Raw genomic sequence first — 226,997 nt, 5'->3', positions numbered from 1 at the left:
CTGGAGCGAGATGCGTCTGCGCAGGTAGACCGTTGTCCGCAACGCGATGACGTCACGGAACGAGTACAGCGGCGGTCGCTCGGACACTTCCGGGACCAGGATCGCCCCGCCGGACCTGGTGGGGTTTCTCCAGTACGCCAGCTGACGGATGGAAGCGCCGGACAGCGCTGCTGCCAGGTGCGGCCGGTACGCCACGAGTCCCCCTCTCTTTCCGTCGACGCATCGATCGTAGCCCCGCCGGTGAGGTCTCCGTGGACGGTTGTGGACAAAACGTGGGATCTGCCCGGGGAAGCCCCGGGCAGATCCCACGTCCCTACCGGTCGTACCCCGTTCTGCCGTCGAGCAGTTCGCGGATGATGTCGAGGTGGCCGACGTGGCGGGCGGTTTCCTCGATCAGGTGGCAGAGCACGTACCGCAGCGAGGCGGCGCCGCCCTCGCGGACGGTCGGGCCCTGTTCGAGCGCGTCCAGGGAGAGCTGGGCGACGATCGCGTTCGAGCGGGCGCACTCCTCGTCGTACTCGTCGAGCAGTTGGGCGAGCGGGACGTCGTCGACGAACATCTCGGCGTCCACGTGCCCGTCGTCGGTCCACGGGGTCTGGCCGGTGTCGGGCACGCCGAGCACGTTGAGGTGGAACCAGGAGTACTCGTTCCAGCGCAGGTGCGCGACGATGCCGGCCATCGTCATCAGCGGTGACGTCGGCAGCACCTTGCGGTGCGCGTCGGCCTCACTCAGGCCGGCGCACTTCATCCGGACGAAGGACCGCTGCAGGTCGAGCCAGCCGGTCAGTTGGGTTCGCTCGTCCGCGGTCAGCGGCGGGCGGGTCACTACAGTCATTCACGACTCCATGGGTGGAACTGGAGCCACCCGTCAGCCGCGGGTACGACGACGAGGTGGCACGACGGAAGAACTCGACATCGCGTTCACCTCCTCTCGTCTCGTGCCGGACTCTAGCGGTCCCCGGCGCCCGAGCTCAACAGAATTTCCTTCACCTCGGTCTTCAGCACCTTGCCCACCTTCGAGCGCGGCAGCCCGGTCCACACCTCGATCTGCTTGGGCGTCTTCACGCTGCCCAGCCGGCTCTTCACGTAGTTGCGCACCTCGGAGTCGGACACCGTCAGCCCGGGATGCAGCTGCAGCACCGCGGTGACCCGCTCGCCCCACTTGTGGTCCGGCAACCCGACCACGGCGCAGTCCTGGATCGCGGGATACGTCATCAGCACCTGCTCGACCTCGGCCGAGTACACGGCGAACCCACCGGTGACGATGGCATTCTTCGCGGCCGACGGACCGTGCACGGCAGCTCCCTCGACGGCGGTGGCTTTGACGCTCGGCCACCGGTGAGGCGGTGACCGGGCGATGGGCTCAGCGTCACGAACTTCTGGACATCCGTCAAGAGTTTGTTGGACAACCGTCAAGAACTCTGCCGACGGTAAACTCACCGCAGGGAGGCTTGCCGATGACCGAGCTGACGGACCGGATCTCGCGCCGGCAGGTGGACAAGTTCGCGGAACGTCGTGCACAACTGGCCACCTCGGCGCTGCGCACGTTGTCCGAGCTCGGCTACGCCCGGACCAGCCTGCGCGAGATCGCCCAGAACTCCGACTTCTCGCACGGAGTCCTGCACTACTACTTCCGCGACAAGGTCGAGCTGATCACGCACTGCGTCAAGCAGTACAAGGCCGAGTGCGTCACCCGCTACGACCAGATCGTCGCCACCGCGACATCGGCCGAGACCCTGCGCACCGACTTCGCCGAGGCGCTGGCCGCCACCTGCCGCGAGGACGCCGCCATGCACAGGCTCTGGTACGACCTGCGCAACCAGGCCCTGTTCGAGGAGTCGTTCCGGGCCGACGTGCTGGAGATCGACCAGTCGCTCGAGCTGATGATCTGGCGCATCGTCACCACGTACGCCGACCTGTCCGGCCGCCCGCCGGCGGTCACCTCCGGTACGGCGTACGGGTTGCTCGACGGTCTCTTCACCCAGGCCCTGCTCCGCCACCTCGCCGGCGTCCCCGACGCCACCACCAACCTGGCCGCCGCCACCCACCAGACCCTGCCGAAGCTACTCGCCGCCTGACCCGCTCCCGCACCCCACCCAACGCGCGCGATCCGCCCTCGCCCCCTCGCGTCATCCCACTTTGAGCACCGTCCAGCCACGAACCAGCGGCGGAAACGGCCGAGCGGTGCACAAGGCCGGCCCCCTCCGTGGCCAAACTCGGAGCTGCCGCGATGCCGCCGTACTGACGCGTCGTACTGACGCGCCGAACGAGGGCTCCATCGCGGCGTCGCCTCGCTCGTGAGGTGCGGGGACGCGAGCGAGTCGCCGGCCTTGTGCACGGGGCAGCCGTTTCCGCCGCTGGTTCGTAGCTGGACCGTGCTCAAAGTGGGGGTGAGGAAGGGGATCGGCTGGACAGTGCTCAAGGTGTGGGAGGGGCCGGGGGCTCAGGTCAGCCGGCGGCGGTCGTTGATGCGTTTGGCCTTGCCCAGTGAGCGTTCCAGGGCGTGCGGCGGCAGGACCTCGACGGTCGCGGTGACGCCGATGTGCGTCTTGATCCGGTGCGTCAGGGCTTCGGCGGCGGGGGTGTGGTCGATCAGGCCGGGCGCTGCCTCGACCTGGACGGTGAGCTCGTCGAGGCGGTTCGGCCGGGTCAGCACGCACAGGTAGTGCGGGGTGAGGCCCTCGACCAGCAGGATCTGGTGCTCGATCTGGGTCGGGAAGACGTTCACGCCGCGGACGATCATCATGTCGTCGGTGCGGCCGGTGATCTTCTCCATCCGGCGCATCCCGGGCCGCGCGGTGCCGGGCAGCAGGCGGGTCAGGTCGCGGGTGCGGTAGCGCAGGACCGGCAGCGCCTCCTTGGTCAGCGTGGTGAGGACCAGCTCGCCCTGCTCACCGTCCGGCAGCACCTCGCCGGTGACCGGGTCGATGACCTCGGGGTAGAAGTGGTCTTCCCAGATGTGCAGGCCGTCCTTGGTCTCCACGCACTCCTGGGCGACGCCGGGACCCATCACCTCCGACAGCCCGTAGATGTCCACCGCGTGCATGCCGGTGCGCTGCTCCACCTCGGTCCGCATCTGCTCGGTCCACGGCTCGGCGCCGAAGATGCCGACCCGCAGTGCGGTGTCCCGCGGGTCGAGGCCACGGGCATCCATCTCGTCCAGGATCGCCAGGAAGTACGACGGCGTCACCATCACGATCTGCGCGCCGAAGTCGCGGATCAGGTCGACCTGCCGCTCGGTCATGCCGCCGGACACCGGCACGACGGTGCAGCCGAGCCGTTCGGCGCCGTAGTGCGCGCCCAGCCCGCCGGTGAACAACCCATACCCGTAGGCGACGTGACAGACGTCGCCCGCGCGTCCACCGGCCGCCCGGATCGAGCGGGCGATCAGGTCGGCCCACCGGTCGATGTCACCCCGGGTGTAGCCGACCACCGTCGGGCGTCCCGTCGTACCGGAGGAGGCGTGCACCCGGACCACCTCGGAGCGCGGCGCGGCGAACAGGCCGAACGGGTAGTTGTCGCGCAGGTCCTGCTTGGTGGTGAACGGCAGCCGGCTCAGGTCCGACAGCTCCCGCAGGTCGTCCGGCGCGAAGCCCGCGCCGTCCAGCGCCGCCCGGTAGTGCGGCACGTTCTCGTACGCCGTCCGCACGGTGGCCTGCAGCCGGGCGAGTTGCCGCGCGCGCAGCTCGTCGACGGACAACCGTTCGCCGGCGTCCTGAAGCTCGGCCGGACAAGGCTCGCCGAGCAGTTCGTCCGCCATCATCGATCCCTTAGGGCGTGTTGATCGATTCCCTGCGTGCTGCGCGGCACCCGGCACGGCACCTCGCCGCACTGGAGCAAAGGCCACGATGGAAAAACATCGAGGCCTTCACTCCAGCACGCCGAGCTACCGCACCGGGCACCTGCTCGCGACTGCAGGGAATTGATCAACACGCCCTAGGGCCCGGCGAGCAGAGTCGCGATGCCCTGGCCGACACCGATGCACATGGTGCTCAGCGCGTAGCCGGCGTCGCGGTGGCGAAGTTCCAGGGCGGCGGTGAGGGCGAGGCGGGCGCCGGACATGCCGAGCGGATGGCCGAGGGCGATGGCGCCGCCGTTCGGGTTGACGTGCTCGGCGTCGTCCGGCAGGCCGAGCTCGCGTAGTACCGCGAGGGACTGGGAGGCGAAGGCCTCGTTCAGCTCGACCACGCCGACGTCGGTCAGCGCGACCCCGGTCCGGGCGAGCAGCTTGCGCGTCGCGGGCGCCGGTGCGATCCCCATGATCCGCGGCGGTACGCCGGCCGCCGCGGTGCCGACGATCCGGGCCAGCGGCGTGACCCCGAGCCGCTCGACCGCCTCGCCGCTCATCACCAGCAACCCGGCCGCGCCGTCGTTCACGCCGGACGCGTTGCCCGCGGTCACCGTGCCCGGGTCGCGGAACGGTGTCTTCAGGCCGGCCAGTGCCTCCAGCGAGGTCTCCCGCGGGTGCTCGTCGGTGTCGACGATCGTGACCGCACCCCGCTGGCCCGGCACCTCGACCGGCACGATCTCCTCGGCCAGCCGGCCGTTCGCGATCGCCTTGGCCGCGCGCTGCTGGCTGCGCAGCGCGAACCGGTCCTGGTCCTCGCGGCCGACGCCGAAGTCGGCCGCGACGTTCTCCGCGGTCTCCGGCATCGAGTCGATCCCGTACTGCGCCCGCAGCACCGGGTTGACGAAGCGCCAGCCGATCGTGGTGTCGAAGATCTCCGCCGACCGGGAGAACGCGCTGGTCGCCTTCGGCAGCACGAACGGCGCCCGGGACATCGACTCGACGCCACCGGCGATCACCACCTCGTTGTCACCGGCAACGATCGAGCGGGCGGCCGAGGCGACCGCGTCCAGGCCGGACCCGCACAGCCGGTTGATCGTCGACCCCGGCACGCTGTCCGGCAGACCGGCCAGCAGCACCGCCATCCGGGCCACGTTGCGGTTGTCCTCGCCGGCCTGGTTGGCGCAGCCGAGCACGACGTCGTCGATGCCTGCCGGGTCCAGCGCCGGGTGCCTGGCCAGCAGAGCCTTGATCGTGTGGGCGGCGAGGTCGTCCGGGCGCACCGGGGCGAGCGCCCCGCCGTACCGGCCGACGGGGGTCCGAACACCGTCCACGAGATAAGCGACACGGCTCATAGGTTCTCCTTGATCACGGTGCCGGGCAGGCGCCGGCTGTGGCCGCGGAACTCCGCGATCACCGCGTCGTCCCGGCGGACGGTCACGTCGTAGATGGCGTTGCGGCCGTACGCCGTGCGCTCGTGCGCCTCGGCGACCAGTCGGTCGCCGCGTCGCGCCGGGGCGACGAAAACAATGTCGCAGGCCTGCGCGACGCTGACCTGGTTGCGCGCGTTGCAGGCGAAGGCGAACGCGGAGTCGGCGAGCGTGAAGACGAAACCGCCGTGCGCGATGCCGTGGCCGTTGACCATGTCGTCGCGCACGGTCATCTCCATCCGCGCGAACCCCTCGCCGACGGCGTCCAGCCGCATGCCGAGCGTGGCGCTGGCGGTGTCGTCCGCCCACAGCGCGGCGGCCACCCTGGCCGCGAGGTCGTCACCCATCAGTCCACCCAACCATCAGCAACGGTTGTGACACTCTATCGCCGGTCTGCTCCATGACTGTAACATCGGGGCGGAGTCCACCCCAGCTTGGAGCGCACCCATGACATCGACCGACTGGCTCGCCACCCACCGCGACCGCCTTGACGGGGCACTGGCGGCGATCCGCAGCCGTGGCTACTTCTCCGCCTTTCCCGAGTCGCCGAGCCCGCGGGTGTACGGCGAGACGGCGGCCGCCGACGGCTTGGCCGCGTTCGAGCGGCACCTCGGCACGGCGTACGAGCTGGGCACGCCGGGGGCGAACGGCACGGTCGTCACCGAGCAGTCGCCGTTCGGGCTGGAGCTCAACGTCGAGTACCCGCGCACCACCGAGAGCGGCCTGGACGAGCTGCTCGGCGCGGCCCGCGCGGGTCTCGCCGACTGGCGCAGGGCCGGCGTCGACGGCCGGACCGGCGTCACGCTGGAGATCCTCGACCGGCTGCACCGGCGGGTCTTCGAGCTCGCGAACGCCGTCCAGCACACCAGCGGCCAGGCCTTCGTGATGGCGTTCCAGGCCGGCGGCGCGCACGCGCTGGACCGGGCGCTGGAGGCGGTCGCCTACGCCTACGAGGAGATGAACCGGTACCCGGCCGAGGCGGTCTGGGAGAAGCCGGCCAAGGGCGAAGCGATCCGGATGACCAAGAACTTCACCGTCACCGGCCGCGGGGTCGCGCTGGTGATCGGCTGCAACACCTTCCCGACCTGGAACTCCTGGCCCGGCCTGTTCGCCTCGCTGGTCACCGGCAACGCCGTCGTGGTCAAGCCGCACCCGCTGGCCGTGCTGCCGCTGGCGATCACCGTCGAGGTCTGCCGCGAGGTGCTCGCCGAGGCCGGCCTCGACCCGAACCTGGTCACGCTGGCCGCCGAGCGCGCCGACGACGGACTGGCCAAGCCGCTCGCGCTGCGGCCCGAGGTCAAGCTGATCGACTTCACCGGCGGCAGCGAGTTCGGCGAGTGGCTGGAGCAGAACGCGACCCAGGCGACCGTGTTCACCGAGAAGGCCGGCGTGAACGCGGTGATCATCGACTCGACCGACGCGTTCAAGGCGCTCTGCGGCAACCTGGCCTTCACGCTGTCGCTGTACTCCGGCCAGATGTGCACCACCACCCAGAACATCTTCGTCCCGGCCGGCGGCATCGAGACCGACGAGGGGCCCAAGTCGTTCGACGAGGTCGGTGCCGGTATCGCCGCGGCGATCGGCAAGCTGCTCGGCGACGACGCCCGCGCGGTCGAGATCCTCGGCGGCATCGTGAACCAGGCCGTGGTCAGCCGGCTGGAACTGGCCCGCGAGTACGGCGACGTGGTGCTGGAGTCCCGTGCGATCAAGCACCCGCAGTACGACGACGCCGTGATCCGGACCCCGCTGCTGGTCGCGCTCGACGCCAAGGAGGAAGGCACCTACGGCAGCGAGTGCTTCGGCCCGGTCTCGTTCCTGGTCCGGACCGCGGACACCAAGGAGTCGATCGAGCTGTTCGCGCGGACCGCCGCCGCGGGCGGGGCGATGACGGCCGGCGTCTACTCCACCGACGAGCAGGTCCTGGAGCAGGCCCGCGACGCCGCCCTCGAGACCGGGGTCGCGCTGTCGGAGAACCTCACCGGCCAGGTGTTCGTGAACCAGTCGGCAGCCTTCAGCGACTTCCACGGCACCGGGGCCAACCCGGCCGCCAACGCGACGTACACCGACGGCGCCTACGTTGCGAGTCGCTTCCGCGTCATTCAGTCTAGGCGTCATGCCTGACGCCCTGGACTCCCGCACCCTGACCGAAGTTCTCGCGTACTACGACACCTGGCTGGCCTTCAACCAGCGCTACCAGCGGATCCCGGGCGTGCAGGCGGCCGTGTTCGCCGGGGACCGGGTCGCGCTGTCCACGGCGTACGGGCTGGCCGACGTGGACGGCGGCGTCGCGCTCACCCCGCAGCACCTGTTCCGGATCGCGTCGCACTCCAAGACGTTCACCGCGACGGCCGTGCTGCAGCTGGTCGAGCAGGGCCGGCTCCGGCTCGACGACAAGGCGTCGGCGCACGTCACCGAGCTGGTCGGCACGCCGGTCGGGGAGCGGACCCTGCGCGACCTGCTCAGCCACGCCGGAGGCGTCACCCGGGACAGCCTGGAGGCCGACTTCTGGCAGCTCGGCACGCCGTTCCCGGACCGCGAGCACCTGCTCGGTGTTCTGACCGACGAGAGCTCGGCGGTGCTCGGCGAGAACGACCGGTTCAAGTACTCCAACATCGGCTACGGCCTGCTCGGACTGGTGATCGAGGCGGTCACCGGGACGTCGTACAACGAGCACGTGCAGGCGGCGGTCGTGGCCAAGCTCGGGCTGGACGACCTCGGCCCCGAGCTGGACGCCGCTCGGGTTGCCGAGTACGCCGTGGGCTACAGCGCGCTCGCGTACGCGGACAGCCGGGTGCCGATCGAGCACGTGGACACCCGGGCGCTCGCCGCCGCGACCGGCTTCTACGGCACGGCGCAGGATGTGGTCACCTACTTCTCGGCGCACCTGCCGGGCGACGAGCGGCTGCTCACGGACGCCTCGAAGCGGCAGATGCAGCACCCGTTGTGGAAGACCACGGACGAGGAGGACGGGCCGCGGTACGGGCTGGGGCTGCAGATCACCGAGGTGGCGAAGCGGGACGTCTTCGGCCACAGCGGCGGCTACCCCGGGCACATCACCCGCTCGCTGGTCGATCCCGGGCGCCGGATCGCGGTGTCGGTGCTGACCAACGCGATCGACGGTCCGGCGGCGCAGCTGGCCGAAGGGCTGCTGAAGCTGGTGGACCTGGCCGGCTCGAAGGATCGGGGCGAGGGTGACCTGGCCCGTTTCACCGGGCGCTTCGCGAACCTGTGGGGCGTCAACGACGTCGTGCTGCTCGGCGGCCGGCTGCACGTGATCGACCCGACCGCCGCGGACCCGGCCGCCGGGCCGACGACGCTCGAGCTGGACGGCGACTCGGCCCTGCGCGTCACCGGTGACTCGGGCTTCGGCGGGTACGGCGAGCGGTACCGCTTCACCTTCGGCGCCGACGGCCGCGTCGAGTCCTACCGCGGCGCGGGCGGGCTGACCAGCCGGCCGATCGAGCACTTCACCCTGCCCGACCGGGTGACCGTCGCCGGGTGAGCCGCCCGTCGTACGGTGACGGCATGAGCATTCACGGGGAGCACCCGTTCCTGCCGGCCGAGGCGGACCGGAGCCCGGTCCGGCGGTTCCGTGGCAGGCTGGCGTCGCCGGTCAGCCTCTGGACCGCCCAGTACGCCGGGAAGCGGGCCGGGTTGACCGTGTCGTCGGTGCTGGTGGCCGACGGGGAGCCGGGGTACCTGCTCGGGCTGCTCGACCCGGACTCCGACCTGTGCGAAATGTTGCTGAAGGCAAAGACCGCGGCGGTGACCCTGCTCGGCGAGCCGCACCGGCAGCTGGCCGACGCCTTCGGGTACGTCGCGCCCGCCCCCGGGGGCCCGTTCCGGCTGAGCGAGTGGACGGACACCGAGTGGGGCCCGGTGCCGGCCGGGGTGACGGCCTGGGCGGGTGGTCGGCTGACGTCCGGCGAGCCGCGCGAGATCGGCTGGGCGGTGCAGGTGCAGCTGGAGATCGAGCACGTGGAGCTGCTGGCCGACGACGTGGCCCCGGTCGTCCACCGCCGTGGCCGGTACGCCGTCGTCGCGCCGGACTGACCGGCCTACAGTGTGGCGATGCGAGCGACCACGATCCACGCCCCGTTCGACGTCCGGCTCAGCGAGGTTCCGGACCCGGTGATCGAGCAGCCCACCGACGCGGTGGTGCGGATCGTGGCCGGCTGCATCTGCGGCTCCGACCTGTGGTCCTACCGCGGCGAGAACGCGATCACCCCCGGCAGCCGGATCGGGCACGAGCTGGTCGGGATCGTCGAGCAGACCGGCTCCGACGTCCGGACCGTGCGGCCCGGCGACTTCGTCGTGGTGCCGTTCGTCGCCAGTGACGGCACCTGCCCGAACTGCCGCGCCGGGTACCAGTCGGTCTGCCAGAACCTGGTGGGCATCGGCGGGCGCACCAACGACGGCGGCCAGGGCGAGTACGCCCGGATCCCGTACGCCGACGGCACGCTGGTGGCGACTCCGGAGGTTCCCGACGACGCGCTCGTGCCGTCGTTGCTGACCTTGTCGGACGTGATGGGCACCGGTTGGCACGCGGCGCGCGCGGCCGGCGTACGGGCCGGGCACACCGTCGTGGTCGTCGGCGACGGGGCGGTCGGGCTGTGCGGCGTCCTGGCGGCCGCGCGGATGGGCGCGGAGCGGGTCGTGGCGCTGTCCCGCCATCAGCCGCGGCAGAAGATCGCGCGGGAGTTCGGCGCCACCCACGTCATCGCCGAGCGCGGGGAAGCGGCCGAGGCGGCGGTGCTCGAGCTGACCGACGGCGTGGGCGCGGACGCGGTGCTGGAGTGCGTCGGCACCGACCAGTCGTTCGCGACCGCGTTCGCCGTCGCCAGGGCCGGCGCCACCGTCGGCTTCGTCGGCATCCCGCACGGCGTCGAGGTGCCGATCCGCACGATGTTCCAGCGCAACGTCGGCCTGGCCGGCGGTGTCGCGCCGGTCCGGGCGTACCTGCCGGAGCTGATGACCGACGTGCTGGCCGGTGCGATCAACCCCGGCCTGGTGTTCGACGAGGTCAGGCCGCTGTCCGAGGTTGCCGAGGGCTACCGGTCCATGCACGAGCGGCGCGCGATCAAGACCCTGCTCCGGCCCGGTGGCTGAGCCGGCCGGCCCGGCCATGTGGGCAGTGGCCTGCAGGAGCAGAATGTGCGCGCTCTCATACCAGCTGTTCGCGCGGCATCACGTCTGCGCAACGCGCCTGCGCGGAACGTTGACACCCGACCGGCCGCGCGACCACAGTGGGGCGGTCAAGGGGGCATTCGTTGTCAGACAGCTCCATGAGCTGATCGGAGAGTGAGCGAAATGCGTGGTGGTTGGAGCAAGACCGTCGCGGCACTGGGTGCCGTGGGTCTTCTCGCGGTGAGTGCCTGCGGGAACAGCGACGACGGCGGAAGCGGGGACGCGGCAGCGAGCAAGGACGTCACCGTCTTCACCTGGTGGGCCGACGGTGGCGAGAAGGCCGGTCTGGACGGGCTGGTCTCGGTGTTCAACACCGAGTGCAAGGACTTCAAGTTCGTCAACTCCGCGGTGGCCGGTGGCGCCGGCTCGAACGCCAAGCAGGTCCTGGCGAACGACCTGGCCGCCAACAAGCCGCCGTCGACGTTCCAGGCGCACGCCGGCGCCGAGCTCGGTGACTACATCCGCAACGGGCAGGTCGACGACGTCAGCGACCTGTACAAGGAGTTCGGCCTGGACGCCGCCTTCCCGAAGAGCCTGATCGACAACCTCACCGTGGACGGCAAGATCTACTCGGTGCCGGCCAACGTGCACCGCGCCAACGTGGTCTGGGCCAACCCGGCGGTGCTGAAGAAGGCGAACCTCGACGCCACCAAGGCCCCGGCCAGCGTCGACGCCTGGATCGCCGACATGGAGAAGCTGAAGGCCGCCGGGGTGAAGGCGCCGCTGGCCACGTCCAAGGGCTTCGCCCAGGAGATGGTGATGGAGGCGGTGCTGCTGGCCGAGCTCGGCCCGGACAAGTTCACCGGTCTGTGGAAGGGCGAGACCGACGCGGCCGGCGCCGATGTCACCGCCGCGCTGGAGAAGTACAAGAAGGTCCTGTCGTTCAGCAACGCCGACCGCGAGGCGGTCGACTGGCCGGACGCGCTGTCGTACGTGAACAAGGGACAGTCCGCCTACACGCTGATGGGTGACTGGGTCGCCGCGCAGCAGCTGTCCGACAAGGTGCCGGACTCGGCGTACACCTACTGGCCGGCGCCGGGCACGGGCGACACCTTCCAGTACCTGGCGGACTCGTTCACCCTGCCGACCAACGGGCAGACCCCGGACGGCGCGAAGTGCTGGCTGAAGGTGGTCGGCAGCGCCGAGGGGCAGAAGGCCTTCAACACCAAGAAGGGCTCGATCCCGGCCCGGTCCGACGCGGTCGCCACCGACTACCCGAAGTACCAGCAGGCCGCGATGGCCGACTGGAAGGCGAAGACGATCGTGCCGTCCTGCGCCCACGGCGCCGCCTGCACGCTGGGCCAGAACGACAGCATCCTGTCCGCGATCGGCCAGTTCAGCAGCGGCATGGACGTGCCGACGCTGCAGAAGGCGCTGGCCGCCGCGGTCAAGCCGGCCTGACCCGGAATGCCGCTCCTGAACCACACCGCACCGGCTGACAACGATTCGGAGTCCTGAGTCATGCACGGAAGGATCCGTACCTGGGGGCCGGGGGCACTGGTACTGCTGCCCACGGTCCTGCTGCTCGGGTACTTCGTCTACGGGCTGATCGCCTGGTCGTTCAACACCTCGCTGACCGACCGGCACACCGCCCGGAAGGGCCCGGCGGAGTACGTCGGGTTCGACAACTACGTCAACCTGTTCGGTGAGGAGCGGTTCCTCAACTCGCTGAAGAACCTCGGCGTGCTCACGGTGGCGTTCATCGTGGGCACGCTGATCTTCGGCCTGCTGTGGGCCCTGCTGCTGGAGAAGGGCCTGCGCGGGGAGGGCATCTTCCGGTCGATCTTCCTGTTCCCGATGGCGATCTCGATGATCGCCTCGGGCGTCGTCTGGGGCTGGTTGCTGAACCCGTCCCAGGGCGACGACGCCCGCGGCCTGAACCGGCTGTTCTCGATCCTGCACCTGAACGTGCTGGAGAACCCGTGGTGGACGGGCGGCAGCCGGTGGACGACGATGGCGTCGATCGCGCTGCCGGCCGTCTGGCAGCTGTCCGGCTACATCATGGCGCTGTTCCTGGCCGGCTTCCGGGGCATCCCCGGTGAGCTGCGCGAGGCGGCCCGGGTGGACGGCGCCTCGGAGTTCAAGCTGTACCGGCACGTGCTGTTCCCGCAACTGTCCCCGATCGCGCTGTCTGCGCTGATCATCCTGGGCCACATGTCGCTGAAGCTGTTCGACCTGATCTACGCGATCACCGGGCCGAACCAGTTCCGCACCGAGGTGCCCTCGGTCTACATGTGGAACACCTTGCTGCGCAGCGACATGGCGAAGGCAGCCGCGATCTCGATCGTGCTGCTCGCCGTCGTCGCCGTGCTCGTCATTCCCTACGTGGCCTACACCGTCCGGCAGGAGAGCGAAGAATGACCGCCGCTGACGTCCCGGCGAACGCGACCGGCAAGGCCGCGGCGGCGATCAGCCGCAAGCCGACCCGCAGCACCATCGCCGACGGCTCCACCCGCACCAGCCGGACCGTGCGCTACGTCCTGCTGCTGCTGTTCCTGCTGTTCGTGCTCACGCCCGTGTACGTCGTGGTGATCACCAGCTTCAAGACCTCCAGCGACACCACCGCCGCCGCACAGTGGTCGCTGCCGCAGACCTGGACGCTGGAGCCGTGGCGCAAGGCGTGGGACGTGCTGCAGCCCTACATCGTGCGCTCGCTCTCGCTGGCGGTGCCGGCCGCGATCATCGCGTCGCTGATCGGCTCCGCGAACGGGTTCGTGCTGGCCCGCTGGCGGTTCCCGGGCGCCAACCTGGTGTTCGCGTTCATCCTGTTCGGCATGTTCATCCCGTACCAGGCGGTGATGCTGCCGCTGCGGACGACGTTCCAGGAGCTGGACGTCACCCGCGGGATCCCGACCCTGCTGATCGCGCATGTCATCTACGGCATCCCGATCTGCACGCTGATCTTCCGCAACTACTACGCCACCGTGGTGCCGCACGAGATCATCGAGTCGGCCCGGGTGGACGGCGCCGGGCTGGTCCAGACCTACGCCCGGATCATCCTGCCGATCTCGATCTCCGGTTTCGTGGTGACGCTGATCTGGCAGTTCACCTCGGTCTGGAACGACTTCCTGTTCGCGCTGTTCCTGACCCAGCAGAACAACGGGCCGGTCACCCTCGGCCTGGCGGCGCTGGCCGGCGGGCAGAAGGTCGACTACGCGGCCAGCATGGCGGGCGCGCTGATCACGTCGCTGCCGACGCTGCTGGTCTACATCGTGCTCGGCCGCTGGTTCATCGGCGGTCTGATGGCCGGGGCGCTCAAGGGCTGACCACGCTGTCACCCGACGGCCCGCGCCTCCGGTACGCCGTACCGGGGTGGCGGGCCGTTGCCGTGCGGTGACGGCGTGTCGGCCGTGTTGTCCACAGGACGCGCGCACCGCCCTGCGGCGAAGCGGTCTTCGGCGGTAATCTCGCCAGGGTGACCAAGTCACGAGGCCGGGACGGCCGCGGCAGCCATCTCCGGCTGGTCGGCGGTTCCACTCCCGGTTCAACCCCCCAGCCACCGGCGGGTGTCACCGAGGTCGACACCACGCCGAGCGTCGCTGTGCTGGACACCCTGCTGGAGACGCTGCTGCTCGATCTGGCTGCGGCGCCACCCGCGCTGCACCCGGTGATCGCCGAGGCGTCGGTGGCCCGGTCCGCCGCGCTGCTCGCCGACCAGCTGTGGCCCGCCGGGCAGCCCGACGAGATCGGTGAGGTCGAGCGGTTCTTCTGGGCCGACGCCGCCCGGGTGCTCGGTGAGCGCCGGGACGCGGATTCCTTTGTCCTGTTGACGAGTCTGGCCCGTACGGTCGGTCCGGCCGGCCGGTTGCCGCTGCAGCGTGCGCACCTGTCCCGGGTCCGCACCCAGGGCGGCGTGCCGGAGTGGGTGTCGCGGATCGCGGGGTTCCGGCTGACCAGCGCGATCGTGTCGGAGGACGTCACCGGCGACGGGCTCAGCGTCGTGCTCGACTACGACGACGACCAGCACCCGCACACGGTGGTGGTGTTCGTCGACAACAACCTGGGCGCGATCGCGAAGGACGTTTTTGTCGGGCCGCCGATCGACCGGGTGGTCGAGGCGTACCAGCGCGGCGGCCGGGTGACCGTGCGCACGGTCCGTCCGGCGACCGCGGCCGGCATCATCCTGCAGGCGCTCGGCGAGACGCACGACCACGACGAACCCCCGGTGACCGAGGACTTCGAGTTCTTCTCCGGCCTGCTGGTGAACCGGCTGACCCAGCTGCCGGAGCGCCCGGTCCGACCGCCGATCCGGCCGCTGGTGTCACCCCGGCAGCGCGAGCAGCTGGTCGAGCAGTTCCTCGACTCGCAGTACGCCGCCGGTCTGCCGGACGACGCGGCCGACATCGCCCGGCTCTGGATCGACCACGCGGTGGACCGGACGGTCGGCGGCCCGCTGCGAGTCAGCGCGGTGCTGGTCGAGCTGTTCCTGGCGTCCTGGCTGCCGCGCAAGGTTCTTGCCGACAGCACCTATTTCGGCGCGGTGCCGGTGGTGGTGAAGGCCTGGCTGGAGTTCGCCGGCGAGCGCACCCAGCTCGACCTGGACGCCATCGAGGAGGCGGTGGACGCGGTCGAGGTGTGGACCCCCGCGCTGGAGGCGGCGGCCCTGGACGAGCCGATCGGCTCCCGGTCCGGCGAGCGCGTCTTTCTCGACGAGACCAGCACCGACCTCGACGAGGCGTACCGCACGCTGTCCGGCCTCGGCTCACCCCCGCGCCCCGACCTCGACGGTTTGGACAAGTCCCACGCCGCCACGCTGTCCGTGCTCGCCCCGCACGCCTGGCTGCTGGCCGGCGAAACCCTCGGCATCGGCTACGCCGCCGACGCCTTCGACATCGCCGAACGCCTGGTCCGCGAGGCCCCCGACCTGCTCACCAAGGCCCGCCTCTCCACCTGGCCCCGCGCCATCGTCTGGCTGCTCGCCCACCGGCACCGCCTGGTCGGCCCCGGCGAACCCCTCACTCCGCACACCCTGGCCGCCGACCTCGCCACCTCCGCCCCCACCCTCCGCAAAACCGCCAAACTGCTCACCGACCACCTGGTCCTGCCCCGCTGAACCAGCCCAGGGCAACGGCACCCCGACCGCCCAGGCCGCCGACCCGCCACCTCGTCCCCACCCCAACGGATCCCCTGCCGCAACCTCGGCCCTCTGATGGGTAACCCACCAAGTGCAGGGTTGGCCCACCAGATCCCGATGGGCCAACCCTGCACCTGGTGGGTTAACCCATCAGACGTCGCGCGGCGGCGGTTCGGGCGGGGCGGGGGAGGGGGATCTGAGCGGGGCTCGGGGGGCGACCTGGTGTGCCGGTTGCTCGGGCCGATGGGGCGGGGTGGTTGAGCGGACCGGTTGGGCAGGGGCGGACAATGGCTGCATGCATGTGCGTGCGCCGGAGCTCAAGGGGCGGGGATGGTTGAACACCGGAGGGGCGGAGCTGCGGCTTGCCGACTTCCGGGGGCGGTTATTGCTGCTGGACTTCTGGACGTTCTGCTGCATCAACTGCCTGCACGTGCTGGACGAGTTGCGGCCGTTGGAGGAGAAGTACGGCGACGCGCTGGTGATCGTGGGCGTGCACTCGCCGAAGTTCGCGCACGAGGGGGAAGAGGTGGCGGTGAAGGCGGCCGTCGCGCGGTACGAGGTGGGGCATCCGGTGCTGGACGACCCGGAGCTGGTCACCTGGCAGAACTACACCGCCCGGGCCTGGCCGACGCTGGTGCTGGTGGATCCCAACGGGTACATCGTCGCCCAGTACTCCGGCGAGGGCCACGCGCACGCCCTCGACGCGCAGCTGGCCGAGTTGATCGCGCAGCACGAGCAGGCGGGCACACTGACGCGCGGCAGATCGCCGTACGTCGCCCCTGAGCCGGAGCCGACCGAGCTACGGTTCCCCGCAAAGGTCATTGCCTATGACAACGGATTTCTGGTCGCCGACGCAGGCAATCACAGCGTCGTGCAGCTGGCCGAGGACGCGACCACCGTCGTCCGCCGGTTCGGTACCAGGCGGCGCGGGTTCCAGGACGGGCCCGCGGACCAGTCCGCCTTCTCGGAGCCGAACGGGCTGACCCTGCTGCCGGCCGAGGTCGCCACGGAGGTCGGGTACGACGTGGTCGTCGCCGACACCGTCAACCACGCGCTGCGCGGCATCACCCTCGCCACCGGCGAGACCCGCACCCTGGCCGGCACCGGCAAGCAGTGGATGGACGGCGACGGCACGGACGTGCTGAGCTCGCCCTGGGACGTCGCCTGGTGGCAGGACAAGGTGTGGATCGCGATGGCCGGCGTCCACCAGCTGTGGACCTTCGACCCGTTCACCGGCGCGACCGAGATCGCGGCCGGCACCACGAACGAAGGCCTGCGCGACGGTACGCCGGAGCAGGCGTGGTTCGCGCAGACCAGCGGCCTCGCGGCGGACGGCGACCGGCTCTGGCTGGCCGACTCCGAGATCTCCGCGCTGCGCTGGATCGACACCGAGGTGCACACCGCGGTCGGTACCGGCCTGTTCGACTTCGGCCTGCGCGACGGCAAGGCCGACGAGGCGTTGCTGCAGCACCCGCTCGGCGTGACCGTGCTGCCGGACGGCTCGATCGCGATCGCCGACACCTACAACGGCGCCGTCCGCCGGTACGACGGCCGGCAGGGCACGGTGGAGACGATGGCCACCGGTCTGGCCGAGCCGAGCGGAGCCGTTGTCGTCGGCAACGAGCTGCTGGTGGTCGAGTCCGCGGCGCACCGGCTGACCCGCATTCGGCTGGGTGCGTCGGCGCAGGCCGACGAGTTCAGCACCCGGACGCAGCGACCGCCGATGGAGATCGCCGGGGGCGAGGTGACGCTGGAGGTGGTCTTCACGCCGCCGCCCGGCCAGAAGCTGGACGGCCGCTACGGTCCGTCCACCCGGCTGCTGGTCTCGGCGACGCCGGAGAGTCTGCTCCGGGAGGGGGCGGGCGACTCCACCGACCTGAAGCGCCGACTGGTGATCGACGAGCGCGTCGGCGACGGCGTTCTGCACGTCGCGGTGCAGGCGGCCTCCTGCGACGACTCGGCGGAGGTCGAGTTCCCCGCTTGCCACATGCACCGGCAGGACTGGGGCGTGCCGGTCCGGGTCACGCCGGACGGCGCTGCCCGGCTCGAGCTGGTGCTGTCAGGGGCGAGCGCAAGCTGAGCGGCCGGTTGGGCAGGCACCCACCTGAGTGCCTGCCCAACCGGCCGAAAGCTGCGATCCTCGCGAGGGGTTACTCCTTGACGTCGCGGTGGTGCTCCTCGACGACGCGGTACTCCTCCTCGACGGCCGGGTCCATGGTGTTGGTCGCCACCCGCCGGCGCCGGTTGGTGATGTAGAAGGACAGCACGATGCCCGCCAGGCCGGCGAGCATCAGGATGTACCCGACCGCGGTCAGGTCGACCGCGTCCCAGGAGTCACGGACGGCGAACGCCAGGACGGCGCCCACCACCATCAGGAAGATTCCCACACCGATGCTCATCCGAGCCTCCTCGTGATGTCGTTCGACACTGTCGAAGCTACTCCGCGTCGAGCACGGAATCCATCGATCGAAGCGTGTCGGTCACGCCACGTGGCGCCCCCGGCAGGTACCCGGCGGTAAACCCGGCCGGTCAGGAGCGGTGGGCGGTGAGCTCGACGTCACCGGAGACCGTCGTCGCGCGGACGGTGTGCTCGGCCGCCGCGGCGTCGCCGAGGCCGTTGTCCACCTCGCCGCTGCGGGTGTCGGTGTCCACCGCGTACGAGCCTTCCGGCGCGATCACCTCGACGTCCCCGCTGGTGCCTTCCGCAGTCACGTCGGTCGCCTCGGCCAGGTCGATCCGCAGGTCGCCCGACGTACTGCGGACCTTCACCGGCCCGCCCTTCACCGCGGTCGCCTCGACGTCGCCGGAGGTCGCCTGCACCTCGAGCTTGCCGGTCAGCCGGTCGACCGTCACGTCGCCGGAGGTGAGATCGACCTTCACGTCACCGCTGACGTCCTGCAGCTCGACCTCGCCCGACCGGGCCCGCAGGTCGACGCCCGCCACCCCGGCGACGGAGATGTCGCCGCTGCCGCTGTCGCCGACGACCTTGGTGCCGCGCGGCACGGTGACCACGTAGTCCGCCTTGCAGTGCCAGCCGCAGTCCCCGTCGATGCGCAGCGTGTCCCCGTCCACCTGGTAGCCGTCGTCGCGCTGGAACAGCCAGTACTTGCGCTTCTCCTCGACGGTGGTCCGCTGCACGTCGCCGACCTTGACCGTGATGTCGGAGTTGGGTGAGTCCAGCCGCACGGTGGAGATCGACTCGGCCACCTCGTGCTGGTCGTCCGACTGGCGGTCGCCCCAGGACCACACCGCCAGACCGATCCCGGTCACCAGCAGCAGTGCGCCGACCTGCTTGACCTCAGCCATCGTCCGTCCACCTCTCGTCCTGCCCCGAACCGTCGCTTCGACAGTAGGTGCGGACGGCGTCCGGCTGGATCAGGCAGCGACCCTCAGTGCCCCCTGAACCCCGGCTCAGGGGTGGCTCAGGACCGGTGCTGCCCGCGCATCACCGCGGCCGGCAGATCGTCGGTCAGGTTGCCGAAGAAGGTCCGCGCCCACAGGTCGTCGCCGTGCCAGTAAGGGCCGTCGTCACCGGGCAGCGACTTGGGCGCCCGCCCCGCCTTCAGCGCCTGCCGGCATTCCGCGCACAGCGGCAGCGTCACCGTCGTACCGTCGCTCTCGACCTGCGTCGGCCGCGCGAGCGCCCTGCCGTGCAACGGGTTGAAAGCGCACAGCCCCGGTACGTCGGACGCTTTCCGCCCCGCCGCCACCGCGACCGCCTGGTCGTACTCCCGCCGGGCCTGGTCCAGCAGCACCATCGCACCGACGAGGTCCACCAGGTCGCGAGACGCGTCCAGGACCTTCCCGGCCGCGTGGTGCGCGTCGAGCGCGGCCTGCTGGTGCCTGAGGCCTTCGCCCTCGGCCGGGGGCAGCGCGGCCAGTTCCGAGCCGAGGGTGGTCAGCTCACTCGTCGTGTCCCGGGTCAGCCGGCGACGGCGTTCGGCGGCAACGGTCTGCGCGACGTGTGGCGGAATCGTGAACGCCTTCTCGCGACGCGGCCGGCTGCTGCTGCCGCCGCGACGGCGCAGACCGATGATCAGGCCGAGCACGACCAGCACAGCGAGTGCCGCGATCAGGATGCCGACGACCGGAGAGCCGTCCTCGTCGGAGAAGGGTGACGAGGGAGAACCGGAGGAGCCGGACTTCTTGCGGTCGACCGGACCCAGCGCCGGTCCGGCCAGCAGCTCGTAGAAGCGGGCCATCACCTCGGTCGGACCGGCGTCGTACCCGGTCTGGTCGAGAGCGTGCGAGCGGGCGTTGTCCAGCCGTTCGTCGTACCGCTCGAACTGGGAGAGCTGGTGCACCTTGAAGTACGGGAAGCGCTCACCGCCGTCGACGACGACGTACAGGCCGGGCTTGCGCAGGGCGTCGACGACGAGCGTCAGGACGTTGGTTTCCTTGCCCTGGAACACGTCGCTCGGCGTCAGCGGCAGGATGATCGAGTAGACCGGGTAGTCGAGCGCCTTGGCCTTGGTGCGGACGTCGGCGCGCAGGTTCTCCGGCACCCCGGTGGCGTACGCCGGGTCGATGTACAGCGGGTCCTTGGCCAGCGCCGACGCGATCTCGCGGGCCCGCTCGGCCGGAGTCTGGGCCGTCCCGGCTCCGGCGGGCACGGCGGCCATCGAGAGCACCAGCGCCAGCAGAACCGTCAGCGCGTACCTGGACTTCACAGCCGTCCTCCACCTCGTCGGGCGACCAGCGCCGCCACTCCCAGTACGATTCCGGCCAGTACCGCGCCGCCCAGCAGGCCGAGCACCGCACCACCGATTCCGCTCGCGATCGCTTGCCCGGCGGTGAAGCGCTCCGGCTCGCGCGGTGTCGCGTCCCGCGGCGGCAGGGGTTGGGTCCGGGCCGGCTTGGCGTCGTACCGGTCGCTCACCTTGACCGCGTCCAGGAACTCGGCGAGCCGGTCGGCCACGGACTTGCGGGACGCCGCGTACACCCGGCCCGGACTGTACGCCTGGACGAGGTGTTCCACGCCGACCGTCTCGGTGCCGAACATCACCACGTAGAGGCCGGGCTTGCCGTTCGCCGCCGCCATCCAGCCGGCCAGCAGTTCGGTGTCGCCCTTCTCGGGGAACCAGGCGCCGGTCGGGACCGCGGCCAGGTAGACCGGGACCGGCGACTGGGCGATCCGGTCGCGCAATGCGGTGACGTGCTCGGCGACGGACGCGGCGTACTGCGGGTCGAAGTACACCGGATCGTGCTTCCAGGCCGCGACGGCCGCGGTCACCCGGGAATCGGTGGGCACGCTGCCCGCGGTCGACGGGGCCGAGGCCCACGAAGACGCCGGCATGACGGCAGCGATCGCCGCGAGGACGAGCGCCAAGAGCGTGAGGCGGCCCGGGGGCCGGCGGCGCGGCGAAGGCGCGGAGCGGAGCCGGCGCGGCATCGATGTCGTCACCGGACACCGCCGTAGATTCGCTCGACCCGTTCGGCCAGGTCGTCGGAGAGGGCGCCGAAGCCGGTCGCGACCATGGGGTTCTCCGGGTCGAGGGTCCAGTACGGGACCGGCGTGCGGTCGATGCCGAACAGTCCGCCCGCCGGCGCCACCCGCAGCCCGAGCGGGGTCTCGCCACGGCTCACGGTCTGCGCGCAGGTCTTGCACGCCGGTACTTCGGTGTCGTCCGCCCAGGCCGCCGTCATCGTGCCGGACGGGTGAGTCGGGTCGAAGAAGCAGGGCGGCAGCAGGTCGTTGCCCTCGGCGACCTGGAATGCCTGCCGTGCCAGCACGAAGGCACCGGTCACGGCGAGCACGTCGTCCGGCTCGGCCTTGCGCAGGGTGCGAGCCGCCTCCAGCCGGGCGCCGGCGTCGTCGCGCCGGTCCAGCCTCGCCCGCGTCCGCTCCCGGCGAGCGGCGTCCGCGTCGTCGCCTGCCCGGGAGGCGGCCAGGACCTGCTTCTCGAGCGCGCGCAGGGCGCGGCCGGCCTTGGGGATCCAGCGATCGGCCTGGGACGTGACGGTCGACAGCTTGACCTCGGCCGCCGACGAAGCCGCCTGGGCGGGAAGCTCGCGGGAACGGCCGGACGTGCGGCGCCTGGAGGGGGCCGGCCGGTGCTTCCAGCTGCGCAGGACCAGGATCAGGACGAGCAGGAAGCCGGCCAGGCCGCCGATGCCCATCCCGGTGAAGGCGGCCCGGTCCTCCTTGTCCGTCGCGGACGGGCCGGAGCGCTCGCGCTGCGCCGACTCCTTGAGATCGCTCGCCGGGACGTCCGGCAGCGGACGGCCGTCGTACGCCGTACCGGCCTGCTGGATGGTGCGGACGATCCTCGGCGCCGGGCGGTCGGTGACGATCTTGTTGTCCTGCTCGTCGTCCACCTGCACGCGGGTCAGCGACCGACCCTTCAGACCGCCGGCCCGGACCAGCAGTTCGTCGCCGGACCAGTACTCGTCCGAGACGGTCCAGACCAGGTACAGGCCGGGCTGCCCGACCCGGCCCTGCAGCAGCGTGGGGAACTCCGCGTACCGCTCCCGGTCGAAGCCGTCCCGCGGCAGGATCGCGACGTACACCCCGAACCCGGCGGCCGCCGAGGCGGCGCGGATCCGGTCCAGCTCGGACCGCGGGAACGCCGGACGCATCGCGGGCTCGACGTAGATCGGGTCCTGGCGCCAGGCGGCGGCGATCTGGTCCGGAAGCTCCGGGGTGACGGCGTGCGCCGGGCCGGCGGGAACGACGGCGAGCAGCGCGAGCAGCAGCGCGGCGAGGCAGCGGGAACGGGCGGACATCGCGGACAGCGTACGACGGCCGATGGCATGCACGCCTCACTGACGCGGCAGAGTCACCGGCGGTTCCGGGGCGGACAGCGCACGCCCCTGGCTCGGACAGGGGAGACCGGGTCAGGGACGTGCACTGCGCCGGGCGAAACGTTGCCGCAGGCAGCAGCTCGCCACCAGGCCAGATCCCGGGGCATCCCGGGGCAGATCAGCCGGCTGCCGGCGGCGGCGTGCACCGCGAGGTGGAACGGCGCCCTCCGCAGAGAGGGGTACACCTGCGGAGGGCGCCGGCTTCGGGGGGTCAGAACGCGGACTCGGGCAGGTCCATCACGTCGAGGTCGGTCATCTCGGCCTTGATCCGCTCCGCGCGCACGGTCGGCATCGTCGAGCGGACGAACCACTGGGCCGCGGCCACCTTGCCGGTGTAGAAGTCCTGGTCGGCCGGCGACAGCTCGCCGCCGAGCTTGTCCAGCGCGACCTCGGCCTGCCGCAGCAGCAGCCAGGAGCAGACCACGTCGCCGAGCACGTAGAGCAGCCGGGAGGTGTTCAGCCCGACCTTGTAGACGTTGCGCGGGTCGCCGTTCTCGGCCTGCGGGTTGCTGGCCATCAGCGCCTGGCCCATCACGCCGAGCAGCTTCTGGGTGTCCTCCAGGCCCTGGGCGAGCAGCCCGCGCTCCTGCTTCAGCCGGCCGTTGCCGGCCTCGGAGGCGGCGAAGCCCTGGATCTGCTCGGCCAGGTGGCCGAGCGCCTTGCCCTGGTCCTTGATGATCTTGCGGAAGAACAGGTCCTGGCCCTGGATCGCCGTGGTGCCCTCGTACAGGGTGTCGATCTTGGCGTCCCGGACGTACTGCTCGATCGGGTAGTCCTGCAGGAACCCGGACCCGCCGAAGGTCTGCAGCGACTCGGTGCCGAGCAGCGTCCACGACTTCTCCGAGCCGTAGCCCTTGACCAGCGGCAGCAGCAGGTCGTTGACCCGCTCGGCCTCGTCGTCGTGCTCGCCCGCGTACCGCGCCTGCTCGGCCCGGTCCTGGTACGTCGCGGTGAACAGGACCAGCGCGCGCAGCGCCTCGGAGTACGACTTCTGCGTCATCAGCGACCGGCGCACGTCCGGGTGGTGGGTGATGGTCACCCGCGGCGCGGTCTTCGCGGCATTGGTCAGGTCGGCGCCCTGGACCCGCTGCTTGGCGTACTCGAGCGCGTTCAGGTAGCCGGTGGACAGGGTGGCGATCGCCTTGGTGCCGACCATCATCCGGGCGTACTCGATCACCTGGAACATCTGCGCGATGCCGTCGTGCACCTCGCCGAGCAGGTAGCCTTTGGCCGGGGCGTTCTCGCCGAAGGTGATCTCGCAGGTGGTGGACACCTTGATGCCCATCTTCTTCTCGACGTTCGTCACGTAGGCGCCGTTGCGCTCACCGGTCAGCTCGCCGGTCTCCAGGTCGAAGTCGTACTTCGGCACGATGAACAGGCTGAGCCCCTTCGTGCCCGGTCCGCCGACGCCCTCGATGCCCTGCGGGCGGGCCAGCACCAGGTGCACGATGTTCTCGGTCATGTCGTGCTCGCCCGAGGTGATGAAGCGCTTGACGCCCTCGATGTGCCAGCTGCCGTCGTCCTGCAGCGTCGCCTTGGTCCGGCCCGCGCCCACGTCGGACCCGGCGTCCGGCTCGGTCAGCACCATCGTGGCGCCCCAGCCCCGCTCGATCATGTGCCGGGCGATCACCTTGTCCCGCTCGGTGCCGTTGCGCCACAGCACGTGCGCGAAGTTCGGTCCGGCGGCGTAGATGTGCACGGCCGGGTTCGCGCCCAGCACCATCTCGGCCGCGGCCCAGCGCAGCGAGGGCGGCGTCGGCTGGCCGCCCAGCTCCGGCGGCAGCTCGAGCTTGAACCACTCGGCGTCCATGTAGGCCTGGTAGCTCTTCTTGAACGACTCCGGCATCCGCACTTCCTGCGTCTGCGGGTCGTACACCGGCGGAAAGCGGTCGGCGTCGACGAACGACGCGGCGAGCTCGTTCTTGGCCAGCCGGTCGATCTCGGACAGCACTTCCCGGGCGGTGTCGACGTCCATGTCGGCGTACGGACCCTGTCCGAGCACCTGGTCACGCCCGAGCACCTCGAGCAGGTTGAACTCGATGTCCCGCAGATTCGACTTGTAGTGGCTCACGTGGCTGCCCCTGCCTGTTCGCTGACTTTACTCACGAGTAACTTGAGTATATACCCGCCGGTAACGACCGCAAAGCGACATTGCTGTGAACTGCGCGGCGGCCGGCTGGATCGGGCCGGCGTCACCGGCCGCTGCAGGCTCTGACTCGCGGTGACGGAAGTTGTAGACCAAGATGGTCCCCATCAAGGGAGGAAAGTTACCGGGGGCCGAGGCGAGCGGGAGAGGACCCGATGAGCAGCTCAGCAGCGACGCCGACGATCGACGCCCGGCGGCACCGCCGGTCGCTGGTGGCCGGCACGGTCGGCAACTTCGTCGAGTGGTACGAGTTCGGCGCCTACGGCTTCTTCGCCACGGTGATCGCGGCGAACTTCTTCAGCAGCACCTCGACCAGCGACGCCGAGAGCCTGATCAAGACCTACGCCTCGTTCGCGCTGGCGTTCTTCTTCCGGCCGATCGGCGCCGCGGTCTTCGGCCGGATCGGTGACCGGATCGGGCGGCGGCCGACGCTGATCCTGGTCCTGCTGCTGATGACGTTCTCGACCACGCTGATCGGACTGCTGCCGACGTACGCGACCGTCGGTGCGGCGGCGCCGTGGCTGCTGACCCTGGTCCGCGCGCTGCAGGGGCTGTCCGCGGGCGGCGAGTTCGGCGGCGCGGTGGCGATCATGACCGAGTTCGCGCCGCGGACGAAGCGCGGCCTGTACGGCGCCTGGCAGTCGCTGACCGTCGCGCTCGGGCTGCTGGCCGGCGCCGGGCTGGCCGCGATCCTGGCGACCGTGCTGAGCACCGAGGCGCTGCACGACTGGGGCTGGCGGGTGCCGTTCCTGCTCGCGCTGCCGCTCGGCCTGGTCGCGCTGTTCCTGCGGCTCCGGCTGGACGAGACGCCGAACTTCGCCCGGGTCCAGCAGGGCGGTGAGCGGGTTCCGGCCGACCGGGGCGAGGTGGCCAAGGCGATCGCGCTCGGCATCGGCCGGCTGATGGGCTGGTCCGCCGCCGGGTACACCTTCCTGGTGGTGATGCCGTCGTACCTGCAGGCCACGCTGAACGCGACGTTCCAGCAGGCGCTGGTCGCGACCGTGCTGGCGAACCTCGGCTTCGCCGTCTCGATCATGCCGGCGGGCTGGATCAGCGACCGGGTCGGCCGCCGGCCGGTGATGGTCACCGGGGCCGCGCTGGTCGTCGTGCTGGCCTTCCCGCTGATGAACCTGCTGCAGGACAAGGAGAGCTCGACCGCGCTGAAGGGGGTCGCGGTGTTCGTCGCCGGCCTGGTGGTCGGCCTGATGGCCGGGCCGGGGCCCGCGATGCTGGCCGAGATGTTCCCGACCCGGGCGCGCTACACCGGGCTCGGGCTGGCGTACTCGCTGTCCAACGCGGTCTTCTCCGGCTGCGCGGGGCTGATCATCACCGAGCTGATCAAGCGGACCAAGAACGTCGACATCCCGGCCTGGTACGTCGTGATCACCTGCGCGGTCAGCGTGGTCGCGCTGCTGACCTTGCGCGGCGACGACCACCGGCGAGAGCTGAGGGACTGAGATGCGGGTCATCGGCCTGATGTCCGGCACGTCGTACGACGCGATCGACGCGGCCGCGGCGGACCTGCGGCTGGACGGCGACGAGCTGGTCCTGCAACCGCTCGGCCTGCTGAGCCGCCCGTACTCCGACGAGTTGCGCGCCGAGCTGGTCGCGGCGTTGCCCCCGGCAAGTACTTCGCTGGCGGCGGTGACCCGGCTGGACACCGGCATCGGCCAGGCCTTCGCGGCGGTCGCGGAGCAGGCGGTCGAGCAGTTGTGCGGCGGCCACGCGGACCTGATCGTGTCGCACGGCCAGACCGTCTTCCACTGGGTCGACGAGAGCGCGGTCCGCGGCACGCTGCAGCTCGGGCAGCCGGCCTGGATCGCGGAGGCGACCGGGACGGCCGTCGTGTCGGACCTGCGGTCGCGGGACGTCGCCTCGGGTGGCCAGGGTGCTCCGCTGGTGAGCCTGTTCGACGTGCTGTGGTTGCGCGGGCGGGCCGGTTCGCCGGTCGCGCTGAACCTCGGCGGCATCGCGAACATCACCGTCGTGCCGCCGGACGGCGATCCGGTCGCCTTCGACACCGGACCGGCGAACGCGCTGATCGACGCGGTGGTCGGCGAGCTGACCGCGGGACAGCTGACGTTCGACGCCGACGGCATGATGGCCGGACGCGGGTCCGTGCACCCCGGACTGTTCGAGCGGCTGCTGGCCGAGCCGTACTACGCGCGGCCGGCGCCGAAGAGCACGGGCAAGGAACTGTTCCACCTCGGCTACCTGGCGGAGCGGATGACCGGCCTGCCCGAGATCGCGCCGGACGACGTGGTCGCCACCGTGACGGCGCTGACCGCGCGAACCGTCGCCGACGCGGTCAAGGCGTACGGCGGCACCGAGGTGCTCGCGGCCGGCGGCGGGATCCGCAACCCGGCCCTGATGCACCGCCTGGCCGACGAGCTGGACGGCGTACCGGTGCGCAGTACCGACGATCTCGGTCTGCCGTCGGTCGCGAAGGAGGCGTACGCGTTCGTCGTCCTGGGCTTCCTCACGCTGAACGGCCTGCCCGCGACCGTGCCGACCTGCACCGGCGCCCGGCACGCGTCGGTCCTCGGCTCGATCACCCCGGGCAACGGACCGTTGCCGATCGGCTCGGCACCGAAAGCGCCTGCCTCGCTCCGGATCGAGTGACTCGCCGCAGCCCGGTCATGGCCGGCCGCTACTCCTGGACCCAGGCGAGGATCTGCTCGGCGGCTTCCTCGGGGGTGCCGTCGCCGGGGACCGAGCGGGGCACGAGTTTGCGGGTCTCGGCCGCGTCGTGGATCGCGGCGTCGATGGCGGCGGCGTCCCAGCCGCGGGCGGCGAGTCGCTCCCGGCGTACGGCGTCCGGGCAGTCGAGGTGCAGCCAGCGGCCCTCGGGCAGCTGGCTCGGGCTCAGCGGGGAGAGCAAGAGCACGGGGATGCCGGAGCGGCGGACGAGCTCGGTGATGCGCCGCCAGACCAGGTTGTACGCCGGCCAGTGCGGAGCGCCGCTCTGATCGGCGATCGTGATGCCGAGCAGGCTGCCCTCGTCGTCGAGCAGCTCGTCCATGTCCATCACCACGAGCCCGCCGGCGCTCAGCCGGAGCAGCTCGGGCACCACGGTGGACTTGCCCGCGCCGGGCGCTCCGGTGACCACGAACAACCTCGACACGCCCCTATTCTCACCATCGGCGCCGGTACGCGCGCGTTGACCTTCGAGTCGCTCGAAGGCCGAGGATCGGGGCTGTGGTGGACGACCTGGTGAACATCAGCGCCTTCGCGCGGCGGGTGGGGCTGACGCCCAGCGCGCTGCGGTTCTACGACGACTGCGACGTGCTGCGCCCGGCGGTGGTCGACGAGAGCAACGGCTACCGGTACTACGCGCCCGAGCAGGAGCCGCGGGCCCGGTTGCTGCGGGACCTGCGGGCGATCGACCTGCCCCTGCCGGAGGTGCGCCGGGTGCTCGACGGGGAGCCGGCGCTGGCGGCGTCGGTGGTGGAGACGCATCTGCGGACGGTCGAGCAGAAGGCGGCGGCGACCCGGCAGGCGGCAGCGCGGATCCTCGGCACGCTCGGCGTTCCGGCTGCTGCGGTTCGAGAGCGTGGGGTGACGCTGGGTGGGCCTGAGCTGGCGAGTGCGATCCGTCAGGTGACGCCGTCGGCGGCGGAGGGGGACGAGTTGCCGGTGCTCGCGTGTGTGCGGATCGAGCTGGCGGAGGACGAGGTGACGCTGGTTGCGACTGACCGGTACCGGCTGGCCGTCCGCAAGCTGCATCCGCAGGCGTTCAGCGGTACGCCGGGGGCGGTGCTGGTGCGGGCTTCGGAGCTGACTGAGCTGACGCGGTGGGTAGCGTCCGCGGGGAGTGTGCAGCTGGACGTCACGCCGACCCAGGTTGTGCTGAGCCGCTCGGAGCCCCACGGTGCACTTGCGGGAGATGTCCGGGAGCTGCAGGTCGTGGAGGAGGAGTATCCGGCGTACCAGGCGATCCTGGAAGGGCTGGGGCCGCCGGTGTGCCGGGTCCTGGTCGACCGCCTGGCGCTGGCCGAGCTACTCGGAGCCGCCGACGTCGTTGCGCTGAGCATCGAGCCCTCGCAGGTCACGGTCGAGGGCAGTTCCCCGGCCAGTCAGCCGTCGGTGCCAGGTGGGCACTTGGCGGCGCTCGTGTCGGGTGAGCCGCTGCGGATCGGGTTCACCGCCCGGCTTCTGACGGCCGCCCTGCACACCGGCGTCGGCCCGGACGTGCTGCTGGAGATCCACGCTCCAAACCGCCCGGTCGTCATCCGCTCCGCCGACCAGGGCACCTTCACCACCCTCGTCATGCCCACCCGCCTGCCCGAGTACACCTAGGCGCCGAAGTCGATCTCGAACGTCGGGTACTCGGGCTGCGGACACCGCACACCGCGATAACCCAGCCGCTCGTAGAACGGCGCCGCCCGATCCTCGTGCGCCTGCCACTCCAGCCACCGAACCTGCCCCTCCGCCCACTCCACCACCGCCGCGACCAGCGCGCGGCCGACTCCAGTACTCCGTTTGGTCGGGTGGACGTAGAGGTCGTGCAAGCGACCCTGGTTGCGGCGGCCCGCGCGGAGGTGCGGTCCGTAGTTCTGCGCGGCGGCGTAGCCGATCAGTCGGCCGCCTGGTTCGGCGTACCCGAGGATGAGCCAGCGCTGGTCGGCCAGGAGCTCGGCGTAGATGTCGCCGGCATCCGACTCGGTCTGATCGGTGCCGAAGCCCTGGACGAGCGGCCACAGGTCGGACCAGTCGGCGGGCGTCAGGCGGCGTACGGGCATGGTTCAGCGTGTCAGCCGGCAGGGCGGGGCGCAGGTGGTTTTGCGGGCGGGCCGGGGTCGAGGGGCGTGGGCGCGTAACGGATTCGTTGCCTGGGCAGTTATCCGTGGACGACGGGCAGTCCTGCGCGGGTGACATGTCACCCGGCAACGGCTGTGCCGGCCGGTCCTCCGCCTCGGATCCGGTGTGTCGTTCAACGGGAGCCCTTTGCCATGCGTTTCGCCCGCGTCGTTCTCGGTCTGCTGCTTGCCCTGGTGGGGCTGCTCGTCACGGTTGCCGCGGCGGCCGCCGCGTTCTGGCTGGTCGGGCCCGACAGCACCGTCGACACGGGTGAGCAACGGCTGACCGGGCGCGGGCTGGCCGTGGCGACGGCGCCCGACTTGCTGGACCGGCACGGGTTCACCCTGCGGGTGACGGCGCAGAGCGACCGGCCGGTTTTTGTCGGCATCGCGCACGACCTGGACGTGGCGAGCTACCTCGGCGCGTCGGCGTACACGCGGGTGGTGCGGTTCGACCCGCCGGCGACGTTCGGCACGCAGGAGATGAAGGGCGGGCAGAGCAAGCTGAACCCGCCGGCCGAGCTGGACTGGTGGGTCGCGGAGGCGAGCGGCGCCGGCGAGCAGACGGTGCGCTGGTCGACGCACGACGGCGCGTACGACGTGGTCGTGATGAACGCGGACGGGACGCCGGGGACGGATGCGCGGGTCACTGTCGGGATGGAGCTCAAGGGGCTTTTCGGTACCTGCCTGATCGTTCTCGGAGTCGGTCTGATGCTGCTGTTCGCCGGGCTCTGGCTGGCGTTCGCCAAGCGCCGTCCCGGGGCGCCGGAGAACACCACGACCCCCTTCCCGGTCGCCCAGTACGCCGCTCCGGGAACGCAGTACCCGGCACCCTCGGTCACTTCGGCTCCGAGTCCGGCCGACGGCGGGGAGCGGCCGCAGCCCGCCCCCGTCGGCAGCCGGCCGGCCGACGCCTCCGAGTCGAGCCCGGACACCGGACCCAGCCAGAACTCCGGCTCGGACGACGACTCCGAGCCGGGCAACGGGACGCAGTCGGGTGGGGGTTCGGGGGAGCGGCCGCGGCCGGTGCCGGGGATTCCGCCGCAGTACCAGGTGCCGGCGTACACGCCGCCCCGGGTGCCGGGCACGGTCCGCCGGGTGGCGGGGGTGCTGACCGGCGGTTTGGTGTTGCTGACGGCAACCGGCTGCGTGGCGATGCCGGTGCGCAACAGTGCGGCGGCGCCGTTCACCCGGGCGGCGGTGACGGTGGCCGACGGGCAGGCGGTGGTCAAGCGGTACAACGAGGTCAACAACAAGGCGAACCAGGCCCGCGATGCCCAGCTCGCCGCGACGATCGAAGCCGATCCGACGCTGGCGATGACCCGGGCCGGGTACCAGATCGGGCGGAAGACCGACCCGGCCGGCAAGGACAGGATCAAGCCGTTCAGCTACACCGACCCGCGCATCGGCGCCCCGCAGTACGGCAGCTACCCGATGCGGTTCGTGGTCAGCTCGGGCGTCTCCACCAGCCCGGACAGTCGCCAGCTCGGGGTCTGGGAGCGCACGACGGCCGGCGACCCCTGGACGCTGAAGTACTCCGTCTACCCGAGCGCCACGATGAAGCTGCCGCCGATGGAAGGCCTGCGCCCGCCCACGAAGGCTGACATGGCCGAGCTCGCCGAGCTGCCCCAGACGGCCGCCGCGAACCTGGCCGCGTACCTGTCCGGCGGCGCCGGGTCCCCGACGGCCGGCCGGTTCGTCCCGTCGCCCGGCACCGTCGACCTGCTGACCGACCGGGCCAAGGACAAGATCGCGGACATCAAGGAGAGCTACATCTCCACCGTCACCGACACCTTCCGCCCGTACGGCGAACCGCTGACCTTCATCACCGCGACCGGCGAGGCGCTCGTCTTCCTGGCTCTCACCGAGCAGTACCTGCAGCGCATCGAGCCCGGCTCCAACGCGTACTGGACCAGCGGCAGCGCCACGGCCTTCAGTAGCCACGTCAAGTACACCCAGACCCTGCACCAGGACTACTTGCACCAGGTCGCTCTCGTCATCCCCGCCAAGGGCCAGGGCAAGGTCCGCATCCTCTCCCTGGACGGCCAACTCGTCGGCGCCGGCGGCAGCTGACCGGAAGTAGAAGTGGGATAAGGGCAATTCAGCTGGCTCAGGAACTTCCATCACAAGCGATCATGTAGTACGGCTCATCAGTTCATTCAAGCCCTAGATGTTCTGAGTCAGGTAAGTAAAATACGGTCGACCAGCCGCTGCCGAGCAGGGGCTGGGCGACAGCATCATGGTCGGCGGTTGGGGGATTCTAGATGGCCATGTATCAACCGCCGATCCCGAGACCCAAGCGCCGCAATGCAGTCCTGCGTCTGTACGACGGTCCGCTGTACCGCGACTGGGCGTTCTGGCTGACGGTTGCCAACGTCGCTCTCCCGATAGTCTCGCTACCAGCCAGCGAGGTGCCGAGTTCATCACCCCTCTGGGTCGACATCCCCTTGGGAATTGTGCTTTTCGGCGGAACCTTCGGCGTACTACCGGCGTGGCTGCGCTTGCTTTTCCGGAGGTGGCGTTGGCGCCGGGCGCAGCGTTCGCAGCAAGAGGTTCGCCCGGACGCGCCGGGACGGCCGACACACGGAACTGCGCCGTTGGTCCAGCCCGCACCCCGGTCGACCGCTCCGCATCGGCTACAGGACGCCCTTGAACTGCCGGCCGATCGAGCCCACCACGGTCCTCAGGTGCCGGAATTCCCATGGCACGTTGCGCCGACTGTACCTCAGGTGATGCCAGTCGCTCAGGTAACGGTGCCACCAGGGGCTGCTCACTCGAGCGGTTCATCTGATGCGTTCAGTGCAGCACGAAGGTCTCTTCCGCACCCCATAGCGCGGGCGGTTCGCATTGTGCAGCAGGCACACACGCCAAGGGATGAATATGAGGCGGTGATCGATGCAGGGGAAACCCTCGCGATCGTGATCAGCGTGACGGCTGCCGCCCTGCTGAAGGACCATGCTCGGACGGGCTCGGGAAGTGACACGGCGTTGCTTGCCGAACCTGCTTTGGCAAGGCTGAAGCAAGCCTATGTCGGCAGCGGTGCGATGTTCGGAACGTGGACCAACTGGCTAGCCAGTTTGAACGCACTGGTCACCGCGCACCCGGCGCTGATTCCAGGTTTCCGTGAAGCACTGGAAAGTCGCCCGGACGAACCGAGTGTTGTGGACCACTTGAACGTCTTGCGGAATGAGCGCAACCGTGCCGCCCATGGAGACAAGCCACACACACGGCAGGAGGCCACGCTTCGGCTAGCAACCTTGAGGCCACATCTGGAAGGAGCTCTGCACCGAGCTCGCTTCCTGGAGGACGTGCCTTGGCTCCTGACGGTCTCCTCGTCGTACCAACCACGCACGGACAATTTTGCGGTCGTCACCAGACGAGTGATGGGCGACCATCCGGACTTCGAGAAGCAGACCTTCACCTGGTCGCGGCCGGTCGCCGACGAGATGTTTTACGTCCTCGGCCCCAGTGGTCCGCTGAGTCTGTCCCCGTTCGTAGCCAGCCGGTTCTGTGGACACTGCCGGCAGTTGGAGGTTTGCTACGCGTACAAGACAGGCAAGCGCCAAGGACCGGCAACGTTCAAGAGCTTCGATTCGGGTCATGACATCCCCGCCGATGAGCTCGGTGACGACCTACGTGGACTCCCAGGGCGTGACTAGCCTCTCTGCGTCTGGATGGGTTGTCCGCACCGCGCACCTCAGCGGCGTGGGCGTCGAGGCGCCGCGATGGACGCCGGTGCGTTAGGCAGGTCTGACAAGCACCGGGTGAGTCGTACGTACCGCGGATCCGGGGTTGGTGGCGGTGCGCGGGAATCGCAGGCCGGATCGGCGTCGACCGAAGCTGGTCCGCTGATCGAGCTGCGTGAGCCCTTGCCGAGGGCGGTGCGGAGGACGATGGTGTCGGCATGCGTGGGGGATGGGTCGTTGTCGTGGTGGGGTTGGCCGGGCTGGTCGGGGGTTGTGCCGCGGAGAGTGGCGGTGATCCGTCCGCGGCCGGATCGGCGGTGCCGGCCGCCGCTCCGGTGAGCCGGGCGCCGACCAGTACGCCGTCGAACCCGCCGCCGAGTACGCCGTCGAGCCCGGTGCCGGAGTCGCCGCCGAGCAAGGCGGCGCAGCCGGTGCGGCCCAGTGCGCCGGTTCTTGTCCGGCGGCTGGTGGTGGAGACGCGGGCGGTGGCGTTCCGGCGGGTGACGGAGAAGGACGCGTCGCTCGAGAGCGGGGAACGGGTGGTCACCACCAAAGGCAGGGCCGGCGTCCAGCGGCTCACGTACGAGGTGACGTCGAAGAACGGCGTCCAGGTACGCAAGCGGCTGGTACGCCGGGTGGTCTCCCGGCAGCCGGTGGCCGAAGTGACCACCATCGGCACCAAGAAGGCCGCCGAGGAGACCAGCACCGGTGGCTGCGATCCCAACTACAGCGGGTGCGTGCCGATCGCGAGCGACGTCGACTGCTCAGGGGGCAGCGGCAACGGACCGGAGTATGTCGCCGGGCCGGTGCAGGTGACCGGCTCCGACGTCTACCGCCTCGACGCCGACAACGACGGGATCGGTTGCGAGGACTGACCTCGGCTCAGCGGAGCACTGCGCTCAGGGTGGCTCCGTGGAGGTTGTGGGTGCGGTAGCTCAGGCGGGTGCCGAGCAGGCCGTGAGTGAGTTGCACGCCGGCGGCGGGCTCGGCGAGACGCAACCAGCGGCCGGGGATCGTGAGGGAGATCGTCGTGCGGTCGAACGTGGGATCGGAGACCGCGACGGTCACCTGCCGCCCCTTCGCCTGCAGCAGCGTTGAGGCCGGGCCGTCGATCAGCAGGCCGGGCAGTACGTGCGGTCCGCCGGCGAAGGTGTTGGCAGCGGTGAGGTTGAGCCCCGCGTGGTGGATCGCCTGGGCGCGACGCGTGTTGGTGAGGACGCGGACCGGGCGGTGGGTGTGCAGCGCGGTGCGGGACGCGTTCGGCAGCAGCGAGTAGGCGTGGGACGTACGGGTGCCGGCAGGTTGGTCGAGGCTGAGTGAGAAGACGTTGCGGGTGACGGCGGTGTCCGGGTTCGCCGTGCGGACCAGGCGACGGCTGCGCGTGACCGGCGTCAGATCGACGCGGGTGGTGGCCTGCTGGTGGAAGTAGTAGCCGACGGACTGAGTGCCGTTCGTGTAGTGCAGCCAGCGCAGGTCAGCGGTGCCGGGACCTGACCACCTCCGTCCGGTGCGGAGTACGCCCTCGAGGGTGATCGGCGCGGTCGTCACCGACGGGCGGGCGTCGATCGTGGTCGTGACCGCGCGGGCGGAGTCGCCGACGCCCGCGGCCAGCACCACGATCTCGTCGTCGAGCAGGAACCACGACTTGGTTGCCGAAGCGTTGCGGTAGACGACGAAGTCCTCGGGCAGTTGGTCGCGCTGGGCGTACGCGTAGTCGTCCGACTGCACCCACCCGGCCGCGCCGTACGGGCCGAGGGTGGCGCCGCCGGAGTGCTGGTTGGTGCCGCGCGGGAAGTAGACGTAGGTGTTCTGCGACTCCGACGACGGCGTGAAGTGCAACGGGTGCGTGGGGTTGTTGTAGTACGCCGTGCCGTACAGCTGCGGGATCGTCCGGCGCTGCTCGACCGGCGCGGTGACCCCGGCCAGCCCGTACGGCGAGACCGTGGTGAAGTAGTCGACGCCGTAGGCCTGGGTCTGGTCCTGGCCGGACAGGTACAGGTAGTAGGCGCCGTCGCCCTGGAACCAGGGCATCAGGTTCTCGCCGCTCATGTACTCGTACTTGCTGATCCGCTCCGAGTTCCGGGCCAGCGCGAACGCGTAGCCGGACCGCCGGTGCACGGTCTTGTCCATCGCGTTGAAGGCGACGCTGCTCGCGACCGGGTTGAGGTCGGCGGGCTGGATCGTGGCGTCGGCGACGATGTCGGCGAACCGGGCCACGCTGACCGGGGAGACGAAGCTGTTCGGGTTCAGCGTCGGCCGGGCGGTGAACTTCACGTACGACCGGAGCCGGGCCGCGTCCGCCGGCGCCGCGTAGTCGGCGAGGTCGACGACCGCCTCGACCACGACCGCCACGTCGTCGTACCCGGTGCCGGGCCGGGACACCGCGCGGCCCTTGACGATCTCCATCATCCAGCCCTCGAAGATCAGCGGCGCGAAGCCGGTCTCCACCCAGCCCTGCACCACCTTCACCAGGTCGTCGGCCGCGGCGTACTCGGTGCCGTCGAGCATCTTCACCGTCTGCACGACCCGGCTGAGCAGTGCCTTGCCGTACGAGCCGGTGTAGGCGACGGAGCTGTGCTGGATGAACGAGCCGTCGGCGTAGTACCCGTCGGTGACGCCGTGCTTCAGGTCGTACGGGTCGATCGTCGCGAACACGGTGAACTGGTCCTGCAGCGCCTTGCGGATCCGCAGGTCGTCGCCGAGCAGCGCGCCCTGCACGACCCGGTTGGTGGTGATGTCGGCGAGGTTCGCGCCGGTGTGGAAGCGCGAGTCGAGGTTCACGTCGCCGTTGACGCCGTTGCGCAGGTAGGCGTCCATCGAGGCGAGGTACGTGGTGACCAGGTCGCGCGGGGCGTCGAGCAGGGCCAGGGTCTTGCCGACGAAGCCCGAGATGCCGATCTCCCAGGTGAACCAGTTGCCGTAGTACCCCTTGGCCTGGTCGCCGTAGTGGTTCGCGTGCAACCACTGGAGCTTGTCGAGCACCTTGGTCCGCACCGCGCTGTTGCCCTGCAGGTCGGACGCCGGACCGGGCCGGCGGACCGCGAGCGCGATCTCGTACAGGTGCTGGAACGACGCACTCAGGTTCGGATCACTGGTGCCGAGCGGCAGACCGGCGAACACCTCGTTCGCGCCGGCCCGGTCCATCGCGGTCAGCCAGGTCCGCGCGGTCTGGTCGAGCGCCACGAGCTTGGCGGCGACCTCCGGACGCGCGTTGGCCTCGGCGGTCCCGGCGAAGATGCCGGCCAGGTTTGTCAGTAGTTGGGCAGGACCCACCACTTCAGCTCCTGCTGCCGCGGTAGAACCGGCAGCAGCCGGTGCAGGCCGTACGGCGGTCAGCAGGGTGGCGGCAGGGACGAACGACAGCAGGCGGCGACGACTGAGCTCCACAGCAACTCCCGGGCGGAAGGGAACAACCTCACCGCTGGAGTCAACCAGCCGAAACTATCTCACGGCAACCGTTTACCGCCTTCTGTGTCAGATGCTGTGCAGCGGCCGCTTCGATGCCAATGGCCCGCAGTCGCGTCGGCTACCCGGTCTCGCACCGGTCAAACCCGGGGATCAGTTGACATTCGAATAGCCCGGCGTGGCGGCCGTTCGGCCGAAAAGAACAAAGTGAAAAGGCGCCTTCCGGATCGGAAGGCGCCTGACCGGGACCGGGAACGGCGTCCGGCGGTGGAGCGGGTGACGGGAATCGAACCCGCACTGTCAGCTTGGGAAGCTGATGTTCTGCCATTGAACTACACCCGCGCGCTGGCAACGCGTTGGATCATACCTGGTCGGCGGGGCGGTTTGCACGGGGGGTGAATGGGCAGTTTTCCACAAACCCGCGCCCAAGGGCTGGGCACGGGGCCCGAACTCTGGCAGATTAGAACGCGTTGCCGGGGGCAACAATGGACGCAACGTGAGGATGCGGTCCTGACCAGGACCGGACAAGATGGTTGCGGGGCAACAACAAAGAAGGGGTGAACAGGTGGCAACTGACACGAACGACGCGCTGGACAATCTGGAACGGGAGCTCGTCACGATGGCGCGCCGGCTGCGCGGGCTGCAGCGGACGCTGTCCGACGAGGCGCACCCGGACCTGGAACCGGCGCAGTACGCGCTGCTCAACCACGTCGAGGAACTCGCACCCGTGCGGATGGCGGACCTGGTGGCGGCGCTCGAGGTCGACAAGGGTCCGGTCAGCCGGGCCTGCGCGCGACTGGAGGAAGAGGGTCTACTGAAGCGGGCCGCCGACAAGTCCGACGCCCGGGCCACGCTGCTGACGCTGACCGCCAGTGGCAAGCGCAAGCTGGCCGCGGCGCGGAAGAAGCGTCACCGGGTGATCGAGGACCTGCTGAAGGACTGGTCGCCGACCCAGGTGAAGACCTTCGCCAACCAGGTCTCGAAGTTCAACAAACTGGCCGGCTGACGCCGGTGCCGCCCAGCGTGGGCCGGTCCGGGCCGAGGTGGCCCGGCAGGACTCACGACGGACGGTGAAGCTGTTGCCGACGGCCCGTAGGATGTGCCGCTTTCCGGAGAGCTGAGGGGTCCGGACCGCGGCGGATCGAGTCGCCACCGAGCGACTGGGTCGGGCCGTCGCCACGAGGGCGCGTCCCGTCACGTCCCGCCCCCGGCGCGGAATCGCGAGACCCGCCCTGGCAGCACCGGTGGCGGCGCACGCCTGGTGCGCCCTGCCGCCGGACGGCCGGGCTGCGCTACTGTGCCTGCGTGCTGCTCTCCGACCGCGACATCCTGGCCGAGCTCGAGGCGAAACGGGTCCAGCTAGACCCGTTCGACGCAACGATGGTGCAGCCGTCGAGCGTCGACGTGCGCCTGGACCGGTTCTTCCGGGTGTTCGAGAACCACCGCTACCCGCACATCGACCCGGCCGAGGAACAGCCCGACCTGACCCGGATGGTCGAGCCGGAGGGCGACGAGCCGTTCATCCTGCACCCCGGTGAGTTCGTGCTGGGGTCGACGTACGAGCTGGTGACGCTGCCCGACGACGTGGCGGCGCGGCTGGAGGGCAAGTCCTCGCTGGGCCGGCTCGGCCTGCTCACCCACTCCACCGCCGGTTTCATCGACCCGGGCTTCTCCGGGCACGTGACGCTGGAGCTGTCGAACGTCGCGACGCTGCCGATCAAGCTCTGGCCGGGCATGAAGATCGGCCAGCTGTGCTTCTTCCGGCTGTCCTCGCCCGCCGAGCACCCGTACGGCTCGACGAAGTACGGCTCGCGCTATCAGGGGCAGCGTGGCCCGACACCGTCGCGCTCGCACCAGAACTTCCACCGCACCGACATCTGACCCGGCACAGCAGGTGGAAGGGCCCCGGCGCGGACGTCCGCGCCGGGGCCCTTCGTTGTCGGTGAGGTCAGCCGATCGCCTTCTGGACCACCAGGATTTTCTCGGTGCCCAGCGGCGCCTTGCTGCCGGCGTCCTGCAGGTACACGCTGCCGTACTTCGACACCATCTCCGGCGACTTCGGCTTGCCGTGCAGCAGCGAGAGGTCGCCCCAGCCGCCGAGGTTGCCGCTGCCGGACGTCGGGGTGCCGGCCGGCGAGCTACCGTCGGACGGGGTGCCGCTGTCCGGCGGGGTGCTGCCGCCGTCGGTCGGGGAGCCGTCGGTCGGTGACGCGCCGGTCGTCGGGGTCGGCACCGAAACGTCCTGGCCGGTCTTGGCGTCCAGCACGACCGCGGTGTCGTCCGCCGACCCGTACACGAGCCCGTTGTACACCGCGGTCACCAACGGGACCACCCGGTTGGCCGACGTCGAGTCGTAGCCCCAGGTCTTCTTCCCGGTGGTGTCGTCGAACCCGGCGACGACCTGTGCCTCCCGCATCGCCGTGGCACGGTGGCAGACCACCGAGCTGACGTGGTCGGAGAAACAGGACGTCGGCTCCGGCCGGCTCTCCGCGATCGGGAACTTGTTGTCCACCACGGTGCCGGTCGCGATGTCGGCCGCGAAGACCGAACTCAGGTAGCGACCGGACGTGGAGTCCTGCTGGTACCCGCTGCCGGCGAAGTAGCCGTGCTTGCCGCCGGTGCCGACCGGGGTCAGGTAGTTCATCGCCGGGACTGCAGTGGTCTTGCGGACCGTGCCGGCGACGGCGTCGACCTGGACGATCGCCGAGTTCTTCGCGCTCTCGTGCTGGTCCCCGCGCGCACCGACGACCTCCCCGTTCAGCACGCCGCCAACCCGCAGCGACGGGATTCCGGTGGCCTTCTTCGTGGCCGGGTCGGCGAAGACGGTGAGGTCACGCAACTTGGCGTTGCCGTCCTGGGTCGCGACGCCGAGGGAGACAGCCACCTGCCCGGTCGCGGCGTCGTACGCCTGGCTGATCAGTCGTCCACCTCCGTTGCCCGGCCCGACCAGCGGGGTGAGGTCGAACGCGGCCGTGGCGAGGATGTCGCCCTCGGCCGGGTCGATCCACTGGAACGCGACCTGACCGTGCGGCTTTTGCGTGCCGCTGCCCTGGACCCGCTGGACGTACGCCGTCGCGATCGCTTCCTTGCCGTCCAGCTGGACCGCCATCGGCGCGGTGAAGTCCGACGTCGTCGTGGTCGGCACGTCGGACGACGGGACCTGCCAGCTGTTCGCGGTCAGCGTGCGGCCGGTCAGTCCGCTGCGCAGCGCGTACAGCGAGGCCGGCCCGACCATGCCGGCCTCGATCGCGAACAGGTTGCTGGTCCCGGTGGAACTCTCGGCGATCGCGGACACCGGCGCAAACGCCTTGGGCTGCTCGAACGACGCGAGCCCGGGACCGGACGGCGTCGAGGACGCCGAGGCCTCGGGCGTGCCCGGGCTCTGCTCTGCCTGCGGCTTGTCGTCGCCGCTCTTGCCGCACCCGGCCAGCAGGACGAGGGCGGCGGTTGTCGCGATCAACGGACGCAGGGCGCGGTTGGCGCCTCCGGGCGTCATCCGACCGCCTTCAGGACCTGGAGGGTGCCGGCCGTCGGGTCGGACGCGAGATCGTCCTCGCGCAGGTAGGCACCGCCGTACTCCGAGACGCTCTCCGGGGACAGCAGTTCGTCGTCGGGTTGCGCCGGGACCGGCCCGGAGGTCGGCGTGACCCCGTCGGACGGTGTGACGCCGTCGGTGGGAGTGACGCCGTCGGTGGGAGTACCGCCCTCGGTGGGAGTGCTGCCGTCGGTGGGCGCGGGCGAGACCGGGTCGGTCGGCGGCGTGCTGGGGGTCGGCGCCGGGACGGGAACGTCCTGCCCGGTCAGGGCGTTCAGCAGCACCGGCTTCTTCTCGACAGTGCCGTAGACCATGCCGTGCCAGACCGCGGTCACTTCCGGCACCACCCGGCCGGCGCTCTTGTCCGTGTAGCCCCAGATCTTCTGGCCGGTGGTGTCGTCGAAGGCGACGATCTCCTGCTCGTCGGCCGCGGCCCGGTCCGCCGCGCAGACGACCGTCTTCTGGCCGTCGGTCCGGCAGGCGTAGCGCAGCAGGTACTGGGTCTCCTTCACCGCGGACTTGGTCTGCACGACCGCGCCGGTGGCCGGGTCGACCGCGAACAGGTACCCGACCTGGTCGCCGGCCAGCCCGAGGTTCTTGTCGTACTTCTGCCCGTACAGGTAGACGTACTTCCCACTGCCGCCCGTCGGGTTCAGCCCTTCCAGCCCGGGCAGCAGGCCGGACTTGGTCACCTTGCCGGTGGCGGCGTCCACCAGTGCCACCGAGCGCTGCGTGTTGCTCTTGCCCTGCGCTCCGACCAGGACGCCCTTGCTGATCCCGGCCGGCTTCATGAACGGCACGGCCACGCCCTTGCCGGTGGCCGGGTCGGCGATCACGGTGATCACGCCGGACTTCGCGCCGATCAAGCTGGTCGGTGCGAGCCCGACCGCGAGCCGGCCGGTGGCCGGATCGACGGCCAGGTCGGTGAAGCCGCCGGGCAGGCTGCTGTCGACCTCGTTGTCACCCAGCAGCGCGGTGGCGTCGACGGTTGCCTCCGACATCGGTTTGCCGTCGAGCGGGTCGAGCCACCGGAACAGCACCCGGACGCCCGGCTTCGCTGTTCCGCCGCCCTGGACCCGCTGGTAGTAGGCGATCGCGACGGCCGGTTTGCCGTCCACCTGAACGGCGGCCGGACGGCTTGCGTCGTTGGTGCGGACACTGTCGTCGGTGGTCTCGCTGGACGGCGTCCACCAGGCGTTCGCGGTTCCGGTCACGCTCTGGCCGGTGGCGCCGCTCAAGGTGTTCGCCACCGCCGTGGTGCCGACCATGCCGACCAGCGGGTCGAACGTGCTGTCGTTGTTCTCCTTCGGCAGTGCCGACGCAGCGACGGCCTGGAAGGCCTTCGGCGGATCGTACGGCGTCGGCGCGGGGACGCTCGGCGTACCGGGGGACTGGCTCGAGCCGTCCTGCGCGGTGTTGTCCGCGGAGGGTTTGTCGTCTCCGCCGTTGCAGCCGGCCAGCAGCGCGACCGCGGCCGTAGTGGCGAATACCTGACGCAACATCTACATTTCTCCCGAGTCCGGCACCACTGACCAGCGGAACGCTAGCAGCGCGAACGGGCCGCCGATCGGGGTGTGCCGGGCCGGGAAGAGTGCAACTTCCTGCAACTGTGTGACACCTCAGCGGACGAGTGACAGCCCGGCCCGCCGGGGCCGCGGCTGCGGCTCCAGCCGGTCGGCCAGCCGGCGCAGGACGCCGGCCAGCTCGCGCCGCGGCGCGTTGACGCCACGCGCGGTCCGCTGCGCGTCGCGCTCCTGCTTGCGCAGGCCCCGCCGCTCGGCGGCCCGAAGCTGCTCGGTGACTTGGTGCCGTGCGATTTCCTGGTGCTCGGTGATCATCGTGATCTCTCCTCAGGTCGTCCCGGTGTGCTGTGCGGTCGGTGAATTAGTTGCTTCAGGCCCGTAGGACGGTGATGTCCCCGGAGACCGTGCGCGCCCGCAGGACCAGCGAACGCTCGCCTTCGGCCGGCTGCTCGCCCGGTTCCAGGTCGCACTGGATCTGACCGGTGACCGTCTTCAGGTCCAGGTAGGTCGGCACTCCGTCCGGTACGCCGATCTGGACGTCGCCGCGGGCGGTCTCGGCCCGCACGCTCGGCCCGTCGGCCAGGTCGACCCGGACGTCACCGGAGCCGGAGGTGGCGACCGAGTGGTCCCGGATCCGCTCGATGGTGATGTCGCCCGAGCCGACCTTGACGGTGGCAGGGCCGGCCGCGTCGCCGATCCGGACGTCGCCGGACCCGGTGGACAGTCCCACCCCGGCAGCGGCTTCGCTGATGTGGATGTCGCCGGAGCCGGTGTTCGCCCGCACCGGTCCCACCGCGTCGCTGACGCGCAGGTCGCCGCTGCCGGTGCTGGCTGCGAGCACCCCCTCGACCCGGTCGAGTCCGATGTCGCCGGAGCCGGTCGACAGCCGCGCTGTGCCCAGCGGCGCGCGGGCGACGACGTCGCCGGACCCGGTCTTGATCCGCACGTCCAGAGTGGCCGGCGTCTGGATCCGGACGGTGATGTCCGGGCCGCGCCGGGCGTTCCTCGGCCCCTCGACGACGAGTTCGCCGTCGATGACCTCGAAGACGACGTCGTCCGCGTCGCCGCCGCTCACCTCCAGGTCGGCGAACGTCTGGTCGCCGTCGGTGGGGGTGATCTCCACCAGGCCGGCGCCGATCTCGACCCGGACCCGAGTGATCTCGCCGGCCTCGGCGACCAACTGACCGGAGGCGCTCACTGCGCCCACCCGGTCATCCGCTGGCCGGGGCCGCGTCCGCCGCGGCCGTGCTTGTGCCCACGGTCGCGGTCACGGTCGCCGCGGCGCTCACCCCGCCGGTCGCCCCGGCGTCCGTCGCCGAAGACGCCGTCGGGACCGAAGGGTCCGTCCGGGCCGAACACGCCGTCGGGACCGAACACGCCGTCCGGGCCGAGCGGGCCGTCGGGGCCGAGCGGGCCGTCCGGGCCGAAGATGCCGCCGCGCGGCGGGCGCGGGGGACGGGGCGGCCGCGGACCGCGGCGGCCGCGGTCGCCGGTCAGCGCGGTCATCACGGTGCGCATCAGCCACGCGTTCGAGGAGATGCCCTCGGCGGTGGCCGCTTCGTCGACCTTGTTCTTCACCGACAGCGGCAGCCGCAGCGTGATCCGCGCGGTCGGCTCGTCGGCGTCCGGGGCGAGGTCGGTCGCGCCGGTGTCGTGGTCGTCGGTGTCGTCGTCCAGGTCGTCGTCCGCGCCGGCCAGCTGGCTCGGGGCGGGGGTGACGACGAACTCGGGGCGGCCGCCGGCCATCCGGAGCTCGACCGATCCGGGGGACAGCTCTCGGCTGATCTCGCCGGCGGCGTCGGACAGGGCTGAGATGAGGGCCAGGCGGCCCGCGTCATCCAGCGTGGCTCCGAGGCGCTGGGCCACGGAGCGGGTCTGGTCGTCGGCCAACGCGGTGGCGTTCTCCACGCTACGGCGGACCGACTCGAGGTAGTGGTCAAGTTCCATGGCAGCAAGCATGACGTCAAAGTGACGTCATCGTCAACCCCTTGTGATGTCATTTTGTCGCCAGCTGGCGGCACGGATGCTGTCACGGGCAGACTGAGGCTCCGCCGACGAGAGGGGTCCAGGGTGTCCAGAGGTGTGCTTGTCACCGGTGCTTCGCGGGGTGTCGGGGCGGAGGTGGCGAAGGTGTTCGCCGCCGCGGGCGACCGGGTCGTGCTGCACTGCCGCGGTGCGGTCGACAAGGCCGAGGCGATCCGGCGGGAGCTGCCCGGCGACGGCCATGCCGTGCTCGCGGCCGACATCGCCGACCCGGCCGCAATCCCTGTCCTGGTTGACGAATCGGCCGCGGCGCTCGGCAGGATCGACGTGCTGGTGAACAACGCCGCCCTGTACGTCGACGAACCCGTCGCCGGGTCCCGCCGGGTCGGTCACCCGATCGCCGAGACGCCGTACGACGAGTGGGTGGCGGCGTGGCGGCGCACGCTCGCGGTCAATCTCGAAGGGGCGGCACACCTGACCTGGTGCGTGGCCCGGCAGATGATCGACCGGGACCCGGCCGAGGGGGTCGCCAGGGGTGCGATCGTCAACGTGGGGTCACGCGGGGCCTACCGCGGCGAGCCCGACGTACCGGCGTACGGGGCGGCGAAGGCGGGGCTGCACGCGTTCGGGCAGTCGATTGCGGTCGCGCTGGCGCCGCACGACATCACGGTGACGTCGATCGCGCCCGGCTTCATCGCCACCGACATGACCTCGGCGCTGCTCGACGGCCCGGCCGGCGAGGCGATCCGTGCGCAGAGCCCGTTCGGCCGGGTCGCCACCGCCGAAGAGGTCGCCGCGGCGGTCCACTGGCTCGCGTCCCCGGCCGCCGGCTGGTCGTCCGGCGCCGTGCTCGACTTCAACGGCGCCTCCCACCTGCGCTGAGTCAGCCGCCGTAGACCTCGAGCTCGACGATCCGGGAGTAGGCGTTGTCGTTGGCGGCCAGAGCGAGGATGCGCACGGCGGTGGCCTCGACCGGGGCGAACGTCGAGGTGGCATGGCCGCGGGTGTTGCCGCGAACCTGGGCGACGGTCCGCCAGTCGCCGGTGCCGGTGCGGACCTGGACGTCCCAGTCGCGCAGACCGTTCGCCCGGGCCGGGTAGCGGGCCGAGTCGAGCGTGTAGAGCTCGACCCGGTCGATCGTCGCCGGCGCGGCGAGAGCGACGTCGTAGCTGTCCGGGAAGACCGCGCGGGTGCCGTCGTTCCAGCCGGTCAGGGTGTCCCAGTGCTTGGAGTCCTTGTCGCCGTCCAGCGCGCCGCAGACCGCGAAGTTGCCGTGCGTCGACGAGGCGCTCGGCTGCTCACCGAGCGCGAGGTTGCTGCCCGGGCCCTTCGGTGGCAGCGGGTTCACCTGGACGGGCACGGTGAGCTTGGTCCGGTCGACCTGCAGATCGAGGCGGTACGCGCCCGGCTGCGCCTCGCGGGGTACGCGCACCTCGACCGGGGCACTCACCGGCTGGTCCGGCTCGGTGGCGGGCAGGTAGGAGGAGAACAGCTGCCGGGACAGCTGCAGGGGACCGGTCGGGGTCACGGTCAGGTCGGCGTACACGCCTTCGGACCCGGTGTTGGTCATGGTCAGGGCGAGCGTTCCGGGGAAGCACGGCAGGCCGACGACGCTCAGTTGCTGCGGCGCGGCCGAGACCAGGATGCCGCCGGGGCGGCCGGCGCCGGCGGAGACCGTGTCCGCGTCGGCCGAGGCCGCGTCCGCCGCCGGGGCGACGACGGCCGGCCGCCCGGCCGGCGCAGTTGTTGCCGTCAGCATCGAAACGGTGGTGGAGGCGGTGACCGTGGCGGTGACCGCTGCGGTCACCGTGAACGCCGTACGGCGGGCGGAGCGCTTCATCGCTGGTCTCCTCACAGCTTCTGGATTCCCGGGCGCCCGTCCTCGACGAGGAGCTGGGCGCGGGTGCTGACGGTGCCGTTCGGAACGGTGACCCGGTCGACCACGCGGTAGTCGGAGATCCACCGCCGCGGGGTGATCGTGCAGCTGACGTAGCCGCGCTGGAAGTTGCCGAACTTGATGTGCGGGTTCTCCCGCAGCAGCGTGGCGCCGCCCGGGTCGAGGTCCATGCCGTCCAGCCCCGAGGTGATCGACGTGCCGACGAACTCGCTGCCGACGGTCGGCGAGTCCGGATCGGCGAAGTTCAGCTTCAGGTCCGACGCGACGCTGCGGTGCAGGTCGCCGCCGATCGAGACCAGGTTGCGGATCCGGCGCTGGTGGGCGCCGCCGAGGACCCGGTCGCGGGACGCGGCGTACCCGTCCCAGGTGTCCATCGGCACCAGGATCTCCGGACCGTCCTTCACGTCCAGCTGGGCCAGGGCGTTCTGCTGGGCGAGCACGTTCCAGCGGGCTTGGGACGCGGTCCAGCCGTCCAGCAGCCAACGCTCCTGCTCGGCGCCGGTGAGCGTGCGCGCCGGGTCGAGCGTCTCCGGGCCGGGCGCCTTCGAGCCGTCGCCGTACGCCTGGTCCGAGCGGTACTGCCGGGTGTCGAGCACGCTGAACTCGGCCAGCCGGCCGAACCGGATCCGCCGGTAGAGCTGCATGTCAGGGCCCTTCGGCAGTTGCGCCAGCCGCAGCGGCATGTGCTCCCAGTACGCCCGGAAGGCGTTCGCGCGCCGGACCAGGAACTGGGCCGGCGGGGCGCTCGGGTGGGCTTCGTCCGCCCAGTTGTTGATCACCTCGTGGTCGTCCATCGTGACCACCCAGGGCGCGGACGCGTGCGCCGCCTGCAGGTCGGGGTCCATCTTGTACGACGCGTACCGGTTGCGGTACTCGTCCAGCGTCACCGTCTCGCGGGTGACGTAGTCCTCATTCGAGTGCGGGCGGATCCCCCGGTCGATGCCGAACTCGTACATGTAGTCGCCGAGGAAGAACACCACGTCGTGCTCGCGCCGGGCCAGGTCGGCGTGCGCCGTGTACCAGCCCTCCCACCAGGCCTGGCAGGAGGCGAACGCCATCGTCAGCACCGGCACGGTCTGGTCGTCGGCCGGCGCGGTCCGGGTCCGGCCGACCGGGCTGAGCTGGTTGCCGACACGGAAGCGGTACCAGTAGTGCCGCCAGGGCCGCAGCCCGCGGACGTCGACGTGCACCGAGTGGCTCGCCTCGGGCCGGGCCTGAGTGGTGCCGTGCCGGACGACGCGGCGGAAGTGCTCGTCCTCGGCCACCTGCCACTGCACGGACACCGGGCGGCGGTCCATCCCGCCGAACGGCGCAAGTGGCTCCGGCGCCAGCCGGGTCCAGATCACCACCGCGCCCGGCAGCGGATCACCGGAGGCGACCCCGAGCGTGAACGGGTCGCGCCGGTCCGGCCGGCCGGTGGAGCCGGCGTCGGCCCGTTCGATCTCCGGCAGGTTGCCGGTGACCGCCAGCGCGGCGGCGGCCCCGGTCACGGTCAGGAAACCTCGTCGAGTACTTCGTTGCGGCACCGGACCACCCGATCATCCGTAGGTGAGAACTTCCCTGACAGGTAGATGACTCCCTGTCTAACAGCACATTACGAGAAGTTCTCACCACGGGAAGTGATCTGTCCGGTTCCGGTCTCAACGACTCCCTTGGTGCGTCAGCTTTCGCCACGTTTGACCGAGGCGAGCAGCAGCTGGGCGACGTCGGCGACCTCGACCTGCTCGCCGGCCGAGCCGTCGGCCTGCTTGGCGGTCAGTCCGTCGGACAGCATCACCCGGCAGAACGGGCAGCCGGTGGCGATCTTGTCCGCGCCGGTCGCGACCGCCTCGTCGGTCCGGTTCACGTTGATCCGGCTGCCGATCTTCTCCTCCATCCACATCCGCGCACCACCCGCGCCGCAGCAGAACGACTTGGTCCGGTTGCGCGGCATCTCGGCGTACTCGGCGCCGGGAATGAGCTCCAGCAGTTCCCGCGGCGCGTCGTACACCTGGTTGTGCCGGCCCAGGTAGCACGGGTCGTGGTAGGTGATCTTCTGCCCGTTCAGGCTGCTGTCGGCCGGAGCGACCGGGGTCAGCTTGCCCTCGCGGACCAGCCGGTTCAGCAGCTGGGTGTGGTGGATGACGTCGAGCTCGACGCCGAGCTGGGAGTACTCGTTCTTCAGCGTGTTGAAGCAGTGCGCGCAGGTGGAGACGACCTTCTTGGCGCCGGTCTCCTTGAACACCTCGGCGTTCTGCATCGCCAGCTGCTGGAAGACGAACTCGTTGCCGGCCCGGCGCGCCGGGTCGCCGGAGCAGGTCTCGCCGTCACCCAGGACGGCGAAGCTGACGCCGGCGATGTTCAGCAGCTCGGCGACGGCCTGGGTGGTCTTCTTCGCCCGGTCCTCGAAGGCGCCCGCGCAGCCGACCCAGAACAGGTACTCGACCTCGGCCAGCGTCTCCACGTCGGTGCCGACCTGCTTGACCTCGAACGGCAGGCCCTTGGCCCAGTCCATCCGGCCGGACGGGTTCATGTTCCACGGGTTGCCCTTGTTCTCCAGGCCCTTGAACAACCCGTTGAGCTCGGACGGGAACGACGACTCGATCAGCACCTGGTAGCGGCGCATGTCCATGATCGCGTCCACGTGCTCGATGTCGACCGGGCACTGCTGCACGCACGCGCCGCACGACGTACAGGCCCACAGCGCGTCCTCGTCGATCACCGCGACGTCGGGCGAGCCGACCAGCGGGCGCTCCATCTCGGCCTTGACCAGGTCCGGCAGCGAGGAGCGCTCCTCGTCCGAGGAGGCCAGCAGGTACGGCGCCTTGGTGTACGCGTTCTCCCGCAGGTTCATCACGATCAGCTTCGGCGAGAGCGGCTTCTCGGTGTTCCAGGCCGGGCACTGCGACTGGCAGCGGCCGCACTCGGTGCAGGTGGTGAAGTCGAGCAGACCCTTCCAGGTGAAGTCCTCGACCTTGCCGACACCCAGCGGCGAGTCCTCGTCCAGCTCCTCGATGTTCTCGAAGTCGATCGGCTTGCCGCTGACGCTGATCGGCTGCAGCGCGCCGAGCGCGGTGCCGCCGTCGGCCTTGCGCTTGAACCAGATGTTCGGCCAGGCGGTGAACCGGTGCCAGGCGACGCCCATCGTGGCGTTCAGCGAGATCGTGATCATCCAGGCGAACGAGATCAGGATCTTGATCATCGCGACCAGGTAGACGGCGTTCTCCAGCCGGGACTCCGGCCAGCCGGTGACCGCCTCACCCAGGAACCAGGTCAGCGGGAAGTGCCAGCGGGACGCCTCGCCGAGCTGGGACGCCAGGCCGTACTCCAGCGCGCGCAGGGCGAGGATGCAGATCACCACGCCGAGGATCGTGTACTCGACGTAGTAGCCCTGCCAGGTCCGCGAGCCGTAGAACCGGCTGTACCGGCCCTCGGACCCGGTCGGCCGGTGCCGCAGCCGGATCACGATCAGCCCGAGGATCGTCAGCAGGCCGGCCCAGCTGAGGATCTCGGTGATCCACTCGAACACCACCCAGTGGCCGACGATCGGCAGCGCGAAGTGCGCGTCGAACAGCTGCCCGAACGCCGTCACCAGGCTGAGGATCAGGCCGACGAAGCTGGCCGCGACGAACCAGTGCAGCACGCCGATGTGGCTCCACTGCAGCATCCGGGTGTGCCCGAGGGTCTCCCGGAGCATGGTCATGGTCCGCTGCCCCGGGTGGTCGCTGCGCTGGGCCGGCTGACCGAGCCTGATCACGGACACCAGGTGCCCGATCGTCCGGCCGAACAAGGCGATCCCGACCGCGGCGATCGCGAGCGAGACGACGATGGCGAGGATCTGCATACCAGCGATGTTATTGGTTGGTTACCGGTGAGTCATGGGGGTGAGGGGCGCATCACGCCCGCGTGTTCCGTCTCACTTCCGGCGCCGGTTGATCTTGACGTCCTCGAGGCAGGTCGCCGTGGCGCGCAGGCGGTGGTGCCGCAGGCCGGCGTCGTCGAGCAGCTGCAGCGCGGTGAGCAGGCCGGTGTCGATCGCGTCCTGGTCCGACCGGTCGGCCGGCTGCACCACCTGGCACCGGATGCTGAACGGCCGCAGATCGGCGTCGTAACTCAGAAAGCCTTCGGGACGGTACGTCGCGAGCAGCAGGTCGTGGGCGTCCAACTCCGCGAGCAGCTTGGCTCGCAGCTGCTCGTCCAGCCCCTGGAACTCGCCCCGCACGATCACGCGGTACGTCCGCACGTCACTCATATACAGAACTGTATCTGGATGGAGCGCGTCAGGCGCGGGCATTTCTCGCCAGGGCCAGCCAGGAGCGGGCGAGCAACTCGACGGCGGCCAGCGTGGCCTCGGGGGAAGCGGTGTCGGGGTCGATCGTGCGCTGGATCAGCAGACCGTCCTCCAGGGCGTGCACGATCAGCGCCAGCTCGGTGATCTCCGCCGGGGGTTCGAGGCCTTCGTCGGCGAAGAGCCGGGTCAGCCAGCCGGCGTGGGCCTGCCGCGCGTAGGACTCCCGGGCGCGCAGGTGGTCCAGGATCTCGGGCTGCTCGCGGACGGCGTACCGGAGCAGCTCGAGGCGGAGCGCGAGCCAGTCGGCGGCGCCCGTACTCCGGTCCCGGTGCCAGGCGCGCAGGCTGTCGGCGTCACCGGTCAGCGCGGAGACCTCGGCGTACTCGTGCTCGGTGCGGTGCTCCAGCAGGGCGGCGACCAGGGCGGGCTTGCCGGTGAAGTTCCCGTAGAAGGCGCCGCGGGTGTAGCCGGCCCGCTCGGCGATCTGCTCGACCGAGGCGCCGTTCACCCCGCGCTCGGCGAACAGCTCGGCGGCGGCCGTCAGCAGCCGTGCACGCGTCCGGGCCTGACTCTCGGCCCGTGGAATCCTCCGGCTCACCGCGCGAGCTTACGGCGAAGGGCCGGCCGAGGTGATCGGCCGGCCCTTCGCACTGCTGGGTGGTGCGGGGTGTTACTTGGTACCGAAGACCTGCAGCTCCGTCATGTCGGTGAACTGGCAGCCGCCGTACGCGCCGAGCGGGCAGTTGTTCGCGAAGTCGGGAACCTGCGGGCTGAGCATCCAGAACCGGACGTACCGCACGTTGGTCGTCGCGGCGGACGGGGTGAGCTCGTTGTACTTGCCCCGGTTGGCCGCGGTGAACTCACCCTCCTGGGCGGTCGTCCAGGTGGTGCCGTCGGCCGACGTCTCGATCCGGTACTTGCCGGTCGAGGCGCTGCCCGGGTCGCCGCAGGTGTTCGACGGGTCGACCGAGAACCTGCTCACGGTGACCGCCGCCGGCAGCTTGATGTCGACGTGCTTGGGGATCATCACGTTGGTCGGCGTCGCGTTGTTGTCGCCGGTCGTGCTGCCCCAGCCGGTGCCCTGGCTGGAGTCGATGGCGAACGCCGGGCCACAGGCCGGGGAGTAGTCCGGGCCGTTGAAGCCGACCACCGTGCCGCCACCGGACGAGGCCGCCCAGTTGCGTCGCGGCGCGAAGTTCGCGGTGGTGCCGCCGGCCTTGACCGCCAGCGGAGCGCCCAGCACCTCGTAGCCGGCGCCGGAGACGACGAACTTGCCGTAGGTGCCCGGCAGGACGTTGTCGATCGTGTACTTGCCGTCCGCGCCGGTCACGGCGGAGTAGTCGCCCGCGTAGCCGGAGGCGTGACCGCCGATGAAGACCAGCGCGCCCGGCACCGGAGCGCCGGTGTCCTTGTCGGTCACGGTGCCGCTGATCGTGGTGGTGGCGCCGGTCGGCGGACGGTGGAAGTCCTCGACCGGGAACGCGTCGCCGCCGTCCAGGACGCCGGCGAACCAGCCCATGCCGCGGTTGGCGAAGACCTGCCAGATGATGCCGGCGTTCTTGCCGCCGCTGGCGACCAGGTCGGCCTGCACGATCGCGTTGCGCATGTCGAGCATGGTCGGGTCGTTCGGGGACAGCTCCATCGCCCGGGTGATCAGGCTCAGCGCGTAGGTCCGGCCGAACCGCTCCCGCAGGTCCCACAGGGTCTGCGCCCAGATCTCACCGGAGGCGTGCACCTGCGGGGCGCCGCCGACGGTCGGGAAGTCGCCGTAGGTGTAACCGCCCTGCGAGCCGTCGGCCGCGACACAGAACGGCGCCTTGGCCTTGACCCGGCAGTCGGTCGCCTGGGTCCGGAACGGGCCGTCGGCGGTGACGTACTTGGCGACCCGGATCTCGCCCGGGGCGGTGGTGTCCTTCTCCAGCGCGTGCGCGACCAGGTAGTCCATCGCGTAGAAGTCGCTCCACGCCTCGCCCATCGCGCCGGCCTGGATGCTGTTCAGCGTCGAGTTGCCGGTGGCGTCGACGACCAGCCGGTTCGACAGGCCGTGACCGTACTCGTGGTACAGGATGCTGGCGTCGTTGCTCGAGCTGCTCGGCACCGTGGTGTTGTCGCCGACCGAGCCGAACAGGTACATCTGCATGGTCGGCGGCGTGCCGTCGGGCGGGGTCGCCATGTTCGCGTTGTTCAGGTGGTTGGCGTCCGGGCCGCCGTCGGCGCCGGTCGCCGCGCCGTCCAGCGCGTTCAGCAGCACGGGGTCGCCACCGGCGGCCTCGAAGTTGCCGGCCGCCGCGGTGAAGCTGATCGGCGGCTTGGCGAGGAAGTCGTGGAAGTTGCTGGCCAGGTAGAACGCGTTGGTGACGTCCTGGTTCAGGTTCGTCTTCCAGGAGTCCGGCTTGGCCGGGTCCCAGGTGCAGACGAACGCCGCCGAGCAAAGCGGGTTCGACTGGAACGGCACCAGCTTGTACTCCGAGGTGGTCGGCGTACCGGGAACCTTGACCGTCTCACCGGGGTTCGGCTGGTTGTCGTCGTTCACGTCGGCGAACGCGGCGACCGAGGTGCCCTGCAGCAGCGTGGTGGCGTTCTTCGGCAGCCACTTGTTGTAGATCAGGTTCTCGGTGCGCTGGGTGCCGCCCCGCGGCGCGCCCGGGTAGTTGTCCTGCACGAGCGCGTCGCCCTTGCCCTGGCTGACCAGGTCGCGGCGGTAGAGCAGGCTGCCGGTCTGGGCGTCGATGACGTGCGAGTAGATCAGCGACCCGCCGGCGTTGACGTAGGTCATCCAGCCCTTGCGCAGGCCGTCGGCGGTGTGGAACCAGACCTGCTTGGCGTGGTCGCCGTTGGCCCACTTGGTGGTCACGCCGGAGGTCTGCGCGGTCGCGGACTTGGCCTTGCCGCCGATGTCCTCGGCGGCCGAGGAGCGGGCCGCCGCGGCGGACACCGACGGCGCCGCCTTGCGGGCCTGCGCCTGGGAGGCCAGGCCGGCCACCGGGGCGCCCTGCACCGAGATCAGCTTGCCGTCCTTGGTGACGTTGGCCTTCAGGCCGTTGCCGAACACCTCGATGCCGTCGATCTCCTGGACCCAGGAGATGTGGTGGGTGCCGAGGTCGTCGACGTAGTCCTTGCGCAGCTTGAGGGTGCCGAGGTCGGCGGCCGACAGCTTGAAGACCTCGGGGTGCGCCTTGACGTAGTCGAGCGCGACCTGGCCGGCCTTCTTGCTGCTCGCGGCGGTGAGGAAGCCGTTGAGCTTGGTCACCTGAGCCGGCGTGCCGGTGTTCGGGTCGAGGTCGACGACGCCCTGGGTGCCGAGCGAGTCGCGGAACTTCTCCGCGCCGGCGGACTGCTTGCCGACCACCTTGGCGGCCCGGGCGTAGGTGGCCCGCGCGTTCGGCGTCCGGGCGTCGAAGTTGCCCTTCCGCTCCTTCGAAGCGGCCGACGGAATGCTTTCGCCGCCCTGGTCGGGGGTGGCGGTGGTGGCCGCGGTGGCGCCACCTCCGGCGGCTACCGCCAGCAGGGCGGTGGCGGACACGGCAGAGACTGCCAGGAGCCCCCGCCCTTTGCCTGAAACTTTCACAGCAACGCTCCATGAAGTTGTCTGCGCGGATCGCCCTCCACGACCCGTCCGGCCCGACCCTAAGCCTGTGTGACGGCGCGCGGAAGGGAAACCGGCGGAATCGTGACGAGTCGAGGGTTGTCCTTCGTGCCCAGCGGGGAACAGCCAGTCACCACAGTCGTCGCAGTACGCAACCGATCGGCTTCGGAGTGTGCCGTTCGCCCTGTCCGGGCGCGGGTCTCACCGCGCCCTGCGCCTACCCTGGGTGCGCTCTGATTTCGATTTCCCTGCCGAGGCCCCCTGGAGGACCCTGGTGCTGCGCTACCCGCTGATCCACCCGCCGCTGCTCGGCGCCCTGGCCCGGGCCGGCCACGGGTCCGTCGTACTGATTGCTGATGGCAACTACCCGTACGCGACCGCGGTGGCGCCGGGGGTGGAGACGATCTGGCTCAACCTGCGGCCCGGCCAGGTCCCGGTCGACGACGTGCTGGCGACCCTGCTCGACGTCGTACCGGTCGAGGCGGCACGGGTGATGGCGACCGCCACCGGCGAGGAGCCGGACATCTACAGCCGCTTCCGCGAGCTGCTGCCGGGCACCACCTTGTTGCCGCTGCCGCGCGAAGACTTCTACGCCGTCGCCCGCAGCCCCGAGCTCGCCGTGGCCGTCGCCACCGGGGAGCAGCGCCTGTACGCCAACATCCTGCTGACCCTGGGCGTCGTCACCTGAGGTCTACCCGCCCCGACCTGGTCGAGAAACAAGAGTGCCGACCGTCCGGCAACGCCACCGGACGGTCGGCACTCGTCTGGCACGCAGGCGCGGTCCGCTCGTTGGGGGCCGGGCGAACCGCACCTGCGTGAGCTCTACAGCAGCCCCAGCTCCATCGACTCCTGGTCGCTGAACAGCCGGGACCGGATCAGGAAGCGAACGCCCTCGGGGGCCTCCACGGAGAAGCCGCTGCCGCGGCCCTTCACCACGTCGACGGTCAGGTGGGTGTGCTTCCAGTACTCGAACTGGTTCGCCGACATCCAGAAGCCGATCGGCTTGTCCAGCCCGTCCACCGTCAGGTCACCCAGATGCACGTCCGCCGCCCCCGTTCTGAACTCACCGTCCGGGTAGCACATCGGCGAGCTGCCGTCGCAGCAGCCGCCGGACTGGTGGAACATCAGCGGTCCGTGCAGCTCGGTGAGGCGGCGCAGCAGGACCTCCGCCGCCTCGGTGAGGGACACCCTGTCGACCATCGCGCGGCCTAGAAGAAGCCGAGCTTGTCGGGCGAGTAGCTGACCAGCAGGTTCTTGGTCTGCTGGTAGTGGTCGAGCATCATCTTGTGGTTCTCCCGGCCGATGCCCGAGTTCTTGTAGCCGCCGAACGCCGCGTGCGCGGGATAGGCGTGGTAGCAGTTCGTCCAGACCCGGCCGGCCTGGATCTCCCGGCCCGCCCGGTACGCCGTGTTGATGTCCCGCGACCAGACCCCGGCGCCGAGACCGTACAGGGTGTCGTTGGCGATCTTCAGCGCGTCGGCGTAGTCGTCGAACCGGGTCACCGAGACCACCGGCCCGAAGATCTCCTCCTGGAAGATCCGCATCTTGTTCTCGCCCTCGAAGATCGTCGGCTGGATGTAGTAGCCGCCGCTCAGCTCACCGCCCAGGTCGGCCTTCTCGCCGCCGGTGATCACCTTGGCGCCCTCGGCCTTGCCGATGTCGATGTAGGACAGGATCTTCTCGTACTGGTCGTTGCTGGCCTGCGCGCCCATCATCGTGTCGGTGTCCAGCGGGTTGCCCTGCTTGACCGCCTCGGTGCGCGCCTTCGCGTCGGCCAGGAACGAGTCGTAGATGCCGGCCTGGATCAGCGCCCGGGACGGACAGGTGCAGACCTCGCCCTGGTTCAGCGCGAACATCGTGAAGCCCTCGAGCGCCTTGTCGTAGAAGGCGTCCTTGCTGGCCGCGACGTCTTCGAAGAAGATGTTCGGGCTCTTGCCGCCCAGCTCCAGGGTGACCGGGATGATGTTCTCCGACGCGTACTGCATGATCAGCCGGCCGGTCGTGGTCTCACCGGTGAACGCGACCTTCGCCACTCTGTTGCTGGAGGCAAGCGGTTTGCCGGCCTCGACGCCGAAGCCGTTGACGATGTTCAGCACGCCCGGCGGCAGCAGGTCGGCGATCAGCTCCATCAGCACGTGGATCGAGGCCGGGGTCTGCTCGGCCGGCTTCAGCACCACCGCGTTGCCGGCCGCCAGCGCCGGGGCCAGCTTCCAGGTCGCCATCAGGATCGGGAAGTTCCACGGGATGATCTGCGCGACCACGCCGAGCGGCTCGTGGAAGTGGTACGCCACGGTGTCGTCGTCGACCTGCGAGATCGAGCCCTCCTGGGCGCGCAGCGCGCCGGCGAAGTACCGGAAGTGGTCGATCGCCAGCGGCATGTCGGCGGCCAGCGTCTCGCGCACGGCCTTGCCGTTGTCCCAGGTCTCGGCGACCGCGAGCAGCTCGAGGTTGTCCTCGATCCGGTCGGCGATCCGGTTCAGGATGGTGGCCCGCTCCGACGACGAGGTGCGGCCCCAGCCGGGTGCCGCGCCGTGCGCCGCGTCCAGGGCGGCTTCGACGTCGTCGGCGGTGCCGCGGGCGATCTCGGTGAAGTTCTCACCGGTGACCGGCGTCGGGTTCTCGAAGTAGCCGCCCTTGGCCGGCGGCACCCACTCGCCACCGATGAAGTGGTCGTAGCGGGACTTGAAGGCGGCCGGGCTGCCTGCTTGCCCGGGAGCGGCGTAGATCGTCATCGGTCCTCCAGCTCTGTCCGGTGTCCGCACCGTAGGCCGGGCGACGTTGCACGAACGTTGCACGCACAGGTTTGCGACGCGCCTCCCACTTGTACGGGGTCCGGATCCGGGTGAGGCTGAGGCGTGGACGCACCGGAGCAGGCTCGGCGCCTGAGCGAGCTGTACGACGGGGTGCTCGGCGGTGGCCGGTCGCCCGGCGTACCGCGTCCGCTGGTCGCCGAGTCGTGGCAGCGGTCGCTGGCCGCGCTGGTCGATCCCGAGCTGGACGCCCCGCCGGTGGTGGTGTCCGGCGACGAGCTCGACGCGCTGCGGGCCGACCACCCGCTGCACGCCGTGCTCCCGGTGCTGCGCCAGACGCTGACCACGATCGCCGACGAGGCTTCGCACATCATGATCGTCACCGACGCGCGCGGCCTGATTTTGTGGCGCGAGGGTGCCGCGGACGTTCGCCGGCAGGCCGACCGGATCGCCTTGTCGGAAGGCGCGATCTGGTCCGAGGACGCGATCGGCACCAACGGCATGGGCACAGCGCTCGCCGCGGATCAGCCGGTCCAGATCCACTCCGCCGAGCATCTCGTCCGCCGGATCCACGCCTGGACGTGCGCCGCCGCGCCGGTGCACGACCCGGACACCGGCAAGCTGATCGGCGCCGTCGACGTCTCCGGCCCGCTGCGGACCGTGCACCCGGCGATGATGGCGCTGGTCACCGCCGCCGCGAAGCTGGCCGAAGGACAGCTGCGGGTCCGGATGGCCGCGGCCGACGAAGTGCTGCGGGCCCGCAACATGCGGCACCTGATCGCGCTGGGCGATGCCCCCGGTGCCTTGCTCACGCCGACCGGCAGGGTGCTCGCCGTTCAGCCGCTGGCCTGGCTGCCGGACCGGCTCGACGTACCGGCCGGTGCGGACCGGATCGACCTGGGCGACGGCCGGGAGGCAGTCGTCGAGCCGCTGGACGAGGGCTACCTGCTGCGGATCCCCGGCACGGCCCGCCGGCGGCGTACGTCGCTCCGGCTGCAGCTGCTCGGCTCCCGGCCGCCCGTCGCTGTCGTGGGTGGTCGGGAGATCAGCCTGACCCTGCGCCGGGCGGAGGTGCTCGCGCTGCTGCTGCTGCATCCCGCGGGACTGACCGGCGAGCAGTTGATGCTGCAGCTGTACGGCGACGAAGGCAACCCGGCGACCGTTCGCGCCGAGATGCACCGGCTGCGCAACCTGCTCGGTGGGGGAGTGCTCGACACCAAGCCGTACCGGATCCTGGCCGAGGTCAGCGGCGACGTGACCGACGTCCAGGCCGCCGTACGCCGCGGTGACCTGCCGCGCGCCCTCGACCTGTACGCCGGTCCGCTGCTGGTCCGGTCGGACGCGCCGGCGCTGCGGGCCGTGCGCGACGAGCTGGATGCGACGCTGCGCCGAGCGGTGCTGGACTCCGGCGATCCCGAGCTGCTGTGGCGGTACGCGGACACTTCGGTCGGCGCCGAGGACCTGGAGATCTTCGAGATGCTCGCCCGCGCCCTGCCCGCCGACGACCACCGCCGGGCGGCCGTCGCCGCCCGCATCCACCGGCTGGCCGAACAGTTCACATAGTGGGACGTGAAACTTAAGTAGAGTGAACTAGTTTAGTTTCTCGGGTGTGGATGCTGTGGCTCGAAGGTCGCCGTCACGCCGGTGCGGGCGGGGCGGCGACCGAGCCGCGCTCGATCAGCGTCGGCCCGACGGTGGTCCGGCGGACCCGGCGGTTGGTGTCGACGGCCGAGGTCACCCGGGCGACCACGTCGGCGACCAGCTCGTCGAGCGGCCAGCGGAACGTCGACAACGGCGGACTGAGCAGCTGGGACATCGGCTGGTCGTCGTAGCCGAGCAGGGACAGCTCGTCGGGCAGCTTGATGCCGAGCTCGGCGCAGGCGGCGTACACCCCGAAGGCCATCGAGTCGGCCAGGGCGAGGATGCCGGTCGGGCGTGGGGTGCCGGTGAGCACGTCGCGGGCGACCGCGGTCGCGCCGGCCAGGTTGTGCGGGCACGACACGATCCGCACCGTCAGCTCGAGCGCGGAGGCCACCCGGTGGGCGATCTCCTCCGACGGCCGGTCCACCTCGATCCGGCGGGACGGGCTGAGCACCGCGATCGACCGGTGACCGGCGTCGGCCAGCCGGCGCAGCGCCGTACTGATGCCGGCCTCGTTGTCGAACAGCACCTCGGACTTGGCCTTGGCGGCCGGCAGCGCGTCGCCGATCGCGATCACCGGGGCCTGCTGGGCGATCGGCGCCCAGCCCTGGGCGGCCGGATCGATCGGAATCACCACGATCGCGTCCGCGCGGTGGTCGACCAGGTGCTGAGCCAGCTCGAGCTGACGATCCGCGTCGCCGGCGGAGTCGATGATCCACGCGTTGCGGTCCGGGGCGAGCAGCTCGCGGCCGAGCGCGGCGGCGAGGCGCTGCTGCCACAGATCCTCCAGCGAGGCGCACAGGACGCCGACCGACCCGCTGCGGCCGGACGCGAGCGCGCGGGCCACCGGGTCGACCTGGTAGCCGAGCCGCTCGGCCGCCTCCTGCACCCGCTGCCGGGTCTCGGGCGTGCCGTGCAACCCGCGCAGCGCGTAGGAGACCGCCGCCATCGAGAGGCCGGTGTCAGCCGCGATGTCCTTCAGGGTCGGCCGTCGGCTGGATCCGGACATGACGACGAGCCTAGACCTCGGCGCGGACAGAAACTTGACAAGCAACGCTTTGAAGCGCTTCACTGCTGCTGTCTTGAAGCGCTTCAAACAGCGTTCACCGCGAGTCCGGGAGGAGGGCAGAGCCGATGATCGACGTCCACCAGCACCTGTGGCCGGCCGAGTTCGTCGACCGCCTGCGCGCCCGGACCGAGCCGCCGTACCTGGACGGCTGGACCTTGCGCACCGCCGGCGAGTCGCCGTACGCCGTGGACCCGGCGGCGCATGCCGTCGACAAACGGGTCGCCGCTGAGCAGGACGCGGGGACGACGCTGGCCGCGGTCTCGCTGTCCAGCCCGTTGGGGATCGAGCAGCTCGGCGACGCCGCGTTGCTGGACGCCTGGCACACCGGCGCCGCGGCGCTGCCCGCGCCCTTTCGGGCCTGGGCGTCGGTCGATCTGCTGGAGCCCGACCTGTCCGCGCTCGCCGGGCTGCTGGCCGGCGGCTTCCTCGGCGTACAACTGCCGGCGCACGTCCTCGGTACGCCGGGCGCGTGGGCCGGGGTCGCGCCGGTGCTGGCCGTCGCGGAGCAGGCGGACAAGCCCGTGCTCGTCCACCCGGGCACTGCGACGAACGCTTCCACCGTGCGCCCGGGAATCCCCGGCCAGGCCGGGGCAGATCAGGTCCCTGGCTGGTGGGCGCCGGTCGTCGACTACGTGAGCCAGTTGCAGGCCGCCTGGTGGAGTTGGCACGCCTTCGGCGGGCGGTCCGCGTTCCCGCGCCTGCGGCTCTGCTTCGTCGCCGCGGCCGGGCTGGCCCCGGTCCACCACGAGCGGCTCGCGGCCCGCGGTGGCCGGCTCGGCACGATCGATCCGAACGTGTTCGTCGACACGTCGAGCTACGGGCCGCAGGGAATCGACGCGGTCGCCCGGGTGCTCGGCATCGATCAGGTCGTGCACGGCACCGACCGTCCGTACGCCGGTGTCACCGACCTCCGGCAAGGCGAGGCCGCCACCGCGGTGATCCAGTACGACAATCCGCACCGGCTGCTGTTCGGCACGTCGCCGCCGCAGGACAAGACGTCTCGCCTCGGGTTCGGACGCGGATCTCCCGCGAGCTGAACCACCCCGACTTCCCGGCGACCACCGGGCCCGGCTCGACGCATCCGCGTGAGCTGACCGACCAGTACCGGCTCCTGACAGGTGCCGGTGTCCTCCGAGAGGGGAGTGCAGTGACTGCTCAGCCCGTTTCCGACGCACCCGTCGTTCCCGCGCGCCAGGCCAGCCGGCTCGTGGAGCTGAACGACTGTCTGTCGCTGGACAATCTTCCGGGACGTGATCTCGACCCGACCGAGCTGGCCGAGCTGGCCGCGTCGCTGGCCGCCCAGCCGCACCTGTGGGAGGACAAGGTCGCCTTCAGCGACGAGGAGCGGGTGTTCGCCTCGCTGCACCGTGACGCCAACGTGGACGTCTGGCTGATCTGCTGGACCCCGGTCAACGACACCGGCTGGCACGACCACGACGTCTCCTCGGGCGCGGTCGCCGTGGCCCGCGGCAAGCTGGTCGAGCACAACCTCGCGATCGGCACCGAGTCGATCGAGACCGAGGTCACCGCCGGCGACGTCTACGGCTTCGGCCCCGACCACATCCACCGCCTCACCGGCCTGGACAAGGGCTCGGTCACCGTGCACGCCTACAGCCCGCCGCTGTGGCGGATGGGCCAGTACTCGGTCAAGGACGGCGTACTGCGCCGGGTCTCGGTCTCGTACGCCGACGAGCTCCGCCCGCTCGACTGACCGGACCTGACGTCGGTCAGCGTCGGCGCGGGCGGGGAACGACCGAGACCAGGCATCCGCCCGGAAGCGGGCGGATTTCGACGTCTTCCAAGGAGCCGAAAAGGTCCCCCGGCTCCAGCGGCCGCAGTTCGTCCGGAGCGGGGAGGTCGCGCAGCTCCCGGCGTCGCGGCGTCGCGGGCACCGGCGGGTGCGCGCTGGGGACCCGCCGACGTACGGCGGTCCGCAGCACCTCGCCGGGCGGCACCTCCGCACCGCAGATGGTGCAGGTCCGGCCACCCTGGTTGACTCCCTCGCACACCCGGCAGCGCCACACGCTCACGACGAGCTCCGGTCGTTGAGCTTCTTCAGCAGCTTGCCGACGAGCCGGCCGGTCGGCGCGGTTCCGGTGGCACGGGCACGCAGGCCGGTGCGCACTCCCTTTCCGCGCAAGGCGGTGGGCGCGGCCGGGACCGTCCCTGCGTCCCGATCGGCCGGCCGGATGGCCATCAGCGCGGAGTGCACCTGGGCGATGGTGGGGCGACGGGCGGGATCCGCCAGCAGCATCGCGTCGATCAGGTCCGCCAGCTCCGGCGCGATGCCGGCGCGCGGAATGCTGAGCGTCTCGCCGTTGCGGACCGCGACCGCCGGCTCGTGGTAGGTCGCCGCGTCGAACGGCGGCACCGCGCCGGTGAGGAACTCGGTGAAGATCAGCCCCAGAGCGAACAGGTCCGACGCCACCCCGAGCTCGGCAGGGCTCACCCCGGCCTCCTGGATGTACCCGAGCAGCTCCGGCGAGTAGTAGTTGATGGTCCCGACGATCTCCGTGGCCGGCGGCGGGCTGCCGGCGATGTAGGAGCTGTCGAAGTCGATCAGCTTGCTGGTGTATCCCAGCTCGGTGCGCTTGATCATGATGTTGCTCGGTTTCAGATCGCTGTGCACGATCCGCAGATCGTGCAGGATCTTGAGACTGTGCGCCACCGACTTCATCAGCACCAGCTGGGTGCGGAAGTCGAACGTCGCGACGTCGCCGCCGCTCGGACCTGCGGCGTCGACCTTCTCGGTCACCTTGTAGTACTTGGCTCCCCAGCGGAAGAAGTCCAGGGTGACGATCAGGTTCCCGCCGTACGCCGACAGCGGGGCCAGCGCCTTCTGCAGGCCCCGGTGGTGCGCTTCGAAGGCGGCGCACCGGGCCCGCTTCTTCGCTTTGGTCTTCGCGCTGCCCGGGGCGTCGTCGTCGGGATAGGTCGGGCTGAGGAACTCCTTGATGAAGAACTCGCGACCACCCCGGGCGGCGAACGTCCACTTGCTCAGGCCGGCGCCGACGACCTTGAAGTCCTCGAGAATCGTGTACCCGTTGATCGTGTCGCCGGCTTTCACGGCGTCTCCTCGCTGTCCTCTGCGGCCGGATCGGTTGTCGCCGGGTCTGACTCGCCGTCCGGGACCGCGACCGAGGACGCGCGGGGAGCCGCAGTGGCCTCCGCCGAGCCGGTCGCGCCGTCGTCGGGGTCCCCGGCCGGCTGGAGATACCGCTCGTAGCCCACCTTGTACCGGCTCCAGATGGCCGTGGTCGTCGCGAGCCGGCGTTCCCGCAGATCTTCGAGTTCGCGTTCGGCGCGGCTCACCTCGTCCTCGAGCTGGTCGAGCGGCCCGATGAACTGTTGCTCGAGCTCGGCGACCCGCGGGGCGAACAGCTCCTGGAACTCCTGCAGGCTCGCGCCCACCCCCATCAGCGACATCGCCGCGTCGTCGCCGGTGACCGACGAGATCTCCGTCTGCAGCGCTGCCGACCAGGCTTTGCTGGTGCGAGCCTGCTGAAGGTGACCAAGCACCAGGTGCTCGAAGTGCATCGGGGTGTTCACGTAGCCGAAGCAGCCGTCGGTCGCGCACGCCACCAGGAACGGCGCCCGCAGCTCGATCCTGCGGTAGTTCACGTGGAAGTCCGTGTCGGCCGACATCGCGTTGCTCACCACGGAGTCGTGCCGCAGGTTCGCCAGCGCGTCACCTGGATCGCGCAGGTCGTCGGTGGTCAGCTGGCGAGCCCCCTCGGGTTCGAAGACGTAGGCCCGCGAGTCCCCGGCCCAGAGCAGATGGCACGCCCAGGTCGCGCCGCCGGGCTGGGTTCGCTGCAGGGCGGCGACCGCCATCGTGGTCGGCAGCGCTCGGAGCAACCGCGACCGCAGACCGCTGGGGGGCGCGTTGAGCTCGGTCAGCCGTTCCCGCAGAGCCTCCTGCACCGATCCGCGCAGGTCCTCCGCGGCTGCTTCGCCGTTCAGGTTCCAGTCGGGCTCGAGCAGCTCCAGCATCCGGCGCTCGACCACGTCCCGGGCGATCCGGGAGGCCAGGTACGCGCCGGTACGCCGGCCCTCGGGGGTTTCGTAGACGGTGCCGCCGGCACCACCCATCCCGTCGAACACCGCCACCAGGCCCAGGTCCGGGCCGTCGCGGAGAATCGGATCGGAGTCCTCGCCCTGGTCGGGGACCTTGCCCAGGTTGAAACCGAAGGAGAAGGTGGGGCCGGGAAGGGACGCCGCCGCGCCCTCGGCTCGGCTCACACCGAGTTGCCGATCGAGTCGATGATCGTCCCGTAGTCCACCTCGGACAATCCTCCGCCGGCCTGCGACGGATGGTGCACGACGTTCTCCCAGACCGAGGAGATGTCGCTCCATCCCGGGCCGTCCGGCGCGAACAGGATGAGCCGCTTGGCGCTGGAACCCATCGGGCCCTGCTCGTCCTCCCACAGGTCGGTGAGAGCGCTGAAGTCGGCGGGCACCCGGGCGGACAGGTCGGCCGGAAGTGCCGAGGGGTCCAGCGGCTGGGCCGGCTGGTCGGTCCACACCACGATGACCTGCCGGCGGCGGTCCCCGGTTGTCGTCCAGGGCGACTTGATGGCCAGTGCCACCGCCTCCAGACCCGACTCGGGAGCGTCGCCGCCGCCTTGGGCGATCAGGCCGTTCACGAACTCGGAGAACTCACCGCGTTCTTCCGGCAGGGTGAAGAAGGCGGACTCCTCCAGCGCCGCGGCGCCGTCGGCCACGAAGTCGCGGAACGCGATGACCCGCACCCGCAGCTGGGCGACGTTCTTGCCCTTGTCGGTCAGGTTGGTCTGTACGTCGTCGTAGAACCCCAGCGCGTTGGCCTTCACCTGGTCGATGATCGGCGTCATGCTGCCGGTCACGTCGACGCAGAACACGATGTCCACCGCGTAGCTCAGCCCGCGCGGCGCGGCCAGGCTCGACTGTGCCGACGCCGGTGACGCCGGCGGGGCCGAGGGGGACGTCTCGGGACCGGACGGGGCGGCGACTGCTGCCGTCTCCGCGGGCGGTCCAGCAGAGCCTTCGACACTTTCCTCCACCGGCGGCGCGTCGGATGCTGACGTCGCGGACGGAGTTCCGGGCACGGTGTTGTCGCTCACGCAATTCTCCTCGGGCGGGTCGGTGGAGCGGTCCGGCGGAAGATCCGTCGGAGCACACGGTCACGCCCCGGCGGACCGGTCGGCCGCGACCTGCTGGTACCCGCGCACATCTGCCGGAAACCGTCCGGCGCCGCTCCGGGAGCGGCGACGTCCCCGCGCCCGGACGCTCCCGCCGTACCGGCGGTTCGGCATATCGGTGCTGAAAGCAACTTCTTGTTCGTCGGGCTTCCGGTGGTCAGGCCGGAGGCGGGACGATGGCTGCCGGCGGGCCGGACCGGCCGCCTGCGTACTCCGAGAAGATCTCGGCGAGGACCCGCTGCGCGCCGGTGAACTCGACCGCGTCCGCCGGATCCTGGTACGTGTACAGACAGGTGGCGAGCGCCTTCCACAAGGCCCAGCCACGGCCGCGCGCCCAGGACCCCGCATCCACGGACAGCCGGTCCCGGAACGCCTGCCGGCCGTCGGCGGTCAGCAAGGTCCAGCCGATGGCCAGGTCGCAGGCCGGGTCACCGACGCCGCACGTCCCGAAATCGATGACGGCCGCCAACCGCCCGTCGCCGAGCAGCAGATTGCCTTCGGCGACGTCGCCGTGGAACCAGCGGTCCACACCGTCCCAGCGTGCGCCGAGTGCGCGCGCCCAGATCTCGCGCGCCAGCTCCACGTCGACGTGGCCGTCCAGCTCGTCGAGGGCCCGCTGGGTGAGCTTGTCGTAGGTCCGCAGCGTGCCGCCCCGGAACCAGTTGTGGATTCCGGGCTGCGGACCGTCGACGGCGTCGATGTTCTGCAAGGCGACCAGGAAACCGGCCAGGTCGACGGCGAACTCGACCGGGTCGGCGATGCGGCCCGCGGTGGCCGTCATGCCGTCGAGCCACCGGTAGATGGACCACGGATGCGGGTAGTCGGCGCTCGGCTTCCCTTGCGCCAGCGGGACCGGGATCGGCAGGGGGAGCCGGGGAGCCAGAACCGGCAGCCACCGGTGCTCCTTCTCGACCGCCTGGGCGTACTCCGCGGCGCTGGGAAGGCGCACCACCAGGTCGGTCCCGAGGTGAAAGGTCCAGTTGTCCCAGCCGCCCTTGGCCACGGGTTCGACGGGCAGATCGGCCCACTGCGGGAACTGCGCTTCGACGAGCCGGCGGACCTGCTCCGCCTCGACGCCGATGCGCTCCGGCACAGGACCGAGGTCCGGCGTGTCACTCAACGCAACAACCTTTCTGTCAGCACTCAGTGCTTGTCCGTCGGCAGGATCGCCCTGCCGGCGCGAGCACGCCCACCACACAAGCCAACGTCACGCCCGCTTGACGCACTCGGTCCTCCCCGGTCCGGCCCATGGCACTGTAAACGGAAGGCACCCAGCACCGAAACACTGCTGCGGCGACGCCGGGCGAGGTTTCGGCGGGGCAGATCTGATCTGCCCCTGGTTGCCCCGGTTGGTGGTCTGCTCTGAGGCGGGGATCGCCAGCAGGGTGGGAGGTATGGCGATTGATGCGGCGCTCGAGGCGCACTACACGACTCGGCATGACGAGGCGCACCGGTTGAGCTCGACGTTGAAGGGGCGGTTGGAGCTGGCGCGGGTGCAGGAGCTGTTGGGGCGGTACCTGCCCGATCCACCGGCGGTGGTGGCGGACGTCGGGGGTGGGCCCGGCGTGCACGCGCGGTGGTTGCAGGAGTTGGGATACGCGGTCGAGCTGCTGGATCCCGTCCAGCGGCACGTGGAGCAGGCCCGCGCGGCGGGGATCGACGCGCGGCTGGGGGATGCCCGGTGGCTGCCGTGGGAGGACGCGTCGTTCGACGCCGTCCTGCTGGCCGGGCCGATGTACCACCTGACCGCGGCGGCGGATCGGCGGCTGGCGCTGCACGAGGCGAGCCGGGTGACCCGGCCGGGCGGGTTCGTCGCGGTGGTCGCGATCAACCGCGCGGCGAACCTGATCGGCTCCCTGCTCGCCAACAGGCTGCAGCAGCGGGAGCGGATCGTGCGGGAGATCCTGGAGACCGGCTACAGCGCGGACAACGAGCGGATGGCGGAGACGACGTACCACTCCGTCACCCAGCTGCGGACGGAGCTGACCAGCGTCGGCTTCCGGGCGGTCACGGTGCACGGGTTGACCGGACCGGGCGGTTGGCTGACGGTGACGCTCGACGCGCACTTCGGCCGGCAGCCGGCGCCGGAGTCGATGACCGACCCCGATCCGCTGGAGACCGCGCTGATCTGCTCCCGGCTTGCCGACCGCTGTCCCGAGCTGGTCCCGTCCAGCTCGCTGTTCTTCGCGGTGGGCCAGCGTGTTTGAGGACTGGCTCCGACGCCGTCACCTGGACACCCTGCGCGAACGAGCCCTCCGGTACGCCGCCAACGGGTGGCCGGTGGCTCCGCTGGCGGTTCCCCGGGACGGGAGCTGTCCCTGCCGGTTACGTGACTGCGTCGAACCGCACCTCGTCGGCGAGGCTGTCACCGATCCGGTCCAGGTGGCGATCGTCTGGGACCGGCAGCCGTGGGACCTGGCGTTGCCGACGAGCAGCTTCGACGTGGTCGACGTACCGGCCCGGTTCGGGGCCCTGCTCAACCAGTTGCTGAAGACAACCTGTCCCACCGCGATGGCGCCGGCCCATCGCCGCTGGTGGTTCTTCCTGGTCCCCGGCTCGATCCCGGCCGCTCAGGTGCGGGCGGCGGACGGCGTCCTGCACTCCGGGCCGGACGACTGGGTCGCGGCCCCCGGCACGAACCTGGAGTACGACGGCCGGGTGCGCTGGCTGGTCCATCCGGGCCTGACCGGCTGGCGGCCGTACCAGCGCCGGGACGCGGTGGACGAGGTGTTCTTCTGACCCTTCGCACGGTAGACATACGGTTCACCGAACCGAAGGGAACACTGTGCGCACCGAACCCACGATCACGCCGCTGAACCCGGCGATCCTGCCGGCCGCGACCGGCAACTACACGCACGGCGTCGAGGTGACCGGGGCCGGCCGGATGGTGTTCGTCAGCGGTCAGGTGCCCTGGGGTGACGACCAGGGCCGGATCCCGGACGACTTCGAGGACCAGTGCCGGATGGTCTGGCGCAACGTGCTCGCCGTGCTGGCCGAGGCGGGCCTGGGTGTGCGCAACCTGGTCAAGGTCACCACGTACCTGTCCGGTCGGCAGTACCGGGCGGCGAACTCGAAGATCCGCGAGGAGGTGCTCGGCGACCACGCCCCGGCGCTGACCATCATCATCTGCGACATCTACGCCGAGGAGTGGCTGCTCGAGATCGAGGCGATCGCCGTCGGCTAGCAAACAGGCCGGGTGACCGCGCGCCGGCCGCGCGGTCACCGGGCCCGTCGAGGGGCGGTCAGCCCCAGGTCTCCGCGTGCGTCACGATGCCGTTCGGCGCGCTGATCTCGGTGATCACGTCGTCGGCGTCGGCCTCCAGCGGCTCGAACGGCTGCTCCGGTACGACGTACGCGCGGGCGCCGGCCACCAGGTCCACGCCGGGCAGCTCGAACCACGCGTCGCCGATCTCCCGGCTGATCTCGTAGATGGCCTGCTCGGCGGAGTCCACCGGGTCCCGGTCGCCGGACTCGTCCAGCTCGACGGGGTGCCGCTCCTGCGCGGCCCGGCCGGCGTCCAGCAGTGCCTCCAGGTCGACGACCCGCAGGTCGAACCGCGACACCACGCTGATCAGCTGCTCGGGCTCCTCGGCCTCTTCCTCGTCGTCGAGCTCCTCGACCTCGTCGTCGAGCAGCAGCGGCGCGGTCCCGGTGTGCTCGAAGACGGCCTCGTTCCAGCCCTCGACGAGCTGCTCGAGCTGGGCGTTCTGCTCGTACAGCACGCTGTCTTCCTCGGTCCCGGTCATCGCGAGCAGGGCCTCGGTGTGAGCCTGCAGCCGCTCGGCCAGCGCCCGGCTGGCCTCGGCCAGCGCCTTGCGGGTCTCGTCGGAGAAGAACTGCTCAGAACCCTGGGCCGGGAGCTGCTGGTCGTCCACTTCAGTCACTGCGTACTTCCCTCACTCTGCGAAGACTTCTCATTGCCAGGCGTAAGTATGGGTGGTCCCGCCCCCAGCGCGAATTCGTGTCCGCACCCCGGTGCGTGAGAAGTCCGTGAGAGCCGGCCCGCGCAGTGTGAGAAGCCTGCGAGAGACCTCCGGACGCGGCCGCCGCCGATGTGCAGTGGGGACATGAGCACTTTGTCGCAGGGGGTGGAGCAGCTGTGAGCTCCGAGAACGTCGCCGGTCTGGTGATTGCCGTGGCGCTGGTCCTCTACCTGGTCGCGGCCCTGATCTTCCCCGAGAGGTTTTGATGTCCGACACCGCCGCCGGCCTGCTCCAGGCCGCTCTGCTCCTCCTGCTCCTGGCGGCCGCCTACCGGCCGCTCGGCGGGTACCTGGCCCGGGTCTACACGGCCGGCCGGGACACCCGGGTGGAGCGCGGCGCCTACAAGATGCTGGGTGTCGACGCGAAGGCGGACCAGACCTGGGCGGTCTACGCCCGCTCGGTACTGGCCTTCTCCGTGGTCGGCCTGGTCCTGCTGTACCTGCTCCAGCGGCTGCAGGCGTACCTGCCGTTGTCGCTCGGGCTGCCGGGTGTGGGATCCGGATCGGCGTTCAACACCGCGGCGTCGTTCGTCTCGAACACGAACTGGCAGTCCTACTCGCCCGAGGCGACGATGGGGCACCTGATCCAGTTCGCCGGGCTCGCGGTGCAGAACTTCCTGTCCGCGGCCGTCGGCATCGCGGTCGCGATCGCGCTGATCCGGGGGTTCTCCCGGTCGAGGACCGAGCGGCTGGGCAACTTCTGGGTCGACCTCACCCGGACAGTGCTCCGGGTGCTGCTGCCGCTCGCGGTCGTCGGTGGGCTGGTCCTGGTCGCGACTGGCGTGGTGCAGAACTTCTCGGGCGCCCACGAGGTGACCACGCTCACCGGTCAGCCGCAGTCCGTCCCGGGCGGTCCGGTGGCCGGCCAGGAGGTGATCAAGCAGCTCGGGACCAACGGCGGCGGCTTCTACAACGCCAACTCGGGACACCCGTTCGAGAACCCGAACCCGGTGTCCAACCTGTTCGAGATCTTCCTGCTGCTGCTGATCCCGGTCTGCCTGACCCGGACCTTCGGCCTGCTGGTCAAGGACACGCGGCAGGGCTCCGCGGTCCTCGGCGTGATGGCCACGCTCTGGGCGGTGTTCACCATCGCCGCGACCGCGTTCGAGACCCGCGGCGGGGGCTCCGCAACCCAGGCGGCCGGCGCCGCGATGGAGGGCAAGGAGACCCGTTTCGGCGAGTGGGCGTCGGCGCTGTTCGCCGCCTCCACCACCGGTACGTCGACGGGCGCGGTCAACGCGGCGCACGACTCGTTCACCCCGCTCGGTGGTGGCACCGCGCTGTTCCACATGATGCTGGGCGAGGTCTCACCCGGCGGGGCCGGCTCCGGCCTGTACGGCATGCTCGTGCTGGCCGTGCTCGCGGTCTTCGTGGCCGGGCTGATGGTCGGCCGGACCCCGGAGTACCTGGGCAAGAAGGTCACCGCCCGCGAGATGAAGCTGGTCTCGCTGTACATCCTGACCACGCCGGCGCTGGTCCTGACCGGCAGCGCGATCGCGATGGGACTGGCCACGGCGCGGGCGTCGATCTTCAACACCGGCAGCCCGCACGGTTTCACCGAGGTGCTGTACGCCTTCACGTCCGCGGGCAACAACAACGGCAGTGCCTTCGGCGGGCTCAGCGCGAACGTCCCGTTCTACAACACCGCGCTGGGCGTGGTGATGCTGCTCGGCCGGTTCCTGCCGATCCTGCTGGTTCTCGCCCTGGCCGGGTCGTTCGCCCGGCAGCAGCCGGTGCCGGTGACCGACGGCACGTTGCCCACCCACCGGGCCTTGTTCGTCACGCTGCTCGTCGGCGTGGTGCTGATCGTCACCGGCCTGACCTACTTCCCCGCTCTCACTCTCGGACCCCTCGCGGAGGGACTGTGACCACCCCGCTGTTGACCCCTGCCCCGCCCCAGCAGCCGGCGGTGCAGAAGACGCCCTCGGGCCTGTTCGACCCGAAGCTGCTGCTCACCGCACTGCCGGACGCGCTGCGCAAGCTCGACCCGCGGGTGATGGTGAAGAACCCGGTGATGTTCGTTGTCGAGGTGGGAGCGGTCGCCTCGACGGTGCTGGCCGTCGCCGACCCGACCGGGTTCGTCTGGTCGGTCGTCGCCTGGCTGTGGCTGACCGTGCTGTTCGCCAACCTCGCCGAGGCGGTCGCCGAGGGCCGCGGCAAGGCGCAGGCCGCCACGCTGCGCCGGGCGAAAACCGAGACCACGGCTCGCCGGCTGCGGCCCGACGGGACCGAGCAGCAGGTTCCGGCGACCGCGCTCGACCTGGGCGACCGGGTGGTCGTCGAGGCTGGTCAGGTCATCCCGGGCGATGGCGACGTGGTCGAGGGCGTGGCCAGCGTCGACGAGTCTGCGATCACGGGAGAGTCGGCGCCGGTGATCCGGGAGTCCGGCGGGGACCGTAGCGCGGTGACCGGCGGGACCCGGGTGCTGTCGGACCGGATCGTGGTCCGGATCACCGCCCGGCCGGGGGAGAGCTTCATCGACCGGATGATCGCGCTGGTCGAGGGCGCCGCGCGGCAGAAGACGCCGAACGAGATCGCGCTGAACATCCTGCTCGCCAGTCTCACCCTCGTGTTCCTGCTGGCCACCGTGACGCTGCCGTCGTACGCGCGGTACGCCGGGATCGACCTGAGCATTGTGGTCCTGGTGGCGCTGCTGGTCTGCCTGATCCCGACCACGATCGGCGCGCTGCTGTCGGCGATCGGCATCGCCGGGATGGACCGGCTGGTGCAGCGCAACGTGCTGGCGATGTCCGGCCGGGCCGTCGAGGCCGCGGGCGACGTGAACACGTTGCTGCTGGACAAGACCGGCACGATCACCTTCGGCAACCGGCAGGCGGCCGAGTTCGTCCCGCTGCCCGGGGTGAGCGAGCAGGAACTGGCGGACGCGGCCCAGCTGTCCAGCCTGGCTGACGAGACGCCCGAGGGCCGGTCGATCGTCGTGCTGGCGAAGACGCGGTACGGGCTGCGCGAGCGGCACACCGGGGAGCTGCCGCACGCGACGTTCGTGGAGTTCACCGCGCAGACCCGGATGAGCGGTGTCGACGTCGACGGCCGGCGGATCCGCAAGGGCGCGGCCGGCGCGGTCACCGCCTGGATCCACGACCAGGGCAGCGCGGTGGACGCCGGACTGGGCGACCTGGTCGACGGCATCTCCGCCTCGGGCGGTACGCCGCTGGTGGTGGCGGTGAGCACGCACGACGCGGCCCGGCCGCTCGGCGTGATCCACCTCAAGGACGTCGTCAAGGACGGCATGCGGCAGCGGTTCGACCAGCTGCGCGCGATGGGCATCCGGACCGTGATGATCACCGGCGACAACCCGCTGACCGCTCAGGCGATCGCCGCCGAGGCCGGCGTCGACGACTTCCTGGCCGAGGCGACGCCCGAGGACAAGCTGGCGCTGATCAAGGCCGAGCAGGCCGGTGGCCGGCTGGTCGCGATGACCGGTGACGGCACCAACGACGCCCCGGCGCTCGCGCAGGCCGACGTCGGCGTCGCGATGAACAGCGGGACGTCGGCCGCGAAGGAGGCCGGCAACATGGTCGACCTCGACTCCGACCCGACCAAGCTGATCGAGATCGTGGAGATCGGCAAGCAGTTGCTGATCACCCGGGGCTCGTTGACCACCTTCTCGATCGCCAACGACGTGGCCAAGTACTTCGCGATCCTGCCGGCCCTGTTCGCCGGTGCCTACCCGGGCCTGGAGACGCTGAACGTGATGCGGCTGGACTCGGTGGAGTCCGCGATCCTGTCCGCCCTGGTCTTCAACGCGCTGGTGATCGTCGCGCTGGTTCCGCTGGCGCTGCGCGGCGTCCGGTACCGGCCGTCCTCGGCGTCCGCGATGCTGCGGCGCAATCTGCTGGTCTACGGCCTCGGCGGCCTGGTCACACCGTTCGTCGGCATCAAACTCATCGATCTGCTGGTCTCGGTCGTCCCGGGCATCGGCTAGAAGAAGGTAAAGGACAGATGGCTACCAGAAGACGCCCGTTCGGCCAGGTCACGGTCGCGGTTCGCGCGATGCTCGCGGCCACGGTGCTGCTCGGCGTGCTGTACCCGCTGGTGATGACCGGCGCCGCCCAGGTGCTGTTCCCCGGCAACGCCAACGGCTCGATGGTCCAGCTCGACGGCCGGGACGTCGGCTCGGGCCTGATCGGCCAGGCCTACACCCGCGACACCGGGCAGAAGGATGCCGACGGCAACGCCGTGATGGCCCCGGACCCGCGGTGGTTCCAGAGCCGGCCGTCGGCGGTCGGCTACGACGGCGCCGGCAGCGGAGCTTCGCAGTACGGGCCGAACAGTCCGGAGCTGCTGAAGCTGGTTGAGCAGCGGCGCGCGGACGTGGCGAAGCTGGAGGGCGTGGATCCGGCGCAGGTCCCGCCGGACGCCGTGACGGCGTCGGGCAGCGGGCTCGACCCGCACATCAGCCCGGAGTACGCCGTGATCCAGGTGCGGCGGGTCGCCCAGCAGCGGGGGCTGAGCGTGGACGAGGTGCAGCGCCTGGTCCGGCAGAACACCACGGGCCGGAAGCTGGGATTTCTCGGCGAGCCGACGGTCAACGTGGTCACGCTCAACCGGGATCTGGCGGAGTTGAACTGACACTATGGGAGGTATGGCAGGACGCGGGCGGCTGAGGATCTACCTCGGCGCCGCGCCCGGCGTCGGCAAGACCTACAAGATGCTGGGCGAGGCGCAACGGCGGCGGGAGCGCGGCACCGACGTGGTGGTCGGCTTCGTCGAGACGCACGGCCGCGAGCACACCGCCGCGATGCTCGACGGGCTCGAGGTGGTGCCGCGGCGCCTCGTCGACCACCGCGGCGCCTCGTTCACCGAGCTGGACCTGGACGCGCTGCTGGCCCGGCGTCCGCAGGTGGCGCTGGTCGACGAGCTGGCCCACACCAACGTGCCGGGCAGCCGGAACGCCAAGCGCTGGCAGGACGTCGACGAACTGCTCGGGGCCGGCATCGACGTGATCTCGACGGTGAACATCCAGCACCTGGAGTCGATCAACGACGTGGTCGAGAAGATCACCGGGGTGCCGCAGCGTGAGACCGTGCCGGACCGGGTGGTCCGGGCGGCGCACCAGATCGAGCTGGTCGACATGGCCCCGGAGGCGCTGCGCCGGCGGATGGCGCACGGCAACGTGTACGCCGCGGACAAGGTGGATGCTGCCCTCGGCAACTACTTCCGGATCGGCAACCTGTCGGCCCTGCGCGAGCTGGCGCTGCTCTGGCTGGCCGACCGGGTCGACGCCGGGCTGCAGCAGTACCGCGAGCAGCACCAGATCGACACCACCTGGGAGGCCCGCGAGCGGGTCGTGGTGGCGCTGACCGGCGGGCCCGAAGGCGAGACTCTGATCCGGCGGGCGGCCCGGATCGCCGCCCGCTCGGCCGGGGGTGACCTGCTCGCCGTGCACGTCACCCGGTCGGACGGGCTGACCGGTGCCGACCCCGGCAGGCTTGCCCAGCAGCGGCAGCTGGTCGAGAGCCTCGGCGGCAGCTACCACCAGGTGGTCGGCGACGACGTTCCGGCTGCTCTGCTCACGTTCGCCCGGGCGGAGAACGCGACCCAGCTGGTGCTCGGCGGCAGCCGGCGGACCTTTCTGTCCACGCTGCTCACCGGACCTGGCATCGGCGCGACCACCATCCGTGAGTCCGGCGACATCGACGTGCACATCGTCACCCACGCCGAGATGGGCCGCGGCCGGCTGCCCCAGGCGCAGGGCAGTCTGTCCCGGCGACGGCTGGCGTACGGCTTCGCGCTGGCCGTCCTGCTGCCGCCGGTGCTGGCGCTCGCGCTCGGCCTCGGCGGTGACACGCTCAACCTGACCAGCAACGTGCTGGCCTTCCTGTTCGCGGTCGTGGTGGTCGCGCTGGTCGGTGGCCTGTGGCCCGCGCTGCTGACGGCGGTCGCCGGGACCGTGGTGCTGAACTTCTTCTTCACCCCGCCGACCCGGGCCTTCACCATCGCCGAGCCCAACAACGCGCTGGCCCTGGGCATTTTCGTCGCGGTCGCCGCGCTGGTGTCCTCGGTGGTCGACCGGGCCGCCCGCCGGACCCGGCAGGCCGCTCGGGCCGCCGCGGAGGCGGAGACGCTCGCGACGCTGGCCGGCACGGTCCTCCGCGGCGAGACGGCGTTGCAGGCGCTGCTGGAGCGGGTCCGCGAGGCGTTCGGCATGACCTCGGCCTGCCTGATGGAACGCGTCGACAGCGACGAGCTGACCGAGACCTGGCGCCCCCTCGCCTCCGCCGGTACGCCGACCTGCCGGCGTCCCGAGGAAGGGGACGCCGAGATCCCGGGCCGCGACGGCCTGGTGCTGGTCCTGCAGGGCCGGTCCCTGGCCGCCGACGAGCGCCGCCTGGTCGGCGCCTTCGCCGCGCACGCCGCCGCGCTGGTCGACCGGGTCCGGCTCAGCGAGGCGGCAGCGGAGGCCAAACCCCTGGCCGAGGCGGACAAGCTCCGGACGGCGTTGCTGCGCGCAGTAGGCCACGATCTGCGGTCCCCGCTGGCCTCGGCCAAGGCTTCGGTGACGAGTCTGCGCAGCTCCGACGTCGACTGGAGTCCGGCCGAGCGCGACGAACTGCTGGCGACCGCCGACGAGTCGCTCGACCGGCTGAGCCGACTGGTCGACAACCTGCTCGACCTCAGTCGCCTGCAGGCCGGCGTACTGCCCGTGTTCACCCGGCCGACCGCGCTGGACGAGATCCTGCCCGGCGTACTGGCGGAGCTGGGACCGGCAGAGGTGACGATCGACCTGCCGGGCACGCTGCCGCTGGTCGACGCCGATCCCGCGTTGCTGGAGCGCGTGGTCGCGAACCTGCTGACCAACGCGATCCGGTACTCGCCGCCCGGGCGCGAACCGCTGCTCACCGGCAGCGTGCTCGGCGACGTGGTGGAGATCCGGGTGGTCGACCGCGGGCCGGGTCTTCCCGCCGAGGACCGGGACCGGGTGTTCGCCCCGTTCCAGCGGCTGGGCGACACCGACAACACCACCGGGGTGGGGCTCGGTCTCGCCCTGGCTCGCGGACTGGCGGAGGCGATGGGTGGCTCGCTGCGGCCGGAGGACACGCCCGGCGGTGGCCTGACCATGGTGGTCTCGATGCCCTCGGCAACAATGGCCGAGGACGCGCCGGTGCCGGGCCGGCTGGAGCGGGGAGGGACTCGATGAGGGCATCGCTGCCGTGCCTCGGGCGCGTCGGGTCCTGGGGCTCGGCCCCGTGACCCGGGTGCTGGTGGTGGACGACGAGCCGCAGATCGTCCGGGCTCTGCAGATCAACCTGAAGGCGCGACGGTACGAGGTGCACGTCGCCGGGACGGGCACGGCGGCGCTCCAGGTGGCTGCCCAGCATCCGCCCGACCTGGTGATTCTCGACCTCGGGCTGCCGGACCTCGACGGGATCGAGGTGATCCGCGGCCTGCGCGGCTGGACCGAGGCGCCGATCCTGGTGCTGTCCGGGCGGACCGACAGCACCGACAAGGTGGAGGCGCTGGACGCCGGCGCCGACGACTACGTCACCAAGCCCTTCGGGATCGACGAGCTGCTCGCCCGGATGCGCGCCGCGCTCCGGCGCAGTTCCGGCGGCACCGAGCAGCCCGTGGTCACCGTCGGCGAGGCGAAGGTCGACCTGGCCGCCAAGCGGGTGACGCTGGGCAACGGCGAGGACGTCCGGCTGACGCCGACGGAGTGGCACCTGCTCGAGGTCCTGGTCCGGCACCCCGGCAAGCTGATGTCGCAACGCCAGCTGCTGCTCGAGGTCTGGGGCCCCGGCTACGAGACCGCCGGCGGCAATCTGCGCTTCTACATGGCCCAGCTCCGCCGCAAGCTCGAGCCCGACCCGGCCCGCCCCCAGCACCTCCGCACCGAGCCCGGCATGGGCTACCGCTTCGAACCCTGACCCCACCCGATCCACCCCAGCCCCCGGCGCCCAGCCCCTGCCCCGACCCCCTGCCCTCGACCCCGACCCCCAGGCCCCAGGCGCCCCCTGGCGCCCAACCCCCTGCCCCCAACCCCCAGCCCCCTGCCCCCGACCCAGCCCCTCCGCCCCCATCTCGGGGGATAACCGTGCAAGTTGTGGGTTCTGCCCTCGTAGAACCGCGGGACAACCCAGCAATTGCTGGGTTATCCCTCGAAATGGGGGAGGCGGGAGACGGCGGGTGGGGAGGCGGGGGTGGGGTGGGGTGGGGTGTCTGATTCGTTCAAGACGGGTGGGGTGGGGGCTGGCAGAGTGGGGGGATGGGCATCTTCGAGGGTGGTCGGGAGTTCGTACGGCGGGACGCCAGGGTGGTGGAGCGGCGGGTGTTCGCCGCGGTGTTCGAGGGCGCTGATCCCGCCGGGGTGGTGGACGCGCTGCGCGGGTACCGGAACGCCGACGGCGGGTTCGGGCACGGGCTGGAGCCGGACAAGCGGTGCCCGGACAGTACGGCGCTCGACGTGGAGACCGCGTTCGACATCCTGCTCGCGGCCGGCGCACGCGACGAGCAGCTGATCGGCGGGGCCTGCGACTGGTTGCAGTCGATCGCGACGCCGGAAGGCGCGGTTTCGCTGGCGAGTCCGGCCATCGAAGGATACCCGCGGGCCGAGCACATGTCCGAATGGACCTACGTGCCCGGACTCAACCCCACGGCGGGACTGGTCGGGCGGTTGCACGAGCTCGGGTTCGAGCACCCGTGGCGTGACCAGGCGGCCGAGTGGTGCAAGGCCGAGCTGACCAAGGGGCTTCCCACCGAAGGGCACGCGCTGCTGGAGACGCTGCACTTCCTGGAGCATCAGCCGGACGTCGACCTGGACCAGATCCGCGACTGGCTGCCGAAGGTTTCCTTTTACCGCGCCGACGCCGCCGACCCGTCGTACGGGGTGACGCCGCTGCACTTCGCGCCGGCTCCGGACAGCGTGTGGCGGCAGCTCTTCAGCGACGCGCAGATCGAAGCCCACCTCGACCGTCTGGTCGCCGACCAGCAGTCCGACGGCGGTTGGGCGATCACCTGGGAGCCGCCGAGCGCAGCGGCCACCCTGGAGTACCGCGGCATCGTCACTGTCGACGCGCTGCGCACGTTGCAGGCCTACGGGCGTCTGCCACTCGACTGACCGAGTCGCCCCGCCGGCTGTGGAACAATGTGGCTGGTGAGGTTGCGGATCCGGGTGCTCGGCGAGAGCTGGTTGCAGTCGCTGATCGCGGCCATTGCCGTTGTCGCCTCGTCGCTGCCGGGCAGTACGGCGCCCGAAGCGCCCGCGCGCATCGCGCCCTCTGACGGATGGGTCAGCAGCTGGGGTGTCGCGGTGACCCAGGCAGGGTCCGCCGGAGTCTCCGCGACCGGGGTGCGCAACACGACGATCCGGCAGGTCGCGCACCTGTCGCTCGGCGGCAGCGCGGTGCGCCTCCGGCTGTCGAACAGGTTCGGCCACCGGCCGTTGGTGGTCGGGGCCAGTTCGGTCGCGCCGCGCAAGGATGGTGCCGGTACGCCGAACCTCGAACTGCTCCGGATCGTGCCGGTGACGTACGCCGGCCGCGCGTCGGTGACGATCCCGGTCGGCGCCGAGGTGGTGTCCGATCCGGTCGACCTGCCGATCGGCGACGACAGCGACGTGGTGATCAGCACGTACTTCCCGGGCCCGACGGGTCCGTTGACGCAGCACCCGGCCGGTTACGCGACCGCCTTCGCCGCGCCCGGCAACCAGACCGGCGCGGGCGGGGCGCCGTACCGCAGGATTCCCGGGATGGCGCGATTCGTGGTCGGCGGTGTCGACGTGCGGACGCGGGCCGAGGGCACGCTGGTCGTGTTCGGCGACTCGATCACCGACGGCGCGTCCTCGCCGGTCGACCGGAACCTGCGCTATCCCGATCAGCTCGCCGACCGGCTCACCGAGCACCGGTACGCCGTGGTCAACGCGGGCATCAGCGGCAACCGGCTGCTCGCCAACGGCGGCGTCACCGGCGAGGCCGCGCTCACCCGGTTCGAGCGGGACGTGGTGCGGCGGACCGGGGTGCGGGCGGTGCTGGTGCTCGAAGGCATCAACGACATCCGGGCCGGCCGCGGGGCGATCTCCGGCGCACAGCTGATCAACGCGCACCGCCAACTGATCGCCCGGGCGCACGCCGCCGGGTTGAAGGCGTACGGCGCGACGCTCACGCCGTACTGGGCGGCGCAGTACTACACCGTCGGTGGGGAGGTTGCCCGGCAGGCGCTGAACCAGTGGATCCGGACCTCCGGGGAGTACGACGGCGTCGTCGACTTCGAGCAGGCGGTGCGGGATCCCCTGCAGCCGTTGCGGATCCGGCCCGGTTACGACAGCGGCGACCACCTGCACCCGAACGCCAAGGGCTTCGGCGCGATGGCCCGCTCGGCCGATCTGGACCTGCTGACCAGCTGACCGGCAGTCTCAGCAGCTGAACGAGCGAGGACCGGTCGTCGCAGCGGTCCGACCGTTCATCGACGTCGAGTTGCGAGCCTCGGACGGCCTGCGTGGAATCGATTCACCAACTCCGTCTCCGCCCTCACGAGAGGTGGTTCCATGCGCCCGTTCCGCAAACTCGCCGTCACCGCGGCCGCTGTGCTCGCGCTCCCGCTCGCTCCTGCCGCCGCCCCGGCCGTCGCCAACCCAGGAGATCCGGCCGCGCTCGGCCGCGCCGACTGGGTCGGCAGCTGGGCCGTCGCCGTCACCCCGCCCGGTACGTCGGGTCTGTCCGCCACCGGGGTCACCGACACCACCCTGCGCCAGGTCGCGCACCTGTCCGTCGGTGGCTCCGAGCTCCGGCTGCGCCTCTCGAACGTCTACGGCACCAAGCCCTTGGTCGTCGGCAAGGTCACGGTGACGCCGCGGACCGACGACCTGGCCGGCACGCCGACGGTCGATCCCGCCGAGCTGGTCCCGGTCGCCTTCGACGGGCGCGTGTCGGTGACGATTCCGGTCGGTACCGAGTGGGTGTCCGACCCGGTCCGGCTGACCGTGCCCGACGACACGGACCTGGTGATCAGCACGTACCTCCCGGGCCCGACGGGTCCGTTGACGCAGCACCCGGCCGGCTATGCGACCAGCTTCTCCGCGACCGGCGACCAGACGAGCGGCGCCGGATCGCAGTACACGAGGCTGCCCGGGGCCGCCCGCTACGTGATCGAAGGCGTCGACGTGCTGAGCCGGGTCCGCGGCTCGGTGGTGCTGTTCGGCGACTCGATCACCGACGGCGTGGTGTCGCCCGTCGACCAGAACCTGCGCTACCCAGACCAGCTCGCCGACCGGCTGCTGGCTCAGCCCTCCTGGCGGGAGCTGGGCGTGCTCAACGCGGGCATCAGCGGCAACCGGCTGCTCGCCAACGCCGGTACCGCGGGTGACTCGGCGCTGGCCCGCTTCGACCGCGACGTGCTCGGGCAGACCGGGGTTCGCACGGTCGTCCTGCTGGAGGGCATCAACGACATCGGCAACAGCCGTGGGGCAACCGATCCGGCCGACCTGATCGCGGTGCACCGGCAGTTCATCCAGCGTGCCCACGAGGCGGGACTGAAGGTCATCGGCGCCACGCTCACGCCGTACGAGGGTGCGGGGTACTACTCGGTCGAGGGAGAGGCCGACCGGCAGGCACTGAACCACTGGATCCGGACGTCGGGCGAGTACGACGGTGTCGTCGATTTCGACCGGGCGGTGCGCGACCCGCAGCACCCGGGCCGGATGCTGCCGGCGTACGACGTCGGCGACCATCTGCACCCGAACTCCGCGGGCTTCAAGGCGATGGCCGCGGCCTTCGACCTGGCCGAGCTGAGCCGCTGACCTCTTCGATCCTGCTCGAAACGGCCGGGACCTGGTTTCGAGGGCGGTCGTCGACCGATTCACGCTTTGGGCATCGGCCAGTCACCGCAGCACGCTGGGGACGGCTGGCCCGTGCTCGAAGTCGGGGGTTTCAGCCGGACTCGGCCGGGTGCTCGACCTGGCGGTCGCCCCACTGGGTCATCAGGCCGCGGGCAATTTCGAGGTCGTCGCGCAGCGAACGGTCGGTGAGCACCGGGGGCAGCGCGACCAGCGCGTCGGCGAGCCATGGGCCGACGGCAGCCGGGGCCAGGTCACCGGGCGTGATGCCGGCCAGCCGGATGGCCCGCACGGCGGTGACGAGCTCGCAGGCGAGGACCTCGCGGAGGGCGTCGAGCAACTGCGTGGTGAGGACCGCGGCCTGCGGGGCGAAGCTGGCGTGGTGCTCGGCGCCGCGGGACAGGGTGGCAGTGCCCAGGGTCGCCGGCTGCGCGGTGGAGCGGACCGAGGCGAGCGCGTCGTGCGCGACGTACTCGATCATCATCACGCCGGAGCTGGCCTCGGCGCCGCTCGCCAGGAACCGGCTCAGGCCGGTGAAGTCGGGATCGACCAGGTTCGCCACCCGGGAGGTCGACAGGGTCGCGACGCTGTGCAGGCTGAGCCGGAGCGAGTCGAGCGCGAGCGCGATCGGCATCGCGTGCCAGTTGCCGTTGTGCAGCACCGTGTCGCCGGCGACCAGCGGGTTCTCGGCCGAGGCGTTGATGTCGATCTTCAGCGCGTTGCCGAGCGCGTCCACGTGGTCGATCGCCGGACCGAGCACCTGGGCGAACGCTCGCAGGCCGAACGGGTCCTGCACGCGGGCGGGCGGCAGCGGCAGGTCCGCCAGCAGCCCGCGCATCCGGCGCGCGACCCGGACCTGACCGGGTTGCGGCCGGGCCTCGTGCACCCGGACGTCGTACACCTCGGCGTTGCCGTGCAGGGCGACGTGGGACAGCGCGCCGACCAGGGGAACGACGTTGATCAGAGTGGCCGCCTCGACGAAGGCCAGGCAGCACTCGGCGAGCGTGATCGCGTTGCTGGACAGCAGCGGTAGCGCGCTCGTCCCGTCGACGACGTCGCCGAGGGCCAGACCCAGCTCCGCGAGCGGGCCGAGGTCGCCGGTGCCGATCGCGCCGCCGCGGTGCAGTCCGGGCAGCTGGTCGTCGTTGAGCAGGGCAACGATTGCGTCCGCGACCTCCGGCGCCAGACCCGAGCCGCCGGCCGCGAGCTGGTTGACCCGGATGAGCAGGCCGAGCCGGATCACGTCCGGCGGGTACGGCGTGGTGCCGGTGGTCGAGTGCGACGCGAGCAGCCGGGCGCCGTGCTCGGGATCGCCGGTGAGCATGTCGCGGTTGGCACCGACACCGGTGGTCCGGCCGTAGACCGGCCGGTGCTTGGCGATCTCGGTGACCGCCGCGGCCGAGTCCGCCATCCGTTTCCGGGCGACGTCGCCCAGCCGGACCGGCGTACGGCGCTGGCCCAGGGCCACCACGGTCAACGGGGTCAGCCCGCTCCCGGACAACTCGATCGGCTCCACAGCCACAGTGTGGGACCAAGGCGGCGGTCCGGCGTAGCAGGTCATCGCGGTTCTCGTCTCGGATCCGAGACGCACACCGAGCGACGTCCCGCGCCTCAGCAGCCGCCTTGCCCGGGACGCCGAAGGCCCGCCGGTCGGGGGTGACCAGCGGGCCTCGGGGTGGCAACGGTGCCGGGCGAGCGGCGGCCGTGCCCGGTCTGCGGCGGCGTTACTTCTTGCCGTAGCGCTGCTTGAACTTCTCGACCCGGCCCTGCGTGTCCATGACGCGCTGCTGGCCCGTGTAGAACGGGTGGCTGGCCGAGGAGATCTCCACGTCGACGACCGGGTAGGTGTTGCCGTCCTGCCAGACGACCGTCTCGCTGCTCTCCCGGGTGGACCCGGTCAGGAAGCTGAAGTTGCCCGACTTGTCGCGGAAGACGACCCGACGGTACTCCGGGTGGATGTCCTTCTTCATGCTGCGGTACTTCCTTCCAGATAAGGGGCGAACGGGTCGGTCAGGCGGCTGGCCTCTTCGTCCGCACGAAGAGCACAACCATCCAGACGGCGCCGTAATTCCCAGACGTCCAGGCCGATCCCGGTGATCGACAGGTAGCTGCCCCGGTCGCCGTGCTCGGGATGCCACTCGAACAACGACCGGGCCTGGTGGCTGCTGCTGACCTCGGACCAGCGCTCGGCCGGCAGGTCGGCGAGCCAGCGGCCGAGCACGCCGATCGTGATGTTGGTGCCGAAGCTGTCCCAGCCGAGCCGCGCGTGCGGCTGGGTCGCGAGCCAGACGGTGCCCTTGCCGCGGGCGGTGTTCTCGACCAGGTCCTCCAGGGCGTCGTACAACCGCTCCGGGTGGAACGGCCGGTCCGACGACCACACCAACGTCCGCACCGGCCCGGTTTCTTCCATCAACGGCGCGCTCACCGCGCCGGGCTCGACCCTGGCCTCGGCCGCGTCCGGATCATGCAGCCGTACGCCGGCCAGCTCGGACGCCCGGGCCACCATCCGCGCCTGCGGGTTGATCGCCCGGGCCAGCGCCCCCGCTGTGTCCGACTGGCTTGCCGAGACGGACTGTCCCGAGGCGACGAGGATCGCGTCGGCGTACTCCAGCTGGCGCACGACCGCCTCGGCGAGGGCGCGGCCGTCCTCGGCGGCGGTCGGGATGCCGCGGTCGCGCAGCAGGTCCTCGCCGGTGACGTCGACGACGAAGCTGCCGGGATCGACCACCGCGAGGACCACGCTGACCTGCAGTTCCTCCGCCGCGTCCCGGGCGACCTCCTCCGCCAGGGCCTGCGAGTCGCCCGCGCCGGGCACGTTCACCACCGCGGCCTGGTACTGCTCGACGGCCGCGATGCCGCGCAGCAGCTCGACCAGGGAGCCCCGCATCGCGCAGGAGACGCACGGGTGGCCCATCCGGATCACCTCACGGTCGATCAGGCCCGCCGTGGTCCGCGCGGTCCGGACCACCGAGCCGCCGGCGAGCTCGCTGACGTCGTACTCGACCAGCACGGTGCCCGGGACGAGCAGGTCGGCGGCGGCCGCCCCGCGGGTGGTGTCCCCGACCCCTGTGACCAAGGTGACCGGCAGCATGCGTACCCTCTTCCTCGTCGGCCTTATTGAAAACGATAACCAAATCAACATACCCTGACCGCACCGGAATACGCAGCCGGGCCGCCGGCGTTCACGGTACCGAGTTCACCAGGGCGCTCGTGCCCAGCACAGACGTCCAGAAAGGTTGGTCCGATGGCCAAGCGCAACGACATCCGCCCGATCGTCAAGCTGCGGAGCACCGGTGGGACCGGGTTCACCTACGTGACGCGGAAGAACCGCCGCAACGACCCCGACCGGCTGCTGATGCGCAAGTACGACCCGGTACTGCGCCAGCACGTCGACTTCCGCGAAGAGCGGTAGGCCGGTGGCGAAGACCAGCAAGATCGCCAAGAACGAGCAGCGCAAGCGCACCGTCGCCCGGTACGCCGGGCGGCGGGCGGAGCTGAAGCGGATCATCGCCGATCCGGCCGGCTCGTTCGAGGCGCGCGGCGACGCGCAGCTCCAGCTGCAGAAGCTGCCGCGGGACGCGAGCCCGATCCGGGTCCGCAACCGCGACGCCGCCGACGGCCGGCCGCGCGGGTACCTGCGCAAGGCCGGCATCTCCAGAGTTCGGTTCCGCACGATGGCCCACCGTGGGGAACTGCCGGGGATCACCAAATCGTCTTGGTGATCGCACGACGACGGCCCGGCCGGGATCAGGTGGTCCCGGCCGGGCCGCTGTGTTCTCCCGACGCTCGAAGAGCGCCCGTACCTCCTGAGCGTCAGCCGCGGAGCCGGCGGGTGAGGGCGTCGGCGGCCTGGCGGACCCGGCGGGCCAGGAGGAAGCGTTCGCCGGGGGCGATCGCGTCGCTGCGGAAGGAGACGCTGATCGCGGCGACGGGGTGGCCGGCGTGGTCGAGCGCGGCGCTGGCGACCGAGGTGACACCGGCGGTGACGTGCGACTCCTCGATCGCGAAACCCTGCTGCCGTTCGTCCGCCAGCAGCCGGCGCAGCTGGCTCAGCGTCTGCGGACCCTGGTCGGTACGCCGTACGAAGGTCTCCGGCGACGGGAACAACGCCCGCACCTGGGCCGGCGGAAGCGCAGCGAGCAGTGCGCGGCCGGACGCCGTCAGCGTGGCCGGCAGCCGCACCCCGACATCCGTCACCAGGGTCACCGGCCGTGGCGGCTGTTCCTTCAGCAGGTAGACCAGCTCACGTCCGTGCAGTACGCCGAGATGCGCCGTCTGCCCGACCTCGGCGACGAGCTGCGCGAGCAACGGCCGAGCCAGCCGCTCCAGCGGGTCGTGCCGCAGGTAGGCCGAGCCGATCTCGAACGCGGCCACGCCGAGGCCGTACCGCTTCTCCTCCGGCAGGTGCACGACGAAGCCCTCGTCGATCATTGCTCGCAGCAAGTGGTAGGTCGACGAGCGTGGCAGGCCGACCGCGGAGGCAATGCGCTCCATCGGTACCGGTCCGGGCTGGGTGGCCAGGAACGTCAGTACCCGCAGCGTGCGGGTCGAGGCGGGAACGTTGCCGCTCACAACTTCGAGAGTAGCGGTCCCGTCTCAGATTCCGGACGATTGACCGCTCCGGGCGCGGCTGCGCCGGATCCGGCCACGGGCCAGCTCGCCGAGCAGGGCGAACGCGAACAGGCCGCCGCCCAGCCGCCAGTCGAAGGTGCGGTCGTCGCCGGACAGCAGGAACCCGACCGCCGCGGACAGCGCCGCGAACATCGTCAGCGACAGCACCAGCCTGGTCATCGCAGCACCTTCCCGGCCGTCCAGGCCGAGCCCGCCGGCCGGTAGCCGAGCCAGCGGTTCACCGCGAGCATCGGCCGGTTGTCCGCGTCGTTCCCGGTGAAGGCCGTCTCCAGCCCGGCCGCGTGGGCCCGGCGCAGCGCGTGCGACTTGACCACCTTCGCCAGCCCGCGCCCCCGGTACGCCGCAACGGTGCCGGTCAGGTTCGACCAGATCACCCGGCGGTCCGGGTCGGCCGTGGTCGTGACGAACGACGCCACCCGGTCGCCGTCGAGCACCGCGACGCTGAGGTCCCGGCGCAGGTCGGGGTAGTTCCAGTCCGTCTCCAGCCAGTCCTCGTACGGCGGGGCGTGCGACAGGCCGCTCGGATCTCCCGCGACGACAGCCGCCGTCGCGTCCCACACCTGCCGCGGGTCGAGTTCGTCGTACGTCGTCAGGCGCAGCCCGGCGGGCGGGTCGACCGGGTCGGGGCTGTCCGCGAGCCGCGCCCGGGACTGGCTCATCGGCCGGTCGATGACGAAGCCACGCCGTTCGGCGAACCGACGGGCAGCGGCGGCGTCGTCCACGACGGTCAGCAGCGACGCCGCGCCGAACTCGGTGCCGATCCGCTCGACCTCGGCGGCCAGGGTCCGGCCGATTCCCCGGCCGCGATGCTGCGGCGCGACGTGCGCGGCGATCCGCACGCGGGGCGCGTCCTCGGCCGGGTCGGGACGGAAAACGTTGCCGAATCCGACGATCGTGTCCGCCTCGGCAGCCACCAGCACGAGCCGTCCCGTGCCCGGCGACAGTTCTGCCTCGACCCCTCGAGCCGTCTTCACCAGCCAGGGCAGCGACGCCGCGTACACCGCGGCGATGCCCGCCCCGTCTCCCGGGGCCGCCGGGCGTACTTCGACCATGCCCGCACCCTAAACCGCACGAGGGTCGCCGGAACTGTCTCGGATCCGAGACGTGCAGTCGGGTGGCGGTGCTGTTGGTCCGGCCCTGCACGCGGTGCAATGAACGGGTGGAAACAGCTGAAGTAGTGGTGGGCACCGGGCCGCTGGCTGCCGGCGACATGGTCGCGGTGGCGCGGTACGGCGCGAAGGTACGGATCGACGACCACGCGCTCGAGCAGATCGCCAAGGCGCGGACCGTGATCGAGGGCCTGGCGCACGCCGAGATCCCGCACTACGGGGTCTCGACCGGGTTCGGTGCGCTCGCCACCCGGCACATCGCCCCGGAACTGCGCGCCCAGCTGCAGCGCAGCCTGGTCCGGTCGCACGCGGCCGGCTCCGGTCCCGAGGTCGAGCCCGAGGTCGTTCGCGCGCTGACGCTGCTGCGCCTGTCCACGCTCGCGACCGGCCGCACCGGGGTGAAGGTGGACACCGCCCAGGCGTACGCCGGGCTGCTGAACGCCGGGCTCACCCCGGTCGTGCACGAGTACGGCAGCCTCGGGTGTTCCGGCGACCTGGCGCCGCTGGCGCACGTCGCTCTGGCAGTGATGGGCGAGGGCAAGGTCCGCGAGGCCGACGGGACCCTGCGTGACGCCGCCGAGGCGCTCGCGGCCCACGGGCTGGCGCCGGTCGTGCTCGCCGAGAAGGAAGGCCTCGCCCTGATCAACGGGACCGACGGCATGCTCGGCATGCTGGTCCTCGCGCTCGCCGACCTGGACCGGCTGCTGAAGACCGCCGACATCGCCGCCGCGATGAGCGTCGAGGGTCAGCTCGGCACCGACCGCGTGTTCGCCGCGGACCTGCAGGCCCTGCGCCCGCACCCGGGCCAGGCCGCGGCCGCCGCCAACCTGCGCGCCGTGCTGGCGGACAGCGCGATCGTGGCCAGCCATCGCGGTCCGGAGTGCAACCGGGTCCAGGACGCGTACTCGCTGCGCTGCTCGCCGCAGGTCCACGGCGCCGCCCGCGACACCGTCGCCCACGCGGCCACCGTCGCCGGCCGCGAGCTCGCCGCTGCGATCGACAATCCGGTGGTGCTGCCCGACGGGCGGGTCGAGTCGAACGGCAACTTCCACGGCGCCCCGGTCGGCTACGTGCTCGACTTCCTCGCCATCGCGATCGCCGACGTGGCGAGCATCAGCGAACGCCGGACCGACCGCTTCCTCGACGTCGCCCGCAACCACGGCCTGAACGCGTTCCTCGCCGACGACCCGGGCGTCGACAGCGGCCACATGATCGCGCAGTACACCCAGGCGGCGATCGTGTCCGAGCTGAAGCGGCTGGCGGTGCCGGCCAGTGTCGACTCGATCCCGAGCAGCGCGATGCAGGAGGACCACGTCTCGATGGGCTGGTCCGCGGCCCGCAAGCTGCGCAAGGCGGTGGACGGCCTGCAGCGCGTCCTCGCCGTCGAGATCCTCACCGCAGCCCGCGCCCTGGACCTGCGGGCACCGCTGCAGCCGGCGCCCGCCACCGCCGCCGTACGGCGTGAGCTGCGGGCGCACGTCGAAGGGCCGGGCACCGACCGGCACCTGGCGCCCGAGATCGAGTACTCCGTCCAGCTAGTTGCTGATCGCACCTATTTGTCCGCTGTCGAGGCCGTCACCGGCCCACTGTCCTGACACCACCGACCGAAAGGCTGGATCACCCATGTCCGGACCCCGTCCCGTGCGCGCATCCCGCGGTACCACCCTCACCGCCCAGGGCTGGCAGCAGGAGGCCGCGCTGCGGATGCTGCAGAACAACCTCGACCCGGAGGTCGCCGAGCACCCCGACGAACTGGTCGTCTACGGCGGCTCGGGCAAGGCCGCCCGGGACTGGAACTCCTTCGACGCGATGGTGCGCACGCTCACCACGCTGAAGGACGACGAGACCATGCTGGTCCAGTCGGGCCGCCCGGTCGGCGTGATGCGTACGCACGAGTGGGCACCGCGGGTGCTGATCGCGAACTCCAACCTGGTCGGCGACTGGGCCAACTGGGAGGAGTTCCGCCGGCTGGAGGCGCTCGGGCTGACCATGTACGGGCAGATGACGGCCGGCTCGTGGATCTACATCGGCACCCAGGGCATCCTGCAGGGCACCTACGAGACGTTCGCGGCGGTCGCGGCGAAGAAGTTCGGCGGCACGCTGGCCGGCACCATCACGCTCACCGCCGGACTCGGCGGCATGGGCGGCGCGCAGCCGCTCGCGGTGACGATGAACGACGGCGTGGCGATCTGCGTCGACGTCGACGAGTCCCGGATCCAGCGCCGGATCGAGCACCGCTACCTCGACGTCCGCGCCGACTCGGTGGACGACGCGCTGCGGCTGGCCGAGCAGGCCAAGGCGGCCCGCCGGCCGCTGTCGATCGGGGTGCTCGGCAACGCCGCGCTGATCGTGCCGGACCTGCTGGAGCGCGGCGCGCCGATCGACGTCGTCACCGACCAGACCTCGGCGCACGACCCGCTGATGTACCTGCCGGTCGGGGTGGACTTCGAGGACTGGGGCGCCGCGCGGCACAAGGACCCGGCCGGGTTCACCGAGCGGGCGCAGGCCTCGATGGCCCAGCACGTCGCGGCGATGGTCGGCTTCGCCGATGCCGGGGCCGAGGTGTTCGACTACGGCAACTCGATCCGGGACGAGGCCCGCAAGGCCGGGTTCGGCCGTGCGTTCGACTTCCCGGGCTTCGTCCCGGCGTACATCCGGCCGCTGTTCTGCGAGGGCAAGGGCCCGTTCCGGTGGGCCGCGCTGTCCGGCAACCCGGCCGACATCGCGAAGACCGACCAGGCGATCCTCGACCTCTTCCCGGACAACGAGCACCTCACCCGGTGGATCAAGATGGCCGGCGAACGGGTCGCGTTCCAGGGACTGCCGGCCCGGATCTGCTGGCTCGGCCAGGGCGAGCGGGACAAGGCCGGTCTGCGGTTCAACGACATGGTCGCCGCCGGGGAGCTGGAGGCGCCGATCGTGATCGGGCGCGACCACCTCGACACCGGCAGCGTCGCCTCGCCGTACCGGGAGACCGAGGCGATGCTGGACGGCTCGGACGCGATCGCGGACTGGCCGCTGCTGAACGCGCTGGTGAACACCGCCAGCGGCGCCTCCTGGGTGTCGATCCACCACGGCGGCGGCGTCGGCATGGGCCGGTCGATCCACGCCGGTCAGGTGTCGGTTGCCGATGGCACCGACCTGGCCCGGCAGAAGCTCGAGCGGGTACTGAGCAACGACCCGGCGATGGGCGTGATCCGGCACGTGGACGCCGGGTACGACCGGGCGGCCGAGGTGGCCGCCGAGCGCGGGGTCAGGGTTCCGATGCAGGAGTCCTGACGGCCGCGGGCCGGGGACAGCGGGGGCGGGAGGGTGACGACGGAGCGCGACGGCGAGAATGCCTACCGCTAAGGTGCACTTTCCCGAGGTGTGAGAAAGGTGCTGATCACGTGGCGTCCGGCCGTCGTTCCCCTAGGATCGATCGGGCGATCGCCGACGAGCGCGAAGGGGCGCCATGATCGAGTTCGAAGACGTCACCAAGCGGTACCCCGACGGCACGGTCGCCGTCGACAGCCTGTCACTGCGGATCCCGAGCAACCAGATCACCGTGTTCGTCGGGCCCTCGGGCTGCGGCAAGACGACCTCGTTGCGGATGATCAACCGCACCATCGAGCGCACCAGCGGCACGATCTCGATCGACGGCGAGGACATCAACGCCGGCGATCCGGTCAGCCTGCGGCGCGGCATCGGTTACGTGATCCAGCACGCCGGGCTGTTCCCGCACAAGACCGTGGTGGACAACGTCGCCACGGTGCCCAAGCTGCTCGGCTGGGACAAGCGCAAGACCCGGTCGACCGCGATGGAGCTGCTGGAGCGGGTCGGTCTCGACCCGAAGCTGGCCGAGCGCTACCCGGCCCAGCTGTCGGGTGGCCAGCAGCAACGAGTCGGCGTCGCCCGGGCGCTGGCCGCCGACCCGAAGATCATGCTGATGGACGAGCCGTTCAGCGCCGTCGACCCGATCGTGCGGCACCAGCTCCAGGAGGAGCTGCTGCGGCTGCAGCGCGACATCGGCAAGACCATCGTGTTCGTCACCCACGACATCGACGAGGCGATCAAGCTCGGTGACAACGTCGCCGTCCTGCGCGTCGGCGGCAAGCTGGCCCAGTTCGCGCCGCCGGCCGAGCTGCTGGCCCAGCCGGCCGACGACTTCGTGGAGAGCTTCATCGGCCAGGACCGCGGCTACCGGGCGCTCACCTTCGTCACCGCCGAGGAGCTGCCGCTCGGCCCGGTGCCGGCCGAGCTCGCGGTCGGCGACGACGGCCGGCCCGCTGGCTGGCACAAGGACGGCGAGACCCTGCCGCTGGGCGCGGTCTTCCAGCGCGGCGACTCCCTGCGCGCCGCGATGGACGCCGTACTGACCTCCCCGGTCGGACAGGGCGTCTGCGTCGACGAGGCAGGCAAGCCGGTAGGCGTGATCGACTACACCGGTCTCTCCGGGGTGCTTCGGCCATGACTGTGCTTTCGGCCGGGCCTCCGGCGCCGGCGTGGTCATGGGGCTGGAACTCCCGCCCTTCCCTCGTCGCTCCGGTCGCTTCGCTCCCTCCGCTCCTCAGTCCAGGCCGGGAGGCCCCATGACCTGGATCGGTGACAACAGCGTTCTGATCTGGGAGCAGTTGCGAGAGCATCTGTTCCTGGCGTTGCTGCCGATGGTGCTCGGGCTGCTGATCTCCGTTCCGCTCGGGTACGTGGCCACGCGGTTCAGCTGGCTGGCCAACCCGTTGGTCGCGCTCGGTGGCGTGCTGTACTCGCTGCCGTCGATCGCGCTGTTCATCGTGCTGCCGGCGCTGATCGGCACCAAGGTGCTGTCGGCGGCCAACATCGTCATCGCGCTCACCATCTACGCGGTCTCGCTGCTGATCCGCAACGTGATCGACGGGTTGCGCTCGGTTCCCGAGGACGTGCTGCAGGCCGCGGTGTCGGTGGGCTATGGAACCCTGCGAAGGGTGATCACGATCGACCTGCCCATCGCCGTCCCGGTGATCTTCGCCGGGCTGCGCGTCGTCACGGTCGCGAACATCTCGATGGTCAGCGTCGGCGCCATCATCGGCATCGGCGGTCTCGGCGAGCTGTTCACGCTCGGCTTCCAGCAGGACTTCCTCACCCCGATCCTGGTCGGCGTCGTGCTCTCGCTCGCGCTGGCCCTGCTCGCGGACGTCGCGCTGGTCGGGCTGCAGCGGATCCTGACCCCGTGGGCCCGGGTCAACACGCCGAAGGAGGCCTGACGTGCTGCAGGGATTCCTCGACTTCATCTCCGACTCCGCCAACTGGGCCGGCGCCGAGGGCATCGGCAACCGGATCCTCCAGCACCTGGGCTACACGTTCCTCTCGCTGGCGATCGCCGCGCTGATCGCGCTGCCGATCGGCCTGCTGATCGGGCACACCCGGCGCGGCGCGTTCCTGGCCATCAACACCGGCAACGCCGCCCGCGCGCTGCCGACGCTCGGCCTGCTCACGCTGATCGTGCTGCTGATCGGCATCGGCCGGGTGCCGGTCATCATCGCGCTGGTGGTGCTCGGCATCCCGCCGATCATGGCCTCGACGTACGCCGGGGTCTCCGGCGTGGACCGGTCCACCATCGACGCGGCCCGCGGGATGGGCATGACCGGCCGGGAGATCCTGACCAAGGTGGAGATCCCGATCGCGCTGCCGCTGATCATCTCCGGCCTGCGCAGCGCCACCCTGCAGATCGTGTCGACCGCGACGGTCGCGGCGTACGTCGCGCTCGGCGGGCTCGGCCGGTACGTGATCGACGGACTCAGCCTGCGGGACTTCCCGCAGATGCTGACCGGCGCGGTGCTGGTCGCCGTGCTGGCGATCCTGCTCGACCTGGTCTTCGCCGCGATCGCGCGGTACGCCGTCTCGGCCGGACTGACCGGACGGGTGCGGCGTAACACCGACACCAAGACTTCCACTGCTCCGGCACCGGCCGGGGTGTAGTAGACGGACCCTGGAGGATCCCGTGTTCAGAAGAACCTTCATCCGCAGCGCCATCGCCGCGACCGCCGTGCTCGCGCTCGCCGCCTGTGGAGGCGGGGAGGACCCGCTGAGCAGCGGCGACGGTGCCGGCGGCGGCTCGGCGCCCGACAAGGTCGACTCGCTCACCGTCGGCTCCGCCAACTTCGCCGAGAGCCAGGTGCTGGCCGAGATCTACGCCCAGGCGCTGGAGGCCAAGGGCATCAAGGTCAACCGCAAGCTGAACATCGGCGCCCGTGAGCTCTACATGGCCGCGATCCAGGACAAGTCGGTCGACCTGCTGCCGGAGTACACCGGGGCCACCCTGGTCTACTTCAAGAAGGACGCCACCGAGAACGAGGCCGAAGCGGTCTACAAGGCGCTGCCGGACGCGCTGCCGGACGGCCTCGAGGTGCTGAACAAGTCCGAGGCGGCCGACGAGGACGCGATCGTGGTGACCCAGGAGACGGCGAAGAAGTACTCGCTGAAGTCGATCGGCGACCTGAAGGCGGTCAGCAAGGACATGGTCGCGGGCGGTGGTCCCGAGTTCAAGACGCGGACCGCGGGTCTGGCCGGCATGAAGGACAAGTACGGCGTCGAGTTCAAGGAGTTCAAGACACTGGACGCCGGGGGTCCGCTGAGCCTGAAGGCGCTGAAGGACAACACCATCCAGGTGACCCAGTTCTTCACCACCCAGTCGGCGATCAAGGACAACAACCTGGTCGTGCTGGAGGACCCGGAGCACATCCACCTGCCGAACAACATCGTTCCGCTGATCCGGACCGACCACAAGAGCCCCGAGGTCGCCGACACGCTGAACGCGGTGCAGGCCAAGCTCACCACCTCCGCGCTGACCGACCTGGTCAAGCGGGCCGAGGGCGGCAGCGAGAGCGCGGCGGCGGTGGCCAAGGACTGGCTGTCGCAGAACCCGCTGACCTGATCTTGTCCGAGTCCTTCGAGCAGATGTGGGCGGCGCTGGCCGCCGTCGGCCGGGACCCCTCCACCGGGGGGTACCGCCGCGGCGGCTGGACGCCGACCGAACGCGCGGCCACCGACTGGTTCACCGACCAGTGCGCCGCCCGCGACCTGACCCTGGAGTCCGACGGCATCGGCAACCTCATCGCCTGGTGGAACCCGTCCTCCGACGTCCAAGGTGTGGTGACGGGCAGCCACCTGGACTCCGTGCTCGACGGGGGTGCCTTCGACGGGCCTTTGGGAGTTGTCTCGGCGCTGGCGGCTGTTGACCGGCTGCGGGCCGAGGGGTTCGAGCCGTCGGTGCCGATCGGGGTCGGGGCGTTCGTGGAGGAGGAGGGATCCCGGTTCGGCATGCCGTGCCTGGGGTCCCGGATCGCGACCGGAGTGCTGCCGGCCGCGAAGGCGCTGGCGTTGCAGGACCGCGCCGGCGTCACGCTGGCGCACGCGCTCGAGCAGGCCGGCACCGATCCGGCCGGGGTGGGTCCGTCGCCGCTGCTGGAGCGGATGGGCACCTTCGTCGAACTGCACGTCGAGCAAGGCCGTGCGCTGACCGCGCCGGTCGGTGTCGCCAGCTCGATCTGGCCGCACGGGCGGTTCCGGTTCACCTTCACCGGGGAGGCCAACCACGCCGGCACCACCTTGATGGAGGACCGGCACGACCCGATGCTCACCTACGCGATGACCGCCCTGGCGGCCAACAAGCAGGCCCGGCTGGCCGGTGCCCGGGCCACCTTCGGCCGGCTGGCGGTCGAGCCGAACGGGACGAACGCCGTACCGTCGGTGGTGACCGCGTGGCTGGACGCCCGGGCCGCCTCCGACGACGTGCTCAACCAGTTGCTGGCAGCAATCACCCGGCAGGCGACCGAGCGCGCCGAGCGGGACGGCACCAGCGTCGAGGTGGTCGCCGAGTCGGTCTCGCCGATCGTCGACTTCCCGGCCGGCCTGCGCGACCGGCTGGCCGGCGTACTGGACAGCGTCGTGGGCGGGGCTCCGGTGCTGCCGACCGGAGCCGGGCACGACGCCGGAGTGTTCTCAGACGCGGGCATCCCGACCGCCATGCTGTTCGTACGCAACCCGACCGGGGTCTCGCACTCACCGGCCGAGCACGCCGAGATGGACGACTGTCTGGCCGGGGTCGAGGCGCTGGCGGCGGTGCTGAAAGACCTGGCCCGGTGACGGCGTACTGGTGCGCCCGAGCGCTGCTGCCCGGCGGGATCGCGGAGCGCGTGCTCGTCACGGTCGAGAACGGCCGGATCACCGCCGTCGAGGCCGGGACAGCGCCTGGAGACGCCGTCCGCCTCGGCGGACTCGTCGTACCGGGCCTGGCGAACTGTCACAGCCACGCGTTCCACCGCGCTCTCCGCGGCCGCACGCAGACTGAGCGCGGCACGTTCTGGACCTGGCGCGAGCAGATGTACGCCGTCGCCTCGATCCTCACCCCCGACAGCTACTACCGCCTCGCCCGCGCCGTGTACGGCGAGATGCTGCTGGCCGGGATCACCGCCGTGGGCGAGTTCCACTACCTGCACCACGCCCCGGGCGGCCGCCGGTACGACCAGCCGAACGCGATGGGCGAGGCGCTGATCGCGGCCGCCCGGGACGTCGGTCTGCGGATCGCGCTGCTCGACACCTGCTACGTCGCCGGCGGCATCGACCAGCCGTTGAACGAGGTGCAGCAGCGGTTCAGCGACGGCGACGCGAGCGCCTGGGGATCCCGGGTCGGGCAGCTGCGCGGTGCCGACGGCGTGGTGATCGGCGCGGCCGCGCACTCGGTCCGCGGTGTGCCGGCGGACCAGTTGACGGCAGTCGCCTCGTTGTTGCCCGAGGCACCTTTGCACGTGCACCTGTCGGAGCAGGTCGCGGAGAACCAGGCCTGCCTGGCGGCGTACGGGCGGACGCCGACGCAGGTGCTCGACGAGGCGGGCTTCCTGAGCGGGCGGACCAGCGCGGTCCACGCGACCCACCTGACCGGCCCGGACATCGGCCTGCTCGGCGGCTCCGCGACGTACGCGTGCTTCTGCCCGACCACCGAGCGCGACCTCGCGGACGGCATCGGCCCGTCGGTCGCGCTGCGCGAGGCGGGGTCGCCGCTGACGCTGGGGTCCGACAGCCACGCGGTGATCGACCTGTTCGAGGAGATGCGCGCAGTCGAGCTGGACGAGCGGCTCAGCTCCCAGGAGCGCGGCCACTGGTCGGCGCCCGAGCTGCTCACCGCGGCGACCGTCGACGGTCATCGCTCCCTCGGCTTCACCGACGCGGGCACGATCGCGGTCGGGGCCCGCGCGGACCTGGTCGCCGTGCGGCTGGACAGCGTGCGGACCGCGGGCACGGGCGCGTCGGTCGAGACGGTGGTGTTCGCCGCGACCGGCGCCGACGTGACCGACGTGGTGGTCGACGGCGTGCATCGCGTGGCCGACAGCCACCACCTGAAACTGGATGTGGCGGCCGAGCTGGCCGCAGCCATCGCGGAGGTGACATGAGCTCGCTGCTGCTGACCGGGATCAGCTCACTGGTGACGAACGACCCGGAGCACGGACCGCTGCTCGGCGAGCTGCACGACGCCGCGCTGGTGGTCGAGGGCAGCAAGATCGCCTGGGTCGGGTCCCGCCGGTCGGCGCCGGCCGCGGACAGCTCGCTGGAGCTGGGCGACCGGGCGGTGCTGCCGGGCTTCGTGGACTCGCACGCGCACCTGGTGTTCGCCGGCGACCGCGCCGAGGAGTTCGCCGCCCGGATGACCGGTACGCCGTACAGCGCGGGCGGGATCCGGACCACGGTCGCCGCGACCCGTGGGGCCGCCGACGAGCAGCTCGCGGCCACCGTGGCCCGGCTGGTCGCCGAGATGCGCCGGCAGGGCACGACAACCGTCGAGATCAAGTCCGGCTACGGGCTGACGGTCGCCGACGAGGCCCGCTCGCTGGCTGTCGCGGCGGAGTTCACCGACGAGACGACGTACCTGGGGGCGCACGTCGTACCGGCCGAGTTCGCCGACGACCCGGCCGGGTACGTCGACCTGGTGACCGGGCCGATGCTGACGGCCGCGGCCAAGCACGCCAAGTGGGTCGACGTGTTCGTCGAACGCGGCGCCTTCGACGCCGACCAGGCCCGCGCGATTCTTCGGGCCGGGCAGGCCGCGGGCCTGGCGGCGCGCGTGCACGCGAACCAGCTGGGCGAAGGCCCCGGCGTCCAGGTGGCGTGTGAGGTCGGCGCCGCGGCCGCGGACCACTGCACGTTCCTCACCGCTGCCGACGTGGACGCGCTGGCGTCGTCCGGAGTGGTCGCCGGACTGCTGCCGGCGATCGAGTTCTCCACCCGCTCGCCGTACCCCGATGCCCGCCGGCTGCTGGACGCCGGCGTCACCGTCGCCCTGGCGACCGACTGCAACCCCGGCTCCGGCTACTCGTCCTCGATGCCGTTCTGCATCGCCCTGGCCGTCCGCGAGATGCGGATGAGCCCGGCCGAAGCCGTCTGGTCCGCCACTGCGGGCGGCGCCGCCGCACTGCGCCGCACCGACATCGGCCGCCTCACCGTCGGCGCCCGCGCCGACCTCGCCGTGCTCGACGCCCCCTCCTACCTCCACCTCGCCTACCGCCCCGGCGTGCCGCTCGTCACCCGAACCTTCATCGCCGGCCGCCCGGTGTGAAAGCGCACGTCCACCACTCACCAAGCCGACTTCGGAAGGCTGCACAGGCGTAGCTCAACGCTCAAGCGGCCTGGTCCGGCCTGTTGCTGAGTGCTGGGGATTCGGTCATGGCCCGAACCGCCTCGGCCACCCAGTGCGCGTCGTACATCACGTCCTCCCAGCTGAACCGCAGAACGCGCCACCCCCGCAGGCTCAGCTGCACCGATCGACGGCAGTCCCGAACCAACGCCCGCCGGGTGCCGTGGTGCTCGAAGCCGTCGGCTTCCAGGCCGATCCGCAGCACACGATGGCCGAGATCGAGCCGGGCCGAGAACCCCGCATCCCGCACCGGCAGTTGTGGTTCAAAACCTTCGATCGCCGCCTCGACGAGAATCGCCCGCAACGCCGACTCGAGCACCGACTCCGCTCGGTGGTCGGCCAGTTGCACCACTTGCTGAATTCGCCGACGGTGCGGGCCGGTGAGGCGTTCTGCCGCGGCCAGCAAGTCGTCCTGGTCGACGATGCCGCGGTGCAGGGCCGAGTCGGCGACAGCCAGCCCCTCGGACAACGGCAGCGTGCGGACGCAGTCGAGCACCGTACGGATCGGGGTGGTGACGTCGGCGATGGCCGGCACATCGGCCCAGTGCAGAACGCACGGCAGCCCGGCCTTCCGCCGGACGCGTCCAGGTGGGAGCGTCACGTGTGGCAGCTGAGGGCTCGTAACCACCCCCATCTGCCAGTGCTGGGCAGCACTCAGATGGGAGACGACTCCACCTTGACTTCGCGCCGCGGTGAGTGCTTCCGGAGCATCCGGAAGGGCATAAACCCCCTTGGCCACCCGACGGACGGACCTCGCGCGGAGCGCGGCGCGAATTGCTCGCGCAGAAACAAGGGTCCGGAGGTCGGCGTAGGTCGCACTGCCACCTCGGTGGGCCAGCACCTGCTCGATCTCAGCCACCGCCGCAGCATGCCGGATCTGCGCCCGCGCTGGTTCCGGCTATCCACAGACCGTGTCTCCACCACTCAGCAACCCGCTGCCCAGCGGTTCGGAACCCCGGAGTTACGCCTAGCGGGCCCTCGGCGGAGCCGGTTGCTGAGTGGTGGACGTCCGGATATGAAAACGTGGGCCGTATGAGCCGCGTCGTGGTTGCCCGGAGTATCGCTGGTCAGTTGCCGTACTTTCCGAGTGCTGTTCGGCTTGCTGACGGGCGGGTGCTGGTGGTGTGGCGCGAAGGGCTGGCGCACGTTCGCAGTGTCGGGCGGATCGTGGCGGCGGAGAGCGCGGACGGTGGGCGGAGCTGGTCGGAGCCGCGGGTGGTGGTCGACACCCTCTACGACGACCGGGATCCGATGCTGGTCCAGTTGAGCAGTGGGGACATCCTGCTGAGCTGGTTCCAGATCGACTGGTCGGTGCGGCCGTACGTGTGTCCCGCGGTGCTGGTGGCGCGGTCCGCCGACGGCGGTACTACGTGGGCTGACCCCGTCGTGGTCGGGTCGGCGATGGTCGACCACGACACCGACGAGGTGTGGCACGGGTTCCGCGCGGGGCACATCGTGGCGCACGGGCAGATCCTCGAGCTGCCGAACGGGGATCTGCTGGCTCCGGTGTACGGCGTGTTCCCGGGTGACACGTGCCACGCGGCGAGCGTCGTACGGTCGACCGACGGTGGGCGGACGTGGCCGGCCGACGGGGAGGTGATCTTGGGGCGGAAGCCGGAGCGGGAGTACCTGGAGCCGGTGCTGACCTTGCTGTCCGACGGTCAGGTGGTGGCGCTGCTGCGGACCGACGAGGAGGCGGAGCTCGTTCGCTCCGACGACAACGGCTTCACCTGGTCCGAGCCGGAGCTGTGCGGCTTGCACGCGTCCTCGTCCGACACGTTGACGCTGTCGGACGGCGCCGTGCTGCTCGCGTACGGCGACGTGTCCAAGCGCTTCAACCCCGGCCGCCCGACCGTGGCGACGATCGTCCAGGACCCCCGTGGTCCCTGGGACCAGGACCCCCTGCACGTGGTGATCGACGCGGGCCGCGACACCGTGGACCAGGCGAACCCGGCGGTGGTCGAGCTGCCCGGCGACGAGCTGCTGATCATCAGCTACGACATCTTCACCCGAGAGATCGTCGGCGAGCTGCTGCCTCGCTCGGCCCTGCAGTAGCCGCACAGTCCGGGTATGCCGTCGCCGGCACCGGCCGGCCATGCCGCGGCCGGCTTCGCCGGCTCGCTCAGTCGGTGAGTTCCTTCGACAGCATCGCGTTGGTGGTGCCCTCCGGGTGGCGCAGCTTGCCGACCTCGACGAAGCCGCGGGCGGCGTGCAAGGCGAGCGCCGGCTCGTCCGGCGGGTCGGACCGGACCCCGCAGACCAGCCGGTCGAACGGCGTGGCCGAGCGCTCGACGGCCCGGTAGACGAGGTCGGCGATGCCCTGGCGGCGGTGCGCCGGAGCGACCACGATCCGGTCCAGGTAGAGGAAGCGGTCGGCGTAGGTCGCGGCGAACCACTGGAAGTCGAGTCCGTCGTACGCCGAACCCGGGGCGAAGGTGAGCACGAAGCCGGCGACCTCGCCGTCGACGTCCACGACGGCGGCGTGCGCGGCGATCAGCCGGAGCCAGTCGAGCCGATCCGGGCCGAGTGGGTCGAGGTGGGCCTCGGCGGCGTTGAGGGCGAGTACGGCGGCCTCGTCAACGGTGGACAGGGGGCGGAGTTTCACCTGACCACCCTCCCACGGCACGCGGTTTCAGCGGCAGGGGTCCGTTCAGGGCGGCACCCGGGCGATCCCGGAAAGTTCGGGGCCGGGGTTGGGAATGACCTGGGCGTCGTGCAATGTTGAGCCAGGTGTACTCAAGTCTGCCGGACCGACTCCGGGGGCAACTTGAAATACCGATCTCGGATCGGCAACATTGAGTCTGCATCACTCAACTTCGTGGAGGTAACGCACATGGCCCGCGCGGTCGGTATCGATCTCGGTACGACGAACTCCGTCATCGCCGTACTGGAAGGTGGCGAGCCCACCGTCATCCCCAACGCCGAGGGAGCACGCACGACGCCCTCGGTCGTGGCCTTCGCCAAGAACGGCGAGGTCCTGGTCGGCGAGGTGGCCAAGCGCCAGGCCACCACGAACGTCGACCGCACGATCCGTTCGGTCAAGCGCCACATGGGCGAGGACTGGAACGTCTCGATCGACGGCAAGAAGTTCACCCCGCAGCAGATCAGCGCCTTCGTGCTGCAGAAGCTGAAGCGGGACGCCGAGGCGTACCTCGGGGAGCAGGTCACCGACGCGGTCATCACCGTGCCGGCCTACTTCTCCGACGCGCAGCGCCAGGCGACCAAGGAGGCCGGCGAGATCGCCGGGCTGAACGTGCACCGGATCGTCAACGAGCCGACCGCGGCCGCGCTGGCGTACGGCCTGGACAAGGGCACCGAGCAGACCATCCTGGTCTTCGACCTCGGTGGCGGCACCTTCGACGTCTCGCTGCTGGAGATCGGCGACGGCGTCTTCGAGGTGAAGGCCACCAGCGGTGACAACCACCTCGGTGGTGACGACTGGGACCAGCGCATCGTGCAGTGGCTGGTGACCCAGTTCAAGAACAAGAACGGCACCGACCTGTCCGGCGACAAGATGGCCATGCAGCGGCTGCAGGAAGCCGCCGAGAAGGCCAAGATCGAGCTGTCCAGCGCCGCCGAGACCTCGATCCACCTGCCGTACCTGAGCCTGACCGACTCCGGCCCGCTGCACCTGGAGGAGAAGCTCTCCCGGGCCGAGTTCCAGAAGCTCACCAACGACCTGCTCGAGCGCGCCCGCGCGCCGTTCAAGGCCGTCATCAAGGACGCCGGCGTCGACGTGTCGAAGATCGACCACGTCATCCTGGTCGGCGGCTCGACCCGGATGCCCGCGGTGGCCGAGCTGGTCAAGGAGCTGACCGGTGGCAAGGACCCGAACAAGGGTGTGAACCCGGACGAGGTCGTCGCCGTCGGCGCCTCCCTGCAGGCCGGTGTGCTGAAGGGTGAGGTCAAGGACGTCCTGCTGCTCGACGTGACCCCACTGAGCCTGGGCATCGAGACCAAGGGTGGCGTGTTCACCAAGATCATCGAGCGCAACACCACGATCCCGACCAAGGGCTCGGAGATCTTCACCACCGCCGAGGACAACCAGCCGTCGGTGATGATCCAGGTCTACCAGGGCGAGCGCGAGATGGCCCGGGACAACAAGTCGCTCGGCAACTTCGAGCTCACCGGCCTGCCGCCGGCGCCGCGCAACGTGCCGCAGATCGAGGTCACCTTCGACATCGACGCGAACGGCATCGTGCACGTCAACGCCAAGGACCTGGCCACCGGCAAGGAGCAGCGGATGACCGTCACCGGTGGCTCCGCGCTGCCGAAGGACGACATCGACAAGATGGTCCGCGACGCCGAGCAGTACGCCGAGGAGGACCGCTTGCGCCGCGAGGCCGTCGAGTCCCGCAACCAGGCGGAGGGTCTGGTCTACCAGACCGAGAAGTTCCTCCAGGAGAACGAGGACAAGGTCCCCGACGACGTCAAGACCGAGGTCAAGGACGGCGTCGCGGAGCTGAAGAAGGCGCTCGAGGGTGACGACGCCGACGCGGTCAAGGCCGCGTCGGAGAAGCTCGCCCAGTCCAGCCAGAAGATGGGTGCCGCGATGTACGCGAACGCCCAGGCGGCCGGTGGCTCCACCGAGGACGGCGCGTCGGCCGACGGCTCGGCCACCAGCTCCGACGACGACGGTGTCGTGGACGCCGAGATCGTCGACGAGGACCGCCCGCAGGACACCAACAAGTCCGAGGACACCAAGTGACCGATCGTCCCACCGACCCTGGTAGCGAGTTCGGCGACGGAGAGCCCGTCGTCCGGGACAAGCGCCGGATCGACCCGGAGACCGGCAACCTGCGGGAGGCCGCCGAGCCCGACTCGGCGGCCCCCGCGGGTGGCGCCGCGCCCGGCCTGCCCGGTACGCCGGGCGCCCAGCCGCCGCGCGACGCGTCGGACCTGATCGGGCCGTCCGCCCAGGAGGCACTGTTGACCGAGGCGCTCGCCGAACGGACGGCGGACCTGCAGCGACTGCAGGCCGAGTACGTCAACTACAAGCGCCGGGTGGACCGGGACCGCGAGGCCAACCGGGAGCTGGTGATCGGCTCGGTGCTGACCGAGCTGCTGCAGACCCTGGACGACATCGGCCGGGCCCGCGAAGCCGGCGAGCTCGAAGGCGCCTTCAAGGCCGTCGCCGAGTCGGTCGAGCGGGTCACCGAGAAGCTCGGCCTGGTGAAGTACGGCGAGGTGGGCGACCCCTTCGACCCGCGGATCCACGAGGCGCTGCTGCACAACTACTCCGACGAGGTCGACGGCCCGACCGCGACGATGGTGATGCAGCCGGGGTACCGCCTCGGCGAGCGGATCCTGCGCGCGGCCCGGGTGGCCGTCTCGGAGCCGACCGAGCAGCTGCCGGGTGACACCGGCGGTCCGGCCGACGGCGGCGACGAGCCGGCCGAGAAGCCCGCGGAGTAAGCCATTTCCCCCGAGGAGGTGAGGCGTCGGTGAGTACGAAAGACTGGTTGGAGAAGGACTTCTACAAGGTTCTCGGCGTCTCCAAGACGGCAGAGCCGGACGAGATCAAGAAGGCCTACCGCAAGCTGGCGCGCAAGTACCACCCGGACTCCAACGCCGGGGACGCGTCGGCGGAGGCCAAGTTCAAGGAGGTCTCCGAGGCGTACGACGTCGTCGGCGATGCCAAGAAGCGCAAGGAGTACGACGAGGCGCGCCGGCTGTTCGGCAGCGGCGGCTTCCGGATGCCGGGTGGTGCCGGTCAGGCTGGGCAGGGGTTCGGCTTCGACGTCGGCGACCTGTTCAACCGGGGCGGCACCGCCGCGGGCGGCGCCGGTGGCGGTCTCGGCGACATCCTGGGCGGCATGTTCGGCGGTGGTGGCCGGCCCACGACCACCACGTCGACCGCGCGGCCGCGGCGGGGTGCCGACATCGAGACCGAGGCGACGATCGAGTTCGGCGAGGCCGTGAACGGTGTCACCGTGGCGCTCCGGATGACCAGCGACGAGCCGTGCAAGACCTGTCGCGGTACCGGCGCGAAGTACGGCACCGTGCCGAAGGTCTGCCTCAAGTGCGAAGGCACCGGCATGCAGACCTCCGTCCAGGGCGGCGTCTTCGCGATGACCGAGCCCTGCACCGAGTGCAAGGGCCGCGGTCTGGTCGTCGACCAGCCGTGCGAGACCTGCCACGGCTCCGGCCGCGGCCAGTCGAGCAAGACCATGCAGGTCCGCATCCCGGCGGGCGTGCAGGACAACCAGCGGATCCGGCTCAAGGGCAAGGGCGCGGCCGGCGAACGGGGTGGCCCGGCGGGCGACCTCTACGTCACCGTGCACGTCAAGCCGCACCGGATCTTCGGCCGGCAGGGTGAGCACCTGACCCTGACGGTTCCGGTCAGCTTCACCGAGGCCGCGCTGGGCGCCGAGATCAAGGTCCCGACGCTCGACGGCCTGCCGGTCACCGTGCGGATCCCGGCCGGCACCGCGAACGGCAGCAAGCTGCGCGTCCGCGGCAAGGGATCGGTCCGGCGGGACGGCAGCAAGGGCGACCTGCTGCTGACCATCGAGGTGCAGGTTCCGCAGGAACTGAGCGACGAGCAGCGCGCGAGGCTGCAGGAGTTCAGCTCGGCGTCGGACCAGCCTGATCTACGGGCCGGGTTGTTCGGGAGCGCGTGATGGGCATCCCGTTCAACCACGTGCCGACCTGGGACGACCGGACGCCGATCTACGTGATCTCGGTGGCGGCCCAACTGGCCGGCATGCACCCGCAGACCCTGCGGCAGTACGACCGGCTCGGCCTGGTGGTGCCGAGCCGGGCGAGCGGGCGCGGACGCCGCTACTCGGCGTACGACGTGGCCAAGTTGCGCTATGTGCAGCACCTGTCCCAGGAAGAGGGCATCAACCTGGCGGGCATCCGGCACATCCTCGAGCTGCAGTCGGAGGTCGAGGACCTGCGCCGCCGGGTGAACCAGTTGCTCGCGGAGGTCCAGCGCGGAGTCGGGGTGTCCCAGCGCAGTACCGCCAGCCGGGTCTTCTCGGCCGGTCCCGCGGGCGACGTCATCGCGATGGGCCGGCAGCAGACCACCACGCGCTGGATTCGCAGCCAGCCGCTCGAGATCACCCGGAACTGATCTCCACCCGGCCGGCGGCACCTACCCGGCGCCGGCGGCCGGGCGGGGGATCCCCAGTTGAACCTGCTTGTACACTGAGAGTGCTGGTTGCCGATCCGCGGCAGGATGAAAAAGCCGTCCGCCGCCGCTCCCAGCAGGACCCGCCTCCCACCAGGACGTGCAGCCGCACGACGCAGGACCCAACGGGCCGTACACGGCAGAACCCCGCCGCCGGACGAAGCAGAACCAAGCGGCCTTCCGCCCCCTTTCGACCACGGCAGGACCGCACGTGAGTCCCTGCCGGATCACACCTTCCGACCACCGGAGCGTGCCGAAACCCCTCTCGGCGCCTCCGGATCCCCGCCGGCAGCTCTTCCCCCGAGAGCCGCCGGCCCGCCGGAGTGCTCCTTCCCCCGGGAGCGCCTCCGGTTCGCCGGAGTGCTCTTCCCCTGGAGCGCTTCGGCTCCACCGGAGCCTTTCTCCCCCGGAAGGCTCCGGCCGCTGGAGAACGCCCTGGTGGTGGGCTCCGGCAGCCGAGGGCTCCCCTTCCCCCGGGGGAGTCTTCGGCCTCCTTTCGGCGGTGGCGCCGCCGAGCCGAGAGCCCCCGGACCCGCCGGCCGGGTCCGGGGGTTCTTGCCGTCGGCACCAGTTGTTCACCTGACGGAGCTTGCCCGCGTCGTCCGACGGCCTACGCTGGCGAGGTGACGTTCACCGTGCAGACCGATCGGTTGCTGATCCGGGAGTGGCAAGACGACGACGCCGCGGCCGCGCTGGAGATCTACGGTGCGCCGGACGTGGCGTTGTGGTTGTCGCCGGCGATCGAGCGGATCGAGGACGAAGCGACGATGAAGCTGGTGCTGCAGGCCTGGATCGAGGCCCAGCCGAACTTCGTCGTGCCGGCCGGCCGCTGGGCGATCACCCGCTCCGACACCGGCGAGGTGGTCGGCGGCCTGCTGATCCGGCTGCTGCCGCCGTACGAGGAGGACCTCGAGATCGGCTGGCAGCTCAAGCCGTCGGCCTGGGGCAACGGGTACGCCACCGAGGCCAGCCGGGCGCTGATGCGCTGGGCGTTCACCGACGGCGACACCGATGAGCTGTACGCCGTGGCCCGCCCGAACAACAAACGCGCCATCGCCACCGCGGAGCGCCTCGGCATGGAGTGGGTCGGCGAGACCGACAAGTACTACGGCCTCAACCTGCAGGTCTACCGCATCCGAGCAGCCGACTTCCTGTCCTGAACCGGAGTTCAGGGCGCGCGAACGCGGAGTTCAGGTGGTGCGGACAACGGTCCGGCGGTACTCGTAGAGCGTCAGGGCGGCCGCCGCGGCTGCTCGACCGGTCCGCCCGCAGCCGGCCGGACCCTGAGGAGTCCGGCCGGCTGGACGAACTGACCGCCCGCGAGCGCGAGGTGCTCCGGCTGGTGGCCGAGGGCAACTCGAACGCGGAGATCGCGGCGACGCTGCACCTGACCGAGCACACGGTCAAGACGCACGTCAGCCGGATGCTGGCCAAGACCGGGCTGCGAGACCGGGTGCAGGCGGTGATCCTCGCCTACGACACCGGCCTCGTCGAGCCCCGTCCGACGGATCAGCGGCGGAGTCCGTAGGCCCGGGTCACCTCCTGCTCGAGCTTGTTGCCCTCGGCATCCGATCCGGTGATGCGCAGGGACGGCGCCTGACCGGCCCGGTCGACCGGGTGGGTGAGGGTCGCGGCGTACTTGCCGTCGCCGGTCCGCAGCAGCGGCAGGTTCGTCCACTGCTTGCCGTCGTACGACAGCTCCAGCTTGGCCTCGGTGATCGGCGCGGCCGAGTCCGTGCCGGGCTGGTGGTACAGGTTGACCGCGACAGTCGTCGGCGTACCCACCTGGACCTGGCTGAGCGCGTTGGCCTGCGGCACGTCGACGGACGCGAACACGAGCGGCATCACCTCGTCCGTGCCGCCCCGCGCCTTGAACGTCCAGGTCGACCGGACCTGGGTGGAGTAGCGCCAGTTCTCACTGTCCCGCCGGGTGTCCAGCGTCATGCGGTAGTCGGCCGCGTCGGCCGGGACTTCGGTCCACAGGGCGGTGTCCGCCTCGGAGGCGACCTGTTCCCCGTTGCGGAACAGGGTCAGCCGGGAGTCGGGGTTGTTGATCGTGTCGGCGAACTGCTCGCCCTGCAGGAACGGGCTCACCTGGACCAGCAGCCCGCCTTCGAGCCGCTTGACCCCGCCCAGTGGAGTCGGAGCCGGGGGCAGACCACTGGTCTGGACGGGCGCGAGCCAGCGGACGGAGCTCCGTTCGCCCGGCCGATGGATCCGCTCCGTGGAGTGCAGACCGAGGTTCTCGCCGCCGTTGTCCAGCACGAGAAAGCTGCTCCACCGCGTCCGGTTGGCCAGCACGTACGACGTCCGCCGGACCGGAGTGTCGAACGTCGGCGCCAGCCAGCCGCCGAACTGGTTGAAGCCCGGCGTCGTCGCGTGCCGGGTCTCCGAGGTGGCCATCCCGCGCCGGTGGGCGCCGAAGGTTTCGCTGACCGTCGCCAGTTGCTCGGGCCGTACGACCATCCGGGGATCAGCGGGAATTCCGCTCGCCCACGGCCGGACCAGGTCGTAGATGACCGGCGTGGCGGCCTGCCCGGTCACCCGGACAGTCACCGGCTGTGTCTTGAGCCGGTCCAGCAGCGCCTGCGCGGCGGCCCGGGACGTGCGCATCGCCGGGATCGTGGCCGTGGGTCCTTCACCGGTCGCCCAGAACGCGAAGACGCCGCCATCGCCGGGCCGGTCCGGGTTGTAGAGCGCGGCGGCGGCCGCGCCCGCGTCCTGCGCCGCCTTCACCAGTTCACCGTTGTACCTCGGCTCGTCGTTGCCGGCGCGGATCAGCGCGAGCTTGCCCTGGACCCCGGCCAGTTCCTCGGGCGTCGCCGTTCCGGCGTCGAACAGCGGCAAGTCCTTGACGCCGGTGAACCGGGGCCCGAAGTAGAAGTCGAGCACGGTGAAGGCGCTGCCGCCGGCGACCCCAGCCCGGTACGGCGGTACCTCGAGCCGGTTGCCGACGGCGAACTCCGCGCTGCCGACGCTCGGCTTGGCGGTCGGCGTCGCGCCGAAGATCCGGGCTGCGCCGGTCGTGCTGACCCCGGTGCCCCCGGACATCAGGCCCTCGGCGGTGCGGACCGTGAAGGCCATGCTCCGTTCGCGGGCGGTCAGGGCCTGGCCGTTCCGAACGGTCAGGTCCACCGGGGCGGCCCGCCGGGCGTCGAGCGTGACCGTCGTGTCCTTGGCCAGCTGCGTCTCGCCGCTGGTGACCAGGTCGAACCGTTGCGGTGCGGTGTCGGTGGCGTCGAGCGAGAAGGTGGACGACGCGAGGTAGCGGCCGGGCGGGAGCCGGAGCGTGGCCACCCCGTTCCGCATCGGCAGCCCGAACGGCCCGACGTCGACCGGTTCCCCGTCCAGCCGGCTGATGCTGATGTCGGCGTTCGCCGGACTGCCGTCCCGGGCGATGCCCTTGATCGTCAGGTCGTACAGCTCGGGCTCGGCGTACCAGCCGATCGTGGTGACGATCGGGTCGGCCCCGGCGGCGGTTGCGGTGACCCGGCCGGAGAAGTAGCCGGTACCGGCCGCGGCCCGGTCCGCCGTGACGGTCACCGTCGCCGTACCGTTCGCCGGCACGACGAGCTGGGTGGCGCTCAGCGTGGGAGTCGCCTGGGCCGGTTCGAGGGTCGCGGCGAGCTGCAGCGTCACCGCGGTACCGGTCGGGTTGCGGTAGGTGAGCTCGCGACTCACCTTGTCCTCGGCCGGGTAGGGCCAGGTGAGCTTGCCGAGCTCGAGCTCGCCGGTGTCGACGGTGACGCCCGCCTCGGTGGCCTGGTCGGCGTCGACGCGACCCGCGCCTTCCTCGTCGACCCGGGCCTGCTGCGGATCGGCGGTCGAGATCAGCCGTGCCTTGAGCTGCTCGGCCTTCCAGTCCGGGTGGGCCTGGGCGACCAGCGCCGCCGCACCGGCGACGTGCGGCGACGCCATCGACGTACCGGTCAGAGTGGTGTAGTGGTCACCGACCGGGTCGCCGATCACCGCGTCGGCCGCCTTGGCCGCGACGATGTCGGTGCCGGGGGCGGAGATCTCCGGCTTCAGTGCGCCGTCGCCCTTGCGCGGGCCGCGGCACGAGCTCTCGTTCAGCGAGCCGTCGCGCTTCAGGTTGCCCACCGCGAGCGCATCGTCGGCCGCCGCAGGGGAGGTGACGGTGGCCGGCTGCGGGAAGAAGCAGTTGCCTGCGGCCACGACGAACAGGGTGCCGGTGTCCCGGCTGAGCCGGTTGACGGCCTGGGACACGTCGTCGGTGCCGTCGCTCGGGTCCTGACTGCCGAGGCTCAGGTTGACCACGTCCGCACCCTGCGCCGCGGCCCACTCCATCCCGGCGATGACGCCGGAGAAGCTGCCGCTGCCGCTGTCATCGAGCACCTTGCCGTTCAGCAGGTTCGCTTCGGGCGCGACCCCCTTGTGCCGGCCGCCCGATGCGGCGCCACTGCCGGCGGCGATCCCGGCGACGTGGGTGCCGTGGCCGAAGTGGTCGACGGTGTCGGCGGCTTCGCTGAAGTTCTCCGACCGGGTGATCCGCCCGGCGAAGTCCGGGTGGGCGGGATCGATGCCGGTGTCCAGGACGGCGATCGTGACGCCCTTGCCGGTCAGCCCGCGCTGCCAGGCGGCCGGCGCGCCGATCTGCGGCACGCTCTGATCCAGGTCGACCCGCACCCGGCGGTCCAGGGACACGCGCTCGATCGAGCCGGCCACCCGGGCGGTCGTGCCGGGGGCGACGACCCGCCAGAAGTCGTCCGTGCCGGACTTGGAGACCGCGGCGGCCCGGGCGCCGATACTGGTCAGCACGCGGGACTTCGCCGCCCCGGGAACCGGCGTCTGCCGGGCCCGGCCGAGGGCGGTGGCCGCGCTCCCGGCGTACCGGATGATCACCGGCAGGGTCGTGGAACTCGTGTCGTCGCGGCCTTCCGCGACCAGGGTGGTGATGTCGAACAGGGTGCGGTCCAGCCGGCCGGACGCGACGTCAGCGGCCGCGGCGGCCGGTACGACGTACGTGTGACCGCCGGAGTAGGTGGTGATGGCGGCGGTGGAGCGACTGTCCGGGGACGGCTCGAAGGTGACGAGCTCGGGGGCACCCGGCCGCGACGTGACGCGGACCCGGTCGCCGGTGATCAGGGTGATCCGGGCGGTCCGGGCAGTGGTCGCGGTGTCGGCCGGCGCAGGTGCGCCGGGTGGTGGAGCTGCTGACGCGGGCACGGTGGTGGCGCTGAGGATCAGCGCGGCACCCACCAGTGAGGTGATCCAGGGGCGGTGCAAGGAGTCCTCCAGAGGGCAGAAACGTGGTTGTGCTCTGAAGACGGGAGCCGACCCCGGAAAGGTTCGCTCGGAGCCGGTACTTCGGTGCGGGTCGAACGGCTTGCGGGTGCCGACCCTGGGGGACCCTGAGTTTTCCCCAGATTCGGGCAGACTTGAGTGGAATGCACTCAACTCTCGGTAGGTTATGGATAGTGACTGCTGTTGGCTGAGCTTGAAAGGCTGGAACCAGATGGATGTTCAGCGGTTGACGACGCTGGCCCGGGAAACCCTGTCGGTCGCGATCCGTCAGACCTCCGCGGCGGGCAACCCGACCGTGGAACCGATTCACCTGTTGTCGGGCCTGCTGGCCCAGCCCGAGGGGACCACCGCCGGTCTGCTCGAGGCGGCCGGCGCCGACGTGGACGCGATCCGCCGGCGGACCGCGGAAGCCCTCGCCCGGCTGCCGAAGGCCAGTGGCGGGAGCGTGCAGGCGCCCAGCCTGTCCGCGAAGACCGGCGACGTGCTGAGCCAGGCGGAGCAGCGGGCCCTCGGGCTCGGGGACGAGTACGTCTCCACCGAGCACCTGCTGATCGCGCTGGCCACCGTCGAGGGCGCGGCGCAGACCGCGCTCGGCGTGACCGCGGACGCGCTGCTGCAGGCGTTCGACCAGATGCGCGGTAACCGGCGGATCACCTCGCCGGAAGCCGAGGGCACCACCAAGTCGCTGGAGAAGTACGGCATCGACCTGACCGAGCGGGCCCGCGACGGCAAGCTCGACCCGGTGATCGGCCGGGACTCCGAGATCCGCCGGGTGGTCCAGGTGCTGTCCCGCCGGACCAAGAACAACCCGGTCCTGATCGGCGAGCCCGGCGTCGGCAAGACCGCGGTCGTCGAGGGCCTGGCCCAGCGCATCGTCGCCGGTGACGTGCCGGAGTCGCTGCGCGGCCGCCGGCTGATCAGCCTGGACCTGGGCGCGATGGTGGCCGGCGCGAAGTACCGGGGCGAGTTCGAGGAGCGGCTGAAGGCGGTGCTGACCGAGATCAAGGAGTCGAACGGTCAGGTCATCACGTTCATCGACGAGCTGCACACGGTCGTCGGGGCCGGGGCGACCGGTGACGGCTCGATGGACGCCGGCAACATGCTGAAGCCGATGCTGGCCCGCGGTGAGCTGCGAATGATCGGCGCCACCACGCTGGACGAGTACCGGACCCGGATCGAGAAGGACCCGGCGCTGGAGCGGCGGTTCCAGCAGGTGTTCGTCGGCGAGCCGTCGGTCGAGGACTCGATCGCGATCCTGCGCGGGCTGAAGGAGCGCTACGAGGCGCACCACAAGGTGGCCATCTCCGACAGCGCGCTGGTCGCGGCCGCGACGCTGTCGAACCGCTACATCAGCGGCCGCCAGCTGCCCGACAAGGCGATCGACCTGGTCGACGAGGCAGCGTCCCGGTTGCGGATGGAGATCGACTCCTCCCCGGTGGAGATCGACTCGCTGCGGCGTACGGTCGACCGGCTCAAGATGGAGGAGCTGGCGCTGTCCCGCGAGGACGACCCGTCCAGCCAGGAGCGGCTCGAGCGGCTGCGCGCCGACCTCGCCGACCGCGAGGAGGAGCTGCGCGCGCTGGAGGCCCGGTGGGAGAAGGAGAAGTCCGGCCTGAACCGGGTCGGTGAGATCAAGGAGCGGATCGACGAGCTGCGCGGTCAGGCCGAGCGGGCCCAGCGCGACGGCGACCTGGAGACCGCGGCCCGGATCCTGTACGGCGAGATTCCCGAGCTGACCAAGGAGCTGGAGGCGGCCTCGGCCGAGCCCGAGGTCACCGAGGGCCCGGACGCGATGGTCAACGAGGAGGTCGGCCCGACCGAGATCGCCGAGGTGATCGCGATGTGGACCGGCATCCCGACCGGCCGGCTGCTCGAGGGCGAGACCGGCAAGCTGCTCCGGATGGAGGACGAGCTCGGTCGCCGGCTGATCGGCCAGCGCGAGGCCGTCACCGCCGTCAGTGACGCGGTCCGGCGGGCGCGGGCGGGCATCTCCGACCCGGACCGGCCGACCGGCAGCTTCCTGTTCCTCGGCCCGACCGGTGTCGGCAAGACCGAGCTGGCCAAGGCGCTGGCCGACTTCCTGTTCGACGACGAGCGGGCGATGGTCCGGATCGACATGTCGGAGTACGGCGAGAAGCACAGCGTCTCGCGGCTCGTCGGTGCCCCGCCCGGCTACGTCGGCTACGAGGAGGGTGGCCAGCTGACCGAGGCGGTCCGCCGCCGGCCGTACTCGGTGATCCTGCTGGACGAGGTGGAGAAGGCGCACCCCGAGGTCTTCGACATCCTGCTGCAGGTGCTCGACGACGGCCGGCTGACCGACGGCCAGGGGCGCACGGTCGACTTCCGCAACGTCATCCTGATCCTGACCAGCAACCTGGGGTCGGCGTACCTGGCCGATCTGACGCTGGACGACCAGGCCAAGCGCGACCAGGTGATGGCGGTGGTGCGGCAGTCGTTCAAGCCGGAGTTCATCAACCGGCTGGACGAGATCGTGCTGTTCGACGCGCTCGGCAGCGAGGAGCTGACGCAGATCGTCAGCCTGCAGATCACCGCGCTGCAGAAGCGCCTGGTCGACCGCCGCATCGTCCTGGACGTCGGCGAGGACGCGCTGGAGTGGCTGGCGCTGACCGGCTACGACCCGGTGTACGGCGCTCGGCCGCTGCGCCGGCTGGTGCAGTCGGCGATCGGCGACGAGCTGGCGCGCGGTCTGCTGGCGGGCACGGTCCGCGACGGGGACACGGTGCGCGTCCGGCTGAACGAGGCGAAGGACGCGCTGGAGGTCACCTCGCAGTGAGCCGCCGGTAGGTGTGGTGGGCGATGCCCGGGATCCTTTGCGGTCCCGGGCATCGCTGCGTGCTGGGCTTTGTGGGCGGTGCAGTGCGGCGGGCGGCGCTGGTTGGCTTCGTCTGGGAGGATCGAGGGGAGAAGCGGAGGACACCTACTCAGATGAGCGACCAGCCCGGCGGCCCTGCCGCCCCGCACGACCCCGACGAGCAGAACCCGAAGACCGGCGGAGCCGCCGAGCCCACGCCGCCCACCGACCCGTCGGCGCCGCAGCCGCGCCCGGACGGGCCGCCGGCCTCGCAGTTGCGTCCGACTGACGGGCCGGCGACGGCTGACGGACGGCCGGGGCCTTATCCGGGCATGTTCGGTGGTGGCGTGCAGGGTGGGCCCGGGAACGGGCCGGATCAGCCGGGGCCGTACCGCGGGGCGTTCGGGCAGCCGGGTGGAGGGCCGGGAGCGTTCGGTCAGGGCGGTGCGCCGACTGGGTACGGGCCCGGTGCGCCTGGGGGATATGGAGCGCCGGGGTACGGGCCGCCGCAAGGCGGGTTCAACCAGCCGGGTGGGAACTGGGCGCCGCAGCCGGGGCCGTACGGGTACCAGCCGGCGCCGGCCGGGCCGCCGAAGCAGGTGACGATCGCGTCGGCGATCTCGTTCGGGCTCGGCGGGCTGTGCCTGCTGCTCGGGCTGTTCATGCTCACCTCCGCCGGTGAGCAGATCGCCGAGACCCTGATGGGCGACCCGGGCGCCAAAGGCGTCGTCCTGGGTCTGATCCTGGCCTGTGCCGCCGCCTACATCCTGCCGGCGATCTTCGTCCGCAAGCGTCGCCCGTGGGCCCGCATCATGCTCATCGTCGTCGCCGCGTTCGGCATCACCGGTGGCATCACCGCCCTGCCCGGCAGCATCCTCGGCCTCGCCCTGCACGTCGCCCTGCTGGTGATGATGCTGCAGCAGCCGACCAAGCTGTGGTTCTCGCACCGCTGACCCTGGAGCGCTTCCTGCCCGAGTAGCTACCTGCTTGGAGCAGGTCAGAGCTTGGTGAGGCGGTTGAGGGCTTCTTCGAGGACCTCGCGTTGTTTGCAGAAGGCCCAGCGGACCAGGGGGCGGCCGGCGTCGACGTTGTCGTAGAAGACCTGGTGGGGGATGGCGACGACGCCGGTGCGCTCGGGCAGCATGCGGCAGAACTCGACGCCGTCGGTGTGGCCGAGGGGGCGGATGTCGGTGGTGACGAAGTAGGTGCCCTGCGGGCGGTGCACGCCGAAACCGAGCTGCTCCAGGCCGTCGCAGAGCAGGTCGCGGCGGGCCTGCAGGTCGGCGCGCAGGCCGTCGAAGTACTCGTTGCCGAGAGCAAGGGCCCCGGCGACGGCGGGCTGGAACGGCGCGCCGGAGACGTAGGTGAGGAACTGCTTGGCGGTGTTCACCGCAGTGACCACCTCAGGTGTGCCGGTGACCCAGCCGATCTTCCAGCCGGTGACCGAGAAGGTCTTGCCCGCGCTGCCGATCGAGACCGTGCGCTCCGCCATGCCCTCGTACGCCGTGAGCGGGCGGTGCCGGAGTCCGTCGAAGATCAGGTGCTCGTAGACCTCGTCGGTGATCACCACCAGGTCGTGCTCGACCGCGACGGCGGCGATCCCGCGCAGTTCCTCGTCGGTGAGCACGGTGCCGGTCGGGTTGTGCGGCGAGTTGATCAGCAGCACTTTGGTCCGCGGGGTGACGGCCGCGCGCAGTTCGTCGAGGTCGGGCCGGAAGTCCGGAGCGCGCAGCGTGACCGGGACCCGCCGCCCGCCGGCCATCGCGATGCAGGCGGCGTAGGAGTCGTAGTACGGCTCGAGGGCGATCACCTCGTCGCCTGGTTCGACGTACGCGAGCAAGGCGGCGGCAATCGCCTCGGTGGCGCCGGTGGTGACGAGGACCTGGCTGTCCGGGTCGTACTCGAGCCCGTAGAACCGGCGCTGGTGGTCCACGATCGCCTGCCGGAGCGCGGGGATGCCGCGGCCGGGCGGGTACTGGTTCGCGCCGGAGCGAATCGCGGTGATCGCGTCCTCCAGCAACGAGTCGGGGCCGTCGGTGTCGGGAAACCCCTGGCCGAGGTTCACCGACCCGGTCCGCACCGCGAGCGCCGACATCTCGGCGAAGATCGTCGTCCCGAGCCCGGTCAGCCGCTGAGCATGTGCACGCATGCCCTCGACCTTAACCGCAGAGCTGGCGGCGCCGGAGGCCCCGCCCGGAGGGTGGGCGAGATGAAATCGTTCGCCCGCGGGGCCGCGGCGCTGGAGGATGACGGCATGGACGTCGTACCGCACAACCCACGCGAAGGAATTTACCCGGCCACCGAGGACTACGTGCACGCGATCGAGGTGCGGGGTCCGGGCCGCACGGTGTACGTGGCCGGCACGATGGGGCTGGACCCGGCCGGCGTACCGGGCGCCGGCCTCACCGAGCAGCTCGATCTGATCTGGTCGAATCTCCGGCAGATCCTGCGATCGGCCGGGATGACAGTCGACAACATCGTCCGGATCACCAGCTACCTGCGGTCCGCCGAGTACGCCGAGGCGAACGCGGCGGCCCGGGTCGCCGCGCTCGGCGGTCGCCCGGTGCCGACGACGGCGATCGTCGTGCAGACCCTCGCCGAGGACTGGTTGGTCGAGCTGGAAGTCATCGCGGTCGACTGAGGACCGACGAGGCGGGGCGCAGCGGTCGGCTGCGCCCCGCGACGCGCTAGCTCCAGGGAGACGGCGGCGGTGGTGGGACCACCGGGGGCCGGTCCTCGCACCAGGTGGCGCCGGCCCAGCCGCCGTCGTTGCCGCCGAGCAGGCGGACGTCGAACTCGGGCGGCCCGTTGAACTGGAACGTGCCGCAGTTGTTCACGAACGGCGCCCCGACGTTCCGCGCGTCGACGTTCTCGAAGGTGGCCCAGCCGCCGACCCGCGCGTTCACCACGTTCGTACCGGTACCGTCGACCTTCACGTCGCGCACCGCCACGTTCGTCACCGCGTGCTCGTCCTTCACCGGCCAGTCGACGACGAACAGGAACGCGTTGTAGGTCGAGTCGAGCAGCGCGCTGTCGGTGATCTCGATCCGCCCGGCCAGGTCGGACTGCAGCGCGTAGAGCCAGATCGCACCGAGCCCGAGGTTCCAGTTCAGATCCCGGGGTCCGCCGCGCACGGTGGTGTTCCGGGCGAAGGTCAGCGTTCCCTCGAACGGTGTCGAGCCGAACCGCGAGCCGGCGTGCAGCGTGCTGCCCTCCCGGATCGGGTCCGCGACCAGGTTGTCGGTGACGGCATTGTCGCGGCCGCCGTAGATCGCGATGTTGTTCGCGAGCACCGGCGTCTGCACGGTGTTGTGGTCGTAGACGTTGTCGTGGTTCACCAGGCCCCCGGGATTGGCCTCCGACCACATCGCCAGGCCGTCGTCCCCGCTGTTGCGGACGAAGTTGTTGGTGGCCCGCACGTTCGAGACGCCGAGGTGCAGGTTCATCCCGTCGGCGATCTGGTCGACGATGATGTTGTCCCGGATCAGCAGGCCGTCCATCGGGCCGTCCAGCCAGATGCCGACCTTGGTGTGGTGCAGGTAGAGGCCGCGGATCGTCGAGCCGCCGCCGATCGCGCCGCCGATGCCGTTCACCTGATCGGTGTCGATCCGGTCCCGGACGTCGCTCTCGATCGCGAAGTCGGCCAGGTGCACCTGGGTGCTGCCGCCGTCGGCGGCGTACTTGCCGTAGAAGCCGGGGGCGCTGTGCACCGACTTGTCCGGCGCGGGCTCGGGCAGCGGCAGCACCTTGCCCTTGATGATCGACCACCAGTTGCCGGCGCCCTGCACGGTCACCTTGTCCACGACGATGTGCCGGTTCACCTGGTACGTGCCCGGCGGGATGAACACCGTCCAGCCGATCCGCTGCGCCGCCGCGATCGTCCGCTCGATCGCCGGCGCCGCGTCGTACCGGCCGGTGGGGTCGGCGCCGAACAGCCGGACCGACAGCGACCTGGCCGGCTGCCGTTTCGGTGCGGCGACCAGCTCGAAGTCGGCGACGTCCAGCACGTACCACGAGGCCGGCGTGTGCCGCGGTACGGCGAACCGGACCCGGTCGCCGGCCTGGTACGTCCGGCCGAGCATCAGCCGCTGCTCGTCGTAGAAGTGGTTCGGCCGGAACGGCTTGGTCACCGGGTCGGGCTCCGGCTTCCACCAGCCCGGGTTCGGGTCGACGTCGGGGTCGTTGGAGAACGGGTACATGCCGTACAGCCAGGCGTACTCCGAGGTCAGCGACATCGTCTGCCGGCGCTTGCCGTTGACGGTGACGTCGAGCGGCGCGCGCAGTCCGCCGCCGGACGGGCTGTCCGGGATGCTGTAGCGCAGGGTCAGCGCGTTCGCCGGCTCGGTCAGCGTGAACTCGACGTACTGGCCGCGCTCGGTCAGCCGGACGGCGGTTCGGCCGGACGCCTCGGCGGGCAGCGTGTACGCCTCGCGGCTAGGACCGATCCGCTCACCGTTGGTGTAGGCGTTCTCGGCCTCCTGCTCGACGAAGGGCACGGTCGCGCCGCGGCCCTGCACCAGCGCGGGATCGAGGCCCGCCCGGGTGATCTTGGGCGCGGGACGCGGTGGCTGGGCGGCCGCCGCATGGACTGCGGAGCCGGTCAGCAGCGCGCCGACGACGGCGGCGCTCACGAGGACGACGCGTCGGCGACGGGAACGGTGGAAGGCAAGCTGGGACACGGGCGACATCCCCTCGAACGCACGGCCGCCCCCACAGGCGCGCCGTTTGACGCTGGACCCTACGCACGCCGACTCAGGACTGCAAGATCTCGACAGTTCCAAGAAATTTGTCGGCAATGCTGGAGGAGTAGCATGACGGGGTCAGTGCCTAGGGTTCCGCTGCTCGCCCGCTGGGACGTGAATCGGGGTGGAGGGGACAGGTCCGAGCGGCACCACCGGACCGGCTCGATGCCGGGCGGTCATCTGACGGGGCAAAAGCCTGGAGGACCTGGTTGTTCGCGTGCGCGGACAACGGAAGGGTCCCGATGAACCTCACCGCTCTCTCCCTCGTCCTCGGCGCCGCCGTACTCCACGCCGGCTGGAACTTCGCCGCCAAGCGTGTACGCCGTGGCGGCGCGGCCTTCGTCTGGGCCTACTACACCGCGGCGAGCGTGCTCCTGCTGCCCGCGCTGGTGATCGCGCTGGTCGTGTCGGACGCGCGGCCGACCTGGACGTGGCTGGTCGCGGCGCTGGTGACCGCCGTGCTGCACATCGGCTACGGACTCGTGCTGCAACGCGGGTACGACGTCGGCGACTTGTCCGTCGTCTACCCGGTCGCGCGGGGGACCGGGCCCTTGCTGGCCGTGACGTTCGCGGTGCTGCTGCTGCACGAACGGCCGGGACCGTACGGCCTGGCCGGTGCCGCGCTGATCATCGCCGGGGTGTTCGCCATCAGTAGTGGCGGGAGGCAACGATCTGCCCGCGGTGGTCTCACGGCCGGAATCCTGTACGGCGTGGCGACCGGCGCGCTGATCGCGGCGTACACGTTGTGGGACGCCTACTCGGTGACCACCCTGGCGGTGCCGCCGCTGATCTACTTCGGCGCGGCGTCCGTGCTGCAGAGCCTGTTCCTGGCGCCGCAGGTGCTGCGCCGGCCGGAGCAGCTCCGCCTGCTGTGGAAGGAGAACCGGCGCGAGATCTGGGTCGTCGGGATCCTGTCGCCGATGGCTTACCTGCTGGTGCTGTTCGCGATGCAGCTCGCTCCGGTGAGCCTGGTGGCGCCCGCGCGCGAGGTCAGCATCGTGCTCAGCGGCCTCGCCGCCTGGCTGGTGCTCGGCGAGGCCAATGCCCGGCGCCGGCTCGTCGGCAGCGCCGTCGTACTGGCCGGCATCATCGCCATCGCCCTCGCCTGACCCCTACTCCCACCCGCTCCCCAACTGAGGGGATAACCCGCCACCTTGTGGGTCCTCCTCCCGCAGACGCCCCGGTAGACCCACAATTTGGCGGGTTATCCCCTCAGTTGGGGAGCGGGTGGGAGTGGGAGTCAGTCGGGGGTGGGGAGGGCTACCTGGGGGTCGGGGCGGAGGGCTCGCAGCCAGAGCTCGGTCTGGGCGATGTGGGCGGACGCGGCGGTCGCGGCGGCGGCCGGGTCGCGGTGGGTGATCGCGGACAGGATCGCTCGGTGGCCGAGGTCGCTGGTCCGCTTGATCGCGTCGAAGTCGGCGCCTGGCTCGAAGATCCGGTAATGGCCGCCGCGGCCGCGGATCACGCCGGTCAGCGCGGTCACCGTCGGGTTGCCGCCGGCCTCGCAGATCGCGCCGTGGAACTCCGCGTCCAGCGCCTGGATCTCGGCCGCGTCGGTGGTCGCCTCCAGCTGGTCGAGAATGCCGTCGAGCCTGTCGGCCAGCTCCGGGTCCTGCCGGGCGGCCGCCGCCGCGGTCGCGTGCGCCTCCAGGATCCGTCGTACTTCGAGCAGCTGCAGCACGCCTTCGAGCGGGATCAGCTCGACCGAGAGCGAGAACCGGCTGATGATCTCCGCGGGGTCCAGCGCCGAGACGTAGGTGCCCGAGCCGTGCCGGGACTCGATCACCCCGAGCGCGGCCAGGGACCGGGTGGCCTCCCGCAACGAGCTCCGGGACACGCCGAGGTGGTCGCACAGTTCCGGCTCGGGCGGGAACTTCGCCCCCGGGCCGAGCTCACCGGACGCGATCATCTGCCGCAGACCGGTCAGCGCACGGTCGGTCGCCGCCATCGCCGCCTCCTCCCGTTCCGGCCGTCCGGCACCAGGCCGTACCGGCATACTGATGTTAAGTCCTCAGACCACTTACGGTCACATCTCTGGCAAGTTCTTGTCCACCCCGCTCGAATCCGGTTAATGTGCGGACAACGGTCGGCCAATTCATCTGATGTCACGGCGTACGTCCGCGGTCGTCAGCAATCCCATCCCCTGGCCCACATCCCCTGAGGAGAAGCGCCATGCGTCACCGACAGATGCTTGCACCTCTCACCGCCGCGCTGGCCGCCGCCACGCTGGCGCTGACGGCGTGCGGGCCCGGCCCCGCGGAAAAGGCCCAGAGCGGCGGTGAGGTCAAGCTCCAGATGGTCGAGAGCCTGACCAACCCGAGCCGCACCGCGCTGCTGAAGAAGCTGATCGCGGACTTCGAGGCCGCCAACGACGGCGTCAAGGTCCAGCTGATCTCGCCGCCGACCAACCAGGCGGACCAGAAGATCCAGCAGATGCTGCAGTCCGGCAAGGGCGTCGACGTGCTCGAGGTCCGCGACACCACCGTCGGGCCGTTCTCCACGAACAAGTGGATCTACGACATGGCCCCCGACCTCAAGGGCTGGGAGGGCCTCGACGCGCTCACCCCGAACGCGCTCCAGGTCACCCAGCAGGGCGGCAAGTCGTACATGGTCCCGTACGGCTTCTACGGGCTGTCGCTGTTCTACCGCAAGGACCTGGTCAAGGAGGCCGGTTTCGCCGGTCCGCCGAAGAGCTGGGCCGAGATGGTCGAGCAGGCGAAGAAGATCAACGACCCGGCCAAGAACCGGTACGGGTACTCGTTCCGCGGCGGTCTCGGCGGTGCCGGCAACGCGATCGCGGTGATCTCCGGCTACGTGATCGACGACATCAACAAGGACAACGCGTTCAAGCTCACCAACGGCAAGACGATCTTCTCCTCGCCGAAGGCGGTCGACGCGCTGAACCTGTACGTCGACCTGTTCAAGAACGCCTCCCCGCCGTCCTCGGTCAGCTGGGGCTACCCGGAGATGGTGCAGGGCTTCACCTCCGGCACCACCGGGTTCCTGCTCCAGGACCCGGAGGTGATCGCGACCGTGCGCGAGTCCAAGACGATCAAGGAGGACCAGTGGGGCACCGCCCCGCTGCCCGTCGGTCCGACCGGCAAGGCGGCCCAGCCGCTGGCCAACGCGGGCTGGGGCGTCGCCGAGGGCAGCCAGCACAAGGCCGAGGCGGTCAAGCTGGTCAAGTTCCTGACCTCGGGTGACGCGGCGATGACGTTCTCCAAGGAGAACAGCCTGGTCCCGATCCTCAAGGCGGCCGCCGAGGACCCGTTCTTCAAGGACGGCCCGTGGGCGTCGTACGTCGCGATGAACTCCTCGCCGGACACCTACGTCGTGGTCACCCAGCCGCGCGGTGTGCCGTGGTCGACCGAGTGGGGCAACAAGGCCGACGCCGACGTCCAGAAGCTGATCACCGGCAAGGCCCAGCCCGCCGAGATCCTGAAGAGCTGGGACGAGTACTGGACCAAGAAGTGGGCCGGGAACTGATTCATGGCTGTGACTGAGACCCGGCCGGCCGCGAGCACCCGTCGGACGACGGACTCGCGGCCCCCGGCCGGACGGCGGCGCCGGTTCACCGGCCGGACGGCGCTGGTGCTGTTCGCCTTCATGCTGCCGGCGATCCTGTTCGTGGGCGTGTTCACCTACTACCCGTTGCTGAACGGCATCTCGATGGCCTTCCGCAACTACAACCTGAACGACCTGTCCGACACCTCCTGGGTCGGGCTGGAGAACTTCCGGACCCTGCTCGGCGACGAGATGTTCCGCGGCACGGTGACGAACTCTCTGGTCTGGGTGGTCGGCTCGCTGGTGCCGCAGTTCCTGATCGGCTTCACGGTGGCGCTGTGGCTGCGGCGGAAGTTCCGCTTCCGCGGCACGTACCAGGCGCTGGTGTTCTTCCCGTGGGCGGTGTCGGGCTTCCTGATCGGCATCCTGTTCCGCTGGATGTTCAACGGCGAGTTCGGCGTGGTCAACGACCTGCTGATGAAGGCGCAGCTGATCGACACCCCGGTGCCGTGGCTGGCCGACGCCCGGTACGCGATGATCGCGGTCATCGTGGCGAACATCTGGTACGGCGTCACCTTCTTCGCGATCATGATCCTGGCGGCGCTGCAGGGCGTGCCGGACGAGCTGTACGAGGCGTCCGCGATCGACGGGGCCGGCAAGGTCCGCACGCTGTTCAGCATCACGATCCCGTCGATCCGGACCACGCTGGCGCTGACCGTGCTGCTGCGGGTGATCTGGATCTTCAACTCGCCCGAGCTGATCTTCGGCATGACCGGCGGCGGTCCCGCGAACGAGACGCACATCGTCACGTCGTACATGATCCAGGTGACGCAGGAGGGCGACTACGGCCGCGCCTCGGCGATGGGCGTGATGGTGGTCTTCGTGCTGCTGGTCTTCGCCGTCTTCTACCTGCTCGCGATCAAGCCGCGCACACCCAAGACCGCACGACCAGGCCGGAAGGTGGCCCGATGATTCTCGACGAGTCCCGCGCGGGACGGATCGCCAAGTTCACCGGGCTGGGGATCTGCCTGGTGTTCACGATCTTCCCGCTGTACTGGATCCTGGTGACGTCGTTCAAGGAGCCGGGATCGATCTTCGCCTACCCGCTGAAGTACTGGCCGGGCGACTTCTCGCTGGAGAACTACCGTGGGCTGTTCGAGCAGTCGAACTTCGCGGTGTTCCTCGGCAACAGCCTGATCGTGTCGCTGGTCGCGGCCGCGCTGGCGACGGTGGTGTCGCTGCTGGCGGCGTACGTGCTGGCCCGGTTCGAGTTCGTCTCCAAGGGTGCGGTGATGGGCGCGTTCCTGGTCACCCAGATGATTCCGGGCTTCATCGCGCTCGGGTCGCTCTACATCCTGATGACCCGGCTGTACCTCGTCGACAGCCGCTTCGGCCTGGTGCTGGTGTACGTCGCAATCTCGATCCCGCTCTGCACGGTGATGCTGCGCGGCTTCTTCGAGAACGTGCCGGCGTCGCTGGAGGAGGCGGCGATGGTGGACGGGTGCTCGCGGTTCTCGGCGCTGTTCCGGGTGCTGGTGCCGGTGATGACGCCCGGCATCGCGGCGTCGTTCATCTTCAACTTCGTGAACTGCTGGAACGAGCTGTTCCTGTCCGTCACCCTGCTCAACAGCGACAGCAACAAGACCGTGCCGGCCGCCCTGAACGGCTTCATCTCCAGCTACAACATCGACTGGGGCTCGATGTCGGCCGCCGCCGTGCTGTCGATCGTGCCGACGATGATCCTGTTCGCCTTCGCCAGCCGCTACATCGTCCAGGGCTTGACCGCCGGCGCCGTCAAGGAGTGAAGGAACCCCACCAGGTCCCACACCCGCCGGCGCCGCGCCCCCAGCACCTCGTACGGCGCCGGCCCGGGTCCCGGTGGTCCGTGCACCCAGACCGTCGCCATCCCCAGCTGCTCGGGAACGGTCAGGTTCACCGGCAGGTCGTCGAAGAACACCGCCCGGGCCGGCTCGACCGAGAAGGCGGTGAGGAACCGCTGGTAGCTCTCGGGGAACGGCTTCGGCAGGAGTTGCCCGGCCAGGATGTCGAACACGCCGTCGAAGCAGCGTGTCAGCCCGAGCCGTTGCAACGCCTGCTCGGCGTGGTACGCCGTACCGTTGGTGAACACGAGCCGGCGGCCGGGCAGTGCGCGGAGCGCTGCCGCCAGGTCGGCGTTCGGCGTGAGGACGCCGTAGTCGAGGGAGCGTTCGAAGCTCAGGTAGTCGTGCGGATCGATGCCGCGGGTCGCCATCAGGCCGCGCAAGGTGGTTCCGTGGTCGGCGACCAGCTGCGCCTGCAGGTGCCGGGCACCGGTCTCGTCGGTGCCGTACAAGGTGCACAGGTAGGCGCGGATGTGGGCGTTGATCTGGTCCGCCAAACCGGTGGTGGGCGGGTAGAGCGTGTTGTCGAGATCGAACACCCAGGTGTCGGGTTGGCGGCTCATCGGGCCAGGGTAGTGACAGACTGGGCGGACTGACCGACGGAAGGGTTGTCGTGGCGACTGCGTTGATCACTGGGGCGACGGCGGGGATCGGGCGGGCCTTCGCGGAGAAGCTGGCGCGGGAAGGCTACGACCTGGTCCTGGTGGCGCGCGACGAGCAGCGGCTCCGGGAGGTCTCGGCCGAGATCACCGGGCTGTACGGCGTCGCCTGCGAGGTGCTGGCGGCCGACCTGACCGATCGCGAGCAGCTGGCCAGGGTGGAGCGGCGGTTCGCCGAGGGGCCGATCGAGGTGCTGGTGAACAACGCCGGCTTCGGCCAGAAGAAGCCGTTCTGGGCGAACACGATCGAGCAGGAGGAGCGCCAGCTCGACCTGCTGGTGAGGGTGGTGCTGCGGCTGACGCACGCGGCGGTGCGGCCGATGATCGAGCGCGGCTCCGGCGCGGTGGTGAACGTGTCCTCGGTGGCCGGGTTCATGGCCCGCGGGACCTACAGCGCGCACAAGTCCTGGGTGACGAACTTCTCCAGCGGCCTGGCGATCGAGCTGCACGCCAAGGGCGTCGCGGTGATGGCGCTGTGCCCCGGTTTCGTGCACACCGAGTTCCACCAGCGGATGGGCATGGAGAAGACGATCGTGCCGTCGTTCCTGTGGCTGGACGCGACCGACCTGGTCGAGGCGGCCTGGTCCGACCTGATGCGCGGCAAGTCGGTCTCCGTCCCGAGCTGGCGGTACAAGGCGGTCGTGGCCGGAGTCCGCTTCGTCCCGCGCACGCTGATCGCCCGGGCCTCCACCATCGGCCTCGACGGCCGCCGCCGCTGAGTGCGGGTCCTCACCTGGAACGTCTGGTGGCGCTTCGGCCCCTGGCAGCGCCGCGCGGACGCCATCCTGACCGTACTGCGCGAGGCTGACGCCGACCTGATCGGCCTCCAGGAAGTCTGGGCCCAGGGCAACGACAACCAGGCGGCGCAGCTCGCCAGCGAGCTGGGCCTGCACTGGACTTTCGAGCCACTCGCGAATCCCGAACCCTGGCAACGACGCCTCGGTGACCGATCGGTTGCTATTGGCAACGCCATTCTCAGCCGCCGGCCGATCGACGACCGCGCGGTCCTGGAGCTTCCCGGCCCCGAGCAACGGTCGGCCCTCTTCGCGTCCACGGGCGGGGTCCCCTTCTTCACCACGCATCTCGAGGCGCCGATCACCGCCTCCGCGATCCGCTGCGAGCAAGTTCGCGCCCTCGCCGGGTTCGTCGCCGAGCACTCCCGCGCCGCCCACCCGCCGGTGATCACCGGCGACTTCAACGCCCTGCCCGACTCCGACGAGCTCCGCCTCTTCAGCGGCGTCCGTACGGCGCCCGCCGTGCCCGGCCTGGTCCTGATCGACGCCTGGGAGTACGCCGAGCCGGGCCAACCCGCCGCGACCTGGGACACCGCCAACCCCCATGTCGCCGCCACCTTCACGCCGAGCGCCCGCGTCGACTACATCCACGTCGGCGTGCCCGGCCGGAACGGCGCCGGCCACGTCACCGCAGTACGGCGTACCGGCGCGGCGCCGGTCGACGGCGTCTGGCCCTCCGACCACGCGGCGGTCGTCGCCGAGCTCAGGACGCTGATCGCGAACTGAAACACCCGACCGGGCCGGCTTCGCCGTCCCAACCAAATGCTGCTCGCCAGCGTCCATCAGGACGAGACAGCGCGACCAGAGAAGGTTGGGAACATGACCGCAGGGGGATGGCAACACACACGCCTGGCCGGCGCGGCCGGGATCGCGACGCTGGCGCTGGTCCTCGGGGCCTGCGGCAATGAGCAGCCGGGCGCCGGGGCCTCGACCACGCCGTCCGGCACGCCGAGCAGTGCGCCGTCCGAAACGCCGAGCAGTACGCCGGTCGAAACGCCCGCGCCGACGCCGTCGGTTTCCGACTCGGCTTCGCCGTCGGCGACCCCGACGAAGAGTCCCGGCCGGCCGGTCGAGACGCCGACGCCGGTGAAGCCGGCGCGGCTGACGCCCGCGATGCTGCTTCCCGGCGCCGAGCTCGCCGAGGCGGACCCGAAGCGGAACTGGGCCGCCACCAACGGCAGCGCCAGTACGCCGATCTGCGGTCGCGCGTCGACCCGCGGGCAGGGCGTGCTCGGTTCGCTCAACCGGAACTACGCCAACGATCTCGACGCGTCCGGCGGGCAGTGGCTGACGCGGTACCAGGACGCGCAGGCCGCCACCGCGGCGTACGACCGGATCGTCAAGACGATCCGGTCCTGCACGGCCGCGCGCCCGGCGCCGACGCACGCGCACAAGATCACCGAGGACCGGACACTCGCGCTCGGCGACGCGACCCGGATCGTGCGCTGGTACGACTACCCGCTGCCGTCGGACCCGGGCAGCGAGGCCGGCGGCTTCCCGTACGCGGTCACCCGGCGCGGCGCGGTCGTCTCGGTGCTGGCGTTCCGCGAGATGGGGCCGGGGATCAAGCCGGCGAACTTCGAGCGGATCGCGCGGTCCGCGGCGGCCCACCTGGGCTGACCCACGCACCTGGGGGAAGGGGGATCCGCGGGCGACCGCGGATCCCCCTTGTTCTGCCGGCCGTCAGCCGACGCGGTCGGTGAGCAGCAGCCGGGGGAGGGGGTCACCGCCGTCGCGGCCTTCCTTTTTTCGTTTTACGCCTGCTATATTCAATACATGACACGGCAATTCACCCGCATCGGCGGCCTGGGCGCGATCGGGTTCGCCGCGACCATCGTCGTGGCCAATCTGCTCGTTGTTCCCGCCGGGTTTCCGACACCCGGGGCGGATGTTGCCGAAGCGGCGGCGTTCCTCGCCGACCACGGCGGCTTGGTCGACCTGTCGTCGGCGCTCACGCCGATCGCCTGGTTCTGCATCGTGCTGTTCGCGGCGGGTGCGTTCGCGGTCCTGTGGCCCCAGGAGCGTCGCCGGAACGAGGCATGGTCCGTGGTGGGGGCCGCCGGCCTGCTGCTTCAGACGGCGGTGTTCGTCGGCGTTATCGCCGTGCGCCTGGCGTTGGTGCAGCAGCCGGACCAGGCCGCCGCGCTGTGGCCGCTGCAGGATGCGCTGCTCACGATCAACGGCACTTTCCTGGCGCTCGCCCTGACCGGCCTGTCCGTCGCCGGCCTGCGGTGTGGCCTGATCCGGCGATGGCACTACACGGTCGGCCTGATCGCGGCGACCCTGACGTTCGGCTCCGCGATCCTGACGCCGCTGGTGATCGACCGGAGCGGGCCTCTCGGCCTGATCGGTCTCGCCGGGTGGCTGCTCTGGGTGGTCTGGTTGGTTGCCTACGGCATCGCTCTGTGGAGGCTCGGCTCCCGGCGAGTGGGCGCCGCGGTGCTTCATGAAGGCGTGCAGGAGTGAGGATGCCGTTCTGACGGGTCGCGACGGCGGCGGGCTGGGCGACGTCCAGGTTGGTCGCCGCCCAGCTCTGGTTTTGTCTGCGTCGGTCGGCCGGAGCGTCAGGCCTTCGCGAGCGCGTCCGCGATCGACGTGGCCAGCGGGGTGGTCGGGCGGCCGATGAGCCGGGACAGATCGCCGGGAGTCCCGGCGAGCACGCCGTTGCTGATCGCCTCGTCGACGTCGGCCAGCACGTCCGCGAACCCTTCGGGCAGTCCGACGCTGACCAGCATGGCCTTGTTCTCGGCGCGGCTGATCGTCCGGTGCACGACCGGCTTGCCGCTCTGCCGGCTCAGCTCGGCGGCGAACTCGCCGTACGTCCAGGCCGCGTCGCCACTCAGCTCGTACGCCGTGTTCAGGTGCCCGTCGCCGGTCAGCACCGCGGCGGCGGCCGCCGCATAGTCCGCCCGCGCCGCGGTGGCGAGTCGGCCGTCGGCGGCGACACCGTTGACGATCGCGCCGCGCTCGACGATGCCGGCCAGGTCGGTGGTCGAGACTTCGGTGTACCAGTTGTTGCGCAGGAACGTGTACGGCAGCCCTGAATCGAGGATCAGCTGCTCGGTCCCGCGGTGGTCGGCTGCGAGCCGGAACTCGGCTTTCGGGCCACCGAAGATCCCGGTGTACGCGAGTTGGGCCACCCCGGCCGCCTTCGCCGCGTCGATCACCGCCTGGTGTTGCGGAATCCGGCGCCCCAGCTCGTTGCCGGAGATCAGCAGGACCCGGTCCCCGGCCTGCAAGACACCGTTCAAGGTGTCCGGCTGGTCGTAGTCCGCGATCGCGACCTGCACGCCCTGCTCGATCAGGTCTGCCGCCTTCTCCTTGCTGCGCGCGACGGCTGTGAGGCCGGACGCCGGAACGCCCGCGGCCAGCAAGTCCGCGACGACCAGCCGGCCGAGCTGTCCGGTGGCGCCGGTGACGACGATGCTCATGCTTCTCTTTTCTCGCGACGATGAGTGCTAGCAGGCACTAACCGTAAGGGGGGTACTGTCCTGAGGGCAGTACCCACTTCAAGGTAAGGTACTGGTCTCAACGTAAGTAGCGAGGTGATCTGTGATGGTTCTGGCCCCGAGCGTGTACCGGGTGGACTGCCCGTCCCGCCCGATCTTCGAGCACGTCACCAGCCGCTGGGGCGTCCTGGCGCTGGTGGCTCTGCTCGACCGCTCGTACCGCTTCAGCGAGCTCCGCCGCCACATCGGCGGCGTCAGCGAGAAGATGCTGGCCCAGACCCTCCAGGCCCTGGAACGCGACGGCTTGGTCCACCGCGAGGCCCAACCGGTCATCCCACCCCGCGTCGACTACTCCCTCACCCCGCTCGGTCGCGAGGCGGCCACCCACGTCCGCGCCCTGACCCGCTGGGTCGAGTCCAAGGTCCCCGACGTCCTCACCGCCCGCACGGAGTACGACGCCAACCGCGCCTGATCGGCAGCATGGCTCGGGTCCGGCTCGCACACTGATTGCGGCTCACGTACCCCACCCCCAGGATGGTGCCGGTGAGCACCCCGCCCTTCGCCCACCTCCTCCGCCACCTGCGCACCACCGCCGGCCTCACCCAGGAACGCCTCGCCGAACGCTCAGGCCTCAGCCCGCAAGCCATCGGCGCCTTGGAGGGCGGCCGCCGCCAGTACCCCCGCCCGACCACCGTCGCCCAGCTCGCCGACGCGCTGTCTTTGTCCCCCGAAGACCGTCATCGCCTCACCACCGCCGCCCACCGCCCCAAAGCCGGCGACCCCGCGTCCGCCGTACCGCGCCAGCTCCCACCTCCCATCACCGACTTCACCGGCCGCACCACTGAGCTCGACACCCTCGTCGCCCTGCTCCGCGCACCCCACGCCGCCGCCCCCGGCATCGTCATCTCCGCCATCGGCGGCATGGCCGGCATCGGCAAAACCACCCTCGCGGTTCAGGCCGCCCACCGGGTCGCCGACGTGTTTCCGGACGGCCAGCTCTACCTGAACCTGCGTGGCGGCGGCCGTGACCCCGTGAGGCCGGTCGATGCGTTGGCGGCTTTGCTTCTAGGCCTCGGGGTACCGCCGAGCGGGGACCCTCAGGACGAGCGGATCGCTGCCGCGCGATTCCGTACGGCGATGGCTGGTCGGCGCATGCTGGTGGTGCTTGATGACGCGGCCGGGATCGAGCAGGTGACACCTCTGCTTCCTGGCACTCCGAGCTCCGCAGTCGTGATCACCAGCCGGCGGCGCCTCACCGCTCTCCCGGGGGTACGGCACGTCGATCTCGACTTGCTGACAGAGCACGAAGCCCTGCAGTTGCTTGGTGAGGTGGTCGGGCCGGAGTGGGTTGAAGCGGCGCCGAACGACGCGCGACGGATCGTGCAGCGCTGCGGCCATCTGCCGTTGGCGATCAGGATCGCCGGTGGCCAAGTCCGCGGTTCCTCCGACGGTGCCGGCACGCTGGGCGGCCTGGCTGAGAGGCTGACCGGTGACGCCGATCGGCTTGGGCTTCTCGACGGGCCGCAGGCCAGCGTCCGGGCGAGCATCGCGGTGTCCATCGGTGCGCTGATCGCCGCAGACCAGCCGCTCGATCTCGCGGCCGCGCAAGCTTTTCCGTGGCTGTCCCTGCTCGACGGCAACCATTTCTCGTTGCGGGTGGCATCCGCTGTCCTGGAACTCCCACTGCAGCGCACCGAGGAGGTCCTCGAGCGACTGGTCGACATTCAGCTCCTGGAGACGCCGGCTCTCCATCGGTACCGCATGCACGACCTTGTCCGCGCCGTCGGACGTGAACAGGCGAAGGTCAGCTTGACGCCCACGGACCTTGCGGGAGCTCAGCACCGTGAGCTGGCTCAGTACGCCGCGATGCTCTGGCGCCTGGAGAAGCTTCGCGGCGAGAAGCTGCGCAGCTATGCCATTGCCTCAGGCGCAGAGGAAGTCACGGACCTCGGTGAAGCCGCTGCTTGGCTGGAGTCCGAGCTTGCGAACATGGTTCGGCTCGTCCGGGCTGCTGCGGCCACTTGGCCGGGCGAGCGTCACCTCGTCGCGTCGATAGCCCTCGGGCTGCGCCGCTTCTCGTCGTTGCGAATGAGATTCGCTGAGCCACGCGACGCACTCCAGGCGGTGGTCGAACGCCTCACCGACGAGGACCCTGACGAACTCACCATGCACCTTCTCGTCGCACTCGGGCAGATGAACGCGGCTATGGCGCAGTACGAGCAGGCGGCCGCTCTGCACCGTCGAGCGCTGCCGCTGGTGGAAGCTCGCGGAGACGTCTTGGCGATGACCAACTTCTTGATCGACTTGTCGTACTTCCTCGGCCGCGCCAGCGAGCCGGCGGCGGCCATTGAGTACGCCGAACGCGCGCTCGCGCTGGCACCGGAGGCAGGCAGTCCCCGGGCGGTGCCGCTCGCCCACCTGGTCGTCGGTACGTCGGCGGGCGGACTCGGTGACATCGACCGCCAACGGAGTGCGTTCGAACGAGCTACGCAACTGATCGCGACAACGCCCGGGCCCGCGCGCGCCATGTATCTCAGTCAGATCGGCTGGTCCTTGGCGGAGAGCGGCCAGTTCGACACGGCGGTCGAGGTGCTGACCGACGGCCTGGAAGCGGCCCAGGGTAACGAGACCGGCGTCGTAGGAATCGACCTGTACCTCTACCTGGGCCGGGTGTGGCTTGCACTCGACCACCATGCCGACGCGATCGAGGCGTTCACGATCGCGGGGAAGCTGGCGGCGGAGTGCCCCGCCGAGGGCAGAGAGCCGATGGCGCACCACGAACTCGGCCGCGCCCACGCCGCGCTGGGCAACCATGATCAGGCCCGCGACGAATGGCAGCGAGCCGCGACGCTCTACGACCGAATCGCGGCACCGGCTGCCGATGAGGTCCGCGCACTGCTGGCCGGTCTCGACGGCGGCGACCAGGGCGGAGGCGCCAGTTCAGCTGTCCAACGGTAGGTGCGCCGCGGTTTCGGTGAGGGTTTTGAGGGTGGTAGTGATCAGGGGGTGGTCGGCGCGGGCTCGGCGGACGGCGGCGAAGACTCGGCGGGTGGGGGTGGGGGGCTGGACGGGGCGGATCAGGGCGGGGCCGCGGAAGGTGTCGCGGACGGCGAGGCGGGGGATCAGGGAGACGCCGGCGTTGGCGGCGACCAGGGCGGCGACGGCGCGGAAGTCGTCGGAGGTGTGGGCGATGTGGGGGCGGAAGCCGGCCTGTTCGCAGGCGAGCAGGACGACGTCGCGGATCGGGTTGCCGACCGACGTCATCACCCAGTCGTCGGCGGCCAGGGTGGCCAGGTCGACGGCGGTGGTGGCGGCCGCGGGGTGGTCCGGGGGAAGAACGGCGACGAACGGTTCGGCGTACAGCGGGGTGAGGGTGAGGCGGTCGTCGTCGGCGGCGCGGGGGGAACCGCGGTGCTCGACGGTGACGGCCAGGTCGACGTCGCCGTCGAGAAGCTGGGTGACGGCCTGATGGCCCTCGGCGTCGCGGACGACGAGGCGGAGGCCGGGGGTGGTTTCGCGGAGGCGGGCCAGGGACGGGGCGACCAGGAGGCTGATGGCGGTGGCGAAGGCGGCGACGCGCAGTTCACCGGTGGCGCCGTCGGCGTGCAGGCGCATCGCGTCCTCGGCGCGTTCGACCTCGGTGAGGATGGTGTCGGCGTGGCTGAGCAGCAGACGGCCGGCGGAGGTGATCGCGACCCGGCGGCCGCGGCGTTCGAGCAGTTCCTGGCCGACCTCGGACTCGAGGGCGGCCAGTTGCTGGGAGACGGCCGACGGGGTGAGGTGCAGGACCTCGGCGGCCGCCGTCACGGTGCCGTGGTCAGCAAGCGCCCGCAGTACCCGCAGCCTGCGCACTTCGATCACGGCTCTCAGCTTGGCACACGGCGTGCCGCGGCGAGTGCCGGCGGGAACGGATCAGGGTGCGCAGCGTACGCCGGGACCGCGGCTGCTCGTGCGGTACGACGGGAGCGTTCGGCCAGGCGGAGTGGCTCTCGCGGCGGACCTTGTCCATGACGGTGATGGGAAAGAAGTACACGGTCGTTCCTTTCGTCCCTTCGACGGTAGGTTCGGCCGGGTTGATGCGTCCAATGAAACTTCTGGCGATACTTCATGCTTGTGGTGCATGATCGGGCCATGGAACTTCGGCAGTTGCAGTCGTTCGTGGTGGTGGCGGAGGAACTGAACGTCGGCCGGGCCGCGACCCGGCTGCACCTGACCCAGCCGTCGCTGAGCCGGCAGATCGCCGCGCTGGAACGGGACCTCGGCGTCGAGCTGTTCGCGCGGATCCGCAAGCGGTTCGTGCTCACGGCGGCCGGCGAGAGCTTGCTGGCGGATGCGCGCGACCTGCTCCGCCGGGCTGACGACGCCGTCCGGGATGCCCAGCGAACGCAACGCGGTGAGCTGGGGACGTTGCGGCTGCGGTTCGTGCAGTCGGCGACGTTCGAAGTACTGCCGAAGCTGCTCGGCGCGTTCCGGGACAGCCATCCACAGGTGGTGCTCGACCTGGAGACGATGACGACGCTGCGGCAGGTGGAGGCGCTCAAGGACGGCCGGATCGACGTCGGCCTGCTCCGGCTGCCGGAGCCCGGGACGCAGCTGGGCGACACGAAGCCGGCCGAAGGGCTGGCGTCGCGCGTCGTGTCCCGCGACCCGCTGGTCGCCGTCCTGCCGGCGAAGCATCCGCTGGCGCGCCGGCGCCGGATCCGGCTGGCGGAACTGGCCGCCGAGGACTTCGTCTTCTACACCCGCCCGAGCGGCCCGGCGGTGCACGACCGGATCGTCGGCTACTGCCGCGACGCCGGGTTCACGCCGTCGATCACCCAGGCCGCCGCCGACGTGCAGACGATCGTCTCGCTGGTCGCCGCCGGGCTGGGCGTGTCACTGCTCATCGCGCCGACGCCGCGCACCGATCCCGAGGCGGTGGTGTACCGCGAGCTGTCCGACGACCTGCCGCCGTGGGAACTGTCCCTGGCATGGTCGCCGGACAACCGGTCACCTGTCCTGCAGCGCTTCCTGCAGCTGGGACCGTGAACAGGAACCCGGGACTTCGCCCACGCTGAAACGTGTGCGGGGTCCCCGGAAGGTGTTCACGGTCCCGTTAGACGGTCAGCCGAAGACGTCGGGGTCGCCGCCGGTGCGCTGACCCGTCTCCAGGTCGGCGATCGCGGCCATGTCCTCGTTGTCCAGGGTGAAGTCGAAGACGTCGATGTTCTCCACGATCCGGCTCGGGGTCTTCGACTTCGGGATCACCACGTTGCCGAGCTGCAGGTGCCAGCGGATCATCACCTGGGCCGGCGACTTGCCGTGCTTGTCGCCGAGCTGCTTCAGCACCGGGTGGCCGATCAGCTCGCCGGAGGCCAGCGGGCTCCAGGCCTGGGTGACGATGTCGTTCTCGGCGTGGAAGGCGCGCAGCTCGTCCTGCGGCAGCGCCGGGTGCAGCTCGATCTGGTTCACCGCCGGGCGCAGGTCGGTCTCGTCGAAGAGCCGCCGCAGCGCCGGGATGTGGAAGTTCGAGACGCCGATCGCGCGCACCCGCTTGTCGGCGTACAGCTGCTCCATCGCCTTCCAGGTGTCGACGTACTTGTCCCGCTGCAGCGACTGCCAGTGGATCAGGTACAGGTCGACGTACTCCAGGCCGAGCTTGCCGATGCTCTTGCCGAACGCCTTCAGGGTGGAGTCGTAGCCCTGGTCGTCGTTCCACACCTTGGTGGTGATGAAGAGCTCGTCGCGGGGCAGGCCGGACTCGGCGATCGCGCGGCCGACTCCCTCTTCGTTGCCGTACACGGCGGCGGTGTCGACGTGCCGGTAGCCGGAGTCGAAGGCCGCCTTGACGACGTCGGTGACGATCCCGTTCTCCACCTGCCAGACCCCCAGGCCCAGCTGCGGGATCTCGACACCGTTGTCCAGAGTGATCATGGGGACTGTGCTCATCCGCCTATTCCACCGGGCCGAGCCGCTCGAACCCAGTCATCCGCCGTGTGACAACAACCTCACTCGGCGGCCGTAACCACCGCGTACGCCGTGGCATCGGGCTCCAGGAAGTGCAGCAGGCCGCTGCCTTCGCGCTCCAGCTCGGCCGCCGTGCGCTTCAGCGTGCGGCCGAACGGGGCGATGGTGAGAGTGGCCACACCACGCTTTTTCTCCACCGTCCACAATCCGGCAACGGTGCCGTCGACGAGGTAGGTCGCCTTCACCCGCAGGTTTTTCGTGAACACGGCCGGTCGATAGGCGTCGGCTATCACCCGTTCGCGTTGGGCGTACGCGAGCAGCAGGTTGTCGAACTCGGGCAGGAACCGAACCGGCGCAGGGGTTTCCGGATCCGGCCGCGGCCCCTCCGGTACGTCGTACAGCGTGCGGCCGGTCTCGTCCTCGAAGCGTTCCAGCTCGAGCGCTTCGAAGACCGGTTTCGCCCCCGGCAGTCCCGACCAGGTCTGGAAGTCCGCCGGCGTCGCCGGACCGAAGGCCTCCAGGTAACGGACGACCAGTTCCTCCGGCACGGCGTGCGGGTGCAGCCTGCCGCGGACCCATCGCTCGGCCGGGGTGAACCGCGGGTTGGCCGTCCAGCCCCAGCGCGTCGCGGCCGGATGCACGACCAGCGGCACCATCATCCGGGTGCAGAAACCGAGCGCCCGGTCGTTCACCGCCGGGAACTGCTGCTGCAGCGCGTCCCGGATCTCGGTGAAGGTCAACGGTTCCTTCGCCAGCAGCTTCTCCGCCGCCGCGATCACCTTGGCCGGCTCCAGCCCCTCGGCGCGGTCCTTCAGCATCCGCAGCCCGGCCTCCAGCACCGGGCCCAGCGTCGTACGGAATCGCAGGTAGTCGTCGGACGTCACCAGGTGCAACGTGCCGCGGTACAGCGTGGCCCGAACCACCTCGCGCCCTGCGGCCGCCGCGGTCAGGTCGCCGTCGGTGAACGAGGACAGCCGGGTCCACAGCCCGACGTACGGGTGCTTCGGCTCCTGCCCCTGCATCCCGGCCAGCCGCCGGACCGCCTCGACCGGCCCGACGTCCGCCCGCTCCAGCAACAGCTGCCGCGCCACCGTCGCCCGGTTCACCGCCCGAGCACTCAAGCCCACCATGGCCGCATCTTGCCCGACCCCGCCGACAAATCCGAGGACCGCCCGGAGGTCAGCCGAGGGCGGCGCGGGCCTCGACGAAGGCGGCGACGGCGCGTTCGACGTCCTCGGTGGAGTGGGCCGCGGAGAGCTGGGTCCGGATGCGGGCCTTGCCGTGCGGTACGACGGGGTAGGAGAACCCGATCACGTAGATGCCGAGCTCCAGCAACTTGTCGGCCAGGCGGCCGGCCTCGGCGGCGTCGCCGATCATCACCGGGGAGATCGGGTGGTCGCCCGGCAGGACGTCGAAGCCGGCCTCGGTCATCCTGGAGCGGAACAGGGTGGTGTTGGCGGCGAGCTTGTCGCGCAGCGCACTGGAGCCGCCGATCAGCTCCAGGGCCTTCAGCGAGGCGGCCGTCACCGACGGGGCCAGCGAGTTCGAGAACAGGTACGGGCGGGACCGCTGACGCAGCAGCTCGACGATCTCGGCGCGGCCGGAGACGTAGCCGCCGGAGGCGCCGCCGAGGGCCTTGCCGAGGGTGCCGGTGACGATGTCGACGCGGTCCTTCACGCCGAACAGCGACGGCGTACCGGCGCCGTCCGGGCCGACGAAGCCGACCGCGTGCGAGTCGTCCACCATCACCAGCGCGTCGTAGGTCTCGGCCAGGTCGCAGATCTCGTCCAGCGGCGCGACGTAGCCGTCCATCGAGAACACGCCGTCGGTGGCGATCAGCCGGTACCGCGCGTCGGCGGCGTCCTTGAGCTGTGCCTCCAGATCGGCCAGGTCGCGGTTCTTGTACCGGTACCGCTTCGCCTTCGACAGCCGGATCCCGTCGATGATGCTGGCGTGGTTCAGCTCGTCGGAGATGACCGCGTCCTCGGCGCCGAGCAGGGTCTCGAACAACCCGCCGTTGGCGTCGAAGCAGGAGCTGTACAGGATCGTGTCGTTGGTGCCGAGGAAGCTGCTCAGCGCACTCTCGAGGTCCTTGTGGATCTGCTGGGTGCCGCAGATGAAGCGCACCGAGGCCATCCCGAAGCCCCACCGGTCGAGCGCGTCCCGGGCCGCCGCGATCACCTCGGGGTGGTCGGCCAGACCGAGGTAGTTGTTGGCGCAGAAGTTGAGCACCTCCTGGCCCGAGGCCACCGAGATGGCCGCGTTCTGCGGCGAGCTGATCACCCGCTCGGACTTGTACAGCCCGGCGTCCCGGATCTCGCCGATGGTGCCGACCAGGTCGTCCCGCATCCGACCGAACATCAGTTGCTCTCCTCGTACGTCGCGTTGGTCCAGTCCAGGATCACCTTGCCGCACTGCCCGTGCCGCGCGGTGTCGAAGGCCTGCTCGAAGTCGGCGTAGCCGAACCGGTGGGTGATCACCGGGGCCAGGTCCAGCCCGCGTTCCAGCATCACCGACATCGAGTACCAGGTCTCGAACATCTCCCGGCCGTAGATGCCCTTGATCGTCAGCATGTTGAGCACCACCGTGCTCCAGTCGATCGCGATCTCGTCGGCGGGCAGCCCCAGCATCGCGATCTTGCCGCCGTGGTTCATGTTCGCCAGCATGTCCCGCAGCGCGGCCGGCTGGCCGGACATCTCCATCCCGACGTCGAAGCCCTCGCGCATGCCGAGCTCGTGCTGGGCGTCGGCGATCGACTGCTCGCCGACGTTCACCGCGCGGGTGACGCCGAGCTTGCGGGCCAGGTCGAGCCGGTACTCCGACAGGTCGGTGACCACCACGTTCCGGGCACCGGCGTGCAGCGCGACCGCGGCGGCCATGATGCCGATCGGTCCGGCGCCGGTGATCAGCACGTCCTCGCCGACAACCGGGAACGACAGCGCGGTGTGGACGGCGTTGCCGAACGGGTCGAAGATCGCCGCCACGTCCAGGTCGACCGGGTCACGATGCACCCAGACGTTGGTGGCCGGCAGCGCGACGTACTCCGCGAACGCGCCCGGCACGTGCACGCCGAGGCCGCGGGTCTTGATGCACAGGTGCCGGCGGCCGGCCCGGCAGTTGCGGCAGCGGCCGCAGACCAGGTGGCCCTCGCCGCTGACCAGGTCGCCGACCGCGACGTCCCGGACGCCGGCGCCGATCTCGACCACCTCGCCGCAGAACTCGTGACCGGTGACCATCGGGACCGGCACGTTCTTCTGCGCCCAGGCGTCCCAGCTCTGGATGTGCAGGTCGGTGCCGCACAGCCCGGTCCGCAGGACCTTGATCAGTACCTCGTCGGGCTCGATCCGCGGCTCCGGGACGTCCTGCAGCCACAGCCCCGGTTCGCTCTCGGCCTTGACCAGTGCCTTCACGGCATCCTCCTCGACGATCGCCGTCCACATCGTCGTCCCCGGCAACCACCGGCGTCCATCGACACGTGGTGCACAGCCTTTGCAGCCGATCTGCATACTGGTCGGCATGGTCCGGGCGCTGGTACGCGGTGCCGGCGTCGTCCTGCTGGTGGCCGGCGTCGGGCTGCTCGGCTGGGTCGGCTGGCAGTACTCCGGCACCGGCATACCACGAACCGCACGATGGACCGCCTGGAGCAGGACCTGCGCGCCGAGTGGGCATCCGGACCGAGGCGAAGCGGGGCTCTCCCGGGTACGCCGATCACCTTGCTGCGCATCCCGCGCTTCGGCGCCGCCTGGGAGAAGCCGGTCGTCGAAGGCGTCGGCGCGGACGAGTTGGCCCGGGGCCTCGGCCGCTACCCCCAAACCCAACTGCCCGGGAAACCAAGCAACTTCGCGATCGCCGGCAAGCCGGGCCAGACGCCCACCAATACGATCCTCACCCTCACCGCCTGCCAGGACCTGTTCCACTCCCCGGACCGCTCCGTCGCCTTCGCCCACCTGGTGAAGCTCGACCGCAGCGGCTGATGACCACCCTGACGGGTCAGAGGCCGAGAGCTTTCCACCATCGATCATCAAGCAGATCAGCTGGAAGGTCGTCATCCTGGGCACGAGGGCCGAAACCTCGCCGATTCATCTCCGTCATCCACTCCTCGCTCAGCGAAGACGGCAGCTTGACGCCGCACCAGGGGCAGTATTCGAGCCGCCAACGCGTATTGAGCCCATCCTGCTGCTCCAGCACCCAGGTCCGGAAACGAGGCCGATAGAAGACCGGAATGTCGTCAACCTCGATGGCATTGCGCATCATGTCGCAACACTGATCGCTCACCGCAGCTTGCCTTGCAAGTTCCGTCCCTTCACTGGCCCTTTGTACATGTCGCCGTCCCTGGGATCCATGCTGCCGAGATGCCGGTACGCGGGGCCGGGGCCATAGACCTCGATGTCGTTGTGGGTATGGTCCCACTCGTAGAAGCGCGCCGACTTGCCGCTCCTGCCGTTGGTGCGCACCGAACCCTTGTACGGGTCCAACTTGTTCCACTCCGGCGAGGTCTGCTTGCTGCAGTTGAATGCGCGCTTTTTCTGGTCGGAGGTCTTCGGAGGCTTGGGTGGCTTCGGCTTTTCGACCGCCTCGCCGGTCCCCAGAACGGCCGCGGCGGCTGGCTGTTGCCTGCCTTCGTCGAGAGCTCTGGCCGCTCTGCGGCATGTGCCGGAACCACCGGTCGGTGGCTCGCACGCCGTCAGAAGAATGCTGGCGAGTGCTACTGCAATCAGCGCGGCGGTCGAGCGCCGCGCTGATTGCAAGCACGCTCGGTGAGAACAGCCACCTTGGTCGTCTCCACTCTTGCGGGGGCGCTGGGGCCGAAGAGCACGCGCGACAATCTGTGGAACGACATCAGTGCGTCTCGAATCGCCGGAATGTCGTCGCCGCCGAGCTGATGGTCTTCGGCGAGCACCGCCTGGGTCAGTCCGCGGCGCCTCCGGTAGAACGCGATCCGCTCGCCGATGCTGAGCTGATCGCCGGCGCCACGCATGTGCCAACGATAACCATTGCTTGTGAGGAGCGACGCGGCGTTGCCGTGGTTCGTCCGCCTCTCGTTGAAGCGGGCGGACGCTGAATAGGTGGTGATCTAGGCTGTGGGGTCATGAGCTTTGATCGGGACGGACTGCTGGACCAGGTGAAGAACAAGGCCGTTGTGCACGGGAAGGTGACGTTGGCGTCGGGCAAGGAAGCCGACTACTACGTCGACCTGCGCCGGGTCACCCTGGACGCCGAGGCGGCGCCGCTGATCGGGCCGGCGCTGCTGGAGCTCACCGCGGACCTGGAGTACGACGCGGTCGGCGGGCTGACGCTCGGCGCGGACCCGGTTGCGCTGGCGATGCTGCACGCGGCCGCGCAGCAGGGGCGCAAGCTCGACGCGTTCGTGGTCCGCAAGGCGGAGAAGGCGCACGGCCTGCAGCGCCGGATCGAAGGGCCGGAGGTCAAGGGCCGCCGGGTGCTCGCGGTCGAGGACACCTCGACCACCGGCGGCTCGGTGCTGACCGCGGTCGAGGCGCTGCGCGAGGCCGGCGCCGAGGTCGTCGCGGTCGTGGTGATCGTGGACCGGGCGACCGGCGCGCGGGAGAAGGTCGAGGCCGAGGGCCTGGAGTACCGGGCGCTGTTCGGCCTGGACGACCTCGACCTCGGCTGATGGAGCCGTACCTGCTCGCTCTGGTCGGCTTCGCGGTCGTCGGCGTGCTGGCGGTCGTCAACCACATGGCCGCGAAGAAGCGGCGCGAGCAGTTCACGGCGTTCGCGGCCCAGCAGGGCTTCGCGTACACGCCGGAGAACCATCAGCTCGCCGCGCAGTGGGCCGGTGAGCCGTTCCGAACCGGCTCCAGCCGACGGGTAAGGAACGTGCTGGGCGGCTCGTTCCACGGCCGCCAGATGGTCGCCTTCGACTACAGCTACGAAACCCACTCGACCGACTCGAAGGGCCGGCGGACCTCCACCACCCACAAGTACGGCGTCGTGGTGATGCAGCTGCCGGGTCCGCTGCCGCACCTGCAGGTCACCCACGAGGGCGTCTTCGGCGGTGCGGTGGCCAACGCGCTCGGCTTCCGCGACCTGCAGTTCGAGAGCGACCAGTTCAACCGGGCGTTCCGGGTGAAGGCCGACGACGAGCGCTTCGGGCACGCGGTCGTGCACCCGCGGATGATGGAGCTGCTGCTGGCCCGCGGCGAGATCGGCTGGCGCTTCGAGGGCAACTCGCTGGTCGGCTGGGACAACGGCCCGCACACCCCGGTCGAGGTGATGAACCGCCTGCACCTGCTGCACCAGGTGATCGACCAGATCCCGCCGTACGTCTGGCGCGACTACGCCGGCGTCGATCCCCGGCACCGCTGACCGTCCGGTGGCGTGCGGCCCCGGCGGCGGCCCCGCCGAGGACTAGAGTCACCGGGTAACCGACACCGGGGAGCAGGGGAATGACCGCAGTCATCATCGTCGTCGTGGCGCTCGTCGTGATTCTGGCGATCGCGCTGATCGTCTCGTACAACCGCTTCGTCAAGCAGCGGAACCTGATCCAGGAGTCCTGGCGGCAGATCGACGTCGAGCTGCACCGCCGCTACGACCTGATCCCGAACCTGGTCGAGACCGTGCGCGCGTACGCCGCGCACGAGCGGCACGTGTTCGAGGAGGTCGCCCGGCTGCGCACCCAGGCGGTGAACGTGCAGGGCGCGTCGCCGGAGCAGCGGGCCGCCGCCGAGGGCGAGCTGTCCGGCGCGCTGCGGCAGATGATGATCTCGGTCGAGGCCTACCCGCAGCTGCAGTCGAACCAGAACTTCCTCAACCTGCAGCGCGAGCTGACCGACACCGAGGACCGGATCGCGGCCGGCCGGCGGTTCTTCAACGCCAACGTCGGCGACTACAACACCCGGATCGAGGCGTTCCCGTCGAACCTGATCGCCGGCGCGTTCAAGTTCGAGAAGGCCGGCTACTTCGAGGTCAAGGATGAGAGCGTGCGGGCGGTGCCGCAGGTGTCGTTCGGCACGATCGGCTCGGTGGCCGGCGAGCAGGCGCCGCCGCAGATGGCAGGCGGCGGGCAGTCGTCCGGGCAGATCCACCCGCAGATGCCCGGTGACCAGGGCAACTACCAGCAGCTGCCGCCGCAGCAGCAGTACCCGGGCCAGCAGTACTCCGGTCAGCAGTATCAGGGCCAGCAGCAACAGGCTCAGCCGCCGTACCAGGGGCAGCCGCCGGTCGGCGGTCCGCCGGCCGCGGCCCCGCGTCCGCACGACGGTCAGCCGCCGTTCACCGGCGCCTGATCTCCCGCACGAACGGCATCCGGCCGGCCCCTGAATCAGGTGCCGGCCGGTCGCCGTTGGGCGCTGAGCCTCCCCCCGGCCGCCGCCCCCGCGCGGCCGTTGCCCAGCGTCCAGGTCCCAAATTCAGGCCCGGGCGCGACGGCGGTCAGTCCGTCACTCCCGGGCCTGCCCTCCCCCCGGTACTGGTTCCAGCCTGCCGGGCCGGCATACATCCGGCGTACATCGCGGCGTACATCGCGGCCGCCGAGGCTTCCCGGGGCGACGCCGGGATGCCACGATGGTGCGCGGGCACAACAGTTGAGAGGGCAGCCAAGTGGACAGTCTGAGGTACGAGATCCTCGGACCTCTGCGTCTGGCCCACCTCCAGGGCCAGCAGCTGCGCGCCAGCAAGCCGCGCCAGCTGCTCGCCACGTTGCTGCTGCACCCGAACCGGTTCGTCTCCACCGAGCTGATCGCCGACGCGCTGTGGGAGCACAACCCGCCGCGCTCGGCGACCGCCAACATCCGGACCTACGTCCGGGCCCTGCGCGGTGTCCTGCAGGAGGCGGGGCTGCCGGCGCCGATCGACACCTCCGCGGCCGGGTACAGCATCGAGGTCGGCGTCGACGAGCTGGACGCCAGCATGTTCGAGTCGCTGCTGGCCGAGGGCGGTCACCTGCGCGAGGCCGGTGACCCCCGGCAGGCGATGCAGGTGCTCGCCAAGGCGTACTCGCTGTGGCGCGGGCGCCCCCTGATGGACCTCGGCTTCTCCACCGCCTGGGAGGGCTCGATCTCCCGCCTGGAGGCGCAGTACCGCGGTCTTGTCGACACCCTGCTGGACCTGCGTCTCGAGTACGGCGACGCCGCCGGTGCCGCCGTCCTGCTCACCGGCCGGCTGTCCGAGGACCCGTACGACGAGCAGCTGTGGCGTCGGCTGGTGGACACCCTGCTGGCCGCCGGCCGGACGGGTGAGGCGCGCGCGGCGTACGCGAAGGCGGTCAAGACCCTCGCCGACGAGCTGGACGTCGAGCCGGGTCCCGAGCTCGCGGCCGCCGGTGCCCGCGCCCACAACGACCACACCGCGAACTGGCCGAACCCCGGCATCCCCGCCGTTCGCGAGCCGGAGCCTGAACCGAGCGAGCAGCCCGGACCGATGGCAGCGCCCGCACTGACCGAGCCTCGGCGGCCACCGAGCCAGCTGCCGCTCGACCTGCCCGACTTCAGCGGTCGCGAGCGCCACCTGGAGCAACTGCGCGACCTGGTCTGCGGACGCGACCCGGTCCGGCCACCGATCGCCGTGATCTCCGGAGCACCCGGGACGGGGAAGAGCTCGCTGGCCGTCCGGCTGGGCCATCTGGTCCGCGACTCCTTCCCGGACGGGCAGATCTACCTCGACATGCGCGGTGCCACCGAGCCACGCGATCCCGGCGGTGCACTGACCGACCTGCTGATCAGCCTGAACGTGCCGGACTTCGCTGTCCCGGCGGACCCGGACCGGCGTTCCGCCATGCTGCGCTCCGAGCTGGCCAGCCGCCGGGTGCTGATCATCCTGGACGACGTGGCCGCCGCGGGACAGGTGGCGCCGCTGATGCCGGGCACCGGGGCCTCCGCGGTGGTGGTGACCAGCCGGAACCGGTTGATGGACCTGGCCGGCGCCGACCCGATCCCGCTGGACACGTTCGAGGACGGCGAGGCGGCCGAGCTGCTGCAGCGGGTCGCCGGCAACGCCCGGATCGACCGTGGATCGCCGGCCGCCGAGGAGATCCTGCTGGCCTGCGGCAATCTGCCGCTGGCGATCCGGATCGTAGCCAGCCGGCTCGCCCAGCGGCCCGACCTGAGCCCGGGTGAGTTGGCCCGGCGGCTGCGCGACGAGACGCACCGGCTGGACGAGCTCAGCATCGGCGAGCTGGCCGTCCGGACCAGCGCCGACCTCAGCTACGACGCGCTGAACCCGGAGGAAGCCCGGCTCTACCGGCTGATCGGCCACTTCGCGGTCGGCGAGTTCTCCGCCCGGGTGCTTGAGCCCGTCGCCAGCCCCGCCGCCGTACGCCGCAGCCTGGATCGGCTGATCGAGGTCAACCTGGTGCAGATCAGCTCGGTCGACCGCACCGGCAAGGCGCGCTACCGGGTGCACGACCTGCTCCGGCTGCACGCGATCGGCGTCGGCGACGAGCGCGAGAAGGCCCAGGCGCTGACGGACCTGGCCACGCTGCTCGACGCGCTGCTCGACAAGGTACGCCGGGCCACGGCGGCGCTGCCGTTCGGCTACTTCGGCACTCTGGACTACGAGGGCCCGCTGCAGTCGCCCGACCCGCAGCCGTTCACCGACACCGACGCGATCGCCTGGTTCGACAGCGAGCGCAGCAGCTTCGTGCCCGCCATCCGGGCCGCCGCGCAGAACGGCCTGCACGACCAGGCCTGGCGACTGGCCGCCGCCTGGGGCCCGTACCTGGACATGCGGGCCGGCTTCGACGACTGGAACGAGTCGCACCAGCCGGGCCTGCTCAGCGCGATCGCCTGCGGGAACCGGCGCGGCGCCGCGATCCTGCACCGCAACCTCGGCCAGCTCGCGCTCTACCAGGACGACTGGGAGCCGGCTCTGGAGCACCTGGACGCCGCGGCCGACCTGTTCGCCGAGGTGGGCGACCGGCAGGGCGAGGGCATCACCGCGGTGGGTCTCGGGACCTGGCTGCGCGAACGCGGCCGCCCGGACGAGGCGCTCGCGCAGTACGAGAAGGCGATCGGGGCGTTCGTCGAGGTCGGGGACACCAACGGTGAGGCGGTGGCCCGGAGCGCGGCCGCGTCGATCTGGCTGGCCCGCAACGACACCGTGGTGGCCGGGCGCTACCTGGCCGAGGCGTTCCTGCTCGGCGTCCGCCGCGGGGACCGGCACCGGGAGGCCAAGGTTCGCCGCCGGATCGCGACGTTGCGGGTGCGCCAGGGCCGGCCGGAGCAGGCGGTCCGCCAGTTGCAGGCGTCGCTGGCGATCTTCACCAGCATCGGCGACGACCACTGCGCGGCGTACGCGCGGGCCGAGCTCGGGCACGCGCTGATCGCGGTCGGCGACGACGCGGCGGCCCGCAAGATGCTGCTCGACGCGATCGAGATCGGCCACCGGCTGGGCGACCGTAGCGTCGAGGGCGAAGCGGCGTACGAGCTCGGCCGGCTGCACGCCACCTCCGGCAGCGCGGAGTTCGCCCGCCGCTACCTGAACCGGGCCGTGCGGGCCTGGCAGCAGATCGGCAACGAGACCAAGCTCGCCGACGCCCGGCGTCAGCTCGCGGATCTCGGCGTCGGTCTCGCCGTCAGCTGACCACCCGTCCGGCCGCGGCGATGACGGCCGGTAGCCGGGCGGGCAAATGTACGGCGGCTGTATCTCCTCGGGTGAGCCTGGAACGTGCCGCGGCGCGGGGCCGAGGACGGGGGGACACGGCGGGGGAGAAGTGGTGGAACGCCGAATGGCGGAACGGGTGACCAATCCACGGGACACCGAGTCCGCGCTCGACTGGCAACTGGAGCGCGTGGGCTCGGCGGCCTGGCAGGACTGGACGCTGAAGTTCCAGCGGATGGCCTTCGGCTACGCCCACGACAGCGGCTGGCACGACTCGGCCGACGCGTTGCGGTGGCTCGATCAGCACGCCCTGCTGCACGAAGGGGCTGCGCCACGGGGGGCGCTGGTCTGGTACCAGGCGGCCGACTGGGTCCGGGTGGCGTGCTCACTCGGCTCCGGTCAGGTGATCGGGCCACTGCCACGCGGTGAGATCGGGGTCGCCCGGCTGGTCGAGCTGAGCACCGACTACGTCTGGTCGGAGCCGCACTTCCCGTTCGCGCACTAGGCCGTTGCACTGTGTCGTTCGTGCACCGGCCGCCCGCGCACCGGTCAGTCGGTGTTGACCTTCTCCATCACCGCGGCGCGCTCGGCCTCGGTGTCGTAGCGCTCGTCGCGGCCTTCGCCGTTGTCGTGCGCGCGCTCCCGGCGCTTGGCCAGCACGTACTCGACGACCATCGGCAGCACCGAGACGACCACCAGCAGGATCAGCGCCGACTCCAGGTGCTCGTGGATGAAGTCGATCCGGCCGAGCAGGTGGCCGAGCAGGGTGACGCCGGTGCCCCAGAGCACGGCGCCGACGCCGGTCCAGAAGAAGAACTTGCGCGGGTCCATCCGGCCGGCGCCGGCGGTGACCGTGATGAACGTGCGCACGATCGGCACGAACCGGGCCAGCACCAGCGCGCGCGGGCCGTACTTGTCGAAGAAGGCGTGCGTCTGGTCGATGTACTTCGGTTTCAGGAACTTGGCGTCCGGGTTCTTGAACAACGTCGTACCCAGCGCACGGCCGATGTAGTAGCCGGACACGTTGCCCAGGAAGGCCGCGACGGTCAGCACCACGCAGGCCAGCCACAGCGGCACGTCGATGGTTCCCAGGGCGATGAACAGGCCGACCGCGAACAGCAGCGAGTCACCCGGCAGGATCGGGAACAGCAGCCCACACTCGATGAAGATGACTGCGGCGGTGCCCCACAGAGCCCAGTCGCCCAGCCAGTTCAGCAGGAATTCGGGGTCCATCCAGTTGGGCATCAGCATCGCCATGAGAGGAAGCACCGGCACAGGGTAGCGTCCAGACCCGTGCAACGGGTTAATCGTGACAGCGCCGCTGACGACGGGACCGACCTGGTCGGCGCCGATCTGGTCGGACCGGCCGAGGTCGGCGTCGGCCCGTGGCGCGGCGAACCGCCGTCCGATCCGCGGCTGGACCCGGAACTGCTGGCGCACGGCGACCGCCGCAACGTCGTCGACAAGTACCGGTACTGGCGGCTGGAAGCGATCGTCGAGGACCTCGACCAGCAGCGGCACCCGTTCCACGTCGCGATCGAGAACTGGCAGCACGACCTCAACATCGGCTCGGTGGTCCGGACCGCGAACGCCTTCCTGGCCCGCGAGGTGCACATCGTCGGCAACCGGAAGTGGAACCGCCGCGGCGCGATGGTGACCGACCGCTACCAGCACGTCCGCCACCATCCCCAGCTCGCCGACCTCGCCGGGTACGCCGAGCAGCAGAACCTCCCGGTGATCGGTGTCGACAACCTGCCGGGCTCGGTGCCGCTGGAGACCTACGAACTGCCCGAGGCCTGCGTGCTGCTCTTCGGCCAGGAAGGTCCAGGGCTGACCGACGCCGCGCACCGGATCTGCACCGACGTACTGAACATCGGCCAGTACGGCTCGACGCGTTCCATCAACGCCAGCGCGGCAGCCGCCATCGCCATGCACGCCTGGATCCGCCGGCACACCTTCCACCAGAAGCCATAGCAGGCTGCCCGGCCTTCGTCAGTGAGCAGGCGCCGACACACAGACCATGGTGGTGTCTTCGAGGGCCTCGACGACCCCGGGCGCCAGCTCTGGAACGTGCACGAAGTCGCCTGCGCGCACCGTCACGGCCTCGCCGTCGGCGCCCACTCGAAGGGCTCCGCTGAGCACGACCCACACCTCCGCGTAGGGGGCTGGCAGGTCGGCCCGCGCCCCCGCGGAGAAGAACGCCGTGTAGGCGCTCATCAACACGCCGGCCTCCGCGCCGAGCGCGGGCGCGATGAGAATTCCGTCGCCGAAGCGGACGGCGTCACCGCCGATCGCCGAACTGAACCTGCGGGCCCGCGAGGGCGTGTCAGACATGCCGTACCTCTCTCTGCGTGGCGATGGTGACGATCACTGCCGCTCCTCAAGTCCACGGGGACGACATCCGCGAGTCGCTAGACGGTAAAAGCTCGAGTCGTATTGAGGTCAAGTGTCGGGCGCGACCCGCTGAATCCCTGCTGAGAAGTTTCTGTGATGCGGCCGTAACTCCGGCGCGCCCGAATCCGTTGGGTGGGTGGAAAGTCAGTCCCAACTCGGGAGGGGACGGCGTGCGCTGCTGCATGCCGTACCGGGGTTTGCGACGACATGGGGGTACGACGTGAGTTCTGGCCTGTACGCGCACCGACCGGACGAACTGGACGGCATCGCGGTGGTTCCGGCTGCCCAGCGGGCGGCCATGCGGGAGACGGCGGAGATCTGGCGTGAGCTGATCCACGAGCTGGCGACTGTGCGGGCGTTGACCGCGGCCGCGCTCGGGGCGTCCGACGAGTCGGCGCGGGTCGCGATGCTGATGCTGATCGAGGCGGAGGCGGACGAGGTGACCGCGCTGGTCCAGCAGCTGAAGCCTGATCACCACGCAGCCTGACCGCCGGCGCGGCCCGGTGCGTCGGGCGGTGGTGGAGGAGCCGGTACGGTCAGGTGCACTGGTCGAGCGACTTGTCGGGTCGCGGAGGAGGTCGTGATGGCAGCGTGGACCGATCACGCCATCTGGTGGCACGTCTACCCGCTCGGCTTCACCGGCGCCGAGCAGAGGCTCGCCGACCTGCCGGACGGCGCAGGATCGCGGCACCGGCTGAACCAGCTGGAGAACTGGCTGGACTACGCGATCGAGCTCGGCTGCTCAGGCCTGCTGCTCGGTCCGGTCTTCGCGGCGGAGACCCACGGCTACGACACGCTCGACCACCTGCGCATCGACCCCCGCCTCGGGACCGCCGACGACCTCGACCAGCTCGTCGCCGCCGCCCACGCCCGCGGTCTCCGGGTCGCGCTGGACGGCGTCTTCAACCACGTCGCCCGATCCTTCGACGCCCCGCCGGAATGGTTCCGCCAGGCCGAGGACGGCACCGCCGCCGTCTTCGAGGGTCACCAGCACCTGGTCGCGCTGAACCACGACGAACCCGCCGTCCGCCGGTACGTCGTCGACGTGCTCACCCACTGGCTCGGCCGAGGCGTCGACGCCTGGCGACTGGACGCGGCGTACGCGGTGCCGGCCGGGTTCTGGCACGAGGTGCTCGGCGAGGTGCGGCAGCAGTACCCCGACGCGTGGTTCTTCGGCGAGCTGATCCACGGCGACTACGCCGAGTACGCCCGGACCAGCAGCATCGACTCGATCACGCAGTACGAGCTGTGGAAGGCGATCTGGAGCTCGCTGAAGGACGGCAACTTCTTCGAGCTGGCGTACGCCTTGGAGCGGCACGACCAGCTGCTCGACGCCTTCGTGCCGCAGACCTTCGTCGGCAACCACGACGTCACCCGGATCGCGACCCAGCTCACCGACGAGCGGCATCTCGGCCACGCGCTGGCGATCCTGTTCAGCGTCGCCGGCATCCCGAGCGTCTACGCCGGTGACGAGCAGGCCTTCCGCGGGCTCAAGGAGGACCGCGCCGGCGGTGACGACGCCATCCGCCCGGCGTTCCCCGACAAGCCCGACCAGCTCTCGCCCGCCGGTCAGCCGACGTACCGCCTGCACCAGCACCTGATCGGCGTACGCCGCCGCAACCCGTGGCTGGTCCGAGCCCGCACGGCAGTCGAGCACCTCACCAACAAGTCCGCCGCCCTGCGCTCCACCTCCGGCGACGCCGAACTCCTACTCCTCCTCAACGTCGCCGACGAGCCTCACCACTTCCCCGCCGAAGCAGCCGGCCTCAACCTCGCCGCCCACTCCACCGACGCGCCGCCAACCGACCCCCTCACCGTGCCCCCACACGGCTGGACCCTGCTGACCCGCTGATCGGCCGGGTCGCTTCTTCGTGTGCGCTGGTCGGCTGGTTGGGCGGGTCGCCCTTCCGTGCGTGCTGGTCGGCTGATCCCGCAGACTGCCCTCCGGGCCTGCTTGGCCCGCGCCCGCGAGGTCGCTGCCGGGGCAGGGCCCGCGAGGTCGCTGCCGGGACGGGGCGCGCGGTGTAGCTGCCGGGACGGGCGGCGGCGTACCCGGACTGTCGGGCTGGCGCGCGGACAGCCAGCTCGGGGCCTCGGCGCTGGAGTGGGCGATTATCTCGGCCATCCTGGTCTGAGCCCGTTCGGTCCGGCAGCACTATCGTGCGGCGCATCTCCCGCTTGAGGAGCGGATTGTCTCAGCGCCACACGACTGACGTCGTCTGCGATGACTGGCGGCTCCGGCGATGAGTGATGGCTCGTACGGCGCTAGTTGTGGCTCTGGCCGCCAGTAGTGGCGTTGGCCGCCAGTCGACGGCAAGGAGGGGGTAGCGCAGCGCTTCGCCCGAGACTGTTCGGCGGCGTCCGCCCGCGCGACTCGCTCAGCACGTCGAACACCTTGCCCTCGGGTCCGACCGCTGCGGCCCGCTGTGCATCCTGATCGCCAGCTCGGCGTGCGGCGGGATCGGCCGGAGCAACCGTCCGGGCCGCCGTCGTCGCCGAGCGAACCGGTGTGCAGGCTCACCGTGCCGACGCACGTCAGCGCGATCGCTTCCCGCGCGGCCGGCTAGGCGCGCCGGCGCCCGAACCACCACCAGCGCCGCCTGGGCGTGGAGGCGTTCCAGTCGGCCGGCGTCGATTGCACGGGCTGGCTGTGTGCGCTTGCGTTGCTGGGTGTGGGTGCGGGTGCGGCCGGCCGGGATGGCGCCGCCGGGTCGCCCGCAACATGCTGCTCGAGTGACGCGGCGCAGCTCGCGCACAGTGCCCAGTCCGTTGAATCGCCCATCACTTGGGCGACCCAGTTCCCCTCCAGGTCCAGGTCGGTCAGCCCGAGCGTGCGCGCCACCTGGTTGCCCATCTCCAGGGCCCCGGTCGGCCGGAAGCCGCTCGCGGCCGCCGCCTGCACAGCCTCGGCGGGATAGCGAGTCGTCACGCCGGTATCGCTGCAGAAGTCACAAACGGCCATCCGGATCCCTTCCTCGACCCGAGTCCGGGTCGAACCACCGCCGAAGTCACCGCCTCAGACTAAGAACGGAAAGAGCCCGAGCGGGCCCTTGTCCGCTTCAGGTCAGCGTCGGCCGGCCCACCGACCAGCGCGCCGAAGCCGAGACGACCACCGCCAGCCGCAGGTCCGCGTCGACCACGACCCGGCAGCAGGCACCTCCACCCCGGACGATGCTTCTCCTGGGACGACGCCTCCCCCTGAGGGGCGATGACTCCTGGACGGCGCCTCTCCGGACGATGGCTCCGCCTGGACGGCAATGGCTCGCTGGACGACGCCTCTCCTTGGACGACGCCTCCCCTAGGGGGGATGGCTTTCCGGACGACGCCTCCCCGGACGATGCCTGCTCCCGGATGACGGCTCCCCGAGGGCGATGGCTCCGCGGATGACGCCTCTCCTGCAACGATGGCTCCCCCCGCCGACCTCCAACCTGTTTCGGCTGGGTTGGCCTCTGAGATCAACGGTTGGCCAGCCAGAATCCGGTGGGCCAACCAGCAATCTGATGGGTCAACCCCTCGAACCTGACGGCTGCCGGCGGGCGGTGCTGGGGGACGATGGCTCCCCCGGACGATGGCTCCCCGCCGGCCTCGACCTGTTTCGGCTGGGTTGGCCCCTGAGATCAACGGTTGGCCAGCCAGAATCCGGTGGGCCAACCCTCAACCTGAAGGGTCAACCCCTCGAACCTGACGGCTGCCGGCGGGCGGTGCTGGGGGGCGATGGCTCCCCGGACGACGCCTCTTCGGACGATGCCTCCCCGGACGATGCCTCCCCCGGACGATGGCTTCCAGACGATGGCTCTCCCGCCGACCCTCGATCTGTTTCGGCTGGGTTGGCCTCTGAGATCAACGGTTGGCCAGCCAGAATCCGGTGGGCCAACCAGCAATCTGACGGGTTGACCCCTCGAACCTGGCGGCTGCTGGCTGGCGGTGCCCGGGGGGCGATGGCTCCCGGATGACGCTTCTCCAGACGATGCTTGCCCGGGGCGATGGCTTCCCGGATGACGCCTCTGCTGGGACGATGCCTCCCCGGGAACGATGGCTTCGCGGGCGACGCCTATCCCGGGACGATGCCTGCCCGAGGGATCATGGCGTCGCGGGCGACGTCGCTCCCGGACGCCCGGCCGGAGGCGCGTTCCGATCCTGGAGAACCGCCGTCACCACGCAACAACGCCGCCGCCCTCCGGGGAACCCGGGGAGCGGCGGCGTGGGGTGCGGGTGGGTCAGTCGGTCTGGGTGACCTTGCGGAGGCCTCGGGGGGCGTCGGGGTCGAGGCCGAGCTTGCGGGCCAGGGCTTCGATCGCGCGCTGGGCCGGGATGACCAGGGCCAGCGGGGCGAGGGTTTCCGGGAGGTCCGGGCCCGCCAGGTTGACGTCGCAGCGGGAGGCGAAGGTGGCATCGCCGCCGATGCCGAGGATCTTGCTGCCCTTCTCGCGCACCAGAGCGGCCAGCTCGGTCATGCCGGGCAGGGCCGGTCCGTCGGCGGCCGCGACCAGGATGGTGACCAGGTCGGCGTCGACGACCGCGATCGGGCCGTGCTTCAGATCGGCGTACGACAGGCCGCGGACGGGCTGCAGGCAGGTCTCCTCCAGCTTGAGCGCCACCTCCAGCGTCGTGCCGAAGGTGAGGCCGCGGCCGCTGGACAGGACGTCGTGCGCACCGGCCAGCAGGTCCGCGGCCGCCTCGACCGAGCCCTCGAGCATCTTCGCGGCGGCGTCCGGGACCCGGGCGATGTCGGCGTCCAGGGTGCCCGGCTTCTGTGCGAGCGCGTCCACCGCGACGGTGATCGCGGCGAGCTGGGTCGTGTACGTCTTGGTCGCCGGGACCGCGAGCTCCTTGCCCGCTTGGGTGATCAGCGCGACGTCGGCGGTCGAGGCCAGCGGGCTGTTGCCGTCGTTGGTGATGCCGACCACGGCGGCGCCGTTGCGTTTGGCCCACTCGGCGGTGTCGACGATCTCCTGGGTGGCGCCGGACTGGCTGACCGCGACGACCAGGGAGTTCGACAGGTCGAGGTTCGCGCCGTACAGCGTGGCCACCGAGGGTGCGGCCAGCGAGGCCTGCCGGCCGGCGTGGATCTCGGTCAGGTAGCGGCCGTAGACCCCGGCGTTGTCCGACGAGCCCCGGGCCACGAAGATCACGTGCCGGCGGCCGGCGGCCAGCCGGGTGACCTCGTGCCGGCGTGGCAGCACGTGCTCGAAGGTGGCGGCCAGCGCGGCCGGCTGCTCGGCGATCTCGCGCGCCATCTGGGTGGCAGGGGCGGGGACAGACACCACTGGGATCACTGGTCCTATCTGGTCTTAACAGGTATGCTGCGCACGATAGCAGTGAGCGGTCTGCTGGGGCACCCCCGGGAGTACCGCCCAGGTCTGGAGGATCGAGATTCGATGGTGGCGACCAAGCGGGCCCAGGTCCGATCGGTGCTGGAACGGCTGATCGACGTCGAGCTGCACCCCGGGGACCCGATCCCGTCCGAGCGCGCGCTGGTGGACAAGCTGAACGTCTCCCGGGTCACCGTCCGGCAGGCGATCAGCGACCTGGTCGAGTCCGGCGCGCTGGAACGCGTGCACGGCAAGGGGACCTTCGTCACCGGCCCCCAGGTCGACTCGCAGTTGCACCTGACCTCGTTCTCCCGGGAGATGCGCGCCCGGGGTCTGGAGCCCGGCACGGTGGTGCTGTCGGCCACCGAGATCGAGGCGTCCGACGAGACCGCCAAGGGTCTGCGGGTGGCCAAGGGCACGAAGGTCGTCCGGGTCGAGCGGCTGCGCACCGCCGACGCCTCGCCGATGGCCTACGAGGTCGGCTACTACCCGTCCGCGCTCTTTCCCGGCCTGCTCGGCCGTGAGCTCGGCACCCTGTACGACGTCTTCGCCAGCGAGTACGACGTCGTCGTCACCTCGGGTGAGCAGACCGTCCGGGCGGACAACGCCGACGGTCATGTCGCCCGGGTCCTCGGCGTGGCCCGGCGGGCACCCCTGCTAATCCTCGAGCGGACCACCTTCGCCGGCCGCAAGGTCGTCGAGCTGTCCTGGTCGGCCTACCGGGCCGACCGCTACCGGCTGCACATGGCGCTCACGCCGCGCGGCCCGCGGTCCGGTTCGTCGTCCTGACGCCAACTGGACCGAACGTGTTCATCAACTGGTCTACATCCTGCCGTTCGCTCCCCGGCCGTCCCGGCCGGTACGACAGGTGGGCCGCCGGGGACGACGAGGTCCCCGGCGGTGATACTGGAGCCGACCCACACGAACTTTTTGTTGTGAGGAGTACCGCGAGACATGCCTATTGCCACCCCTGAGGTCTACGCCGAGATGCTGGACAAGGCGAAGCAGAACCGCTTCGCCTACCCGGCCATCAATGTCAGCTCCTCGCAGACGCTGACCGCCGCGATCCGCGGCTTCGCCGAGGCGGGCTCGGACGGCATCGTCCAGGTCTCCACCGGCGGTGCGGAGTACCTGTCCGGCTCGACCGTGAAGAACATGGTGACCGGTTCGGTCGCGCTGGCCGCGTACGCGCACGAGGTCGCGAAGAACTACAACGTGAACATCGCGCTGCACACCGACCACTGCCCGAAGGACAAGCTGGACGGCTTCGTCCGGCCGCTGCTGGAGATCTCCGCCGAGCGGATCGCCCGCGGCGAGAACCCGCTGTTCCAGTCGCACATGTGGGACGGTTCGGCCGTTCCGCTGGACGAGAACCTGGAGATCGCCAAGGAGCTGCTGGCCAAGGCCGCGGCGGCCAAGATCGTGCTGGAGATCGAGGTCGGCGTCGTCGGTGGCGAGGAGGACGGTGTCGCGAACGAGATCAACGACAAGCTGTACACCACCGTCGAGGACGGCCTGGCCACGGTCGAGGCGCTCGGCACCGGTGAGAACGGCCGCTACCTGACCGCGCTCACCTTCGGCAACGTGCACGGCGTCTACAAGCCGGGCTCGGTCAAGCTGCGCCCGGAGATCCTCAAGGAGATCCAGGACGCGGTCGGCGCCAAGGTCGGCAAGGAGCGCCCGTTCGACCTGGTCTTCCACGGCGGCTCCGGCTCCACCCTGGAGGAGATCCGCGCCGCGGTCGACCACGGTGTGATCAAGATGAACGTGGACACCGACACGCAGTACGCGTTCACCCGGCCGGCCGCCGCGCACATGTTCGCCAACTACGACGGTGTGCTGAAGGTCGACGGTGAGGTCGGCAACAAGAAGGCCTACGACCCGCGCGCCTGGGGCAAGGCCGCCGAGGCCGGCATGGCCCAGCGCGTCGCCGAGGCCTGCGAGCACCTGCGCTCCACCGGCACCTCGCTCAACGCCTGACCCGTACCACCCGACGGGCCCGCTGCCCCGGCAGCGGGCCCGTTCGCGCGTCGCCGGGGAGCCGCGTCGTGTCTAGCGAACGGTTACTCGCCCCCAATCCGGCGCGAAGAACGGGGTGATGGACTGGCAGTCGGTGATCGGCTCGTCGGTGGGGGTGAAGCCCCAGAGCCAGCCGAGGCGGTCGGTGCGGCCGTCCTTGAGGGAGAACGAGACCGGCTTGCCGACCAGTTGCGGGGCGGTGGGGGACTTGGTGACGATGCCGGTGGCAACGGCGACCGGACCGCCGACGGCCAGGCAGGTGATGCGGCCCTGGAAGTCCGCGACGACCTGGCCGTCGGGTTTGTGGTGAGTGACGTGGAACCCGCCCTTCACCTGCCGGGAGTTGTCGCCAGGGGCGATCCGGGCGGCGAGGGCGAAGCGCAGTGGGTCGCCGACGAACGGGGGCGACGTGCTGGTCCCGCCCAGCACCGCGTGGATCTGGGAACCGGCCGCGTTGGACTGCACGTCGACCCGGGCGGCGGACGACTGATGACCGGATCCGCCTCGGACGCGGAAGTCGCCCCAGTTGACGGCGAAGTGCGGAGCGGTGCCCTGGACCCGGTTGACCGGGGCGCCGAAGAAGCCCCAGACCCAGCCGATCCGGTCCGGTGTCCGCGGAGCAGACCCGCGTGGCCGGCCGCTGTCGTAGACGGTGAGCGCGATCTTCTGGCCGACCATTTCCAGCGGCAGCCCGGGATGCGAGGCTGCTTCGATCACGCCGGTGAGCGTCGCGACCTCGTCGACGGCGTACAGGCTCGTCACCTTGCCGCTGAACTCGGCCAGCAGTCGCCCGTCGGGCTTGCGGTGCACGACGTGGAAGGTGCCGGTCGGGGCCAGGGGATTCACAGCCCGGGCGTCGATCTCGAAGCTGACCGGATCGCCGGCGGAACCGCCCCACTCCTTGCCGAGGATCCCGCCGGCCTTGCCATGGACCTCCATCACTGCTTCACCGGCTGCCGCGGTCCCTGCTGCGGCGGGTGCCGGTGGACCGGCGGCCGACGGCGTTCCAGCCAGTACAGAGATGAGACCGGCGACGGCGACGCCGATGGCTCCGGCCCGGAGGACTCTTCGACGGTAGGTGATGTGCACTTGTTGCTCAACTCCTTTGTGGGCGGTTCAGCGGTTCCACCACCGTTGCCTGCACGGCGCGGCGGCAGATCCCTCCAATGGATGAAGTGACTAGCTCCGACGGGTGACCGGACCCTGAGTGCTCAGCGCGCGGGCCGGCGCGCTCGACGACCGGGGTCGAGCGCCCGGACAGCGGTGGCTCGGACGGCTTGGGCGAAAGTCCCGCGCACCCTGTCGACGACGCCAGGCGGATCGTCGAGTTCGGCCCACGAGATCCAGCAGTAGCCCGCAGGCGACGGATCGACGGGCAACCCGGGACGCGGTACGCCGAACGCTCGATCGGCCGCCTCGGCGAGGTACGCGGTGAGCGCGGTCGGGCTCTCGTCGTCGGCGGCGGTCCGGTACGGGCGGTGGGCCTCGAACTCGACCACGGTCCGCTCGGCCGGGAACCACAACGAGCAAGCGAGCTGGTCGGCGTCGACGCCCGGCGGTGGCAGCGAGGACGGCTTGGGCAGGCCGACGTCGGCCAGGATCAGACGCAGGCGGGACTCCGCGACCGAGGCGGACTCGCCGGTGGCGTGGGCGATCACCCGGTGCGCGCGGTCGACGCCGTCGGGCAGGTGATCGGCGGCTCGGCGCAGTGCCGTCGTGGTGGTCAGACCGGCGTAGAGCGCGGCATCGGCGACCGCGAGGGCCGCGGCCGGGGGGCACGTCGCCGCCACTTCGACCACCGCCCGCGACGGAGACACCAGCCGCAACGTGTTCCACACCAGCACGCCAGGACCGACCGGGTCCCGCACGTGCCGGAGGACTTCGCCGTGGCCGGGCTCGCGCTCGACGACCTCGGCCGTCGTTGCGGACGCAGCACGGCTGCCTACGGTCAGGTGGACCGTGGACAGGTCCAGCCCCCACAAAGGCAGCGCGTGCAGGGCGGCGGCCGACTGGTGGCTGACCGTCGCGCCGGGATGCCGGCGTAGGACGTGGAAGGTGCGGCGCAGGTGCAGGGTTTCGTCGGTGACGACGGCGAGCTCGCGAAAGGCGGCGTACCGGCCGGGGCGGATCCGGCGCCAGCCGCCGGTGGCGAGCAGCGCGTCGATGTCGGGATCGGGATAACCGCAGGCTCGCGCGTCGGCGCGGGTGAAGACGCCGCCGCGGATCGCGGTCATCACACTGAGTCGTGGGTTCACACCTCAGAAGATGCCGCGATCACCGCCCTGCGCCGACGGTCGTTGCGATCCCTGTGGACGACCGGAAAAGGGCATAAAAAAGGCCCGTCAGGTCAGCTGACGAGCTCGGCGCGGGTTGGCACCCAGGGTTGCCACAGCAGCGGCATACCGGCCTCGGCGGGCGTCCGGTTGCCCTTCCGCTCGTTGCAGGCGGCGTGGGCGGCGACCGCGTTCAGCCACTCCGTACGGCCGCCTCTGGACCTCGGTTGCACGTGGTCCATGGTGTCGGCGTTGTCCAGCCCGCAGTAGGCGCAGCGGAACCTGTCCCGCCGCAGCACACCGTGCTTGCTGTACTTCATCCGGCCGGCCGCGTACCGCCAGTGGGTCACCACGTAGCGGACCAGCCGGAGCACCCTGGGCACCGGAAAAGGGCCGATGTACCGCTCGCCGTGCGCCTCTTCCACCACCGCGACCTCGCGGACCAGCATCCGGATGGCGTGCTGGATCGAGACGGTGTGCAACGGCTCGTACGACGCGTTCAGAACGATGACGCTCATCCGGTGCCTCCTTTCCGGCCGTAGCTGGGAACCACGGCGGTACGACGCAGGGTCTCAAGCATCCGTGGCCGGTCGGTGAACGGTCAACGGATTTCGCCAGACGGTCACGTGCCGGGCCGGCTGCGTGATCGGCGAAGATGTGCCTATGGAATTGAACAATCTGCTGAGTGGTCCACCCGAGACCCTACTCCCCGAGGACCCGGCCGCGGCGGAACTCGCCGCCGGGCTGCCGGCGGTGGAGGCGGCCGCCAAGTTCCCGACCTCCTCCCTGGCCTGGTCCGAGCTGGCCGAGGAGGCGTTCGCCGGCGGTCGCACGATCGAGGCCTACGCCTACGCCCGGACCGGCTACCACCGCGGCCTGGACCTGCTGCGCCGCAACGGCTGGAAGGGTCACGGCCCGATCCCGTGGGAGCACGAGCCGAACCGCGGCTTCCTGCGCTGCCTGGCGGTGCTGGGCAAGGCCGCGGCCGCCATCGAGGAGAAGGACGAGGCCGAGCGCTGTGCCACCTTCCTGCGCGACTCCTCGCCCACCGCGGCCGACGTCCTGAGCTGAAACCGCCTCCGGCGTCTCAGGGGTTGACCCTCGAGGTGCAGGGTTGGCCCACCAGAATCCGAGCGGCCAACCCTGCACCTGATGGGTGAACCCACCAAAAGGCGTTGCCGGGCCGGGGCGGTGCGGGCAGGATCCTGGCGGTGACCAGCCCTTACTCGCAGTCCGGATACCGCGTCGGCTTCGACTGGGGGCCGGTCGGCGCCGCGGCGGTTCCCGGTGCATTGGTCGCGGTCGTCGACGTCCTCTCGTTCACCACCTCGGTGACGGTCGCCGCCGACCGCGGCATCGCGGTGCTGCCCTACCGCTGGCGCGACGACACAGCCCGCCAGTACGCCGAACAGCACGCCGCCGCGCTCGCCGTCGGCCGGTCCGAGGCGGGCCCCGACGGCATCAGCCTGTCCCCAGTGAGCATCCGCCAAGCCGGCGACGTGCAGCGGCTGGTCCTCCCGTCGCCAAACGGCTCCACCATCTCCCAGCAGCTCGCCGACAGCGGCTCCACCGTGCTGGCTGTCTGCCTCCGCAACGCATCCGCCGCTGCGGACTGGATCGCGGCAAGGGTGGCGGCCGCTGGTGCTAACGCTTCCGTCGGCTCGCACGCGGTGAACTCCGTCCACGGCGCAGACGCGGCCGACTCTGTCCGCGCAGACGCGGCAGTCCGTCCGGCGGTGGTTGCTATCGCTGCCGGCGAGCGCTGGCCCGACGGTTCACTGCGCCCCGCAGTGGAAGACCTCTGGGGTGCGGGCGCCTTCCTGGCCGCGCTGGCCGACCGTGGCGTCGGTCCGCTGTCCCCGGAAGCCCGAGCAGTCGCAGCGGCGTACCGGGACATCGCGGACGAGCTGCCGAAGCTCCTGCACGACTGCGCCGGCGGACGCGAGCTGACGCAGTACGGCTTCCCCCAGGACGTCGCCATCGCGGCGGAGGTGGACAGCAGCTCCGCCGTCCCTGTACTGCGCGGCCTGGCCTTCACGGTAGACTGACGCCGAACGACAATCTCGAGAGTTCTGCCCGGTGACAGAGCCGGCAGGCGGCGTGCGTCCCCGCTTCCTGCCGAAAATGGACGGTTGTTGGCGGCACTGACGGACCGATGAAGCTGGACGCCCACGGTCAGATCACCGCCCCACCGGGCAGCGGAAGGTACACCCGTGCCGGCACTCACCGGACGGATCAGCACGCCCCGCACCAGCTACAGCATCGTGCTCAGGACGCCGGGAGCGTGGAAGTTCTTCTTGGCGGCGGCGCCCGCGCGCATCGGCATCGCCATGACCGGCCTCGGCATCGTCTGGCTGGTGCACGGCTCCACCGGCTCGTACGCGGTGGCCGGCACCGTGACCGGCGGCTTCGCGGTCGCCGAGGCGTTGGCCGGCCCGCAGGTGGCCCGCCTCATCGACCGCTACGGCCAGACCCGCATGCTGCCGGTCACTCTGCTGTTCCACGCAGCGGCTGTGGCGCTACTGATCGCCCTGACCACCACTCAGCATCCACAGGTCATGCTTGTGCTCGCGGGTGTGCTCGCCGGAGCTTCACTGCCGCAGGTAGGAGCGCAGACCTCAGCTCGGTGGGTCCATGCGCTCCGGGGCCGCCCGGAGCTGTCGACAGCCTTCGCTCTGGAAGCTCTCAGCACAGGCGTCGCCTTCCTGGTCGGCCCAGTGCTCATCGGCACGGTCAGCGCACTGGGCAGTCCGATGGCCGGCTCCATCCTTGCCGCCAGCCTTCTGGTCGCAGGCGGGCTTTCGCTAGCAGTGCAACGCAGTACGGCGCCTCCGCTTGCTCAGCGCAACAGGTTGGAGAGCTCAGCACGACTGCTCCGCCGAGGCTTCCTCGTACTGATCGCCACCAACATCGGCATCGGCCTGTTCTTCGGCAGCATGCAGGTCTCGGTCACTGCCTTCGCGGTCGACAGCGGCTCTCCGTCGCTGGCCGGACCGCTCTATGCCGTCACCAGCCTGGTCAGCTTGTTCGCCGGTTTCGCCTATGGAGCAAGGACCTGGCGGATGCCGCCGCCGCGTCAGTTCGTACTCGTCCTGACCGCGCTGACCCTCAGCACCATCCCTCTGCTGGTCGCCAGCTCCCCACTGACGCTCGCGCTGGCCCTGGCCCTGCCAGGACTGGCCATCGCGCCCTTCCAGACCCTTTCCGCGGTGCTGACCGAGTCCGAGGTGGCTCCGTCGGTCCTCACCCAGGCCTTCACCTGGCTCAACTCCGGCAGCGCAGCCGGCGTGGCCTTGGGCGCCGCCCTCGCCGGCCGCGTGGTCGACGCCCACAGTCCCCACTACGGCTTCGCTCTCGCTCTGCTGGCCACGCTGGTCGCCACCGTGGTCGCGTTGACCCGTCAGCGGTAGGTGATCTGGCGTTCGGCGGCGGTGCGGGTGGCGTAGTCGGTGGGGGTGAGGCCGATCTGGTCCTTGAACTCGCGGGCGAAGTGGGCCTGGTCGAAGTAGCCGAGGGCGACGGCGAGGTCGGCCAGCTCGGTCGCTTCGCCGCGGGCCAGCAGTTCGGCGCCGTCGTGCAGGCGGTAGCGGCGCAGGACCCACTTCGGGCCGACGCCGACGTAGCGGCGGAACAGCCGTTGCAGGGTGCGGATCGGTACGCCGAACCGCTCGGTGAGCTGGTCCACCCGGGTCACCGAGCGGTCCTCGGCCATCGCCGCGACGATCCGGCGAACCAGCGCGTACTGCGGGTCGTCGGCGACCAGGTGGTCGGCCAGGTAGGCCTCGACCACCGCGCGGCGGCGTACGTCGGCCTGCTCGGCGAAGACCAGGTCGGCCAGCCGATCGGCGTCCGGGAACACCGCGCTCAGCGGCAGCACCTGGTCGCGGAACGACGCCACGTCCCGCCCGGTCACCGCCCCGAACCCGCCGGCCCAGAACTTCACCCCGAACACCCGGCCCCGACCGACCAGCTCCCGCTGGAACTTGCGGGTGCGGACGCCGTTCACGAACGCCCCGCCGGGCTGCTCGAAGGTCACGTTCACGCTCGGGTACGGCAGCACTTCGGCGAGGTACGGCTCGCGCAGGTCCCACTCGACCGTCCAGTACCACTCGACGAAGCGGCCGACCGCCGGACCGGCCGCGAGCCGGCTCAGACTGCGGTGCCGGGCCTGTTCCTGCGGGTGCAGGATGCCCTTCTCGCTGTCCGGCGGCTGGGTCACGGTGGCTGTCGCTTTCTTCCAAGACCGGGAGGCCCGGGGTCGCGAAGACTGCCGGGCATGACGACGAACACGGTAAACCCCATCCCCGACGGTTATCACTCGCTCACCCCGTACCTGGCCGTGCCCGACGGGCCGAAGGCGATCGAGTTCTACACCCAGGTGTTCGGCGCCGAGGTGGTCAGCCGGCAGGACCTGCCGGACGGGCGGCTCGGCCAGGCGGAGCTGCGGTTCGGCGACTCGATGCTGCAGCTCAGCGACCAGATGCCGCAGATCGGGCTGCGGGCACCGAACGGCGAGTGGGTGCACTCGTCGCTGGTGCACTACGTGCCGGACGTGGACGCGACCTTCGCGAAGGCGGTCGAGGCCGGTGCCCGGCCGGTCGAGCCGGTGTCGACCTTCCTGACCGGCGACCGGTACGGCACGGTCATCGACCCGTTCGGGCACCGCTGGGCGATCCTCACCAAGGTCGAGGACGTCTCCCGCGAGGAGGCCGACCGGCGGGTCAAGCAATGGCTGGCTTCGAACCCCGAGGGCACCGGCGCCTGAGCGGCGAAGACCCGGAAACGCCCACCGGGCACAAGGAAGCGGCCCGCCGGAACCGTCCCCTGCGGCAGTTTCGGCGGGCCGCTGACTAAGAGTGTGCACGTGATCACGGAAAATGGCAAGCCCGTGGTGCGGTCCAGCTCACCGGCGACGACGGTCTGCACGAACCGCCGGTCCGGTAGGCTTTGGCCGCAAGAGCCTGGAACGCACACCGGATGAACGTTCGGTGAAGCGTGCCGGGCTTCACCGTTTCGAGCGGCGGCCGTGGGCGGCGAGATGCCGTCGGCCGGCGCGTGAAGAGGAGGGCTGAGATGCCCGCAATCGTGCTCGTCGGCGCCCAGTGGGGCGATGAGGGCAAAGGCAAGGCAACCGATCTGCTCGGCAACACCGGGACCGCGATCGACTACGTGGTGAAGTTCAACGGCGGCAACAACGCCGGCCACACGGTTGTCATCGGCACCGAGAAGTACGCGCTGCACCTGCTGCCGAGCGGGATCCTGACCCCCGGGGTGACGCCGGTCATCGGCAACGGGGTGGTGGTCGACCTCAGCGTGCTGTTCGAGGAGCTGGACGCGCTGCAGGCCCGTGACGTCGACACCAGCCGGCTGGTGGTGAGTGCGAACGCGCACATCATTCCGCCGTACAACCGGACCCTGGACAAGGTGGCCGAGCGGTTCCTCGGCAGCCGCAAGATCGGCACCACCGGGCGCGGCATCGGCCCGACGTACGCCGACAAGATGAACCGGATCGGCATCCGGGTCCAGGACCTGTACGACGAGAAGATCCTGGAGCAGAAGGTCACCGGCGCGCTGGAGCAGAAGAACCAGCTGCTGGTGAAGATCTACAACCGTCGCGCGGTGGAGATCGCCGAGGTGATGGACGAGCTGCTGGGCTATGCCGACCGGCTGCGCCCGATGGTCGCCGACACCAGCCTGCTGCTGGGCAAGGCGCTGGACGCGGGCAAGACCGTGCTGATGGAGGCCGGGCAGGCGACGCTGCTGGACGTCGACCACGGCACCTACCCGTTCGTCACGTCCTCCAACGCGATCTCGGCCGGCGCCTGCACCGGAGCCGGCATCCCGCCGACCCGGATCGACCGGGTGATGGCCGTGGTCAAGGCCTACACCACCCGCGTCGGCGAGGGCCCGTTCCCGACCGAGCTGCTGGACGCCGACGGCGAGTGGCTGCGCCAGCAGGGCTTCGAGTTCGGTACGACGACCGGCCGGCCGCGGCGCTGCGGCTGGTACGACGCGGTGATCGCCCGGTACGCCGCCCGGGTCAACGGCGTCACCGACTTCGTGCTGACCAAGCTGGACACCCTGACCGGCCGGGAGAAGATCCCGGTCTGCGTCGCGTACGACGTGAACGGGGTCCGGCACGACGAGATGCCGATGACGCAGACCGACTTCCACCATGCGGTGCCGGTCTACGAGGAGCTCGACGGCTGGAGCGAGGACATCACCGGCTGCCGCAGCTTCGAGGACCTGCCGAAGAACGCGCAGACCTACGTGCGCGCGGTCGAGTCGATGAGCGGGGCGCCGATCTCCGCGGTCGGGGTCGGGCCGGAGCGTTCACAGATCCTGATCCTGGACAACCGGATCTGAGTCGCGGGCCGGCGCACCGACGGTGCGCCGGCCCGGACAGAACCCGGGCGCAACACCGGCCGCACCAAGACGGGCCGCGACCGGATCGGCCCGGACAAGACCCTTCGTCGGGAGCGGATCAGTTCACGAACGGCAGGTCGCGGATGACCGGCAGGTAGCGCAGGTCCCCAACGGTCGGCGAGCTCGGCAGCTCGGGCAGCCGGAAGGCGTCGCCGAGTGGCGTCCAGTCGGTGCCCGCGCTCCACGCCTGGTAAGCCACCCCCACAGCGGTCACCAGCAGTGCGGCGGTGACCAGAGTGCTCAACCAGGCCGGGCGGAACACGGAGCGAAGCCCCGCCCGCGCCCCACGCCGGAGGGAAGACCCACCCGGCCCGCCCCATGCGGTCAGCAGACCGACAGCAGCGCCGATCGCCGTACTGACCGGTGCCAGCGGCGTCCACTCGAAGCCTTGGACCAGCGCCAGGGTCAGCGTGGTCAGACCGCCGACGGTGAACCCCACCACGAGCGGCAGGATCGCGCAGGGCAGGGACACCAGCGCCGCACTGGCCAGGTGCACCGGGCTGGCGGCGACAGCGACGATCCCGTCCGAGCGACCGCGGTATCCGCGAGCCTCACGCCGCCGCAGCAGCGCAGTACTGGACTTGTCGACCATCCGCGCCAGCACAGTCAGCGCGCCGGCGACCAGGATGCCGGCGACCGGTAGAGCGGCGATGAGCACAGCCAGGACGAGCAGGAGCGCGAACAGCATCCCGGCACGCGACGACGGTGGCAGCGGCGTCCCCTGCGCCCGCCGGTCCACAGCCTTGTCGTACTGCGGTTTCGCCGGCACCAGGTAGTTGGACGGCCCGGAGTACTGCGCCGGGTGGCTGTCCGCCGGCGGGTACTGGTTGTTCGGCGCCGGGTAGTGACTGGTCGGAGCCGGTCCAGCGAAGCCAGGACCAGCCGCCGGACCTCCCAGGCCCGCCGGGGCCGCCGCTTGGTACGGCAGGGGCATCGCGGCCGGCGCAGCGGCAGTCGGCGTCGGGCTGTACGTCGCCGGGTGCACCGGGACCGCCTTTGCCTGCTGCGCCGCCTTCTGCTGCGCGGCGACGTCGCGCAGCTTGTCCCGGATCGGCGCGAACGCCGACAGCGGGGGGATCACCGGTGGTACGAGCTGAGCCACCTCGGCCGGATCAGGGTCAGCAGGAGTCGCCGGCACCACCCGCGTCATCACCGCGGTCGGTGGGTTGAGCTGGATGGTGTCCTTGACGTTCGCGGCGGTCAGCACCGCGGTGCCCGCCTCCGCCGGTGGGACCAGCGCGTCGCGGCCCTCGGCGTACCGGTTGAGGCCGGCCATGATCTCGAGCTGGGTCGGGCGGTCGCGGCGGTCCGGAGCGAGGGCGGCGGCGAGCAGCGGCTTCAGCCGGGGGTCCAGGCCCTCCAGGTCGGCCTGGCCGCTGTGGACGCGGCTCAGCACGACCTCGAACGGGCCCTTGCCGAACGGGCGGCGCCCGGTGGCCGCGTAGGCGACGGTGGCGGCCCAGCCCCACCAGTCGGCGGACTCGGACACCATCTCGCCCTCGATCAGCTCCGGCGCCAGATAGCCCGGGGTGCCGATCACCAGACCGGTCTGGGTCAGCCGCAGGTCGTCCGCGGCCTGGGCGATGCCGAAGTCGATCATCACCGGCTTGCCGTTGAACATCATCACGTTGCCGGGCTTCAGGTCGCGATGAATCACCCCGGTCGCGTGGATCGCCTGCAGCGACTCCGCCAGGCATCCGGCCAGCGGCAGCCAGCGCTGCGGGGTCAGCGGGCCGCGCTCGTCCACCTGCTCGTCCAGCGGGCGGCCGGGCACGAACCGGGTCACCAGGTACGGGCGGTCGGCGCGCAGGTCGTGGTCGAGGATGCCGGCGACGCCCGGGTGGTTGACCTTGCGCAGCGTGGTCGCCTCACGCTCGAGCCGGGCCCGGGCGGTCGGGTCGTGCGCCACGTGCGGCCGCAGTACCTTGAGCGCGACCTCTTTGTGCTCAGGCCCCTCGGCCAGGTAGACGACGCCCATGCCGCCCTGTCCGAGCCGCCGGATCAACCGGTACGGCCCGATCCGCTCTTCCACCTCCAGCGGCGTGGAAGGTCGTCCCCCTGTCCCAGACATGGCATCTACGGTACGTCGGCACCGGCGCATCCACTGCCGTACGCCGTCGTGCTGACGAGGACGCGGCCGGTGCCCGGGGCGGTGGGCGCCGGCCGCGTCCTGGTTCGGAGGAGTGAGCTGGGCGGACCTCCGACTGAGGCCTCCACTATGAGTAGCGGTCCCATCACAGTTCGTGCGAGCGCCTTGCGCCCAGCGGTCAGATCCCTGCGCCCAGTGGCCAGATCCTGCGGAGAACCGACCACTGGACGGCTGGCTGCGGGACTCCAGGGCCGGTTGGCTGGAGGACATGCGAATCGAGATCCTGGTGTTCGACGGAGTGGACGAGCTGGACGTGCTGGGCCCGTACGAGGCGTGGAGCCTCGCGGCCGGCCAGTCGGACCTCGAGGTGGTCCTGGTCGGCCTCGACGGACCGGCCGAGATCACCGGCAACCACGGGCTGCAGTTCAAGGCGCCGGAGGGGCTCGGAGTGCCGAACGCCGTCCTGGTGCCCGGCGGCGGCTGGCTCACCCGGGCCGAGCAGGGCGCGTGGGCCGAGGCTCGTCGCGGAGTGCTGCCGGCCCGGCTCGCTGAGCTGGCGCCGGAGCTGGACTGGATCGGCTCGGTCTGTACCGGCTCGATGCTGCTCGCCGAGGCAGGCCTGCTGAAGGGACGGCCGGCGACCACGAATCACAGCGCCTGGCCCGAGCTGGAAGCCTTCGGGGTCGAGTTGAAGAAGAACCGGGTCGTCGACGACGGGACCGTCGTCACGTCCGGCGGGATCACCGCCGGCCTCGACCTGGCGCTGCACATCGTCGAGCGGAAGATCTCACCCGACGTGGCCGACCAGGTCGCCGACTCCCTGGAGTACACCCGCATCCGCGACGTCCACGTCAGCTGAGTTCCGTCGCAGACGAGGTAGGGAAGGTGCGGTCAGCGTCTCTTCAGGAGCAGGCCGCGGCTGCCGCGTTTGCGGACGTACGCGCGGCCGCCGGCGACCGGCTCGAATCTCGGCAGGGCGAGCTCGACCTGCTCGTCGACGGTCCAGCTCGCCGGCCAGGTCCGCGCCGCCAGCTCGACGGGCTCCATCGTCACGAACAGCCGGTCGGTGGGGAACCGGTCCAGCAGGGACAGGTCCTGCTCGTAGTACAGGAGCTCGATCAGCAGGTACGCCGAACCGGTGAGCCGGCGGGTCGTCACCAGCTCCTCGTAGCTGTGCGCGTGGATCCGCACGTCCCCGCTCACGCAGGCGCCGCCGATGACACCGGGGCCCGGGCCGTCGACGCCGGAGGCAGCCGTCCGGAGCCGGTCGAGGAACACGGGATTCGGCTCGGTGGCGTCGACCGAGTAACCGTCGGCTGCCAGGCGGCGGGTCAGCGCGCCCTCGCAGGCGCCGACCTCGATCACCCGTCCGGCCGCCGGGTCCAGGTGCGACCGGACCCAGGCCGCGGTCGCGTCCAGCCGCTCGATCTCGTACGGCGACGTCGCGAACTCCCACGGATCGGTCACCAGCGCGGCGTCGTCGCCCAGGTCGCCGGTCAGTGCGAACAGCCGGGCGCGCTCGTCCGGGATCGACCCGAAGAACCGCTCGACCGCAGGCACTCTCGTCGTGAGCACCGCGTTCTGGTCGTGCTCGGGAAGCGCGATCAGGTCGGCACAGTGCAGATTGACGAAAGCGAGCTTGGCCTCGATCAGGGCCGGGCTCAGGTGCTCGTCCACGTCGGTGGTCCACTGCAGCTCCGGGGCGTCGCCGACCGCGTGCACAACCGGCGCGCGGCGTACGAGACCGGCCAGTTCGAGACCCCAGCGCGCGCGGCGCGGGCGCCTGTCCGCCGGGTTGTGCGTCCACACCGTCGCCTCGACGTCGCCTGTCTCCAGCGTGATCAGGTCCGCCGCCGCGCCGGGGGAGAACGGCTTGCGACCGTCCGCGGCCGTGCCGCGCAGCTCGGCGAGCGGCGCGAGCCGCCCGGCCAGCGGAGTCGCGGCGGGCAGCTTCAGGTACGCGCCGCGGTCGGCGACGAGCACGTGGACCTCGCGACCGCGGGCCGGGTCGAGCACGGACAGGAAATCGAGGGTGACATCTTCCGGACGGAGTACCGCAACGACGTCGATCATTTCCACCATTTTATGCAGCATCTCTACAAAAATGCGCGGGCGGAGCGTGTCGGCGACGCCCGGCCGCAGACCCTCGAAGCGCGTGGGTCACGAGAAGCGCCGTAGGAGATAAACAGATAAGTTTCTATCGGCGTAGACCGAACGGTTTCCCGGCGCGGGCGAAGCCGGTACGCTCGTCGTATGACGACCCAGGCGACATCCCGCGAGCGGCTGCTGGAGGCCGCGAGCGAACTGTTCTACCGCGACGGCGTGAGCATCGGCGTCGACGCGCTGTGCAAGGCGGCCGGGGTGTCGAAGAAGTCGATGTACCAGCTGTTCCGGTCCAAGGACGAGGTGATCGCCGAGAGCCTGGCCAGCCGCGGCCCGTACTACCAGGCGACGCTGCTGCCCAGCCCGGACGACGACCGCCCGGCGCGGGCCCGGATCCTTGCCGTCTTCGAGCGGCAGGAGGAGATGGCTGCCAGCGGCAACTACCTGGGCTGCCCGTTCGTCAGCACCGCGGTCGAGCTGAAGAATCCCGAGCATCCCGGCAGCGTCGTCGCGCGCCACTTCAAGCAGGCTCTCACCGACTTCTTCCGCGCGGAGCTCGCTCGCACCCACGCCGAGGACCCCGGCACGCTGGCCGTCCAGCTCACGATGGTCTTCGACGGCGCCAGCGCTCGGGCGGTCGTGCGGGCTCAGCCGCTCAACGGCACCGGCGTTCGGCTGGCTGCCACCCTGCTCGACGCCGCCGGTGTCCGCGACGAACGCCTGGCGGCCCAAGCTCGCTGACCCGTGCCCCGCCGGTGTGGCGGTTGCGCACGAGGATCGCAGCTACTGCTCGCGCGAGCAGTGCTGCGTCGTTTCAGACCTGCGGTTCGCCGCGCTTCCAGTAGCCCTGGAAGGAGATCGTGGACTTCGGCAGGCCCGTGTCGACGAGGTGGCGGCGGACGGACTTGATCATGGTGGACTCGCCGGCCACCCAGGCGTAGTCGACGCCGTGCGGCAGGGTCGCCGACTCGAGGGCCTCGAGCAACGACTTCGGAGAGTCGGCCGGGGCGCCGGTGTGGGCGATCCAGGTGATGTCGGCGGTACCCGGGGTCGGCAGGGCGCGGATGTCGCGCAGGTCGGGCACCTCGACGAAGACGGTCGCGTGCACGGAAGGCGGCAGCTGCTCGAGGATCGAGGCGAGCGCGGGCAGCGCGGTCTCGTCGGCGACCAGGACGCGGCGCAGGCTGTCGGCCGGCGGCACGTAGTCGACGCCGGAGTGCAGCAGCCCCTTGACGCTGGTGGTGTCGACGGCGAACGGCACGATCAGCCCGACCTGGTCGCCCGGCTGGGCGTCGCTGACCCAGGCGGACGCCGGCCCGTTGACGCCGTGCAGCACGAACTCGATGTCCAGTTCGCAGACCTCGGGCCGGACCGCGCGCACCGTGTACGTGCGCATCACGAAACGCTCGTTCTCCGGCGTCGCGCACCACTCGGTGTACCAGTCCGGGCCGCTCGGTAGCCGCAGGTCGCTGCCGTCCGGCGGGGTGAGCAGCACCTTGATCCGCTGGTCCGGGCCCGCGACGACGACGTCCGCGAGCTCCGGGGCGACGAACGTCACCCGGCGCAGGTGCGGGCTGAGGTCGTCGATCGCGGCCACGGTCACCAGGACCGAGTCGAACGTGATCGGCCGTTCGAGCACTGTGGTCATGCCGGGTCTCCGGAGTAAGTAGTGACAAAGCAGGGGACCCCAGGTGCGGCCCCGGGGCGAGCGGGCTATTCTGAGGCGTCTAGAGGTTAGCCTTACCTAAGAGGATCCCAAAAGTCCAATGCCCCCGCCTGCCGCCGCGGCCACGAGGCCGGCCCCCGCCACCGCGGACGTCGTACCGCGTTGTCCGCGCGCCCGCCGGACCACGCTGGTCGCCGGGCTGCTGGTCGCCGTCGTGCTGCTGCTGGTGGTCTGTCTGCTCAGCATCGCCGTCGGGTCGAAGCAGATCCCGTTCGGCACGGTCCTCGACGCTCTGCGCCACTACGACAACACGAACACCGACCACGTGATCGTGCACTCGCTGCGGGTCCCGCGGACACTGATCGGTCTGCTGGTGGGCGCGGCGCTCGGCCTGTCCGGCGCGCTGATGCAGGGCGTCACCCGCAACCCGCTGGCCGATCCGGGCATTCTCGGCGTGAACGGCGGCGCCGCCCTGTTCGTTGTCGGCGGCATCTACTGGCTCGGGCTGACCAGCCTGACGGCGTACGTCTGGCTGGCCTTCGCCGGCGCGGCGGCCGCCTCGGTCGCGGTCTACATGCTCGGCTCGCTCGGCCGTGAGGGCGCGACGCCGGTCAAGCTGGCGCTCGCCGGCGCGGCGATGACCGCGATGCTCGGCTCGCTGACCACCGCCCTGCTGATCGGCGACGTCGACACCTTCGACCAGTTCCGGTTCTGGTCGGTCGGGTCGCTGGCCGGCCGTGGCCCCGAGATCGCGGCCCAGGTCGCGCCGTTCATCCTGATCGGCATCGCGCTCGCCCTGGTCTCCGGCCGGTTGCTCAACGCGCTGTCGCTCGGCGACGACGTGGCCCGCTCGCTCGGGCAGCGGGTCGGCACGGCCCGGCTGTTCACCGCCGTCACGGTGGTCCTGCTGTCCGGCGCCGCCACCGCCGCCGCGGGGCCGATCGGCTTCGTCGGGCTGACCATCCCGCACGTGGCCCGCCTGATCACCGGCCCGGACTACCGCTGGATCCTGCCGTACTCGATGCTGCTGGCTCCGATCCTGCTGCTCGGCTCCGACGTGCTCGGCCGGATCGTCGCGCAGCCCGGCGAGCTCCAGGTCGGCATCGTCACCGCCGTGATCGGGGCGCCGTTCTTCATCGCCCTGGTCCGCCGCCGGAAGCTGGCGGACCTGTGATGGCCCAGCTGACCGCCCCGGAGACCGGCCACGCGCCGAACTCCGGGCTGACCCCGGCCCAGGTGATCACCCGCGCCCGCGCCGTACGCCGGGCCCGCGGGCTCGCCGTCACGGCCGTGCTCGCAGTGCTGGTCTTCGCCGCCTTCTGCGTCTCGCTGTCGCTGGGCGACTTCAAGATCCCGGTGGTCGACGTCGTGAAGACGCTGTTCGGCCAGGGCGACAAGGCGACCGAGTTCATCGTGAACCGGCTCCGCCTGCCGCGGGCGCTGACCGGTCTGCTGGTCGGTGCGGCGCTCGGGATGTCCGGCGCGATCTTCCAGAGCATCGCCCGCAACCCGCTGGCCAGCCCGGACATCATCGGCGTCACCTACGGCGCGAGCGCGTTCGCGGTGTTCGCGATCATCACCCTCGGTCTGACCGGTCCGGCCGTCGCCGGAATGGCGATGGCCGGTGCGCTGCTGACCGCGTTCACCATGTACCTGCTGGCCTGGCGCCGGGGTGTGTCGAGCTACCGGCTGATCCTCGTCGGCATCGGGATCGGCGCGATCGCGACCAGCGTCACGTCGTACCTGCTGACCAAGGCCCGGGTGGAGGTCGCGCAGCAGGCCCTGATCTGGCTCACCGGCAGCCTCAACGGGCGGGACTGGTCGCACGTGCGGTCGGTCGCGATCACGCTGGTGGTGCTGACGCCGTTCCTGGTCCTGCTCGTGCACCGGCTGCGGATCCTGCAGCTGGGCGACGAGACGGCGTACGGGCTGGGGCTGCGGGTGGAGGGCTCGCGGCTCGGGCTGATCGTGATCGCGGTGCTGCTGGCCGCGGTCGCGACCGCCGCGGCCGGTCCGATCGGGTTCGTCGCCTTCGTGGCGCCGCCGATCGCCCGCCGGCTGGTCCGCTCGCCCGGACCGGCAATGGTCGCGTCCGCGCTGATCGGCGCGCTGGTGGTGGCGCTGTCGGACCTGATCGCGCAGCACGCGTTCGGCGACACCCAGTTGCCGGTCGGTGTGGTCACCGGCGTCGTCGGCGCGCCGTACCTGATGTTCCTGCTGGCCCGGGCGAACCGGGTGGGGAGTGGTGGCTGAGATGGAGAACCCGGTGGAAACCACGATCGAGCCCACGGTGACGCCCACGGTCGCGCACAGCCTGTCCGTCGAGCAGCTGGCGGTCGGGTACGAGCAGCGCGAGATCATTCACGACCTGTCGGTGCGGATCCCGACCGGCAAGATCACCGTGATCGTCGGCGCGAACGCCTGCGGCAAGTCGACGCTGCTGAAGACGATGGCCCGGCTGCTCAAGCCGAGCCGCGGCACCGTGCTGCTGGACGGCAAGAGCATCCAGCAGGTGTCGACCCGGGAGGTCGCCACCAAGCTGGGTCTGCTGCCGCAGTCGCCGACCGCGCCGGAGGGCATCACGGTCGCCGACCTGGTCGGCCGCGGCCGGTACCCGCACCAGGGCTGGATCCGGCAGTGGACCAAAGCCGACGACGAGGCCGTCGCCGACGCGATGCTGTCCACCGACGTGCTGGAGATCGCCGACCGGCCGATCGACGAGCTGTCCGGCGGTCAGCGCCAGCGGGTCTGGATCGCGATGGCGCTGGCGCAGCAGACCGACATCCTGCTGCTCGACGAGCCGACCACGTTCCTCGACCTGACCCACCAGTTCGAGGTGCTCGACCTGCTGGTCGACCTGAACCGGCGCGACGACCGGACCATCGTGCTGGTGCTGCACGACCTGAACCAGGCCTGCCGGTTCGGCGACCACCTGATCGCGATGAAGGGTGGCCGGATCGTTGCTGAGGGCAACCCCCGGCAGGTGATCACCGAGCAGGTCGTGCACGACGTCTTCGGCCTGGCCGTCAAGGTGATTCCCGACCCGGTCGCCGGTACGCCGATGGTGGTCCCGATCGGGCGGCACACCACCCGGGTGGACGCTCCGGCCGCTCTGCGCGACGACCTGTCCCCCCAGGCCGGTTCCGCGGCAGCCAGTCCGGCAGCCCGGGCCCTCGCCGCCAGCGCCCTCGCCAACGGCATCTGCCGCCCCACGGATCGCTGACCCGGCCGCAAGCACACCCCGCCGAATCGGACCCCAGCGGCCCAGCAGCCCCCAGCACCCGGGCCGCACACCGCCGCCCTCGCTCCCGCCGGTGTGCACCATTCGGGGGGATCACCGCGACCCTTGTGGGTTCTCCCCGGGTACGCCAGGGGCAGAAGCCACAACGTGGCGGGTTATCCCTGCAAAGGTGGGCGGCGGCGGGTGTGGGAGACGATCAGGCCGGCCAGGAGGGCGCCGAGGGTGCCGAGCGACAGGTCGCCGAGGGTGTCGGTGTAGGCGGTCCTGAGCTCGGCGGAGTGGCGGATGAAGGCGTAGTACTCGCCCAGCTCCCAGATCACCGCGGCGGTCACACCGAAGCCCAGGGCAACGAACGCGGTCAGTCCGCGCGACAGCGGCCAGGGCGCGAAGGCGAGCAGAACTCCGGCGGTGAGCAGGCCCCAGAGCACGAAGTGCATGGCGTCGTCCCACCAGGCGATGGTGTCGAACAGGTTGAGCCGGTTGCCGATCAGGTCGACCAGCCAGGGCAGCGTGATCAGCAGGTGTGCAGCCCACGGGAAGCTGGTGTGCAACGCGCTCCTCGACCGGCCGTAGGCCCACCACCACAGCGGCAGCACCATCGCGCCGAGCGGGTAGACCACCAGTCGCGCGGTCGAGGCCTTGCCCTTGATCCCGCTCAGGTCCGGCCAGATCAGGGCCGTCAGCAACAACAGGAACAGGGCCGCGGTGGCCGTCAGGGCGGCGTACCGGGTGAACGGCCGGGAGACCGCCGCCGGGGCGGACGTCTTGAGGGTCGCCATCGTCATGCTCCCAGTCCAGCAGATCCGGGCGGCCGGCGGATGAGTACTGCTACCCAAAAGCCCCCGGTTGCGCCGGTGTGACGCATCCGGGGGCTGCTTGGTTGGAGGTCAGCTGACGCTGATCAGGTCGACCACGAAGATCAGGGTCTCGCCCGGCTTGATCGCGGTGCCGGCGCCGCGGTCGCCGTAGCCCAGGTGCGGCGGGATGACCAGCTTGCGCCGGCCGCCCACCTTCATGCCCTGGACGCCGGTGTCCCAGCCCTGGATGACCTGGCCGACGCCGAGCTGGAAGGCCAGCGGCGCGCCCCGGTTGTACGACGCGTCGAACTCCTCGCCGGTGGAGTGGGCCACGCCCACGTAGTGCACGTTCACCCGGGAGCCGGCCTTGGCCTCGGCGCCGTCGCCCTCGGTGATGTCGGTGATCTCCAGATCCGCCGGCGGCGGGCCGTCCGGAAAGTCGATCTCAGGCTTCTCAGTCATGTGACCAGCTAACCAGATCGGCGAACGTCCACCACGCACCAACCCCGCCCGAACCCGCCCCGAGGTCGCCGCCCGAGCGTGCGGCCGGGCGAGCGCGGCGGGTTGGTGAGTGGTGCGGGTTCAGCCGGCCGCGAGAGTCTCGCGCAGCTTCGCGGCGAACTCCTCCGGCTTGCCGGGCATGCCGTACTCGTCGCCGAGGAAGCCGCCGTGGTTGCTCGGGAAGACGACCGGGGTCAGCCCGAGCCGCTCGGCGATCGCCTCGCCGCCGCGCCGGGCCAGCTGCCGGCTGGACTCCTCGCCGACGGCGATCACCAGCCGGTCGGTGGCCTTGGCCAGCGCGTCCACGTCCGGCCGGTACGACGTGCAGCCGCGCAGGTTCTGCCCGAGCAAGGCGTCGTCCCGGTTGCCGTCGTCCTCGGTCGGCAGACCGAACATGGCCGGATCGGGCGCCGGCTGGCTGGTGTAGTCGGCAGGGATTTCCCCGTCGTACTGGGTGATCGCGATGAACTTCGCCATCGCCGGACCCATCCCGTCGCGCTGGTAGGTCTGGTAGATGTCCTCGCACGCGGCCAGCGCGTACTCGGCGTCCGGGACGAGTCCGGCCAACGGCGGCTCGTGCGCGACCACTCGCCGGACCAGCTCGGGGCGGCGGGCGACCAGGGCCAGCGCGTTGACCGCGCCACCGCTGCTCGCGAACAGGTCGACCGGACCGGCGTCGAGGGCCTCGATCAGCGCGATCAGGTCGCCCGCGTGGTCCTCCGGCGACAGCTCGCCGGTGCCGTCGGTACGCGCGCTGCGCTCGACGCCGCGCGGGTCGTAGGTGACCACGGTCCGGTCCTCGAAGTACGACGCCAGCGTCGGGAACCCGCTCGCGCCCATCGGCGAACCGATCAGCAGCAGCACCGGCTGGTCCCGGTCGGCCAGCTCACCGCGTACGTCGTACGTGAGGGTGGCGCCCGGTACGGCGAGGGTGTGGGTGACGGGGTCCGGCATGGCATCTCCTCCAGGTTGTCGCAGCGCTTGGCGCGAGCCTAAACGGGCCGGGAGTTCATGCCCAGTCCGCGCTAGCCTGGTCGCTCATGCGGACGAAAGCTGTCTTCCTGGCCGTCACCGTGGCGTTGCTGGCCGCAACCGGCACCGCGCGTGCGGCGACCGAGAACTACGGCCAGTACTCCCTGATGTTCGAGCGCTCGGCTGGTCAGTACTGGGCGGGCGGCTCCGCAGCCGGACAGTGGGCGTGGTTCCCGCAGAGCGAGACCACCTCCGACATCTCCTGGGGCGACCCGAAGGCCTGGCCGCCGAAGTCCGCCGAACGGTTCGTCCGCAACGGCGACTGGGTCCTGCTCGACGGCTACAGCGACGGTGCCGGCCGTCCGGTGACCCAGGTCCAGCGGGTGACCTCGGAGACCATCGCCGACGCCACCTGCGCCGACCCGCAGCCGCTGCCGTCGGCTGACGGGCGCCAGCACTATGTGCGCTGGACCGTGCCCGCCACCGGCTACTGCCTCGATGCCCGCGGCACGATCACCAACGGCTCCACCACCGTCAACTTCCGCCACCTGCAGAAGTGGCTCCCGGCCCACCCCTGCGCCAACCCGTACTTCGCCGGCCGCACCTGCATCACCCAGGTCGAGCAGTGGTGGGACGACGACAACCACCCCTACGCGCTCCAGCTCTCCCGGACCCTCGAACTGGCCCGGGGCCTGGGCATGGCCTTCACCAACCGCACCACCTTCCCGGTGGAGTGGAACGCCGACGCCAAGCGCTACTGGCACTACTGACCCTGACCGGTCGATCCCGGAGCGTGGGGCAGACTGGCGCGATGACCGATCAGGGGGAGACGGAGACCGCCGACCGGATGCGGTCGAGCGTCGGCCGTGCCGCCCGTGACCTGATTCGCCGGGTCGACGAGCTCCGGGTTCGAGCCGAAACCCTGATCGGCAGGCCGGACTCGCTGCGGGAGCAGGCCCACGAACAACTCGCCGTACTGACCCAACGCCAGGTAGTCCGTGAGTTGGAGAGCCTGCCGGTCACGGCCTTGCAGGAAGTGACGGGCACGCGGGTCGGCATGCTCGAGAAGGCCGGCTACCGGACGATCGGGCGGCTGGCCGGGGTGTCCAGTGCCGAACTGGTCGCGCTGCCCGGAATCGGGCCGAAGACCGCAGACAAGATCACCGAGGCGGTCCGGGCGGTCGTGGGCGACGTCGCCCGCTCGGCGCAGTTCAGGTTCCAGCCGGATCGGCCGGACGACGCGCAGCGTGACCTGCTGGCGACGTTGACCGCGATCCGGCGTGCGGACGCGGCGGTCGCCGGCCTGATCGGCCCGGTGCGGGAGCTGACCGGCGTCACCCAGGAGTGGCTGGTCGCCGCGGCGCCGACCCGGCGGCGGCTGTCGATGTGGATGTCCGGGCGGGACAAGAAGCAGGCCGCGCTGCTGGCGCTCAGCCGGCTCGAGACGATCGACCAGCATCCCCGGACCGCCTGGCTGGCGAAGGAGATCGCCCGGCACGAGCAGGCGGTCGCGCTCACCGGCTACACCGACGAACGGCTCTGGCGCGAGTACGCCGCCGACGCGGCGGCGGTGAACGCCGTGCTGTCGACGGTCGGCGGGGTCCAGGTCGAGGTCGAGGCGGCGCAGGGGTTCATCCCCGAGGAGCTGCGGCAGCGGATCACCGCCGTACCGCTGGACACCAGCCTGGTGAAGTCGACGTTGCGGGGTTACCAGGTCTTCGGTGCGCAGTACCTGATTCACCAGGAGCGATCGATCCTCGGCGACGAGATGGGGCTCGGCAAGACGATCCAGGCGCTCGCCGCCGCGGCGCATCTCGCGGCCCACGGGCAGCAGCGGTTCCTGGTGGTCTGCCCGGCCAGCGTCCAGATGAACTGGCTCAACGAGATCTCCAAGCACACGCAACTCGAGCCGCACAACCTGCACGGGCCCCAGCGCGACGGCGCCGCTCGCCGGTGGCTGCGGGACGGTGGGGTGGCGGTGACGACGTTCGGGACGCTGGGCAGCTTGGACGTGCTGAAGGGGCACGGCCAGGCGCTGCTGGTCGTGGACGAGGCGCACTACGTGAAGAACCCGAAGGCCCGTCGCTCCCAGGTCGTCGGCCGGGCGGTGGCGGCGGCGCAGCGGGTGGTGTTCCTGACCGGTACGCCGATGGAGAACCGGGTCGAGGAGTTCCGCAACCTGGTCGAGCACCTGCAGCCGGCCACGGCGAAAGGGCTCAAGGCAATCAATGCCGTTGCCGGGGCCAAGCAGTTCCGCCGGGCGGTGGCGCCGGTCTACCTGCGCCGCAACCAGGAGGACGTGCTCACCGAGCTACCCGAGAAGATCGAGATCGACGACTGGGTCCTGCCCACCGCCGAGGACAAGGCGGCGTACGTCAGCGCGGTTCGCTCGGGCAATCTGATGCGGATGCGGCAGGCGGCCTTCGAGGTTGCCGGCTCGGCGAAGCTGGAGCGGATCGCCGAGATCGTCGAGGAGGCACGCGAGGACGGCCGCAAGGTGGTCGTCTTCTCCTACTTCCTCACCGTCCTGGACCGGATCGAGCAGGCGGTCGGCCCGACGACCGGCTCCATCCGCGGCGCCGTCGGCCCGACCGAACGCCAACGCCTGGTCGACGAGTTCACCGCCGCCCCCGGCCACGCCGTCCTGCTCAGCCAGATCGAGGCCGGCGGCGTAGGCCTCAACATGCAGGCCGCCTCGGTCGTCATCCTCGCCGAACCCCACTGGAAACCCAGCACCGAGCAGCAAGCCGTCGCCCGGGCCCACCGGATGGGCCAGATCCGCACGGTCCAGGTCCACCGCCTGCTCGCCAAGGACACCGTCGACGACCGCATCCGCGAAGTCCAGGAACACAAACGCCTGCTCTTCGACGAGTACGCCCGCAAGAGCGACGCCAAGCAACTGGACCCCCGAGCGGTCGACCATCGCGCCCACCGTCTGGACGACGACAGAGTCCCCGTCCAGGACCGCATCGTGCTCGCCGAACAACACCGCCTCGGCATTACCTCAGGAGCCTCGCCCACCGAGCCCACGCCCGGCTGACCTGCCAGTCCTTCGGTTCAAAGCACCTCGCCTGTCGACCGCTCTCCACGAACTCAAGTCCAGCGGGTGGAATCCTGTGTCGACGAGAGCAGGTGCGTACGGCGACGTCCGAGGCGCCCTGGGCTTGAGCAAGGTGCTTCGGACGTCGGGCGGGCTACTTCTTGACCGTCTTGTTGTACTGGTCGATCTGGGGCTTGATGGAGTCGGCGGCGGACTTCATCGCGGCAGCGGGGTCGGTGCCGAGGACCGCTTTTTCCAGGCCGTCTTCGGCGGCCTTGCGGGCTTGGGGCATGACGCCGAGGATGCAGCCGGAGGAGGCGTTCGACGGCTTGGTGTTGTGGAGTTGGGTGATGGCGGTGGTGAACTGCGGGTACTGCGCGACCCAGGCCTTGTCCTCGGGCAGGTCGAGGGCCTTGGAGTTGATCGGGAAGTAGCCGGTGCCGGTGTGCCAGGCGGCCTGCTGCTCCGGGGTCGAGGCGAACTTCACGAACTCCCAGGAGGCGCGCTTCTCGGCGTCGGAGTGGCCGGGGCCGTTGACCCACAGGGAGGCGCCGCCGATGATCGGGCCGCCGGTGTCGCCGGCGCTCAGCTTCGGGAACGGCGCGGTCATCACGGTGAACTTGCCTTTCGCCGCGTCCAGGTAGCCGCGCAGCGAGCCGGTCGACTCCAGGTGCATCGCCGACGTGCCGGACTTGAACACGGCCTGGGCGTCGTCGGTCTTCTTGCCGGTGTTCGGCATCAGGCCCTGCTTGACCATCTGCTGGTACCAGGTGGCGATCTTCACGCCCTGCTCGTCGGCGAAGTTCACCTGGGTGGCCAGGTCCTTGCGGCCGTTCTCGTTGTCGCAGTACGTCGTACCGGACTGGGCGATCAGCTGCTCCACGAACCAGCCGTAGATCGCCGCGTTGAACCCGTACTGCGTGGTCCGTCCGCCCTGCTTGATCGTCAGCTTCTTCGCCGCGGCCATGATCGCGTCGAGGTCGGCCGGCGGCTTGGCCGGGTCCAGGCCGGCCTTCACGAAGGCTTCCTTGTTGATGTAGAGCAGCGGCATCGAGGTGTTGAACGGCATCGAGTTGAGCTTGCCGTCGATCGAGTAGTAGTTCGCGATGTTCGGCTCGATCGAGTCCAGCGCGTAGCCGTCCTTGTCGGCGAAGCTCTGGATCGGCACGGTCTGCTTGGAGTCGATCATGAACCGCGAGCCGATGTCGTAGATCTGCACCACCGACGGCGTGTTGCCCTGCTGCACCGACGTCTTGTACTTCGTGATCGTCTCGTCGTAGTCGCCCTGGTAGACGGCCTGGACCTCGATCTTGCCGCTGTTCTTGGCATTGAACGCCTTCACCAGCTTGTCGACCGCCTCGCCGTTGGCACCCTTCATGCCGTGCCAGAAGGTCACCTTGGTGACGCCGGTCGCCTGGTCCAGGGCGTCCGCGCCGGGAGCCTCCTGGCCGTTGCCGGAGTCGCCGTCGCCGGAGTCGCTGCTGCCACAACCGGCCGCCACCAGGGCGAGCACCGCCAGCAGGGCCGCCGCGGTCGCCGTACGCCGTTGTCGGATCGATCGCATGCTCTTGCCTTTCTGTCCTACCGGAACTACCGGATGGCGCCCGCGGTCAGTCCGCGGACGATGAAGCGCTGGCCGAAGATCACGATGGCCAGGGTGGGAAGGATGGACAGCGTGACGCCGGCCAGGATCAGCCCCGGGTCGGCCGCCTCCGCGTCGTTGAGCTGGCTGATCCCGATCTGCAGCGTGCGCCGGTCCGCGGAGTCGCCGATCAGCAGCGGCCAGAAGAACTGGTTCCAGGCGGACAGGAACACGTACAGCCCGACCGCCATCAGGGCCGGCTTGTTCAGCGGGATCAGGATCTGGCGCAGGAACCGCCAGTGCCCGCAGCCGTCGATCGTCGCCGCGTCGCGCAGCTCGGTCGGGAACTGCAGGAACGACTGCCGGAGCAGGAACACGCCGAACGCGTTCGCCAGGAACGGCAGCACCAGCGCGAGCATCGTGCCGGCGTACGACGCGGTCAGCCGCTCGCCGCCGAGCTCCCAGCCGGTGATGGTCAGGTAGTTCGGCAGCACGATCGACTCCCACGGCACCATCAGCGTGGCCAGGAACAACCCGAACAGCACGGTCCGGCCCCACATCCTCATGAAGACGAACGCGTACGCCGCCAGCACGCTGGTGATCAGCTGGGAGGTCGTGATGATCGAGGTCTGCAGGATCGAGTTCAGGTACTGCCGGCCGATCGGTGTGCCGGACGACGACGCGCCCTCGTAGTTGCCGGTGAAGATGCCGTGCGGGAACAGGTCCGGCGGGTACGCCGAGATCTGGCCGGGCGACATGATCGAGCCGGCGATCACGTAGTACACCGGGAAGACCACCGCGAGCGCGGCGAGGATCAGTACGGCGTAGGTGATCACCCGGCCGACGGTCAGTTGCCTCACTTGTAGTGCACCCGCCTCTCGAGCACGCCGAACTGGATCGCGGTGCAGGCCAGCAGGATGACCAGCAGCACGATCGCCTGCGCGGACGCGGCGCCGAAGTCGCTCGCGTTGTTCGCGAACGCGGTGTGGTAGATCGAGTAGACCAGCGTCTTGGTCGACTGCTCCGGGCCGCCCTCGGGGGTGAGGATCTTGATCTGGCCGAAGCCCTGCAGCGACTGGATCGTGGAGATCACCACCAGGAAGAACAGTTGCGGGCCGAGCATCGGCACGGTGATGTACCGCGACGCCCGCCAGCCGCCGGCGCCGTCCAGGGTGGCCGCCTCGTTGATCTCGGCCGGGATCGCTCCGATGCCGGCCGACAGCACCAGCACGTTGTAGCCGATGCTCATCCAGACCGTCGTGATCGCGACGCTGATCAGCGCCCAGTCGGGATCGGTCAGCCAGCCGATCCGGTCCACCCCGAACCGGCCGAGCAGGCCGTTGGCCAGGCCGATCGCCGGGTTGTAGATGGTCGCGAAGATCACCGACGCGCTGGCCACCGAGAACGCGAACGGCAGCGCGAACGCGGTCCGGAAGATCCGGATGCCTTTGATGTGCTGCTCGAGCAGCAGCACGATGAACAGACCGCCGAGCACGCCGGGGATCACCGTCAGCAGCACGAACGCGAACGTCACCCACAGGATGTGCCGGAACTCGGCCGAGCCGAGCATGTCGCGGTAGTGCTGCAGGCCGACGAAGGCGTCGGGCCGGCCGAACAGGTCCGAGCCGTGCAGCGACAGCGAGACCGACTTGCCGAGCGGCCAGACGATGAACAGCGCGAAGATCACCAGGCAGGGCGTCAGCAGCAGCCACGACACCAGTGACGCGGGGGAGAACCGGCGGCGGGCCGCTGCCGGTGCCGAACGTGTAGTCAATGCACTACCTCCAGTCAGGGCAGTCTGTCACCGCCGGCGCCCGGACAGAACGACCCGCGCGTCGGGTCCGCCACTGCGCGGCTGCGCGCTGCCGGCGGGCATGCCCTAGGCTCGTGGCTCGTGAAGGTTCTCGTCATCGGCTCTGGCGGCCGCGAACACGCACTTGTCTGGGCACTCGGCCAGGACCCGGCCGTCGAGCAGGTCGTCGCGGCCCCGGGCAACCCCGGCATCGCGGCGCTGCGGCCGGCGTACGACGGGCAGACGGTCGGCTGCCGCCCGGTGGACATCGCCGACCACGACGCGGTCGTCGCGCTGGCCCAGGAGCTCGGCACCGACCTGGTCGTGGTCGGGCCGGAGGTGCCGCTGGTCGCCGGTCTGGCCGACCCGCTGCGCGCGGCCGGCATCGCGGTCTTCGGGCCGTCCAAGGAAGCCGCGCAGATCGAGGGGTCGAAGGCGTTCGCCAAGGACGTGATGGCCGCCGCGAGCGTGCCGACCGGCCGGGCTTACATCTGCACCACCCCGGAGCAGGCCGCCGAGGCGATCGACGCGTTCGGTCCGCCGTACGTGGTGAAGGACGACGCGCTGGCCGCCGGCAAGGGCGTGGTGGTCACCGCGGACCGCGAGGAGGCCCTCGCGCACGCGGCCGAGTGCGAGCAGGTGCTGATCGAGGAGTACCTGGACGGCCCGGAGGTGTCGCTGTTCGCGATCACCGACGGCACCACCGTGCTGCCGATGCAGCCGGCCCAGGACTTCAAGCGGCTCGGCGACGACGACCAGGGCCCGAACACCGGCGGCATGGGCGCCTACACACCGTTGCCCTGGGCACCGGACAAGCTGGTCGAGGAGATCACCGAGAAGGTGCTGCAGCCGACCGTCGACGAGCTCCGCCGCCGCGGTACGCCGTTCAGCGGGCTGCTCTACGCCGGCCTCGCGCTGACCAGCCGCGGGCTGCGGGTGATCGAGTTCAACTGCCGCTTCGGCGATCCGGAGACCCAGGCGCTGCTGCCGCTGCTGAAGACCCCGCTCGGCGGCGTCCTGTACGCCGCGGCGACCGGCAAGCTGGCCGACGCCGAACCGCTGAGCTGGAAGAACGCCGCGTCCGTGGCGGTCGTGGTCGCGGCGAAGAAGTACCCGGCGAAACCGCGCAGTGGCGACGTGATCACCGGGATCGAGCAGGCCGAGGCCGGCGGTGTCCGGGTGTTCCACGCCGGCACCGCCGTCGACGGCGACGACCTGGTCACCGCCGGCGGCCGGGTGCTCGCGGTCAGCGCGACCGGCAAGAACCTGGACGAGGCCCGCCAGCACGCGTACTCCGCGGTCGGCCAGATCCGGATCAAGGGCTCCCAGCACCGCACCGACATCGCCCTGAAGGCGGCGCGCGGCGAGATCACCGTCTGACGGGACGCCCCGCGAGCTAGACGGGCCGTGCGCCCGGGCGGCCGTTCTCGATGCGGAAGCTGGCTCGGGTGCGCACCGGGGCGCCGGGCCGGGAGACGTAGTCCACGGTGCGGAAGTCGGCGGTCCACGCGGTCGGCGTGACGACGTTGCGGACGTAGCCGCGGTCGCGGTTGACGAACTTCAGGTGCGGGTTCTCGGCCAGTTGCCGCGCGTCGCCGGCCGGGTTCGGGTCGGCGTCGCCGCCGGAGCTGATCGACGTGCCGACCAGTTCGGTGCCCACCACCGGAGCCGCCGGGTCGTCGAAGTCCGCGGTGATGTCCGAGACGTAGTTCATGTGCACGTCGCCGGTGAGCACCACCGGGTTGCCGGCGGCGGCGAGCCGGTTCCGCAGCCGGTCGCGGGCGATCGGGTAGTTGTCCCAGGAGTCGTCGTTGAACCCTTGCCCCGGGCCGGCGGTGAAGTCGCGCTGGGAGAACACCACCTGCTGGGCCAGCACGTTCCACCGCGCCGTCGGTCCGGCCAGTGCGTCGGTCAACCACTTCTCCTGCACGTCGCCGAGCATCGTCCGGCCCGGCTCGTACCGGCGGGCCGGACCGACCTGGTCGCTGCGGTACTGCCGGGTGTCCAGCAGGTAGAAGTCGACCAGGTCGCCGAAGGTCAGCCGGCGGTAGAAGTTGATGTCCGGCCCGCTCGGGCGTAACGCCCGGCGTACCGGCATGTGCTCGTAGTACGCCTGGAAGCCGGCCGCGCGGCGGGCCAGGAACTGCTCCACCGGCACGTCCGGGTCCACGTCGGCACCGGCCCAGTTGTTGGCCACCTCGTGGTCGTCGAAAGTCATCAGCCACGGGAACGCGGCGTGCGCCGCCTGCAGATCGCCGTCGCTCTTCACCTGGGCCAGCCGGATCCGGTAGTCCGGCAGGGTCTCGACCTCGCGGACCGGGACGTAGCCGCGGCCGATCGTGCCCTGGCCGTCCCCGGTGTAGATGTAGTCGCCGAGAAAGACGAGCAGGTCCAGGTCTTCCTCGGCCAGGTGGGCGTACGCCGTGTAGAAGCCGGCCGGGTAGTTCTGGCAGCTCGCGAAGGCGAAGGAGAACCGGTCCGGCCGGTCCACCCGCCGGGGCGCCGTCCTGGTCCGGCCGACCGGGCTCAGCTCGGACCCGGTGCGGAAGCGGTAGAAGTACGTCGTACTCGGCTGCAGACCGGAGGCGTCGACATGGACCGAGTGCGCCTCCTCCGGCCGGGCCAGCTCCATGCCGCGGGCCACGACCCGGCGGAACGTCTCGTGCTCGGAGATCTCCCAGTGCACCGGGACGGGCCGGTTCGGCATACCGCCGTGACCGTTCTCGGCCAGCGGTTCGGGGGCGAGCCGCGTCCACAGCACCACCCGGTCGGGCAGCGGGTCACCGGATGCCACGCCCAAGGTGAACGGCCCGCGGACCGGTCCGTGCCCGGTGGTGCTCGCCGCGGCGGGACCGGGCGAGAGAGTGCCCAGCGCTGCCGCTCCGAGTGCTCCGCTCCACAGCAGGCGCCGCCGGCTCGGTGTCCACGGCGTAGCGGGGGTGACGCTCGGATCCTGCATCGACTCTCCTCGGGCTGGGCCGCGGCAGCGGGCCGCCCCAGCGGATCACTGCGACGGCAACTACTTTCCAGCGCGGTGTGAACGCCCGGCGAACGGCGCGCGACCACCCGACGATTGCCGAACTTCGTCAATCGGGGCCGGGCCGGTGCCGCGCCGGGGTCGACTGGGGACATGCGTACACCAACGATCGACGCCGCTGGGGCGGCGAAGCTGATCCAGGCCGATCACCAGTTGCTGCTGGACCGGTTGGCGAGCGTGCCGGAGTTGCGGGCGCCGTACCGGGTGGAGGACGGGCCGCTGGGGCACTTCTGCGACTCGTTGCACGACCTCGTCGCGCACATCCTGATGTGGGACGAGATCACGCTCGCCGTACTCCTGGAGGCGGCGGCCGGGCGATCGCACTGGAGTCTGGCGCCCGAGTGGGAGACCGCCGAGGCGGGGTCGGCGCTCAACGCGGGTGGCGTGGCGGCGGGTCGGCACCTGCCGTCCGAGCTGCTGGTGGACCGGATGAGCAGTGTCGCGGACGCGCTGGTCGACGAGGTTCTCCGGTACGACGGTCCGGCCTGGTCCGACCCGGCGACGGGCGGACCGTTCGACGGCAGCATCGGGGCGCTCGCGGAGTACTTCGCAACGCCGATCGACGGCAAGCCGTACGAGCACGTCGGCCGGCATCTCGGTGGAGTGGTCGGATGACCCGCGAAATCGTGGACGAGCCCGGGTTCCGGGCGGAGACCGACGCGTTGCTCCGGCGCTTCGCTGTCCAGGGTCCCGACGAGGCGGAGAACGCCCCCGCCGACCCGTACGCCGCTCTGCTGGAGGACCGTCAAGAGCTGCCCGATCCCGAGCTCGCCGGACTCGTCGATCCTTCGACCCGACCCCGTGACATCCGATTGGAGCTGCCCGGGCGGACGCTGCTGGCGCGCATCTACCGGCCGCGGACCGACGAGCCCCGGCCCGTGGTGCTCTGGTTGCACGGCGGTGGGTTCGTCGGCGGCGATCTCCGCGACATCGAGTGCGCCACCTCGGGCATCGCCGCCGGCGGGCAGGTCGTGGTGGTGTCGCTCAACTACCGGTTGGCGCCGGAGCATCCCTTTCCCGCAGGCCTGGACGACGCCCTCGACGCGCTCGACTGGTTGCGCGAGCACCGGGCGGAGGTCGGTGGCGACGGTCGGCTGGTGATCGGCGGGCAGAGCGCCGGGGCAGCACTGGCCGCGGGCGCGTGCCTGGTCGCACGCGACGAGGACCGGCCACTGCCTGACCGGCAGGTGCTCTGCTACCCGCCGCTCGACGACGGCCAGGACACCGAGTCGTACCGGTTGTTCGACGGTGTCTTCCACAGCATCGCGCCGGGTGGCTGGGCGGACACGCAGTACTTCCCGCCGGGTGACCTGCCCGCGGCGGCGGTGCCGTTGCGGGCGAAGGACCTCTCCGGGCTGCCTCCCGCGCTGATTCTGGCCGCCGGCCGGGACCCGCTGCGCGACGACGCCCGGGCGTACGCCGATCGCCTGCGCGCGGACGGCGTCGCGGCCAGGCTGGTCGAGTACGCCGACACGATGCACGCGTTCCTCAACTTCCCCGGAGTCCTGGCGGCCGGGCGGCACGCGGTGGACCTGATCGGCGCCGACCTGCGGGCCGCGCTGCTGTGAGCCGGATCCGCACCACTCACCAACCTCGGCGATCACCGCTCAGGCATCTGCTGTCACGCTGGGTGGCCAGCCAAGGCCGGACTTGGTGAGTGGTGGGGGTGCGGCTGAGACGGCGGCGGCCGACCAGGGAGAATGGCGGTGTGCCGAACTCCAGCAAGCCCCGGATCCCGAACGTTCTCGCCGCGCGGTACGCCAGTCTGTCGATGGCCGAGCTGTGGTCACCGGAGCACAAGATCGTGCTCGAGCGGCAGCTGTGGCTGGCAGTGCTGAGCGCGCAGAAGGACTTCGGCGTGGACGTGCCGGACGGGGTGATCGAGGACTACCGTCGGGTGATCGACCAGGTCGACCTGGAGTCGATCGCCGCCCGGGAGCGGGTCACCCGGCACGACGTGAAGGCGCGGATCGAGGAGTTCAACGCGCTCGCCGGGCACGAGCACATCCACAAGGGCATGACGAGCCGGGACCTGACCGAGAACGTCGAGCAGCTGCAGATCCGGGCCGGGCTGGAACTGGTCCGCGACCGCGCCGTCGCCACCGCCGTCCAGCTGGGTCAGAAGGCGGCCGAGCACGCGGCGCTGGTGATCACCGGCCGGTCGCACAACGTCGCCGCGCAGGCGACCACGCTGGGCAAGCGGTTCGCCTCGGCGGCCGACGAGTTGCTGATCGCGATCGCCCGGCTGGAGGAGCTGATCGACCGGTACCCGCTGCGCGGCATCAAGGGCCCGGTCGGTACGTCGCAGGACATGCTCGACCTGTTCGGCGGCCAGGACAAGATGCTGTCCGGGCTGGAGTCGGAGGTCGCGCAGCACCTCGGGTTCCGCCGGACGCTGAGCAGTGTCGGCCAGGTCTACCCGCGCTCGCTGGACTACGAGGTGGTCTCGGCGCTGGTCCAGCTCGCCGCCGGGCCGTCGAGCCTGGCGACCACGATCCGGCTGATGGCCGGGCACGAGCTGGTCACCGAGGGCTTCAAGGAGGGCCAGGTCGGCTCGTCCGCGATGCCGCACAAGATGAACACCCGGTCCTGCGAGCGGGTCAACGGGCTCGCGGTGATCCTGCGCGGCTACGCGTCGATGGCCGGTGAGCTGGCCGGCAACCAGTGGAACGAGGGTGACGTCTTCTGCTCGGTCGTACGCCGGGTCGCGCTGCCGGACGCGTTCTTCGCGCTCGACGGGTTGTTCGAGACGTTCCTGACCGTGCTGGCCGAGTTCGGCGTCTACCCGGCGGTGGTGGAGCGTGAGCTCGAGCGGTACCTGCCGTTCCTGACCAGCACCAAGATCCTGATGGCCGCGGTGAAGAACGGCGTCGGCCGGGAGACCGCGCACGAGGTGATCAAGGAGCACGCCGTCGCGACCGCGCTCGACCTGCGGCAGGGGCTGGCCGGCAACGACCTGTTCCGCCGGCTCGGCGCGGACGGCCGGCTCGGGCTGACCGAGGAGCAGATCGTCGGCATCGTCGGCGAGCCGCTCACCTTCACCGGCGCGGCCGTCGCCCAGGTGAACGCCGTCGTCGCCAAGATCGAGCAGCTGGCCAAGCGCTACCCCGACGCCGCGGCGTACACCCCGGGCGACATTCTCTAAGCCGTCGCGGAAGGCCGGCTCCACTGCCTCGCCGGGACACCGCGGGAGAGCTCGTGCCCGCGCAGGACCTGGATCCGGTAAGGCTCCAGGCGAAGCACCTGGAACTGCTCGCTGTCGGGACCGCCCGGCCAGAAGGCGCCCGGCGGGTAGCCGACCCCGCGAGGTGAGCCGTCCTCGTAGAGCTGCCACACGTGGTGCCGCTCGTCCGCGCGGTCGGTCCACGTGGCGGTGGCGTCGATGCTCGCGGTGTCCTGCCGGGGATCCCAGTACGAGAACGACGTGTGTGGGTTGCCGGCGAGGTGCCGCGCCTTGACCGGCGTACGGAAGGTCGCCAGCCAGCCGAGCGGATCCGGACCGGCCAGCTCCCAGACCGCGATCAGCACCCGCGAGCGGGGCCGGCCGTGGGGGTCGACGGTGGTCATCGTGGCGTACCGGATCCGGGACAGGATCGCGGTGAGGTCGTCCCGCAGTTCCGCGAAGGAAACGGCCTTCGTCATCGCAGTGCCTCCGTCAACGCCGCCAGTCCCTGGTCGCCGCGGCCCTGCGCGATCGCCCGGCCGATGACCGTACGGACGGCCAGCGGGAGGTCGGCGCCGACGCCGTGCTGCTCGGCCGTCGCGATCAGGTGGTCCACCGCCCCGGCGTACACGGTCAGCGTGCCGTCGTCGGCGGGATAGTCCTGCGCATCGATCTGCCGCGCGTGGTCGGCGATCAGGCCGGTGGCGAAGGGCAGGTACGCCGTGGCGACGTCCGCCAGTTGCGTCGCGGAACCGCCGAGCAGCGCCACCGCCTGGTAGAAGGCGGTGAGCAGGCCGAGGTTCAGCCCGAGCAGCGCGGTGTCCCAGCGCGACGCGTCCCGCGGGTCCTCGCTCAGGAACCGGGCCCTGCCGAGAACCTTCAGCACGTCTTCCACCCGGGAGAACGCGGCAGCCGCTCCGGCGTACAGGAAGAGGGCGGTGGGGTCGCCGATCAGGCGCGTGCCGCTCATCGCGGCGCCGTCCAGGTACTCCGGTCCGAATCGCGAGGCCAGCAGTTGCGCCTGCTCCGGCGTGGTGGACGTCAGGTTGACGACGACGCGTCCGGTCAGCGCATCGCCTGCCGCGCTGAGCACGGCTTCGGCAGCGGCCGCGTCCGCCACGGCCAGGACGACAACCGCCGCGGACTCGACCGCGTCGGTGACGGTCGCCGCAGGCCGTACGCCGGGAAGCCGGTCGGCCACCGCGGCGAGCCGGTCCGGGCTGCGGTTCCAGAGGATCGTCGGGACCTGAGCGGCGTGCAAGGCCTGCGCGAGCGCGGCGCCCAGGGCTCCGGTGCCCAGGACGCTCACGGTGGGAGGTTCAGTCATGACCTCAGTCAAGCGGCAGCAAGGCGACAACGAAATATCTGTCGATGCCGCTCAGATACGACTGCGTCTACGATCGCGGTATGGATGACGCGCTGTCCCGGCTGCTCGACGACGTCCGGCCGCAGGGAGTGGTGGTGGAGACGGCCGACCTGTCGGCGCCGTGGCAGGTGCGCTGCCCAGCCGGCGCCGCGCTGACGCTGGTCACGATGGTCCGGGGGACGGCGGTGCTCACGGTCGACGGCGAAACCCCGGCCGAGCTGGCGGCGGGAGACGTCGCGCTGGTGGTCGGCCGCCGGCCGTACACGCTGGCCGACGGACCGGCCGAGAGCGCGGACCAGGCGGTGCTCGTGACCGGTAGCTACGAGGTCGGGGGAGGCGTGTGCGACCGGGTCCTCGGCGGCTTGCCTCCCGTGCTGCTTGTCGAGTCCGGCGCTGGGGTCGGTCGCGCGGTCGACCTGCTCACCGACGAGCTGGAGAACGCCCGGCCCGGGCAACGAGCGCTTTTGGACCGCCTGCTCGACCTGATCGTGCTCACCGCGCTGCGGGTCTGGCTGGACCGGCCCGACTCCTCCGCCCCGCCGTGGTACCGAGCACAGCAGGACCCGGCCATCGGTTCGGCGCTCGCGCTCATGCACGCGGAGCCGGCCCGGCGGTGGACGGTCGCGGAGCTGGCGGCGAGCAGCTCGATGTCGCGGGCCGCGTTCTCGCGGCGCTTCCATGCCCTGGTCGGCGAACCACCGATGTCGTACCTGACCTGCTGGCGGCTGTGCCTGGCCGGCGACCTGCTGCGGGGGACCGACGACACCCTGGCGACCGTCGCCCGCAAGGTCGGCTACGCGAACGGGTACGCGCTGAGTGCCGCCTTCACCCGCTTCTACGGCGTCCGCCCCGGCGAGTACCGCACCGACGCCGCGTGACATTCTCTGATCGTGTTCGAACCCCTGACCTGGGCGCTGGTGGCGCTCTCGCTGGCCGCGATGGTGTTCGCGATCGTGCTCGCGGCGCTGGACCGGCGGATCAACTGGCCCCTGATCGCCGTGCTGGGGGTCGTCGAGCTCGGCCTGCTGGCGCAGCTGGTGGCCGGGATCGTGCAGCTGGCCGGGACCGAGCGGGACGTGTCCGGGCCGTTCTTCGTCGGCTACCTGATCGGTGCGCTGCTCGTGCTGCCGCTCGGCACGCTCTGGGCGCTGGCCGAGAGCAGCCGTTGGGGAGCCGGCGCACTGGCCGTCGCCTGCCTGGTGGTCCCGGTGCTCGAGCTGCGGATGTACGAGATCTGGACCGGCTGAGATGACCGAGGCCGCGGCCACCCGGCACGGGCCGGGGCGCATCCTGATCCTGGTGTACGGCATCTTCGCGCTCGCCGCGACCGCCCGGGCCGGGGTGCAGATCGCCACCCAGTTCGACCGGGCGCCGGTCGCGTACGTGCTGTCGGCCGTTGCCGCGGTCATCTACTGCGCGGCGACCTTCGCGTTGGCCAAGGCAACGACGCTGTCCCGCCGGGTGGCGACCGTCGCGATCGTGGTGGAGCTGGTCGGGGTACTGGCGATCGGCGCGTTCAGCTACGCCGTACCGGAGGACTTCCCGGACGCGACGGTGTGGTCGCACTTCGGCCAGGGCTACGGCTTCGTTCCGCTGGTGCTGCCGGTGCTCGGCCTGCTCTGGCTACGCAAAACCGCCTGACCCGCACTCCCAGCGCTACCGGCTCAGGGAACCTCGAAGCCCCGCAGCAGCGCGGAGATCGCGCGGTGGACGCCGGCCTCGAAGGCTTCTCGGGGCAGCGTCCGGCCCGCGCCGGCGACGCGGTCCCAGATCAGGCCGTCGAGCATCGCGGCGAACGGCCAGGCGGCCTCGTCGGCCGCGGGCACGCCGAGGGCGGCGAGCATGCCGGCCAGGTGCTCCCGCAGGACCCGGCCGCCGTGGGTGATCGCGTCGAGCAGCTCGGGCCGGCGGCTCGCTTCGAGCGAGAGCTCGTACCGGGCGAGCTGGTCCTCGGCGCGGTGCTCGACCAGCTGCAGCACCGTCGCAGTCAGCAGCTTCGCCAGCTCCGCCGGTGTCGCCGGAGCGCTCGACGAACCGGCCCCGGGCTGGGCAGCGAGGTCGCTCTCGAGCATCCGGTTGACGCACGCGGCGAGCAGCGCGTCGCGCGTGCGCAGGTAGTACGACGTGGAGCCGGGGGGCAGCCCGGCGGCCGTGTCGACCGCGCGATGGGTGAGACCACGCAGGCCGCTGGTCGCGACGAGCTGGATGGCGGCGTCGGCGATCGCCGCTCGACGGTCCTCTCCGAGCGGGACGTTTTTCGGCACGGGCCTACTCTACCGAGGCCTCCTCTACAGATGTAGAGTCATGGTATGAGGACTGCGATCGTGGTGGGGGCGGGCATCGGTGGCGCGGCCGCGGCGCTCGGGCTGGAGCGAAGTGGCTGGCAGGTGACCGTGCTGGAGCGGGCGCCGGAGCTGGGCGAGGTCGGGGCGGGGATCTCGGTGTGGCCCTCGGCCGTGGCGGCGCTGGCCGAGCTCGGCGTGACGGAGGTGCAGCAGGCCGTCGCCCTGGTCGGCCCGGCCGGGATGCGCAGGCCGGACGGCGGCTGGGTGGTGGAAGCGACGGCTCTGGGGATGGAGGCCCCGGTGATGATCCACCGGGCGCGGCTGCACGCGCTGATCACCGAGCGGTTCGGCCCGGAGGTCGCGATTCGCACCGGCGTGACGGTCACAGGGGTCAGCCAGAATCCGGCCGGTGCCGAGGTGGTCGCGGGGGACGAGGTGTTCCGGGCCGATCTGGTCGTCGCCGCCGACGGCCTGCGCAGCGTCGTACGGCAGACCCTGCATCCGCAGTACGCCGGCCCGCGGTACTCCGGCTACACGGCGTACCGGGGCATCGCGGACGTCGAGCTGACCGACGGTGGCGGTGAGACCTGGGGAAGGGGCCGGCGGTTCGGGTTCGCGCGGCTGATCGACGGCCGGTTCTACTGGTACGCCACGGCGAACCGGCCGGCCGCGCAGGTGGTCGCGGACCCGCACGCCGACGTGCTCGAGGCGTTCGGGAGCTGGCACGAGCCGATCCCCGCGCTCCTGGCCGGCACCCCGCCGGAATCCGTTCTGCAGAACGACATCTACGACCTGACGTTACCGCTCGTGCCCTTCGTCAGCGGCCGGGTCGCCTTGCTCGGCGACGCCGCCCACGCGATGACGCCGAACCTCGGCCGAGGCGCCTGCACCGCCCTCGAAGACGCCGCAACGCTCGCCCGGCACCTCAAAAGCCCCGACTGGGCAGCCGCTCTCGCCGCGTACGACGCCGAACGCCGGCCGGCCGCGACGAAGCTCGTCCGGGCTTCCCGGGGCATCGGCTGGGTGGGGCAGCTCGACCACCAGGTGGCCTGTGCCGTCCGCGACGGCATGCTCGCGGTCGGCGGCAAGCTGGCCGGGGTGACGGCGCGGCGGCGACGGGTGGGACAATCGCGGACGTGACCACTCTTCCGCAGGCCGTCGACATCCCCGGTGCCAAGCATCTCCACTCCGGCAAGGTGCGGGACCTGTACGAGCTGGAGTCGGGTGAGCTGCTGATGGTCGCCAGCGACCGGATCAGCGCCTTCGACTGGATCCTGAGCACCCCGATCCCGGACAAGGGCAAGGTGCTCACCGCCATGAGCCTGTGGTGGTTCGAGCAGCTCGACGTGCCGAACCACATCCGCTCCACCGACGTCCCGGCCGAGGTGGCCGGTCGCGCGGTGATCTGCGAGAAGCTGGAGATGTTCCCGGTCGAGTGCGTCGCCCGCGGCTACCTGAGCGGCACCGGCCTGCTCGACTACGACGCCACCGGCGAGGTCTGCGGCATCCCGCTGCCGTCCGGCCTGGTCGAGGGGTCCCGGCTGCCGGAACCGATCTTCACCCCGGCCACCAAGGCCGACCTCGGCGAGCACGACGAGAACGTCTCGTACGACGCGGTGGTGGCGACCGTCGGCGTTGAGACGGCCGGCGCGCTGCGCGACCTGACGCTGGCGATCTACGCGAAGGCCCACGCGATGGCCGAGCAGCACGGCATCGTCCTGGCCGACACGAAGTTCGAGTTCGGCGCCCGCCCGGACGGCACGATCGTGCTCGCCGACGAGGTGCTCACCCCGGACTCCAGCCGCTTCTGGCCGGCCGCGCAGTGGTCCCCGGGTCGGCAGCAGCCGTCGTACGACAAGCAGATCGTGCGGGACTGGCTGCAGTTCGAGTCCGGCTGGGACCGCGCGTCCGGCGAGGCGCCGCCGCCGCTGTCCGACGAGGTGATCGAGCGCACCCGCTCGGCGTACGTCGACGCCTACGAGCGCCTGACCGGCCGCACCTTCACCGCCTGACGAGCGCTCGACGTCGGACCGGCCCGCCCGGTCCCACGCCGAGCAAGGCTGCTGGTCAGGCGGGCGTGATCGTGACCGGGACAGCGCCGGTCAGGGTGTGACCCACCGGAGAGGACGCCTGGACCCGCTGGTGCAGCGCGGCGAGCTGCTCGGGGTCGGCGGCCGACTTCAGCCGGACCGTCGCCGTGATCGAGTCGAACCCGGCATGTCCCTCGGCGAGCCCGAGGAACACCCGCAGGTCGATGTCGCCCTTGAGGTGGATGCTGAGCTCGTCGATCGCGATGCCCGCCACGGTGGCGTTCGCGGCGTAGCCGACCGCCAGGCAGTTGCCCAGGGCACCGAGCAGCTGCTCGACCGGGTTCGGGGCCTGGTCGGTGCCGCCGAGCGCGGCCGGCTCGTCGGACGGGACCGGCTGGAAGCCGCGGACCTTGGACTCCGACGCGAACGCGCCGTTCCAGGTGACGTGCGCGGCCCAGGTCGTCCGGGCGTTGGCGGCGTCAAACTGGATCGCCTCGACCAGTGCGCCCACGGCGGCCAGGTTCACGCCGTTCAGCTGGGCCTGCGTCTCAGTAGTCATCTATCTCACCTAACTTACTCGACAATGCGAGCTCCCACTGTGCCGCAGCCGGACAGCGGCCGGGCGGACGATCGGATGGTGAGACGGTGCTGCGGCCGGGTCAGAAGAGGCCGACGCCGAGGGCGAGCGTCACGAAGCGGGCCAGGCGGCCGGCCAGCACCGAGAGGCTGAAGGTGAGCACGCCCATCCGGCTGGCGCCGGCGATCAGCGCCACGCCGTACAGCGGGGGGATGCCGACCGATGCGCTCAACAACGTCACCGGGATGCCCCACCGGCGGTCGCTCAGGGCGTCGAGCAGGCGCTTGCTGACGTCACGGTTCCACTGCACGAACCGGCCCCAGCGGGAGTCCAGGTCGACCTGCTTCGGCTCTTTCGACTTCTTGGCGGTGTAGCCGGGGCGGTGCCGGACGGCCAGGAACATCGCCACCTTGCCGATCGTCTGGCCGACCGAGACCCCGACCGCGGCGACCACCGGGTCGAGCGCGCCGGAGACCCCGACGCCGAGCACGTACGCCTCGGCGTTCAGCACCGGGACGACGGCCGAGCCGATCCCGAAGCCGACCGCCAGTACCAGCTGCCACGCCCACATGACCCCGAGGCTATGTGCAACGACGTCGGCGAGCACGGGCCTCACCCCCACTTCGGGGACGAACCAGGGCCCCACCGCCGCGGGCCCCAGCACCCTTGACAGCCGTCATGACGCAGCCGGTACGGCCGGGATCCGGCCGCGCAAAATCGCGAGCAGCCGGGCCAGCGAGGCGATCTTGACCACGACGGCTACGCACGCGACGGCGTACGGGAGCCAGGGGATGTGCACGTGGTGGTCGACGACCAGCGCGATCACCACCGCCGCGGTGTTCACGGCCTTGGCCGGCTTCGACCAGTTCCAGACGTAGAGCTTCTGGTCCACCCGGTAGAAGTAGTTCGGGCTGAGCGAGCCCGGCCAGAGCAGGAAGGCCAGCGACAGCATCGTGTCCAGCACCCCGAACTGGACCAGGAAGATCGCCAGCGGCCCGATCGTGTCCGGGAAGGTGGCCATGAACGCCGCCGCCAGCAGGAACGAGCAGGCCCGGTCGCAGACGATGTCGAACACCGCCCCGGCCTCCGACTCCTCGTTGCGCCACCGGGCGACCGCCCCGTCGGCCATGTCGCCGAGCCAGTAGACGGCGTACCCGGCGACCAGCAGGCTGAGTGCGCCGGTCCGGAACGCCACCGCGGCGACCAGCATCGACAGCACGGTCCGGATCAGGGTGATCCGGTTCGGCACGCCGAGCAGCAGGGCGGGGCGGACGGAGAGCTGGAGAGTTGTCATCAAGCGGCCCTCAGATTCTCGGGATCGAGTGCGTCCCGTAGCTGGTTGCGCAGCAGGTAGCCGGCCAGTGCGGCCCCACCGGCGCCGGCCGCGGCGCCGAGCCCGAGCAGGACGACGAACAGCGGGGCGAGCCAGCCGGTGGGTGGCTGGTCGGTCTGGAACCCGATCAGCACGTTGATCCCGCCGAGCAGCCCGATTCCCAGACCGAGGGCGAGTGCGGGGGCGGCGACCGTGGTGAGCTGGCGCCGGACGACCCGGCCGAGGAAGCCGACGTCGACGCCCAGCGCGGTGAGACAGGCCAGTTGCCGGCGCTGGTCGACGAGTTGGTCGGCCACGCCGACCGTCAGCGCGCTGAGCGCGATGACCGCGATCAGCGCCACGCCGAAGATGCTGAGGCCGAAGCCGGTGAGGTAGAACTCAAGGTTGCCGGCGCGACGCGGCGAGTGGTCGAGCACGATGTAGAGCGAGGTCTGGGCCAGAGCGCCGATCAAGTAGCCGCAGCACAGCAGCAGCGTGCTCATCCGGCTGGCCGGCCGCGCGTCGGCCACCAGCCTTGCCCCGGTCAGCAAGGTGACCGGGCGGCTGGAGGTGGTCAACCGGCGACCGAGCGCCCGGTGGAACCGCGGCGCGAGCCAGAACCACAGCACGGCGAGCCCGACCACGGTGGCGGCCGAGCCGATGTAGCCCAGATAGCCGCCGGGAAGCAGCCCCAGCACCAGCAGGCCCGCGCCGATGGCCGGCGCGACCTGCGGAGGAAGCGGACGCGGCGCCTTGCCCGGGCCGGCTGGACGGTGCAGGAACCACCCGATCGCAGTGCCGGCGACCGTCGTCACCAGCGCGACGATCACCCAGCCGGCCAGGTCCCACCAGTCCACGCCCGGGAAGATCCGCAGCATCCGTGGCAGCGCCCCGAAAAGCAGGGTCAGCGCCAGGTAGGCCGGACCGGCGAGCAGTCCGCCGGCGACGCCCACCAGGGCCGCGTCGGCTGCGGCCAGCCGACGGACCTGGCGCGGTGACGCACCGGCGAGCCGGAGCGCGGCCAGCCGTCGCTCCCGCGCGGCCGTCCCGATCCGGAGCGCCTGGACCGCCAACCCACCGGCGAGCAGGGACAGGATCACCAGGATCGCTGCCAGTCCGGCCCGTAGTCCGATCTCGGCGACGTAGTTGCTGTAGGCGTCCTTGGACAGCTCGCCCCGCAGCCGCAACAGCCGCAGCGCCGCGAGGAACAGGGCCCCGGCGAACGCCAGGGCCGCGGTGGCGAGCCGGACCCGGCTGCGGTCGGCGGGCGTCCGGGACCTGGCCAGGTGAACGGTGGTCGCGAGGGACAGACTCATCTCAGCGTCACCTCGTGCTGGATCTTGCCGTCGCGCAGCCTGATCTCCCGGTCCGCGGACGCGGCCAGCAGGTTGTCGTGGGTGACCATCACCAGCGCGGCGCCGCGATCGCGGGTGGACCGCAGCAGCACCTTCAGCAGCTCCTGACCGGCCCGGCTGTCGACGCTGCCGGTCGGCTCGTCGGCCAGCACCACCGACGGGCCGGTGACCAGAGCCCGCGCAATCGCGGCCCGCTGGGTCTGACCACCCGACAGCTGCGCCGGTACGGCGTCCGCCTCGTCTGCGATCCCGACCCGGTCGAGCCACTCGACCGCGCTCCTGCGCGCGCCGGCCCGATCGGCGCCGTCGAGCAGCAGGGGCAGGGCGACGTTGTCGGCGAGGGAAAGGTCGGGCACGAGCTGTCCGAACTGCAGCACCACTCCGATGTGGGTCCGCCGCATCCGGCTGCGCTGCTCCTCGGGCAGCGCGGCCAGGTCCTGCCCCGCCACCGCCACGGTGCCGGCGTCCGGCGTGAGAATGCCGGCCGCGCAGTGCAGCAGGGTCGACTTGCCGCAGCCGCTGGCTCCCGTGATCGCGACGACCTCGCCGGGAGCGACGGTGACGGTGATGCCGCGCAGTGCGACGTTGCGGTGGTACGCGTACTCCAGGTCGGTGAGCTCCAGGGCCGGGGTGGACGTCATCAGCTGGTCTCCTTGTCGTCGGTGAGGCGCTCCAGCGCGGAATCCAGCCAGCGCAGGTCCGCGTCCAGGTGCGCGACGAGGTAGGACCGAACCAGGTGCGCGGTCGGGTCGCCGGCGGGTGGGGCGTCCTGCAGCTCGCGGATCCGGCGCAGGTGGTTCGCCCGCTGCCTGGCCAGGAAGGCGGTCGGGTCGCCGCCGGTGCGCAGGGCGGCGACCAGCTTGCGCAACATCTCGTCGGCGGTGCCCCAGGCGGGCGGGACGGGATCGGCCAGCCAGTCCTCGAGGTGCTTGCGGCCCTTCTCGGTGATCGCGAAGACCCGCCGGTCCGGGCCACCGCCGGCGGTCCGCTCGGCGACCTCGACCAAGCCGTCACGCTCCAGCCGGGCCAGCGTCGAGTAGACCTGCCCGAACGCGAGCGGACGGCTGTCCGGGAACCAGGCGTCATGGCCCCGCTTCACGTCATAGCCGTGCGCCGCGCCGCCGGACAGCAGCCCCAGCACCAGCTCCGCAGTCGCCATGCCGACGACTATACACTCAGTGTATTCACTCAGTGAATAGCTGTTCGCCGTCGGTCTGCCGGTGCTGAATGCGGTGTCCTGGGCTCCGGTCGGTAGGATTCGGGTCGTCACCCCGGATCAAAACCAGGAGTAGTCAGTGGCTCGCGTTGTCGTCGACGTCATGCTCAAGCCCGAGATCCTCGACCCGCAGGGCAAGGCGGTGCACGGCGCGTTCGGCCGGCTCGGCTTCGACGGCGTGGCCGACGTCCGCCAGGGCAAGCGCTTCGAGATCACCCTCGAGGGCGAGGCCACCGAGGAGAAGGTGGCCGAGATCCGCAAGGCCGCGGACACCCTGCTGGCCAACCCGGTGATCGAGGACTACGCCCTGCACGTGGAGAACGACCAGTGAAGATCGGGGTCGTCACCTTCCCGGGTTCGCTCGACGACGTCGACGCCCGCCGCGCCGCCGCGGTCGCCGGTGCCGAGGCGGTCGCGCTCTGGCACGGCGACGCCGACCTGCACGGCGTCGACGCGGTGGTGCTGCCGGGCGGCTTCTCGTACGGCGACTACCTGCGGGCCGGCGCCATCTCCCGGTTCGCGCCGGTGATGGAGACCGTCATCAAGCGGGCCGGCGAGGGCATGCCGGTGCTCGGCATCTGCAACGGCTTCCAGGTGCTCTGCGAGGCGCACCTGCTGCCCGGCGCCCTGATCAAGAACCACGTCCGCAAGTTCGTCTGCAAGGACCAGCCGCTGCGGATCGAGAACAACCGCACCGCGTGGACCAGCGACTACGACGCGAACCACGACATCACCATCGTGCTGAAGAACCAGGACGGCTCGTACGTCGCCGACGAGACGACGCTGGACCGGCTCGAGGGCGAGGGCCTGGTGGTCGCCCGCTACCTCGGCCAGAACCCGAACGGCTCGTACCGCGACATCGCCGGGATCAGCAACGAGCGCGGCAACGTGGTCGGCCTGATGCCGCACCCGGAGCACTGCGTCGAGACCCTGACCGGCCCGAGCACCGACGGCCTCGGCTTCTTCACCTCGGTCCTGAAAGCCGTCGTCGCCTCCTGATGAGATCGTGGCGGGTGCGGCGGATGCTCGCCCGCGCCCTGTTCCTCGCGGCCGCGGCCGCGTCTCTCGCCGCGGCTTCACCTCCGGTGCAGGCAACCGCCGAAACTTCCGGCCCGCAGGGGCGGGCCCCGCGAGCAAGCTCGCAGGCGCCGGCGGGGGAGTCCGCCGGCGAGAGCCTGCTGGCGCAGGTGGTGGTGATCGGCGTGCCAGGGCTCACCTGGAGCGACGTGAAGGCGTCGCCCGAGCTGACCGCTCTGGTAGGGAAGTCCAACGCCGGCTCGATCACCGTGAAGACCGCCGGTCCGCACACCTGTCCGATCGACGGCTGGCTGACCCTCGGCGCCGGGACCCGGGCGTGGGGCAGCGTTCCCGACGAGCCCTGCGGCGACCTGCCCGCCCTGGTCGACGGCAAAATCCAGAACTGGCAGACCTACGTCGACCGCCAGGCCGAGCATCACACCGGCGCCCCGATCGGCCGGCTCGGCCAAGCGGGACACCCGATCTGCGGCTTCGGCCCCGGCGCCGCGATCGCCCTGGCCCGCACCGACGGCACGGTCGCCAACTGGCGTCCCACCTTCGAGGCTGCCGCGCTCGGCAACTGCTCGGACGCGATCGTCGACGGCGGGGCGATGCCGATCCGCGAGGGCCGGGCCGAAGCGCGCCGGAAGGTCGCCGAACTGGTCACCCAGGCGACGGCCGCCGGCGCGTGGGTCGTGCTCGCCGGGATCAGCCAGGAAGTCGAGTGGGCCCACCAGCAGCCGCTGGTGGCTCTCCAGCTCCCGCCCGACGGCGAGCCGCGCTGGCTCACCAGCGACTCCACCCGCCGCCCCGGGCTGATCCAGCTCACCGATCTCACCGCCACCATCCTGCGCGGGCGGGACGCGGCGAACGTCGACCCGGCCGGTGAGGAGACAGCCGGACCGCTCGACGGCACCGCGATCACCGTCACCGGCGACGCGCACACCGACCCCGCCGCGGTGATCGAGGACCGGCTCGACACCAACGAGCGGTTCGAGCAGCCACGGCCGATGCTGGTCGCCGTCTCGCTGACGATCCTCGCGGCCGAGCTGCTCGCGCTCGGCTGGTTCCTGATCAGCCGCAGCCGACGGTCCCGCAGTACGTTCGGCTTCACGCTGCTCACCCAGGGCGGCTTCTTCGTCGCCGTCTTCCTGTCCACCGCGACCGTCTGGTGGCGCTGGCCGTCGCCGGGACTGTCCCTGTACTTCGTGGTGCTCGCGATCAGCGCGTTGTTCGCAGTACTGGCGAAGCTGCTGCTCGGCCGGTACGCGTACGTCGGGATCGCGCTCGCGGCGTACCTGATCCTGCTGGTGGACGGCGTGCTGGGGACTCCGCTGCAGTTCGGCAGCATGTTCACCGACGGACCCGTGATCGGTGGGCGGTTCTACGGCTTCGGCAACTCCACCTTCGCCACGCTGGCCGTCGCCACGCTGGTGGTGGCGGGCTGGGCCGCGCAGCGGCTGATCGACCGCAGCCGGGTGCAGGCGGCGCTGGCCGTGCTGGCGATCGGGGGCGCCGCGATCGTCGTCGACGGCCGGCCCGGCTGGGGCACCGACTTCGGCGGCATCATCGCGCTCACCCCGGCCGTGCTGCTGATGGCCTGGCTGACGTGGAGGGGCGGGATCTCGCTGCGCGCGCTGATCGGCATCGGCGCGGCCGGGGTGCTCGCGGTGTCCGCGGTCGCGTACCTCGACTACCTGCGGCCGGAGGACCAGCGCAGCCACTTCGGCACCTTCGTCGCCCGGCTGCTCGACGGCGACGTGAACGACGTGCTGATCCGCAAGCTGGAGATGGCCGTGCAGTTCTTCGCCGGGCCGGCCGGCTGGGCGATGCTGGCCGGGGTGATGCTCGCGATGCTGGCGACCGTGCTGCCCGACCGCGTGCCGTCGGCGTCGTACCGGGCGTTCTTCGGCAGCCGGCCGATGGTCCGGCCCGCCCTGCTCGCGCTGTCGACCTGCGGTCTGGTCGGCATGCTGCTCAACGACGCCGGTGTCGCGCTGCCCGCGATCATGACCGGCTTCGCCCTCCCGCTGCTGGTGGCCCATCTCGTGGCCTCGCCCACGCCAGCTACCGTTTCCCCCGAGTCCCACCTAGTTCAGGAGCACTAACGTGTCGAGCGACACCGTCAGCAACGCGACCAGTACGCCGGACGTCGAGCAGCCGTGGGCGGAGCTCGGCCTCAAGCCGGACGAGTACCAGCGGATCCGGGACATTCTCGACCGGCGGCCGACCAGCTGCGAGCTGGCGATGTACTCGGTGATGTGGAGCGAGCACTGCTCGTACAAGTCGTCCAAGGTGCACCTGAAGCGGTTCGGCGAGATCCCGCAGGAGACCCCGGCCGGCAAGATGCTGGCCGGCATCGGCGAGAACGCCGGCGTGATCGACATCGGTGAGGGCTACGCGGTCACCTTCAAGGTCGAGTCGCACAACCACCCGTCGTACGTCGAGCCGTACCAGGGCGCGGCGACCGGGGTCGGCGGCATCGTGCGCGACATCCTGGCGATGGGTGCCCGGCCGGTCGCGGTGATGGACCCGCTGCGGTTCGGTCCGCTGGACGCGCCCGACACGAAGCGGGTGCTGCCCGGCATCGTGTCCGGCGTCGGCGGCTACGGCAACAGCCTCGGCCTGCCGAACATCGGCGGCGAGGTCGTCTTCGACGAGACCTACCTGGGCAACCCGCTGGTGAACGCGCTGTGCGTCGGCGTGATGAAGCACGAGGACCTGCACCTGGCCAACGCCACCGGCATCGGCAACCAGATCATCCTGTACGGCGCCAAGACCGGCGGCGACGGCATCGGCGGCGTCTCGGTGCTCGCGTCGGAGACCTTCGCCGAGGGCGGCCCGACCAAGCGGCCGGCGGTCCAGGTCGGCGACCCGTTCATGGAGAAGCTGCTGATCGAGTGCACGCTGGAGCTGTTCGCGGCCCGGCTGGTCGAGGGCATCCAGGACCTGGGCGGCGCCGGGCTGTCCTGCGCGACCTCGGAGCTGGCCAGCGCGGGTGACGGCGGCATGTACGTCGCGCTCGACAAGGTGCCGCTGCGGGACGCCTCGCTCGCTCCGGAGGAGATCCTGATGAGCGAGTCGCAGGAGCGGATGATGGCGGTCGTCACGCCGGAGAACGTGGAGGCGTTCCTGGCGATCTGCGCCAAGTGGGACGTGCAGGCCGACGTGATCGGCGAGGTCACCGGCACCGGCCGGCTGCAGATCGACTGGCACGGCGAGCGGGTGGTCGACGTACCGCCGCGCACGGTCGCGCACGAGGGCCCGGTCTACCAGCGTCCGTACGCGCGGCCGTCCTGGCAGGACGAGCTGCAGGCCGACGGCGCCGAGAAGTTGCCGCGGGCAAGCACCGGCGCGGAGCTGCGGGACACGCTGCTGACGCTGATCGCCTCGCCGAACCTGTGCGACAAGTCGTGGGTGACCGACCAGTACGACCGGTACGTGCTGGGCAACTCGGTGCTCGCGCAGCCCGAGGACAGCGGCATGATCCGGGTCGACGAGACCAGCGGGCTGGGGGTCGCGGTCTCCACCGACTGCAACGGCCGCTTCGCCAAGCTCGACCCGTACACCGGCGCGAAACTGGCGCTGGCCGAGTCGTACCGCAACGTCGCCACCACCGGCGCGCGCCCGGCCGCGGTCACCGACTGCCTGAACTTCGGCTCGCCGGAGGACCCGGCGGTGATGTGGCAGTTCGCCGAGGCGATCCGCGGACTGGTCGACGGCTGCATCGAGCTCGGCATCCCGGTCACCGGCGGCAACGTGTCGTTCTACAACCAGACCGGCGAGACCCCGATCCTGCCGACGCCGGTGGTCGGCGTGCTCGGCGTCATCGACGACGTCACCCGGCGGACCCCGATCGGGTTCACCGCCGACATGGAGGGTCACCAGCTCTACCTGCTCGGTGAGACCGACGAGGAGCTGTCCGGCTCGGAGTGGGCGCACGTGATGCACGGCCACCTCGGCGGCCGCCCGCCGGCCGTCGACCTCGCGGCCGAGGCGCAGCTCGCGGACATCCTGATCAACGCCTCCCGCGACGGACTGATCGACGCCGCCCACGACGTCAGCGACGGCGGCGTCGCGCAGACCCTGGTCGAGTCCGCCCTGCGCGGCGGCGTCGGCGCCCGGGTCTGGACGCCCGACGGCCTGGACCCGTTCCTGTTCCTGTTCGCCGAGTCGGCCGGCCGCGCGGTCGTCGCAGTGCCGCGCACCGAAGAGGTCCGCTTCACCGACATGTGCACCGCCCGCCGCTTCCCGCACGCCAAGATCGGCGTCATCACCGGTGACACGCTGGACGTCCAGGACCAGTTCGAGATCCCGCTGACCGAGCTGCACGCCGCGTGGACCGCGACGCTGCCGGCCGCCCTGGGCTGAACCGCGCCGAAGGACAAGACGCGTAAGGGCTGGCCCGGATCTACGCGCCCGCCGCCGTCCCGGACGACGCTTCAGTGGGTGAGCTCTGAGCTGGCGTGGTCTGCCAAGGACCCGCCAGCTCAGTGGTGCACCTGGTGTTACCTCCACCACTGAGCAACCTTCGTTCAGCCGACCCAAGCGCCATCGCTACGCCTGGCAGGCCCACGACGGAGCGGCTTGCTGAGTGGTGCACGTCCGGGAGGTTGGAGTCGGCGGCCGGCTAGGGCGCGGGTCGACGGTTGGACCTGAGCCGCGTCGTGGGGCCCGGGAGCTCTCGGCCGCCTCCCTGGTCGGCCAGCTCAACGCCAACCGGCCCGCGCGTGCGGGGTCGACTGCCGCGGGGTCCGGGTGCTCTTCAGCTTGCCGCAGCTGGATTCCCAGGGGTCTGGCACACTCGGTAGGACGCTAGTGGGGAGTGTGGAATGGCTGACAGGGAGTGGGAGCGGCGGCCTGATCTGCGCTCGGGGCGGGCCGCGCAGCTAGGCAACCTGGCGGGAATGGCCGCTGCGGCCGGCCAGGAAGCGCGGGTGGTGGCAGCCCGGCGGCGGATGGCTTCGGTGCGGTTGACCGACGAGGAACGCCGGATCTGCTTCGACGAGCTGGCGGAGCAGTTCGCGGTCGGGCGGCTGGACGAGGACGAGCTGCACCGGCGGGTCGAGCTGGTGCAGGACGCGGTGACGCACGGGGATCTGCAGGTGATCTTCGCCGGCCTGCCGGTGCCGCCGCTGTACGCGCAGCCGGCGCCGGCACGGAAGCCGGGGCGCTGGCGCTGGGCCGCGTTCGTGGGCGCGGTGTGGATGGCGTTGCCGTTCTTCCTGGTGGGATTGGCGTTCCTGGTGTTCGGCCGCGAGATCGCGGCGGCGATCTTCGGCCTGCCCGCGCTCGCCTGGGTCCTGGTCACCTGGCGCTGGGCGTCCGCTCCCGGCCGCCAGTCCCGCCGCCGCTGAGCCTCGCCGCCGCACCCCAAAGGGCCGACGCGGACCGCGCACAGGAAACCGGGACCGTGCACAGGCGGGCGGGTCCGTGAGCGGGGCGGTGGGTCCGTGTGCGGGGCGGTGGGTCCGTGAGCCGGGCGGCGGGTCCGTGAACAGGTCGGCGGGTCCGTGAACAGGCGGTCGGACCGTGAACGGGTCGGCGGGGCCGTGCACAGGTCGGCGGGGCCGTGAACAGGCAATGTCCTGTTCACGGTCCCGGTTTCCGAGGCAAGGTCCCGGTGGACCGGCGGGATCAGGGCTTGGATTCGGCGACGTCCAGGACGACCTCGCCGGCGACGTACGAGGTGGCGTCGTGCACGTACCAGGTGTCGGGTGGGGTGTCGATCGGGCCGACCTCGGGGCGCGTGCCGGCGGCGTGGTAGCTCTCGATCGTCAGTCCGTGGGCGGCCAGCACCGGCTTGACCTTGGCCACGGTGAGGCCGCGGAACTTCACCCCGTCCAGAATCTCGCCCGGATCGTCGATGTTGCTGCTGAAGTGCTGGTAGAGCTCGCCTCTCTTCGCCGCCCGGCCGAACTCGATCTCGGCCCAGCCGACGAAGTTCTTCGGCACCTCGACGCCCTCTTGGCATCCGGGGTCGGACGCGTTCAATGTGCCGGAGCACTTCTCACCGGCTTGCAGCAGCTTGAGCTTCGACTTTGCGTTCGGGACGGAGTAGCTGACGAACTTGCCGACCCTCGGCGGGCTGACCGGTACCGCCGTGACCTTGATGTCCAGGCCCATCGTCTTGAAGTCCTTGGTGTACTGCTGGGGATCCGCGTGCACGTCCACCACCCGCACGATCAGACTGTCACCGCTCTCGGTGAACGACAGCGCCTGCGGCTGGTCCTGGCCAGGACTGCGCACGACGGTCACCGCGACGATGCCGATGATCAGCAGGCTGAACGCCCCCACCAGCACGAGCCGCGGCCGCGCCGGCCGCTTCCGCTGCGGTACGCCGCCGGTGGTGGCCGCGACGGAATCGTCCGCCGGGGTGGTGGCGACGATGTCGTCGGCCAGCTGAGACCAGGTGCCCGCGGCAACCTCGGCGCGGGTGGTGGGCTTGAGGCCGCGGGTGACCGCGTCGATGTCAGACGTCTTCATGGGATACCTCTCCTCTCACCGTCGCCGGCGATGGCTGCGTGAGCAGTTTCGAGAACCGTTTCCGCGCCCGGTGCAACCGGATCCGGACGGCGTTGCGCGAACAGCCCAGCACGACCGCGATCTGCGCGGTGTCCAGGTCCTCCCAGGCGACCAGCGAGAGCAGTTCCCGGTCCTGCTCGGGCAGCTCCCGGAACACCCGGGCCGCGGCGGAGTCGCCGTACTCGGGCTCCGGCCCGGGCACCGCCGACTCCGCGAGCTCGGTCCGCAGCCGGTCGGCCAGCGCGTGCCGACGGCCCTCGCCCCGCCGGTGGTTGGCCAGCACGCGGCGCGCCACGCCGTACAGCCAGGGCCTGGTCTCCGGTCCGCAGGGGATCTCGTCGAGTCGCCGCCACGCCACCAGGAAGGTGTCCGCGAGCAGGTCGGCGGCGTCATGGCTGGAGCCGGTCCGCCGCAGCAGGTAGCCGAGCACCGCCTCCCGATGGGTGCCGAACACCTGCTCGAACCGCTCCCGGGGCGGATCGTGCACAGCTGCCTCGCTCACTGGCCCGGGGTGGGCCCTGATCGGTGTCTGCGTCATACCCCGTACATGTCCGCCACCCCCGGCGCCCATCTCACCGCACCCACGGTGCAGTGACCTGCGCCATCACGACTCGCTCGGCGACGGGGTGCGAATGGACCACTGCGAGCAGGAGGGCGGCGACCTGGTCGGCGAGGTGGGCCGGTGCTGAAATAGCCTGGCGTCTGTGATGCCTGTTCAGCGGTTGGCCGTGCCCGCGGACGCGGCCGCCGTCGCCGAGCTGATGCGGGCCTCGGTGGTGGAGCTGTTCCCGGCGTACTACGACGAGCGGCAGACGGCGAGCGCGGCCGTGCACATCGCCGCGCTGGACCTGGCACTCATCGAGGACGGCACGTACTACGTGCACGAGGTGGCCGGCGAGATCGTCGCCTGCGGCGGCTGGAGCCGGCGGAACAAGCTCTACAACGGCACCGATGCCGGAGCCGACGCGCGACTGCTCGACCCGGCGACGGAACCGGGTCGGATCCGCGCGATGTTCGTCCGCGCCGACTGGACCCGGCGCGGCCTCGGCCGGGCGATCCTCGCTGCCTGCGTGACGGCCGCGAAGGCGGAAGGCTTCACGCGGCTGGCCCTGATGGCGACGCTGCCCGGTGTCCCGCTGTACAAGTCGTTCGGCTTCACCGAGGTGGAGCCGGCCGAGCTGACCATGCCCGACGGCGTCGTGCTGGGCGGGGTCGCGATGGAACGGTCCGTCGACTGATCGGAGATCCACCTCATGACCGCTGGAACCACCGTGCTCGCGCCTGACGGCACCGAGGTCGTGCTCGGCGAGATCGGCACCCGGGTGCTGCTCGAGAACCCCCGGGTCCGGGTCTGGGAGGTTGCGCTCGACCCGGGCGAGGCGCAGGGCTGGCACCTGCACCACAACCCGTACGTCGTGCTGTGCCTGTCCACGTCGCCGTGCCACATGGACTGGCTCGACGGCAGTCCGGCGCGGCAGCTGTCCGAGACCGTCGGCGGTTCGGTCTACCGGCCGGTGTCGCCGGTTCACATGCTCACGAACGACGGCGACGCGCCGTACCGGAACCGGCTGATCGAGGTGCTGGACCTCGGTGAGGAAGCATCCGGTGCGCCGTACGACGTGCCGGCGGGTGTCGCGGCCGACAGCGCGTTCGCTGAGGTGGGAGAGGTTCCGGCGAAGGTCGTGGTGGACGAGGACGACGTGCGCGTTCAGCACGTGACGCCGGACGCGGGCGAGTCCTACACCTGGCGCACCGGCGCCTACCCCGCGCTGGTGGTCGACCTGGACCTGGAGACCGAGCCGCTGGAAGGTCTGGTCTACCTGGAGCCGGGGGAGGAGTACACGCTGCCCGCCAAGCCCACCCGCACCTCCGGCTACAACCTGGTCGAACTCCGCTATTACGCCCGCTGACCAGCACCAGCCGCCTGTGCGCGTTGCGCGGAGCTCGCGCGTGGGAGCCGAGCGCCGCATGCCGCCGAGCCCGGGGGAGAGCCGCGCGCCGCGCGTCGAACGGAGCGCGTGCCGGCGAGGCCGCCGGGAGGTGCCACGCGCCGCCGCGTGGGCAGCGGCCCGAAAGCGAGCGCCGTGAGTCGCCCCGGGTGCCGCCGCGCGCCCCCGCGCGCCGCGTGCCCTTCCCGCGTGCCGACGACCGCGCCGCGGCCGACGCGTGCGCCTCGCGCCGTTCCCGCGTGCCGCCGCGCACGCCGCGTATGAGCGAGCGCCGACGTGCGGGGCTCGCGTAGGGCGGGCGGCTAGTGCGGGGAGGTCAGCAGCGTGCGGACGGCTTCGGCGCTTGGCAGGGTCAGGGCTTTGGTTGCGGTTGCCGCTGCGGTGGTGGTGTCGAGTTGGCGGAGCCGGGCCTTGAGCAGCGGGATCTGGGGGCCGACGGCACTCAACGCGTGGACGCCGAGGCCTACGAGGACCTCCGTGGCGAGCGGATCGCTGGCGAGGTCTCCGCAGACGGCTACGTGCACGCCTTCCGGCGCTTGACGAACGACCCGGTCCACCAACCGGAGGACGGCAGGATCCAGGCCGTCGGCGAGTGCAGCGACGGCCGGGTTCGTGCGGTCGGCGGCGGTGGTGTACTGGGTGAGGTCGTTGGTGCCGATGCTGACGAAGTCGAGCCCGCCGGCGAGCGTCTCGATCCGCAGGGCCGCGGCCGGGACCTCGACCATCATGCCGACCTGCAACCCGTCCGGCCGCGGTCCCAGCCCGTCGAGCTGCTCCAGCGCCCAGGCGACCTCCTCGGCCGTCGTCACCATCGGGAACATCACCTGCACCGGCGTCTCCCGCGCGACCTCGCGGATCGCCGCCAGCTGTGTCGCGAGCAGTTCGGGCCGCCGCCGGAAGGTACGCAGCCCGCGGTCGCCGAGGAACGGGTTGGCCTCCGGCGCCTGCGGCAGGAACCGCAGCGGCTTGTCGCCGCCCACGTCCCAGGTCCGGATCGTGATCGGCTTGCCGCCGAGCGCCGCCGCGATCTCCCGGTACGCCGCCGCCTGCTCGGCCGCCGTCGGCGCGGACCGCCGGTCGCCGAACAGCACCTCGGTCCGGACCAGCCCCGATCCGTCGGCCCCTCGGGCGTCGAGCGCGTCCTGGACGGACCCGACGTTCACCAGCACCGGGATCGTCCTGCCGTCGAGCGTTGTCGCCGGCTCGTCGACAGCTCGCAGCGCGGCATCGCGTTCCTCGGTTCGCTCCCGGACGATCCGGGCGAACGCCTGCAGGTCGGGATCGGCAACGAACGACCCGGCGCGCGCGTCGAAGCCCACCGTCGTACCGTCCGCGACGGCGACGTCACCGATCCCGGTGATCAACGGGATGCCGCGCGAGCGCGCGACGATCACGCCGTGCCCGGTGGTCCCCGCGGCCCGAACGGCGATGCCGGCCACCCGGTCACCGTCGACGGTGGCCGCGGTCGCCGCATCGAGCTCCGGCACGACGAGGATGCCGCCGTCGACGGGGCGGCCGGTTTCCGCGGCGCCGGTGAGGGCGCGCAGCACCCGGTCCCGCACGCTGCGCACGTCCTGGGCGCGTTCGCGCTGGTACGGGTCGTCGAGGCCGTCGAAGGTCTGCGCCAGCTCGTCGAGCGCCTGCTTCCAGGCCGTGGCGGCATCGATGCCCTGAGCAACTGACCGGAACACGCGGTCGAGCACCGCACCGTCGCCGAGCAGGCCGGCCTGAGCGTCGAAGATCCCGGCTTCGGGCGATCCCAGCTGCTCAGCGGTTGTGTCCCGCAGCCGCCGCAGTTGCTGCTCGGCGTCGCGGCGTGCCCGCTCGGCGCGCTCCCGCTCCACGTCGTGGTCGCCGGGCTCGTAGTCAGCCAGATCCACCTCGTCACCGGCAACAACGGCCGGCCCGACGGCCACGTCGAGCCCGGTACCACCAGCGACAGCGACAGCTCGTGGCTCAGGCGAAGCGCTCGTGGTCACGTCGTCGAAGTCGCGCTCCGCCAGCTCACGGATCGCCCTCAGTGCGTCGGCGGCCTGCGGTCCGCCGGCGGCGAACTCCAGCCGGTGGTGCTGCTGGGCGCTCAACGTCGCCACCCGGCTCAGGCTGCCCGCGTCCACCGGTCCCCGCCCGGTGTCCAGGTCGTACACCGTCACCTTCGCGTCGAAGCGCTGCACCACTGCGACCAGCTTGGCCGCCGGTCGAGCGTGCAACCCGTGCTCGATCCGCACGGCGACTTCGAGCTTCAGCTGATCGGCGTCGTCCTCCGGCTCCGCGGTCTCCTCGGGTGGCGCAGCGTCACCCAGATGCTCCTGCTTGCCCGCCAACCCTTGCCGGGCCTCGGCAACCACCGTCGCCAGCGGCGCGCCCGTCGAGGCTGTGACGACAGCGGCCACCAGCCCCTCGACCAACGGCGCACTCGACAGCACCACCCGCGCAGCAGTCTCCGGGTCGACGAACTCGAGCGCCATCTCCGCGCTCAGCACCGCACTGCCGAGATCCAGCAGCACCAGTACGCCGTCCGGCCCGTCGACCGTGCCGATCGCCTCGGCCACCGCCGCCGCGTCGGTCCCGAACGTCGACGCGTCCAGCCCGGCGGCCACCGCGAGCTGCGGCCGATTGCCGTCAGCAACCATCTCGGACGCCAGTCCGACGGCCGCCTCGGCCAGGGTGCGGCTGTGCGAGACCACCACGATGCCGATCATCGCGTCAGCCGAGCGTACGTGCGGCCGACTCCAGCAGCAGAGTGGTGCTTGTCGCACCGGGATCCTGATGGCCGGCGCTGCGCTCGCCCAGATAGCTAGCGCGGCCCTTGCGGGCGACCAGCGGCACAGTCGCGTCCCGGCCCTGCGCGGCCGCCTCCGCGGCGGCGACCAGAGCCCCGCGCAGGTCGGATCCGCCCGCCACCGCCTCGTCGTACGCGTCCAGCGCCGGCGCCCAGGCGTCGTACATCGTCTTGTCGCCGAGCTCGGCCTTGCCGCGCGCGAGGATCCCGCCGACACCCGCCTTCAACGCCTCACCGACGGTCTGCGGCGACACCTCGGCGCCGGCGAGCGCCGTGCCGAAGCGCAGGAAGAACGTGCCGTACAGCGGTCCGCTGGCGCCGCCGACCTTGCTGACCAGCGTCATCCCGGCCTTCTTCAGCAGCTCGTCGACCGAGCCGAACGACGACTCGTCCAGCACCGCCACGACCGCCTGGAAGCCGCGGTCCAGGTTGCTGCCGTGGTCCGCGTCGCCGATCGCCGAGTCCAGCTCGGTCAGGTATGCCGCGTTGTCGTGCAGCGTGCTCGCCAGGTCGCGCAGCCAGTTCGCGAAGTCCTCCACCGCCATGCTCACGCGCCCCACCGGAGGCCGGGAGTGTTCACGGGGGCGTCCCAGAGCCGCACCAGCTCGTCGTCCACCTTGAGCAGGGTGACCGAGCAGCCGGCCATCTCCAGCGAGGTGATGTAGTTGCCCACCAGGGACCGGGCGACGGTGATGCCGGCGGCGTCGAGCAGCTGGCGGACCTCGTTGTACATCACGTAGAGCTCGATCAGCGGTGTACCGCCCATGCCGTTGACGAAGGCGATCACCGAGTCACCCTGCGAGTACGGAAGGTCACCGAGCACCGGGTCGACCAGCAGTGCGGCGACGTCCTTGGCCGGGGCCAGCGGCAACCGTTGGCGGCCGGGCTCGCCATGGATGCCGATGCCGAGCTCCATCTCGCTCTCGGCGAGCTCGAAGGTCGGCTTGCCCGCGGCCGGCACCGTGCACGAGGTGAGCGCCATGCCCATGCTGCGGCCGTTGGCGTTGACCTTCTTGGCCAGGTCCGCGACCTCCTGCAGCGGACGGCCCTGCTCGGCGGCCGCACCGACGATCTTCTCCAGCAGCACGGTGACGCCGACGCCTCGGCGGCCGGCCGTGTAGAGGCTGTCCTGGACCGCCACGTCGTCGTCGGTGACCACCGACAGCACCTCGGTGCCGGCCTCGGCGGCGGCCAGCTCGGCGGCCATCTCGAAGTTCATCACGTCGCCGGTGTAGTTCTTCACGATGTGCAGCACGCCGGCGCCCGCGTCGACCTCCTTGGTCGCGGCCATCATCTGGTCCGGCACCGGCGAGGTGAACACCTCACCCGCGCAGGCGGCGTCCAGCATGCCCAGTCCGACGAACCCGCCGTGCAGCGGCTCGTGCCCCGAGCCGCCGCCGGAGATCAGCCCGACCTTGCCGCTGCGGGGCGCGTCCTTGCGGTAGACGATCCGCTGGTCGTGGTCCACCCGGAGGTGGTCGGGATGCGCGGCGGCCAGCCCGCGCAGCGCTTCACTCACGACGTCGGCGGGGTCGTTGATGAGCTTCTTCATGGGTCCATCTGAGCACACCGAACGGCGTCGCGGGAGGACTTCAGCAGGACCTGGCGGAGCACCGACGACGAACTCCGCGTGCACTACGCCGCCGAAACGTCAGTCCTTGGGTCGCAGCAGCGGCCGGACGACCTCGCGGGCGTCGTGGATCCGCGACTTCACCGTGCCCAGCGGAGCGCCGACCTCGCGGGCGATCTCCTCGTACGACAGGCCGTACACGTCGCGCAGCACCAGTGGCGTGACCATCTGCGGGCGGTCCCGCTCCAGCGTCTCCAGCGCCTCGAGCAGGTCCAGCCGGGTCCCGGCGATCACGCTCGTCGTGCGCGGGTCGGGCTTGTCCATCGTGTCCGGGTTGTGCGCGGCCTGGGCGCTGCGCTTGAGCTTGCGGTACGTCGAGCGCGCCGAGTTGGCCGCGACCGAGTGCACCCAGGTGGAGAAGCTGCTGCGGCCGGAGTACGTGTTGATCTTGGTGGCGATGTTGAGCAGGGCTTCCTGCGCGGCGTCCTCGGCGTCGGCGGAGTACGGCAGCACGCTGCGACAGATCCGCAGCACCCGGGGATACACCAGCCGGAGCAGGTCGTCCATGGCGTGCTTGTCGCCGCCCTGGGCCCGGTCGGCGAGGGTCCCGAGGTCGTCGGTCGGACTGTTGCTGTCGCTCATCTGCGCCTTCGCTGTCGGTGTTGTCCACACGGGTCGTCCAGCGGAGTCGTCCAGGGAGGTCGTCCGCTGGAGTCGTCCGCGGGGAGCAGCCGGAGGGGCTCCCGCGACAGCCCCGGGAGGCAGGAACTCCCAGTGCTCCATAATGCCTTGTATGGGGGTCCCCACGAGACTAGGCCGGTACGTCGTGCGCCGACGCCTGGGCTCAGGCGGGTTCGCGACGGTCTGGCTGGCTCATGACGAGCAGCTGGACGCCGAGGTCGCCATCAAGGTGCTGGCCGAGAACTGGGCCCACGACGACTCGGTCCGGCAGCGGTTCCTCGAGGAGGGACGGTTCCTGCGCCGGGTGGAGTCCGAGCACGTCGTGCAGGTCCACGACGTCGGTGAGCTGGAGGACGGCCGGCCGTTCCTGGTGCTCACCTACGCCGACCGCGGCACGCTCGCCGACCGGCTGAAGAAGGAGCCGCTGGTCCTGGAGAACGCCGTCGGCGTCGTGGTCCAGGTCGGCCGCGGCCTGCAGGCGCTGCACCGCCGGGGCCTGCTGCACCGCGACGTGAAGCCCGCGAACGTGCTGTTCCGCAGTACCGACGAGGGCGAGCGGGCGGTGCTGTCCGACCTCGGTCTGGGCAAGTCGCTGGACGAGGTCTCCCGGATCACCATGCCCGGCGGCACCCCGTCGTACGTGGCCCCCGAGCAGGCGATGGGCGAGCGCCTCGACGCACGCGCCGACCAGTACGCGCTGGGCGCCGTCGCGTACGCCGCGCTGACGGGCCGCTCGCCCCACCAGGTCGACGGGCTCGGCGCGGCCGGCCGGGTCGCCGCGCCCGTGCCGCCCAGCTCGCTGGGGTTCGCCGTGCCCGCGAAGGTGGACGCCGCGATCGTCCGGGCCCTGGATCCCGACCGCGAGAAGCGCTGGCCCGACGTCGAGGCCTTCACCCGTGAACTGGTCGGCGCGCTCGACGAGACCACGCACGGTTTCCTCGTCACCGGCGCCGGCACCGCGCCGGCACCGAAGGCCACCTCGAACAGCACGGCCGACGCGGAGCCCGAACCGACCGCACTCAGCGCGTCCAACGCGCCGACGGTCGTCAAGACGCCGTCGTCGCAGCCCACCGAGGCGGCGTCCCCCGCCGAGACGGCGTCCCCCGCCGGGGCCCACACCCCAGCGGCATTGGTCAGCGCGAGCGCAGTCGGCGGATCGACCGACCTGACGACGCCGGCGAAGCCTCGCCGCCGCCGTGGCCGCTGGATGGTGGCCGCGGTCCTGGCGCTGCTCATCGGCGGCGCGGCCGGCTTCAGCTACCAGCGCTACGTCGAGCCCCGCACCCACGCCGGCCTCGACCCCACGGTCGTCGTCCACAGAGCCTGACCACTGCCGGCCCAGTGCCGCTCTCCGGCGCATCCCAGCCCCTCGGCACCCCCGGCGAATCGCTACGCCGTCAGCGGCTTGACTGGGTCGTCAGCCGGATTTCACTCTGAGCGCCGGTCCGCCTACGCTACTGCGGCACCCGCACCTGCAGAGGAGTCCCCGTGCTGCACGTCCTCGACCGCCTTCGGCCGTCCCCCGCGCTGATCCAGTCGACCCGCCGCCGCTTCTACCGCGTCCGCTCGGCCGTCTTCCGGACCATCTGGCCCCGGGACGCCGTCTCAGAGGGATGAGTCCGACCGGGTGACGCTGTTGCTGACGTGGTCCAGCACGTCCCAGATCGCGTCCTTGTCCTGCTGAAGCCCGGTCGAGCTGATCTCCACCGCACAGTTGCCCGACCGGTCCAGCGCGACCCACCGCACCACGACGTAGCGCAGGGTCCGATCGGGGATGTAGGTGTAGGTCAACGTGGCGGACCGCTTGTCGGCCGAGACCTGCTTGCTGATGATTCGCACCGCCTGCTTGACCGGGAGGTCGCCCAGCACCTCGATGCGTACCGCCATCGACGCCGCCGGTGGACGCTGGATGGTGAAGCCCGCCTCGATCCGCACCCAGCGCTTCCCCGTCGGATCGGTGAACCGCCCCTCCGTCATCGGATCCGGCTGCGTCATCCGCCAGTTCCGCGGCACCTCCGCCGTCACGTGCGACCGCACGACAGACTCGGCGGTGAACGCCCGGGTCTTGTACCGCAGCGTGCTCTTGCGCAGTGCGGGGGTCGGGTCCGGCACGGCGGTGTTCACCGGCTCCGACGGGCTGGGCGTCCCGTCGCTCGGCCGCAACGGCGACGCAGTGCTCGACGGCCGGCTCTCCGGCTGGGTCAGGTGGCCGAGGCCGTACCCGCCGGCGCCGCCGAGCAGGGTGATCACCAGCAGCCCGCCGGTCAGCATCGCGGTCCCGACTCGTCGTCCACTCACGCACACCCCTCCTCCCAGGCTCGCCTGCGAACTTGGACACCGTAAACCGCCGAAAGGTTTTCCCGGGTCCGTCCGCCCACCCGTCCTGCCGGTCAGGGTGGGTCAGTTCTTCACGGTGACCGACTCGGTGGCCCTGGCGAGGACCTCTTTCAGCCCGGCGGCGTCCTGGGGGAGCCCGGTCACGCTCATCTCGACCGTGGCCTGCTGGTCGTCGCCGGTGGCGATCCAGCGGACGATCACGTAACGCAGGGTCTGGTTCGGGATGAAGGTGTAGACCAGCGTGGAGACGTCGCGCGGGGTACCGGTGTTGTCGGTCACCACCGAGTCCTCGGTGTCGACGATCTGCAGGTCGTTCTCGGGCGGCTGGCTGGCGCTGAGCTCCCCCATCAGCTTCTCACGGGCCTCGTACGGGCTGAGCTCCGGCGCGAACCCCGACTCCACCCGGACGCCACGCTCCTTCAGCGGGTCGAGGAACTTCACCTCGCCCGGCGTCTTCGGCGAGCTGGTCACGATCCAGCCGCGCGGCATGTCGATCGACACCTCGACCTTCGGCAGCGGCGGCTGCCGGACGTCGAAGGTGTGGGTGCGGTAACGCAGACCGGTCCCGGTGAACGGCGGGACCTTGTTCGGCACGGGCGTCTTGACGTCCACCGGCGATGCGATGTCCTCGGGCGGCAGCTCTCCTGCGCTGCTCGCGACCAGGTCGTCCGGCTCGGTCTGGACGCCGAGCTGGTAGCCGCCGACGGCTCCGACCAAGCCGAGCAGCACGACGCCACTGACGAGAACCGCTGTTTTCACCCGTGCACCAGGTCCCAGAACGCGAGCTCGAACCTGATCACCCGGTCGAACGCCAGCGCCATCTCCGGGGTCAGGTCCTCACGGTCCACCAGTCCGGCCAGCTGCTCGACGTACGCCGCGAACTCCGGCGAGGACCAGTTAGCGATGAAGCCGGCGTACTGCGTGTCCGCGCCGGTCCGTTCCCGCACGGAGGCCCAGGCGTCGTAGTACGCCTTCTCGACCGCGTAGAGCACGGTGATCGCGACCGGCCAGCCTTCCCGCAGGGTGCTCAGCAGGTACGACGAGTAGCCGAGGTTGAGCAGCGACGGTTCCCCGGCGAGCTCGAGCCCGCGCTCATCGGCCGCCTTCTCGAACAGGGCGAGCTCCGGCTCCAGCGCGGCCAGCCCACCGGCGAGCACGTCCCGCGCCTGCTGGTCCGGCGCGATCGCGGACAGCTCACGCAGGTACACCTGGAACGAGCCGACGAAGTAGTAGTCCTCGACCAGCCAGCGGTCGAACGTGCTCCGGGGCAGCGAACCGTCGGAGGTCCGGGCGACGAACGGGTGCATCAGGATCTGCGTCCAGGCAGCCTGCTGCCCGCTCACCAGCTTCGATGCCGTCTCACCCACCCCGACATTCTCTCACTCGGCCGGGCCGACCGGGAGACCTGACTGAATCCTTTCAATCAAGGGCCCTCGAACCCTTGACATGCCGTCGCGGGACTTCGTAGCGTGCCCGGCGTGAAGGATATAACACCGTAATGCGTTGTCTTCACAACCTTCCGTGGTATGTCCAAGGCTCAGGAGGCACCGTGGCACCCGAGATGATTTCCGCGCCCGTCAGCAGGCGACGTGTTCTGCAGTTGCTGGGTGGAGCGCTCGCGGCCGGGACGCTGGCGGCCTGCGGCGACTCGTCCGGTGGGGGCGGTGGCGGCGGCCTGAAGGTGATCGGCGCCGGCAGCCAGGAGGCCGGGCTGCGCAAGGCGCTGGACGAGTACAAGCTGCAGAACGGCTCGTTCGAGTTCAACCTGTCCTTCTCGCCCGCGGACCAGCTGCAGACCTCGTTGCGGGCTCAGCTCGCGGCCGGCAACGCCCCCGACCTGCACGCGGTCTACCCGGGCAACGGCAGCGCGATGTCGATGGTCCAGCTCAGCAAGGCAGGGCTGCTGGCCGACCTCAGCGACCAGTCCTGGACGCAGAAGATTCCCAGCGGCTTCAAGGGCGCCTACCAGCAGGACGGCAAGACCTACATCTTCTCGCCCGGCACCAGCGTGCTCGGCGCGATCTACAACAAGAAGGCGTTCGCCCAGGCCGGAGTCGGCGTACCGACGACCTGGAGCGAGCTGCTCGCGGTCTGCGAGGCGCTGAAGAAGAAGGGCATCGTGCCGCTCGCCCTCGGCGCGCAGACGCCGTGGGTGACCCAGCTGATCGACTACGCGCTGGTCCCGGGCACGGTCTACGCCCAGCAGCCCGACTTCGACGACAAGATGGCCGCCGGGTCCGCGACCTTCGCCGGCTCCGGCTGGGCCGACGCGATGGAGAAGTACCTGGAGCTGCAGCGCCGCGGCTACTTCAACGACAACCCGAACGGTACGACGTACGAGCAGGCGACCTCGATGGTCGGCACCGGCAAGGCCGCGATGGCCGTCCAGGTGTCCGCCGTGCTGCAGGCCTACCGGGAGGCCGCCCCGTCGCCCGACGACCTCGGCATGTTCCCGTTCCCGGCCACCGACAACGTCGCGGACAACTGGATCCCGGGCGGCATCGTGGTCGGGATCGCGATCAGCGCGAAGAGCAAGAAGGCCGACGAGGCCCGCAAGTTCGTCGAGTTCTGCGCCACCCCGGCGACGATGAACGCCTGGGCGGAGGCGGTCGCCTGCGTGCCGCTGTACGCCGAGGGCGAGGCGAAGGTGGACCCGGTGCTGAAGCCGTTCCTGCCGAACCTGGCGGGCAACAAGGCGGTCCCGTTCATGGACCAGCGCTGGCCGAACGCGGAGGTGCAGCCGACCCACTTCGCGGTCGTCCAGGAGCTGCTCGGCGGCCGGACCACGGTGGACGCCGCGCTGAAGAAGATGGACGAGGCCTACCGGAAGACCGCATGACGGCGGTCGCGGCGCCGCCGGCTCCCCCGGAGGCCCCGCCGGTACGCCGGGTACGCCGCGGAGGTGGTCTGGCGCCGCCCTGGTGGTTCGCGGTGCCGGCCCTGGCGGTCTACGCGCTGGTGATGCTGTACCCCAGCATCGCCGGCGCTGCCTCGGCCTTCACCGACTGGTCCGGCGTCGGCGAGCAGCGGTCGTTCGTCGGGCTGGACAACTTCCAGCAGTTGCTGCAGGACGACCAGGCGCTCGGCGCGCTGCGCAGCACGCTGCTGCTGACGGTGGCGATCGTCGTCGTCCAGAACGGGCTCGGCCTGCTGCTCGCGCTCGGCGTGCACACCACGATCAAGAGCCGGATGCTGCTGCGGGTCATCTTCTTCGCGCCGGTCGTGGTCAGTCCGGTGATGGTGTCGTTCCTGTGGAAGTACGTCTACAATCCGGCGCCCGACGCGGGTCTCAACGCGGTGCTCGGCGCGCTCGGGCTGGGTTCGCTGCGCCAGGACTGGCTGGGCGATCCGTCGCTGGCCATCTGGTCGGTCGCGTTCACGGTGATCTGGCAGTGCGCCGGCTACTCGATGGTGATCTTCCTGGCCGGCCTGGAGGGAGTGCCGAAGGAGCTGCACGAGTCGGCGATGGTCGACGGCGCCGGAACGGTCGCGCGGTTCCGGCACATCACCTGGCCGCTGCTGGCTCCGGCCGTGACGATCAACGTGATGCTGTCCACGGTCGGTGGCCTGACGCTGTTCACCCAGATCATCGCGATGACCAACGGCGGTCCCGGCTACGCCACCGACACGTTGTCGACCGTGCTCTACAAGCAGGCCTTCGTGTTCGGCAAGTTCGGCTACAGCACTGCGGTCGCGCTGGTGCTGGCGCTCTTCGTCGCCGCGGTCTCCTTCGTCCAGATCGCCTACCTGCGCTCCCGGGAGACGACCGCATGAGAACCGGCTACCGTCCCCGCACGTTCGTGCTCGAGCTCGTCATGGTGGCCACCGCGGTGGCCTTCCTGTTCCCGGTCTACGCCCTGGTGACGCTGGCCTTCAAGGACCCGAACCAGATCGCCAACGATCCGCTCGCGCTGCCCGACCCGCCGTCGGCGGAAAGCTTCGGTACGGCGTGGCAGTCCGCCTCGCTCGGGTCTGCCCTGCTGAACAGCACCTTGATCACGGTCTCCAGCGTGATCGCGCTGATCGTGCTCGGCTCGCTGTCGGCGTACTTCCTGGCCCGGCGGGCCGGCCGGCTCGGCTACGGGCTCTACATCCTGTTCCTGGTCGGCATCATCCTGCCGTTCCAGCTCGGCATGATCCCGCTCTACCAGCTGGTGAGCGACCTCGGGCTGCTCGGCACCTACCAGGGCATGATCCTGTTCTACACCGGGATCCAGCTGCCGTTCACGGTGTTCCTCTACACCGGGTTCATCCGCAGCCTGCCGGCCGACTACACGAACGCGGCGCTGATCGACGGCGCCACCCACCTGCAGGCGTTCCGGCACGTGATCTTCCCGCTGCTGCGCCCGATCACCGGCACCGTCCTGATCCTCAACGCCGTGCACATCTGGAACGACTTCTTCACCCCGCTGCTCTACCTGGGCGGGTCCGGCCGGGAGACCGTCCCGGTGCGGGTGTTCGCCTTCGTCAACGAGTACACCTCCGACTACGGCCTGGTGGCCGCCGGTCTGGTGCTCGCGGCGGTTCCGATCCTGGTCATCTTCCTGGTCCTCCAGCGCTACGTCATCCGCGGCTTCTCCAGCGGACTGAAGGGTTGATCCACGTGCCCGATCCCGCGTCGCACGCACTGCCGCCGGCGTTGACGGCCGTGCTGGCCGATCCGCCCAAGGCCTTCTCGCCGGTGCCGATCTGGTGGTGGAGCGGCGAGCCACTGGACCCGGCCCGGCTGCGCTGGCAGCTGGAGCGCTTCGTCGAAGGCGGCATCTACCAGCTGGTCGTGCTCAACCTGGCGCCGGCCGGGTCCGACCACGGCTGTGACGCCGACGACCCGCCGTTCCTGTCCGAGGCCTGGTGGGACATCTTCCTCGGCGTCTGCGCGGACGCCGAGGAGCTGGGCGTTTCCCTGTGGTTCTACGACCAGCTCGGCTTCTCCGGTGCGGACCTGCAGGCCCGCCTGGTCGCCCGCCACCCGTCGTACGCCGGGCGTCGGTTGCAGCGGGAAACTGTCACCGGTACCGGGCGGCTCGTACTGCGCTGTCCCGCGGGCGGTCGCCCGATCGCGGCGGCCCTCGAACCGCTGGACGGCAGCCCGGCTGTTCCGGTCGAGGCGTCGGAATCCGTGGTGGAGTGCGACGCCCGCACCGAGTCCACGCTGTCCTTGTACTACGAGACCGACCACGGCTTCGACTATCTGGGCCGGGAAGCCTGCGCTGCGCTGCTGGACGAGGTGCACGGCGAGTTCGCCCGGCGGCTGGGTGATCGACTCGGTCGGGTCGTGGGCGGCTCCTTCCAGGACGAGCTGCCCTCGGTGCCGACCTGGTCGGCCGGCTTCGCTGACGAGTTCCTCAGCCGCTACGGGTACGACGTACGGGAGTGTCTGCCGGCGTTGTGGGGCTCGGCAGCACCGGACGCGGACCGGGTGAGGCGGGACTACCACGCCTTGCGCGCCTCGCTGGCGCAGGAAGCGTTCTTCAAGCCGTTGTACGAGTGGCACGAGGAGTACGGCTTGCTGGTCGGCTGCGACCAGCAGGACCCGGCCCGTGCCGGACTCCCGGTCGAGGGCGTGCAGCTGTACGCCGACTACGCGCGGACGCACCGGTGGTTCAGCGCGCCGGGGTCGGACCATCATGGCGACGCGCGGTTCCACTCGTCCCTGGCGCATCTCTACGAGCGCCCGCGCACCTGGATCGAGGCGTTCCACTCGACCGGCTGGGGCGGCACGCTCGAGGAGACGTTCGACTGGTTGCTTCCCTGGCTGCGGACCGGTGCGACGCTCTACAACCCGCATGCCGTCTACTACACGACCCGCGCGGGCTGGTGGGAGTGGGCGCCGCCGGCGACGGACTGGCGGCAGCCGTACTGGCGGCACCACAAGGTCTTCGCCGACGCGGTGACGCGGCTGTGTGCGGCGTTGTCGCTGGGGCGACACGTGTGCGACATCGCCGTGCTCTTCCCGACCGCGACCGCCCAGGCCGACCTGACCCTCGACGGTCCCGGTCCCGAGGCGGTCCGCGCCCAGCAGATCTACCGCGAGCTCGTCGGCGAGGCCACCTGGTTCGCGCCGGTGCTCGGTGTTCTCGACCGGGCCCGGCTGGACGCGGACGTGGTGGACGACGACTCCCTGGCCGGAGCGCGGGTCGAGGTCACGGACCGGACCCGCCTGCAGGTGGCCGGCGAGCAGTACGCCGCAGTGGTGTTGCCTGCGGCAACCATGCTGGAAGGGCCAGTGGCCGCGCGACTGAACGAGTTCGTCGCTGCCGGCGGTGTCGTGGTGGCGGTCGCCGAGGCGCCGCAACGTTCTGTGGGGGATGGCAAGGACTCGGACGGCGACTCGCCGGAGCCCGGCGGGCTGGGCGATCGCGTCGCGGCCTCGTCGGACGGGAAGAGTGGCGACAAGGCGGTCGCGCTGCTGCGGGAGCGATTCGCGCGGGGCGAGGCGTCCGTCGTACCGACCGCGGCTGAGGTTCCGGCCGCGCTGGCTCGCGTGCGGCAACGAGTGCAAGCCGAGGTGCCGACGCTGACCCGTGAGGTGGACGGCGCGCTCGTCGTGTTCGTGACCGCGACCGAGTGGAGCGCGACGCGGGTCGGTGACGGGCGGCCGGTCGAGCGGGGGATCAGTCATGACTGGGCCACCGTGGGCTACAGCTTCGACGCCGACCGCTACCTGCGCGAGACCACCCTGCAAGTCCGCGATGCCCCGGGCGCACCGATGCTGTGCTCGCCCTTCGGCGACGACCCGATCGCCTTGCCTTGCCGGGTGGTCGACGGCGTCACCGAGGTGACCGTGCCCTTCACGCAAGGGCCGGCAGCGCTCGTCGTCTTCGCTCCTGACAATCCCGAGGCCGCCGCAGAACCGCCGGCCGACGTACTGGAACTGGAGCTCGACGGGGACTGGGAGTCGACGCTGCTGCCGACGCTCGACAACACCTGGGGCGACTTCGCCTGGCCGGCGACCGGTCCCGGCGCCGAACCGGTGATCGAGAGGTGGGCGCTGGACCATCGGGTCGAAGGCGAAGCGGAGTGGCGAAGTGCGCAGGCCGGCTTCGGCCCGCACGGCCTGATCGAGGGCGCGCCGGTCACGTACTCCGAGCGCCTGGGCATCCCCAAAGACCACATCCACCAGCACGCGCTCGGCCCGAAAGGTCATGTCCCCGAGGAGTTTCTGGACTTCGGCGTCGTGGCACCGGGGCAGACCGTCACGTTCGTCGCCACCTTCTCGCTGGCGGCGCCGCTCGACAGCACGGTCGTGGTCGGCGCTCCCGCCGCCAAGGAACTCCTGCTCGACGGCGGCGTCGTACCGCTCGACGACGCCGGCGGCCACCACGCCGGTACGCCGGTCAGCCTGTCCGCCGGGCAGCACACGCTCGAGCTGCGGCTGACTCCCGAGGTGGAACTGCCACTTCGCGCGCACCTGGCCTTCGTGCGCGACCCCGAGCTCTATCGAAGGCCGGAGTGGATCGCCGTGGCGGAGCAGCCCGGGCAGGGCGTCGCGATCCGCTACACCACGTCCGTCGTACCGGCTGGGACCACGGAGCTGACCCTTACCGCCGCCGGCTCTGCGAAGCTCGTCGTCAACGGTGTCGAGGTGGGACGGCAGGGCGGCTTCCTCCCGTACGAACGGCCGACCCCTCGCGTGCGCCGGTACGACGTCGTGGCGGCGCTGCGGCCCGGTCCGAACGAGGTGTCGATCGAGGTCACGCAACCGACGCCGATCATGGTGGACGGGCTCGTCGTGTCCGATCACGACTGGCAGGCGGAGGTCGCGGGCACGACGGTCGCGGTGGTCCGGCGCCGGCAGCACCACCGGGCGCTGGCCGATCTCCAGCTCACCCGGCGTCCGCATCCGTTGCCGCAGGCGGCGTGGCTCGACGGCACGCGGGCGGACGTGGTCGAGCGCGTCACGTTCGCCGTACCACGGTTGGAGGCGCGGCGGATCGAGCACTTGCGGTTCGAGTTGCCGCCTGGAGCCGTTCGGGTGGAGCTCGACGTCGTCGGTGAGGGTGTTCTCGCTGTGGACGGCACGGAGGTCGCTGCGGGAGCTGGCCGGCTGGTGGCGGAGGTTCCGGCCGGGGCCCGAAGGGGCTTGCTGACCGTGACCACCGAGCCCGGCTTCGAGGCCGGGGCGGCGCTGGCCGGACCGGTACGGGTGGTGGTCGGGTCCGGCCGGATCGGCCTGGGGGACTGGCAGGACCACGGCCTCGCGGAGTACAGCGGCGGAGTCCGGTACCGGCGGCGGGTCGACCTTCCCGCCGCCGGTTCGGTGCAGCTGGATCTCGGCCGGGTGCGGGGAACAGCCGAGGTTCTGGTGGACGGGCAGAGCGTGGGCCTGCGGTTCTGCTCGCCGTACGTCTTCGACCTCGGCGGTCCACCGGCCGGCGAGCACACGCTGGACGTCGAGGTGTTCGGCACGCTCGCGCCCTACCTGGACGCGGCGGGACCGACGCACTTCGTCTTCGCAGGCCAACGGACCACCGGCTTGTTCGGCCCCGTCCGGCTGAGACGTCCCTAGTAGATCTCGATCCGGTCCACGCTGACCTGAGTGCTGGTGGAGGCCGGGTTCTTCTCGCCGGTGACCCGGATGCGCAGGGTGTGCGGGCCGGGCGGGAGCGTGGGACTGATGTAGGTGAGCTGCTCGCCGACGCGGATCGAGCTGTAGTAGTCGACCCGCTGCTCGGGACCGCCGTCGATCGAGATCGCGGCGATGCCGTTGCCGCGGTCGACGACGCTGAGCAGCGCCACCTTGGTCCCGGTGAACCGGATCGTCGCCGAGGCGTTCGCGATCCCGGTCCAGTGGTCGTTGCCCCAGAAGCACTGGGTGCCGCAACCGGAGCCGGAGTTCCACGAGCCGGCGTACTGGACCTGGTTCTGGCCGGTGCCGAGGTCGAAGTCGTTGACCACCGAGGTGGCCGCGCCGGGGTCACCGGAAGGCAGCTGTTGGGTCGCGCCGGCGGCCAGCGGACGGCCGAGGTTGGGGGTGCCGTCAGCGTTCCAGCTGAGCTTCTGCACCCGGGTGGTGCGGAACGCGTAGGTGTAGGTGCTGGTGTTCTTGCCGTGGTACGCGATCCAGTCCTCGGTGCCGTCCGGCGAGGTGAAGAACGAGTGGTGCCCCGGACCCCAGACGCCGGTCGCGTCGTTGCGGCTGAAGATCGGGCCGGGATGCTGGACCCAGTTCGCGGCGACCATCGGGTCGGCGCCGTTCGGGATGCTCTTCATCCACAGCTGGTAGTCCGGCTTGCCGGTGTCGCAGGTCGAGTAGGTGAGGAACGTGCGCCCGTTGCGGTAGAGCGGCGTCGGCCCCTCCCGGACCTCGGTGCAGCCCCCGCTCGCGGGGATCGCCGCCCGCGGCCCCGTCGCCGTCCACGGGTTGCTCATCCGCACGATGTAGAGCTGCGCCGGACCGCCCTGGCCGCGGCCGGGTCCGGACCAGACGAAGTACTGCTGGCCGTTGTGGGTGATCGGCTCGCCGTCGATCGCGTACTCGCCGAAGTCCGCGATCTTCGCCTTGAACGTGTACGGGCCGAGCGGGTCGTCGCCGGCCGACTCCAGCACGTACATTCGGTGGTTCGCGTCGACGCCGTCGGAGGCGGTGTAGTAGACGTACCAGCGGTTGCCGACGTGGCGGAACGCGGGCGCCCACATCTGGGTGTTGCGGCTCGGGTCGCTGTCGCGGTAGACCACGGTCTCCGGCGCGACCAGCAGCGTCGCCAGGCTGGTCGACGACCAGATGCCGATGTGGTCCCCGGTCGTGGTGGCGACGTAGTACTTCCCGTTGTGCCACAGCAGCGAGGGGTCGGCCCCGGCGTTCACCGGGTTGCGGAAGCTGGTGGTCGCGGCGGCCTGCTGCTGCGCCGCCGGCTGGGCCGGCACCTGCCGTGCAGGCGCCGGCGAGGCGAGCGTGGTCAGCAGCAGGCCGGCGGCGATCGCGACGGCGAGGGGGCGGACGAACCTCATGCGGAACCTCTTCCGGGCGGGTGGCGGACGATCCCCGAGCCTTCGTTCTACGACCCAGGACCGACGATGTAAACCATTCACATCACCGTCGAACAGTCCGCCACCCCGCACCGTCAGCGGTCCTTCTCGGCCTGCTTCCGGTAGAACTTCTCCAGCTTCTTGGTCGCCGCCTTCTCGGCCCGGCCGGCCCGGTTGATCCCGTCCGCCGCCCCCTTGATCGCCGTCATCCGCCCCGGCAGACCGTGAGCTTCGCGGGCCGCCTTCTGCGCCCCCTCCCACTTCTGCTTCTGTGACCCCGCCTCCTCGATGGCCTCGATCAACTTCCGCTCCTTGCGCCTGTCACCCCAGCTGCCCACAGGTCTCTCCTCTTCACGATCCGGTCGGAACTACGGCGGCTCTGACGCGCGTGTGGTCCGGACTGGTTCCCCGTCTTGCCCAAGGCAACTGAGCGCGTTGCGTCCCACACCTGGAGTAACCGCCGGCCGAGGCGCATCATGGGGCGATGCAAGGCGAATCGGAAGGCAGCCGGGGTGAGGCGTCGATCGAGCAGATCGGCCGCCGGCGCACCTTCACCCGTACCCTCTCGCTCGCGGTCGTGCTGTTCGTCGTGCAGCAGCCGATGGTCGACGCGGTGCGCGACAACGCCGCCTCCGCCTTCGCCTGCGAGGTGCCAGGCCGGCTGTCGCTGCTCGTCGACGTGCTGTTCGTCGGCGCCGCGGTCTACGCGGGGTACCGCGCGTACAAGTACGTCCGCTTCCTCGGGTTCCCGGGCTGGCAACGGGTCGCCGCGGTCGGCGCGCTCGTGGTCTGCGTCGCGGCGGCGCTCGACCTCACCGAGAACTTCTTGCTCTGGGGCGAGCTGGGAGCGCTGTCCGGCGCCTGCTCCGGGCTGTCGCTCGGCTGGTTCAGCTGGCTGATGCGCGCGATCTGGCTGGCGGGCGCGGTCGTGCTCGGCATCAGCCTGCTCGCCACCAGTCGCTTCGGGCAACGAAAGTTCTACGGCCGCGACCCGTCGCCGCGGGCAACGTTCGAGCGCGAGCAGGAGGCCGGCCCGGACCAGGACCGGCTGGTCATCTGCTGCTCCGGTGGCGGCATCCGTTCGGCGTCCTTCTCGCTCGGCGCCCTGCAGCTCCTGCGGGAGAAAGGCCTGTACGACAAGGCGTCCACGGTGATCGGGGTGAGCGGCGGTGGCTACATGGCAGCCGCGTTCCACGTCCTGCGGCGGACCAGCGCCGACCCGTTCGGACCGGGATCGCCAGAGCTCGCGCGACTGCGCCGGCAGACGCGCTACCTGCTGCAAGGCACCCGCGCGGCCTTCCGGGCAGCGATGTCCGTGCTGTTCGGCCTGGTGGTGAACCTGCTGCTGATCGGCATCGTGCTGCGCGCAATCGCCTGGGTGCTCGGCTGGTTCCTGGCCGACCAGCGCGTGGTGGTCCCCGGCTTCGCCCAGCTCCACGTGGACTGGCGCCCGGACGGCTCCTGGCGGTACGTCGGCCTGTCGGTCTTCCTGCTCGCGGTCAGCGCGGCAGTGTTCGTGCTGGAGAAGGTGTGGGACCGCTGGGCCCGCATGCCGGACCCGGTCCGCCTGGTCCTGACCAGCGTCAGCGGCGTCGCCCTGCGGTACGGGATCCCGGTCGCCGTGCTGCTGCTCGGAGTACCAGGAGGCCTTTACCTGCTGGGCAAGCTCCCCGGCAGCGATCCCGACCAACCGAGCTTGCCCTCGGCGTTGCTCGCGCTGGTCGATCCGACCAAGCAGGGGGTGGCCTCCTTCTCGGCGCTGGTGGTGGTCCTGGTCGGGCTCGGCCGCACAGTGTGGAACGGGCTGGCCGTGGAGAGCACCGACCCGGCCGAGTCCGGTCTGCGTAGCCGCCTGGTCGCCTTCGCCCGGAACAAGCTGGCGCCCTGGGTGGGCAGCGCGATCATCGTGCTCGCCGCCGTCATCGTCCTGCTGCGCTGGACCGGCGGCTACGCCACCGACCGGTCGTACCAGGAGGACTGGTCGGTCGCCCTGGTCCTGGCCGCGATCGCGCTGGCGATCAAGGTGCTCACCGACGCGAACCGGACCTCCCTGCACTCCTTCTACCGCGAGCGGTTGTCCCGCGCGTTCCTGGTCGAGCGCGCGCCGAGCGGCGCGGCCGTCAGCCTGGACTACAGCATCCGCCTGCAGTACTCCGACTGGGCCAAGCCGAAGACCGGTGGGCCGCGCCTCGTCATCGCCGGCGTGGCGAACGTGTCCGACGCCGAGTTCGTGCCCAGCCGGCGCGACTGCGTGCCGTTCGTCTTCGACCCGGACCGGATCGGTGTCGTCGGCGACCGTTCGCTGCCGGCCGGCGGACGACGGGAGACCGCCGACTACGAGCGCGAGGCGGACATGCTGAAGCGCGAGGTGACCGTGCCGGCCGCGATGGCGATCAGCGGCGCCGCGGTCAGCCCGCTCACCGGCCGGGTGAACAGCCGCACCCGTCCCGTCCGGCTCCTGCTGGCCCTGCTCAACGCGCGTCTCGGCGTCTGGCTGCCCAACCCGTACTGGAACAACCATGCCGACGGCACACCCGCGTTCCCCGAGGTCACGACCTTTCCCGCCCGGGTCCGCCGGTACGTCGGCAGCGTGATCGACAAGCCCGGGCCCTACCGGCTGCTGCGCGAGGCGATCGGGGCGCCGTCCTTGTACGACCGGCGCATCTACGTCACCGACGGCGGCCACTACGACAACCTCGGTCTGGTCGAGGCGCTGCGCCGCAAACCTGCCCAGGTGATCGTCATCGACGCGTCGAACGACCCGGAGGACCGCTTCAACGCCCTCGGGGAGGCGATCGCCACGGCGCGGATGGACCACGGGATCCGGATCGACCTCGATCCGTCCCCGCTGGTCCGCGGGGCCAAACCGCGCGCGGACCGCGCCTGGGCCTATGGCATCGCCACCCATCCGGCGCCGGCGGAAGGCGCCGACGAGCCGAAGACCGAGATCTTCTTCCTCAAGGCCCTGCTCACCGGCCATCTCAGCTGGGACGTCGAGCGGTACGCCGCCGAGCACCCCGACTTCCCCCGCCGCTCCACCGGCGACCAGTTCTACGACGAGTGGGACTTCGAGGCCTACCGGACGCTCGGCTACACGCTGGCCGAAACCCTGGTCGCCCACCATCGCGTCGCGGCTCGGTTGGCTGCTCTGCCCGACGCCCCACCCACCTTGGAGCCGACCGGGGCAGTCGGCACCCAGAGTGGCGAGTGACTACTGCAGGTGTCTGGGCGGATCGAGATCTGGGCCCTAGACTTTACGAAGATTTAGGCGTGACGTTCGGTTCACCTGGTCGTTGAGCAGTCAGACACTTCTCGCGATCAGGTCCTGGGGATCCGGAAAGGCCGCCCGTGCACCGATTCAACACACCTCCGACGTGGCCCGAGCCGCCGAGTGCGTCCTGGCGTCCGCCGATCGGGTGGCAGCCCGACCCCGAGTGGCCGGACGCACCGGCCGGCTGGGGGTTCTGGGTGAATCGTCATGGTCGTCCAGCCAGTGGGCCGATCGGCGCGTTCGGCGCCGTGGATGCCGGCCGGCTCGAGGTGGCCACCGCCGACCGGTCGTTGCTGCTGATGCACGGATAGCCTGCTGCTCAGGCGGCCGCGCGTGACCTGAGCCGACTGGCTGGAGCCCTGTTGCCGGGTCTTGGAGTGTTCCAGGAGCCGTACGACGGGGCTTCTCGCTGTCCGGGTTGTTGCGCCCAGCGGAACGCGCGTCGTCTGGACTGGCGGTACTTATCGCAGTCTGATGTTATGTTACCAGCGGAACTAACATCGGGAGGCGGCTGTGGCGTGGATCGGCGTGGATCTCGGCACGCAGAGCGTCCGAGCCGTGCTGGTAGATCCGGCCGGGGCCGTCCTGGCCCGGGCCGCGCGCCCGCTGACGAGCCGCCGCGAGGGAGTCCGGCACGAGCAGAATCCGGCCGAGTGGACCGCCGCCGTCGGCCAGGTGCTGGCGGAGGTGGTGCAGGCCGGCGCGGGGCGGGCTGAGGTCGAGGGTCTGGCGATCTGCTCCACATCGGGGACTGTGGCGCTGACGGACCGGGATGGACGGGCGGTCTCGCCCGGGCTGATGTACGACGACGCACGTGCAGCGGACGTCGTACCGCGGATCGTGGCGGCCGATCCTGAACGGTGGGGTTCCGGGATGCAGCCGACCTGGGCGTTGCCGAAGGTGTTGTGGTTGCGGCCCCGAGCACAGCTGATCGCTCACAGCGCGGACGTGGTCGCCGCCGATCTGGCCGGACATCCGGTGGCCACCGACACCAGTCACGCGCTGAAGACCGGCTACGACCTCACTGCCGCCGGCTCCGGCCGGCCGCAGGTCGGTGCCTGGCCGGTGGAGGCGTTCGAGCGGTTGGGTCTACCGGCCGACCTGCTGCCGGAGGTCGTCCTTCCGGGCACCCGGATCGGCGCGGTCTCCGCGGCGAAGGCGCAGCTCACCGGAGTCCCGGCCGGTACGCCGATTTTCGCCGGAATGACGGACGGCTGCGCCGCGCAGATCGCCGCCGGCGCACTCAGCCCCGGCACCTGGAACTCCGTGCTCGGCACGACGCTGGTGCTCAAGGGCGTCACCAAGGAGTTGATCCACGACCCGAGTGGCGCCGTCTACAGCCACCGGCACCCGGACGGCGACGGCTGGCTGCCCGGCGGGGCCTCCAACACCGGCGCCGGCGCGCTCACCACGATGCTGCCGGGCGCCGACCTCGATGCCCTGGACCAGGCAGCGGTGGAGCTGGCCGCGCGCGGGCCGGTCGATGCCGCGATCTACCCGTTGACCAAGCCCGGTGAGCGGTTCCCGTTCGTGGCGCCCGACGCGCAGGGCTTCGAGCTGGGCGCCGTCCCCGACGACCTGCACCGGTATGTGGCGGTGCTGCAGGGCGTCGCGTTCATCGAGCGCCTCGCGTTCGAGCACCTGACGCAGCTGGGCGCCGAGCCGCCCCGATCCGTCGCGCTGACCGGTGG

208 protein-coding genes and 1 tRNA gene (2 of these 209 only partly in view) are annotated in these 226,997 nt (G+C 70.9%); 113 read left to right on the top strand and 96 right to left on the bottom strand.

Annotated features, from left to right (window positions below; translation table 11 throughout):
* From KFLA_RS34070 to KFLA_RS34060, 3 genes are all read right to left on the bottom strand, one after another.
* Positions 1–42: the 5' end (the start) of a DUF433 domain-containing protein gene (locus tag KFLA_RS34070; protein WP_202797056.1), read on the bottom strand. 441 nt of this gene lie to the left of the window's left edge; the window shows 42 of its 483 coding nt (coding positions 1–42); its start codon is at positions 40–42; the stop codon falls past the left edge of the window.
* A gap of 271 nt (positions 43–313) precedes the next feature.
* The gene (locus tag KFLA_RS34065; protein ID WP_012924396.1) at positions 314–835 is read right to left on the bottom strand and encodes a DinB family protein; all 522 of its coding nucleotides are present in this window, start codon (positions 833–835) and stop codon (positions 314–316) included.
* A gap of 113 nt (positions 836–948) precedes the next feature.
* Positions 949–1,296, bottom strand: a complete 348-nt coding sequence (locus KFLA_RS34060; protein WP_041289612.1) for an AMP-binding enzyme — start codon at positions 1,294–1,296, stop codon at positions 949–951.
* A 161-nt stretch (positions 1,297–1,457) separates the two neighbouring features.
* On the opposite strand from KFLA_RS34060, the gene KFLA_RS34055 reads away from it, so the two are divergent.
* Positions 1,458–2,078 carry a TetR/AcrR family transcriptional regulator gene (locus KFLA_RS34055; RefSeq protein WP_012924395.1) on the top strand — a complete coding sequence of 207 codons (621 nt, stop codon included), beginning with the start codon at positions 1,458–1,460 and terminating at the stop codon, positions 2,076–2,078.
* Between the two features lie 365 nt (positions 2,079–2,443).
* Here the strand turns inward: KFLA_RS34055 and paaK are convergent, their stop codons facing one another.
* The 3 genes from paaK to paaI all read right to left on the bottom strand — a co-directional run bounded on the left by paaK (position 2,444) and on the right by paaI (position 5,564).
* Positions 2,444–3,760 (bottom strand): phenylacetate--CoA ligase PaaK, encoded by a 1,317-nt coding sequence (gene paaK, locus KFLA_RS34050; RefSeq protein ID WP_041289611.1) that lies wholly within the window; start codon positions 3,758–3,760, stop codon positions 2,444–2,446.
* Positions 3,761–3,936: 176 nt separating this feature from the next.
* Positions 3,937–5,142, bottom strand: coding sequence for a 3-oxoadipyl-CoA thiolase (gene pcaF, locus KFLA_RS34045; RefSeq protein ID WP_012924393.1), 1,206 nt, complete (start codon positions 5,140–5,142; stop codon positions 3,937–3,939).
* A complete protein-coding gene (paaI, locus tag KFLA_RS34040) occupies positions 5,139–5,564 on the bottom strand; it encodes a hydroxyphenylacetyl-CoA thioesterase PaaI (protein ID WP_012924392.1) in 426 nt (141 codons plus the stop codon). The genes pcaF and paaI overlap by 4 nt, the downstream gene beginning before the upstream one ends.
* Positions 5,565–5,664: 100 nt before the next feature.
* Here paaI and paaN point away from each other — a divergent pair, with 100 nt between their 5' ends.
* From paaN to KFLA_RS33995, 9 genes are all read left to right on the top strand, one after another.
* The gene (paaN, locus tag KFLA_RS34035) at positions 5,665–7,338 is read left to right on the top strand and encodes a phenylacetic acid degradation protein PaaN (RefSeq protein ID WP_012924391.1); all 1,674 of its coding nucleotides are present in this window, start codon (positions 5,665–5,667) and stop codon (positions 7,336–7,338) included.
* Entirely contained in the window at positions 7,331–8,719 is a 1,389-nt protein-coding gene (locus tag KFLA_RS34030; protein WP_012924390.1) for a serine hydrolase domain-containing protein, read from the top strand. Before paaN ends, KFLA_RS34030 begins: the two co-directional genes overlap by 8 nt.
* A gap of 23 nt (positions 8,720–8,742) precedes the next feature.
* The gene (locus KFLA_RS34025) at positions 8,743–9,270 is read left to right on the top strand and encodes a flavin reductase family protein (protein ID WP_049797661.1); all 528 of its coding nucleotides are present in this window, start codon (positions 8,743–8,745) and stop codon (positions 9,268–9,270) included.
* Between the two features lie 18 nt (positions 9,271–9,288).
* Complete coding sequence (locus tag KFLA_RS34020; RefSeq protein WP_012924388.1) at positions 9,289–10,326, top strand: zinc-binding dehydrogenase; 1,038 nt, start codon at positions 9,289–9,291, stop codon at positions 10,324–10,326.
* A gap of 201 nt (positions 10,327–10,527) precedes the next feature.
* On the top strand, positions 10,528–11,805 hold the full coding sequence (locus tag KFLA_RS34015; protein WP_012924386.1) for an ABC transporter substrate-binding protein: 1,278 nt from the start codon (positions 10,528–10,530) through the stop codon (positions 11,803–11,805).
* A gap of 60 nt (positions 11,806–11,865) precedes the next feature.
* Entirely contained in the window at positions 11,866–12,765 is a 900-nt protein-coding gene (locus tag KFLA_RS34010) for a carbohydrate ABC transporter permease (protein WP_012924385.1), read from the top strand.
* Complete coding sequence (locus KFLA_RS34005; protein WP_012924384.1) at positions 12,762–13,670, top strand: carbohydrate ABC transporter permease; 909 nt, start codon at positions 12,762–12,764, stop codon at positions 13,668–13,670. The genes KFLA_RS34010 and KFLA_RS34005 overlap by 4 nt, the downstream gene beginning before the upstream one ends.
* 149 nt (positions 13,671–13,819) lie before the next feature.
* The gene (locus KFLA_RS34000) at positions 13,820–15,457 is read left to right on the top strand and encodes a hypothetical protein (protein WP_237706665.1); all 1,638 of its coding nucleotides are present in this window, start codon (positions 13,820–13,822) and stop codon (positions 15,455–15,457) included.
* A gap of 316 nt (positions 15,458–15,773) precedes the next feature.
* Positions 15,774–17,558 (top strand): NHL domain-containing thioredoxin family protein, encoded by a 1,785-nt coding sequence (locus KFLA_RS33995; RefSeq protein WP_012924382.1) that lies wholly within the window; start codon positions 15,774–15,776, stop codon positions 17,556–17,558.
* 70 nt (positions 17,559–17,628) lie between these two features.
* Here the strand turns inward: KFLA_RS33995 and KFLA_RS33990 are convergent, their stop codons facing one another.
* The 6 genes from KFLA_RS33990 to KFLA_RS33965 all read right to left on the bottom strand — a co-directional run bounded on the left by KFLA_RS33990 (position 17,629) and on the right by KFLA_RS33965 (position 24,353).
* On the bottom strand, positions 17,629–17,877 hold the full coding sequence (locus KFLA_RS33990; protein ID WP_012924381.1) for a DUF6458 family protein: 249 nt from the start codon (positions 17,875–17,877) through the stop codon (positions 17,629–17,631).
* A gap of 130 nt (positions 17,878–18,007) precedes the next feature.
* Complete coding sequence (locus KFLA_RS33985) at positions 18,008–18,784, bottom strand: DUF4097 family beta strand repeat-containing protein (RefSeq protein WP_012924380.1); 777 nt, start codon at positions 18,782–18,784, stop codon at positions 18,008–18,010.
* A 116-nt stretch (positions 18,785–18,900) separates the two neighbouring features.
* A complete protein-coding gene (locus KFLA_RS33980) occupies positions 18,901–20,148 on the bottom strand; it encodes a hypothetical protein (protein WP_012924379.1) in 1,248 nt (415 codons plus the stop codon).
* Positions 20,145–20,774, bottom strand: coding sequence for a P-loop NTPase family protein (locus tag KFLA_RS33975; protein WP_237706664.1), 630 nt, complete (start codon positions 20,772–20,774; stop codon positions 20,145–20,147). The genes KFLA_RS33980 and KFLA_RS33975 overlap by 4 nt, the downstream gene beginning before the upstream one ends.
* Before the next feature lie 104 nt (positions 20,775–20,878).
* Entirely contained in the window at positions 20,879–22,204 is a 1,326-nt protein-coding gene (locus tag KFLA_RS33970) for a hypothetical protein (protein WP_012924377.1), read from the bottom strand.
* Positions 22,205–22,493: 289 nt separating this feature from the next.
* The gene (locus KFLA_RS33965) at positions 22,494–24,353 is read right to left on the bottom strand and encodes an acyl-CoA dehydrogenase (RefSeq protein WP_012924376.1); all 1,860 of its coding nucleotides are present in this window, start codon (positions 24,351–24,353) and stop codon (positions 22,494–22,496) included.
* A gap of 230 nt (positions 24,354–24,583) precedes the next feature.
* On the opposite strand from KFLA_RS33965, the gene KFLA_RS33960 reads away from it, so the two are divergent.
* Both KFLA_RS33960 and KFLA_RS33955 read left to right on the top strand, forming a co-directional pair.
* Complete coding sequence (locus KFLA_RS33960; RefSeq protein ID WP_012924375.1) at positions 24,584–25,885, top strand: MFS transporter; 1,302 nt, start codon at positions 24,584–24,586, stop codon at positions 25,883–25,885.
* Position 25,886: 1 nt separating this feature from the next.
* Positions 25,887–27,050 (top strand): anhydro-N-acetylmuramic acid kinase, encoded by a 1,164-nt coding sequence (locus tag KFLA_RS33955; RefSeq protein WP_012924374.1) that lies wholly within the window; start codon positions 25,887–25,889, stop codon positions 27,048–27,050.
* A gap of 28 nt (positions 27,051–27,078) precedes the next feature.
* On the opposite strand, the gene KFLA_RS33950 is transcribed toward KFLA_RS33955, so the two are convergent.
* Positions 27,079–27,552: a P-loop nucleotide/nucleoside kinase family protein gene (locus tag KFLA_RS33950; protein WP_237706663.1), complete on the bottom strand. Its 474-nt coding sequence runs from the start codon at positions 27,550–27,552 to the stop codon at positions 27,079–27,081.
* Positions 27,553–27,626: 74 nt separating this feature from the next.
* Between KFLA_RS33950 and KFLA_RS33945 the strand changes: the two genes are divergently transcribed.
* Positions 27,627–28,727: a DNA polymerase III subunit beta family protein gene (locus KFLA_RS33945; RefSeq protein ID WP_012924372.1), complete on the top strand. Its 1,101-nt coding sequence runs from the start codon at positions 27,627–27,629 to the stop codon at positions 28,725–28,727.
* On the opposite strand, the gene KFLA_RS33940 is transcribed toward KFLA_RS33945, so the two are convergent.
* The gene (locus KFLA_RS33940; protein ID WP_012924371.1) at positions 28,724–29,170 is read right to left on the bottom strand and encodes a GNAT family N-acetyltransferase; all 447 of its coding nucleotides are present in this window, start codon (positions 29,168–29,170) and stop codon (positions 28,724–28,726) included. The genes KFLA_RS33945 and KFLA_RS33940 overlap by 4 nt on opposite strands.
* A gap of 210 nt (positions 29,171–29,380) precedes the next feature.
* Here KFLA_RS33940 and KFLA_RS33935 point away from each other — a divergent pair, with 210 nt between their 5' ends.
* From KFLA_RS33935 to KFLA_RS36135, 3 genes are all read left to right on the top strand, one after another.
* Positions 29,381–31,300, top strand: coding sequence for a DUF8094 domain-containing protein (locus KFLA_RS33935; RefSeq protein WP_012924370.1), 1,920 nt, complete (start codon positions 29,381–29,383; stop codon positions 31,298–31,300).
* A 776-nt stretch (positions 31,301–32,076) separates the two neighbouring features.
* A complete protein-coding gene (locus KFLA_RS37740; RefSeq protein ID WP_148256808.1) occupies positions 32,077–32,886 on the top strand; it encodes a DUF4145 domain-containing protein in 810 nt (269 codons plus the stop codon).
* Between the two features lie 245 nt (positions 32,887–33,131).
* Entirely contained in the window at positions 33,132–33,788 is a 657-nt protein-coding gene (locus tag KFLA_RS36135; protein ID WP_012924368.1) for a G5 domain-containing protein, read from the top strand.
* 7 nt (positions 33,789–33,795) lie between these two features.
* On the opposite strand, the gene KFLA_RS33920 is transcribed toward KFLA_RS36135, so the two are convergent.
* Positions 33,796–36,300, bottom strand: a complete 2,505-nt coding sequence (locus KFLA_RS33920; protein WP_041289608.1) for a polysaccharide lyase family 8 super-sandwich domain-containing protein — start codon at positions 36,298–36,300, stop codon at positions 33,796–33,798.
* Between the two features lie 286 nt (positions 36,301–36,586).
* Positions 36,587–36,660 (bottom strand) — tRNA-Gly (locus KFLA_RS33915).
* Positions 36,661–36,883: 223 nt separating this feature from the next.
* Between KFLA_RS33915 and KFLA_RS33910 the strand changes: the two genes are divergently transcribed.
* Positions 36,884–37,324, top strand: a complete 441-nt coding sequence (locus KFLA_RS33910; RefSeq protein ID WP_041289607.1) for a MarR family winged helix-turn-helix transcriptional regulator — start codon at positions 36,884–36,886, stop codon at positions 37,322–37,324.
* Between the two features lie 299 nt (positions 37,325–37,623).
* A complete protein-coding gene (gene dcd / locus KFLA_RS33905) occupies positions 37,624–38,199 on the top strand; it encodes a dCTP deaminase (RefSeq protein ID WP_012924365.1) in 576 nt (191 codons plus the stop codon).
* Positions 38,200–38,266: 67 nt separating this feature from the next.
* Here dcd and KFLA_RS38055 read toward each other — a convergent pair whose 3' ends face one another.
* The 5 genes from KFLA_RS38055 to KFLA_RS37730 all read right to left on the bottom strand — a co-directional run bounded on the left by KFLA_RS38055 (position 38,267) and on the right by KFLA_RS37730 (position 43,323).
* Positions 38,267–39,814, bottom strand: a complete 1,548-nt coding sequence (locus KFLA_RS38055) for a hypothetical protein (RefSeq protein WP_012924364.1) — start codon at positions 39,812–39,814, stop codon at positions 38,267–38,269.
* Entirely contained in the window at positions 39,811–41,355 is a 1,545-nt protein-coding gene (locus KFLA_RS33895; RefSeq protein ID WP_012924363.1) for a hypothetical protein, read from the bottom strand. Before KFLA_RS33895 ends, KFLA_RS38055 begins: the two co-directional genes overlap by 4 nt.
* Positions 41,356–41,472: 117 nt before the next feature.
* Positions 41,473–41,691: a hypothetical protein gene (locus KFLA_RS33890; protein ID WP_012924362.1), complete on the bottom strand. Its 219-nt coding sequence runs from the start codon at positions 41,689–41,691 to the stop codon at positions 41,473–41,475.
* Between the two features lie 55 nt (positions 41,692–41,746).
* Positions 41,747–42,574: a DUF4097 family beta strand repeat-containing protein gene (locus tag KFLA_RS33885; RefSeq protein ID WP_148256807.1), complete on the bottom strand. Its 828-nt coding sequence runs from the start codon at positions 42,572–42,574 to the stop codon at positions 41,747–41,749.
* Complete coding sequence (locus KFLA_RS37730) at positions 42,571–43,323, bottom strand: collagen-like protein (protein WP_012924360.1); 753 nt, start codon at positions 43,321–43,323, stop codon at positions 42,571–42,573. The genes KFLA_RS33885 and KFLA_RS37730 overlap by 4 nt, the downstream gene beginning before the upstream one ends.
* Before the next feature lie 135 nt (positions 43,324–43,458).
* Between KFLA_RS37730 and KFLA_RS33875 the strand changes: the two genes are divergently transcribed.
* Entirely contained in the window at positions 43,459–44,241 is a 783-nt protein-coding gene (locus tag KFLA_RS33875) for an SDR family NAD(P)-dependent oxidoreductase (RefSeq protein WP_148256806.1), read from the top strand.
* A gap of 1 nt (position 44,242) precedes the next feature.
* Here KFLA_RS33875 and KFLA_RS33870 read toward each other — a convergent pair whose 3' ends face one another.
* From KFLA_RS33870 to KFLA_RS33845, 6 genes are all read right to left on the bottom strand, one after another.
* Positions 44,243–45,199: a discoidin domain-containing protein gene (locus KFLA_RS33870; protein ID WP_012924358.1), complete on the bottom strand. Its 957-nt coding sequence runs from the start codon at positions 45,197–45,199 to the stop codon at positions 44,243–44,245.
* 11 nt (positions 45,200–45,210) lie between these two features.
* Positions 45,211–46,746 carry an alkaline phosphatase D family protein gene (locus KFLA_RS33865; protein WP_237706662.1) on the bottom strand — a complete coding sequence of 512 codons (1,536 nt, stop codon included), beginning with the start codon at positions 46,744–46,746 and terminating at the stop codon, positions 45,211–45,213.
* 170 nt (positions 46,747–46,916) lie between these two features.
* The gene (locus KFLA_RS33860; protein WP_012924356.1) at positions 46,917–49,079 is read right to left on the bottom strand and encodes a (Fe-S)-binding protein; all 2,163 of its coding nucleotides are present in this window, start codon (positions 49,077–49,079) and stop codon (positions 46,917–46,919) included.
* A 72-nt stretch (positions 49,080–49,151) separates the two neighbouring features.
* Positions 49,152–49,487, bottom strand: a complete 336-nt coding sequence (locus tag KFLA_RS33855) for a DUF6204 family protein (protein WP_012924355.1) — start codon at positions 49,485–49,487, stop codon at positions 49,152–49,154.
* Positions 49,488–49,515: 28 nt separating this feature from the next.
* Entirely contained in the window at positions 49,516–50,124 is a 609-nt protein-coding gene (locus KFLA_RS33850) for a TetR/AcrR family transcriptional regulator (RefSeq protein ID WP_012924354.1), read from the bottom strand.
* A 72-nt stretch (positions 50,125–50,196) separates the two neighbouring features.
* On the bottom strand, positions 50,197–53,049 hold the full coding sequence (locus KFLA_RS33845; RefSeq protein ID WP_237706661.1) for a M36 family metallopeptidase: 2,853 nt from the start codon (positions 53,047–53,049) through the stop codon (positions 50,197–50,199).
* Between the two features lie 337 nt (positions 53,050–53,386).
* Between KFLA_RS33845 and KFLA_RS33840 the strand changes: the two genes are divergently transcribed.
* On the top strand, positions 53,387–53,800 hold the full coding sequence (locus KFLA_RS33840) for an RbsD/FucU family protein (RefSeq protein WP_012924352.1): 414 nt from the start codon (positions 53,387–53,389) through the stop codon (positions 53,798–53,800).
* Positions 53,801–53,934: 134 nt separating this feature from the next.
* Here KFLA_RS33840 and KFLA_RS33835 read toward each other — a convergent pair whose 3' ends face one another.
* Entirely contained in the window at positions 53,935–54,300 is a 366-nt protein-coding gene (locus KFLA_RS33835) for a DUF779 domain-containing protein (RefSeq protein WP_272941272.1), read from the bottom strand.
* A gap of 20 nt (positions 54,301–54,320) precedes the next feature.
* Positions 54,321–55,844, bottom strand: a complete 1,524-nt coding sequence (gene adh, locus KFLA_RS33830; RefSeq protein ID WP_012924350.1) for an aldehyde dehydrogenase — start codon at positions 55,842–55,844, stop codon at positions 54,321–54,323.
* 123 nt (positions 55,845–55,967) lie between these two features.
* On the opposite strand from adh, the gene KFLA_RS33825 reads away from it, so the two are divergent.
* A complete protein-coding gene (locus KFLA_RS33825) occupies positions 55,968–57,425 on the top strand; it encodes a GAF domain-containing protein (RefSeq protein WP_012924349.1) in 1,458 nt (485 codons plus the stop codon).
* Positions 57,426–57,498: 73 nt separating this feature from the next.
* Here the strand turns inward: KFLA_RS33825 and KFLA_RS33820 are convergent, their stop codons facing one another.
* On the bottom strand, positions 57,499–58,512 hold the full coding sequence (locus KFLA_RS33820; RefSeq protein ID WP_012924348.1) for a LacI family DNA-binding transcriptional regulator: 1,014 nt from the start codon (positions 58,510–58,512) through the stop codon (positions 57,499–57,501).
* Between the two features lie 125 nt (positions 58,513–58,637).
* Between KFLA_RS33820 and KFLA_RS33815 the strand changes: the two genes are divergently transcribed.
* Positions 58,638–59,609, top strand: a complete 972-nt coding sequence (locus KFLA_RS33815) for an amidohydrolase family protein (RefSeq protein ID WP_012924347.1) — start codon at positions 58,638–58,640, stop codon at positions 59,607–59,609.
* A gap of 110 nt (positions 59,610–59,719) precedes the next feature.
* Positions 59,720–60,283, top strand: coding sequence for a cysteine dioxygenase (locus tag KFLA_RS33810; RefSeq protein WP_012924346.1), 564 nt, complete (start codon positions 59,720–59,722; stop codon positions 60,281–60,283).
* A gap of 16 nt (positions 60,284–60,299) precedes the next feature.
* Here the strand turns inward: KFLA_RS33810 and KFLA_RS37725 are convergent, their stop codons facing one another.
* The 5 genes from KFLA_RS37725 to KFLA_RS33790 form a co-directional block, all read right to left on the bottom strand.
* Positions 60,300–60,602 (bottom strand): hypothetical protein, encoded by a 303-nt coding sequence (locus KFLA_RS37725; protein ID WP_148256805.1) that lies wholly within the window; start codon positions 60,600–60,602, stop codon positions 60,300–60,302.
* On the bottom strand, positions 60,599–61,639 hold the full coding sequence (locus KFLA_RS33805; RefSeq protein ID WP_012924345.1) for a protein kinase domain-containing protein: 1,041 nt from the start codon (positions 61,637–61,639) through the stop codon (positions 60,599–60,601). Before KFLA_RS33805 ends, KFLA_RS37725 begins: the two co-directional genes overlap by 4 nt.
* Complete coding sequence (locus KFLA_RS33800) at positions 61,636–62,814, bottom strand: PP2C family protein-serine/threonine phosphatase (RefSeq protein ID WP_012924344.1); 1,179 nt, start codon at positions 62,812–62,814, stop codon at positions 61,636–61,638. Before KFLA_RS33800 ends, KFLA_RS33805 begins: the two co-directional genes overlap by 4 nt.
* Positions 62,811–63,674, bottom strand: a complete 864-nt coding sequence (locus tag KFLA_RS33795; protein ID WP_012924343.1) for a vWA domain-containing protein — start codon at positions 63,672–63,674, stop codon at positions 62,811–62,813. The genes KFLA_RS33800 and KFLA_RS33795 overlap by 4 nt, the downstream gene beginning before the upstream one ends.
* Positions 63,675–63,909: 235 nt before the next feature.
* Complete coding sequence (locus KFLA_RS33790; protein WP_041289606.1) at positions 63,910–64,872, bottom strand: aminoglycoside phosphotransferase family protein; 963 nt, start codon at positions 64,870–64,872, stop codon at positions 63,910–63,912.
* A gap of 274 nt (positions 64,873–65,146) precedes the next feature.
* Here KFLA_RS33790 and KFLA_RS33785 point away from each other — a divergent pair, with 274 nt between their 5' ends.
* From KFLA_RS33785 to KFLA_RS33775, 3 genes are read left to right on the top strand one after another with little or no spacing between them, the layout of a single operon-like run.
* Positions 65,147–65,959, top strand: coding sequence for a class I SAM-dependent methyltransferase (locus KFLA_RS33785; RefSeq protein ID WP_012924341.1), 813 nt, complete (start codon positions 65,147–65,149; stop codon positions 65,957–65,959).
* A complete protein-coding gene (locus tag KFLA_RS33780) occupies positions 65,952–66,491 on the top strand; it encodes a bifunctional DNA primase/polymerase (RefSeq protein WP_012924340.1) in 540 nt (179 codons plus the stop codon). Before KFLA_RS33785 ends, KFLA_RS33780 begins: the two co-directional genes overlap by 8 nt.
* A gap of 46 nt (positions 66,492–66,537) precedes the next feature.
* Positions 66,538–66,936, top strand: coding sequence for a RidA family protein (locus KFLA_RS33775; protein ID WP_012924339.1), 399 nt, complete (start codon positions 66,538–66,540; stop codon positions 66,934–66,936).
* Between the two features lie 58 nt (positions 66,937–66,994).
* On the opposite strand, the gene KFLA_RS33770 is transcribed toward KFLA_RS33775, so the two are convergent.
* The gene (locus KFLA_RS33770) at positions 66,995–67,636 is read right to left on the bottom strand and encodes a hypothetical protein (RefSeq protein ID WP_012924338.1); all 642 of its coding nucleotides are present in this window, start codon (positions 67,634–67,636) and stop codon (positions 66,995–66,997) included.
* 215 nt (positions 67,637–67,851) lie between these two features.
* On the opposite strand from KFLA_RS33770, the gene kdpF reads away from it, so the two are divergent.
* The 9 genes from kdpF to KFLA_RS33730 all read left to right on the top strand — a co-directional run bounded on the left by kdpF (position 67,852) and on the right by KFLA_RS33730 (position 79,489).
* A complete protein-coding gene (gene kdpF / locus KFLA_RS36300; protein ID WP_063822796.1) occupies positions 67,852–67,941 on the top strand; it encodes a K(+)-transporting ATPase subunit F in 90 nt (29 codons plus the stop codon).
* Entirely contained in the window at positions 67,941–69,602 is a 1,662-nt protein-coding gene (gene kdpA / locus KFLA_RS33765; RefSeq protein ID WP_012924337.1) for a potassium-transporting ATPase subunit KdpA, read from the top strand. The genes kdpF and kdpA overlap by 1 nt, the downstream gene beginning before the upstream one ends.
* Positions 69,603–69,643: 41 nt before the next feature.
* Complete coding sequence (kdpB, locus tag KFLA_RS33760; protein WP_202797318.1) at positions 69,644–71,680, top strand: potassium-transporting ATPase subunit KdpB; 2,037 nt, start codon at positions 69,644–69,646, stop codon at positions 71,678–71,680.
* A 17-nt stretch (positions 71,681–71,697) separates the two neighbouring features.
* On the top strand, positions 71,698–72,327 hold the full coding sequence (gene kdpC, locus KFLA_RS33755) for a K(+)-transporting ATPase subunit C (protein ID WP_012924335.1): 630 nt from the start codon (positions 71,698–71,700) through the stop codon (positions 72,325–72,327).
* A gap of 13 nt (positions 72,328–72,340) precedes the next feature.
* On the top strand, positions 72,341–74,896 hold the full coding sequence (locus KFLA_RS33750) for a sensor histidine kinase (protein ID WP_272941271.1): 2,556 nt from the start codon (positions 72,341–72,343) through the stop codon (positions 74,894–74,896).
* A gap of 49 nt (positions 74,897–74,945) precedes the next feature.
* Positions 74,946–75,623, top strand: coding sequence for a response regulator (locus tag KFLA_RS33745; protein ID WP_012924333.1), 678 nt, complete (start codon positions 74,946–74,948; stop codon positions 75,621–75,623).
* 338 nt (positions 75,624–75,961) lie between these two features.
* A complete protein-coding gene (locus tag KFLA_RS33740; protein WP_012924332.1) occupies positions 75,962–76,813 on the top strand; it encodes a hypothetical protein in 852 nt (283 codons plus the stop codon).
* Positions 76,814–76,840: 27 nt separating this feature from the next.
* Positions 76,841–78,097, top strand: coding sequence for an SGNH/GDSL hydrolase family protein (locus KFLA_RS33735; RefSeq protein ID WP_012924331.1), 1,257 nt, complete (start codon positions 76,841–76,843; stop codon positions 78,095–78,097).
* Positions 78,098–78,238: 141 nt separating this feature from the next.
* Positions 78,239–79,489, top strand: coding sequence for an SGNH/GDSL hydrolase family protein (locus KFLA_RS33730; protein ID WP_012924330.1), 1,251 nt, complete (start codon positions 78,239–78,241; stop codon positions 79,487–79,489).
* 130 nt (positions 79,490–79,619) lie between these two features.
* On the opposite strand, the gene KFLA_RS33725 is transcribed toward KFLA_RS33730, so the two are convergent.
* From KFLA_RS33725 to KFLA_RS33715, 3 genes are all read right to left on the bottom strand, one after another.
* On the bottom strand, positions 79,620–81,041 hold the full coding sequence (locus KFLA_RS33725; RefSeq protein WP_237706659.1) for an aromatic amino acid ammonia-lyase: 1,422 nt from the start codon (positions 81,039–81,041) through the stop codon (positions 79,620–79,622).
* 208 nt (positions 81,042–81,249) lie between these two features.
* Complete coding sequence (locus KFLA_RS33720) at positions 81,250–81,495, bottom strand: type B 50S ribosomal protein L31 (protein ID WP_012924328.1); 246 nt, start codon at positions 81,493–81,495, stop codon at positions 81,250–81,252.
* Positions 81,492–82,616 (bottom strand): CobW family GTP-binding protein, encoded by a 1,125-nt coding sequence (locus KFLA_RS33715; protein ID WP_012924327.1) that lies wholly within the window; start codon positions 82,614–82,616, stop codon positions 81,492–81,494. Before KFLA_RS33715 ends, KFLA_RS33720 begins: the two co-directional genes overlap by 4 nt.
* 153 nt (positions 82,617–82,769) lie before the next feature.
* Between KFLA_RS33715 and rpmG the strand changes: the two genes are divergently transcribed.
* On the top strand, positions 82,770–82,937 hold the full coding sequence (rpmG, locus tag KFLA_RS33710) for a 50S ribosomal protein L33 (RefSeq protein ID WP_012924326.1): 168 nt from the start codon (positions 82,770–82,772) through the stop codon (positions 82,935–82,937).
* A gap of 4 nt (positions 82,938–82,941) precedes the next feature.
* Positions 82,942–83,247, top strand: a complete 306-nt coding sequence (gene rpsN / locus KFLA_RS33705; RefSeq protein WP_012924325.1) for a 30S ribosomal protein S14 — start codon at positions 82,942–82,944, stop codon at positions 83,245–83,247.
* A 91-nt stretch (positions 83,248–83,338) separates the two neighbouring features.
* Here the strand turns inward: rpsN and KFLA_RS33700 are convergent, their stop codons facing one another.
* Genes KFLA_RS33700 through KFLA_RS33690 form a run of 3 tightly spaced genes read right to left on the bottom strand, consistent with a single transcriptional unit; the run spans position 83,339 to position 85,209 of the window.
* On the bottom strand, positions 83,339–84,097 hold the full coding sequence (locus KFLA_RS33700; RefSeq protein WP_012924324.1) for an IclR family transcriptional regulator: 759 nt from the start codon (positions 84,095–84,097) through the stop codon (positions 83,339–83,341).
* 24 nt (positions 84,098–84,121) lie between these two features.
* Entirely contained in the window at positions 84,122–84,316 is a 195-nt protein-coding gene (locus KFLA_RS33695) for a hypothetical protein (protein WP_012924323.1), read from the bottom strand.
* A complete protein-coding gene (locus tag KFLA_RS33690) occupies positions 84,313–85,209 on the bottom strand; it encodes a GNAT family N-acetyltransferase (protein ID WP_012924322.1) in 897 nt (298 codons plus the stop codon). Before KFLA_RS33690 ends, KFLA_RS33695 begins: the two co-directional genes overlap by 4 nt.
* Before the next feature lie 107 nt (positions 85,210–85,316).
* Here KFLA_RS33690 and hutH point away from each other — a divergent pair, with 107 nt between their 5' ends.
* The 9 genes from hutH to hutI all read left to right on the top strand — a co-directional run bounded on the left by hutH (position 85,317) and on the right by hutI (position 95,833).
* Positions 85,317–86,861 carry a histidine ammonia-lyase gene (hutH, locus tag KFLA_RS33685; protein ID WP_012924321.1) on the top strand — a complete coding sequence of 515 codons (1,545 nt, stop codon included), beginning with the start codon at positions 85,317–85,319 and terminating at the stop codon, positions 86,859–86,861.
* Between the two features lie 28 nt (positions 86,862–86,889).
* Positions 86,890–88,545 (top strand): urocanate hydratase, encoded by a 1,656-nt coding sequence (hutU, locus tag KFLA_RS33680; protein WP_012924320.1) that lies wholly within the window; start codon positions 86,890–86,892, stop codon positions 88,543–88,545.
* Between the two features lie 175 nt (positions 88,546–88,720).
* The gene (locus KFLA_RS33675; protein ID WP_012924319.1) at positions 88,721–89,719 is read left to right on the top strand and encodes an ABC transporter ATP-binding protein; all 999 of its coding nucleotides are present in this window, start codon (positions 88,721–88,723) and stop codon (positions 89,717–89,719) included.
* A 118-nt stretch (positions 89,720–89,837) separates the two neighbouring features.
* Positions 89,838–90,488, top strand: a complete 651-nt coding sequence (locus tag KFLA_RS33670; RefSeq protein WP_012924318.1) for an ABC transporter permease — start codon at positions 89,838–89,840, stop codon at positions 90,486–90,488.
* A 1-nt stretch (position 90,489) separates the two neighbouring features.
* The gene (locus KFLA_RS33665; protein WP_012924317.1) at positions 90,490–91,203 is read left to right on the top strand and encodes an ABC transporter permease; all 714 of its coding nucleotides are present in this window, start codon (positions 90,490–90,492) and stop codon (positions 91,201–91,203) included.
* Positions 91,204–91,225: 22 nt separating this feature from the next.
* Positions 91,226–92,158, top strand: coding sequence for an ABC transporter substrate-binding protein (locus KFLA_RS33660; protein WP_012924316.1), 933 nt, complete (start codon positions 91,226–91,228; stop codon positions 92,156–92,158).
* A gap of 2 nt (positions 92,159–92,160) precedes the next feature.
* Positions 92,161–93,369 carry an allantoate amidohydrolase gene (locus tag KFLA_RS33655; protein WP_049797478.1) on the top strand — a complete coding sequence of 403 codons (1,209 nt, stop codon included), beginning with the start codon at positions 92,161–92,163 and terminating at the stop codon, positions 93,367–93,369.
* A complete protein-coding gene (locus KFLA_RS33650; protein WP_012924314.1) occupies positions 93,366–94,673 on the top strand; it encodes a formimidoylglutamate deiminase in 1,308 nt (435 codons plus the stop codon). The genes KFLA_RS33655 and KFLA_RS33650 overlap by 4 nt, the downstream gene beginning before the upstream one ends.
* The gene (hutI, locus tag KFLA_RS33645) at positions 94,670–95,833 is read left to right on the top strand and encodes an imidazolonepropionase (RefSeq protein ID WP_012924313.1); all 1,164 of its coding nucleotides are present in this window, start codon (positions 94,670–94,672) and stop codon (positions 95,831–95,833) included. The genes KFLA_RS33650 and hutI overlap by 4 nt, the downstream gene beginning before the upstream one ends.
* Positions 95,834–95,894: 61 nt before the next feature.
* Here the strand turns inward: hutI and KFLA_RS33640 are convergent, their stop codons facing one another.
* The gene (locus KFLA_RS33640; RefSeq protein WP_237706658.1) at positions 95,895–96,512 is read right to left on the bottom strand and encodes a DUF559 domain-containing protein; all 618 of its coding nucleotides are present in this window, start codon (positions 96,510–96,512) and stop codon (positions 95,895–95,897) included.
* A gap of 431 nt (positions 96,513–96,943) precedes the next feature.
* On the opposite strand from KFLA_RS33640, the gene KFLA_RS33635 reads away from it, so the two are divergent.
* Positions 96,944–97,966, top strand: coding sequence for an exo-alpha-sialidase (locus tag KFLA_RS33635; protein WP_012924311.1), 1,023 nt, complete (start codon positions 96,944–96,946; stop codon positions 97,964–97,966).
* 67 nt (positions 97,967–98,033) lie between these two features.
* Here KFLA_RS33635 and KFLA_RS33630 read toward each other — a convergent pair whose 3' ends face one another.
* The gene (locus KFLA_RS33630; protein ID WP_012924310.1) at positions 98,034–98,516 is read right to left on the bottom strand and encodes a GNAT family N-acetyltransferase; all 483 of its coding nucleotides are present in this window, start codon (positions 98,514–98,516) and stop codon (positions 98,034–98,036) included.
* Between the two features lie 228 nt (positions 98,517–98,744).
* On the opposite strand from KFLA_RS33630, the gene dnaK reads away from it, so the two are divergent.
* The 6 genes from dnaK (at position 98,745) to KFLA_RS39570 (ending at position 104,574) form a co-directional block, all read left to right on the top strand.
* Positions 98,745–100,619, top strand: coding sequence for a molecular chaperone DnaK (gene dnaK / locus KFLA_RS33625; RefSeq protein ID WP_012924309.1), 1,875 nt, complete (start codon positions 98,745–98,747; stop codon positions 100,617–100,619).
* Positions 100,616–101,326: a nucleotide exchange factor GrpE gene (grpE, locus tag KFLA_RS33620; protein WP_012924308.1), complete on the top strand. Its 711-nt coding sequence runs from the start codon at positions 100,616–100,618 to the stop codon at positions 101,324–101,326. The genes dnaK and grpE overlap by 4 nt, the downstream gene beginning before the upstream one ends.
* Before the next feature lie 29 nt (positions 101,327–101,355).
* A complete protein-coding gene (dnaJ, locus tag KFLA_RS33615; protein ID WP_012924307.1) occupies positions 101,356–102,534 on the top strand; it encodes a molecular chaperone DnaJ in 1,179 nt (392 codons plus the stop codon).
* Positions 102,534–102,989 (top strand): heat shock protein transcriptional repressor HspR, encoded by a 456-nt coding sequence (locus KFLA_RS33610; RefSeq protein ID WP_012924306.1) that lies wholly within the window; start codon positions 102,534–102,536, stop codon positions 102,987–102,989. The genes dnaJ and KFLA_RS33610 overlap by 1 nt, the downstream gene beginning before the upstream one ends.
* A gap of 680 nt (positions 102,990–103,669) precedes the next feature.
* A complete protein-coding gene (locus tag KFLA_RS33605) occupies positions 103,670–104,206 on the top strand; it encodes a GNAT family N-acetyltransferase (RefSeq protein WP_041289604.1) in 537 nt (178 codons plus the stop codon).
* The gene (locus tag KFLA_RS39570) at positions 104,128–104,574 is read left to right on the top strand and encodes a LuxR C-terminal-related transcriptional regulator (protein WP_083792945.1); all 447 of its coding nucleotides are present in this window, start codon (positions 104,128–104,130) and stop codon (positions 104,572–104,574) included. The genes KFLA_RS33605 and KFLA_RS39570 overlap by 79 nt, the downstream gene beginning before the upstream one ends.
* Here KFLA_RS39570 and KFLA_RS33595 read toward each other — a convergent pair.
* Complete coding sequence (locus KFLA_RS33595) at positions 104,556–108,293, bottom strand: S8 family serine peptidase (protein WP_012924304.1); 3,738 nt, start codon at positions 108,291–108,293, stop codon at positions 104,556–104,558. The two genes, KFLA_RS39570 and KFLA_RS33595, sit on opposite strands and share 19 nt — an antisense overlap.
* 229 nt (positions 108,294–108,522) lie before the next feature.
* Between KFLA_RS33595 and clpB the strand changes: the two genes are divergently transcribed.
* Positions 108,523–111,105, top strand: a complete 2,583-nt coding sequence (gene clpB, locus KFLA_RS33590; RefSeq protein WP_012924303.1) for an ATP-dependent chaperone ClpB — start codon at positions 108,523–108,525, stop codon at positions 111,103–111,105.
* 152 nt (positions 111,106–111,257) lie between these two features.
* Entirely contained in the window at positions 111,258–112,076 is an 819-nt protein-coding gene (locus KFLA_RS37720) for a hypothetical protein (RefSeq protein ID WP_012924302.1), read from the top strand.
* A 44-nt stretch (positions 112,077–112,120) separates the two neighbouring features.
* Here the strand turns inward: KFLA_RS37720 and KFLA_RS33580 are convergent, their stop codons facing one another.
* Complete coding sequence (locus KFLA_RS33580; RefSeq protein ID WP_012924301.1) at positions 112,121–113,272, bottom strand: pyridoxal phosphate-dependent aminotransferase; 1,152 nt, start codon at positions 113,270–113,272, stop codon at positions 112,121–112,123.
* Between the two features lie 60 nt (positions 113,273–113,332).
* On the opposite strand from KFLA_RS33580, the gene KFLA_RS33575 reads away from it, so the two are divergent.
* A complete protein-coding gene (locus KFLA_RS33575) occupies positions 113,333–113,764 on the top strand; it encodes a RidA family protein (RefSeq protein WP_012924300.1) in 432 nt (143 codons plus the stop codon).
* A gap of 46 nt (positions 113,765–113,810) precedes the next feature.
* On the opposite strand, the gene KFLA_RS33570 is transcribed toward KFLA_RS33575, so the two are convergent.
* Complete coding sequence (locus KFLA_RS33570; RefSeq protein WP_012924299.1) at positions 113,811–115,811, bottom strand: glycosyl hydrolase family 28-related protein; 2,001 nt, start codon at positions 115,809–115,811, stop codon at positions 113,811–113,813.
* Positions 115,812–116,107: 296 nt separating this feature from the next.
* On the opposite strand from KFLA_RS33570, the gene KFLA_RS33565 reads away from it, so the two are divergent.
* A complete protein-coding gene (locus KFLA_RS33565) occupies positions 116,108–116,974 on the top strand; it encodes an EamA family transporter (protein ID WP_012924298.1) in 867 nt (288 codons plus the stop codon).
* 131 nt (positions 116,975–117,105) lie between these two features.
* Here the strand turns inward: KFLA_RS33565 and KFLA_RS33560 are convergent, their stop codons facing one another.
* Positions 117,106–117,813 (bottom strand): FadR/GntR family transcriptional regulator, encoded by a 708-nt coding sequence (locus KFLA_RS33560; RefSeq protein WP_012924297.1) that lies wholly within the window; start codon positions 117,811–117,813, stop codon positions 117,106–117,108.
* A gap of 224 nt (positions 117,814–118,037) precedes the next feature.
* Here KFLA_RS33560 and KFLA_RS33555 point away from each other — a divergent pair, with 224 nt between their 5' ends.
* From KFLA_RS33555 to KFLA_RS33545, 3 genes are read left to right on the top strand one after another with little or no spacing between them, the layout of a single operon-like run.
* The gene (locus KFLA_RS33555; RefSeq protein ID WP_012924296.1) at positions 118,038–119,351 is read left to right on the top strand and encodes an ABC transporter substrate-binding protein; all 1,314 of its coding nucleotides are present in this window, start codon (positions 118,038–118,040) and stop codon (positions 119,349–119,351) included.
* 3 nt (positions 119,352–119,354) lie between these two features.
* The gene (locus KFLA_RS33550; RefSeq protein ID WP_012924295.1) at positions 119,355–120,341 is read left to right on the top strand and encodes a carbohydrate ABC transporter permease; all 987 of its coding nucleotides are present in this window, start codon (positions 119,355–119,357) and stop codon (positions 120,339–120,341) included.
* Positions 120,338–121,174, top strand: a complete 837-nt coding sequence (locus tag KFLA_RS33545) for a carbohydrate ABC transporter permease (protein ID WP_012924294.1) — start codon at positions 120,338–120,340, stop codon at positions 121,172–121,174. Before KFLA_RS33550 ends, KFLA_RS33545 begins: the two co-directional genes overlap by 4 nt.
* Here the strand turns inward: KFLA_RS33545 and KFLA_RS33540 are convergent.
* Entirely contained in the window at positions 121,132–121,812 is a 681-nt protein-coding gene (locus tag KFLA_RS33540) for a pyrimidine 5'-nucleotidase (protein ID WP_012924293.1), read from the bottom strand. The two genes, KFLA_RS33545 and KFLA_RS33540, sit on opposite strands and share 43 nt — an antisense overlap.
* A 50-nt stretch (positions 121,813–121,862) precedes the next feature.
* On the opposite strand from KFLA_RS33540, the gene KFLA_RS33535 reads away from it, so the two are divergent.
* The 4 genes from KFLA_RS33535 (at position 121,863) to KFLA_RS38545 (ending at position 125,168) form a co-directional block, all read left to right on the top strand.
* On the top strand, positions 121,863–122,627 hold the full coding sequence (locus KFLA_RS33535; RefSeq protein WP_012924292.1) for an SDR family NAD(P)-dependent oxidoreductase: 765 nt from the start codon (positions 121,863–121,865) through the stop codon (positions 122,625–122,627).
* Positions 122,628–123,428 (top strand): endonuclease/exonuclease/phosphatase family protein, encoded by an 801-nt coding sequence (locus KFLA_RS33530; RefSeq protein ID WP_012924291.1) that lies wholly within the window; start codon positions 122,628–122,630, stop codon positions 123,426–123,428.
* Positions 123,429–123,521: 93 nt separating this feature from the next.
* Positions 123,522–124,322 carry a superantigen-like protein SSL4 gene (locus tag KFLA_RS33525; protein WP_012924290.1) on the top strand — a complete coding sequence of 267 codons (801 nt, stop codon included), beginning with the start codon at positions 123,522–123,524 and terminating at the stop codon, positions 124,320–124,322.
* A gap of 48 nt (positions 124,323–124,370) precedes the next feature.
* Positions 124,371–125,168: a hypothetical protein gene (locus tag KFLA_RS38545; protein ID WP_012924289.1), complete on the top strand. Its 798-nt coding sequence runs from the start codon at positions 124,371–124,373 to the stop codon at positions 125,166–125,168.
* A gap of 98 nt (positions 125,169–125,266) precedes the next feature.
* Here the strand turns inward: KFLA_RS38545 and KFLA_RS33515 are convergent, their stop codons facing one another.
* A complete protein-coding gene (locus KFLA_RS33515; RefSeq protein WP_012924288.1) occupies positions 125,267–126,133 on the bottom strand; it encodes an SDR family oxidoreductase in 867 nt (288 codons plus the stop codon).
* Between the two features lie 124 nt (positions 126,134–126,257).
* Here KFLA_RS33515 and KFLA_RS33510 point away from each other — a divergent pair, with 124 nt between their 5' ends.
* Positions 126,258–126,623, top strand: coding sequence for a winged helix-turn-helix transcriptional regulator (locus KFLA_RS33510; protein ID WP_012924287.1), 366 nt, complete (start codon positions 126,258–126,260; stop codon positions 126,621–126,623).
* 71 nt (positions 126,624–126,694) lie between these two features.
* Positions 126,695–129,109 carry an XRE family transcriptional regulator gene (locus KFLA_RS36130; RefSeq protein WP_049797476.1) on the top strand — a complete coding sequence of 805 codons (2,415 nt, stop codon included), beginning with the start codon at positions 126,695–126,697 and terminating at the stop codon, positions 129,107–129,109.
* Here KFLA_RS36130 and KFLA_RS33500 read toward each other — a convergent pair.
* Positions 129,092–130,012 (bottom strand): LysR family transcriptional regulator, encoded by a 921-nt coding sequence (locus tag KFLA_RS33500; RefSeq protein ID WP_041289600.1) that lies wholly within the window; start codon positions 130,010–130,012, stop codon positions 129,092–129,094. The two genes, KFLA_RS36130 and KFLA_RS33500, sit on opposite strands and share 18 nt — an antisense overlap.
* 270 nt (positions 130,013–130,282) lie before the next feature.
* Here KFLA_RS33500 and KFLA_RS33495 point away from each other — a divergent pair, with 270 nt between their 5' ends.
* Positions 130,283–131,179, top strand: a complete 897-nt coding sequence (locus KFLA_RS33495; RefSeq protein ID WP_012924284.1) for a LysR family transcriptional regulator — start codon at positions 130,283–130,285, stop codon at positions 131,177–131,179.
* A gap of 75 nt (positions 131,180–131,254) precedes the next feature.
* Here the strand turns inward: KFLA_RS33495 and KFLA_RS33490 are convergent, their stop codons facing one another.
* The 4 genes from KFLA_RS33490 to tdh are packed head-to-tail and all read right to left on the bottom strand — an operon-like array spanning position 131,255 to position 135,507.
* Complete coding sequence (locus KFLA_RS33490) at positions 131,255–132,079, bottom strand: aldo/keto reductase (RefSeq protein WP_012924283.1); 825 nt, start codon at positions 132,077–132,079, stop codon at positions 131,255–131,257.
* A 59-nt stretch (positions 132,080–132,138) separates the two neighbouring features.
* Complete coding sequence (locus tag KFLA_RS33485; RefSeq protein WP_012924282.1) at positions 132,139–133,227, bottom strand: winged helix DNA-binding domain-containing protein; 1,089 nt, start codon at positions 133,225–133,227, stop codon at positions 132,139–132,141.
* 49 nt (positions 133,228–133,276) lie between these two features.
* The gene (locus tag KFLA_RS33480) at positions 133,277–134,458 is read right to left on the bottom strand and encodes a glycine C-acetyltransferase (protein ID WP_012924281.1); all 1,182 of its coding nucleotides are present in this window, start codon (positions 134,456–134,458) and stop codon (positions 133,277–133,279) included.
* Complete coding sequence (gene tdh, locus KFLA_RS33475) at positions 134,458–135,507, bottom strand: L-threonine 3-dehydrogenase (RefSeq protein ID WP_012924280.1); 1,050 nt, start codon at positions 135,505–135,507, stop codon at positions 134,458–134,460. The genes KFLA_RS33480 and tdh overlap by 1 nt, the downstream gene beginning before the upstream one ends.
* Before the next feature lie 219 nt (positions 135,508–135,726).
* On the opposite strand from tdh, the gene KFLA_RS33470 reads away from it, so the two are divergent.
* Positions 135,727–136,071 (top strand): class E sortase, encoded by a 345-nt coding sequence (locus KFLA_RS33470; protein WP_012924279.1) that lies wholly within the window; start codon positions 135,727–135,729, stop codon positions 136,069–136,071.
* Between the two features lie 16 nt (positions 136,072–136,087).
* Here KFLA_RS33470 and KFLA_RS33465 read toward each other — a convergent pair whose 3' ends face one another.
* From KFLA_RS33465 to KFLA_RS33455, 3 genes are read right to left on the bottom strand one after another with little or no spacing between them, the layout of a single operon-like run.
* Positions 136,088–136,372: a DUF6980 family protein gene (locus tag KFLA_RS33465; RefSeq protein ID WP_012924278.1), complete on the bottom strand. Its 285-nt coding sequence runs from the start codon at positions 136,370–136,372 to the stop codon at positions 136,088–136,090.
* A complete protein-coding gene (locus tag KFLA_RS36970) occupies positions 136,369–136,845 on the bottom strand; it encodes a colicin E3/pyocin S6 family cytotoxin (protein ID WP_083792943.1) in 477 nt (158 codons plus the stop codon). Before KFLA_RS36970 ends, KFLA_RS33465 begins: the two co-directional genes overlap by 4 nt.
* On the bottom strand, positions 136,812–137,075 hold the full coding sequence (locus KFLA_RS33455) for a hypothetical protein (RefSeq protein WP_012924276.1): 264 nt from the start codon (positions 137,073–137,075) through the stop codon (positions 136,812–136,814). The genes KFLA_RS36970 and KFLA_RS33455 overlap by 34 nt, the downstream gene beginning before the upstream one ends.
* A 111-nt stretch (positions 137,076–137,186) precedes the next feature.
* Between KFLA_RS33455 and pyrE the strand changes: the two genes are divergently transcribed.
* The 5 genes from pyrE to KFLA_RS33430 all read left to right on the top strand — a co-directional run bounded on the left by pyrE (position 137,187) and on the right by KFLA_RS33430 (position 143,162).
* The gene (pyrE, locus tag KFLA_RS33450) at positions 137,187–137,732 is read left to right on the top strand and encodes an orotate phosphoribosyltransferase (protein WP_012924275.1); all 546 of its coding nucleotides are present in this window, start codon (positions 137,187–137,189) and stop codon (positions 137,730–137,732) included.
* Positions 137,732–138,427, top strand: coding sequence for a hypothetical protein (locus KFLA_RS33445; protein ID WP_012924274.1), 696 nt, complete (start codon positions 137,732–137,734; stop codon positions 138,425–138,427). Before pyrE ends, KFLA_RS33445 begins: the two co-directional genes overlap by 1 nt.
* An 80-nt stretch (positions 138,428–138,507) precedes the next feature.
* Positions 138,508–139,347 carry a LemA family protein gene (locus tag KFLA_RS33440; protein WP_012924273.1) on the top strand — a complete coding sequence of 280 codons (840 nt, stop codon included), beginning with the start codon at positions 138,508–138,510 and terminating at the stop codon, positions 139,345–139,347.
* 313 nt (positions 139,348–139,660) lie between these two features.
* A complete protein-coding gene (locus tag KFLA_RS33435) occupies positions 139,661–142,639 on the top strand; it encodes an AfsR/SARP family transcriptional regulator (protein WP_012924272.1) in 2,979 nt (992 codons plus the stop codon).
* 133 nt (positions 142,640–142,772) lie between these two features.
* Complete coding sequence (locus KFLA_RS33430) at positions 142,773–143,162, top strand: hypothetical protein (protein WP_237706657.1); 390 nt, start codon at positions 142,773–142,775, stop codon at positions 143,160–143,162.
* Positions 143,163–143,206: 44 nt separating this feature from the next.
* Here the strand turns inward: KFLA_RS33430 and KFLA_RS33425 are convergent, their stop codons facing one another.
* Complete coding sequence (locus KFLA_RS33425; RefSeq protein ID WP_237706656.1) at positions 143,207–143,926, bottom strand: DedA family protein; 720 nt, start codon at positions 143,924–143,926, stop codon at positions 143,207–143,209.
* Between the two features lie 24 nt (positions 143,927–143,950).
* Here KFLA_RS33425 and KFLA_RS33420 point away from each other — a divergent pair, with 24 nt between their 5' ends.
* Entirely contained in the window at positions 143,951–144,631 is a 681-nt protein-coding gene (locus KFLA_RS33420; RefSeq protein ID WP_012924269.1) for a TrmH family RNA methyltransferase, read from the top strand.
* An 18-nt stretch (positions 144,632–144,649) separates the two neighbouring features.
* Here the strand turns inward: KFLA_RS33420 and KFLA_RS33415 are convergent, their stop codons facing one another.
* Positions 144,650–144,991 (bottom strand): cupin domain-containing protein, encoded by a 342-nt coding sequence (locus tag KFLA_RS33415; protein ID WP_012924268.1) that lies wholly within the window; start codon positions 144,989–144,991, stop codon positions 144,650–144,652.
* Positions 144,992–145,271: 280 nt separating this feature from the next.
* Between KFLA_RS33415 and KFLA_RS33410 the strand changes: the two genes are divergently transcribed.
* Together KFLA_RS33410 and KFLA_RS33405 are read left to right on the top strand one after the other, a co-directional pair.
* A complete protein-coding gene (locus KFLA_RS33410) occupies positions 145,272–145,538 on the top strand; it encodes a hypothetical protein (RefSeq protein ID WP_012924267.1) in 267 nt (88 codons plus the stop codon).
* Positions 145,539–145,634: 96 nt separating this feature from the next.
* Positions 145,635–146,903: an alpha-amylase family glycosyl hydrolase gene (locus tag KFLA_RS33405; RefSeq protein WP_012924266.1), complete on the top strand. Its 1,269-nt coding sequence runs from the start codon at positions 145,635–145,637 to the stop codon at positions 146,901–146,903.
* 711 nt (positions 146,904–147,614) lie between these two features.
* Here the strand turns inward: KFLA_RS33405 and KFLA_RS33400 are convergent.
* The gene (locus KFLA_RS33400) at positions 147,615–148,013 is read right to left on the bottom strand and encodes a hypothetical protein (protein ID WP_012924265.1); all 399 of its coding nucleotides are present in this window, start codon (positions 148,011–148,013) and stop codon (positions 147,615–147,617) included.
* A gap of 1,255 nt (positions 148,014–149,268) precedes the next feature.
* Positions 149,269–150,315, bottom strand: coding sequence for an SIS domain-containing protein (locus KFLA_RS33395; protein WP_237706655.1), 1,047 nt, complete (start codon positions 150,313–150,315; stop codon positions 149,269–149,271).
* Positions 150,316–150,429: 114 nt separating this feature from the next.
* Between KFLA_RS33395 and KFLA_RS33390 the strand changes: the two genes are divergently transcribed.
* A complete protein-coding gene (locus tag KFLA_RS33390; protein WP_012924263.1) occupies positions 150,430–151,152 on the top strand; it encodes a GntR family transcriptional regulator in 723 nt (240 codons plus the stop codon).
* A gap of 165 nt (positions 151,153–151,317) precedes the next feature.
* Entirely contained in the window at positions 151,318–152,343 is a 1,026-nt protein-coding gene (gene fbaA / locus KFLA_RS33385) for a class II fructose-bisphosphate aldolase (RefSeq protein WP_012924262.1), read from the top strand.
* 72 nt (positions 152,344–152,415) lie between these two features.
* On the opposite strand, the gene KFLA_RS36125 is transcribed toward fbaA, so the two are convergent.
* The 3 genes from KFLA_RS36125 to KFLA_RS33365 form a co-directional block, all read right to left on the bottom strand.
* Positions 152,416–153,321: a hypothetical protein gene (locus KFLA_RS36125; protein WP_012924261.1), complete on the bottom strand. Its 906-nt coding sequence runs from the start codon at positions 153,319–153,321 to the stop codon at positions 152,416–152,418.
* A gap of 272 nt (positions 153,322–153,593) precedes the next feature.
* The gene (locus KFLA_RS33370) at positions 153,594–154,637 is read right to left on the bottom strand and encodes a type IV toxin-antitoxin system AbiEi family antitoxin domain-containing protein (protein ID WP_158307308.1); all 1,044 of its coding nucleotides are present in this window, start codon (positions 154,635–154,637) and stop codon (positions 153,594–153,596) included.
* 92 nt (positions 154,638–154,729) lie between these two features.
* On the bottom strand, positions 154,730–155,173 hold the full coding sequence (locus tag KFLA_RS33365; protein ID WP_012924259.1) for an HNH endonuclease: 444 nt from the start codon (positions 155,171–155,173) through the stop codon (positions 154,730–154,732).
* A gap of 145 nt (positions 155,174–155,318) precedes the next feature.
* On the opposite strand from KFLA_RS33365, the gene KFLA_RS33360 reads away from it, so the two are divergent.
* The 3 genes from KFLA_RS33360 (at position 155,319) to KFLA_RS33350 (ending at position 158,065) form a co-directional block, all read left to right on the top strand.
* Positions 155,319–155,726 carry a DUF3151 domain-containing protein gene (locus KFLA_RS33360; RefSeq protein WP_012924258.1) on the top strand — a complete coding sequence of 136 codons (408 nt, stop codon included), beginning with the start codon at positions 155,319–155,321 and terminating at the stop codon, positions 155,724–155,726.
* Positions 155,727–155,866: 140 nt separating this feature from the next.
* A complete protein-coding gene (locus KFLA_RS33355; protein ID WP_012924257.1) occupies positions 155,867–156,703 on the top strand; it encodes a 2-phosphosulfolactate phosphatase in 837 nt (278 codons plus the stop codon).
* A 165-nt stretch (positions 156,704–156,868) separates the two neighbouring features.
* Positions 156,869–158,065: an MFS transporter gene (locus KFLA_RS33350; RefSeq protein ID WP_012924256.1), complete on the top strand. Its 1,197-nt coding sequence runs from the start codon at positions 156,869–156,871 to the stop codon at positions 158,063–158,065.
* Here KFLA_RS33350 and KFLA_RS33345 read toward each other — a convergent pair.
* The gene (locus tag KFLA_RS33345) at positions 158,056–158,874 is read right to left on the bottom strand and encodes an AraC family transcriptional regulator (RefSeq protein ID WP_012924255.1); all 819 of its coding nucleotides are present in this window, start codon (positions 158,872–158,874) and stop codon (positions 158,056–158,058) included. The two genes, KFLA_RS33350 and KFLA_RS33345, sit on opposite strands and share 10 nt — an antisense overlap.
* A 57-nt stretch (positions 158,875–158,931) precedes the next feature.
* Here KFLA_RS33345 and KFLA_RS33340 point away from each other — a divergent pair, with 57 nt between their 5' ends.
* Positions 158,932–159,420 carry a VOC family protein gene (locus KFLA_RS33340; protein WP_012924254.1) on the top strand — a complete coding sequence of 163 codons (489 nt, stop codon included), beginning with the start codon at positions 158,932–158,934 and terminating at the stop codon, positions 159,418–159,420.
* Positions 159,421–159,728: 308 nt separating this feature from the next.
* The gene (locus tag KFLA_RS33335) at positions 159,729–161,021 is read left to right on the top strand and encodes an adenylosuccinate synthase (RefSeq protein WP_012924253.1); all 1,293 of its coding nucleotides are present in this window, start codon (positions 159,729–159,731) and stop codon (positions 161,019–161,021) included.
* A 118-nt stretch (positions 161,022–161,139) separates the two neighbouring features.
* On the opposite strand, the gene KFLA_RS33330 is transcribed toward KFLA_RS33335, so the two are convergent.
* Positions 161,140–163,152, bottom strand: coding sequence for a protein kinase domain-containing protein (locus KFLA_RS33330; RefSeq protein WP_012924252.1), 2,013 nt, complete (start codon positions 163,150–163,152; stop codon positions 161,140–161,142).
* Between the two features lie 286 nt (positions 163,153–163,438).
* Between KFLA_RS33330 and KFLA_RS33325 the strand changes: the two genes are divergently transcribed.
* Positions 163,439–164,029: a DJ-1/PfpI family protein gene (locus KFLA_RS33325; protein ID WP_012924251.1), complete on the top strand. Its 591-nt coding sequence runs from the start codon at positions 163,439–163,441 to the stop codon at positions 164,027–164,029.
* Positions 164,030–164,061: 32 nt separating this feature from the next.
* On the opposite strand, the gene KFLA_RS33320 is transcribed toward KFLA_RS33325, so the two are convergent.
* Entirely contained in the window at positions 164,062–165,243 is a 1,182-nt protein-coding gene (locus KFLA_RS33320; RefSeq protein WP_041289599.1) for a class I SAM-dependent methyltransferase, read from the bottom strand.
* 180 nt (positions 165,244–165,423) lie between these two features.
* Between KFLA_RS33320 and KFLA_RS33315 the strand changes: the two genes are divergently transcribed.
* On the top strand, positions 165,424–166,014 hold the full coding sequence (locus KFLA_RS33315; protein WP_012924249.1) for a TetR/AcrR family transcriptional regulator: 591 nt from the start codon (positions 165,424–165,426) through the stop codon (positions 166,012–166,014).
* A 73-nt stretch (positions 166,015–166,087) separates the two neighbouring features.
* Here the strand turns inward: KFLA_RS33315 and KFLA_RS33310 are convergent, their stop codons facing one another.
* Entirely contained in the window at positions 166,088–166,921 is an 834-nt protein-coding gene (locus KFLA_RS33310; protein WP_012924248.1) for a siderophore-interacting protein, read from the bottom strand.
* 118 nt (positions 166,922–167,039) lie between these two features.
* Between KFLA_RS33310 and KFLA_RS33305 the strand changes: the two genes are divergently transcribed.
* The 3 genes from KFLA_RS33305 to KFLA_RS33295 are packed head-to-tail and all read left to right on the top strand — an operon-like array spanning position 167,040 to position 170,162.
* Positions 167,040–168,113, top strand: coding sequence for a FecCD family ABC transporter permease (locus tag KFLA_RS33305; RefSeq protein WP_012924247.1), 1,074 nt, complete (start codon positions 167,040–167,042; stop codon positions 168,111–168,113).
* Positions 168,113–169,192, top strand: coding sequence for a FecCD family ABC transporter permease (locus tag KFLA_RS33300; RefSeq protein ID WP_012924246.1), 1,080 nt, complete (start codon positions 168,113–168,115; stop codon positions 169,190–169,192). The genes KFLA_RS33305 and KFLA_RS33300 overlap by 1 nt, the downstream gene beginning before the upstream one ends.
* 1 nt (position 169,193) lies before the next feature.
* On the top strand, positions 169,194–170,162 hold the full coding sequence (locus KFLA_RS33295) for an ABC transporter ATP-binding protein (RefSeq protein WP_012924245.1): 969 nt from the start codon (positions 169,194–169,196) through the stop codon (positions 170,160–170,162).
* 173 nt (positions 170,163–170,335) lie between these two features.
* On the opposite strand, the gene KFLA_RS33290 is transcribed toward KFLA_RS33295, so the two are convergent.
* The 3 genes from KFLA_RS33290 to KFLA_RS33280 all read right to left on the bottom strand — a co-directional run bounded on the left by KFLA_RS33290 (position 170,336) and on the right by KFLA_RS33280 (position 172,432).
* Positions 170,336–170,965: a DUF2238 domain-containing protein gene (locus KFLA_RS33290; protein WP_049797475.1), complete on the bottom strand. Its 630-nt coding sequence runs from the start codon at positions 170,963–170,965 to the stop codon at positions 170,336–170,338.
* A 102-nt stretch (positions 170,966–171,067) separates the two neighbouring features.
* Positions 171,068–171,439, bottom strand: coding sequence for an FKBP-type peptidyl-prolyl cis-trans isomerase (locus KFLA_RS33285; RefSeq protein WP_012924243.1), 372 nt, complete (start codon positions 171,437–171,439; stop codon positions 171,068–171,070).
* Positions 171,440–171,559: 120 nt separating this feature from the next.
* A complete protein-coding gene (locus tag KFLA_RS33280; RefSeq protein WP_012924242.1) occupies positions 171,560–172,432 on the bottom strand; it encodes an alpha/beta fold hydrolase in 873 nt (290 codons plus the stop codon).
* Positions 172,433–172,518: 86 nt separating this feature from the next.
* Here KFLA_RS33280 and KFLA_RS33275 point away from each other — a divergent pair, with 86 nt between their 5' ends.
* Positions 172,519–173,220 (top strand): hypothetical protein, encoded by a 702-nt coding sequence (locus KFLA_RS33275; RefSeq protein ID WP_012924241.1) that lies wholly within the window; start codon positions 172,519–172,521, stop codon positions 173,218–173,220.
* Between the two features lie 41 nt (positions 173,221–173,261).
* Positions 173,262–175,490: a DEAD/DEAH box helicase gene (locus KFLA_RS33270; protein WP_012924240.1), complete on the top strand. Its 2,229-nt coding sequence runs from the start codon at positions 173,262–173,264 to the stop codon at positions 175,488–175,490.
* Positions 175,491–175,644: 154 nt separating this feature from the next.
* Here the strand turns inward: KFLA_RS33270 and KFLA_RS33265 are convergent, their stop codons facing one another.
* From KFLA_RS33265 to KFLA_RS33255, 3 genes are read right to left on the bottom strand one after another with little or no spacing between them, the layout of a single operon-like run.
* On the bottom strand, positions 175,645–177,054 hold the full coding sequence (locus KFLA_RS33265; RefSeq protein ID WP_012924239.1) for an ABC transporter substrate-binding protein: 1,410 nt from the start codon (positions 177,052–177,054) through the stop codon (positions 175,645–175,647).
* A 26-nt stretch (positions 177,055–177,080) separates the two neighbouring features.
* On the bottom strand, positions 177,081–177,932 hold the full coding sequence (locus KFLA_RS33260; RefSeq protein ID WP_012924238.1) for a carbohydrate ABC transporter permease: 852 nt from the start codon (positions 177,930–177,932) through the stop codon (positions 177,081–177,083).
* Positions 177,929–178,846, bottom strand: coding sequence for a carbohydrate ABC transporter permease (locus KFLA_RS33255; RefSeq protein ID WP_049797474.1), 918 nt, complete (start codon positions 178,844–178,846; stop codon positions 177,929–177,931). The genes KFLA_RS33260 and KFLA_RS33255 overlap by 4 nt, the downstream gene beginning before the upstream one ends.
* Positions 178,847–178,966: 120 nt before the next feature.
* Here KFLA_RS33255 and purD point away from each other — a divergent pair, with 120 nt between their 5' ends.
* The gene (purD, locus tag KFLA_RS33250; RefSeq protein WP_012924236.1) at positions 178,967–180,244 is read left to right on the top strand and encodes a phosphoribosylamine--glycine ligase; all 1,278 of its coding nucleotides are present in this window, start codon (positions 178,967–178,969) and stop codon (positions 180,242–180,244) included.
* A 16-nt stretch (positions 180,245–180,260) separates the two neighbouring features.
* Here the strand turns inward: purD and KFLA_RS33245 are convergent, their stop codons facing one another.
* Positions 180,261–181,823 carry an alkaline phosphatase D family protein gene (locus KFLA_RS33245; RefSeq protein WP_012924235.1) on the bottom strand — a complete coding sequence of 521 codons (1,563 nt, stop codon included), beginning with the start codon at positions 181,821–181,823 and terminating at the stop codon, positions 180,261–180,263.
* Positions 181,824–181,994: 171 nt separating this feature from the next.
* On the opposite strand from KFLA_RS33245, the gene KFLA_RS36120 reads away from it, so the two are divergent.
* From KFLA_RS36120 to purB, 3 genes are all read left to right on the top strand, one after another.
* Positions 181,995–182,516: a hypothetical protein gene (locus KFLA_RS36120; RefSeq protein WP_012924234.1), complete on the top strand. Its 522-nt coding sequence runs from the start codon at positions 181,995–181,997 to the stop codon at positions 182,514–182,516.
* The gene (locus KFLA_RS33235) at positions 182,513–183,469 is read left to right on the top strand and encodes an alpha/beta hydrolase (protein ID WP_012924233.1); all 957 of its coding nucleotides are present in this window, start codon (positions 182,513–182,515) and stop codon (positions 183,467–183,469) included. Before KFLA_RS36120 ends, KFLA_RS33235 begins: the two co-directional genes overlap by 4 nt.
* 140 nt (positions 183,470–183,609) lie before the next feature.
* Positions 183,610–185,046 carry an adenylosuccinate lyase gene (gene purB, locus KFLA_RS33230; RefSeq protein ID WP_012924232.1) on the top strand — a complete coding sequence of 479 codons (1,437 nt, stop codon included), beginning with the start codon at positions 183,610–183,612 and terminating at the stop codon, positions 185,044–185,046.
* Here the strand turns inward: purB and KFLA_RS33225 are convergent.
* The gene (locus KFLA_RS33225) at positions 185,043–185,543 is read right to left on the bottom strand and encodes a pyridoxamine 5'-phosphate oxidase family protein (RefSeq protein ID WP_012924231.1); all 501 of its coding nucleotides are present in this window, start codon (positions 185,541–185,543) and stop codon (positions 185,043–185,045) included. The genes purB and KFLA_RS33225 overlap by 4 nt on opposite strands.
* On the bottom strand, positions 185,540–186,391 hold the full coding sequence (locus KFLA_RS33220; protein WP_012924230.1) for an imine reductase family protein: 852 nt from the start codon (positions 186,389–186,391) through the stop codon (positions 185,540–185,542). The genes KFLA_RS33225 and KFLA_RS33220 overlap by 4 nt, the downstream gene beginning before the upstream one ends.
* Before the next feature lie 80 nt (positions 186,392–186,471).
* Here KFLA_RS33220 and KFLA_RS33215 point away from each other — a divergent pair, with 80 nt between their 5' ends.
* The 3 genes from KFLA_RS33215 to KFLA_RS33205 are packed head-to-tail and all read left to right on the top strand — an operon-like array spanning position 186,472 to position 188,071.
* On the top strand, positions 186,472–187,308 hold the full coding sequence (locus tag KFLA_RS33215) for an AraC family transcriptional regulator (RefSeq protein ID WP_012924229.1): 837 nt from the start codon (positions 186,472–186,474) through the stop codon (positions 187,306–187,308).
* A gap of 12 nt (positions 187,309–187,320) precedes the next feature.
* Positions 187,321–187,677: a hypothetical protein gene (locus tag KFLA_RS33210; RefSeq protein WP_012924228.1), complete on the top strand. Its 357-nt coding sequence runs from the start codon at positions 187,321–187,323 to the stop codon at positions 187,675–187,677.
* Position 187,678: 1 nt separating this feature from the next.
* The gene (locus KFLA_RS33205) at positions 187,679–188,071 is read left to right on the top strand and encodes a hypothetical protein (RefSeq protein ID WP_012924227.1); all 393 of its coding nucleotides are present in this window, start codon (positions 187,679–187,681) and stop codon (positions 188,069–188,071) included.
* A 23-nt stretch (positions 188,072–188,094) separates the two neighbouring features.
* On the opposite strand, the gene KFLA_RS38050 is transcribed toward KFLA_RS33205, so the two are convergent.
* A complete protein-coding gene (locus tag KFLA_RS38050) occupies positions 188,095–188,694 on the bottom strand; it encodes a TetR/AcrR family transcriptional regulator (RefSeq protein WP_012924226.1) in 600 nt (199 codons plus the stop codon).
* A 45-nt stretch (positions 188,695–188,739) separates the two neighbouring features.
* Here KFLA_RS38050 and KFLA_RS33195 point away from each other — a divergent pair, with 45 nt between their 5' ends.
* Together KFLA_RS33195 and KFLA_RS33190 are read left to right on the top strand one after the other, a co-directional pair.
* Positions 188,740–189,855, top strand: a complete 1,116-nt coding sequence (locus KFLA_RS33195) for an FAD-dependent monooxygenase (RefSeq protein WP_012924225.1) — start codon at positions 188,740–188,742, stop codon at positions 189,853–189,855.
* Positions 189,852–190,727, top strand: a complete 876-nt coding sequence (locus KFLA_RS33190) for a phosphoribosylaminoimidazolesuccinocarboxamide synthase (RefSeq protein ID WP_012924224.1) — start codon at positions 189,852–189,854, stop codon at positions 190,725–190,727. The genes KFLA_RS33195 and KFLA_RS33190 overlap by 4 nt, the downstream gene beginning before the upstream one ends.
* Positions 190,728–190,782: 55 nt before the next feature.
* Here the strand turns inward: KFLA_RS33190 and KFLA_RS33185 are convergent, their stop codons facing one another.
* The 6 genes from KFLA_RS33185 to KFLA_RS33160 form a co-directional block, all read right to left on the bottom strand.
* Complete coding sequence (locus KFLA_RS33185) at positions 190,783–191,304, bottom strand: OsmC family protein (protein ID WP_012924223.1); 522 nt, start codon at positions 191,302–191,304, stop codon at positions 190,783–190,785.
* A gap of 100 nt (positions 191,305–191,404) precedes the next feature.
* The gene (locus KFLA_RS33180; protein WP_148256802.1) at positions 191,405–191,893 is read right to left on the bottom strand and encodes a hypothetical protein; all 489 of its coding nucleotides are present in this window, start codon (positions 191,891–191,893) and stop codon (positions 191,405–191,407) included.
* A 105-nt stretch (positions 191,894–191,998) separates the two neighbouring features.
* Positions 191,999–192,616: a CDP-alcohol phosphatidyltransferase family protein gene (locus KFLA_RS33175; RefSeq protein WP_012924221.1), complete on the bottom strand. Its 618-nt coding sequence runs from the start codon at positions 192,614–192,616 to the stop codon at positions 191,999–192,001.
* Positions 192,616–193,950 (bottom strand): FtsX-like permease family protein, encoded by a 1,335-nt coding sequence (locus KFLA_RS33170; protein ID WP_012924220.1) that lies wholly within the window; start codon positions 193,948–193,950, stop codon positions 192,616–192,618. Before KFLA_RS33170 ends, KFLA_RS33175 begins: the two co-directional genes overlap by 1 nt.
* The gene (locus KFLA_RS33165) at positions 193,947–194,630 is read right to left on the bottom strand and encodes an ABC transporter ATP-binding protein (RefSeq protein ID WP_012924219.1); all 684 of its coding nucleotides are present in this window, start codon (positions 194,628–194,630) and stop codon (positions 193,947–193,949) included. Before KFLA_RS33165 ends, KFLA_RS33170 begins: the two co-directional genes overlap by 4 nt.
* A complete protein-coding gene (locus KFLA_RS33160) occupies positions 194,630–195,148 on the bottom strand; it encodes a PadR family transcriptional regulator (RefSeq protein WP_012924218.1) in 519 nt (172 codons plus the stop codon). The genes KFLA_RS33165 and KFLA_RS33160 overlap by 1 nt, the downstream gene beginning before the upstream one ends.
* Positions 195,149–195,284: 136 nt before the next feature.
* Between KFLA_RS33160 and purS the strand changes: the two genes are divergently transcribed.
* The 5 genes from purS to KFLA_RS33135 all read left to right on the top strand — a co-directional run bounded on the left by purS (position 195,285) and on the right by KFLA_RS33135 (position 201,579).
* Positions 195,285–195,536 carry a phosphoribosylformylglycinamidine synthase subunit PurS gene (gene purS, locus KFLA_RS33155; RefSeq protein ID WP_012924217.1) on the top strand — a complete coding sequence of 84 codons (252 nt, stop codon included), beginning with the start codon at positions 195,285–195,287 and terminating at the stop codon, positions 195,534–195,536.
* The gene (gene purQ / locus KFLA_RS33150) at positions 195,533–196,204 is read left to right on the top strand and encodes a phosphoribosylformylglycinamidine synthase subunit PurQ (RefSeq protein ID WP_012924216.1); all 672 of its coding nucleotides are present in this window, start codon (positions 195,533–195,535) and stop codon (positions 196,202–196,204) included. The genes purS and purQ overlap by 4 nt, the downstream gene beginning before the upstream one ends.
* Positions 196,205–196,227: 23 nt before the next feature.
* Positions 196,228–198,330 carry a hypothetical protein gene (locus KFLA_RS33145; RefSeq protein ID WP_237706654.1) on the top strand — a complete coding sequence of 701 codons (2,103 nt, stop codon included), beginning with the start codon at positions 196,228–196,230 and terminating at the stop codon, positions 198,328–198,330.
* A gap of 1 nt (position 198,331) precedes the next feature.
* Positions 198,332–200,593 (top strand): phosphoribosylformylglycinamidine synthase subunit PurL, encoded by a 2,262-nt coding sequence (gene purL / locus KFLA_RS33140; RefSeq protein WP_012924214.1) that lies wholly within the window; start codon positions 198,332–198,334, stop codon positions 200,591–200,593.
* A gap of 461 nt (positions 200,594–201,054) precedes the next feature.
* Positions 201,055–201,579 (top strand): DUF1707 SHOCT-like domain-containing protein, encoded by a 525-nt coding sequence (locus KFLA_RS33135; protein WP_012924213.1) that lies wholly within the window; start codon positions 201,055–201,057, stop codon positions 201,577–201,579.
* A 280-nt stretch (positions 201,580–201,859) separates the two neighbouring features.
* Here the strand turns inward: KFLA_RS33135 and KFLA_RS33130 are convergent, their stop codons facing one another.
* Entirely contained in the window at positions 201,860–202,708 is an 849-nt protein-coding gene (locus KFLA_RS33130) for a hypothetical protein (protein ID WP_012924212.1), read from the bottom strand.
* Positions 202,695–203,249: an RNA polymerase sigma factor gene (locus KFLA_RS33125; protein ID WP_237706653.1), complete on the bottom strand. Its 555-nt coding sequence runs from the start codon at positions 203,247–203,249 to the stop codon at positions 202,695–202,697. The genes KFLA_RS33130 and KFLA_RS33125 overlap by 14 nt, the downstream gene beginning before the upstream one ends.
* 205 nt (positions 203,250–203,454) lie before the next feature.
* On the opposite strand from KFLA_RS33125, the gene KFLA_RS33120 reads away from it, so the two are divergent.
* On the top strand, positions 203,455–203,985 hold the full coding sequence (locus KFLA_RS33120; protein WP_012924210.1) for a GNAT family N-acetyltransferase: 531 nt from the start codon (positions 203,455–203,457) through the stop codon (positions 203,983–203,985).
* A 15-nt stretch (positions 203,986–204,000) separates the two neighbouring features.
* A complete protein-coding gene (locus KFLA_RS36115; RefSeq protein WP_012924209.1) occupies positions 204,001–204,657 on the top strand; it encodes a cupin domain-containing protein in 657 nt (218 codons plus the stop codon).
* 341 nt (positions 204,658–204,998) lie between these two features.
* On the opposite strand, the gene ptsP is transcribed toward KFLA_RS36115, so the two are convergent.
* From ptsP to KFLA_RS33095, 4 genes are all read right to left on the bottom strand, one after another.
* Positions 204,999–207,398, bottom strand: a complete 2,400-nt coding sequence (gene ptsP, locus KFLA_RS33110) for a phosphoenolpyruvate--protein phosphotransferase (protein WP_012924208.1) — start codon at positions 207,396–207,398, stop codon at positions 204,999–205,001.
* A gap of 4 nt (positions 207,399–207,402) precedes the next feature.
* The gene (gene dhaL, locus KFLA_RS33105) at positions 207,403–208,023 is read right to left on the bottom strand and encodes a dihydroxyacetone kinase subunit DhaL (RefSeq protein WP_012924207.1); all 621 of its coding nucleotides are present in this window, start codon (positions 208,021–208,023) and stop codon (positions 207,403–207,405) included.
* A 2-nt stretch (positions 208,024–208,025) separates the two neighbouring features.
* Positions 208,026–209,030 carry a dihydroxyacetone kinase subunit DhaK gene (gene dhaK / locus KFLA_RS33100; protein ID WP_012924206.1) on the bottom strand — a complete coding sequence of 335 codons (1,005 nt, stop codon included), beginning with the start codon at positions 209,028–209,030 and terminating at the stop codon, positions 208,026–208,028.
* Between the two features lie 99 nt (positions 209,031–209,129).
* Positions 209,130–209,690, bottom strand: a complete 561-nt coding sequence (locus tag KFLA_RS33095; RefSeq protein ID WP_012924205.1) for an RNA polymerase sigma factor — start codon at positions 209,688–209,690, stop codon at positions 209,130–209,132.
* Positions 209,691–209,874: 184 nt separating this feature from the next.
* Here KFLA_RS33095 and KFLA_RS33090 point away from each other — a divergent pair, with 184 nt between their 5' ends.
* A complete protein-coding gene (locus KFLA_RS33090; protein WP_237706652.1) occupies positions 209,875–211,056 on the top strand; it encodes a serine/threonine-protein kinase in 1,182 nt (393 codons plus the stop codon).
* Positions 211,057–211,334: 278 nt separating this feature from the next.
* Here KFLA_RS33090 and KFLA_RS33085 read toward each other — a convergent pair whose 3' ends face one another.
* The 3 genes from KFLA_RS33085 to KFLA_RS33075 form a co-directional block, all read right to left on the bottom strand.
* A complete protein-coding gene (locus KFLA_RS33085) occupies positions 211,335–212,027 on the bottom strand; it encodes a hypothetical protein (RefSeq protein WP_148256800.1) in 693 nt (230 codons plus the stop codon).
* A gap of 102 nt (positions 212,028–212,129) precedes the next feature.
* Positions 212,130–212,825 (bottom strand): hypothetical protein, encoded by a 696-nt coding sequence (locus KFLA_RS36110; protein WP_012924201.1) that lies wholly within the window; start codon positions 212,823–212,825, stop codon positions 212,130–212,132.
* Positions 212,822–213,433 carry a thiaminase II/PqqC family protein gene (locus tag KFLA_RS33075; RefSeq protein ID WP_012924200.1) on the bottom strand — a complete coding sequence of 204 codons (612 nt, stop codon included), beginning with the start codon at positions 213,431–213,433 and terminating at the stop codon, positions 212,822–212,824. Before KFLA_RS33075 ends, KFLA_RS36110 begins: the two co-directional genes overlap by 4 nt.
* 182 nt (positions 213,434–213,615) lie before the next feature.
* Here KFLA_RS33075 and KFLA_RS33070 point away from each other — a divergent pair, with 182 nt between their 5' ends.
* Genes KFLA_RS33070 through KFLA_RS33055 form a run of 4 tightly spaced genes read left to right on the top strand, consistent with a single transcriptional unit; the run spans position 213,616 to position 220,575 of the window.
* The gene (locus KFLA_RS33070; protein WP_012924199.1) at positions 213,616–214,905 is read left to right on the top strand and encodes an ABC transporter substrate-binding protein; all 1,290 of its coding nucleotides are present in this window, start codon (positions 213,616–213,618) and stop codon (positions 214,903–214,905) included.
* Positions 214,902–215,840 (top strand): carbohydrate ABC transporter permease, encoded by a 939-nt coding sequence (locus KFLA_RS33065; RefSeq protein ID WP_012924198.1) that lies wholly within the window; start codon positions 214,902–214,904, stop codon positions 215,838–215,840. Before KFLA_RS33070 ends, KFLA_RS33065 begins: the two co-directional genes overlap by 4 nt.
* The gene (locus KFLA_RS33060) at positions 215,837–216,664 is read left to right on the top strand and encodes a carbohydrate ABC transporter permease (protein WP_012924197.1); all 828 of its coding nucleotides are present in this window, start codon (positions 215,837–215,839) and stop codon (positions 216,662–216,664) included. The genes KFLA_RS33065 and KFLA_RS33060 overlap by 4 nt, the downstream gene beginning before the upstream one ends.
* Positions 216,665–216,669: 5 nt before the next feature.
* Complete coding sequence (locus KFLA_RS33055; RefSeq protein WP_012924196.1) at positions 216,670–220,575, top strand: glycosyl hydrolase family 2 protein; 3,906 nt, start codon at positions 216,670–216,672, stop codon at positions 220,573–220,575.
* Here KFLA_RS33055 and KFLA_RS33050 read toward each other — a convergent pair.
* Entirely contained in the window at positions 220,572–222,017 is a 1,446-nt protein-coding gene (locus KFLA_RS33050) for a family 43 glycosylhydrolase (RefSeq protein ID WP_012924195.1), read from the bottom strand. The genes KFLA_RS33055 and KFLA_RS33050 overlap by 4 nt on opposite strands.
* A gap of 113 nt (positions 222,018–222,130) precedes the next feature.
* Entirely contained in the window at positions 222,131–222,337 is a 207-nt protein-coding gene (locus KFLA_RS33045; protein ID WP_148256799.1) for a hypothetical protein, read from the bottom strand.
* Between the two features lie 182 nt (positions 222,338–222,519).
* On the opposite strand from KFLA_RS33045, the gene KFLA_RS33040 reads away from it, so the two are divergent.
* Together KFLA_RS33040 and KFLA_RS33030 are read left to right on the top strand one after the other, a co-directional pair.
* Positions 222,520–225,246 (top strand): patatin-like phospholipase domain-containing protein, encoded by a 2,727-nt coding sequence (locus KFLA_RS33040; protein ID WP_012924193.1) that lies wholly within the window; start codon positions 222,520–222,522, stop codon positions 225,244–225,246.
* A gap of 573 nt (positions 225,247–225,819) precedes the next feature.
* Positions 225,820–226,997: the 5' portion of an FGGY-family carbohydrate kinase gene (locus KFLA_RS33030; RefSeq protein WP_012924192.1), read on the top strand. The gene runs 250 nt beyond the window's last position; 1,178 of the gene's 1,428 nt are visible here — the first part of the coding sequence; its start codon is at positions 225,820–225,822; its stop codon lies beyond the right edge, outside the window.

It is taken from the genome of Kribbella flavida DSM 17836 (assembly GCF_000024345.1).
In the GTDB taxonomy this organism is placed as follows: Bacteria; Actinomycetota; Actinomycetes; order Propionibacteriales; family Kribbellaceae; genus Kribbella; species Kribbella flavida.
The sequence above is the reverse complement of the archived record's forward strand: the minus strand, read 5'-3'. Positions and strand labels throughout refer to the sequence as shown.

Bases quoted from the DNA above. Each gene is read 5' to 3' on its own strand.
- KFLA_RS34065 (WP_012924396.1), bottom strand. From the start codon at position 835: ATGACTGTAGTGACCCGCCCGCCGCTGACCGCGGACGAGCGAACCCAA.
- KFLA_RS34055 (WP_012924395.1), top strand. From the start codon at position 1,458: ATGACCGAGCTGACGGACCGGATCTCGCGCCGGCAGGTGGACAAGTTC.
- paaK (WP_041289611.1), bottom strand. From the start codon at position 3,760: ATGGCGGACGAACTGCTCGGCGAGCCTTGTCCGGCCGAGCTTCAGGAC.
- pcaF (WP_012924393.1), bottom strand. From the start codon at position 5,142: ATGAGCCGTGTCGCTTATCTCGTGGACGGTGTTCGGACCCCCGTCGGC.
- paaI (WP_012924392.1), bottom strand. From the start codon at position 5,564: ATGGGTGACGACCTCGCGGCCAGGGTGGCCGCCGCGCTGTGGGCGGAC.
- paaN (WP_012924391.1), top strand. From the start codon at position 5,665: ATGACATCGACCGACTGGCTCGCCACCCACCGCGACCGCCTTGACGGG.
- KFLA_RS34030 (WP_012924390.1), top strand. From the start codon at position 7,331: ATGCCTGACGCCCTGGACTCCCGCACCCTGACCGAAGTTCTCGCGTAC.
- KFLA_RS34025 (WP_049797661.1), top strand. From the start codon at position 8,743: ATGAGCATTCACGGGGAGCACCCGTTCCTGCCGGCCGAGGCGGACCGG.
- KFLA_RS34020 (WP_012924388.1), top strand. From the start codon at position 9,289: ATGCGAGCGACCACGATCCACGCCCCGTTCGACGTCCGGCTCAGCGAG.
- KFLA_RS34015 (WP_012924386.1), top strand. From the start codon at position 10,528: ATGCGTGGTGGTTGGAGCAAGACCGTCGCGGCACTGGGTGCCGTGGGT.
- KFLA_RS34010 (WP_012924385.1), top strand. From the start codon at position 11,866: ATGCACGGAAGGATCCGTACCTGGGGGCCGGGGGCACTGGTACTGCTG.
- KFLA_RS34005 (WP_012924384.1), top strand. From the start codon at position 12,762: ATGACCGCCGCTGACGTCCCGGCGAACGCGACCGGCAAGGCCGCGGCG.
- KFLA_RS33995 (WP_012924382.1), top strand. From the start codon at position 15,774: ATGCATGTGCGTGCGCCGGAGCTCAAGGGGCGGGGATGGTTGAACACC.
- KFLA_RS33990 (WP_012924381.1), bottom strand. From the start codon at position 17,877: ATGAGCATCGGTGTGGGAATCTTCCTGATGGTGGTGGGCGCCGTCCTG.
- KFLA_RS33985 (WP_012924380.1), bottom strand. From the start codon at position 18,784: ATGGCTGAGGTCAAGCAGGTCGGCGCACTGCTGCTGGTGACCGGGATC.
- KFLA_RS33975 (WP_237706664.1), bottom strand. From the start codon at position 20,774: ATGCCGGCGTCTTCGTGGGCCTCGGCCCCGTCGACCGCGGGCAGCGTG.
- KFLA_RS33970 (WP_012924377.1), bottom strand. From the start codon at position 22,204: ATGTCCGCCCGTTCCCGCTGCCTCGCCGCGCTGCTGCTCGCGCTGCTC.
- KFLA_RS33960 (WP_012924375.1), top strand. From the start codon at position 24,584: ATGAGCAGCTCAGCAGCGACGCCGACGATCGACGCCCGGCGGCACCGC.
- KFLA_RS33955 (WP_012924374.1), top strand. From the start codon at position 25,887: ATGCGGGTCATCGGCCTGATGTCCGGCACGTCGTACGACGCGATCGAC.
- KFLA_RS33940 (WP_012924371.1), bottom strand. From the start codon at position 29,170: ATGCCCGTACGCCGCCTGACGCCCGCCGACTGGTCCGACCTGTGGCCG.
- KFLA_RS33935 (WP_012924370.1), top strand. From the start codon at position 29,381: ATGCGTTTCGCCCGCGTCGTTCTCGGTCTGCTGCTTGCCCTGGTGGGG.
- KFLA_RS36135 (WP_012924368.1), top strand. From the start codon at position 33,132: ATGCGTGGGGGATGGGTCGTTGTCGTGGTGGGGTTGGCCGGGCTGGTC.
- KFLA_RS38055 (WP_012924364.1), bottom strand. From the start codon at position 39,814: ATGACGCCCGGAGGCGCCAACCGCGCCCTGCGTCCGTTGATCGCGACA.
- KFLA_RS33895 (WP_012924363.1), bottom strand. From the start codon at position 41,355: ATGTTGCGTCAGGTATTCGCCACTACGGCCGCGGTCGCGCTGCTGGCC.
- KFLA_RS33890 (WP_012924362.1), bottom strand. From the start codon at position 41,691: ATGATCACCGAGCACCAGGAAATCGCACGGCACCAAGTCACCGAGCAG.
- KFLA_RS37730 (WP_012924360.1), bottom strand. From the start codon at position 43,323: ATGGAACTTGACCACTACCTCGAGTCGGTCCGCCGTAGCGTGGAGAAC.
- KFLA_RS33870 (WP_012924358.1), bottom strand. From the start codon at position 45,199: ATGAAGCGCTCCGCCCGCCGTACGGCGTTCACGGTGACCGCAGCGGTC.
- KFLA_RS33860 (WP_012924356.1), bottom strand. From the start codon at position 49,079: ATGCAGATCCTCGCCATCGTCGTCTCGCTCGCGATCGCCGCGGTCGGG.
- KFLA_RS33855 (WP_012924355.1), bottom strand. From the start codon at position 49,487: ATGAGTGACGTGCGGACGTACCGCGTGATCGTGCGGGGCGAGTTCCAG.
- adh (WP_012924350.1), bottom strand. From the start codon at position 55,844: ATGACGATCTACGCCGCTCCCGGGCAAGCAGGCAGCCCGGCCGCCTTC.
- KFLA_RS33820 (WP_012924348.1), bottom strand. From the start codon at position 58,512: ATGTCCGGATCCAGCCGACGGCCGACCCTGAAGGACATCGCGGCTGAC.
- KFLA_RS33815 (WP_012924347.1), top strand. From the start codon at position 58,638: ATGATCGACGTCCACCAGCACCTGTGGCCGGCCGAGTTCGTCGACCGC.
- KFLA_RS33785 (WP_012924341.1), top strand. From the start codon at position 65,147: ATGGCGATTGATGCGGCGCTCGAGGCGCACTACACGACTCGGCATGAC.
- kdpA (WP_012924337.1), top strand. From the start codon at position 67,941: ATGTCCGACACCGCCGCCGGCCTGCTCCAGGCCGCTCTGCTCCTCCTG.
- kdpC (WP_012924335.1), top strand. From the start codon at position 71,698: ATGGCTACCAGAAGACGCCCGTTCGGCCAGGTCACGGTCGCGGTTCGC.
- KFLA_RS33750 (WP_272941271.1), top strand. From the start codon at position 72,341: ATGGCAGGACGCGGGCGGCTGAGGATCTACCTCGGCGCCGCGCCCGGC.
- KFLA_RS33740 (WP_012924332.1), top strand. From the start codon at position 75,962: ATGGGCATCTTCGAGGGTGGTCGGGAGTTCGTACGGCGGGACGCCAGG.
- KFLA_RS33735 (WP_012924331.1), top strand. From the start codon at position 76,841: ATGTGGCTGGTGAGGTTGCGGATCCGGGTGCTCGGCGAGAGCTGGTTG.
- KFLA_RS33730 (WP_012924330.1), top strand. From the start codon at position 78,239: ATGCGCCCGTTCCGCAAACTCGCCGTCACCGCGGCCGCTGTGCTCGCG.
- KFLA_RS33720 (WP_012924328.1), bottom strand. From the start codon at position 81,495: ATGAAGAAGGACATCCACCCGGAGTACCGTCGGGTCGTCTTCCGCGAC.
- KFLA_RS33715 (WP_012924327.1), bottom strand. From the start codon at position 82,616: ATGCTGCCGGTCACCTTGGTCACAGGGGTCGGGGACACCACCCGCGGG.
- rpmG (WP_012924326.1), top strand. From the start codon at position 82,770: ATGGCCAAGCGCAACGACATCCGCCCGATCGTCAAGCTGCGGAGCACC.
- KFLA_RS33695 (WP_012924323.1), bottom strand. From the start codon at position 84,316: ATGACCAGGCTGGTGCTGTCGCTGACGATGTTCGCGGCGCTGTCCGCG.
- KFLA_RS33690 (WP_012924322.1), bottom strand. From the start codon at position 85,209: ATGGTCGAAGTACGCCCGGCGGCCCCGGGAGACGGGGCGGGCATCGCC.
- hutU (WP_012924320.1), top strand. From the start codon at position 86,890: ATGTCCGGACCCCGTCCCGTGCGCGCATCCCGCGGTACCACCCTCACC.
- KFLA_RS33675 (WP_012924319.1), top strand. From the start codon at position 88,721: ATGATCGAGTTCGAAGACGTCACCAAGCGGTACCCCGACGGCACGGTC.
- KFLA_RS33670 (WP_012924318.1), top strand. From the start codon at position 89,838: ATGACCTGGATCGGTGACAACAGCGTTCTGATCTGGGAGCAGTTGCGA.
- hutI (WP_012924313.1), top strand. From the start codon at position 94,670: ATGAGCTCGCTGCTGCTGACCGGGATCAGCTCACTGGTGACGAACGAC.
- KFLA_RS33635 (WP_012924311.1), top strand. From the start codon at position 96,944: ATGAGCCGCGTCGTGGTTGCCCGGAGTATCGCTGGTCAGTTGCCGTAC.
- dnaK (WP_012924309.1), top strand. From the start codon at position 98,745: ATGGCCCGCGCGGTCGGTATCGATCTCGGTACGACGAACTCCGTCATC.
- KFLA_RS33610 (WP_012924306.1), top strand. From the start codon at position 102,534: ATGGGCATCCCGTTCAACCACGTGCCGACCTGGGACGACCGGACGCCG.
- clpB (WP_012924303.1), top strand. From the start codon at position 108,523: ATGGATGTTCAGCGGTTGACGACGCTGGCCCGGGAAACCCTGTCGGTC.
- KFLA_RS37720 (WP_012924302.1), top strand. From the start codon at position 111,258: ATGAGCGACCAGCCCGGCGGCCCTGCCGCCCCGCACGACCCCGACGAG.
- KFLA_RS33580 (WP_012924301.1), bottom strand. From the start codon at position 113,272: ATGCGTGCACATGCTCAGCGGCTGACCGGGCTCGGGACGACGATCTTC.
- KFLA_RS33575 (WP_012924300.1), top strand. From the start codon at position 113,333: ATGAAATCGTTCGCCCGCGGGGCCGCGGCGCTGGAGGATGACGGCATG.
- KFLA_RS33570 (WP_012924299.1), bottom strand. From the start codon at position 115,811: ATGTCGCCCGTGTCCCAGCTTGCCTTCCACCGTTCCCGTCGCCGACGC.
- KFLA_RS33565 (WP_012924298.1), top strand. From the start codon at position 116,108: ATGAACCTCACCGCTCTCTCCCTCGTCCTCGGCGCCGCCGTACTCCAC.
- KFLA_RS33560 (WP_012924297.1), bottom strand. From the start codon at position 117,813: ATGGCGGCGACCGACCGTGCGCTGACCGGTCTGCGGCAGATGATCGCG.
- KFLA_RS33555 (WP_012924296.1), top strand. From the start codon at position 118,038: ATGCGTCACCGACAGATGCTTGCACCTCTCACCGCCGCGCTGGCCGCC.
- KFLA_RS33550 (WP_012924295.1), top strand. From the start codon at position 119,355: ATGGCTGTGACTGAGACCCGGCCGGCCGCGAGCACCCGTCGGACGACG.
- KFLA_RS33545 (WP_012924294.1), top strand. From the start codon at position 120,338: ATGATTCTCGACGAGTCCCGCGCGGGACGGATCGCCAAGTTCACCGGG.
- KFLA_RS33540 (WP_012924293.1), bottom strand. From the start codon at position 121,812: ATGAGCCGCCAACCCGACACCTGGGTGTTCGATCTCGACAACACGCTC.
- KFLA_RS33525 (WP_012924290.1), top strand. From the start codon at position 123,522: ATGACCGCAGGGGGATGGCAACACACACGCCTGGCCGGCGCGGCCGGG.
- KFLA_RS33515 (WP_012924288.1), bottom strand. From the start codon at position 126,133: ATGAGCATCGTCGTCACCGGCGCCACCGGACAGCTCGGCCGGCTGGTC.
- KFLA_RS33510 (WP_012924287.1), top strand. From the start codon at position 126,258: ATGGTTCTGGCCCCGAGCGTGTACCGGGTGGACTGCCCGTCCCGCCCG.
- KFLA_RS33495 (WP_012924284.1), top strand. From the start codon at position 130,283: ATGGAACTTCGGCAGTTGCAGTCGTTCGTGGTGGTGGCGGAGGAACTG.
- KFLA_RS33490 (WP_012924283.1), bottom strand. From the start codon at position 132,079: ATGAGCACAGTCCCCATGATCACTCTGGACAACGGTGTCGAGATCCCG.
- KFLA_RS33485 (WP_012924282.1), bottom strand. From the start codon at position 133,227: ATGGTGGGCTTGAGTGCTCGGGCGGTGAACCGGGCGACGGTGGCGCGG.
- KFLA_RS33480 (WP_012924281.1), bottom strand. From the start codon at position 134,458: ATGTTCGGTCGGATGCGGGACGACCTGGTCGGCACCATCGGCGAGATC.
- KFLA_RS33470 (WP_012924279.1), top strand. From the start codon at position 135,727: ATGGACCGCCTGGAGCAGGACCTGCGCGCCGAGTGGGCATCCGGACCG.
- KFLA_RS33455 (WP_012924276.1), bottom strand. From the start codon at position 137,075: ATGCGTGGCGCCGGCGATCAGCTCAGCATCGGCGAGCGGATCGCGTTC.
- pyrE (WP_012924275.1), top strand. From the start codon at position 137,187: ATGAGCTTTGATCGGGACGGACTGCTGGACCAGGTGAAGAACAAGGCC.
- KFLA_RS33445 (WP_012924274.1), top strand. From the start codon at position 137,732: ATGGAGCCGTACCTGCTCGCTCTGGTCGGCTTCGCGGTCGTCGGCGTG.
- KFLA_RS33440 (WP_012924273.1), top strand. From the start codon at position 138,508: ATGACCGCAGTCATCATCGTCGTCGTGGCGCTCGTCGTGATTCTGGCG.
- KFLA_RS33415 (WP_012924268.1), bottom strand. From the start codon at position 144,991: ATGTCTGACACGCCCTCGCGGGCCCGCAGGTTCAGTTCGGCGATCGGC.
- KFLA_RS33405 (WP_012924266.1), top strand. From the start codon at position 145,635: ATGGCAGCGTGGACCGATCACGCCATCTGGTGGCACGTCTACCCGCTC.
- KFLA_RS33400 (WP_012924265.1), bottom strand. From the start codon at position 148,013: ATGGCCGTTTGTGACTTCTGCAGCGATACCGGCGTGACGACTCGCTAT.
- KFLA_RS33390 (WP_012924263.1), top strand. From the start codon at position 150,430: ATGGTGGCGACCAAGCGGGCCCAGGTCCGATCGGTGCTGGAACGGCTG.
- fbaA (WP_012924262.1), top strand. From the start codon at position 151,318: ATGCCTATTGCCACCCCTGAGGTCTACGCCGAGATGCTGGACAAGGCG.
- KFLA_RS36125 (WP_012924261.1), bottom strand. From the start codon at position 153,321: ATGGAGGTCCATGGCAAGGCCGGCGGGATCCTCGGCAAGGAGTGGGGC.
- KFLA_RS33365 (WP_012924259.1), bottom strand. From the start codon at position 155,173: ATGAGCGTCATCGTTCTGAACGCGTCGTACGAGCCGTTGCACACCGTC.
- KFLA_RS33360 (WP_012924258.1), top strand. From the start codon at position 155,319: ATGGAATTGAACAATCTGCTGAGTGGTCCACCCGAGACCCTACTCCCC.
- KFLA_RS33340 (WP_012924254.1), top strand. From the start codon at position 158,932: ATGACGACGAACACGGTAAACCCCATCCCCGACGGTTATCACTCGCTC.
- KFLA_RS33335 (WP_012924253.1), top strand. From the start codon at position 159,729: ATGCCCGCAATCGTGCTCGTCGGCGCCCAGTGGGGCGATGAGGGCAAA.
- KFLA_RS33330 (WP_012924252.1), bottom strand. From the start codon at position 163,152: ATGTCTGGGACAGGGGGACGACCTTCCACGCCGCTGGAGGTGGAAGAG.
- KFLA_RS33325 (WP_012924251.1), top strand. From the start codon at position 163,439: ATGCGAATCGAGATCCTGGTGTTCGACGGAGTGGACGAGCTGGACGTG.
- KFLA_RS33320 (WP_041289599.1), bottom strand. From the start codon at position 165,243: ATGATCGACGTCGTTGCGGTACTCCGTCCGGAAGATGTCACCCTCGAT.
- KFLA_RS33315 (WP_012924249.1), top strand. From the start codon at position 165,424: ATGACGACCCAGGCGACATCCCGCGAGCGGCTGCTGGAGGCCGCGAGC.
- KFLA_RS33310 (WP_012924248.1), bottom strand. From the start codon at position 166,921: ATGACCACAGTGCTCGAACGGCCGATCACGTTCGACTCGGTCCTGGTG.
- KFLA_RS33305 (WP_012924247.1), top strand. From the start codon at position 167,040: ATGCCCCCGCCTGCCGCCGCGGCCACGAGGCCGGCCCCCGCCACCGCG.
- KFLA_RS33300 (WP_012924246.1), top strand. From the start codon at position 168,113: ATGGCCCAGCTGACCGCCCCGGAGACCGGCCACGCGCCGAACTCCGGG.
- KFLA_RS33295 (WP_012924245.1), top strand. From the start codon at position 169,194: ATGGAGAACCCGGTGGAAACCACGATCGAGCCCACGGTGACGCCCACG.
- KFLA_RS33290 (WP_049797475.1), bottom strand. From the start codon at position 170,965: ATGACGATGGCGACCCTCAAGACGTCCGCCCCGGCGGCGGTCTCCCGG.
- KFLA_RS33285 (WP_012924243.1), bottom strand. From the start codon at position 171,439: ATGACTGAGAAGCCTGAGATCGACTTTCCGGACGGCCCGCCGCCGGCG.
- KFLA_RS33280 (WP_012924242.1), bottom strand. From the start codon at position 172,432: ATGCCGGACCCCGTCACCCACACCCTCGCCGTACCGGGCGCCACCCTC.
- KFLA_RS33275 (WP_012924241.1), top strand. From the start codon at position 172,519: ATGCGGACGAAAGCTGTCTTCCTGGCCGTCACCGTGGCGTTGCTGGCC.
- KFLA_RS33270 (WP_012924240.1), top strand. From the start codon at position 173,262: ATGACCGATCAGGGGGAGACGGAGACCGCCGACCGGATGCGGTCGAGC.
- KFLA_RS33265 (WP_012924239.1), bottom strand. From the start codon at position 177,054: ATGCGATCGATCCGACAACGGCGTACGGCGACCGCGGCGGCCCTGCTG.
- KFLA_RS33245 (WP_012924235.1), bottom strand. From the start codon at position 181,823: ATGCAGGATCCGAGCGTCACCCCCGCTACGCCGTGGACACCGAGCCGG.
- KFLA_RS36120 (WP_012924234.1), top strand. From the start codon at position 181,995: ATGCGTACACCAACGATCGACGCCGCTGGGGCGGCGAAGCTGATCCAG.
- KFLA_RS33235 (WP_012924233.1), top strand. From the start codon at position 182,513: ATGACCCGCGAAATCGTGGACGAGCCCGGGTTCCGGGCGGAGACCGAC.
- KFLA_RS33225 (WP_012924231.1), bottom strand. From the start codon at position 185,543: ATGACGAAGGCCGTTTCCTTCGCGGAACTGCGGGACGACCTCACCGCG.
- KFLA_RS33220 (WP_012924230.1), bottom strand. From the start codon at position 186,391: ATGACTGAACCTCCCACCGTGAGCGTCCTGGGCACCGGAGCCCTGGGC.
- KFLA_RS33215 (WP_012924229.1), top strand. From the start codon at position 186,472: ATGGATGACGCGCTGTCCCGGCTGCTCGACGACGTCCGGCCGCAGGGA.
- KFLA_RS33205 (WP_012924227.1), top strand. From the start codon at position 187,679: ATGACCGAGGCCGCGGCCACCCGGCACGGGCCGGGGCGCATCCTGATC.
- KFLA_RS33195 (WP_012924225.1), top strand. From the start codon at position 188,740: ATGAGGACTGCGATCGTGGTGGGGGCGGGCATCGGTGGCGCGGCCGCG.
- KFLA_RS33185 (WP_012924223.1), bottom strand. From the start codon at position 191,304: ATGACTACTGAGACGCAGGCCCAGCTGAACGGCGTGAACCTGGCCGCC.
- KFLA_RS33180 (WP_148256802.1), bottom strand. From the start codon at position 191,893: ATGTGGGCGTGGCAGCTGGTACTGGCGGTCGGCTTCGGGATCGGCTCG.
- KFLA_RS33175 (WP_012924221.1), bottom strand. From the start codon at position 192,616: ATGACAACTCTCCAGCTCTCCGTCCGCCCCGCCCTGCTGCTCGGCGTG.
- KFLA_RS33170 (WP_012924220.1), bottom strand. From the start codon at position 193,950: ATGAGTCTGTCCCTCGCGACCACCGTTCACCTGGCCAGGTCCCGGACG.
- KFLA_RS33165 (WP_012924219.1), bottom strand. From the start codon at position 194,630: ATGACGTCCACCCCGGCCCTGGAGCTCACCGACCTGGAGTACGCGTAC.
- KFLA_RS33160 (WP_012924218.1), bottom strand. From the start codon at position 195,148: ATGGCGACTGCGGAGCTGGTGCTGGGGCTGCTGTCCGGCGGCGCGGCG.
- KFLA_RS33145 (WP_237706654.1), top strand. From the start codon at position 196,228: ATGCTCGCCCGCGCCCTGTTCCTCGCGGCCGCGGCCGCGTCTCTCGCC.
- KFLA_RS33135 (WP_012924213.1), top strand. From the start codon at position 201,055: ATGGCTGACAGGGAGTGGGAGCGGCGGCCTGATCTGCGCTCGGGGCGG.
- KFLA_RS33130 (WP_012924212.1), bottom strand. From the start codon at position 202,708: ATGAAGACGTCTGACATCGACGCGGTCACCCGCGGCCTCAAGCCCACC.
- KFLA_RS33120 (WP_012924210.1), top strand. From the start codon at position 203,455: ATGCCTGTTCAGCGGTTGGCCGTGCCCGCGGACGCGGCCGCCGTCGCC.
- KFLA_RS36115 (WP_012924209.1), top strand. From the start codon at position 204,001: ATGACCGCTGGAACCACCGTGCTCGCGCCTGACGGCACCGAGGTCGTG.
- ptsP (WP_012924208.1), bottom strand. From the start codon at position 207,398: ATGATCGGCATCGTGGTGGTCTCGCACAGCCGCACCCTGGCCGAGGCG.
- dhaL (WP_012924207.1), bottom strand. From the start codon at position 208,023: ATGGCGGTGGAGGACTTCGCGAACTGGCTGCGCGACCTGGCGAGCACG.
- dhaK (WP_012924206.1), bottom strand. From the start codon at position 209,030: ATGAAGAAGCTCATCAACGACCCCGCCGACGTCGTGAGTGAAGCGCTG.
- KFLA_RS33095 (WP_012924205.1), bottom strand. From the start codon at position 209,690: ATGAGCGACAGCAACAGTCCGACCGACGACCTCGGGACCCTCGCCGAC.
- KFLA_RS33065 (WP_012924198.1), top strand. From the start codon at position 214,902: ATGACGGCGGTCGCGGCGCCGCCGGCTCCCCCGGAGGCCCCGCCGGTA.
- KFLA_RS33060 (WP_012924197.1), top strand. From the start codon at position 215,837: ATGAGAACCGGCTACCGTCCCCGCACGTTCGTGCTCGAGCTCGTCATG.
- KFLA_RS33050 (WP_012924195.1), bottom strand. From the start codon at position 222,017: ATGAGGTTCGTCCGCCCCCTCGCCGTCGCGATCGCCGCCGGCCTGCTG.
- KFLA_RS33040 (WP_012924193.1), top strand. From the start codon at position 222,520: ATGCAAGGCGAATCGGAAGGCAGCCGGGGTGAGGCGTCGATCGAGCAG.